Genomic DNA, 218,914 nt, shown 5'->3' with positions numbered 1-218,914 from the left:
TGCGCACCCGCATAGCGGGTGGTTTATCTGTTTCGCACCTTCGGAGCGAAACGGACTTAAAGTCACATAACAAAAAAGTCATCATATGATGACTTTTTCAGTGGCTCTAACAAAAGCCTGCGTTTATTTCAAGCAATGAATAGTAAACAGTATTTTTTAAACTAAGAACGTCTAAGAAGCTTTTTAAGTCCTTGAATAAGTTTGTATTTTAAAGGTTGTGGGTAATAGCGGAAGGTTCCCATCTTACGAACAATATAACCGTTAAAGTTTTGTTTAAATCGTAGAACTCCATCAGAGCCGTCAAACACACCTGTGATTCCAAGGAAATTATAACTCATAATATTTCTTCTTAAAGTGCAATTCATGGCATGATACTGAATTAAGAAAGCAGCAGAGAATTTTTGAAATTCTGTGTAGGAACCTCCAAAGAGATATGTGGCCTGATCTTTCGTATATAGTATTAAAGCACAGGCAAGAAGTATCTTCTCTGTATTAATTTGTTGTTTGAGCTCTGAAATGATCTGTTTTTGTTTATTCAATTTTTGAGCTTGTTGATCATACTGTTTGCTCTTAGGGTTCAGTGAGGTAAGTTTACTATTTATGTGATCTAAGCTTTTTTCAAAATCTAACTCTGCTACCAAGAAATCAGCGTTATCACCAAATGCATCATATAGTTCTGTATAATAATCTAAACTTTTATCTTCAAATCCTTGCCTTCTTCCGGTTTCTTCTATAATCTTTTTGAATTCTGGAATTTCTTCTTTATTTATTTTGCGAACAATAACATTATAGTCGAGAGCAGTTTTGATGTTTCTGACGCTATTTTTGTTAAATGATTTTAATAAAGATGTTTCATCAAAGCCCTCAAGATTTTTCAAATAATGCCAAGTTGGTTCTCCTTCAGGATAGCCTACCTGTAAACCATCAAATTTGTAGCCAAGATCTGTTAGTGTAGAAATTAATTCTGTTTTCTCAGGTTCAATAGGCTTTCCATCAATTTCAAATGTCTGATAAATGTCGTCTGGCTTTACAACCAATTCTAGAGCTCCCTGTTTCTTAGCAAAAAGTTGTAATTCATGATAAAAACTCTTTAAATCGGATTCATTTGTATACAATGGACCACTATTAATTTCTATTCTGACTCCTCCAGTCAAATGCTTCATGAAAGCAATAGCAGCAACAGTAGTTTCATTATTACTTTTCCAACCTAAAAATTTAGTCTCGAATCCTCTTTTTCTTAGGAGATTAGACATTGATACTGTTTGCATGAACGAATGTTCTTTACATTTTTCTATGAAAGATGTAAACTCATCCTCTTTCAAAATTGTAAGACTCATTTTATTTCCTTTCGATTACAAGTAAAATAGTTATATAAGTTATTATAACAAAAATAAATCCAGATGCTTCAAACTATCTATATTTCAAAGTGACTATAGTCAGAGAATGCTAAAGTCTAGTAATCTTACATTAATATAAAACTAGGTACAGTGAGGTTCTAGATTCTATCGTTGATAACGAAAGGAAGATAGCATCGGGTCATGTGTTTTGTATGATAGAAGAAGATTTAGGACAAAAGAAGTTGTTAAATTGGACGAGTTACCGTTTTGTACACGTCATTTTATGAAAAATACAAAGTCTCTATGAGGTGATATTATTATTCCTGGACTATGAAATAAAGGTTGGGTAAGTCGTTTAACATCTGATAATGTTAGTGTTTGTTTTATCCAAGGAGAGTAGCCACGTCGATGGTAATTATTGATAAAGTAAACATTTGATATGGAGAGATACTAATATTAAAAAGTGTCGGAGTAGTATTTTCTACTTTTGGAGTCAGTAGGACTTTCTAAAGAGAAAGTGGAGCAAAAACGCTCCCCTTCAGCTTTCTTTAAGGAACTCAAGTTATACTATAGTTATCCTAATAAGTATTACTGAACGTCGTTCGGTAGCGCTCACATGTTCTGGTTTTAAGTCAGACAGTGAAACTTTCTTTTTTTCATAAATCTCCCAAACAAGTCTAATCTCACAAGGTTAGGCTTGTTTTTATGAAATAAGCAGAAAGTTTTTCATTAAAAATAAACGCTTGTGTAAGTAAAATGAAAACGTTAGGCAAAGTCAGTGAAAACGTCTAAAAAACCGTCAATTCATTGACTTTCGTGGAAAATAGGACTAAAATAGCAGGGTAAAAATAATTAAAAAGGAGAATTCTACTATGAATCTAACTATCTTAGCCCTCGGTTTGGCCGTTATGGGTGTATCTCTTGGTGAGGGTATCCTCGTTGCCAATATCGCTAAAGCTGCAGCTCGCCAACCTGAGATGTTTAGCAAACTTCAAACATTGATGTTTACTGGTGTTGCCTTTATCGAAGGTACCTTCTTCGTATTGTTTGCCCTTAGCTACATTGTCTAATAGACAAATAAAAGATGAAGGAGGGATGAGCAGTGGAAACTACAAGTAATCCAACCGTCTCATTATTTGGGATTGATTTTGACTTGACTGTCCTTGCCATGTCTCTCTTGACAGTAATTATCGTTTTTGGAGTGGTTTTTTGGTCAAGTCGTAAGATGACCATTAAACCAAAGGGAAAACAAAATGTGCTTGAGTTCATCTATGAGTTTGTGAATAGTACCATTTCTCAAAGTCTTGGGAAATTCACGAAGAATTATAGTTTGCTCTTGTTTGTAATTTTCACCTTTGTTTTTACAGCAAACAACTTAGGTTTGCTTGTGTCTGTAAAAAGTGAGCATTACAATTTTTGGACTTCTCCAACATCGAACTTCGGTGTTACTATCACTCTTTCTTTGATTATTACCCTCATTAGTCATATTGAGGGGATCCGTAAAAAAGGGTTTAAAGGCTATCTAAAGGGCTACCTTTCACCATACCCAGCTATGCTCCCAATGAACATTTTGGAACAATTAACCAACCCTGCTTCATTGGCCTTGCGTTTGTTTGGTAACATTTATTCTGGTGAGGTACTTACTGGCTTGATTCTTCAATTGGTGACCTGGTCTGCTTTTGCAGTACCTGTATCCTTTGCTTTGAACCTTGTCTGGGTTGCCTTTTCAGCCTTTATCGGCTTTATCCAAGCCTATGTCTTTATTATCCTAAGTTCAAACTATATTGGTGATAAAGTCAACGAAGAATAATTAAGAAAGGGAGAAATGAAATGTCAATACTTATTAATAGTACGACACTTGGTAATATCATTATCACACTCGGCTCAGTTTTTCTCTTGTATTACCTCATCCGTAAATTCGCATGGGATCAAATTACAGGAATCTTTGCTGCTCGTGAAAAGAAAATTGCCACAGATATTGATAGTGCTGAAAATGCTCGTCAAGAAGCAGAAAGCTTGGCACAAAAACGTCAAGATGAGTTGGCAGGTGCTCGCACTGAGGCAGCTCAAATTATTGATGGGGCCAAGGAAACTGGTAAAACTCAAGAATCAAAAATCATTGCAGAAGCACATGATGAAGCTAAACGCTTGAAAGAAAAAGCAAATCAAGACATTGCCCAAAGCCGTGTGGAAGCACTTGCTGGCGTTAAAGGTGAAGTTGCAGACTTGACTGTCCTCTTGGCGGAAAAAGTTATGAAACAAAACCTTGATGCTAAAGCGCAATCTGACTTGATTGATAGCTATCTTGATCAATTAGGAGATGCTTAATGGATAAGAAAACACAAGCTCTTGTTGAGCAGTATGCCAGAAGCCTGGTAGAAGTCGCTTTTGAACAAGACGCCGTGTCAACAATCCAAGAAGAAGTAAGGCAAATCCTAACAGTTTTTGCTGAAACAAATCTAAAAACCTTCTTGTCGCAGGAAAATGTGACAAGTGAAGCTAAAAAAGAAAGTTTGAGCTTGTTTCAAGAGTCTTGTTCAGTGTATATGAACAATTTTCTTGAGGTAATCTTACTCAATGACCGTGCCAACATTCTCTATGATGTGTTGAAATTGGTCCTTGAGCTCTTTGACCAAGAAGACAATACTTACGATGTCACAGTGACATCAGCAAGTCCCTTGTCTGAGGAACAAAAAGCCCGACTTTTGGCGATTGTTTCACAAAAATTTGAGATTAAGACACGTCGTTTAGTAGAAAAAATTGATGAGGACCTCATCGGAGGATTCGTCATCAAAGCAAAAAATAAGGTTGTTGACACGTCAATTCGCAGTCAATTGCAAACCTTTAAAACGAATTTGAAATAGAAAGTGGTGTGACTTTTGGCAATTAACGCACAAGAAATTAGCGCTTTAATTAAAAAGCAAATTGAAAACTTCCAGCCAAACTTTGACGTCACTGAAACTGGTGTCGTTACCTATATCGGTGACGGTATCGCACGTGCTCGTGGTCTTGATAATGCCATGAGTGGTGAGTTGCTCGAATTTGAAAATGGTGCCTATGGTATGGCCCAAAACCTTGAATCTAATGATGTCGGTATCATTATCTTGGGGGATTTCGTAGCAATTCGTGAAGGCGATATTGTTAAACGTACTGGAAAAATCATGGAAGTTCCAGTTGGTGAAGCCCTTATTGGTCGTGTAGTAAACCCACTTGGGCAACCAGTTGATGGTCTTGGTGACATCGAAACAACAGGTTTCCGTCCAGTTGAAACACCTGCTCCAGGTGTTATGCAACGTAAATCAGTTTCTGAGCCATTGCAAACTGGTCTTAAGGCGATTGATGCCTTGGTTCCAATTGGACGTGGTCAACGTGAGTTGGTCATCGGAGACCGCCAAACTGGTAAAACTTCAGTAGCCATTGATGCGATCTTGAACCAAAAAGGTCAAGATATGATCTGTATCTATGTGGCTATTGGTCAAAAAGAATCAACAGTTCGTACACAAGTAGAAACTCTCCGTAAACATGGTGCTCTTGATTACACAATCGTTGTGACTGCCTCAGCATCACAACCATCACCATTGCTTTACATCGCGCCTTACGCTGGTGTTGCAATGGCTGAAGAGTTCATGTATAACGGAAAACACGTCTTGATTGTTTATGATGATTTGTCTAAACAAGCCGTGGCCTATCGTGAACTTTCATTGCTTCTCCGTCGTCCACCAGGTCGTGAAGCCTACCCAGGGGATGTCTTCTATCTCCACTCACGTCTTTTGGAACGTTCAGCTAAAGTTTCAGATGATCTTGGTGGTGGTTCAATTACTGCCTTGCCAATCATCCAAACGCAAGCCGGAGATATCTCAGCTTATATCGCAACAAACGTTATCTCAATCACAGATGGACAAATCTTCTTGCAAGAAAACTTGTTTAACTCAGGTATTCGTCCAGCCATTGATGCGGGTTCTTCCGTATCACGTGTAGGTGGATCAGCGCAAATTAAAGCGATGAAGAAGGTTGCTGGTACACTTCGTCTTGACTTGGCTTCATATCGTGAACTTGAAGCCTTTACGCAATTTGGTTCAGATTTGGATGCTGCGACTCAAGCGAAATTGAACCGTGGTCGTCGTACAATCGAAGTTTTGAAACAACCGCTTCATAAACCACTTCCAGTTGAGAAACAAGTTGTTATCCTTTACGCTTTGACACATGGTTTCTTGGATAGTGTTCCGGTTGATCAAATCTTGGATTTTGAAGAAGCACTCTATGACTACTTTGATAGTCACCATGAGGATATCTTTGAAACTATTCGTACAACTAAGGATATTCCTGAGGAATCTGTACTTAATGAAGCTATCCAAGCTTTCAAAGATCAGTCAGAATACAAATAGAAATAGGGAGGACAGCATATGGCAGGCTCTCTAAGAGAAATCCAAGCAAAGATTGCTTCAACTAAGAAAACGAGTCAAATCACAGGAGCCATGCAGATGGTTTCTGCCTCAAAATTGACACGTTCTGAGCAAGCTGCTAAAGATTTCCAAATCTATGCCTCAAAAATTAGACAGATCACAACAGATCTTCTACATTCAGAATTGATTAATGGTTCGTCAAATCCAATGTTGGATGCACGCCCAGTTCGTAAGACAGGTTACATTGTCATTACTTCAGATAAAGGACTTGTTGGAGGTTATAACTCAACAATTCTTAAAGCTGTGTTGGACATGATTAAACGTGACCATGATTCTGAAGATGAATATGCTATCATTTCTATTGGTGGAACAGGTTCAGATTTTTTCAAGGCTCGTAACATGAATGTTGCTTTTGAACTTCGTGGCCTTGAAGATCAACCTAGTTTTGATCAAGTCGGAAAAATCATTTCTAAAGCTGTAGGAATGTATCAAAATGAACTTTTTGATGAACTCTATGTGTGCTATAACCACCATGTTAACAGTTTGTCTAGCGAAGTTCGTGTGGAACAAATGCTTCCTATCGCTGATTTGGATCCCAATGAATCAGAAGGTCATGTGTTGACCAAGTTTGAATTGGAACCAGATCGTGACACTATTTTGGATCAACTCTTACCACAATATGCGGAGAGTCTTATCTACGGTGCTATCGTAGATGCCAAAACAGCTGAGCACGCAGCTGGTATGACTGCAATGCAGACAGCCACTGATAATGCTAAGAATGTGATTAACGATTTGACAATCCAATATAACCGTGCGCGTCAAGCTGCCATCACTCAGGAAATTACTGAAATTGTTGGTGGTGCAAGTGCACTTGAATAGCTAGAGATTTGTCTTAATTAGACACACATGAAAAAGGGATGATTGTCATCCAAAAAACTATCATAAGGAGAAAACAATGAGCTCAGGCAAAATTGCTCAGGTTGTTGGTCCTGTTGTAGACGTAGCGTTTGCAGCTGGTGATAAACTCCCTGAGATTAACAATGCATTGGTCGTTTATACTGACGAACAAAAGTCTAAACGTATCGTGCTCGAAGTAGCTCTTGAACTTGGAGAAGGTGTGGTTCGTACCATTGCCATGGAATCTACTGATGGATTGACTCGTGGACTAGAAGTTCTGGACACTGGTCGTCCAATCAGCGTTCCTGTTGGTAAAGATACCCTTGGACGTGTCTTTAACGTTCTTGGTGATACCATTGACTTGGAAGCACCTTTTGCAGAAGATGCAGAGCGTGAACCAATTCACAAAAAAGCACCAACTTTCGATGAATTGTCAACATCTACTGAAATCCTTGAAACAGGGATTAAAGTTATCGACTTGCTTGCCCCTTACCTTAAAGGTGGTAAAGTCGGACTCTTTGGTGGTGCCGGTGTTGGTAAAACCGTTCTTATTCAAGAGTTGATTCACAACATTGCCCAAGAGCACGGTGGTATTTCCGTGTTTACAGGTGTTGGTGAACGTACACGTGAAGGTAATGACCTTTACTGGGAAATGAAAGAATCTGGCGTTATTGAGAAAACAGCCATGGTCTTCGGTCAAATGAACGAACCACCTGGAGCACGTATGCGTGTTGCTCTTACTGGTTTGACAATTGCGGAATACTTCCGTGATGTCGAAGGTCAAGACGTGCTTCTCTTCATCGATAACATCTTCCGTTTCACTCAAGCGGGTTCTGAGGTTTCTGCCCTTCTTGGTCGTATGCCATCAGCCGTTGGTTACCAACCTACACTTGCTACTGAAATGGGTCAATTGCAAGAACGTATCACATCAACTAAAAAAGGTTCTGTTACATCAATCCAAGCCATCTACGTTCCAGCCGATGACTATACTGACCCAGCGCCAGCTACAGCATTTGCTCACTTGGATTCAACAACCAACCTTGAACGTAAGTTGACACAAATGGGTATTTACCCAGCCGTTGACCCATTGGCATCAAGCTCACGTGCCCTTTCACCTGAAATTGTTGGTGAAGAACACTATGCTGTTGCGACTGAAGTTCAACGTGTGCTTCAACGTTACCGTGAATTGCAAGATATTATTGCTATCCTTGGTATGGATGAATTGTCAGACGAAGAAAAAACATTGGTTGGACGTGCTCGTCGTATCCAATTCTTCTTGTCACAAAACTTTAACGTTGCTGAACAGTTTACAGGTCAACCAGGTTCTTATGTTCCAGTTGCTGAAACCGTTCGTAGCTTTAAAGAAATCCTTGAAGGTAAATATGACAATCTTCCAGAAGATGCCTTCCGTAGCGTAGGTCCAATTGAGGATGTAGTAGCTAAAGCTAAAGCTATGGGCTACTAATGAGGTGAAGATATGGCACAAATGACCGTACAAGTGGTAACTCCGGATGGTCTGAAATATGACCACCATGCCAGCTTTATCCACGCGGTTACTAAAGATGGTCAAATTGGTATCTTGCCAGGCCATATTAACTTGATTGCACCACTTGAAGTGGATGAACTCAAGGTTCGTCGTGTGGATGACGAGAGTCACGTCGATTGGATTGCCGTAAACGGTGGTATCATCGAAGTTAAAGATGATTTTATTACTATCGTTGCCGATTCAGCAGAACGTGAACGCGACATTGACGTTTCTCGTGCCGAACGTGCCAAGCAACGTGCCGAACGTGACTTGGAAGAAGCAACTAAATCTGACCGTATTGATGAAGTTCAACGTGCTCAGGTTGCTCTCCGTCGAGCACTTAATCGTATCAGTGTTGGTACAAAATAAGACAACAAAAAACGAGACTTTGGTCCCGTTTTTTATTTATCGTAAAAGAAAACATGAGAAGTAGCAAAGTTATCAAAGAAAGCTCATTGTAAAACCTATCTGAAGGTAAGATAAAAAATCAGATTTCCAGTCCTGAAAACGGTTAATTTAGCTTTTACTTTAGTTTAAGGTATCAAAGTGTTATAATATAAGCTGTTAGCTTTATATTTTAAGAGAAAATGTAGAGTAACGTAATAGAAAGTATGAGTTTTTTAAAGATATGAAAATTGAAAAGAAGCATCTTTTAGATTACACCATCTTGATACCTTATTTAATCTTATCCGTGGTTGGTTTAATAGTAGTGTATTCAACAACAAGTGCTCGTTTAGTGGCCTTGGGCGCCAATCCCTTTGCATCTGTTATAAACCAAGGAGCCTTTTGGTTGGTATCCTTGTTCTCTATTTTTTTCATCTACCGACTGAAGTTGAACTTTCTCAGGAAAGATAAGCTTTTGGGTGTTGTTATTGCCTTTGAGATTTTACTTTTGGTCATTGCCAAATTTTTCACTAGGGAAATTAATGGTGCCAATGGTTGGATTGTGCTTGGTCCCTTGTCTTTCCAACCAGCGGAGTACCTTAAGATTATTGTTGTCTGGTTTTTGGCACACACTTTTTCAAAAAAACAGTCTGCTATAGAACGTTATGACTATCAAGCCTTGACGAAGAATAGATGGATTCCTAGAAATGGTAAGGAACTTAATGACTGGCGTGTTTATTTGCTTGTAATGATTGGTTTGGTTGCTATCCAACCTGACTTGGGTAATGCGGCTATCATTGTATTGACTACGGTAGTTATGTTTTCAATTTCTGGTGTCGGCTACCGCTGGTTCACGGCTTTATTTGCCAGCATTGTTGGGATTTCATCAGCCTTCCTTGGTTTAATTGCCTTGGTTGGGGTTCAAACCATGGCTAAGGTACCTATCTTCGGTTATGTTGCCAAGCGTTTCGCAGCCTATTTTAATCCGTTCAAGGATTTGACAGGATCTGGTCTTCAGCTATCTCATTCATACTATGCTATGAGTAATGGGGGCTGGTTCGGTCTTGGACTTGGAAATTCGATTGAAAAAACTGGTTATCTCCCAGAAGCTACAACAGACTTTGTGTTTTCAATTGCAATTGAAGAGTTAGGTCTTATCGGAGCTGGCTTGATTCTGGCCCTCCTCTTTTTCCTCATTCTTCGTATTATGATTGTGGGAGTCAAGGCACGAAATCCTTTTAACTCTATGATGGCATTGGGTGTAGGTGCCTTAATGCTAATGCAGGTCTTCGTTAACATCGGAGGAATCTCAGGGCTAATTCCATCAACAGGGGTTACCTTCCCCTTCCTTTCGCAAGGAGGTAACTCTCTTTTAGTGACTTCAGTTGGGATAGCCTTTGTCTTGAACATCGCTGCTAACGAAAAGCGTGATAATATTGTTCAAGCGATTGAGGATGAGTTATCTCAGACTCAAGAATTGGAAAATCAAGATGAAAAAATCGTACCTTTAAGAAGAAGTCGTTAATACGGCTTCTTTTTTCGTTAGATGGTGTTAGGCGGTAGTATGAAGATAGTGAAAGCTAATAGGAGCAGTAGAAATAGAATTATTGAAAGGAATATTTGTAATTACTCTAAAGAAAAACTGAAAACTATATAAAATACTTGCAATTCTATGACATTTTGATAGAATAGTAGAGTAAAGTTAGACTGTATTGCCTACTGTCTATCTATAAAATATATTTTATTGGAGGCTTTTCCTAAATGGCAAAAGAAAAATACGATCGTAGTAAACCACACGTTAACATTGGTACAATCGGACACGTTGACCACGGTAAAACTACTTTGACAGCTGCAATCACAACTGTATTGGCTCGTCGTCTTCCTAGCGCAGTTAACACACCAAAAGACTACGCTTCAATCGACGCTGCTCCAGAAGAACGTGAACGCGGTATCACAATCAACACTGCACACGTTGAGTATGAAACTGAAAAACGTCACTACGCTCACATCGACGCGCCAGGACACGCGGACTACGTTAAAAACATGATCACTGGTGCCGCTCAAATGGACGGTGCTATCCTTGTAGTAGCATCTACTGACGGACCAATGCCACAAACTCGTGAGCACATCCTTCTTTCACGTCAGGTTGGTGTTAAACACCTTATCGTCTTCATGAACAAAGTTGACTTGGTTGACGATGAAGAATTGCTTGAATTGGTTGAAATGGAAATCCGTGACCTTCTTTCAGAATACGATTTCCCAGGTGATGACATTCCAGTTATCCAAGGTTCAGCTCTTAAAGCTCTTGAAGGTGATTCTAAATACGAAGACATCATCATGGACTTGATGAACACTGTTGACGAATACATTCCAGAACCAGAACGTGACACTGACAAACCATTGTTGCTTCCAGTCGAAGACGTATTCTCAATCACTGGTCGTGGTACTGTTGCTTCAGGACGTATCGACCGTGGTGTTGTTCGTGTCAATGACGAAGTTGAAATCGTTGGTCTTAAAGAAGAAATCCAAAAAGCAGTTGTTACTGGTGTTGAAATGTTCCGTAAACAACTTGACGAAGGTATTGCCGGAGATAACGTCGGTGTCCTTCTTCGTGGTATCCAACGTGATGAAATCGAACGTGGTCAAGTATTGGCTGCACCTGGTTCAATCAACCCACACACTAAATTCAAAGGTGAAGTTTACATCCTTTCTAAAGAAGAAGGTGGACGTCACACTCCATTCTTCAACAACTACCGTCCACAGTTCTACTTCCGTACAACTGACGTAACAGGTTCAATCGAACTTCCTGCAGGTACTGAAATGGTTATGCCTGGTGATAACGTGACTATCGACGTTGAGTTGATCCACCCAATCGCCGTTGAACAAGGTACAACATTCTCTATCCGTGAAGGTGGACGTACTGTTGGTTCAGGTATCGTATCTGAAATCGAAGCTTAATTAATATTAAGTTCCCAATACAATTATTCGTCAGACAATAATTGAGAGAGTCGAGTTTACTCGGCTCTTTTTGGTGTTTAAAAATACTTATGATTCTATACTTTTAAACTGTTTAAGGTGCTTAAGCTAAGTTTTGATAGTGATAAAAAGTCATAAAGGAAGTCGAGTTTTCGGAATTTTCCTAAAATCCTAGTAATAGTAAGGGATTTGTGATAAAATAAACGAGTAAATAAATAAAAGAAGAGGTATGTGAAATGTCACGTAAACCATTTATCGCTGGTAACTGGAAAATGAACAAAAATCCAGAAGAAGCAAAAGCATTCGTTGAAGCTGTAGCATCAAAACTTCCTTCATCAGATCTTGTTGAAGCTGGTATCGCAGCTCCTGCAGTTGACTTGACAGCTGTACTTGCCGCTGCTAAAGGTTCAAACCTTAAAGTTGCTGCACAAAACACTTACTTTGAAAATGCTGGTGCCTTCACTGGTGAAACTAGCCCACAAGTTTTGAAAGAAATCGGTACTGACTACGTTGTTATCGGTCACTCAGAACGTCGTGACTACTTCCACGAAACTGATGAAGACATCAATAAAAAAGCAAAAGCAATCTTTGCTAACGGTATGCTTCCAATCATCTGTTGTGGTGAATCACTTGAAACTTACGAAGCTGGTAAAGCAGCAGAATTCGTAGGAGCTCAAGTTTCAGCTGCTCTTGCTGGATTGACTGCAGAACAAGTAGCTTCAACAGTAATCGCATACGAACCAATCTGGGCTATCGGTACTGGTAAATCAGCTTCACAAGACGACGCACAAAAAATGTGTAAAGTTGTTCGTGACGTTGTAGCTGCTGACTTTGGTCAAGAAGTTGCTGACAAAGTACGTGTTCAATACGGTGGATCAGTTAAACCTGAAAACGTTGCTGAATACATGGCTTGTCCAGACGTTGACGGAGCTCTTGTAGGTGGTGCATCACTTGAAGCTGAAAGCTTCTTGGCATTGCTTGACTTCGTTAAATAATTTTACATAAAGTCGGGGTTTCCCTCGGCTTTTTTTGATGAATAGATTTAATAATTGCTTGGGATAAGACAAATGCTATTGGTTTGTAAAAACGAACGCTTTAGGTCCTGTATTTTATAGGTTTAGGATCTCACAAATAGAATTGGATTGCCCAAAGAGATAGATAATATGCTATAATTAAAATAGTATAACTAGAGCTCAGACGCTAATAGTCTGTATGCTCCGCATTTTTTTCCAAAAAAGGAGAGTTAGAATCATGACTTTTGATGCAATTGACCAAATGGCGGTCAGCACTATTCGTTCGCTTTCGATCGAGGCAATTCAAGCCGCGAATTCTGGGCACCCAGGTCTTCCTATGGGTGCAGCGCCAATGGCTTATGTGCTTTGGAACCATGTGATGAATGTTAATCCAAAGACTAGCCGTAACTGGACAAACCGTGACCGTTTTGTTCTTTCTGCTGGTCATGGTTCTGCCTTGCTTTATAGTCTATTGCACCTTTCTGGCTATGATGTGACAATGGAGGACTTGAAGAATTTCCGTCAATGGGGCTCTAAGACTCCAGGACACCCTGAAGTTAATCATACTGATGGTGTTGAAGCAACATCAGGTCCTCTTGGTCAAGGGATTGCTAATGCTGTTGGTATGGCCATGGCTGAAGCGCATTTGGCTGCTAAATTCAACAAACCTGGTTTTGATATTGTTGACCATTATACTTATGCCCTCCATGGCGATGGCTGTTTGATGGAAGGTGTTTCTCAAGAAGCTGCCAGTCTTGCTGGTCACCTTAAACTTGGTAAGTTGGTACTTCTTTACGATTCAAATGATATCTCACTTGATGGACCAACTTCAATGGCTTTCACAGAAGATGTTAAGGCTAAGTTTGAAGCTTATGGTTGGCAACACATTCTTGTCAAGGATGGGAATGATTTGGAAGCTATTGCTAAAGCCATCGAAGAAGCTAAGGCTGAGACAGATAAACCATCTATCATTGAAGTTAAGACAATCATTGGTTATGGAGCTGAAGGACAAGGAACATCAGCTGTCCACGGTGCTCCAATCGGTCAAGATGGCATTGATCACGCAAAAGGTGTGTACGGTTATGATGCACCGGCATTTACAGTTCCAGATGAAGTTGCTCGTCGTTTTGAAGCTGGTATTAAATTCCGTGGTGAAGCTGCTGAAAATGCTTGGCAAACTAAATTTGCAGAATATGAAAGTGCTTACCCAGAATTGGCTGCTGAATACAAGGCTGCCTTTGCAAATGAACCTGTACACGTTGACTTGAATGCTCATGAATTGGGTTCAGCAGTAGCTAGCCGTGTATCAAGCCAACAAGCTATCCAACAGATTTCTGAGCAAGTTCCTTCATTCTGGGGAGGTTCAGCAGACCTTTCAGCTTCTAACAATACTATGGTTAAGGCTGAGTCTGATTTCCAAGCAGACAACTATGCTGGACGTAATATTTGGTTTGGTGTGCGTGAATTTGCTATGGCTGCAGCGATGAATGGTATTGCTCTTCATGGTGGTACTCGTGTTTATGGTGGTACCTTCTTCGTCTTCTCAAACTACTTGCTTCCAGCAGTACGTATGGCAGCTCTTCAAAACCTGCCAGTAACTTATGTAATGACACACGACTCAGTAGCAGTTGGTGAAGATGGACCTACTCACGAACCAATCGAACAATTGGCAAGTGTGCGTTCAATGCCTAACCTTAACGTTATCCGTCCTGCAGATGGTAATGAAACTAATGCTGCATGGAAACGTGCCTTGGCTGAGACTGAACGTCCAACAATGCTAGTCTTGACACGTCAAAACTTGCCAGTCCTTGATGGTACTGCTGAAAATGCTGAAACTGGTGTCAATAAAGGAGCTTACATCATCTCAGAAGCAAACGGTGATCTTGATGGTATCATCATTGCAACTGGTTCTGAAGTGAAATTGGCTCTTGATACGCAGGCTGCTCTTGAAGCTGAAGGTGTGCATGTTCGTGTTGTTTCAATGCCATCACAAAACCTCTTTGATGAACAAGATGCTGCATATAAAGAAGAAGTCCTTCCAGCAGCTGTGACAAAACGTTTGGCTATCGAAGCTGGAACTAGCTTTGGTTGGGGCAAATACGTTGGTCTTGCAGGTAAAATACTTACTATTGATACTTGGGGTGCCTCAGCACCTGGTGACCGTATCTTTAAAGAATATGGTTTCACTGTTGAAAATGCAAGTCAACTTTACAAATCATTGTAAGAAAAGAAAGAGCTTGGTTCGTCCAAGTTCTTTTTTGTAAATTTCATACAGAACTTGACTTTTTAGGGTATAATGTTAGAATGACTGTGTCAGCCGATTTAGCTCAGTTGGTAGAGCAACGCACTCGTAACGCGTAGGTCACAGGTTCGAAACCTGCAATCGGCATGGTCAAAAGCATTAAGATAGTAAAAAGAGATTTTTAGGAATCTTTTTTCTTATCCTTTTAGATAACCTATATTTCAATTGAGATTGTGCTTTTAAGCTAAAATTTGATAAAATAGAAGGTAAAGAAATAAAAAAGGAAGTATCATGTCAAAAGGGTTATTAATCTCAATCGAAGGGCCGGACGGTGCTGGAAAGACTACAGTTTTGGAGGCACTTTTGCCACGTTTAAGAGAGGTTTATCCAGCTCAGGTTGTGACGACACGTGAACCAGGCGGAGTAGCTATTGCAGAGCAAATCCGAGAGGTTATTTTGGATGTGAATAATACGGCTATGGATGCTAAGACAGAGCTCTTGCTCTATATTGCGGCTCGTCGTCAACATCTGGTTGAGAAGGTTTTGCCAGAGCTTGAAAAAGGCAGTATGGTTATAATGGATCGTTTTATTGATTCATCAGTTGCCTATCAAGGTACTGGTCGTGGCTTGAATCAGGATGAGATTGCCTGGTTAAATGCCTATGCGACCGATGGTTATAAACCTGATGTGACCCTATTGTTTGATGTGGATTCTGAGACTGGTTTGGCCCGCATTGCAGCCAGCGGTGAACGTGAAGTCAATCGGTTGGATTTAGAGAAGCTTGACTTGCATCAGCGTGTACGTCAAGGTTATTTAGATTTAGCACAGGCTGAACCAGAACGTATCAAGCTAATCGATGCCTCACAGGCTTTTGAAGATGTTGTAGAGGACGCTTGGAAAGTAATTAAAGGCTATTTATAAGGAGCAAGATGAAGTTAGCTGAAAGTCAAAGCAAACTATTTGAAGAGTTTTCACAAATTATCAGGGAAAATCGTTTGAGTCATGCTTATTTGTTTTCGGGTGATTTTGGAAGTCTCGACATGGCTATTTGGCTAGCACAGAGTCGATTTTGTGTGACTCCTGAGAATAGTCTACCTTGTGGTCATTGTCGTCCCTGTCGCTTGATTGCACAGGGGGACTTTTCTGATGTTAAATTAGTAGAGCCACAAGGACAGATTATTAAGACGGACACGATTCGTCAGTTGACCAGAGAGTTTAGTCAATCGAGTTTTGAGGGGCAGGCTCAGGTGTTTATCATTCGTGATGCAGATAAGATGCATGTCAATGCTGCCAATAGTCTATTAAAGTTTATTGAAGAACCTCAAAGTCAGATTTATATTTTTCTTTTGACAGCTGATGATAGTCGTATGTTACCGACGATTAAAAGTCGATCTCAACTCTTTTATTTTCCTAAGAATCGGGCTTATCTAGAAGAATTGCTGCAGAAGGAAGGCTTGTTGCTGACACAAGCCAAAGTGTTGGCGGATTTTGCCAAAGATGATGTTCAGGCTTTAGACTTAGCTAAGGATAATAGGATTCTTGATCTGATTAATACAGTAGAGCGTTTCACACAGTCCCTGCTATCTAATCAGGACCTGCTTTATTTGGATGTTGCAAAACTGGCTGTCCAGTGTAGTGAAAAGTCGGAACAAGAGATGGTCTGGGCTTTTTTAACTTATCAATTGGGGAAGGATATACAAAATCCACAAGCAAGACGATGGCTAGACTTGGTTTATGAGGCACGAAAAATGTGGCTAGCTAATGTCAGCTTTCAAAATGCGATGGAGTATATGGTATTATCATGACAGAAGTCATTGGAATAAAATTTGAGGAAACTGGAGCAGTAGAATATGTTGTTCCTGATAAAAATTACGCCAAAGATGACTTTGTAGTCGTTTTGGAGAAAAAAGATAAACGCCTAGCCCAGGTTGTCATGGAAAACACTGATTTTCCTGAGGTTAGTTTGCCTGCGGATTTGAATCGGGTTGAAGGATTGGCAGGAGAGAAAGATTTCGCTAGATATGATGAAAATCTTTTGAAGGCTGAAAAGAGTATGGGAGTAGTAGCTGATTTAATTGCTCAAAATCAGCTAGAAATGAAGGTCGTTGACATTGTCTTTCCGCTAAATTGCTCTTATGTGCTAATCAGTTTTGTTGCTGAAAAACGGGTAGATTTTCGTCAATTGCTCAAAGATCTGGCTTCTTACTTTAAGACACGTATTGAGTTGCGCCAAATTTCGAGTCGTGAGGAATCAAAGATTTATGGTGGCTTAGGACCTTGTGGGCGGGCACTTTGTTGTTCTAGTTTTTTGGGTGAATTCCCACCAGTATCAATTAAGATGGCCAAAAACCAAAGTTTATCTTTGAATTCTGGTAAGATGAATGGGGTCTGTGGTCGACTTATGTGTTGTCTCAGTTATGAAGATGACTTTTACCGAGATAGCAAGGCTAGTTATCCTGACTTGGGTGATGACATTGAAACCAAGGATGGCACAGGTCAGGTCGTTGCCATTGATGTAATTGCAGGGACCATTAAGGTTGTATTTGAAAAAGGGCGTGCGCCCCTAACTTATGGAGTGGAGGAAGTTCAGCTAAATGGAAAAGCGTGAATTGTATGATAAATTCGAGGAATTATCACAAAATTTGATGTCGATGTTGGCAGAAGTGGAAGCGATTAAGGCGAACTTCTCAGGGATTCTTGATGAAAATACGGCCCTCAAGTTGGAAAACGACAAGTTGCGTGAGCACTTGAGTCAAGTGGTTCAAGAGGAGACAGGAACTAAAATGTCTCATGGTAAGGTGAACCTCGAGGCTATTTACGATGATGGATTCCATATTTGTCCAGATTTTTATGGCCAACGTCGTGATAATAATGAAGCTTGTGGCTTCTGTGCAGAATTGTTGTACGGAGACTAAACATGCAGGTTCAAAAGAGTTTTAAGGGGCAATCTAGCTACGGTACCCTCTATCTGGTTCCCACACCTATTGGGAATTTGCAGGATATGACTTTTCGTAGTGTGCAAATCCTGAAAGAGGTGGATCTTATTTGTGCGGAGGACACGCGCAATACGGGTCTCTTGCTCAAGCATTTTGAGATTGAAACGAAGCAGTATTCTTTTCATGAGCACAATGCTTATGAGAAAATTCCAGATTTACTGGAGCGCTTGAAGTCAGGTCTTTCTTTGGCTCAGGTTTCTGATGCGGGGATGCCTTCTATTTCGGATCCTGGGCATGATTTGGTCAAGGCTGCCATTGCTGAGGATATTCCAGTGGTGGCCTTACCGGGAGCATCGGCTGGTATTACAGCCTTGATTGCCAGTGGTTTAGCACCCCAACCTCATATTTTTTATGGCTTCCTACCCCGTAAAAAAGGACAGCAGATTGATTTCTTCAAGGAAAAACTGTCTTATCCTGAGACACAGATTTTTTACGAGTCACCTTACCGTGTGGCGGATACTCTCGAAAATATGCATGAGGTCTATGGCAATCGTCAAGTAACTTTAGTTCGAGAATTGACCAAGCTTTATGAAGAGTACCAACGAGGATCTATTTCAGAAGTTTTAGATTATATTGCTAGTAATCCTCTCAAGGGTGAATGTTTACTGATTGTGGCCGGAGCTTCTGAAAATGATAAGGAAGAAAATCTAACATCAAATGTTACCCCGGTAGAGGCTGTAGAAGCTTTAATTGCCTCTGGAATGAAACCTAATCAGGCTATAAAAACCGTTGCTAAAGAGCGAAAAATGAATAGACAAGAGCTTTATAACCTTTTTCATGGGGTTTAAGAGGCTCTTTTTTTGTGGCAACACAAGATGTTAGAAAAGAAAGAATTATCAAAAAATTCCGTAAATACACTTGTTTGTCTCATGATTTTGTGTTATATTATCTGACATAAAATATTTTGCACATATGGTTTGGTTGGTTTGGCTTTTATGCAGGATCAGCCTTGGCTGCTAATGGTTGGCAGTTCACACGCTAGTAACCGCTCATGTGTCAGCTGCTGCAGCCATGTTTTCATGGTTGGCAATTGAAAAACATGTCACAGGACATCCATCCTTGGTTGGTGGTTCAACCGGTTTAGTAGCAGGTCTAGTTGCAATCACACCTGGAGCAGGTTTTGTTTCAATTTGGAGTGTTATCCGTATTCGTACTGGTGAACGCGGTGGAGACGCCATATAATATAATGGAGGCTTAAACCGGTTAGTTTGGGTCTTTTTTAGTGAATTTTGATATACTTAGAGAAGTTAGTATGATTGAGGGGGTGACCAATTGGCAAAAGGAAAAAAGAAAAGCAAGTCGAAAGCTAGACCTAAGAAAACTAAAAAGAAAAAGAAGTCTTTCTTGCTCTTTCCTAAATTTTTCCAGAAGTGGAGTCTGATTTTTATTGGGCTATTTGCCTTATTGGGACTCCTTGCTAGTTTGAATTTTCCAAGGTTGACCATGGAAAAGAACATGACATCTACGGATGAGACGACGGTTGCTTTTATTGCCGAGATTGGCGAGACGTCCCGCTATTTGGCGGCTAGAAACGATCTTTATGCATCTGTCATGATTGCTCAGGCCATCTTGGAATCTGACTCTGGACAATCTACTTTGAGTCAGAAGCCGTCCTATAACTTCTTTGGAATTAAGGGGGACTACAATGGTCAAAGTGTGACCCTACCAACCTGGGAGGATGATGGTAAGGGCAATCCTTACTACATTGATGCAGCTTTTCGTTCTTATGGCTCTGTGGAAAATTCTTTACAGGACTACGTAGACTTCCTTGAGGGCAGCTACTATGTAGGGGTACACCGTTCCAAGACTAAGAATTATAAGGATGCCACAGCTGCCCTAACAGGGGTCTACGCTACGGATACAACCTATGGAGAAAAATTAAACAGCATCATTGAACAATACCAGTTAACCATTTATGACACTTATTAGGAAGGTGAGAGCGACAATGAGTGATTTAGATAAAACAGTTGATTTTATTAAAGAAATAGAGAAATTGAAGTCCGTAACAAGATTTAATAGAACCCTTGATGGAAGATTTGAAAATAGCGCTGAGCATTCCTGGCAGGGTGCGATAGCTGCGATGGTTTTTCAAGATTATTATCCTGAAAAATTGAATATGGAAAAGGTCATTTCTATGTTACTGATTCATGATCTAGGTGAGATTTATGCTGGAGATACTTGGGTTTTTGACGATAAAAAAAAGGTTCACTCTCATGATAGAGAGCTAGAATCTATTAAAAAAACAATGAGCATCCTTCCAGAAGAAAAATATTTGAATATGAAAAAATCTTGGCTAGAATTTGAAAAAGGGCAGAGTGTTGAGGCAAGATATGCAAGAGTCATTGACGCATTGGTACCATTAATAAATCACTTGGAAGTGTCAGAATGTAATTATAATCCAGATAATATTAGTTCAGACATGGTATTAGAAAAGAAAAAATTTATAAAAGGTGAATCTAAAGAGTTATGGAAACTGACTGAAGAGTTGGTTCAGGAAAGTGTAGAAAAGGGCTTATATTTATAATATCAATTGGCCCCCTACGGAATGGTTTATAGACAACATGATGTGTCGATTCGGCACGTCTTTTTTGATTTTTATGTGTTATAATGGAGGTAGTTACATTAGGAATTGAGATGCACACCTCGATGGATTTTTGCACTCCCTTGAAAGAGAGAAGGTTAGATAGTATGATTAAATTGATTGCAATAGATATGGACGGGACGCTCTTAAATAGCCAAAAAGAGATTCCTGAAGAGAATATTAAGGCTATTCAAGAAGCAGCTGCGGCAGGCATTAAAATCGTACTTTGTACAGGACGCCCACGTTCAGGCATTCTTCCACATTTTGAGAAATTAGGATTGAGTGAAGAAGAGTATATTATCATGAACAATGGTTGTTCAACTTATGAGACAAAAAATTGGACCTTGCTACAATATGAAAGTTTATCTCGCACTGAGATGGAAGAACTCTTGCAGGCTTGCGAAGACTTTCCAGAGGTGGCTCTAACCTTGACTGGAGAAAAGACTTACTATGTTGTGGGCGATGAGGTGCCTGAGTTAGTAGCTTATGATGCTGGCACTGTCTTCACAGAAGCGAAAGCTAGGAGTTTGGAAGAAATCTTTGCGGAAGGGCAAGTGATTTTCCAAGCCATGTATATGGCAGATTCTGAACCTTTGGACGCCTTCCAAAACGTCGTGCAAGATGGACTTAGTCAGAGCTATAGCACAGTTCGTAGTCAAGACTATATCTTTGAAATCATGCCACAGGGGGCAACTAAGGCCAGTGGACTTAAGCATTTAGCGGAAAAACTTGGAATTGCTCCAGATCAAATCATGGCTCTGGGTGATGCTGCTAATGACCTTGAAATGCTTCAATTCGTCGGTCAAAGTGTTGCCATGGGAAATGCTAGTGACGACATTAAAGATTTGTGTAAGTATGTTACCTTGACTAATGACGAGGCAGGTGTGGCGCACGCCATTCGTACCTGGGCTCTATAAGAAAAAGACCTTTAGCTTTATTATTTGCTAAAGGTTTTTCGATTTTTAATAATGGCAACAAGAGTAGTCAGTGTGATGGTGACATCAGTGACGGCAGCTGGGTAGGCCTTAATGGTCAAATCGTAAATCAGCCAAAGTAACATATTTTCAATAATGACCCAGCGAAGCCACTGAAGGTTTCGTGTGATGGCAATGGCTAAACTATAAGAGACTGAAGAGATGATTGGCAGATAGCCAATAAGTCCAAGTTGATTGAGATAGGTTCCTACAATGATTTGAATAACGATGAGGATGGTCAAGATAGTCTTGGTCATCTTCTTTTTGACCATCAAGCTATTACGTATGATGGAAATACTAATGGTTAAAGCACCGGTATAGCCACCCAATAAGAGGTTGGCAATAGCAGTAAAAATGTAGTCGGTAATTTGCCAGACGAGCATTTTATGTTTTGATTTTGCAAAAGAGGAAATAGCGACACAGAGAGCTCCGATGGCTGAGAATATTTGTGCTAGAAGATAGATTGTCATGATATAACTTTCAATTTTTGTCTCCATTATATCACAAGGATTCAAGAGATTTTCATCTCTTTTTTAGAATTTACAATCCTAATATATTAGCGTTTACATTAGAAAATGATATAATAAAAGTGTAGAAATGATTGTTCCTTTAAAAGTAGAGAGAACCCGATGTTGCCTTGTGACATAGGTCCTATCTTTACTTTTTACGATAGACTAGAAATGAGGAAATAATTATGAAAAACAAATTTTCTCAAGCAATCGTGCTTTCCATGGTTACCCTTTACTCAATGGCTTTGCTGACGGCCTGTTCCAGCCATAAGGAATCGAGTTCAGCAGATAAGACGCCTAAGAGCAGCCAGGTGACCTCATCAAGTAAGGCTAAAACATCCAGTAAAGATAGCGGTAAGACTAGCAAGTCTAGCGCTAAGGTCAAGGAATCTTCGGGTGCAAAGACGGAGTCTTCAAGCACGCAAAGTAGTCAAAAGGCTTCTGCCCCAAGTTCGAGTAGTAGTCAGGCTCAGTCATCATCTTCAAAGAGTTCATCAGTTCCCTCAAGCAGCCAGTCCCAAGCACCTAAATCATCAAACGAGAGTCAATCTTCAGCCAGTCAATCCCAATCGCCAAAGAGCTCAAGTGATAGTCAAGCTTCAAGTAGTCAATCTAGCAGTCAAGCTCAAGCTAAAACGGATACGCAAGTAACCACCGTGGATATGGATGTGAGTGCGGTAGCGCGTGGTCAGTTTGATAGTATTGCTGGAACTTGGAAGTCCAGTGATGGCAGTCGTCTGGTCTTTAATAACACCAGCCTAGTAGGAGATATCACTGCCCAAGGCCAAGCGACAGTTCACAATTATGTGCATCCGAAAGATAATTATCAAGAGGGTTCAGGTAAGTATGATGCTACCCTTTCAAGAGATAGGGGTGACACCTCTGGTATTGTTGGAGATATTAGCTTTGTCTCTAAAAAGGTAGCTGTTTCTGGTCCAAGCTACGAACAAGATACCATTCAAGTAACCAGTACTGGTGGAACAAAAGTCTACCTTAAAGAATCAGATAATGTGACGCTACCTAAAGACGTGACAGTTACTGACAATCAACTTCCAATTGATGGTGGTATAGCAGAATCGGGTAGCTACACGCTTACCAAACGTACAGCTGTCAAAAATACTCCTAGTGATACAGCTCCAGTTGAATTTTACTTAGAAGCAGGCGATAAGATTAACTTTGATATGAAGGTTACTCAAGACGGTCATAGTTGGATTTCTTACATCAGCTATAGTGGTGTTCGCCGTTATGTTCAAGTGGATTAAATGAGACATCTAGAAAGGTCAGATTTTCTTCTGATCTTTCTATTATTTTGTGGAAAAAGTCTTGTCTATTCCTTAATAAATAGATACAATAGAAAGGTCGGTTTTACCGAAAATTTTTAAATAATGAGGACAAAAATGTGTCAGTAAATTGGCAAGATATTGCGTTTTCTTTCCTCGGTGGTTTGGGGCTTTTCCTCTTTAGTATCAAGTATATGGGAGATGGTCTTCAACAAGCAGCCGGAGATAAGTTGCGCTTTTACATCGATAAGTATACCAGCAATCCGTTTTTAGGGGTTTTGATTGGTATTGTCATGACGGCTTTGATTCAGTCGAGTTCAGGGGTTACCGTTATTGTCGTTGGTCTGGTTTCGGCAGGGCTCTTGAGTCTTCGTCAGGCTATTGGGATTGTCATGGGGGCAAACATCGGGACAACCGTAACTTCCTTCATGATTGGTTTCAAGCTAGGTGATTATGCCCTTCCAGTGATTTTCCTGGGGGCTGCGCTTCTCTTCTTTACAAGCAATAAGAAGCTTAATAACCTAGGTCGTATCTTGTTTGGTGTGGGGGGGATTTTCTTTGCCCTTAACCTTATGGGAGATGCGGTAGAACCTTTGAAGTCAGTTACAGCCTTTAAGGACTACTTGGCAACCTTGGGTGATCGCCCAGTCATGGGGGTTATCATCGGTGCTGGCTTGACCATGTTGATTCAATCGTCAGCAGCGACCATCGGTATTCTTCAGAGTCTCTATTCAGGTGGTTTGCTTGACCTGCAAGGTGCCCTTCCAATCCTCTTTGGGGATAATATCGGAACAACTATTACAGCGGTTCTAGCTGCTCTTGGTTCGAACATTGCAGCTAAACGTGTGGCAGGGGCTCACGTACTGTTCAACGTCATTGGGACGGTCTTGTGTTTGATTCTCTTGGTACCATTCACAGCCTTGATTCAATGGTTTAAGTCTGTGCTTGGTTTGACACCTGAGATGACTATCGCCTTTGCTCACGGTACTTTTAACATCGCAAATACTATTGTTCAATTCCCATTCATCGGACTCTTGGCTTACCTTGTGACTAAGATTATTCCTGGTGAAGATGAGGTTAACAAGTACGAAGCACTTTACTTGGACCGTTTGCTTATCACACAAGCACCAGCTATTGCCCTTGGTAATGCTAAGAAAGAATTGGTGCACTTGGCATCGTACGCCATCCAGTCTTTGGAAGCTTCCTATGCTTTCTTTGCTAAGGGAGATGAAAAATACTTCGATAAGGTTGAGAAGTATGAAACAGCAGTTAATAGTATTGACGAAGAGTTGACAACTTATTTGATTGACATCTCTAACGAATCTCTAAGCGTTTCTGAAAATGAAGTGTTGGCAAGTGTGCTTGACTCTGTTCGTGACTTGGAGCGTATTGGTGACCTTGCAGTTGCAAGTGCAAACCTTTCACAACACATTCATAATAAGGGAATTGAATTTTCTGATACTGCCAAGGCTGAGCTTGCGGATGTTTACAACCGTACTCACCGTATCGCCCTTGATAGTATTCGTGTTGTTGTAGATGACGATAAGGTACTTGCAGGTCAAGTCATCCTTCGCCATGAAGAGTTGGAAAAACTTGAAAAACAATTGCGTAAAATACATACCAAACGTCTTAACAATGGTGAGTGTACTGCGCAAGCAGGTATCAACTATGTTGATTACCTCTCACATTACACACGTATCGCAGACCATGCGATTAACCTTGTTGAAAAGGTTACAGAAGGTGTGATTTAATAGAGAAAGTCGAGAAAATTTCTCGGCTTTTTTGTTATAATGAAAGCGTATTAAAAACATAGAAAAATGATGAGAGGTGGTCCTATGACCTATTATATTTCAGCCAAACGTTTTTACTTTGAACATAAAATCAAGGAAGGTGGCTACCTAGCGGTTGAGGATAGTTGTTTTGGTGACTGGACGGAAAATGTACCAGAAGGTGCAGAGGTGCTAGATTACAGTGATTATCAGATTTCTCCGGGTCTTGTAGATACTCACATTCATGGATTTGCGGGTTATGATGTCATGGATAATTCTGAGGAAAGTCTTCTAGGCATGAGTCAAGCCTTGCTTTCAGCAGGTGTGACCTCCTTCTTACCGACAGCTTTAACAGCGCCATTTGAAGAGTTGAAGGATATTTGCCAAACAACAGCTAATACGGTTGGTAAGGAGACTGGTGCAAAAATTCAAGGGCTCTTCTTTGAAGGACCTTATTTCACTGAAACCTACAAGGGAGCTCAAAATCCTAAGTATATGGGCAATCCAAGTGTGGAACAATTGAAGGAATGGCAGGAGGCGGCTCAAGGAAAACTGATTAAATTGGCTCTTGCTCCTGAACGTGAGGGAGTAGCTGAATTTATCCAAGAAGCAACCAAGCAAGGTGTGACAATCGCTCTAGGTCATTCCAATGCCACATATGAAGAAGCCGTGGCAGCAGTGGAAGCCGGGGCGTCCGTTTGGGTTCACGTCTACAACGGGATGCGTGGCTTTACCCACCGTGAGCCAGGTATGGTTGGTGCAGCCTTCGATAGTCCAGAAACTATTGGTGAGCTGATTGCAGATGGTCATCACGTGGTCCCTGCAGCTTGTAGGGTTCTTATCAAGCAAAAGACACCTCAAGGAGTTGCCCTAATTACAGACTGTATGTCAGCGGGAGGCTGTCCGGACGGCGACTATATGTTAGGCGAACTTCCTGTTATTGTTGAAAATGGTACCGCCCGCCTCAAAGAAGGTGGTAATCTAGCTGGATCTATCTTACAACTTAAAGACGGTGTCAAACATGTGGTTGATTGGGGACTTGTGACAGTTGCTCAAGCCTTACAAATGGCCACTAGTGTTCCAGCCAAATCGGTTGGGCTTGAAAATACTTGCGGAAGCCTAAAAGCAGGTTTACCAGCTGATTTTATTGTATTAGATGACTCCTTGGAATTACAAGCAACCTTTGTTGATGGACGAAAAGGTTGGGAAAAATAAGAGTATGAGTAGCACTTTCTTATGAAGGTGCTGTTTTTTATTGATTTTTACAAAGGTGTCAGAGTAGTGTAAAATAGAAATACTTTGTATTTTACAGGAGGTAATATGTCAAAACGTATTTGGAGCATTGCCCTGGCCTATGTCGGTGTAATGATTGGTGCGGGGGTATCTTCAGGACAGGACCTCTTACAGTATTTTGTTAGTTTTGGAGCTTGGGGACTGATAGGTGTCATAGTTCTAGGAATCTTGCATGTTGGCTTTGGGCGACTCATGATTGCTCTGGGAAGTTATTACCGCTCAGATGATCATTCGGTAGTCCTGGCAGAAATCAGTCATCCTGTGATTTACCGTATTTTGGATATTGCTTTGATTATCACTTGTTTCCTGTTTGGTTTTGTGATGACGGCAGGTGCAGGGGCTAACCTAAATCAACAGTTCGGCTTTCCGATTTGGGTAGGTGCTTTCCTGTGTACAGCTCTGACTATCTTTGTGAGTTTCCTAGATTTCAAAAAAATCATCGGTGTTATTGGAGTTTTCACCCCTATGATTTTGGTTATGATTGCCATGATATTCGTGACCAATGTTTTAGGTCGTCATTGGGATTTTGCTGAGATGGATAAGGTGTCGCAAACCATTCAATCTCCTTTTCCGAGTATTTGGCTATCTGTGGTTAACTATTTTGCCGTTTGTGTCATGTCAGCCATAGCCATGGCCTTTGTCATGGGTGGCTCTATTCTCAAAATCAATGAAGCTGAAAAGAGTGGAGCCTGGGGAGGATTTATGGTTGGTGTGATTTTCTTCGTCACGACCTTGATTCTCTTTGCTAATAGTGATAAAATTGCTAGCTCAGATGTTCCAATATTGGCTATTGCTAAGGAAGTGAACCCTATCTTTGCAACACTTTACGCCTTGGTGATCTTTGGATTGATTTTTAATACTGTCTTTAGTCTCTACTATGCCCTTGGGAAACGCTTCTCAGCAGGTAGTGAGAAGCGCTTCAAGTTCTTTGTGGCTGCATTTGCCCTTGCCGGTTTTGCTATTTCCTTCATGGGCTTCCGTCAACTGGTAGCGGTTATGTATCCTATTATTGGTTATCTGGGAATGCTGATGTTGGTCGTGCTAGTTGTGGCTAGCTACCGCGAAAAAGCCAAAATTCGTAAGGAAAAGGAAATTCGAAATCATCTCTTGTCTATCGTTGAGAAGTCTTATGATTCCAACCAAGACTTGACCCATCAAGACAAGAAAAAGGCCGAAGAACTTCGAGAAGCCTCAATTATTGATAATGACATTCTCCATAAAGATTCCCATGCACATGTTCGTCAGGAAATGGGAATCAGTAAGAAGGATTAGAATTTTATTTTACAAGTTTCCCTATTTCTGCTATAATACTGACAAGAAAGAAGGGCTTATGGCGTTTTTCTAGCGAGCTTGGGATAGTGAGAGCCAGGTAGAGCAAAGTAAGTAAGTGGCGCTTTCTCTCAGCAAAGAGCTGAGTACAACAGATAAAATGAAGTAATAAATTAGGGTGGAACCGCGTTTCTGACGCCCCTAGGTCAAACGACTTAGGAGCAGAGACACGGTTCTTTTTGTATTCTAAGTCACGGATTTAATATTAAATTAAGGAGTATCAATGCCTAAGAAATTAACCTTTCACTGCGTCAGTGGCAGATACCTCCTTATAGTCGGACTGCCCCACGCTCAGCACTAGGATGCCTGAGCTAGACGCAGTACTAACTCGTCTTGCCTCGTATAATCGACGGGGCAGACTCGTGTCGCAAGAAATCATTTAAATCAAGGAGTATTTAATGTCTAAGAAATTAACATTTCAAGAAATCATTTTGACTTTGCAACAATACTGGAATGACCAGGGTTGTATGCTCATGCAGGCTTATGATAATGAAAAAGGTGCGGGAACAATGAGTCCATACACTTTCCTTCGTGCCATTGGTCCTGAACCATGGAATGCGGCTTATGTAGAGCCATCACGTCGTCCAGCAGATGGACGTTACGGGGAAAACCCAAACCGCCTTTACCAGCACCACCAATTCCAAGTGGTGATGAAACCATCACCATCAAACATCCAAGAACTCTACCTTGAGTCATTGGAAAAATTGGGTATCAATCCTTTGGAACACGATATTCGTTTCGTGGAAGATAACTGGGAAAACCCATCAACTGGTTCAGCTGGTCTTGGTTGGGAAGTTTGGTTGGACGGTATGGAAATCACTCAGTTCACCTACTTCCAACAAGTTGGTGGTTTGGCAACTGGTCCGGTAACTTCTGAGGTCACTTACGGTTTGGAACGTTTGGCTTCTTACATCCAAGAAGTAGATTCTGTTTACGATATTGAGTGGGCTCCAGGCGTTAAATACGGGGAAATCTTCCTTCAACCAGAATACGAACACTCAAAATACAGCTTTGAAGTTTCTGACCAAGACATGCTTCTTGAAAACTTCGAAAAATTTGAAAAAGAAGCAGGACGTGCCTTGGAATTGGGTCTTGTTCACCCTGCCTATGACTACGTTTTGAAATGTTCACATACTTTTAACTTGCTAGATGCTCGTGGCGCTGTTTCTGTTACAGAACGTGCCGGTTACATTGCCCGCATCCGTAACTTGGCCCGTGTTGTGGCCAAAACCTTCGTCGCAGAACGTAAGAAACTTGGTTACCCACTTCTTGACGAAGCCACACGCGCAAAACTCCTAGCAGAAGAGGAAGAATAATAAGCGTTACAAGAATGGAAAATGGGCAAACAAAGTGAGCCCACATGGCTACCCAGAGGCAAGTTGAAGACTTGCTAAAGGGATAGGCACTGCCGTAATGGTATATGGGGATTTTTGAAACGTTAGGTTCAAAAATCAGTTAGCTAAATCCACTTTGATGAGACTGTTGGAAATCGCTGTCAAGGAGACACCAGATTTCCATACAGCCTCACAAAGTTAGTTAGCAACGTCCCCAGTACCTAAGGCGCCTATCAAAAAAAGAATTTTGTAAAGGAAGAAACATGACAAAAAACTTATTAGTAGAACTTGGACTTGAAGAGTTGCCAGCCTACGTTGTCACACCAAGTGAAAAACAACTCGGGGAGAAAATGGCAGCCTTCTTGGATGACAACCGTCTCTCATACGAAAGCATTCAAACCTTCTCAACACCACGCCGTTTGGCAGTCCGTGTGATTGGTTTGGCTGATCAACAATCCGATTTGACCGAAGATTTTAAAGGCCCTTCTAAGAAAATCGCTTTGGATGCAGAAGGTAACTTCTCAAAAGCGGCGCAAGGATTTGTCCGTGGGAAAGGCTTGACTGTTGACGATATCGAATTCCGTGAAGTCAAAGGTGAAGAGTACGTTTATGTTACTAAACACGAAGCTGGAAAACCTGCTAAAGAAGTTTTGGTTGGCGTTCCAGAAGTGCTTGCTTCAATGACCTTCCCTGTTAGCATGCACTGGGCTAACAACACCTTTGAATACATTCGCCCAGTTCACACCTTGATTGTTCTTTTGGGTGATGAAGCGCTTGACCTTGATTTCTTGGATATCCAGTCAGGTCGTGTGAGTCGTGGACACCGTTTCCTTGGACATGAAGTGGAAATTACCAATGCGGATTCTTATGAAGAAGACCTTCGTACCGTTTACGTGATTGCGGATAGCAAAGAACGTGAAAACATGATTCGTGAGCAAATCAAAGCTATCGAGGCAGAACAAGGTGTTCAAGTCCAAATCGAAGAAGGACTTTTGAATGAAGTCTTGAACTTGGTCGAATATCCAACTGCATTTATGGGAAGTTTCGATACTAAGTATTTGGACGTTCCAGAAGAAGTCTTGGTGACATCAATGGAAACGCACCAACGTTACTTTGTTGTACGTGACCTTGACGGTAAGCTTAAACCAAACTTCATCTCAGTCCGTAATGGTAACGCTGAGCACTTGGAAAATGTTATTCGAGGAAATGAAAAAGTATTGGTGGCCCGTCTTGAAGATGGTGAATTCTTCTGGCGTGAAGACCAAAAACTTAAGATTGAAGACCTCGTTGCTAAATTGGCTAACGTGACTTTCCATGAAAAAATCGGTTCTCTCTCAGAACACATGGCCCGTGCTGGTGTCATTGCCGCGTCATTGGCTGAGCAAGCTGGTTTGACTGCCGAAGAAACGGCAGCCGTAGCGCGTGCAGCTGAAATCTATAAATTTGACCTCTTGACTGGTATGGTCGGAGAGTTCGATGAATTGCAAGGAATCATGGGTGAAAAATACGCCCTCCTTGCTGATGAGGATGCTGCGGTTGCGACAGCTATCCGTGAGCACTACCTTCCTGATTCAGCAGACGGAGCTCTTCCAGAGACTAAGGTTGGTGCTATCCTTGCGCTTGCAGATAAATTGGATACTCTCCTTTCCTTCTTCTCAGTTGGCTTGATTCCATCAGGTTCTAATGACCCTTATGCGCTTCGTCGTGCAACGCAAGGGATTGTTCGTATCTTGGATGCTTTTGGTTGGCACATCCCTATGGATGAGTTGATCGACAGCCTTTACGCCCTTTCATTTGATAGTCTTTCTTATGACAATCAAGCAGAAGTAATCAACTTCATCAAAGCGCGTGTGGACAAGATGATGGGACGCACATCAAAAGATATCAAAGAAGCCGTTCTTGCTGGTTCAAACTTCGTGGTTGCGGATATGCTTGAAGCAGCTGACGCCCTCTCAGAAGCTGCTAAGGCTGATGGTTACAAGGCAGCTGTTGAATCACTCTCACGTGCCTTCAACTTGGCAGAAAAAGCAGATGCTTCAGTAGCAGTCGATGCCAGTCTCTTTGAAAATGACCAAGAAAAAGCCCTTTCTAAAGCGATTGAAGAGCTTGAATTGACTGGTTCAGCTAGTGACAAATTGGCTAAGCTCTTTGCTCTTAGCCCAGTCATCGATGCCTTTTTTGACAACACTATGGTCATGGCAGAAGATGAAGCGGTTAAAAACAACCGTTTGGCCCTTCTTGCAGGTCTTGTAGCCAAAGCCAAAGCTGTTGCAGCTTTCAACCAATTGAACACAAAATAATGATCTGGTAACAGGTAGGAAGTAGGTTTTATTATGACACCTGAAAAAATCGCTCGTATCAATGAGCTTGCTAAAAAGAAAAAAACCGAAGGTTTGACTCCAGAAGAAGAAGTGGAGCAAGCAAAACTTCGTGAAGAATACATTGAAGGTTACCGTCGCTCAGTTCGTCACCATATCGAAGGAATTAAAGTGGTTGACGAAGAAGGTAACGATGTGACACCTGAAAAACTACGTCAAGTACAACGTGAAAAAGGTTTGCATGGCCGTAGCCTCGATGATCCTGAATCATAATAACGATGTACAAGGGTTTGGAATTTTTCCAAGCCCTTGTTTTGAAGTATAAAATTCTGAATATTCTGTATAAAATTGACCAATTATTTCAAAAATGGTAAAATATAAGTTATGTTAAAAAATGGCATGATTCAATGAGTCGTGCTCAATAGAATTGGAGTGAAAAAAATGTCGCAAAAGCAACATCATAAAGACGACGACAACCAGACTGAGAATGGGATGGTGCGTGGTCTTCAAAACCGTCACGTCCAGCTGATTGCCATCGCTGGTACAATCGGTACAGGTCTCTTCCTCGGGGCAGGGCGTTCTCTCTCCCTAACAGGACCTTCAATCATCTTAGTATATATACTAACTGGTATCTTCATGTATCTTATGATGCGAGCGATCGGTGAGATGCTCTATATGGATCCTGACCAGCACACCTTTATCAACTTTATTACCAAATACCTTGGTAAGGGCTGGGGATTCTTCTCGGGTTGGTCTTACTGGGTATCACTGATATTCCTCGGGATGGCAGAAATTACGGCAGTATCAACCTATGTGCAATATTGGTTCCCAAGTTGGCCTGCCTGGCAGATTCAGATTGTCTTCTTGATTATCCTAAGTTCGGTTAACTTGATTGCGGTTAAGATCTTCGGGGAAGTTGAGTTTTGGTTTGGGATGATCAAGATTGTCACCATTCTTGCCTTGATAGCTACAGGGATATTTATGGTGGCAACTAACTTTGAAACGCCAGCTGGACATGCTAGTCTTAACAATATCACACAAGGTTTCCAGATGTTCCCTAAAGGTTGGGTGAGCTTTGTCATGACCTTCCAAATGGTCTTCTTTGCCTACCAAGCCATCGAATTTGTAGGGATTACAACATCTGAGACAGCAAATCCACGTAAGGTTTTACCAAAGGCAATTAAGGAAATTCCGATTCGTATTGTCATTTTCTATGTGGGTGCCCTCATTGCCATCATGGCTATCTTCCCATGGCAAAAACTTCCAGTTAATGAATCACCCTTCGTAACGGTCTTCCAAATGGCTGGTATCAAGTGGGCAGCGGCTTTCATTAACTTTGTTGTTTTGACAGCAGCGGCTTCATCATTGAACTCAACGCTTTATTCTACAGGTCGTCACCTTTTCCAAATTGCTAGGGAAACACCAAACAGTAAGGTTATGAAAGCTTTGAAACTTGATACCTTGGCCCGCAATGGTATTCCTTCACGTGCTATCATTGTTTCAGCCATTGTAGTATGTGTTTCAGCCTTCATCAACGTCTTACCCGGTGTATCTGACGCCTTCGCTTTGATTACCGCATCTTCATCAGGTGTCTACATTGCCATCTATATTTTGACCATGCTTGCTCATCTCAAGTACCGTAAGTCTCAAGAGTTTATGGCAGATGGCTTCCTTATGCCAGCCTATAAGATTCTTAATCCATTGACTATCCTTTTCTTCATCTTCGTCTTTGTTTGTCTCTTCTTGCAAAAGTCAACAGTTGTCGGAGCTATTGGGGCAGCCATCTGGATTGTCGTATTTAGTATCTATAGTAACTGGAAACACAGTAAATAAATCAATTTAGCTCACCTTTATGGTGAGTTTTTTGTTGTCAAAAAAAGGATACAAGGTGTCCCAATTATTATCTATGCAATACTTTCTTGGCTTCCATGGTGAAAGAAACCACTTAAGAGGCCCTTACTACGATGGAAAATAGCAGGCTTGTGATCGTTGTGCGAACGACCATTAACATCAAGTTTAGCCCATTCAAGAGCCTGGTGGGCATTTCGGTCTGAGACTGTAGATGTCCCAATATAGCTATAGATGCCTGCTTGAGCGAGAATAAAACCTTGCAGTTGGCGAATATGTTCATCATTGAGTGTTTCGGAAAAATGAATCTTAACTGTCTTATAAGTTAAAGCTTGGACAGACTCAACGATAGGTGACTCTGCTAAGAGATGCAAAAGTTCTTGATGCTTAGTAAAGGACTTATCATAGTCCATTGGAAGAATTATAGTATGGGCAATCCAATCTTCCAAGTTGGCTTTAGCCTTTTTACTAAGACCTCTTGCTGTGATACTGAGGTTATCTATATTGAAAGGAAGTTGGTCGATGTGAGCAGTATTTGAACCATATACCTTTCTGAAAAGCGGTGTACTTGATAGAATATGTCCAGTAGGAGAAATAATAGCTAAGGCAGTTTCCTTGGTTTGGTAACCAAGCTCGTGGCATTCCATGCTAGCGTATGTATCTTTAAATTCAATAATTGCACTTGTTTTCATCGTGTAACTCTCTTTCTGTTAGTTTATAAACTAACAATAGTTTATCATGACTTATTATCTTGGTCAAGATTTTACCTCAAAAAACAAAAAATATTTTTGTAAGGGTTTGCAAAAATATTTGAACTCTGATATTATATAACCATAGCAAAAGGATTGTTACTGGTCAGCAGGCAAAACCTAGATAAATACGAAAAACTAATGGGAGTAGTGTATACTCATCCTAATTGGTTCTTGGTATTTATTTAGGTTTTTTTCGTTGAAAAAGCCTCGAAAGAACTAAAATCCTAGAAAAGAAAGGAGCCCTTATGGCTAAATATACTGAATTAGCTGAAGACATTCTCAAACACGTTGGTGGTAAGCAAAATGTCAATAGCTTAAAACATTGTGTGACACGTTTGCGCTTTGATTTGAAAGATGAGTCTAAAGCAGATGATGACTACCTTAAGAACCGTGACGGTGTTGTTACTGTTGTTAAGGCAGGTGGTCAATATCAGGTGGTTATCGGTAACCATGTCCCTGATGTTTATGCGGAGGTTCTCCAAGTTGGCGGTCTTCCAGCAGGTGGTAGTCTTGATATTGATGAAGGTGATGCGCCTAAAGGGAATCTCTTTGACCGCTTTGTATCTTTGGTTTCAAGTATTTTCCAACCTTTCCTTGGACCTTTAGCTGCAGCGGGGATTATCAAAGGGATAGTTGCTATCATGGCAGCTTGTGGCTTGTCAGCTGCAACGAGTCCTATGTATGTCATCTTTAATGCAGCAGGAGATGGTTTCTTCCAGTTCTTGCCAATCTTAATTGCTTTGACATCTGCTCGTCGTTTCAAGGTTAATGAGTTTACAGCTATTGCGATTGCAGCGGCACTTGTTTATCCTGATATTGCTACGCTGGTGACTGCTCTTCAGAAAGCTGGTCAAGGTCATGTTCTAGGAGTTATTCCATTTGCGCTTCCTGCAGGTGGCTATCTCTCAACTGTAATGCCTTCTATCTTGGCCGTTTGGGTGGCTTCATACATTCAAAAATTCTTTACCAAGATTACTCCAGATGTCATTAAAGTCTTCGTAGTGCCTTTCTTTACATTACTCATTACTGTCCCATTAACATTCTTGGTGGTAGGACCAGTTGCCAATACTTTCTCTGATGGATTGACAAGCCTTTTCCAAGCAATCATGAATTTTAGTCCGATTGTCTTTGGTCTTATACTTGGTATTTTGTGGCAAGTCTTGGTTATGTTCGGAATGCACTGGGCGCTTGTTCCTCTTGCTATCTTAGATGTGGCAACAAACGGAAGTTCTACTATTCTTTCAGCGGCTATCCTTCCATGTTTCACGCAAACAGGTGTGTTGGGAGCTATCATGCTTAAAACGAGAGAAGAAAAAGTCCGTACCATCTCTATGCCAGCCTTCATTTCATCTATTTTTGGGGTTACAGAACCTGCTATCTATGGGGTAACCCTTCCAATGAAAACGCCATTCTACATTTCATGTGGTGTTTCAGGACTTATGGGGGCTGCCATGATGGCCCTAGATATTAAGACGTATTCAATAGGTGGTCTGGGTGTCTTTGTCTTCCCAAGCCTTATTGGACCTGACGGTAATCTTTCTAAAGTTATCATTGCCATTATCATTGCCATTGTGGGTGGTGTTCTTGCCTTTCTTATCCAACTCTTTGTACGAGTACCAAATCTATACGGTGGTGGAGCAGCTAAGGTTGAAGAAAAAGCTGAGGAAGCTGCACCTGCTCCTAAAGAAATGCAACAAAAAATTATTGCAAGCCCACTCATCGGGAATGTCGTACCACTTGACCAAGTGCCTGACCAAGTCTTTGCTTCAGGAGCTATGGGTAAAGGTATCGCTATTGATCCTACTGATGGGGTAGTGGTCGCACCAACTAAGGCAACGGTGAATTTAGTCTTTCCTACTGGTCATGCGATTGGTTTGACAACTGAAAATGGTGCAGAACTTCTCATCCATATTGGTATGGATACTGTTTCTCTTGCTGGAAAAGGGTTCAAGACCTATGTAGAAGCAGGGGATGTCGTAGAAGCGGGTCAAAAACTTATAGAATTTGACCTAGCAACTATCCGAGACGCTAAATTACCAGTTATCACACCAGTCATTGTAACCAATACAGCTGACTTTGATGATGTCTTAACAACTAAAGAAGCTCGTGTTAACACTGGTGATTATCTCCTCACCGCTGTTAAATAAAAAAGAAATCCGAGAATCAGCTTCTCGGATTTTTGTTTATTTGAATTTGTAGTCTTTAACGACTTCAACGGAATTGACCGTTACATTTTCTTTTGGTTTGCTATTGTCATCAACTTCAAGGTTAGCAATAGTATCAACGACATCCATGCCTTTGATGACTTGACCAAAGACGGTATATTTGGTATCACCAGCTGGGTAACCACCTTTTTTGTAGGCGTCAATGATAGGTTTTGGATAGCCAGCATTTCCTAGCTGTTTGCTTTGATCATCCTTGTTTTGAACAATGTAGAATTGGCTGCCGTTTGACTCTTTAGCACCGGTATTAGCCATAGCAAGTGCGCCACGGATGTTGTATAGGAATGGTGTAGGCTCAACAGCGAAACCTTTCTTCCAGATAGATTCTCCACCAGTACCGTCACCCTTAGGGTCACCACTTTGAATCATGAAGTCCTTGATGACACGGTGGAAGGTAAGACCATCGTAGTATTTGTCCTTGGCATGTTTCAAGAAGTTTTCAGAAGCCTTTGGAGCAAGTGTAGGGAAGAGTTTGACTGTGATATCACCCTTTGAAGTATGGAGAATAACTTCAGCTTCGTCCTTACCGACCTTGTCAGACAACTGTGGAAAGGCATCTTTTCCAGATTTTTGGGCTTTTTCTAATTGTTTAGTGAATATCTTATTATCAACATAAGCATCTCCACGAACGGCGCGTGCGATGTTCTCACGAAAGGCAAAACCTAGGCCTGCGATAACAAGTACAATAATTAATGGAATGTACTTTTTAATGTTTTTCATATATAACTCCTTTGGTGCATTATACCTACTATTGTAGCAGAAAAAAACCTTTTGGGAAACGGTTAACAGAGGTCTTTAAATATGGTAGAATGGGATTATCAACAAGAAGATGAACAATGGGACTAGATATAGGAAAAAGGTTGCCTCAGGCTAAAAGGTGAGGGCTGACTTTTGGAAGGACGCATGCTACTTGCTCTTATCAGAGATAGGTGTCTAAATCCTAACTATAGAAAACTTTGCTAAGCTGAAGGGACCTCTTGTTTGGATTTCTTGAAAAAAGGAGATTTTTATGTCAACTAAAGCAGAATGGGCTGAACTCTTTGAGTCGGTACATGGGCGTAAGCCTAGCCCCCAAGAATTTTTGGATGCTAAAGCAGCTGACTTTGATACTAGCGCTTTGACTGCTCAAACAGCATCTGTAGAAGCACCAGCTAATGAACCTGTCGCTACTGAAAAAGTCACAGAACAAGATGACATCGCAGATGTGGCTGAAACAGCTGAAGATGCTGTCGCAGAACAAGCAAGCAGTGAATCACCAGTTGGTGCAGAAGCTTTCTCAGAAGTACCTGTGCAACAGCCAACCCCACAGTTTGATTCAAGCATGTTTGAAAAGGCACCTATCTCTTCAGCTCAAGGATTTGGAACAGTTCCTAATCCAGCAGCAGCTGGCTCAGCAGATAAACCTCTCTTCAATCTTATCTTGCCAATCGTTGCGATTGCACTTTCAGTAATCTTTGCAATCTTGGCATGGTTCGTAAGTCCTGCTTGGTTCTTTATCATCTTGACAGTTCTCGCAGTTGCAGTGGCAGTTGTTTCACTTGTCTTTAGCCTTAAATCAAGCAAGAAATTGCTTTCAATCATCGCAACAGGTGTTGCTGGTCTCATGCTCTTTGTTTCTATTGGTGGTTTGATTTTCCAAATCTCTCAAAACGCTAGTGACAACACAAGCTCAAGCAAGACATCAAAAGTTGCTGATAAAGATGATGATGACAAAAAAGATGATGACAGCGATTCAAAATCAGATTCAAAATCAGATTCTAAATCTGATTCAAAAGGTGACAGTACTGATGTCAACGACTACATTGACAAAAATGCTAAATTTGATTGGAATGAATCTAAGTTCAAGAAGTTGAAAGCAGGTAAGGATACCGTTAAGTCTATCATCAAGACTTATGGTAAGGCTTCTGATGCACAAATCTCTGGCGATGAGATGAAGTTGAATTACTCTGGTAAAGACTATGGTGAAAGTGTTTACCTAAACTTTAAGAAACAATATGACGGTACATTTATCTTGTCATATGCTTCAGGTAGATTCCCTCAAGATAAGGTAGAAGTTGATCGCTCTTACAAAGCTGATTGGACAAAAGAACAGTTTGATGCTCTCACTAAGGGTGATTACACTGATCCATCAAACGGTACGAAACTTGAAGATATCGTTAAGGATCACCCTAAAGCTTCAAGTGCAGAATACACAATCTCAACATCTCGTCAAGGTGAATTCAAAAAAGAAATGAGCATTTCTTATAGTGACTATGAGGCTGGAGATGGTAAACTCAAGAGTGTTTACTTGTCATTTGATACCAAAGAAGATGACGATACGTTCTACCTTACTTATAAATCAGGTCCAGATGGCGAGGATTAATTAAGGAACAGGAGGGGAAACCTTCCTGTTTTTTCTTGATAAAAGGAGAAAACTATTGAGATTTTTAAATTATACATTCGAGCAAAGTCAGTCTCTTGTCACTAAGGAGACCGTAGAAAAGCTCAATCAAAAAGGAAGCTGGAAACGATTTATTGGCTTGTTTATCACTTCAATTGTTATTTATTTCTTCTCTATTATCACACCCATGTTTATAAAAGGATTGACGCTTGATCAAAATCCAACATTTTCTTGGATTCAGTGGCCAATCATTCTTTTCTATGTAGTCATGTATTTGGTCTATCTTTTCTTTTCAATTAAGAACAGAAGAAGCCCGATGAAACTAAAATTTTGCACCTACTTTTACATGGTAGTCTTACTCGCTATCTTTACAGTATGTGCCGGAATAATGATGATGACACGACGAAATATTGTCAGTATACTATCGGGAGCTATGTTTCTTCTTTCCATTTATTACTTGATTCGAACGGTTCCCCGTAAACTGAAAGAAGCTGTTCAAAATCAGACAGAGTTTAGCCCCATGGTAGCACTTGTGACTGAAAAGATTTCGGATGGTTTAGTCTTTTTAGGTGGAACCGGGATTACAGGTGCCCTTGTGCTCTTTGACCGCTCCACTGGAAGTGATACTAGAGGGAGCATTGATGCGGTGTTGATGCCTATTATACCTGCCATATTTGTCTTTGCGACTTATGTCTTTTCCATTGATTTGCTACGAGGTTATTACCTCTTCAAATACTCTGAGCAATATAGAGAGCAGTTTGGCTACTCAGCTAAGGATTGGTATGGAGAGAAGTCGAAGGAGTATAGGAGGATACAGGGCTAAGTTGTGGTTAAAGTAATGTATGAAATTGCTGGCAAAATGCTTGAAGTTAAAACAATTTTAAACCGTATTGGAGGATAAAATGGAAAAACAAATTAATGAAAAAATTCGTGAGATTGCTCAGAGTGTTAATGAAGAGGGGAAAAATGAGTATATCTACAATCTCTATATTCCAAAGCAATATAATTTTCCTAATAATACTGAAATTATAGATATTGAAAAAATAATTGAACAAATTAAAGGGAATCTTCCAAATCAAGGGGTAATCTTAAATGACTAACATAACATTTTCACAAGTTCAAAAGAGTTTTCACAAGAAGTTGGTGTTAGACATTCCTGATTTTCAAGCAGATTCAGGTGAAATCTTCTCCATCGTTGGTGGCAATGGTGCCGGTAAGTCGACTTTTATCAAGCTCTTGGCAGGGATTTTTTTGCAGGATAAGGGCGAGGTTCGTGTCTATGACGTTTCTAATCGCTCCAAGAAAATCCACTCGCTGGTCAAGTTTGTCTTGGAGAGCGGGCAGGGGTTGTACAGTTATTTGACAGCTATGGAGAATCTCCAATATTTTCTAAGCTTGAATGGGATTGCCTTGTCTCATATCAAGGCAGAGGTGGATGTCTTGTGTGACCAGCTGGCTTTTACCCCTTATAAGGACACGCTGGTTTCAGAACTGTCCCAGGGCAACCGTCAAAAATTGACCTTAATCTTAGCCTTGGTGCAAAAACCGAAAGTACTCTGTTTGGATGAGCCGACCAATGGGCTAGATTTGCTAGCAAAAAAACAGCTGATGACTCTTTTGCAGGATTATGCTCGTCACCATCAAGCCAGTATTTTTATCACCAGTCATGATGCTAGTTTTATCGAGAAGGTCAGCACTCGGGTGGTGGTAATTCAGGAGGGGCGGCTTTATCGTGAAGGAACCTTTGAAGAGATTTTTGGCAATGTCCACCAGCATGAAGTCTATCACTTGCTGTTAGATAAGAGTGCAGAAAGTGTACTGAAACAAAGATTCCCTGAGCTGGACTACAAGGTGCTTGACGGTGGGATTTCGGTAGAGACCAGAAATCCAGACCTTTATCGGCTATTGCTGGAAGAAACAGAAGTCTTGCAGTTCACCCGAGAACCTGCCTCTTTGGAAGATTTGCTTTATGAGGTGCTCAAATGATGCTAGCAGCTATTGGGCGAGAGTTTAGTCGCCAACTCAGTGAATACAAACAGTTCAAAGTCAATCTTCTCTTTGCCAATCTGGGAATTTTCTTTCTAATTACGGGTTTTCTGACCTATTTTGACAGCCAGCAAGATACTTTTGAGCTGTTTATCTTGCTTTTTACTTGGTATTTTTCTAGCCACAGTATCACCCATCCAACCTATTTTATCGAGGATGAGATTGCAGACCGCACCGTTATCAACGTGATTCAGAGTCGGCGGAGCATATTTGGCATGCTTTTTATCAAAATTATCGTACAGATTTTGTTGGACTTGGTCAAGGCCATTCCTTTGTTTTGCTTGGTTGCCTTGGTTCAGCAGATTGCCTTTCCTACTGACTGGGTCGATACATTTGTTACCTTTCTTCTGTCCTTTGTGGTTATTGCGTCCCTTTATGGTCTAGGCTTTCTCTTTGCCAGTTTTTCCTTTGTCTTTACAAAAATTTCCAGTATTACTAGCCTCCTTGCTTACGGGATTCTCTTTTTGGTTGGTTTTCAGGAACAATCGAGTCATTTGATTGCTACTTTAACTCGTTTCTTGCCTTTCCATCTCTTGGTGAGTTTTATCCGCCAGCCAAGTTGGTTCGTTCTTTTATTATTACTGGGATACGGTTTGATTTACTGGCTCTTGGGTTACTTGTGCTTTCAAACTTGTTTGACCTATGCCAAAAAGAAGGGAAGTTTGTTCCATGTATAATGAAGTGAAGCGATTTTATCTCTTTCGCAGGAGACGCTGGGCGGATACCCTGTTTGACACCCTCTACCACGTCATTTTCATTCTTGGTTTTTATAGCCTTTTGAGGGGAAATTCTGACTTTCAGTTGTCCTATTTCTATTATTATTTCATCTTGACCCATGTGGTCTCCTTGGGTAATGAAGAGTTGGAGTACGAGATTCGGTCTGGGCAATCTTTTGGCACCCAGTATGCTTTGCAATCAGTGTATAGAATTTACCTGCAACGAGCAGTGATTTACTTTGTTTGGTTGTCTTTGATCTTCTGGATTGCTCTGCTTTTGATTCATCAGGGTTTACCAACTCGCTTTTCTTTGAAGGTCATCAGTTTCCAAGGACTGTTCGTGGTACTGATTGGTTTCCTGATTTTCCTCGGCTATTATCTTGTCATGATTCGACTGACTATCCGCTTCCAACGAATTTCAGTCTTGGTAGATTTTCTAAACACCGTGCTCTTATTCTACTCAGGACTCGTCTTTCCAGTGGTGAGTTTTGGGAATTTGAAGAAATTATTTGATGGGATTATAAGAAATTAAGGATTCTTTTTCAATGCAGAGTCCTTTTTCTATTGAAATCTTCTTTTAATTCCTATCCTCTGAGACGGTGAAGGTGATATACTCCCACTTACAGTGGACAGTGAAAATACTATAATTCACTAGAAGTGAACTGCCCCAAAAAGTGTGACAGAGAAAATCAAACTTTAGGATGCAGTTTTTTTTCGACTTTCATCCATTTTCTATGAGATAGCTTGTCACTTAAGCACCTAAGGCAGTCTAAAAAAATTATCTCTTATATCCGACCTTATTTTCATAAGACCAGATTAAAGTATGATAAAATAAAGAAAAAGAGATAAAGGAGTCAGCTATGGCAACTAGAGAAGAATGGGTGCGTCACTTTGAGGACGTCAATGGTCGTAAACCAAGTCCTGAGGAGTTTATGGAAGCTAAGAAAGAGGGCTTTGTCATCGCTTCGGAGGAATCAACTGTCCAAGTGTCTGAGCAGGTTGAGGCTCAGCAGGTGGATAGCTCTGAAGCTACTGAAGAGGTGTCTGCTGACTCAGTAGCAGATACGCAACTAGACGAAGCTCAGGTGGCATTAGAGGAGGAAGCTCCTAAGCCAATGCCTGAGTTGAATATGGAGAAAGAGCAAGAAAAAGAAACCCCAAAGACAAGTCAGATACCTTTGGAAAACCCTTATTACAAGCCAAAAGTAACCAAGAACAATGCTTTTGTTAATATTGCTTTGCCAATCATTATTCTAGTTTTGGGGATTCTATTTGTCATTTTGTCTTGGACACTTCCTATCGGTTTTGTCTTTACCTTCCTTGCTTTCTTCCTTATCATTTTGGCTATTGTGACTTTGGTTTTGAGTCTGAAATCGACACGCAAGGCACTATCTATTATTGCCCTAGTCATGTCAATCATCTTCTTTATGACTTCGCTTGCTGGAGCAGGTTATCAAGCGGTGAAATATGTCATGAACCATGCTGAACAGTTCCAAAGTGACGGTCGCAACAGAGCTTATCAGTACATTGATGAGAATTATAAGTTTGACTGGACTGAGGATCAGTTTAAGGAGTTGAAGGTTGGTACTTTGACATTGGACGAGGTCTTGGATGCTCACGGTAAGGCGACTGATGCCGAGTATAGTGATGCTTACGAGGAAGATAAACCAGATTTACTAGATCTTACCTATAGAAAAGAAAATACAGATGGAAACAACTATGTTCGTTTGACTTTTGAGATAAAAGACGGTGTCTATGTTTTGAAATCTGCCTCAGCAACCTTCGACTATGATAAGGTCAAAGAAGTCGATGACTATCATAGCAACTGGACAAAAGATGACTATGAAAAGTTGGCTGTAGGTACACAAGCTGATTTGCTTAAGGGGACACGACTTTCTGAAGTGGTTGAAAAACACCCAGAGGCTAGCTTCACTTATCATGAAATGACACAAACTGAACAGGGCGATCTCACTCAGTCAGTGAGTCTTAGCTACCGTGATTATAATCCAGAAAATGGTAAGGTAGATACTGTTCGTTTGACCTTCGACTATGACAAACGTGAAAACGAGTACTTCTTGACAGATAAATCAGACGAATAGGACTACTTTGTTAGTCATTCAAGCTCAGGGTTGCCTGGGCTTTTTAGTATCAACAAAAGAGGATAAAATCTGGTATAATAAAATTGATTGATTTTTCAAGAAAGAAGTGTCACAGATGAACATACAACAACTACGTTATGTCGTAGCCATTGCCAACAGCGGAACCTTCCGTGAGGCAGCCAGCAAGCTCTTTGTGAGCCAGCCTAGCCTATCAGTGGCTATCAAGGATTTGGAGCAGGAGCTGAATTTTCAAATTTTCACCCGTACAACGACGGGGGCTGTCTTGACCAGTCAGGGTATGACCTTTTATGAGCGTGCGCTTGAGGTGGTACGCAGTTTTGATAGTTTTGAAAATCGCTATCTCAATGCTTCTGAAAAGGGTAACCAGTATTCGATTGCCAGCCAGCACTATGACTTTTTGCCACCTTTGATTACGACTTTTTCAGAGCGTTACCCTGATTACAAGGATTTCCGTATCTTTGAGTCTACGACCATTCAGATTTTGGATGAGGTAGCCAAGGGACACAGTGAGATTGGGATTATCTATTTGAATCGTCAAAATAGCAAGGGAATCCAGCAAAATATGGACAAGCTTGGGCTTGAGGCTATTGATTTGATTCCGTTTAAGACGCACATTTATCTCCGTAAGGGGCATCCTCTGGCTAAAAAAGAAAGTCTGGTCATGGAGGACTTGGCGGCCTTGCCTACGGTGCGTTTCACTCAGGAGAAGGACGAGTACCTTTACTATTCTGAGAACTTTGTGGATACGTCAGATTCGTCTCTTATGTTTAACGTGACAGACCGTGCGACTTTGAACGGTATCTTGGAACGTACGGATGCTTATGCGACGGGGTCTGGCTTCTTGGATGCACAAAGTGTGAATGGGATTACGGTGATTCCGCTTGAGGATAATTTGGATAACAAGATGGTTTATGTCCGTCGTAAGGGGATTAACTTGTCGTCTTGTGCTCTCAAGTTTGTCAATGTTATGTTTGACTACTTTGATACATACAAACCATAGGAGGATTTATGCGTAAGGTTGCGATTCCTTTGGCTATTCTAGCTCTGATTGGTTTGGATCAGTGGGTCAAGCATTGGGTTGTGGCAAATATTGCCCTTAACCAAGTTATCAAGGCTATTCCTGGATTTTTCAGCTTGACCTATCTACAGAACCGTGGTGCTGCCTTTTCGATTTTACAGGATCAGAAATATTTCTTTGTGATTTTGACGGTTCTAGTGATTGGTGCGGCTCTGGTTTATCTGGTTAAGAATTATCAGAAGAGTCTTTGGCTGGTGCTATCTTTGGTGTTGATTATCTCAGGTGGTATTGGTAACTTTATTGACCGTCTGCACTTGGGTTACGTGGTTGATATGGTTCAGCTTGATTTTATTGATTTTGCGATATTTAACGTGGCAGACTCCTATCTAACGGTGGGCGTGCTGCTCTTGATTTTAATCTTATGGAAAGAGGAAAATGAAAGTCATCATTAAAGAGGCGGGAAACCGTCTGGACAAGGCTTTGGCAGATTTGACAGAATTGTCACGTAGTCAGGCCAATGAAGCAATCAAGGCTGGGACAGTCTTGGTTAATGGTAAGTCGGCAAAGGCCAAGTATGCGGTTAAAGAGGGTGATGTCATTACCTATGAATTGCCAGAAGAAGAGGTCTTGGAGTACAAGGCTGAGGATATTCCTTTGGATATTATCTACGAAGATGCGGATGTGGCAGTGGTCAACAAACCTCAAGGTATGGTGGTCCATCCCTCAGCTGGTCACACGTCTGGTACCTTGGTCAATGCCCTGATGTATCATGTCAAGGACCTCTCTTCTATCAATGGTGTGGTTCGTCCAGGAATTGTCCACCGTATCGATAAGGACACGTCAGGTCTCCTTATGATCGCTAAGAATGATAAGGCCCACAATGCTTTGGCGGCGGAGCTTAAGGATAAGAAGTCCCTTCGTAAGTATGTGGCTATCGTGCATGGCAATCTGCCTAACGATCGAGGCGTGATTGAGGCTCCGATTGGGCGCTCAGACAAGGACCGCAAGAAGCAGGCGGTTACAGCTAAAGGAAAACCTGCAGTTACACGATTTACCGTTCTTGAACGTTTTGGCAACTATACCTTGGTAGAGTTGCAACTGGAAACAGGTCGCACGCACCAGATTCGTGTGCACATGGCTTATATCGGTCACCCAGTGGCGGGAGATCCTCTTTATGGGCCACGCAAGACCCTCAAGGGCCATGGCCAATTTCTACATGCCAAGACCCTTGGTTTCACGCATCCTACGACTGGAGAATTGGTCGAATTTACAGCGGAAGAACCTGCTATTTTCAAGGAAACCTTGGAGAAGCTGAGAGAAGCTTAACAGTTATTAAACGGATAGTCTTTCTTGGGAGAGGCGTCCGTTTTTTTCTTGTAAAAGAGTCTGAAATTTGCTATAATTTACCTAATTAAATAAGTCCTTTAATCACTGTCCAGAGAGGCAGGCAAGGAGCCATGAGAAGTGTACGGGTGAACTGTACTCATATTTTTGTGTATCTCCTTGTTTTCGAGGGGATTTTTTTGTATTTAGAAAGGTTCTTTTTATGAAGAAAAAAGAGATCGTCGATGACGTAACCATGAAACGTGCCATTACACGTATCACTTATGAGATTATTGAGCGTAACAAAAATCTCGACAAGATTGTCTTGGCTGGTATTAAGACACGTGGTGTTTATATTGCTCAGCGTATCCAAGAGCGCTTGAAACAGTTGGAAAACCTTGATGTGCCATTGATTGAGCTTGATACTAAGGCTTTCCGTGATGATGTTAAGGCTGAACAAGACACATCTGTTTTCCCTATTGAAATTGATGGAACAGATGTTATCCTTGTGGACGATGTGCTTTACACAGGTCGTACTATCCGTGCAGCTATTGACAATATCGTTAGCCATGGACGTCCGGCGCGTGTTGGTTTGGCTGTTTTGGTTGACCGTGGTCACCGTGAATTGCCAATCCGTGCGGACTATGTTGGTAAAAATATCCCAACTAGTGAGTCAGAAGAAATCGAAGTTTTGGTCGCAGAAGTTGATGGTAAAGATAGTGTCAACATTATCGATCCAAGCTAAGTTGGCTGACAGATAGTATGAAACGCCCTTCGTATCTTGTTAATTGAACGCGCCCTAAGCCTTGTGCAAAAAAGATAAATATTCTTAGGAGCTGGCGCTCCGTCATTATATTTCCTATTTTTGCTTTAGGCTTTATACGGGCTTTGTATCTTGTTAATTGAACACGGGACTCATTTCTTAGGAAAAAAGATAAGTCTCCTAGCACTCTTTGGAGTGCCTTGTCGACTTCCTATTTTTCTACAGAAATGTTTAGCTACGCTAAAACGTCCCTTTGTATCTTAATTTAAGGAGTCCTTTGATATCGTGAATAACGTAAAATATGATGTGAATGATATGCCAAAACCTGGTTTATTGGTTGGTTTGTCATTCCAGCACTTGTTTGCCATGTTTGGTGCGACGGTGCTTGTGCCGATTTTGGTTGGGATTGATCCCGCTATTGCTCTTTTCTCATCTGGTTTGGGAACTTTGGCTCACTTGACGGTGACCAAGTACAAAATTCCAGCTTACATGGGGTCTAGCTTTGCCTATATTGCGGCTATGCAGACACTTATGAAGACGGATGGAATTGCAGCGGTGGCTCAAGGTGCCATGGCAGGTGGTTTGGTTTACTTGCTTGTGGCTCTGATTGTTAAGTATGCGGGTAAAGACTGGATTGATAAGGTCCTTCCACCAATCGTGGTTGGTCCCATTATCGTGGTGATTGGTTTGAACCTTGCAGCCAATGCAGTCAATGATGCGACAACTTTAAATAAAAGCTATAGTATCTATGCTCTATTGATTTCGATGGTCACCCTCTTTGCGGTTATCCTCTTTAACATGTATGGCAAGAAGATTGTCGGTGTTATCCCAATTTTGCTTGGTTTAGTTGTGGGCTATATTTTCTCAGCGGTTCTTGGTTTGCTGACAGGACATAGTTTTATCAATTTCTCAGAGGTAGCTGCGGCACATTGGATTCAAGTTCCAAACTTTGACATTCCATTTGTGGATTATAGCTTTAAGCTCTACCCAAGTGCGATTTTGACCATGGCTCCGATTGCCTTTGTGACGATGACTGAACACTTTGGTCACGTCATGGTTCTAAACAGTTTGACTGAGCGTGATTACTTCAAAGATCCAGGACTTGACCACACCCTTACTGGTGATGGTTTGGCACAGATTATCGCTGGTTTCTTTGGAGCTCCTCCGGTAACTTCTTATGGTGAAAATATTGGGGTTATGGCCCTCAGTAAGGTCTACTCAGTTTACGTTATTGCGGGCGCAGCAGTGATTGCGGTCTTGATGAGCTTTATTGGTAAGCTATCAGCACTCTTGCATTCTATTCCAACTCCTGTATTGGGCGGATTATCTATTGCCCTCTTTGGAGTTATCGCTGCTAGCGGTTTGAAAATTTTAGTTGAACATAAGATTGATTTTGATAATAAAAAGAATCTCTTGATTGCTAGTGTTATCTTGGTATCTGGTATCGGTGGTTTGATGATTGACCTTGGTGGTCTTCAAATCACGGGTGTGGCAAGTTCAACCATTCTTGGTATCTTGCTCTATCAAATCTTGCCAGATCCTAAAAAAGGTAGCAAAGATTAGTCAATCAATTTAAAAGGAAAAACTATGGCGATTGCAGATGGAAAAGTGTCACTGAAACATTTGGTGACAATGGAAACCCTCACGAATGAAGAGGTCTTAGGCCTGATTCGTCGAGGTGGAGATTTTAAAAATGGCAGAGCTGATTTCCAGCTGGATCGACAGTATTTCACTGCCAATCTCTTTTTTGAAAATTCAACACGAACGCACAAGTCCTTCGAAGTGGCTGAGAAAAAACTAGGCTTGGATGTGATTGAGTTCGATGCTGGAACTAGCTCGGTGAACAAGGGTGAGACCCTCTATGATACGATCTTAACCATGTCTGCTTTGGGCGTTGACATCTGTGTGGTCCGCCACTCGGAAGTCGATTATTACAAGCAGTTGATTGATAGTAGAACTATTCAGACCTCTATTGTCAATGGTGGTGATGGTTCAGGGCAACACCCAAGTCAGTGTTTGCTTGACTTGATGACCATTTACGAAGAGTTCGGAACCTTTGAAAATCTTAAGATTTGTATTGCAGGTGACATTACGCATTCGCGTGTCGCTAAGTCAAATATGCAGATTCTCAAGCGTTTGGGAGCTCAGCTTTATTTTGCTGGTCCGGCAGAGTGGTACTCGAATGAGTTTGATGTTTATGGTCAGCATGTGGCCATTGACGACGTCATTGAGGACTTGGATGTTCTCATGTTGCTTCGTGTTCAGCACGAGCGTCATGGGGATGACAAAGGATTTTCAAAAGAAGACTACCATGCTCTCTATGGTTTGACTGAAGAACGTTATGCCAAGTTAGCTGATCAGGCGATTATCATGCACCCTGCTCCGGTTAATCGTGATGTGGAGATTGCTGATAGTCTGGTTGAGGCGCCTAAGGCTCGTATCGTTGCTCAGATGCAAAACGGGGTCTTTGTCCGTATGGCAATTATTGAAGCTATTTTAAATGGCAAAGCGTAAACAACGTTAACCGATTCCTGAGAGAATCAGACGAAAAAGAACATGGGCTAAATCTTTGAAAAGAGACATATCTTCCTAGAGGCTAGAGCCTCTCTGTCAGATTTGATTTTCATTCAGATTTTAACGCCCTTGTATCTTAGTGAAAGGAACAATTTACTATAATGGCAAAACGTTTACTTATTTTGGAAGACGGCACTATTTTTGAAGGTCAGGCCTTCGGTGCTGATGTGGATGTGACGGGTGAAATCGTCTTTAATACTGGTATGACAGGTTATCAAGAATCTATCACAGACCAGTCTTACAATGGTCAAATTTTGACTTTTACTTATCCACTTGTTGGTAACTATGGTGTTAACCGTGACGACTATGAGTCAATTAAGCCAACGACTAAGGGTGTCGTTGTGTCAGAGGCTAGCCGTCGTGCCAGCAACTGGCGTAACCAAATGACCTTGGATGAGTTTTTGAAAGCGAAAAACATCCCTGGTATCTCTGGTATTGATACACGTGCCTTGACTAAGATTATCCGTCAACACGGTACCATGAAAGCCACTTTGGCCAACCCTGGTGACAGTATCGAGCACTTGCAAGACCAATTGCGTGCGACTGTTTTGCCAACCAACAATATTGAGCAGGTATCAACTAAGACAGCCTACCCAGCACCAGGTGTTGGTAAAAATATCGTTTTGGTTGACTTTGGTCTCAAGCACTCTATCTTGCGTGAGTTTTCAAAACGTGATTGTAACGTGACTGTTGTGCCACATGATATCACTGCTGAAGAAATTCTCCACCTTAATCCAGATGGTGTGATGTTGTCAAATGGTCCAGGTAACCCTGAAGATGTACCGTATGCACTTGATATGATTCGTGGCATCCAAGGTAAAATTCCAATTTTTGGTATTTGTATGGGTCACCAATTGTTTAGTTTGGCGAATGGTGCCAAGGCCTACAAGATGAAGTTTGGTCACCGTGGATTTAACCATGCGGTTCGTGAAATTGCGACTGGTCGTGTTGATTTCACCAGCCAAAACCATGGTTATGCCATTGACCGTGAGTCACTTCCAGATTGCCTCATGGTAACACACGAAGAAATTAACGATAAGTCAGTTGAAGGTGTTCGTCACCGTGACTTCCCTGCATTCTCAGTGCAATTCCACCCAGATGCAGCACCTGGTCCACACGATGCTAGCTATCTCTTTGATGAGTTCTTGGAATTGATTGATGCTTTCCAAGCTGAAAAAGCACGTCGTTAATTGCAACTGTCTAGTGACTATAGTGGGGTGTGACTCTTGTTCTCCCCAGTCTACTACCTTATTTAATGACAACCAGAGAGTTGTCAAATAGAAAGGAGAAGATACAGGTTCACGGAAGTGAACACGCCCTAAGGACTGTGTGAAAAAGATAAACGGTGACTAGACGCTTGGGCGTCGTCGTCACGTTTCCTATTTTCACTGGGTCCTTAACGGGCTTTGTATCATAAATTATGCCTAAACGTTCTGATATTAAAAAAATTATGGTTATCGGGTCTGGTCCTATCATCATTGGTCAGGCTGCTGAGTTCGACTACGCTGGTACGCAAGCCTGCTTGGCCTTGAAAGAAGAAGGTTACAGTGTTGTCCTTGTCAACTCTAACCCTGCGACAATCATGACTGATAAAGAAATCGCAGATAAGGTTTACATTGAACCAATTACGCTTGAATTTGTTACACGTATTCTTCGTAAAGAGCGTCCTGATGCTCTCTTGCCAACACTTGGGGGACAAACTGGTTTGAACATGGCAATGGAATTGTCAAAAGCTGGTATTCTTGAAGAGCTTGGAGTAGAGCTTTTGGGAACAAAATTGTCTGCCATTGACCAAGCCGAAGACCGTGACCTCTTCAAACAATTGATGGAAGATTTGGAACAACCTATTCCAGAATCTGAAATCGTCAATACGGTTGAAGAAGCAGTTGCCTTTGCGACAGAAATTGGTTACCCAGTTATCGTGCGTCCTGCCTTTACCCTTGGTGGTACTGGTGGTGGTATGTGTGCCAACGAAGAGGAACTTCGTGAAATCGCTGAAAATGGCTTGAAATTGTCACCAGTAACACAATGTTTGATTGAACGTTCTATCGCTGGTTTCAAGGAAATAGAATATGAAGTTATGCGTGATGCCGCAGACAATGCTCTTGTGGTATGTAACATGGAAAACTTTGACCCAGTTGGTATCCACACAGGGGACTCAATCGTATTTGCCCCAACGCAAACCTTGTCAGATATTGAAAACCAAATGCTTCGTGATGCTAGCTTGAAGATTATCCGTGCTCTTAAAATTGAGGGTGGCTGTAACGTACAGTTGGCTCTTGACCCACATAGCTTCAAGTACTATGTTATCGAAGTAAACCCACGTGTATCACGTTCATCAGCCCTTGCCTCAAAAGCAACTGGTTACCCAATCGCCAAATTGGCAGCCAAGATCGCTGTTGGTTTGACACTTGATGAAATGATTAACCCAGTCACTGGTACAACTTATGCCATGTTTGAACCAGCTCTTGACTATGTGGTTGCTAAGATTCCACGTTTCCCATTTGATAAATTTGAACACGGTGAACGTCGTCTTGGTACTCAAATGAAAGCAACAGGTGAAGTTATGGCTATCGGTCGTAACATCGAAGAGTCACTTCTTAAAGCCTGCCGTTCACTTGAAATCGGTGTTTACCACAATGAAATGCCTGAACTTGCGGACGTCACAGACGACGCCTTGGTTGAAAAGATTGTCAAAGCTCAAGACGACCGTCTCTTCTACCTTTCTGAAGCCATCCGTCGTGGTTATACTATTGAAGAATTGTCAGAGTTGACTAAGATTGATATCTTCTTCCTCGACAAATTGCTCCATATCTTCGAATTGGAACAAGAATTGGCTACTCACGTAGGCGATGTTGATGTTTTGAAAGAAGCTAAACGTAACGGTTTCTCTGATCGTAAGATTGCTGATCTTTGGAATCAAACAGCTGACCAAGTTCGTGCGACACGTTTGGAAAATAACATTGTTCCTGTTTACAAGATGGTTGATACCTGTGCGGCTGAGTTCGAGTCATCAACACCATATTTCTACTCAACTTACGAGTGGGAAAATGAATCAATCAAATCTGATAAAGAATCTGTCATCGTTCTTGGTTCAGGACCTATCCGTATCGGACAAGGGGTTGAGTTCGACTATGCGACAGTTCACTCTGTGAAAGCTATCCAGGCTGCAGGTTACGAAGCCATCATCATGAACTCTAACCCTGAGACGGTTTCAACAGACTTCTCAGTTTCAGATAAACTTTACTTCGAACCATTGACCTTCGAAGACGTGATGAACGTTATCGAATTGGAACAACCTAAAGGTGTCGTGGTTCAGTTTGGTGGTCAAACAGCCATTAACTTGGCAGAGCCATTGTCTAAAGCTGGTGTGAAAATCTTGGGTACACAGGTTGCTGACCTTGACCGTGCCGAAGACCGTGACCTTTTTGAACAAGCCCTTAAAGACCTCGATATCCCACAACCACCAGGACAAACAGCGACAAATGAAGAAGAAGCGGTTGAAGCAGCTCGTAAGATTGGCTTCCCAGTTCTTGTTCGTCCATCATACGTTTTGGGTGGACGTGCCATGGAAATCGTTGAAAATGAAGATGACCTTCGTTCTTACATGCGTACAGCCGTTAAGGCAAGTCCGGACCATCCAGTCCTTGTTGATAGCTATATCATTGGACGTGAGTGTGAAGTGGATGCCATCTCTGATGGTAAGGATGTCTTGATTCCAGGTATTATGGAACACATCGAACGTGCAGGGGTTCACTCAGGGGACTCAATGGCAGTTTACCCTCCACAAACTCTCTCTAAGAAAATCCAAGAGACTATCGCTGATTACACTAAACGCTTGGCTATCGGTCTTAACTGTATTGGTATGATGAACATTCAGTTCGTTATTAAGGACGAAACTGTCTATGTTATCGAGGTTAACCCACGTGCCAGCCGTACGGTACCATTCTTGTCTAAAGTGACTGATATCCCAATGGCACAAGTTGCTACAAACTTGATTCTTGGTAAATCATTGGCTGAACAAGGTTACAAAGATGGTCTTTACCCAGAAAGCAAGCATGTCCATGTTAAAGCACCAGTCTTCTCATTCACAAAATTGGCTAAGGTAGATAGTCTCCTTGGACCTGAAATGAAATCAACTGGTGAAGTTATGGGTACAGATGCGACTCTTGAAAAAGCCCTCTATAAAGCCTTTGAAGCTTCTTACCTCCACTTGCCAACCTTTGGTAATGTCATCTTTACTATTCATGATGATACGAAAGAAGAAGCCCTTGATTTGGCTCGTCGTTTCGATGCTATCGGTTACGGTATCTACGCCACTGAAGGAACAGCTAAGTTCTTGAATGAACATGGAGTTCACGCAACGCTTGTTAACAAATTAGGTGAAAATGACGACAACGACATTCCAGCCCTTGTTCGTACAGGTAAAGCGCAAGCTATTATCAATACGGTTGGTAACAAACGTACTTATGACGAAGATGGAGCAGCAATCCGTAGCTCAGCTATTGAAGCAGGAATCCCACTCTTCACAGCGCTTGATACAGCAGATGCCATGGTGCGTGTGCTTGAAAGCCGTAGCTTTACCACAGAAGCTATCTAATTTTAAAACAGAGTCTCAGCATTGCTGGGGCTTTTTTATTGAAGGCACAGTTTTCTTTTGAGACTTTTCTTGGGTGATGGCGGACGTCAGCGATCTTCTTCGAAGTTCCATGACTAAGTTTTGAGACGTTCGGCTCAAAACTTCCGAACGCCTGAGACTAATTGCTTCAGGCGTTTTCATCACTGCCAAAAGTCTCGGTCTAAGCTGACTAGGTCCGCAAAATCTATTTCATATTTAAAAATAGTTTAATTATGTTCTGAATCTCAGCCTTGCTGAGGAGTTTTCTTACACAAATGTAAGCTAGAAAGTTAAAAATGAAAGCTAAGACCATGGTTTAGACTACTTAAATTCTGCTATACTAGAAACATGATTATTACGACATCTTTACGGGAAAACGAGTCCTTGATTGCGCGTGCCCAAGAACTAGCCCACGAGCTCGGAGCTGACTATCATCCTCGGCGCAAGTTGTCCTTGGCCAAATGTTTAGAGCGCTTTGGACCTTTCTATCTCCTATATAAAGACAGACTGTCTTTTATCAATTCGGATGCTAGTGAGTTGACCTTCCATCCAGATACGGCTGCTCTCAGGATTAAGGCCCCCCATGACGCTTTAGTCAGTCTTTTAGGTAAGTCTCCCAAGACTATTCTTGACACGACTATGGGTCTGGCTTCTGATAGCCTAGTGCTGGTAGCAGCGGGAAATCAGGTGACTGCCCTTGAGAGTCAAGATGTGATTTTTCAGGTGGTTTCTCGTGGTCTTGCCTCTTATCAGACAGATGATAAGCAGCTTGAAAAGGCCATGCGTTCTATTAAAGCTATTAAGAGCGATAGCTTGTCTTTTTTGAAGGCTCAAGCTGACAATTCCTTTGATATCATCTATGCCGATCCAATGTTTTCAGAGATCATCAAGGAATCGGAAAATCTAGAGGCTATCAAGCCTCTGGCCAATGGCAGCCGTCTGACAGAAGAATGGTTAAATGAGGCTAAGCGTGTCGCACGAGAAAAAATTATCATCAAGGCGCATTTTCGAGATACCGTTTTTGAGGAACTTGGGTTTGAACGTCAGATTCGCCCCAATCAAAAGCTGCACTATGGTGTCATGGATTTAAGCGAAGGCCATTGACACAGAAAGTTAAAAGTATTACAATTGTTTTATTTATACGATACAAAAGAAAAGAGAGACTTATGCGAAAGAAAATCAGTCCAAAGTTATTTAAAAATAAAAAAAGAGTTTGGATCATTGGAGGAATTGGCTTCCTTGTCCTTTTGGTCCTAGGATTTAACCTTTTTGCAGGTGGTGGCAAAGATGATAAGGCTTCCGAGTCCCCTACAGCAAGTAAGGTAACCAAGGGGCAGTTGGCCTCGTCCACCCTTCTGACTGGCATGGTGAAGGCTCAGTCGGAACAGTACGTTTATTTTGACAATACCATTGGACGCAATGCCACTGTGACAGTCTCTGTTGGTGAGGAAGTTAGCGTTGGTCAGCAACTGGTCCAATACGACAGTACCTCTGCCCAAGCAGCTTATGATACGGCTAGTCGTGCCTATAATAAGGCAGTTCGTGACCGTAATTATTTCCAACAGTATGGGACAGCTCCTGCGGCTTCGGCACAAACAAGTAGTGATTCGGATGAGGATGATTCGACGACTACCGTTAGCCCTCAACAGCGTCAGCAAACCGAGGCAAGTAATTACCAAACCTTGCAAGATTATAATGATGCTGTTGCTAACGCAGCATCAGAGCTAGAAAAGGCACAAGATGTCCTCAACCAAACGGTCATTGTTTCAGATGCTAATGGGACAGTTGTAGAAGTTGCGGACTCTGTGGATCCTGCTTCAAAAGAGAGCCAGACTCTAGTTCATGTGACCAGTGAAGGCCAATTTGAGATTCAAGGAACCTTAACAGAATATGACATTCCAAATATTTCAGTGGGTCAGAAGGTCAAGATTACTTCCAAAGTATACCCAGATCAAACTTGGACGGGGAAAGTCAGCTACGTTTCCAATTATCCTAAGCAAAATGCCAGTCAGTCAGCAGGTACATCTAGCAATTCAGGACAGACAGGCTCCCAGTATGAATACAAGGTTCAACTGACCAGTCCAATCGGCAAGCTCAAACAAGGTTTCAATGTCTCTCTTGAAGTGACCAAAGATGATGATTCCCTGTTAGTTCCAGTAACTGCTGTGACCAAGAAAGGCTCTGACAACTACGTCTGGGTTTACGATGACGAGAGTCAAAAAATCAAGCAAGTCAAGGTCAAACTTGGTAATGCAGATGCTAAGCAGCAAGAAATTGCATCAGGGCTTAAAGAAGGTCAAAAGGTTATTACTAAGGCTGAAAAATCCTTCAAGGATGGTGAGACACTAAAGGATGTGACGGATGCCGATAGCAAAAAATCAAAAGAGACTAGTGGAGAAGAGGTGAAGTCTAGTGACTAAGCCAGCTCTTATGGTCTTAAAAGGCATCACCAAGTCTTTCAAAAATGGTCAGGAGTCCTTGCAGGTCCTTAAGGGAATTGACTTATCAGTTGAAGAAGGTGACTTCGTGGCAATCATGGGTCCTTCTGGTTCAGGGAAATCAACCCTCATGAATATTATTGGACTTCTTGATCAACCGACTACAGGTTCCTATCAACTCGAGGGCGAGGATGTGGCTAATCTCTCTGAAAACCGCCTGGCCAAGGTAAGAAATGACCAGATTGGCTTTATCTTTCAGCAGTTTTTTCTCTTGCCAAAGTTAAGTGCCCAAAAGAACGTAGAGCTTCCCTTGATTTATGCGGGGAAATCTCCACGTGAACGTAAGCAAAGGGCACAACAATTCTTGGAAAAAGTTGGCTTGTCAGACCGTAGCCATCATTTGCCATCAGAGCTATCTGGTGGTCAGAAGCAGAGGGTGGCTATTGCGCGTGCACTGTCTAACGATCCGGCAATCATTTTGGCGGATGAACCTACGGGTGCGCTTGATACCAAGACAGGAACCCAGATTATGGATCTCTTAACCCAGCTAAACCGAGAAGGGAAGACCATTGTCATGGTTACCCATGAACCTGAGATTGCGGATTATGCCCGACGTAAGATTGTTATCCGTGATGGGGAAATCACCCAAGACACAACGGACAGCGTTCGGATTGACTAGGAGGTAAGAATGGAAAATTGGAAATTTGCTCTTAGTTCTATTCGTTCACACAAGATGCGGTCCTTCCTGACCATGTTGGGGATTATCATTGGTGTTGCTGCGGTAGTACTTATCATGGGTCTAGGAAATGGGATGCGTCAGAGTGTTACCGATAGTGTGACCGGTGATAAGGATACCGTTCAAGTCTACTATGAAGCCAAGGGTGAGGAGCTAGATCCAGCCTATGCGGACCTGTCACATCCGACCAAACCGGTTAAAGAAGTTTGGTTGGAGCAAGTGGCTAGGCAGACGCCTGGTATCGATAGTTATTTTGTGACCAACAGCCTAACTTCCTCTATCTCCCTCCAGAAAAAGACTGTGAAGAATGTTAATATCACAGGTGCCAGCCAGGGCTACTTTAAAGCTAAAAAGTTAGAGATGTTGACAGGACGTTCCTTGCAAGACAATGATTATAAAAACTTTTCACGAGTCATTGTCATTGATCAGATGGTGGCTAAAAAACTCTTTGAGTCGAATGAGGATGCCCTTAACCAAGTGGTTACTATTGGGAACAATGATTATCGTGTGATTGGTGTTTATAAGAATAAAGACACAGCAATCGGTGCCTATGGTGAAATTGGAACAGCTCTTGTGGCCAATACCCAGTTAGCAGCTGAAAATAACACCGATGCTATTGGTCAGATTTTTTTCCATGTGACCGATGTGAAAAATAGTAGTAGCGTTGCTAAGGATGCTGCCAAACGCTTGACCCAGTTGGCCCAAGATGACAATGGAGAATATAAGGCAGCAGATATGAGTTCGGCCCTAGAACAGGTGAATACGATTTTTGGAACCATTACCACCGTTGTCGGAGCTATTGCTGGCATTTCACTCTTAGTTGGCGGAATCGGTGTTATGAACATCATGTTGGTTTCGGTAACTGAGCGGACACGAGAGATTGGTCTTCGTAAGGCTTTAGGTGCCACACGTCGTAAAATCTTGACTCAGTTTCTGATTGAGTCCATGGTTTTGACCATCCTGGGAGGTTTGATCGGGCTAGGCTTTGCGGCCCTAGTCGTTGGACCAATTGGGAATGCCATGGAGCTTAAAGCGACAGTCTCTCTTGGCGTAGCCATGGGAAGCATCGCTTTCTCAGCAGCTGTGGGAATTATCTTTGGTCTCCTACCAGCTAATAAAGCTTCGAAACTCGATCCTATCGAAGCTCTTAGATATGATTAGACATCACCTCTTGAAATCTTTGGATTTTGAGAGGTTTTATGCTTTTAAAAAAAGATAGAGAAAAAAATAAAAAAATTTGCATTTTTTTCTTGACGTCTGATTTAGGTCATGATATTATAAATGAGGTTTGAAAAAACTGACCTAAGACAGTTGGGGAGTTAAACTCATAAACATCCAACCGAGGCACAAAACGTAACTATTTTTTTGTAACGTATTGTACTTTCGTGTCTAGGTTTAGGTACGATTTTTTTGTGCCTAGCCCAAAAATAAAAACGGAGGTAAAACTACTAATGAGTGAAGCTATTATTGCTAAGAAAGCTGAACAGGTTGCGATTGTCGCTGAGAAAATGAAAGCTGCAGCATCTATCGTTGTTGTTGACTCTCGTGGACTTACAGTTGACCAAGATACAGTTCTTCGTCGTAATCTTCGTGAATCAGGCGTTGAATTTAAAGTTATCAAAAACTCAATCTTGACTCGTGCAGCTGAAGAAGCAGGTCTTGAAGACCTTAAAGGACTCTTCGTTGGTCCATCTGCAGTAGCATTCTCAAACGAAGATGTTATCGCACCAGCGAAAGTTATTAGCGAATTTGCTAAAGACGCAGAAGCTCTTGAAATCAAAGGTGGTGTTGTTGACGGCGCGTTCACTTCAGTCGAAGAAATCAACGCTCTTGCATCACTTCCAAACAAAGAAGGTATGCTTTCTATGCTCCTTTCTGTACTTCAAGCGCCAGTGCGCAACGTTGCATACGCTGTCAAAGCGGTTGCAGAAAGCAAAGAAGACGGTGCTGCGTAAGCCCATCTTCACAACTCGTAGCCTAAGCTACGTTTAAAAAATTATATTAAAAAACACATTTGGAGGAAATCACAATGGCATTGAACATTGAAAACATTATTGCTGAAATTAAAGAAGCTTCAATCCTTGAATTGAACGACCTTGTAAAAGCTATCGAAGAAGAGTTTGGCGTAACTGCTGCTGCTCCTGTAGCTGCTGCTGCAGCTGGTGCTGCTGACGCTGGTGCTGCTAAAGATTCATTCGACGTTGAATTGACATCTGCAGGCGACAAAAAAGTTGGCGTTATCAAAGTTGTACGTGAAATCACAGGCGAAGGTCTTAAAGAAGCTAAAGCTATCGTTGACGGTGCACCATCAGTTCTTAAAGAAGGTGTTGCTGCAGCTGAAGCTGAAGAAATCAAAGCTAAACTTGAAGAAGCTGGAGCTTCAGTTACTCTTAAATAATAAGGTAACGACTCAAGTCGCTTAATAAAGAAAACCAGGGCAAAAGCTCTGGTTTTTTATTGCAATAAACGATTATGAGAAACTGTTTGAATTAATAGGTTCCCTACCAAAAAACTGCCAAATTTATTTTTGGCAGTTTTTTTGTTTTTCTATTTTAAACTGGTTTTGTTCATTTTCAATATGTGCTGTAATTATCACATATTGGTTTTTACTAATATAAAATATTTTTGGATCATATCTAAATGTTAAGTAAGTATGTCTTAGTCCAGCGCCATTTCGAATAAATAATTTTAGGTAAGAGTAATCCTCATTATGTTCTATATTTATGATTTTTCCTCTTGCAATAACTGTATTCCTTCTTCTATTTTTTATCTGGGAATTGACATGATTCATCATTTATTATCTCCTTATTTTCAATAGTCAATTCTTCACAATGAAAATCTGATTCATTATCTGTTTTAGCATCATACCCAAATAGCAGAGTAGGGGGTGAATCACGTCTTCCGCCCTCTAAGTAATCTCGTTCGTGTTGTGTAAGTTTTTCATTTAATTCTGTATCATGACGAATAATATTATCAAGACCATCATTTTAAATAGACGCTAAAAATAGAAGATGTTGTCCTTTTATGACGAAAAAACTACAGTTTATGACTTCAATGAAACTTTAGTTGTCTTTATATTATACTAATCTTGTAAATCATAAGAAAAGGAACGTCAATCATGAAAACAACAACTAAACTCATTGGTATCCTATCAACTCTTATTGTAGTTATCCTCGCTATCTTCTTAGTGACTAAGTTTAATAGTCATGAGTCAGCACGTGTTAGCACAAGTAGTAGCCCAGTCAAGACGGTCAAGAAATCATCTTCAAGCTCAAGTAAAGCTGTTAAGAAGGATAAGAAAGCAGCTCAATCATCATCTTCAGCAGTTTCAAATGAAGAAAATAACAATCAGGCTTCAGCAGTAGCACCTAAATCTTCTTCTCAAGAACAAGCTCAAGCAGGCACTACAGATGCTGGGCAAGTGGCTGAAGCAACAACACCAGCTTCTCAAGTTGGAGGAGTTGAAGGTGGTCGAGGTGCTTGGACAGCAACTTCTGGAACATTGACACTTGATGAGGAAACACCTGTATATACTGCGCCAGATAAAGATAGCGGAGCAGTTTCTACACTTCCTGCAGGTGATGTTGATTGGGATAAATATGAAATTTTACCCGATGGAAACTGGTATAGTTTTGTTAAAGATGGGCAACGTTATTATATTTCATATTCAGATGTAGGGCATTGATAAAGTATTAAGAAGTCTTTATAAACCACTTTTCAAGTCTATCAAGGCTTTAAGATAAACATGAAATAAAAAAGACAGTAACTATTCTGAAGTTACTGTCTTTTTGGGTCCTACGAAAACTACTAGCACAGCTAGTGGTCCCAAAAATTATTAAGCTATGTAGCAAAAAATACTAGAAACAGACTATTCAAATGCAAAACCGAAGTCGATTAAAGAGGTTAAAGTTTAAAGTCGACACTTATTTACAAAATCTGATAGTTTGAGAAAAGAGATGATTTGCACTACGAGTGGTAATTGTAGATTTAGGGTATTTTTCTAATATGCTATTTACATTATGTAACCCAAGACCTCTTCCTTCCCCTTTACTAGAGTACCCCCTAGCAAAAATACGACTAACATCCACTTTTTCTGTTTTTATACTATTTTCGACGATAAGTACCAACGAATCATCATTATTCATGAAAGCAACAGTCATTCTTGGATTTATAGCTTCAATCGTAGCTTCGATAGCATTATCACAAAGGACAGAAAGAACAGTTATGAAATCTAGTAATTCTATCCTAAAATTACTAACAGGTTCTTCAATCTCAACAGAAATTGAAATACCTCTATTTTGTGCCTCAAGTAATTTAGCGGAAAGAATACTTTTGATAGCATCATTCTTAATATTACTAAGTTTAGCAATATCAAACTTACTATCATAGAATTGGTTTGCACTATCTCTAAGTACGCCATTGTAAACAGTTTTAATAGCTTCAATATCTTGATTATCAATTCCTAATTTTAGACTGGTCAAAATATTAATGTAGTCATGACGGAAACTCCTAATTTCCTCATAAAGTGATTCAACATGATGGCTATAGATAGATAGTTCATTTAGTTGAGTATCTTTTTGATCAATAATTTCCTTCTCTAGTTTTTCTTTTGAAATTGCATTGAGATAGAGTAGCATTACAAAAAACAGAACAATATAAAAGTTATTAATATGTCCTCTCCAGTTATCTGCATCAGCTAATTTGTCTCTATAAATAACAAGTATAGAAACTAAGAGCATATATACAAACATAGAGATGTTGATCAGTAATAATAAATACTTGAAATAGTAACGCTTGAAACCTTCTTTTATTTCGTCAAAATCTAACCTAAGAGATTTTACTATGAGTAAATGAAGAGGGAAAACCAGTAATTCAATTAAGATATCATACCAACTTAGTTTGACTTCATTGAAGACAGAGACTCCTAGTAGAGGGAAAACGTAGAATGCTAACATTCTACCTAGCAAGCTTTGAACGATAATGGGGTACAAGCCATAAAAAATATCAAGTGTTTTACTACCATACTTATTTTGATATATGTTATAAGCAATAAAGATAAAAAAGAAAGCAAAGTACCCAACAGGAGGACATATGATGAGGAGTAGGACATACAAAAATGGACCAATAATATTCCACAAAGGTTTGATTGGTTGGTTACTCACCTGTTGAAACATTAACAATACTACTAATGTCTTAGAATAGAACAGCAATAAATTTATAACTATATCCATAGAAACACCTTAGATTTTCAAAGATTTAACTTTTTCTAGGAGACCCTTATATTTCGTACGGGAAATGGGACATTCATTATTATTTTCAAACATTACCATTTTCTCTTCTTTATTGATCTTAACGATATTTTCAGGATTAACGATAAATGAACGATGGCATCGATATAGGCGGTCGTCAGCTCGTTCAACTTCTGAAATACTGGCGTAGAACTCCATTCGTTCTTCTTTAGTATGCAAAATAACTTTATGTATTGTTGGAGACGTTTCAAAAAATAAGATATTGTTAAAAGGCACTTGAACATGGGCCGTAGCTGTTTCAAAAGTAAAAGAATCTTGGGCAATAGTGGCACCCATTTTATCCATGGTATATTCAATTGCTAAATGAACACGTTCATAAAAATCTTCATCATCTAAAGCTTTATCAATAAAATCTAGTGCAGCAACTCTATATTTAAAAGTGACTGGCATAAATTCTGAATGTGTTGTTACAAAAACAATTGTTGCATTAGGATCTTTTTTTCGAATTTCTTTCGCAATGTCTAGCCCCTTTTTTTCTTCTCCTTTAATTTCAATATCTAAAAAGAAAAGTTGGTGAGAACCTCTTTCCGTAATTGCGTCAAGTAACTGGCTAGGTTTTCCAAAAATCTCAGGTCCTTTACATTTTAGAGATTTTTTTGCAATAACATTTTTTATAACATTCTCTATTCGTGATTGTTGTAAAAATTCGTCTTCTAAAATAAAAATATTTAACAATTAGTGTACTCTCCATTCGATAAAATATTTAGTACTGCAGTAAAAGACATTGAAGTCTTTTTCCAGTATGAAAATATATTTGTTTTGTTTTTTTAGGACGTCTAAATAAAAATCCATGTTTCTTTGCAAATACAGATAATTTTCCCTAACATGCAGTACACATATAAGTATGGAAACTTTTAAGTAATGATAGTAGTCATAAAACCGGTATATCGTAACAGTTCTAGAAACTATTATATCGGTATACTTTTACTGTAAATGACAAAAAATGAACCGTTTATGATATATGACAAATTAAATGGTATAACCAAGCTATAATAAAAATAGGAATTGGAGGTGAAGTATGTTCAATATTGTGAGGCACTTTTGGTTGTTGATAACTGTTAAAAAGTATATTAAAAAATATAAGTTAAAAGTTAAAGTTAACAATCATTTTAATTCTATAAGGATTACTACAGCAACTAACACTCTTTATTTTATCACATTTACAAAGAATTGTAATTATGGAAAAAAGTTAAAAAAATTAGGAGGAGTAACGTTTATGCACAAATTATTTTATTGACAGCGAATATTGATTATAACAAAATATTTAATGAACATCTCGAACTATTAGGTGTCATTGATATCAAAAAGTCATTAGCGAATACCTCTAATGAAATTTGTGATTATCTAGATTATTTTTTTAATATCGAAAAGGTGCACTAACCTCCATGTACATGTAAACTGTACTTGAGGTTATTTTTTTATCATCAGATTAAATAGTTTTTCGATGTTTTATTGTAATAAACGTTTTGTTTAGGTATTGCAACTCTACTGTAACGAATTTATTCCTTTTTGTGTTTACACAACTTATATTCTACTACCATCAGGAATTGTTTATAAATTTATTTTTTCTGAAAAAAATCTGAATAATCTTTGTTACTATTTTAATAGTCAAGCAGTCTGGACTATTAAATATTGACTTAGAAAGGAAAGTATATGAGTTATACGAAGCCAGTTATAGAAAAAATTTCTACTTTTAAAAGTGGTACTGCAGGATTAGTCGCAGGTAGCTTCAGAGATATATTTGGTGGCAGGGCTTTATTTTTAATTAGAATATAATCCATTACCCGAATATATTCATTAAGTTAATATAGTAATTATTATGGAAAACAAGTAATCCACATAGTGGAGGTGAAAAAAATCTGAAATTTGTTCAATCTTAATCTATTTTCTGATATTTTTCCGAAATTCATATTATAGAATTTAAAAGAACAATTTTTAGCATAGGAGTATCGTATTATGACAAATAAGATTGAAATAAGAGATGTTACAAAAACTCTTAAAGAAGGAGATATATTAAAGAACGTATCCTTTACAGCTGAGGAGGGGGAAGTCACTGCCTTTTTGGGACCGAATGGTGCCGGAAAAAGTTCGACACTACGAATACTTTTGGGTCTGGATAGGGCATCTTCAGGAACTGCTTTAATAGGAGGTAAGAAATATTGTGATATTGAACGTCCTCTTTTAACTGTAGGAGCTTCTTTTGATGGTGTGGGGGCTCCTAGTGATCGAACAGTTTTTCAACATTTGAAAATTGCTGCCGCTAGTAATGGAATAGATTATTCCAGAATATCAGAGGTGTTATCCATTACTGATATTGAACATAAAAGAAATTCAAAAATAGGCAACCTTTCCTTGGGAGAGGGTCAGAGATTAGGTATTGCAACAGCGCTGTTGGGAAACCCCCAGTACCTGATTTTAGATGAACCTACAAATGGTCTAGATCCTAGTGGAATTAGATGGTTTAGAAATTTTATTAGGGAACAAGCAAACACTGGTAAGACAGTATTGTTATCTTCACATATACTTTCAGAAGTAGAAGCGGTAACTGATAGGGTTGTTTTTATTGACAAAGGAAGTATCATAGCTTCGGGTACACTTCGTAATATATTGAACGGATTTGATAATCTAGAAGATGTTTTCTTTCATTTAACAGGAGGTGGCTATGATGAGTAGTATAAAAATCAATAATACTTTATCAGAGCTATATAAAATTTTTTATAGTAGATCAACCCGAATAGTTTTACCAATTGTTTTTATTTTTCAGCCGTTATTGTCTTATATCAGTTCTAAACAAATTTTAGCAGTTGGATTGAATGCAACCCCTGAAACAAATAGCAGCTTAGTAGAACCAATACCTCCAATTGAGTATATTGGTTTTGAAGCTATACTATTGGGCTTGTTTGCTATGATTATTTTAGGAGCAATTCTTGGAAGTATGGAATATAAAAATAGTTCTTTACGTACCAGCTTGTTATTATGTTCAAATAAGGCAGTATTCTTTGTAATAAAATTTTTTGTTACAAGTGTATTTATTTTTGTTGTGTCATTTGTTTCAATCTATTTATCTATTGCAAGTGCACAGTTTGGTTTAGAAAGAGAAGGATTGAGCCCTCTGATACTGAGTAATAATGTTTGGTACTTTATATTGTTAGGATCATTGTCGTGGTCGCTACTAGCGGTGTTATCCTATTCAATTGCTTTTTATTTTAAATCTTCACTTGGATCATTATTATTCTTATTACCACAAGTCTATAATTTAGGTAGTTTTCTTGCTGACAGAATTCAGCTTGCTAAGTATTTACCAGTATCTTTAGGGCAAGATTTAATTGCAACATCTCCTTTAAAAATCACAACACCAGGACGCAGTGTTTTATTTTTGAGTACTTGGGTGCTAGTAATTAGTAGCTTTGCATATTACAAATTTTTGAAAGAAGATGTAGGTAATGTTAGATGAATTCTTTTAGAAGTGAGTATTTAAAGTTTATTTATAATAAATGGTTATTATTGACTGTCCTAGCAACTATAATTTTAGTACCTTTATTTGTTATTTTTTTACATGAAACTCCAAGTTATATAACCGAGGATTATGTTTTAACGCAAATCTTAGAAAGCTTCTATCTCGGACAAGCTGGGATTATTATTATTACAATACTATTTATAGGTCAAGAATTTAACGGTTCAACTTTAAGAAGCAGTTTATTAGCTAACCCAACACGGTGGAAATTCTTTTTTATAAAATTAATAGTAATATTATCAATATCTATATTAGTTTGGAGTCTGGTTGCTTTCTGTACTATTTGCGTAGTATATACTTTTTATGGTCTATTAATTCCCTTACATATTTATACCTTAGCATTAAGAATAATATTGGTATCAATTGGTTTAATATTAATATGTTTTAGTTTAGTTCTTATAACAAGGAGTATAGTTGTTCCAATGGGAATGTCCTTGTCTTTCTTGTTGGGGTTAGGTCAAATGCTTCTGCAATTCAGCGATGCTTTTCTCTACTTCCCGATTATCTCCACTATGAATTCATTTTTTATGATTGAGAATCAATCTTATATACCTTATACAATAGGTATTGCAATTCAATTTTTATGGGGGATTTTGCTGTTATCTTTCTCTATTTTGCTGTTTAGGAAGAGGAGTGTACGATAAAAATTTTGTATTTTGTGATAATATTTAGTTATGAAAGAAAAAAAGTATATCGAATATTAGCAATTGATGATGATGAAAGCATTCTTCGTTTGATAAAGAATTCTTTAGAACGCTCAGAGTTTGAAGTTACGACGAGGAGAGAAGTAGGTAACATAGATATTTGTTCATTTATTGGCTTTGATTTAATTTTATTAGATATCATGATGCCGATTGATGGTTTAGAAATTTGTAAATCCATTCGAGAACAAATCGATGTACCGATAATTTTTGTAACAGCCAAGCAATTGGATAGTGATTTGGCTAGCGGGGTAAAGGCTGGTGCGGATGATTATATAAAAAAACCATTTAGTATTACAGAATTAGTTGCTCGTGTTAGGATGCATATCCAAAGGGAGGAAAGAACTCGTAAAAATAATAAAGAAATATGTACAAAGAATTTGATAATTAATGTCAGCAATCAAGAAATCTTAATTGAAGAAGAGACTATATCATTGACAAAGCGAGAATTTACAATTTTATATACTTTAGCAAGCAACCCGAAGAGAGTATATTCCGTTGAGGAGCTCTATGAGAGAATATATCCGTCGGAATCAGATGCACAATTTCGTTCTATTGCTGAGTATATTTATCAAATTCGTTCAAAATTAAAACCCTTTTCAATTAATCCGATCAAGACACAGTGGGGAGGCGGATATAGTTGGAACGAAAATTAGATTTTAAGGCTTTAGTAAAAAAGACGCAGTGGACAATTGTTAAACAATTTTGTTTGAATGTAATTGTAGCCTATATTTTTCCTATATCAACTATTTCTATCAATATCCATTCAGAAAATCAGTCAATCGCTAGTGGCTTGTTAGGGCTATTATTTAATGTTTTTTCATGGGTTTATATTTGTATATCTTTGATTATTATAGTTTCTATTAATATTAAAGCTTTGTTAACAAGAGTAAAGCAAGAAATGGAGATTGTTTATCATGGTAGCATGTGGCTAACATCTGTAAACAATTCATCGAATTTAACAATTCTTGAATTCATAGAAACAAATAAACACATTGAATTAATGCAACAAAGAATTAAAAATATGATTCAGGTAGAGAAAGACCAAAAGGAGGATATTCTCTTTAAAGTTTCAGCGATGGCGCATGACTTGAAGACACCTTTGACTGTAATTAAAGGAAACTCGGAATTGTTGCAATTGGCACCTTTATCAGGTGTTGATGTTCAATGTCTTAAAGACATTGAAAGAGCAAGCAACCAATTAGATAGCTATTTTAATCAGTTAATCAACTACTCTAAAACTTTTTACTCTTATCAGATTTCTTTCCATCAGTATCGTATTAGTAATTTATCCAAAATACTGGAACAAGAGTGTGAATACCTTATTGGAGATAACATTGACTACAAGTATAATTCGAAGATAGACCGAGACTGTAATATTGAATTGGATTTAGATTTAATAATCCGTTCGGTGGCAAATATTGTTAATAATGCAATGGCTTATGCAGACGATTCTAAAAAGAGAATCAGAGTTATCTTTGAGTTAGAAGATGGTAGTATTGCCTTAAGTATTTGGAATAATGGTTCTAAATTTTCTGAAGATGTTTTAAAAAATTTTGGAAAATTATTTTATCGAGAAGACACTAGTAGAAATTCACAGTTTGAACATTTTGGAATAGGTTTGGCATTTGTAAAACAAGTAATGAGCATTCATTCTGGTGATATACAACTGCAAAATAAGGAAAAAGGGGCTATGGTTAAATTAATTATTCCTATAAAAAATAGTGATAACACCTAGGCTTGAATATCGTAATCTTGAATTCTATGAAGTTCATAAAGTAAGCATATTGATAATAATTATTTCAAAATCTTTGCAATTAGCACTCATAACTGATTTATTCGGTTCTTTTCCACCATTTGTCAAGTCTATCATGGCTTTAAGTAAAGATAAATAATAAGGTAACGACTCAAGTCGCTTAATAAAGAAAACCAGAGCATTAGCTCTGGTTTTTTCTATTGCTTTTAATATTTTCATTTGTTAGAATGTAGGTAATGTGCGTGCTTGTCACGCCCTTTTTCTGTGCCTTTTTCGGCTTTAGTGGTTGTCAATAACTATAAAAATCCTAAAGGCATGGTAAATGCAAAAAAGAAAAGGAGAAATTTATGGCTTATATTTGGTCTTATCTCAGGCGTTATCCTAAGTGGCTAGCAATGAATTTTACGGCGGCTATTTTATTTGTTATTGCTAACTTAGGTCTGCCGACGGTTCTTGCCAGAATGATTGATGAGGGGATTAACCGTGGAGATGCTGACAAGCTTTATACCTATGCTTGGGTCATGTTCGGTGTGGTCTTGACTGGGATTGTTGGTCGTGTGCTCTTGTCCTATGCGGTTAGTAAGTTGACGACCACAATGGTGCAGGTCATGCGTAATGACATTTACGCTAAGCTTCAGGAGTATTCCCACCATGAGTACGAGCAGATTGGGGTATCCTCTTTGGTAACTCGTATTACATCTGATGCTTTTGTTCTCATGCAGTTTGCAGAACAGATTCTAAAGATGGGTGTCATTACTCCTCTGATGATGGTTTCCAGTGTCTTCTTAATTTTGACGACAAGTCCATCTTTGGCTTGGATTGTGGCAATTTCCTTGCCTTTCCTAGCCGTAGTAGTCTGGTATGTGGCGGTAAAAACGCGTCCGCTTTCTGAGAAACAACAGGCAACTCTCGACAAGATTAACCAGTACGCTCGTGAGAATCTGACTGGACTTCGTGTCATCCGAGCTTTCGCTAGAGAAGATTTTCAAGAGAAGAAGTTTGCTTCTGAAAATGCTGTCTATGCGGATAATTCAAACAAGCTCTTTAAATTGACTGGTTTGACCGAGCCACTTTTTGTGCAAATCATCATCGCTATGATTGTGGCCATTGTTTGGTTTGCTCTTGAGCCATTAGGCTCTGGAAGTTTGGCTATCGGTGACTTGGTTGCCTTTATTGAGTACAGCTTCCATGCACTATTGTCTTTCCTTTTCCTAGCCAATCTCTTTACCATGTATCCTCGTACGGCGGTGTCTAGTGAACGTCTGCAGGAAATTATGGACATGCCGATTTCTATCAATCCAAATGAAGATGGCGTGACAGAAACCGAGACTAAGGGATATTTGGAGTTTGACAATGTGACCTTTGCCTATCCTGGTGAAACTGAAAGTCCTGTCCTACACAACATTTCTTTCAAGGCAAAACCTGGTGAAACTATTGCCTTTATCGGATCAACGGGTTCAGGGAAATCCTCCCTTGTGCAGTTGATTCCACGCTTTTATGATGTAACACTTGGACGCATTCTTGTTGATGGTGTGGATGTTCGTGACTATAATCTTAAGGCTCTTCGTCGTAAGATTGGCTTTATTCCACAAAAAGCCCTGCTCTTTACAGGAACCATCGGTGAAAATATCCGTTATGGTAAGGAAAATGCCAGTCATGAAGAATTGAATCAAGCTACGGATGTCGCTCAAGCTAAGGAATTCATTGACAGTAAGGAAGAACGCTACGATTCTCACTTGGCTGAGGGTGGTAGCAACCTTTCTGGGGGACAGAAGCAGCGTTTGTCGATTGCACGTGCGGTGGTTAAACGTCCTGATCTTTATATCTTTGATGATTCCTTCTCTGCCTTGGACTACAAGACTGATGCGACCTTGCGCCGTCGTCTAAAAGAAGTGACTCAAGATGCAACAGTCCTGATTGTAGCCCAGCGTGTGGGAACTATCATGGATGCAGACCAGATTATCGTTCTGGATAAGGGTGAAATCGTTGGTCGTGGCCGTCATGAAGAGCTTATGGAAAGCAATGACATTTACCGTGAAATCGCTAATTCACAATTGAATCAAAAGAGTCTTACGGAAGACTAGAAGGAGGTCAAAATGAAGAATAATAAAAAGAAAACAAATCATTCCTCAAGTTTTGGCCGTCTTTGGTCATACTTGCAGGCTTATCGTTTCCCACTTTACCTAGCCATTTTCTTGAAAATTGTTAGTGTTATCATGAGTGTCCTTGAACCCGTAGTCATTGGTTTAGCTATTACCGAGTTGACTAAAAATACGCTGGCCATCATCAAAGGTGTGGAAGGCGCTCATATCAACGTCTCCTATGTTGGTTTGGTTTTGGTTGTTTATCTCTTGCGTGGTCTTATTTATGAGTTGGCTGCTTATTATTCCAACTATTTTATGACCAATGCTGTGCAAGCAACGGTTCAAGATATGCGAAATGAGATGACCGAGAAAATCAATCGTACCTCAGTGTCATACTTCGATAAGCACCAGTTTGGGGACCTCTTGGGACGCTTTACCAGTGACGTCGAGACAGTATCTAATGCCTTGCAGCAGTCATTTTTGCAGGTTGTTAATGCCGTCTTTACTCTAGCCTTGGTTATTGGAACAGTGCTTTACCTTAATCTTCAATTGGGAGCTATAGTTGTCATCACTATTCCGATTACATTCTTTGGTGCCCGCTTTATCATGAGTAAGTCTCAGCCCTACTTTAAACAACAGGCTGATGCTCTAGGTACTCTTAATGGTTTTGTTCAAGAAAATCTGACCGGTTTCAATGTGCTTAAGCTATTTGGCCGTGAGGATAGATCCTTGGATGATTTTAAAGAAATCACGGAAGACCTTCAGAAGGTAGGTTTTAAGGCTAATTTCATTTCAGGACTCATGATGCCTGTTCTTAACGGTTTATCTGACTTGACCTATCTAATTGTCGCTGTTCTAGGTGGTTTGCAAGTCTTGGCTGGTCGCTTGACGATTGGTAATATGCAGGCCTTTGTTCAGTATGTTTGGCAGATTAACCAACCTATTCAGAACTTGACTCAGTTGGCTGGACAATTGCAAAGTGCTAAATCTTCCTTGGACCGTATTTTCCAACTGATGGATGAACCAGACGAGGCTAATGATGCTACTGAAGTGCTAGAGGGAGATTTGACTGGCCAAGTTAGCTTTAAGCATGTGGACTTCCAGTATGTGGCTGATAAACCTTTGATTCGTGACTTTAATCTTGAGGTTAATCCTGGCGAAATGGTAGCCATTGTCGGTCCTACCGGTGCTGGAAAATCAACCATTATCAACCTCCTCATGCGTTTCTATGATGTGACTGCTGGTTCTATTTCAGTTGATGGTCACGATATCCGTAACCTGTCTCGTCAGGATTATCGTAAACAGTTTGGTATGGTGCTTCAGGATGCTTGGCTCTTTGAAGGAACTATCAAGGAAAATCTTCGCTTTGGTAATCTTGAGGCAACTGATGAAGAAATTGTTGAAGCCGCTAAGGCTGCCAATGTGGACCACTTTATCCGTACGCTACCTGGCGGTTACAACATGGAAATGAACCAGGAATCAAGTAACATTTCACTGGGACAAAAGCAACTTTTGACCATTGCGCGTGCGCTTTTGGCTGATCCTAAAATCTTGATTTTGGACGAGGCAACCTCATCAGTTGATACCCGTTTGGAACTCTTGATTCAAAAGGCTATGAAGACTCTCATGCAGGGTCGAACAAGCTTTGTCATTGCTCACCGTCTGTCAACTATCCAAGAGGCAGACAAGATTTTGGTCCTTAAAGATGGTCAAATCATCGAACAAGGGAACCATGAATCCCTTCTTGCAGATAAAGGCTTCTATTACGATTTGTATAATAGTCAGTTTGCAGAGAAATAAACAAAATAATCCATCAGTTCATAACTGGTGGATTTTTGCTGATTTTAACGAGCAATAAAAGAGACTTCCCCAGTGAGAGAAGTCTCAAAATTAATATTTATTTCTCAGCAGGTCGTGTGACGAACATGGCATCTCCGAAACTGAAGAAGCGGTAGCGTTCTTGGACGGCGTGTTTATAGGCATCAAGGACGAATTCACGACCAGCAAAGGCTGAAACCAACATCACCAAGGTTGATTTTGGAAGGTGGAAGTTGGTTGAGAAGGCGTCTACGACTGTGAATTGGTAGCCTGGTTTGATAAAGATATTGGTCCAGCCTGAGTCGGCTTGGAGTTGACCATCGTATTTATTGCCGATTGTCTCAAGTGTTCGTATTGAAGTGGTTCCTACTGCAATGATGCGGCCTCCAGCGGCTTTGACGCTATTAAGGGTATCGGCAGCGTCTTGGCTGAGGGTGTAAAATTCTGAGTGCATCTCATGTTCGTCGACATTATCGACAGAAACAGGTCGGAAGGTTCCCAGTCCAACGTGAAGGGTGAGGTAGACCAATTTTACACCTTTAGCTTCAATCTTTTGAAGTAATTCAGGAGTGAAATGGAGGCCAGCTGTAGGAGCAGCGGCAGAGCCATTTTCCTTGGCATAGACCGTTTGGTAACGGTCGCGGTCTTCCAATTTTTCATGGATATAAGGTGGCAATGGCATCTCACCCAAGCTTTCCAAAACCTCAAGGAAGATACCGTCGTAGCTAAATTCTACGATACGGCCACCGTGATCCAGTTCCTCAGTAACAGTGGCGGTCAAGCGTCCATCACCAAAACTAACTTTAGCACCTACTTTAAGGCGTTTGGCTGGTTTGGCTAAAACTTCCCATTGATCGCCTTGGGTATTTTTCAAAAGGAGAAATTCCACATGGCCGTGGGTATCAGGCTTTTCACCGTAGAGGCGGGCAGGAAGCACGCGCGTATTGTTCATGACCAAGGCATCGCTAGGGTTAAGCTGATCGATGATGTGGTCGAAGTGGGTGTCAGTCATTTCCTTAGTTACAGGATCAATGACCAAGAGTTTAGAGGCGTCACGTTGCTCCAATGGGGTTTGAGCAATCAGTTCCTCTGGCAATTCAAAATCAAAATCGTTTGTATTCATTTCTTTCCTCGTTTAAAAATTTTCAGCCTTTTTATTATAGCACGATATAGGGCGACCGTCATTAAAGGAGTTGAGTGAAAGCGCTTGACAAAAAAGATAAAAAAGGAGATAATAAAGAAAATGGTATATACCAATATTGAGGTGAATAGAATGAAAAAGATTTTAGTTAAGAATCAAGTTGAGGGAGGCAAAGTTGCCCTTGATCTTCTTAAAGAGAGCCTTGCAGCAGGTGCTCAAACCTTGGGATTGGCTACAGGTAGTTCCCCTATCGCCCTTTACCAAGAGATGGTTGAGAGTGACGTGGATTTTTCAGAACTTTACAGCGTCAATTTGGATGAATACGTCGGACTAGCACCAGACCATGAGCAGAGCTACCATGCCTTTATGAAGGCTCAACTCTTTGATGCCAAGCCATTTAAGGAGAGCTTCTTGCCTGACGGCATGGCTGAGGACTTGGAGCAGGCGGCTAAGGATTACGATGACGTTTTGGCACAACATGCTATTGATTTGCAAATCCTAGGAATCGGAAGTAATGGGCATATTGGTTTTAATGAGCCAGGTACGCCTTTTGATAGTCAAACTCATGTGGTCGACTTGACTGACAGCACCATTGAAGCCAATAGCCGTTTCTTTGCTAGTCGTGATCAGGTTCCTACTAAGGCTATTTCGATGGGAATTGCTTCTATTATGGCTGCTAAGAAGATTATCTTGTTTGCCTATGGCGACAAGAAGGCAGATGCCATTTTCAAGATGGTCAAGGGTCCGGTGACAGAGGAAGTGCCAGCTAGTGTCTTGCAACATCATCCAGACGTGACTCTTATCTTGGATGAGGCTGCTGCTGCGAAATTGTAGGAGAAAACATGAGTCATAAAATTTACAATATGAGCTTTTCAAAGGTCTATCCTATGCTAGTGGCCAAGGCAGAGCGGAAAGACAGGAGTCGAGCAGAGGTGAATCAAGTAACTACGTGGTTGACCGGCTATTCGTCAACGGCTATTGAGGAGGCTCTATCATCTGAAGTTAGTTACGGAGATTTCTTTCGTCAAGCGCCTGCCCTCAATCCTAAGCGTCATCTGATTACGGGATCCATCTGTGGGGTTAAGTTGACCGAAATTAAAGAACCTCTTATGCAAGATATTCGCTATCTGGATAAGCTAGTAGATGAGCTGGCTAAGGGGAGACCTCTGGAAAAGGTAATAAGAAGTTAAGTTATGTTAACTCAGGTTGAGGCATCTGGTACTCAGCCTTTTTCTTTTGTGACAATTCTCCTCCAAACAAATCAATTGCCTAGTCCTCTTTGATAGCGCTATAATAGTTAAGTTGACTTTGACTATCAAACAACAGATATAGATATTTCATAAAGAAAGAGGACATACAATGGCAAAACCTATTCGAGTATTGCTTTATTATAAATACCTTCCCATCGAAAACGCTGAGCAATTTGCGGCTGACCACTTGGCTTTCTGTAAGTCAATCGGCCTCAAAGGACGTATCTTGGTCGCTGACGAGGGAATCAATGGAACAGTTTCTGGTGACTATGAAACCACTCAAAAATACATAGACTACGTTCACAGCCTTCCAGGGATGGAGGACCTCTGGTTCAAGATTGATGAGGAAGAAGAGCAAGCCTTCAAGAAGATGTTTGTTCGTTACAAGAAGGAAATCGTCCACCTTGGTTTAGAGGATGATAACTTTGACAGCGACATCAATCCACTTGAAACTACAGGTGCTTACTTGTCACCAAAAGAGTTTAAAGATGCTCTTTTAGATGAGGACACTGTTGTCCTCGATACACGTAACGACTATGAGTATGACCTTGGTCACTTCCGTGGAGCCATTCGTCCAGACATTCGCAACTTCCGTGAATTGCCACAATGGGTTCGCGACCATAAGGAAGAGTTCATGGACAAGCGCGTGGTTGTTTACTGTACTGGTGGTGTCCGCTGTGAGAAATTCTCAGGTTGGATGGTCCGTGAAGGCTACAAAGATGTTGGCCAATTGCACGGTGGTATCGCAACTTACGGAAAAGATCCAGAGGTTCAAGGGGAGCTTTGGGATGGTAAGATGTATGTCTTTGACGAGCGTATTGCTGTTGATATCAACCATGTAGACCCTATCGTTGTCGGTAAGGACTGGTTCGATGGCACGCCTTGCGAACGCTATGTCAACTGTGGTAACCCATTCTGTAACCGTCGTATCCTTGCTTCAGAGGAAAATGAAGACAAATACCTCCGTGGCTGCTCACACGAATGTCGTGTTCACCCACGAAACCGTTATGTCTCTGAAAATGGTTTGAGCAAAGAAGAAGTTGTCGAACGCCTTGCGGCTATTGGTGAGAGTTTGGATGTAACACCAGCCTAAGTTTAAATAGAGAAGAAGCTGAGAGAAATCTTGGCTTTTTATTTTGCAATTTATTTCTAAAATAATGACATATATATATTGCAATTAGAAATATATAGTGTATAATTAAGATGAAAATAGCTGGTGAACCTAATCAATTTCGACGATAATATCAGATATGATGTAAAGGAGGGGGCATGTGGCAAAGAATTTACGTTTAAAAGCAGCTCGAGCAGAGCATGATATGACCCAGGGTGACTTGGCAGAAGCTGTAGGTGCAACAAGACAGACCATAGGTTTGATTGAAGCTGGAAAGTACAATCCCAGCCTAGCCTTATGCATTGCCATTTGCAAGACACTGGACAGGACCTTGGATCAACTGTTTTGGGAGAATTAGGAAGGAAGTAAAGATGATGAAATTCAAACTGGTTAATAATAAGGTTACAGATGAACGCGAGAAAGCTCTAAATAATAAGGTTGCTGCTGAATGTTTTTACATAATGATTGCAGGGACGCTTGTATGCTTGGTCTATAGCTCCTTCTTTAATAGGGGTGCCATCACCTCTAATTACTTGGCCTTTCCAATGTTGATAGCATGGATTTGGTCTATTTATAGATCTGAACGACTTAGTGTTAACACTTTTGGGGGTTCTGGTATGACAGTCCTAGGTTGTTTACTAGTGACTGGGCTTATCACCCTTATGATAATGTCAGCTAACTATCGGTACAACCATGATGTCTATCATAATAATCCCTTGGATCCTAGATATCTCATGGTTTGGCCAATTACTTATATCATATATGCTCCCGTTGTTTTCTTTATGAATTGGTCTATCGTTGCATTGGGAAGATATGAGAGAAGACGTCTCGAAAAACAGCTGGACGATTTGGAGAATGAAGAATAAATAGTGATAGAATCAGACTGTTCTGTTTGGTCTGATTTTTTTATGTTATAATGGGTCCTAAAATTAAGGAGGTCACGTATGCTACTAACTGAATTTGATGCGAATAGACAAGCGATTATCAATCCCGAGGACTTGAATGAGCCTCTTGAGGGGTTTCCTAAAATAGCTGTGTCCTGTTTTTCTCGTTCGACCTTTCAACGAATGCTTGAGATGTTTCCCCATGAACTTATCTATGAGACGTCCATGGCGAATGTGGCTATTCCGATTTATAAGCTTGTTATTGCTGAGCAGGAGTTGGCTCTTTTTAATGCACCTGTAGGCGCCTCTGCCTGTGTGGCTATTTTAGAGGATATTTTTGCCTTAGGAGCTGATAAACTTGTACTCTTTGGGACTTGTGGTGTTCTTGATGAAGATATTAAAGAGACTTCTATTATTATTCCTAGTCATGCCCTTAGAGATGAAGGGACGAGTTTTCACTATGTGGAAGCCAGCGATGAGATTGCGGTAAATGTGGGTGTTTTAGACCGTTTTCGTTCCTATCTCAATGAACGTCAGATTTCTCATAAGGAAGGCAAAGTTTGGACAACTGATGGCATTTACCGTGAGACGAATGGTAAACTCAAAGCTCGAAAGGCAGCAGGAGCCATTTGTGTGGATATGGAGTGTTCTGCAGTTGCAGCTTTAGCAAAGTTTAGAGGTGTTGAAATCTGTCATTTCTTCTATGCTGCAGACCACCTTTCTGAAGGTAATTGGGATGCCCGTAACTTGATGAATCATGCAGATTTGGATGAAAAGGACAAGGTAGCTTTATTAGCTTTGGAGTTTGCGTGTGACTGGAGTAAACCTTAAAAAATCCTACTTTTCAACCTTCTTATTTGTAATTATTCTAAATAACTGCTATAATATTTTTTAGAATGATTCTAAATAAGGAGTGAATAAATTGGAAGATAAGAATTTTGCAGAGCGTTTAAATATTTTGAGAGCTGGTGTTTTAGGTGCCAATGATGGAATCATTTCCATTGCGGGAGTGGTTATCGGTGTGGCTAGTGCGACATCAAACATTTGGTTCATCTTGATTTCTGCCTTGTCAGCGATTTTTGCCGGTGCCTTTTCGATGGCCGGTGGCGAATATGTCAGTGTCTCAACGCAAAAAGATACCGAAGAAGCTGCCATCGCTAAGGAACAAGCTCTTCTGGATCGCTCACCTGAAGCAGCTAGAGAGAGTTTGTACCAAACCTTCCTCAGTCAGGGGGATTGCGAAACAGCAGCCGAAGTCAAGGTCAATCAAGCCTTCAGTAAAAATCCTATCAAGGTCTTAGTTGAGGAAAAATATGGAGTGGACTTGGATGAAATTACCAATCCATGGCATGCTGCCGTATCTAGTTTCTTTGCTTTTTCAGTGGGTTCTTTGCCACCAGCACTAGCTATCATGCTTTTCCCAGAGCCTTACCGTATTCCTGTAACAGTGGTCGTGGTTGCACTGACTTTGCTCTTGACTGGCTATATTAGTGCCAAGCTCGGAAAAGCACCTATTAAACAAGCGATGTTGCGTAATTTGACAGTAGGACTCTTGACCATGCTTGTAACCTTCTTGGTCGGGCATATCTTCCACGTGAATGTGTAAGTGTTAATAATAGATAAGTCTACCATGTTAGGTAGGCTTTTTTAGTCTGCTAGACCAAGCTTATCCGTGGTACAATAGGGTTATGCGTTTAGATAAATTATTAGGGCAGGCGGGTTATGGTTCTCGCAATCAGGTCAAGAGGCTCATTCGTAGTCGGCAGGTATATGTGGATGGTGTCTTGGCTGAACAAGATAATCTTAATGTGGATGCTAGTCTTCAAACCATCACGGTTTCTGGTAAGGAACTGGAGCATACGCCAGAAGTTTACTATCTCATGAATAAACCAGCAGGAGTAGTGTCAGCTCGAAAGGACAAGGAACACCAGACAGTCATTGATTTGATAAAGCCTGAAGATAAGAGAGACGGTCTTTATCCTGTGGGCCGATTGGATAGAGATACGGAAGGCTTGGTGCTGATTACTAACAATGGTCCCTTGGGATTTGCCATGCTTCACCCACGTTATCATGTGGCTAAGACTTATTATGTTGAGGTCAATGATGTTCTTGGGCCTGATGCACCTGCATTTTTTGAATCCGGTGTTGTCTTTGAGGATGGTACTGTTTGTCAATCAGCTCAGCTGGAAGTTTTAAGTTCTGCGAGTGACAAGAGCTGTGCTAGAATTACGATTTCGGAAGGCAAGTTTCATCAAGTGAAAAAGATGTTTTTGGCTTATGGCGTCAAGGTAACCTATCTTAAGCGTATTTCTTTTGGAGAGTTTAAGCTTAATGAAGGGATGGTAGTAGGTTCCTACCGGGCGTTAACGGAAGCGGAAAAAGCAATCTTACGTACTTATCTTGGCTAGTAGCCCTATGTGGTTTAAAGTGCGATAGGAACTTTCAATCTCATGATAGGTTCCCTCTATCATGACCCTTAATACTGTAAGGCCCATAACGACGGTCTTTTCTAGGGGTATAAGTGAAACTTATGGCATTCCATAAGTTTTTTTAATTTCTCAAGCCTTGTTTCTGGTGGTATGATGGTATCAATTCGATTGAGAACTGAAGTAAGTCAGGAGCAATGACCAAGTCTAATCAGAGAGGGAGGTTCATTATGACAGAAGCATTTTATAATCATTTAGCAAAGACACGTCATCAGATTCACCAACATCCAGAGGTTTCTGAGGAGGAGCACGAGACGACAGTCTTTTTGAAAGGTTATTTGAAAAATCTAGGTATTGAGCCTTTAAATTATCCCTTGAAGACGGGACTCGTCGCTGAGATTGGGTCAGGTCATCCGATTATTGCTTTGCGTGCTGATATTGATGCCCTACCAATTAAGGAAAAGACAGGACTTCCTTATGCCAGCAACAATGGGGCCATGCATGCCTGTGGTCATGACTTTCACCAGACCTCTCTACTTGGAGCTGCTCAGCTTTTAAAAGAGAGAGAAGCAGAGCTTAAGGGGACTGTTCGCTTGATTTTTCAACCAGCCGAGGAAAATTTCCAAGGGGCCTATCAGGTCATTGAAGCGGGTGGTCTTGACGGTGTGTCAGCTATCATCGGTTATCACAATAATCCTCACTTGAAACCTGGTCAGATTGGTCTTCGTTCGGGAGCTATCATGGCAGGTGTGGAGCAGTTTAGGGTTGATGTTAAAGGTGTTTCGTCCCATGCTGCCCGTCCTGATTTGGGTGTGGATACGGTCTTGGTCACTACGACCATCATCAACAATTTACAACAGATTGTTGCTCGTACGGTATCGCCCTTTGAATCGGCTGTATTGTCAGTCACTCATATCGAAGTTGGAAATACCTGGAATGTCCTTCCGGCATCGGGATTTTTCGAAGGAACGATTCGTACCTTTGAGCCTAAGGTTCGTGAAGATGTCATTGCTCGCTTTGAAAAAGTTGTTCAGGCGACAGCTGACCAGTTTGGTGCTCAAGTTGACATTACTTGGGGTAATTCACCTTACGTGACCTACAATGACCAGACACTCACACCACTCATCTTTGAAAATTCTAAGGCCTTTGCAGAAGTGATTGAAACTTTGCCATCAACAGGGGGCGAAGACTTTGCGGCCTATCAAAAGGAAATACCAGGAGTCTTTGCCTTTATCGGCTCTAATGGTGAAGAAAATGCACCAGACTGGCATCATGATGATTTCCTTGTGAAAGATGAGGCCTTGCCAGTAGCTGTTAATTACTATGTGGAAAACGCCCTTTTCCTACTTGACTATTTTAAGGAGAAAGGCAAATGACCATTCCCTTAATCGGTATTACCAGTAATGAAAAACTTGTTAGGGAGTTGAGAGCTTCACTGACGCCCCATTTATAGGTGTTCAGTGGCATGCTGAGTTTCTCTTGGGACATAAGTTCTTAAAAGACCAAGGACTCTTTGATTATTTTGTTAAGAGTTTTAAATAAAGCTTAAGGACTTTAAATTGGTACTACTTTTGATATTGAAAAGGAGGACGTGCCTAAGGAAAAATATTCTTTTGATCATTTAGTTTACACTTAAGAACCCAGCCGATTGGTTGGGTTCTTTTGTCGTATTTTAGAAGCAAGATTTCAGGACTTAGAAAGGGAGGGAAGATTTTTCACTTGCTATTTTTGAGTTTTTTAGATAAAATGAAAGCGTTATCATTTCAAAAATAGATAGGAAGTGGTCAAGTCATCTTTTTGATGGTTGACCTTATAACTTCCGAATAAGGAGAAACGTATGTTAATTGGTATTCCAAAAGAAATCAAAAATAACGAGAACCGTGTGGCTCTAACGCCTGCTGGTGTGCAAAGTCTTGTAGCTAAGGGACATGTCGTGTTAATCGAAACAAATGCAGGCCTTGGCTCTGGTTTTGCGGATGCAGATTATGCCAATCAAGGTGCTAAAATCGTTGCAACTGCTGCAGAAGCATGGGCAGCAGAACTTGTTGTTAAAGTTAAGGAGCCACTTGCTGAAGAATATGGCTTCCTTCGTGAGGACCTTTTACTTTTTACTTACTTGCACATGGCAGCAGCGCCAGAATTGGCAGATGCTATGGTCAATGCTAAGACAACAGGTGTGGCCTATGAAACAGTACGTAGCCAAGAAGGTCACCTACCACTTTTGGTTCCAATGAGTGAAGTAGCAGGACGTATGGCCGTTCAAATCGGTGCACATTTCTTGACCAAACAAGAAGGTGGCTCTGGTGTTCTCCTAGGTGGTGTGCCTGGAGTTCCTAAAGGTAAAGTAACTATTATCGGGGGTGGTGTCGTAGGGACACATGCAGCCCGCATTGCCCTTGGACTTGGGGCTCAAGTGACTATCCTTGATATCAGTGCCAAACGTTTGTCTGTCCTTGAAGAGGTCTTTGGTAGCCAAATTCAAACACTTATGTCAAATCCACTCAATATTGAAGCGAGTGTCCGAGATGCTGACGTGGTTATCGGTGCAGTTCTTATCCCAGGGGCAAAAGCGCCGAAACTCGTTACAGACGATATGGTTAAACAAATGCGTCCAGGTTCTGTTATTGTTGACGTTGCCGTTGACCAAGGTGGGGTTGTTGAAACTGCGGATCGTGTGACTACTCACGATGAGCCTGTTTATGAAACACATGGTGTCCTTCACTATGCTGTTGCCAATATCCCAGGAGCTGTGGCACGTACATCAACCATTGCCCTTACTAATGTCACTTTGCCTTATATCGAAGCCCTTGCAGGAAAAGGATTCAGAAAGGCAATTAACGACGACGAAGGTCTTCGTCAAGGGGTTACAACCTACCAAGGTCATATCACTAGCAAACCAGTTGCAAAGGGGCTAGACAGAGAATATACATCAATTGACGAATTGGCTTAAACAGAGTAACTTATCAAACACAAAAAGGAGTCGCACCATGATAGAGGGTGACTCCTTTTTTGAGGTCTGAGCAAGAAGTGAACCATTTTTTGCGAGTTGATAGGTGACTGCTCGCAAAGCCTGAAACTGTTGGATTTTTCTAATTTCGGTCTTATTTTATGATATAATGAGTAGACATATTAAGGGTAGTAATGAGCACCTATAATGCTTTTTATTCATGCTTATCTTTAGGAGGTTTTATCGTGGCCAACCATATTCGTGTAATTACAGCAATTGTTTTTTCTCAGCTTGTCGTTCTTTATTTTGGTTTTCGTATGGATGTCTCTTTGACCGGACTGCTAACTACAGTAGCTGTGGCATCCCTGGTTGAGATTATTTATCATGTGAAGCTTGTTCGTAAGATAGGAGCCAATATTTCTTTTGAGACTTTTTGGAAAAACTGTGACCAACTTTTTAGAAAAAATGCTGTGCTGCTGGCTATTTTACTTTGTGACCTGCTTATTTTTAAAGGTGGGGATTTCATGGCCTTCATTCTTTGGCAAGTTACCTTTGTTGTCTTGGTAAGTATCATCATCATGGCATCAAATAATGCACCGGACGCATGATAATACTTAAATCTTGCAATGAAAGAGTTTAGATAATGTTTAGCATTCACAGAAATCATTTGTCAGACCAGGGCGTTGACTATGTCACATTTGGTCAAGGAGATAAGGTTCTCGTTATCATTACGGGATTAAGTTTGCAAGGCTTAAGTGATATATCTGACCTTGCCATTTACTCGCTATTTTATCGATTTGCTAAGGAGTATAAGGTCTATATTTTTGATAGAAAGGACCATATCGAAGAAGGTATTTCAATTGAGAATATGGCTGATGACCTCTACCATTCTTTACAAGAATTACATATTGCTAAGGCCTCTATCATAGGCATGTCACAAGGTGGTATGATTGCCCAGCTGTTTGCTATCAAGTATCCTCAAAAGGTGACTAGTCTGGTGTTAGCTCTGACATTCTCTCGAAATAATGATATCAGTAGAGACACCATCGAAGGTTGGATTGAGATGGCTAAAAATGGTGAGGTGGCTAAGCTCAATAAGGATTCAATGTGTAAAACATTTTCGTCTCCTATGTTAAAGAAATTATATGTGATTAATAAACTATTCATGAGGACTGTAAGTGTTGAAAAACAAGAACGATTTATCCGATTAGCTAAGTCTATTCTTGAGTTTGATTGCCATAAGTCCCTTGATAAAATCACTTGTCCGACCCTTGTTCTGGGAGCCAAAAACGATTTGGTTCTGGGAGTGGATGGTGCAAGGGAACTTGCAAATAGCATTCCAAATGCTTCCTATCACGAATTTGACAAACTAGGACACGCGACCTTTATTGAAAGTAAGCAATTTAATAAAATGATATTAGAATTTCTGCGAGAAAACACTTAGGTAGTGGACTTATGAAAATCTATTAAAATAGAATGAGAAAGGGGTTACAGTGGAGCTTGTAGCCTCTTTTTATTTTCAGTTCAGATATGTGCAGTCTGAAAAATTAAATGATAGAATGGCAATAGATAGGAGGACACAGAAATGTTAAACTATGATTTGATTGTTATCGGTTTCGGTAAAGCCGGTAAAACTCTGGCTGCTAAGATGAATGCGGCTGGTAAGAAAGTTGCTGTCATCGAGCGCAGTAAAGCCATGTATGGTGGTACTTGCATTAATATTGCGTGTATCCCAACCAAGACTATGATTGTTGCGGCTGAGAAGGGCTGGTCATTTGACGACACCATGAAGGAACGTGGTGCAGTGACTGGTCGTCTTAATGCTAAGAATTATAAAATGTTGGCAGACAATGGCGTTGATGTCATTGATGCAGAGGCACATTTTGTGTCAAATAAGGTTATTGAAGTAGTGGCTGGTGATGACCGCCAAGAGCTTACAGCTGAGACTATTGTTATCAATACTGGTGCTGTATCTAATGTCTTGCCTATTCCTGGCTTGACAACAACTGAGCATGTCTACGATTCAACTGGTATTCAAACCCTTGAAGCCTTGCCAAAACGTCTGGGTGTCCTAGGTGGTGGTAATATCGGTCTAGAATTTGCTGGCCTTTATAACCGTTTGGGAAGTCAAGTGACTGTCTTGGATGCAGCGACTAGCTTCTTGCCACGTGTGGAGCCATCTATTGCTAAGTTGGCCAAGGAATACATGGAAGAGGACGGCATTGTCTTTGAGCAAGGTGTTAAAACTTCCGAAGTGAAAAATGACGGTGATGAAGTTGTCGTTGTTACTGACAAAGGTGAGTTTCGTTTTGATGCGCTTCTCTATGCGACAGGACGCAAGCCTAATATCGAACCCCTTCACTTGGAAAATACAGATATTGCCTTGACTGAACGTGGCGGTATTCAAGTTAATAAGCATTTGGAAACAAGCGTTCCTGGTGTCTTTGCGGTGGGGGATGTTAATGGTGGTCTCCAATTCACTTACATTTCACTAGATGATTTCCGTATTGTCTTTAATTACTTGACAGGGGATGGTAGCTATAACCTTGAAACACGTGGAGCAGTTCCAACCGCTATGTTTCTCAACCCACCTTTGGCACAGGTTGGCCTTACTGAAGACCAAGCTAGAGCTGCAGGTGGACCGGTTGCTGTCAAGGAACTTCCAGTTGCTGGCATGCCGCGTGGTCATGTTAACGGTGATTTGCGTGGTGCCTTCAAAGCTGTGGTAAATCCTGAAACTAAGGAAATCTTGGGAGTGACCCTCTTTGGTCAAGAATCTCATGAAATTATCAATCTAATTACCCTAGCTATGAATCATCACATTCCATACACAGATTTAGCTAAACAAATTTTCACTCACCCAACTATGGCTGAGAACCTAAACGATTTGTTTGCGATTTAAAATGAAAAGAGCCGAGAGGCTCTTTTTTTATGTAGAAGAAAAATTTTTCTAAGACTTTCCTTAGGTGAGTACGGTCGTCAGCGACCTTCTTCGAAGTTCCATGACTAATTTTTGAGCCTAAGGTCTCAAAAATTCCGAGTTCCTGAAACTTAATAGTTCCAGGAACTTTTCTCACAGCGGAAAGTCTTGAAGAAAGTAGATCTCAAATAATAGTTTAATCTATTTGATAAATTCTATAGAAATGTTGGGCCATATTGTATTCCAATTTTTCTTCTTTACTCTCTCGTTATAGACCGTTTGTCGTTCTTTATCTGAAAAGTAATGCGGTGTGGGTGATACTCTGAAGTTAATCAAATCGTCTGTTCCAAAAGGAATAAATACCTCTAGTTCCTGATTGTCATTTAGTCTAGCAGCTATAGCAGTACATTTTTCGGGAAATTTTGAAACAGCATCTGTAGAGCTGATATACTTTTCAGTATTAGGACTATGTATATTCATATAATACTGATTTTTTATTTCCCAATTGTATTCAGGATGTCTTCTCTTTATCTGATTCTCTATTTCAACAGTTCGTTCATATGATATATTTTTATCAAAGAAAATGACATCGATATCAGATAAATTGATATTTGAAGATGTATTTCCGGTACTTAAGTAGTCCCAAATATAATTGCGTATAGTTCCAGCACAAAGCCAACAGTCATTTAGTTGGAAAGAGTGGATAATCTTTAATAGTGCCATTAGTTCGGAGTTCTGTTTAATTAGTTTTTCGACATCAATCATTTTAAAACCTCATTGGTATTGTACTAGTTTAAGATAGAAATATCAAAATAAGATCATATCTCTAATGCAAAGCGACACTCTAGGTTAGATGTCGCTTTTTTTGCGCTTTGATGATAAGATAGAAGTGACATAGGAAAATTCCTTAGATTGGTACTCTTAATCCACTTAGGGAGGTTGATAGACCTTGAGTCACCACTAGAAACTGTATGAAAAACTTAGAAAGATACTCGTATGCCAACTGGTCTGTGAGTGTGTATAGCTTATGACTAAGAAAGTAGGAGTGGGCAAGGCCCACAGTAAGATTATTTTGATGGGGGAGCACTCGGTCGTTTATGGTCATCCTGCCCTTGCCCTCCCTCTTAAGGATATTGAGGTTGTCTGTCAGATTCAGGCGGCTGAGACTCCTTTGACGCTCAAGGCTCAAGATCCCTTGACGACAGCGATTTTTTCAGCGCTTAATTATCTGGAAATCAAGAATCAGCCTATCAGCTATGCTATTAAGTCTAGTGTTCCTGAAAAGCGTGGCATGGGGTCGTCTGCGGCTGTAGCCATTGCGGCTATTCGTGCGGTCTTTGATTATTTTGATCAGGAGCTTAGCCAGGAGACCTTGGAAATGCTAGTTCATCAGGCGGAGACCATTGCCCATAGTAAACCTAGTGGTTTAGATGCAAAGACCTGCTTGAGTGACAAAGCCATTAGCTTTACGCGTAATATCGGTTTCAAGGAAATCGAGGTCAATTTAGGTGCCTATCTGGTCATTGCTGATACGGGCATCCATGGAAATACCCGTGAGGCTGTGGAAAAGGTTGAGGCAATTGGTTTAGATGCCTTGTCAGATCTCAACCAACTGGGCGAATTAAGTCAGAAGGCAGAACGTGCCCTCAAAGCCAAGGATCAAAAGCTTCTTGGTCAGCTCATGTCTCAAGCCCATAATCACCTTAAATCTTTAGGGGTGTCTTGTGATTTGTCGGATCTTCTAGTAGCAACTGCTCTGGAGCAAGGTGCACTGGGAGCCAAGATGTCAGGTGGAGGATTGGGTGGTTGCATTATTGCCCTATCAAGTACTAAAGACCAAGCCCGAACGATTGCTAAAAAACTTCAAGAAAAAGGAGCCGTAAACACGTGGATAGAAAGCCTGTAAGCGTCAAATCGTACGCAAATATTGCTATTGTCAAATACTGGGGTAAGGCGGATGCGGAGCGTATGATTCCTTCAACCAGTAGTATCTCACTGACTTTGGAAAATATGTATACGGAAACCAAGTTATCTTTTCTGCCTGAGGATGCGACTGGTGATGTCATGTATATCGATGATGAGCTCCAAGGGGAAAAAGAAACAATCAAGGCCAGCAAGGTTTTAGACCTCTTCCGTACTAATCCAAACCAACATGTCAAGATTGAAACATGGAACAACATGCCAACAGCTGCAGGTCTATCATCAAGTTCTTCAGGACTTTCAGCCCTAGTTAAGGCAGCTAACGAGCTCTTCCAAGTAGGAAAAACGCAGTCTGAATTAGCTCAAATTGCCAAGTTTGCTTCAGGTTCGTCATCACGGTCCTTCTTTGGACCATTGGCAGCTTGGGACAAGGATAGTGGTGAGGTTTACCCGGTTGAAACAGACCTTAAATTGGCCATGATTATGCTGATTTTGACAGATCAAAAGAAACCCGTATCAAGCCGGGACGGTATGAAATTGTGCACCGAAACATCGACCTCTTTCCCAGAGTGGATTAAACAGTCTGAGCAGGATTACAAGGATATGTTAGACTACCTCAAGGCTAATGATTTCCAAGCAGTCGGTGAGCTCACTGAAGCTAATGCTCTTCGTATGCACCAAACAACAAGTACGGCTAACCCACCATTTTCATATCTAACGGAAGCCTCTTATCAGGCTATGGACAAGGTTAAGGCCCTCCGTGCTTCTGGTGAGCAGTGTTACTTTACTATGGATGCAGGACCAAATGTTAAGGTGCTCTGCCTGGAAGAAGACCTAGACCGCCTAGCAGACCACTTCCGTAAGGACTATCAGGTCATTGTTTCACGCACCAAGGAGTTGCCAGATGCCTAAGCAGTCGGTCAATCAGGTCACAGTAAAAACAGGTGGGAAACTCTACATTGCTGGAGAATATTCAGTTCTAACACCTGGTCAGACAGCCCTAATCCGGTTTATCCCTATCTTTATGTCAGCAGAGGTCAAGGAAGCACCAAGCACACAGCTATTTTCTGATATGTTTGACTATAGTGTTAGCCGTGAGCCAGACGCAAATTATGCCCTCATTCAAGAGGCCTTGAATACTTTTGAAGCCTATTGTGGTGAGAACTTGCCCGCTCTGGACCTTTCAATTACTGGAAAGTTGGAGCGAGATGGGGTTAAATTTGGTATTGGCTCATCTGGTTCAGTTGTGGTATTGACCCTCAAGGCCTTGGCAGCGGCTCTGCAGAAAGACTTATCCGAAGACATTCTCTTTAAATTAGCTAGTTACACCCTCCTCAAACAAGGAGACAACGGTTCTATGGGGGACCTAGCTTGTATCGTATACGAGGATCTGGTTTCCTATCGCTCTTTTGACCGTGCAAAAATAACAGAGCTTATAGACCAAATGACTCTATCAGAGCTTTTGGAGAAAGACTGGGGATATTGTATCAGACCTGTAGTGCCAGCTCTCAAAGCTCATTTTTTAGTGGGGTGGACCAAGCAAGCTGCTATCTCAAAAGACATGGTTAAGATGGCTAAATCTCGTATATCAAGCAAGTATCTAAGTGAAACTGAAGTAGCTGTTCAAGCTGCCATCAAGGCTCTGGAAACAGGAGATAAGACCTTGCTTAAGAGCAGCCTTCAAACTGTCAGTGACCGGTTGGAATCACTGAGTCCAGATATTTATGTGGACAAGCTGAAAAAACTCAAAGAAGCAGAGCAAGGACTCGATGCCATTGCTAAGTCCTCTGGAGCTGGAGGTGGCGACTGTGGTATCGCCTTTGCCTTTGACCAATCAAGCCGAGATGCTCTAGTTGAGCGTTGGCAAGAGGCAGGGATAGAGCTCTTGTATGAGGTATAGGAATCAGCTTAGTAGATAATAATCACGCAAGAAAGTAAAGAAATAACCTATGACAAATCGTAAAGACGATCACATCCGTTATGCCCTTAAGTACCAGTCGCCCTACAATAGTTTTGACGATATGGAACTTATCCACAAGTCTCTACCAACTTATGATTTAGATCAGATTGACTTGTCCACACATTTTGCAGGACGAGATTGGAACTTTCCCTTTTATATCAATGCCATGACAGGTGGTTCTGCCAAAGGTGGTGCAGTTAATCGAAAATTGGCTGAGGTGGCCAGTCGAACAGGTATTCTCATGGTGACGGGTTCCTACAGTGCTGCTCTAAAAGGAGAAGCACCAGAGTCCTTTGACTTTCGTCAAGAGTTTCCAGACTTAGATCTAGCGACTAATATCGGTGTGGATAAGTCTGTAGACCTGGGGATTAAGACGGTGGAAGCCATGAATCCAGTCTTTTTACAGCTCCATGTTAACCTTATGCAGGAGCTTCTCATGCCTGAGGGAGAGCGTATTTTCCACACTTGGAAGGAAAATGTGGCGGCTTATGCACAGAACATAGAGATTCCTCTTGTGCTTAAGGAGGTCGGCTTTGGTATGGATGTGGAAACCATTCGTTATGCCATGTCTCAAGGCGTCAAGACTGTGGATATCTCAGGTCGTGGTGGGACTAGCTTCTCCTATATTGAAAATAGTCGAGGCGGCAACCGTGATTACCTCAATGACTGGGGACAAAGCACCGTTCAGACCCTCTTGCAAGCCCAAGACCTTCGTGAGGATGTGGAAATCCTAGCCTCTGGTGGCGTGCGAAACCCACTCGATATGGTCAAATGTCTGGTCCTAGGAGCAAAAGGCGTTGGCCTCTCACGAACTGTCCTTGAATTGGTGGAACGTTACCCTGTGGATAAGGTTGTAGCTATCGTTAATGGCTGGAAGGACGACCTTCGTCTCATCATGTGTGCCCTTGATTGTCGGACTATTGATGAGCTCAAATCTGTTGATTATATTCTACATGGTAAGCTGCAAGGGACTTATATCAAGCAAGGAAAGTAGGAAAGAGCTAAGTGCTCTTTTTTTCTTGTCTTACGAAAACCACTAGCTGTGCTAGTGGTTCCGAAAAGCTTTTAGCGATGTATCAAAAAAGTCCCCCTAAAGTGTTATATTAGATAAGGTTTCCCGACCACTAACTAATATACAAAAGGAGGACCCCTGATGAGACAGTATAATAATAGTTTAGCACATACTACATGGAATTGTAAGTATCATATTGTTTTCGCTCCAAAATATAGACGTCAGATAATCTATGGGAAATACAAAGCAAGTATTGGTCAAATCTTACGGTTATTATGTGAAAGAAAAGGCGTTGAAATTCATGAAGCAGAAGCTTGCCCAGATCATATTCACATGTTAGTGAGTATACCACCGAAACTAAGTATTTCTTCATTTATGGGATATTTAAAAGGTAAAAGTAGCTTAATGATCTTCGACCGACACGCAAATTTAAAGTATAAATATGGGAATCGCAAATTTTGGTGTCGAGGCTTTTATGTTGATACGGTTGGGCGAAATCAGAAGCGAATTGAAGAATATATTCGTAATCAATTACAAGAAGACGTGATAGCAGATCAGCTCAGTCTTTTTGAGGAGTATGATCCGTTTACAGGTGAGAAGAATAAAAGAAAGTAATCTTAAAGAGACCCGCTAGACGGGTCAGCTAGCAAAGGTGGTGCTGAAGGGAAACCATTCGGTAGGCCTTTAGGCCTCGGCCGGAAGCAGAGGCTTTCAGCCGAAGAGCAAGCCACCCGTTCTCACGGGTGGTTTTGACTTTTCTTATTATGTTAAAATATTGTAATGTAAAACATTGTGTTTTTCAGTCAACACATGCCTGTTTTCAGAAAAATGCATGGAATGATAGGTGTTGGGTTAAAGAAATATTAAAGGAGTAACTATGTCTCAGCAGGTTATTAAAGCGGACAATTTAGGCAAAAGCTTTGGGTCTTTTAAGGCCATAAGTTCCCTCACTTTCGAGGTCAACAAGGGAGAAATTTTAGGTTTTCTTGGACCGTCTGGATCTGGTAAAACGACCACAATCAATATTCTCACAGGTCAATTGACACCAGACCAAGGGCAATCATCAATTCTAGGTAAGTCCTCTACCAATTTGAACGAGAAAGACCTTGCTAATATTGGTCTAATTACGGAAAATAGTGGCTATTATGAAAAGTTGAGCCTTTATGACAATCTCCTCTTTTTCGCAAAACTCTATGATGTTCCACAAGGGGACCTTGATGATTTGATGAAGCGTGTAGGTCTCTATGACAGACGTAAGACTCTGGCTGAAAAGTTATCAACAGGGATGAAGCAACGTATGTTACTCGTCCGTGCCATTATTAATAAGCCTCAAGTTCTCTTTTTGGATGAACCGACTTCAGGCTTGGATCCGTCAACTTCCAAGTCTATTCATGAACTTATTAAGGAGTTGCAAGCAGAAGGGACGACCATTTTTCTAACGACCCATGACATGCACGAGGCGACTATCCTCTGTGACAAGATTGTCCTTCTTAATAAGGGACAAATTGTGGAAGCGGGGACTCCAAGTGATCTGATTCAAAAGTACAATACAGCTAAACGTGTCAAAATTACCTATCAATCTGGTGAGGAGAACTACCTATCGTTTTCAGAGTTGGGACAGGTCGGCCAGACTGATGATATTCTAACCATCCATTCTTGTGAACCAACCTTGGAAGATGTCTTTATCCAACTAACAGGAGGTAAGCTCAATGCGTAAGCAGTTAAAATCACTCATGTGGCTCAGACGCCGAATTATCTTATCTAACAAAAGTCTTTTGCTTCAAGTCATGCTACCATTTGGCTTTCCCTATCTATACAAAAAGCTCTATGAGGTTCAAGGAACATTAAATGAGGAGACAAAGTTCAATCTTCTAGCGAGTTGTTTGTCTATGGCTCTTTCCCTTGGTGTAGGAAATATAATTAGTACCATTGTGTCTGAGGAAAAGGAGAAAAAGACTCTCCGAACTCTCCTTCTGAGTGGTGTTAAGACGAAAAATTACATAATCTCTACCCTTGTTTTCCCATTCGCCATTAGTCTTGCTTCAGCTCTTTTCATTCCTAAAATTCTAGAGATTGATTTGGGTAAACAGTCAGATACTTATTACCTTATTGTTTTATTAACTGCGGTAGCTGTCATGCTTATTTATCTATTTATTGGTATGGTGTGTAAGACTCAAGTTTCTTCACAAATTGTTAGCCTACCAGTAACGATGATTAGCCTTTTCATTCCAACATTTTCAGGCATGAGTGATACTTTTGATACCGTTATAAAATATAGTCATATGGGACTTTTCACAAATGGACTCAGTGATTTGGACCACTTTAAGTGGCAGGACCAAAAAGCTAGTTTAATAGCTCTAATCATCTGGATCCTTGTCTTTGCATTGCTTGACTTCGTACAGGCTAAGAGAATACGAAAGATTTCTTAATTCGTCTATTGATAAGATAAGTTCCTATTTTGACTACGACGTCCGCCCTCACTTAAGGAAAGTCTCAAAAAATCTATTTTTCAAAAGAATATCTTACAAATAAGAGCGGAAGCTCTTTTTTATTATCCAATCAAGCAAAAAGTCAACTTTCCCCTTGACAAGTCACTGCCTTAGGAGTAATATTTTCAGTGACATACGGTAGGTGAGGCTACCACAAGGATACGGATGACTACCGCAAAGCAGTGGAGACACTACTCGTTGGTCAACAGTCCTGATCGCCAAGGTCAAGACTAAGCTCATTTCATTGCCTTGCGGAGCTAAAGCTTGAACGGTCCATTTTTTGACAGAATCTATTAAAAAATCCACCTCGAGTTTATAGAGTCTTACCTGTATATGGGTAGGACTCTTTTCTTTTGTCCGAGGTCCGCCCACCATTAATAAATTGAAAGGAGAAACCTATGAGACTAATCGACGATCACCCCGAACCGCACCTAACCAGTCAATCGCTGATTAGTGTCTTAGGGACTCCGTAAGTGATTGGCTCCTGATTAAATAAGGAGATTCCAATGTCAACAAATAAAGAAAGACTTATTGCTGCTCTTCAAGAGCCACTTGAAACAACGCTTACTCGCTACAAGACTCATTTGGATGGCTTGAAGGAAGACCAAGTAGAAGAAAACCGTGACCTTTATGGGGAAAATATCATTACCAAAGGACAAGAGGATTCTATCATCAAAAAGATTTATGAATCTATCATCAATCCCTTTACTGTTATTCTCCTAGTCATTGCTCTGGTTTCCTTTATCACCAATGTCTGGCTTGCTAAACCAGGTGAAGAAGACCCAACGACTTCTATCATCATTGTCACTCTAGTTTTGATATCTGGCGGTATCCGTTTCATTCAAGAACTTCGTAGTGACAAGGCTGCTAGCAATTTGTCTCGCATGATTGTCAATACAGCAACAGTACTTCGAGATGGCAGTGAGCAAGAAATCCCAATCGATGAAATTGTGGTTGGAGATGTGGTCAAACTGAGTGCGGGAGATATGATTCCTGCGGATGTGGTCTTGTTAGACTCTCGTGATTTCTTTGTTCAACAGTCTGGCTTGACAGGTGAAAGCGATGCTGTGGAAAAGGCTTGTCTGTCTAAGGCGGATGGTCAAAATCTAGAGAGTTTGCTTGAAAGCGAGAGCCTTGCTTTCATGGGAACTAATGTTATCTCTGGCCGTGCAACAGCCTTGGTTTTAGTTGTTGGTGATGACACCATGATGGGAGCTATCGAGCAGACCATCAATACTTATGACGAACCAACTTCATTTGAACGTGAGATGAATTCCATTTCTTGGCTCTTGATTCGACTTATGTTGGTCATGGTTCCTGTTGTTTTTGTGATTAACGGTTTAACAGATGGGGACTGGCTTGAAGCCGGCGTCTTTGCCCTTAGTGTGGGAGTCGGTTTGACCCCAGAAATGTTGCCGATGATTATCACAGCCAGTCTTGCCAAGGGTTCTATCATTATGGCCAAGGAAAAGGTGGTCATCAAAAAACTTAATGCTATTCAAGATCTAGGGGCGATCGACATCCTTTGTACGGATAAGACAGGAACCCTGACTCAGGATGAAATCGTTCTTGAGTACCCTCTTGATATCCATGGTGACCTTGACCTTTCAGTGCTTCGGAGAGCCTATCTTAACTCTTATTTCCAAACTGGCTTGAAAAATCTTATGGACCGTGCCATTATTAGTCGAACTGAGAGAGAAGCTAAGAAACACGAGATCGTTCGTGACCTTGACCAAACCTTCCACAAGATTGATGAGCTCCCTTTTGATTTTGAACGCCGTCGCATGAGTGTCATTGTTCAAGACACTGATGGATTTGTTAGCATGGTGACAAAAGGTGCCCTTGAAGAAATGCTCTCTGTTTCTAACTATGTGGAATACAAGGGAGACATTATCCCATTGACTGACGATGTTCGTGAGGAAGTCCTTGTGGAAGTTGCACAGTTGAATGAACAAGGTTTGCGTGTTCTCGGTGTTAGCTACAAATCACAACTTAATGAAAATGACGTCTTTAGTGTTGAAGATGAAAGTGATATGATTTTGACGGGATATCTTGCCTTTCTTGACCCACCAAAACCATCAGCAGCACCTGCTATCAAGGCTTTGGCGGAATATGGTGTGACCACAAAAATTTTGACTGGAGACAATGATAAGGTGACACAGGCTGTCTGTGAAAAAGTTGGTCTAGATGTGACGCACATTCTACTTGGAAGTGATCTTGATACCATGTCAAATCAAGATTTGGCTAAGGCTGTGGAAACGACAACAGTCTTTGCTAAGTTATCCCCAGACCAAAAGGCACGAATTATCCTAAGCCTTAAGGAAAATGGGCATAAGGTAGGCTATATGGGTGATGGTATCAACGATGCCCCATCCATGAAGGTGTCAGATGTGGGGATTTCTGTGGATACAGCTGTTGATATCGCCAAAGAAACTGCAGATGTTATCTTGCTTGATAAGGATTTAATGGTCTTGGAAAAAGGTTTGGTTGAAGGACGGAAGGTCTATGCTAATATGACCAAATATATCAAGATGACCGTTTCTTCAAATTTCGGGAATATCTTTTCTCTCCTCTTTGCCAGCATTTTCTTACCATTCCTACCAATGGCACCTGTGCATTTGATTGTCCTTAATCTTGTCTATGATATTTCTTGTATCGCTCTTCCATTTGACAATGTGGACAAGGAATTTCTTAAAGAGCCACATATCTGGGAAGCCAAGTCAATCATGCGTTTCATGGCTTGGTTTGGACCTATTTCGTCTGTATTTGATATTTTGACTTACATCTTGCTCTATTTCATCATTGTGCCAATGATTTTGGGGCATGGCTATGTTCATGGTTCACCAGAAGCAGCAGCCTTTATCATCATTTTCCAAACAGGTTGGTTTATCGAATCTATGTGGTCTCAAACCATGGTTATCCACATGTTACGTTCACCAAAACTACCATTTATTCAAAGTCACCCAGCACTATCTGTTGTTGTGACAACCCTATTTGCTGCTGTCTTTGTAACCTCTCTTCCATACAGTCCATTGGCTAGTCTCTTAAAACTCAGCCATCTAAATGGTCTCTATTTCATTCTCTTGTTTATTATTATCGTTTTGTATATGCTTAGTGTTACCTTTGTGAAGCATATCTATATTAAGAAATATAAAGAATGGTTGTAGAATAACTATCCTTAGAAAAAAGAGCGTTAGCTCTTTTTTCATTACCTTTCATTCTGCCAAAACCTTTTCATTTATGGTATAATAGGGCGATTATAGATAATCAGAGGCCCTAAAAAACGTCAGTTGTGAGGACATGTTTTCTAAGAAATGAGAGACAATGTTTTCAAGGCCCCTTTCTTTCGTAGGCTATCCCAGTGGGAGGTGGAGGCCCTGAGATTTGGGGCTCAAGGCTAAGACCGCCACGAAGGAAACCATCAAAAAAATCTTAAGAAGGAAAAAGAAAATGAGTAATTACGCAATTATCCTTGCTGCGGGTAAAGGAACTCGCATGAAATCAGATCTTCCAAAAGTATTGCACAAGGTTTCAGGCATCACTATGCTTGAGCATGTCTTCCGTGCAGTTTCAGCCATTGATCCAGCTAAGAACGTTACTGTTATTGGTCACAAGGCTGAACTTGTTCGTGAGGTTTTGGATGGTCAATCTGCCTTCACTTTGCAAACTGAGCAGTTGGGGACTGGTCACGCAGTAATGATGGCTGAAGATGAGTTGGCTGGACTTGAAGGTCAAACGCTTGTTATTGCTGGTGACACGCCTTTGATTACTGGTGAAAGCCTTAAAAACCTTATTGATTTCCACGTTAATCACAAAAATGTTGCCACTATCTTGACTGCAACTGCGGACAATCCATTTGGTTATGGTCGTATCATCCGTAACGAAAATGGCGAAGTGACTAAGATTGTTGAGCAAAAAGATGCCAACGAATTCGAACAACAAGTCAAAGAAATCAATACAGGGACTTACGTTTTTGACAATAAACGTCTCTTCGAAGCACTTAAAAACATCAATACTAACAACGCTCAAGGGGAATACTATTTGACTGATGTTATTTCTATTTTCCGTGAGAATGGTGAAAAAGTAGGTGCCTTCACCCTTCGTGACTTCGAAGAAAGTCTTGGGGTTAATGACCGTGTTGCCCTAGCTACAGCAGAAGATGTTATGCGTCGTCGTATCAACAAAGCTCACATGGTCAACGGTGTTACTTTCCAAAATCCAAACGCTACTTATATCGACGTGGATGTGGAAATTGAGCCAGATGTTGTCATTGAAGCTAATGTGACACTTAAAGGACAAACGAAGATTGGTGCAGAGTCAGTGCTTACTAATGGTACTTATATTGTTGACTCAACTATCGGTGCTAAAACGGTTATTACTAACTCTATGATTGAGCACTCAGTGGTTGAAGAAGGTGTTACCGTTGGTCCATTTGCCCATGTTCGTCCAGATTCAACCCTCAAAAAAGATGTTCATATCGGTAACTTTGTTGAGGTTAAGGGTTCTACTATCGGTGAAAATACCAAGGCTGGTCACTTGACCTACATTGGTAATGCGGAAGTTGGTTCTGACGTTAACTTTGGTGCTGGAACCATTACCGTTAACTATGATGGTCAACACAAGTTCAAGACACAAATTGCTAACAACGTCTTTATCGGAAGCAATTCAACCTTGATTGCACCGCTTGAAATTGGGGCTAACGCCCTCACAGCGGCTGGTTCAACCATCACAGATGATGTGCCAGCTGACAGCGTAGCCATTGGACGTGGCCGTCAGGTCAATAAAGAAGGCTATGCCATTAAGAAACCTCACCACCCAAGCCAACAAAAGTAGGCTTAAGGCTATCTGAGCTAGATTCTCTTGTAGAGTAGATGTAGCTTAGAATGAGGTCAGAAGTAAAAGGAGTCAATTCATGGATTTTGAAGAAAAAACACTCAAACGTGAGTCAAAATTTAAGGGACATATTTTTGAAGTTGCAGTAGACGAGGTCCTCTTGCCAGACGGTAAGACAGCTGGTCGTGAACTCATCTTCCACAAGGGAGCAGTAGCTGTTTTAGCGGTTACCCCAGAAGGAAAAATCATTATCGTCAAACAATACCGCAAGGCTATTGAGGCGGTTTCTTACGAGATTCCTGCGGGTAAGCTGGAAGTCGGTGAAGCTGGCGATGAGATGGCTGCAGCGGCGCGTGAACTTGAAGAGGAGACTCAATACAAGGGTGATCTGGAATTGATTTATGAATTTTACACAGCCATTGGCTTTTGTAATGAGAGAATCAAGCTCTATGTAGCGACTAACCTTAAACCTGTGGAAAATCCACGTCCACTTGATGATGATGAGTTCCTTGAACTCTATGAATTGACCTATGAAGAGTGTATGGAACTTGTAGCGTCAGGGGCTATCCAGGATGCCAAAACTATCATCGCCCTCCAATACTATGCCCTTCATTTCGGAGGAAAATAAGCTATGGGAAAACCACTTTTGACCGACGATATCATTGAGCAGGCCAAGCGTGGGGAAATCGATTTAGAGGAATATCCTTATTATGAGGACTATGAACAAGAGTTCTACGATGAGGATTATGAGGCTGATTACCAGCCTTCTGCCTACAAGAGCCGTCGAATTGAGAATGCCAAACGCAATCAATTTCAACACAAGCTTAATCGCATCCTCTTTTGGGTTGTGGTCCTCTTGATTATTCTCTTCATTGCTGTCTTTTATTTCTAAGAACTCTATGAGTCAGATAGCCCTAGCTACTGATTCAGGAAAGATTACAAGCTGAAAAGGAACTATATGAAAATCGGAATTATCGCTGCCATGGAGCAGGAGTTAGTGCTTCTAGTGGAGCAATTGGAAAATAAGGTTGAAGAAACTGTTCTTGGCAATACCTACTACACAGGACGCTTAGGAAAACATGATGTTGTTTTGGTGCAATCAGGTGTTGGTAAGGTTATGTCAACCATGTCTGTGGCTGTCTTGGCAGACCATTTTGGCGTTGATGCCCTCATTAACACTGGTTCTGCTGGAGCGGTAGCACCTGGACTTAAAATTGGAGATGTGGTTGTGGCGTCAAAATTAGCCTATCACGATGTTGATTTGACAGCCTTTGGCTATGATTATGGGCAAATGTCTATGCAGCCACTTTACTTTGAAAGTGACTCTACCTTCGTAGAGACTTTCGAAAAGGTCTTGGCTCAGGCTTCCATTGATTCTAAGATTGGGCTTATCGCTACGGGTGATAGCTTCATTGCGGGTCAAGACAAGATTGATGCTATTAAGGGGCATTTTCCAGAAGTCTTGGCTGTAGAGATGGAGGGAGCAGCTATTGCTCAAGCCGCACACAGTGTCAAAAAGCCTTTCATCGTTGTACGTGCCATGAGTGATACAGCTGCTCATGATGCTAACATTACCTTTGATGAATTCATTATTCAGGCGGGAAAACAATCAGCTGCTATCTTGGTTGAGTTTCTCAAAGAACTTGCCTAAAATACATTAAATGAGTGCTTATGCTCATTTTCTTAATTAATTTAAAGACGACTGCTATTCATTTAAGAATGGCAGTTTTTTTCTGCTTTTAGATAAGAAAAGCTTCTCATTTTTTAAAGAAAAAATCTGAATTTTAGCATTTTTCAGACGGAAATTTAATTAAAATTATGTCAATAAAATGAGAAAGAAAAACAATATTAAAAGAGAGACTCCGATAGAAAGCTTATAATATAAGGGTTTGAAAATTTCACTATCTATTGATATCTTAGAAAGCTTTACAAAACCTCCAAAGGGGTAAATAATTATCTTGCAAAGTTCTGAAAATAGTGTATAATTCAGAATGAAAAGGGTTACAAAAATGTTAAGATTTGTAAAAATGGGAGGATAGAATCATGAATAACCGATTCGGTGATTCGAGGCAGCGTTTCTCCATCCGTAAGTTTACGGTGGGCGTTGCTTCGGTCTTACTTTCGTCTGCAGTTTTTGGTGTAAGTACCGCCAAAGCAGATCAAGCTGAAGAGCCTAAAGGCCAACCAGCGACGAGTGTGCTTGAGGAAGCCAGTGAGTCTGATGGTGGGGGCCAAAGGACAAGCACTAGTGCCTCAAGTCAAGAAGTGACAGCTGAACCTACCGTTCAAGCAGAAAGTACCAGTGCTATCTCAGTGACTGCTGTTTCTAGTGAAGTTGCGCTTCAAGAGCAAACGGTTGCAAGCTCTGAACAAAAGAGTACATCACAAGATAAGACTAGTGAGGGGCTCAGTGAGAAGCCAGTTACAGTCAATGAAACACGAGAAGCTAGCGCTAGCGAACTCGCTGCAGCAAACAATACGAGTTCCGCTTCGTCAGATAATTTCGGACTTAAGGTTACCAACCTAAGTCGCCCGATTCCAGCGGATGTCAAGGTGACAAAGACAGGAACTGAAATCACTGTTCAAAATCCTGATGTGGAAATGGAATTTCCGAACGGAAATAGTAAGTACGCTACTAGCAAGGTTGTCTACCACAATATTCCTTTCCCTGATGATATGACCATCAATGAAGGGGATCAGGTCATTTTTAATTTGCCTGAGCAGTTGCGATTCCGTACTAGCTACGATATCAATGTCTATAATCCAGACAATCAAATTGTAGGTCTGGCTCAAATTGATCCTGAGAAGAATCGTGTCACTACGACCTTTAATAACTATTTCCAAACACATCCTAACAATAAGCTCATGAGTTTGGAGTTGGATACCCTTTATTCTGAAGAAGTAGATGAAGGGGAACATCTTACTCTTGATTTTGAGGGACGTATCATTCATGTTTCAGTGGGTAAAGTGCAGTCACCTCCTCCAGGTCAAGAGGTTATTTCTAAGTGGGGTAGTCAAGACAAGCATGATCCAACTATCCTAAATTGGCAGATGCGTCTTAATTACTCACGACGTCTCCTTAACAACTTGAAACTGGTTGATACTTGGTCTGACAATCAAAGATTTGTGGACGGTTCTTTGCAACTTCGCTACATTGATTCGGCAGATCCTTGGATTGACAAGGGTTCAGCTATGGATTTGATTAAGAGTTTCTCTTATGATGATAGCCATTTTGAGCTTAAACTCAATCAGTTGGACCGCATGGTTTATGTTTGGTATCAAACCCGTTTGACACAACCTGTTGAAGAATCCACTAACCCTGTCAACCGTATTAAACTTCATGCTGATGTTGTTTCCGATTCTTACAAGTCAACCATTCGCTTGGTAGGTGGCCGAGGAGATGCCATCGGAGATAACCTCGCTCATTTCAATCTTGAGCTTGAGAAGGACTTGACGGGTAGAGACCTTAAGGATAAAGAATTTACATTTAAATTAGTTGATGTGACTGATAGTGCCAATCCTGTTGACTTAGGGGAAACCACTAATGATGGCAAGGGTAAAATCGTCTTTTCAGATCTCTCACTCAGTAAGCCAGGTATCTATCATTATCGTGTGACAGAGGTTCCAGGTAATGACGAAGATGTGGTCTATGACAAACTAGAGGCCAATATCACCATTCAGGTTGTTCGTGAAACTGTGGACAATCAAGTCAAATTAGTTGCCAAGGTTGCCTATCCAGAAGACATTATCTTTAACAATAAATTGGTAACACCAGCCAAGGCCAAAATTGCATTTGGTAAGGAATTGACCAAGGCAGGCGTTAAACAAGATCTAAAAGCAGATCAATTCCAATTTGTTCTCAAAGACCGTTTTGGAAAAGTCCTTGAAACTGTTGGCAATACAGCTGATGGTCAGGTTGCCTTTAGTGAGTTAACCTTTAACAAGGTAGGTACTTACAACTACACTGTTGAAGAGCTTACAGGTAAGGATGATTCAATTGTTTATGACAGCATGAAAGCTGCTGTTTCTATCACGGTAACACGTGATGGCGACGCCCTTGTTTCAACCGTGGTTAATCCTAAAGACACTATCTTTAACAATAAGTTTGTGACTCCAGCTAAAGCCGCTATTCAGTTCAGTAAGGAATTGACTAAGGCAGGTGTCAACCAAACTTTGACTGCTAATGAGTTCCAATTTGTTCTCAAAGATAGTGCCGGTCATATTGTCGAAACAGTTGGTAATACAGCTGATGGTCGTGTTGCCTTTAGTGAACTTCACTTTGATAAGGCAGGAACTTACACTTATACTGTTGAAGAAGTTAAGGGAACTAACGAAGATATCATCTATGATGGTATGAAAGCGACTGTCTGGATTACAGTGACACGAGATGGTGATGCTTTGGTATCAACAGTCGCTAATCCAAAAGATACTGTTTTCAATAACTATGTGAAAGACGTGCAACCAGCTAAGGCCAAATTCGAATTGACCAAGGTTCTTACAGGTCGCAACCTCAAAGATGGTGAGTTCAGTTTCGTCCTCAAGGACGACAAGGGTAATGTTATCCAAACAGTGACCAATAATGCACAAGGAAACATTAGTTTTGAAAATATTGTCTACGACAAACCAGGTGTTTACTACTACACTGTTGAAGAAGTCAAGGGCAATGAAGCTGACGTGGTTTATGATAACATGGTGGCTAAGTTCCAGGTGACCGTTACTAAGACTGTAGGTGAAAAGGAAAATCTGCTCGTAGCAGCCGTTCTCCTTCCTTTGGATACAGAATTTAACAATAGTTACATTCCTCCAACACCTCCTACACCGCCAACACCACCAACACCACCAACTCCGCCTACTCCACCGGTGACTCCAAAACCAGCTAAGCCAGTTCAATCCTCTGAGAAATCAGGACCTCAACTTCCAGAGACTGGTCAAGCTAACGATACTGCTTTGCTTGCCCTTGGGGCGGTAGCAGAAGTGGCAGCAGTCATGGGTGTAGCATATAGCCATCGTCGCCGTAAAGACGTTTAAGATGATGACCTAAAAGATCGAGTATTCTCGATCTTTTTTAGTGTTGGAATGCCTATCTCATTAAATGAGAAATCAAGATAAAGCCAACTGCAAGATGAAATTTCTACTAAATTAAGCTATAATGAAGAGTATGAAAGTTCTACTTTATCTTGAAGGAAAATCGGTTCTTGAAAAATCAGGAATCGGACGGGCTCTCCACCATCAGATGCATGCCTTGGACTTGGCGGGGATTCCCTATACAACGGACATCTTGGGTGATTACGATGTCGTTCATATTAATACTTATGGGCCACGCAGCTTGATGTTGTTGCATGCTGCAAAACGCCGTGGCAAGAAGGTCATCATGCATGGTCATTCGACACGTGAGGACTTTGAGAATTCATTCATCGGTTCTAACCTTTTGGCCCCACTTTTTGGAAAATATTTGGCCCACATGTACCAAAAGGCTGATTACGTGATTACGCCATCTGAGTATTCCAAAAAATTGATTCAGTCTTACGGAGTTACGACACCAATCATTGCTGTTTCAAATGGGATTGATTTGAAAAAATACGGTAAGGATCCACGTAAGGAAGAAGTTTTCCGAGACTACTTTGGTATTGAGGAAGGACAGCCAGTGGTTATTTGTGCGGGTCTTTATTTCCAACGCAAGGGAATTGAAGATTTCGTCAAGGTTGCCGAAAAGATGCCTCATGTTCGTTTTATTTGGTTAGGTAGTATCAGCAAATGGTTGATTCCTAAGAAGATTCGAGACATTGTCAATGGTAAGCATCCTGATAATGTCAGCTTCCCAGGTTATTTCAAGGGAGCCGTCTTCCAGGGAGCCATGAGTGGTGCTAATGCTTTCTTTTTCCCATCTTACGAGGAAACTGAAGGGATTGTGGTGCTAGAAGCCTTTGCCAGTCACCAGCATGTAGTTTTGCGTGATATTCCTGTTTATGAAGGCTGGGTTGATGACAAATCGGCCTCATTTGGGCACAACGTGGACGAATTTGTAGTAGCCTTGCAAGATATTATCGATGGTAAAGTGGACAAACGTGAAGAAGGCTATAAGGTTGCAGAAAGTCGCTCGATTGATGATGTCGCCCAAAAGCTTGTTGAAGCCTACAAAGAAGTATTGGAGATTTAAATGCGTATCGGATTGTTTACAGATACCTATTTTCCACAGGTATCAGGTGTTGCGACTAGTATTCGCACGCTGAAGACGCAGTTGGAAAAAATGGGACATACAGTCTTTATCTTTACCACGACTGATAGAGATGTTGGCCGCTATGAAGACTGGCAGATTGTCCGTATTCCGAGTGTGCCTTTCTTTGCTTTTAAGGATCGCCGTGTAGCTTATCGTGGCTTTTCCAAGGCACTAGAGATTGCTAAACAATATAAGCTTGATATTATTCATACGCAGACAGAGTTTTCATTAGGTCTGCTAGGGATTGCCATTGCACGCGAACTTAGGATTCCTGTTGTGCATACCTACCATACTCAGTATGAAGACTATGTCCGCTATATTGCCAAAGGTATGGTTATCCGTCCAAGTATGGTTAAGTACATTGTTCGTGGCTTTATGAGCGATTTGGATGGAGTCATCTGTCCGAGTGAGATTGTTTATGACCTTTTGCTCAAGTACAAGGTTGCAGCTGAAAAACGTGTCATTCCAACTGGAATTGAACTTGAAAAATTCCAACGTCCAGAGATTACTGAAGATGATGTGGCAGACTTGAGATCCAAGCTTGGTATCGCCTCTGATGAGACCATGTTGTTGAGCCTCTCTCGTGTGTCCTATGAGAAAAACATCCAGGCTGTGCTGGCTGCTCTCCCTTCTGTTTTGGAGGAAGACGACAAGGTGCGTTTGGTTGTGGCTGGTGACGGTCCTTACCTACCAGATCTTAAGTCTCAAGCCAAAAAACTAGGTATTCAGGACAAGGTGGTTTTCACTGGTATGATTGCGCCTAGTGAGACAGCTCTTTATTATAAGTCTGCTGATTTCTTCATTTCGGCTTCAACCAGTGAGACTCAAGGCTTGACCTATCTGGAAGCCTTGGCTAGTGGTACCCCAATCATTGCTCACGGAAATCCTTATTTGGATAATGTGATTACAGACCAGATGTTTGGAACGCTTTATTATCATGATAATGATTTAGCTGGGGCCATTTTGGAAGCAGCCATTGCAACACCAGAAAAAGACGAAACTAAGTGGGCTGACAAGCTTTATGAAATTTCTGCGGAAAACTTTGGAAAACGTGTCTATGAGTATTACTTGGACCTTACGATTTCTAAGGATTTCCACAATGATTTGAATGGTGAAGATAGTACCATGAAACGCTTGACGCGTATGGTAACTTATTTGCCGACTAAGGCTATTACCTTGCCTGTTAATGGCTCTGTTCGTATCCTTAAAGGATCAGCCAAACAGGTCAAGAAAATCAGAAATATCACGAAACTTTTGGATTAGGAAAGCTACCAGGTTTTCCTAGTCAGATAAAATCTTAGAATTGATTAATAAAAGAGATAATTAGCTTGAAAAATTACAGTTTCATGCTATAATAACGCATAGAGACATATCAGTCATGGGAAATCTTTCAGAGAGCGTGTGGTGCTGGAAATCACGCAGAGGACATGATTGGGACTACTCGATTAACTTTTTATGCAAACATAAAACGGTGGCCACGTTAGAGCCAATCAGAGGTGTAGGACAGACTCGTTTTTTGTCGTACATGAACTAAGGTGGAACCACGTTGCGACGTCCTTTTTAGGATGTCGCTTTTTATATTGTTTGGTATGCTTTACAATTTTTAGAATGTCTAGTTTAGATAGAAAAGCTTTACTTTGTGACTATATATTTTCTCTTTGATTACTAAAAGGATTGTTTAGAACGAGGTGACACTATCTTTTTAGGTGAGGGAGAATTTTATGGGGTTCAAATATGAAGCTATCAAGGCCTACTTGATTGACCACGGTGTAGATGCTAGTCTTGCTGAGACTATGCATGCTATCTATGCTACCCAAAGACTTGGTGGAACAGCCAATGCTTATTTTCTTATTGTTTTTACAGAAAAAGAGGTTTTCATTATCTCGATTACTCCTTTAGGAAAATTAGGAAAGATTATCGCTACACTTCCTGAAGAGATGATTAGGTCCTATCAGTTTAAGAAACGTTTGTTCATTGGTTACAAACTTCGTTTCGTTCTAACTGATGATAGGGAGCTAGACTTTAATATCAACAAGATGATGATTGGTGCAGGTTGGCATAAGACAGAATTGCAAAGCATCCTAGAAACAAATTATTACAACAAAAATAATTAATATAGAAAGGACGAAAGGGCTCGACCTTTAGAGCTCTACATCTTAATTATGATTAACATTACTTTCCCAGATGGCGCTGTTCGTGAATTCGAATCTGGCGTTACAACTTTTGACATTGCACAATCTATCAGCAATTCTTTGGCTAAAAAAGCTCTTGCTGGTAAATTCAACGGTAAATTGATTGACACTACACGTGCCATCACTGAAGACGGGAGCATCGAAATCGTGACACCTGATCATGAAGATGCTCTTCCAATCTTGCGTCACTCAGCGGCTCACTTGTTTGCCCAAGCTGCTCGTCGTCTCTTCCCTGATATCCACTTGGGTGTCGGTCCAGCGATTGAAGATGGTTTCTACTACGACACTGATAATGAAGCTGGTCAAATTTCTAACGAAGACCTTCCTCGTATCGAAGAAGAAATGAAGAAAATCGTTAAAGAAAACTTCCCATCAATCCGTGAAGAAGTGACTAAAGACGAAGCGCGTGAAATCTTCAAAAACGATCCATATAAATTGGAATTGATTGAAGAACATTCAGAAGATGAAGGTGGTTTGACTATCTACCGTCAAGGTGAATACGTTGACCTTTGCCGTGGTCCACACGTGCCATCAACTGGTCGTATCCAAGTTTTCCACCTTTTGAATGTTGCAGGTGCTTACTGGCGTGGAAATAGCGATAATGCTATGATGCAACGTATCTACGGTACAGCTTGGTTCGATAAAAAAGATCTCAAGGCTTATCTTAAACGTCTTGAAGAAGCTAAAGAACGTGACCACCGTAAACTTGGTAAAGAACTTGATTTGTTCATGATTTCTCAAGAGGTTGGTCAAGGTCTTCCATTCTGGTTGCCAAACGGTGCGACAATCCGTCGTGTCTTGGAACGCTACATCGTGGACAAGGAAGTAGCAGCAGGCTACCAACATGTTTACACTCCACCAATTGCTTCTGTAGAACTTTATAAAACTTCAGGTCACTGGGATCACTACCGTGAAGATATGTTCCCAACAATGGATATGGGAGATGGTGAAGCCTTTGTTCTTCGTCCAATGAACTGTCCTCACCACATCGAAGTTTACAAACACCATGTGCACTCTTATCGTGAATTGCCAATCCGTATCGCTGAAATTGGTATGATGCACCGTTATGAAAAATCTGGTGCCCTTACAGGACTTCAACGTGTACGTGAAATGTCACTTAATGATGGTCATACTTTTGTAACACCTGAACAAATCAAAGATGAGTTCCAACGTACGCTTCAATTGATTATCGACGTTTACGAAGATTTCAACTTGACTGACTATCGTTTCCGTTTGTCATACCGTGACCCTAAAGATACTCACAAATATTTTGACAATGATGAAATGTGGGAAAATGCTCAAAGCATGTTGAAATCAGCCATGGATGACATGGGACTTGACTACTTCGAGGCAGAAGGTGAAGCTGCCTTCTACGGTCCAAAACTTGATATCCAAGTGAAGACTGCTCTTGGTAATGAAGAAACACTTTCAACTATCCAATTGGACTTCTTGCTTCCAGAACGTTTTGACCTTAAATATATCGGAGCCGATGGAGAAGAACACCGTCCAGTTATGATTCACCGTGGGGTTATTTCAACAATGGAACGCTTTACAGCTATCCTTATTGAAAACTATAAAGGAGCCTTCCCAACTTGGTTGGCACCTCAACAAGTGACTGTTATCCCAGTTTCAAATGAAGCCCACACAGATTACGCTTGGGAAGTTGCTAAACAACTTCGTGACCGTGGTATCCGTGTTGAAGTGGATGAACGTAACGAGAAAATGCAATACAAGATTCGTGCGTCTCAAACACAAAAAATCCCTTACCAATTGATTGTTGGTGACAAGGAAATGGAAGACGGAACTGTTAACGTTCGTCGCTATGGACAAAAACAAACACACACTGAAACTGTATCAGAATTTGTAGAAAATATCCTTGCTGATATCGCCCGCAAATCACGCCCAGATGCCGAATAAATCAGAAAGTCGGTTAGCTAAGCTAGCTGACTTTTTAGTAGGATAAACCATGCACGTTTTTATGAAAAGACTCATATTCCTGGTGGGAGCAGTTCTGGTCTTGTTACTGGCGAGTTTTACTTATCATAGATTGGCCTTGCAAAGGGAAAAGGCTTCGCTTAAACCTATGGGACAAATGGTGTCTGTTAATGGCCATGACATGAGCGTCTTTGTGAAGGGAGATGGTCCCCAAACTCTAGTTTTTCTATCTGGTGCTGGAACAGCCTCTCCCATTCTAGATTTTAAAGACTTGTATGATGGGCTTTCGAAGCAGTATAAGATAGTCGTTGTAGAGAGGGCTGGTTATGGTTACAGTGAGGACACTTCAGAGTCCAGAGATGTTTCTGAGGTTCTGTCAGAAACACGACAAGCCCTAGCCAAGGCTCATTTATCTGGTCCTTATATTATCCTCTCTCATTCCATGGCCTCTTTAGAGACACTCCTGTGGCAGGAAAAATACCCAAGTGAAGTGAAAGCTATCATTGGCTTAGATTGGGCCCTACCAGAAAGTTACTCTCATTTAACAATGCATCCCCAGCTTTTACGTTTGGCTCGTTGGGGGAGCCAATTAGGCCTTTTAAGATATCTTCCAAAGAGTCTCTATGTGCCAAATGACAATCTAAGTAGTAGTGATCGCAGACTCTATCAACGGATAGCCTATCGTCAAATTTTGTCGAAGGCTATGTTAAATGAAAGCCTATCTGTTAAGAAAAATGCTAAAAAGGTTGCTTCTAGCATTGATTCGCAAATCCCAACCTTATTGATGGTCTCGAATGGTGAAGGGACAAGTTTTAGTCAGGAGGAGTGGCGTCAATATGCGACGAGTTTTTCAAAGGACCAGAAAAATATTGAAGTGACTTTTTATGATGCTCCACATTATCTTTATCATTATCGTACCAAAGAGGTGACTGAGAAGATAGAGGAGTTCATCAAAAAGACGACTGAATGAATTTACATATATTATCGAGGAGAGATGTGATGCTCATTGGTTCAAAAGCCTTTCGACACTTATGGGAGGACTGGCGAAGGGACTACCAACCATTGCAGGTGTTGAGCTTATTGTTAGATTATATCCAAATGCCTGAGGATTTATCGGGGGAGCTTGAAGAAACCCAACACCTTTTATCTTATTTTGACCCTGATTTGGCGCCACATGATTCCTTCTGGAAGGATGTCGTCAAATTGGTAAATCTGGCCTTCCCTGATGACAGTTTATCTAAGGATGTTTCTATTGAACGACAAATCCATCAATTACGTTATCTGATTTCGAGTCAACAGGCCCAGTATGTGCGGACGCATTATAAAAAGCCAGGGATGACAGATAAAGAAGCTTTGGCCGTCTATCTGAGATGGAAACCTTTCACCATGTTTGATCAGGGACGTTTGCACCAAAAGATTTCTATCTGTGATGGCAAGGCGGTTTATCCTGATGGGATTCCAAGTGTTAATCTAAAAATTCTTCTCTATAATCGGATTGAGTTTATTCTGGATAGTCAGGGAAATTTTCTCAATGAGGTCGATGGTGAGAAGGTTACTGAGAGCGGTGTGGTTAATGGTGCCAGTTTCAACTATGGCAATTTCAAGCGCCACTGGCAACTGGACGTGGAGCCAGTCCAACCACATGATCCTGACTTTCGTAATCGGATGACCAAGGGCTTTCGCTCGCCCAATAAGTTGAAGAAGCGCTGGGGACAGGAAGCGCCTGAAAACTTTGACAAGTCTTTTTACAATCCAAAAGGCATTTATGCCCAGTCACATAGGTCTTTGGCAAATGATGTCAAACGCCAAGCCAGACTTTTTCTCGCTCTGGTTTATGGCTTTAAACCAGTTCAGATAAAGCAATCAAAGGAGGTTCATATGTCTAAACAACCACAAAACAATAAAGGAACAGCGGTTCTAGGGTCACTAGTCTTCATGGCCTTATACGCCCTAGGTATTTGGCATAATGCTGTTCGAGGAAATATTCCCTTCCTTATTCTTTGGAGTGTTTTACTCCTTGTTAATGTCAGCTATTTGATTTTCCGCTTGAGAAAATAAAAAAAGAAAGTGATATAGACCTAAATGGTAAGAAATTTAGGTCTGTATCACTTTTTTGTATATTCAATGATAACTTACCACTTGCTTTCTTCTGGGATAATAATCCAGCAAATGATGTAGAAAAGAAAGCCTGTTCCGAATAAGAAGACCGCTGCAGCCCAAATGAGGCGAATAATGACAGGGTCGATATCAAGATATTTAGCGATACCGGAACAAACACCGGCAATGATTTTGTTGTTTGGATCTCGTCTGAGTTCTTTTTTCATATGATTTTCCTCCGTATTGCCTTATTATACCATATCTAGTTAAAGTATAGCATTAGTTTAAGGAAGCATGAAATAGACGATACCCATATATTGAAGAGCTGAAGCCAACATGATGAAGAGGTGCCAAATCATATGGAAGTACGGTTTTTTCTTAGCGTAGAAAGCTGCACCAATCGTGTAAGACAATCCTCCAGCAAGCATGAGACCCCAAAAGGCTGGTCCAGTCTTAGTGACGATAGCTGGGATAATGAAGATAACCAACCATCCCATCATCAGATAGAGGAAGAGGGAGAACTTTTCATTGATTTTTTTAGCAAAAATTTTGTAGAGAATTCCAAAAATTGTTGTTCCCCATTGGAGGATGATGATGCTATAGCCTAGCCAACCGCCAACCAGTGAGAGGGCAACAGGGGTGTAGCTTCCAGCAATGGCGATATAAATCATGCTATGGTCGATAATTCTCAAAACCATCTTGTGGGGTGAGTTGTAATCCATGGCGTGATAGATGGCAGAACTCAAAAACATGAGGAATAGGCTGATAACGAAAACAGACATCCCAACAGCAGCAGTCATACCATAGCCGTTGTTGGCATGAACAGCAGTAATTGGCAGTAAGACTAGCATGGCCACAGCGCCGACGGCATGTGTTACGCTGTTGGCCACTTCCTCACCAAAGCTAAGTTTTTTACTGAGTTTGAGGTTGGGGGAAGCATTAAAAGTAGCGGTATTAGACATTATTTCCTCCTTCAAGGTCGTTCAAAAGTTGATGGGTAGCTCGGTAACATTGAAGCGTCTGACAGGCTGAGAGTATGACTTGCGGAGCTTCTTGGGGAAACTGACCATTCATACAGGCTACAAAGTCATTGTAGTAGGTCTTTTGACTTTCAGCATCTGTTCGTAGGATTTCCAAGGTTTTAGCAATCTCAGAAATCTCAAAAACGGTCTTTAGACTAGTGATGACAATAAGTCTAGCTACCTGAGCAGCATTATATTTTTTTTTGATGGGTTTTGCGACATGGCCATGTTTGACATAATTATTGACCATAGAGGCAGTTAGCCCCTTGTCGTTTGGTCCCAAAGTACTTTGGGTGACCTGATTGACATAGAGCAAAACCTGATCCAAATAGAGTTCAATCTCTGGTAATTCTTCCCAGAGTGGGTATTGTTGTGTTGTCAAGTTATAAAAACCTCTTTATCTAGTTTTCATAACTAGATTATAACATTATAGAAATTCAAGTCAAGTCAGAACTTGTGAGATATGAAAAAGATGTTGGGATAACATTTCCAACATCTTTGTTTCTTATGTGATATGGCAGAGTTATTTTTTAAAACTGCTTCAGTATCTCTTTTTATGGGGTTCTAAGTTTCTCCAAAATTGCTTGTGCAGTTTCTTGGTTCATATGTTTGGCCTTGAGAAGTTCAGCCAAAACGTGAGGCATCTCTTCAGGACTAGCACCGGCTAGTAGGGCTAGAGATTTGGCCTGAAGTTTCATATGTCCTGCTTGTATACCTGTTGAAGTCAGAGCTTTGAGAGCAGCCAGATTTTGTGCCAAACCAAGAGAAACGATGATACTAGCTAGGATTTTGGCATCTGGATGGTTAAGTAAGTCATGGGCGATAGAAACACTAGGGTTAAGTCCTATTGAACCGCCACGGGTTGCAATTGGCATGGGGAGGGTTAATTCTCCCACCAATTCTTTAGCCTCCTGGTCATAAGTCCATGTGGACAGGCCACGGTAGCTACCATCCTTGCTAGCATAGGCATGGCTACCAGCCTCAACTGCTCGCCAATCATTGCCAGTCGCAATAACTAGGGCATCGATACCATTGAAAATTCCCTTGTTATGGGTAGCTGCTCGGTAAGGGTCCACCTGGGCCAACTGGCTAGCCATCTCCATTTTCTTAGCAAAATCATGAGCGTCTTCCTTGTTACGACTGAGGAAGCGTGTGCTAAGACGACAAGTTGCTGTCACTAGACTCTCGGTGGCAAGATTTGAGAGAATGGCCATGAGACTTTGACCTTCTGAGAGATTTTCCAGTTTTGGCACCAGTGCTTCCATCATGGTGTTGACCATATTGGCTCCCATGGCTTCTTGGGTATCAACGGCTAGATAGACAATGAGGAAGTCTCCCTTAGCCTCAGTCCAGAGCCTGCGAGGGCCACCTCCACGCTTAACAATAGAAGGATGAGCCTCTTTGGCAATTTCTATGAGGTCCTGATTGGCTGCTTGAATTTTACTTGAAGCAACGGCTTTATCAGGAACGTCAAAAAGGGCAACTTGGCCAATCATTTGACGATTATGAATCGTAGTCGTGAAACCGCCAGAGCGTTTAATGAGCTTGCTAGCATAGGAAGCAGCGGCGACAACAGAAGGTTCCTCAGTAACCATAGGAACCTGGTAGGTTACACCGTCTACCAATACATCTGGGCAAACGGCAAAGGGAAGTGTAAATCGACCAATAACATTTTCAGCCATTTGGTTGGCTGTTTCAAGGGTGAGTTGTTGGTCCTTATCCAGAAGATCTTGATTTTCCTGAGACAAAAGAGCATTCTTTTTCAAATGCTCTTTACGTTCTTGCGGTGTCTTCTTGGAAAAACCAGTCCAAGAGAGTTTAGTCATATTAATTTCCTTTATAGATACGTTGGTGTTCAGAGATTTCAGTTAAACGGAAAGCTCCGGTTTGGTAATCAGCGAATTGAGTAGAGCCAGTGTCGTCCAACTGCGCCTCTTCATAGAAAAGTTTTTCATAATCAGCAACGCTCAAGGGGTGACGTTTGGCAAAGGTATCTAGACGGTCTGAACGAAGCAGGTCTTTGTAGCCCTCAACCAGACGTCCTGAGAAAATTTCAGAGACAGCTCCAGAACCATAAGAGAAGAAGCCAATCTTGTCTCCTGCTTTAAGGTCTTGCGACTGTTCAAGCAAAGAAAGGAGCCCAAGGTAGAGTGACCCTGTATAGATATTTCCAATTTGGCGACTATAGGTAATTGAAGCATCAAAGTTGTTTATTAAACGCTCTTTATTCTCGGGATTCAAATCTTTTGGAATGATTTTATTAAGTCCCTTAAGAGCTAACTTAGGATAAGGAAGGTGGAGACAAAAAGCTGCAAAATCAGCAAAGTCAGCCTGATGACGCTCTTGGTAAGCTGCCCAGGTTGTCTTCAAGCTGTCAAGGTACTGCTTGGTTGAATAGATGCCTTGAACATAAGGCGTTGAACTGTAGTTTGGGCGCCAGAAGTCCATGACATCACGAGTTTGTGCTACATTGTCATCAGTAAGCTCTAAAATACGTGGATTCTGACTGACTAGCATAGCTACAGCACCAGCTCCCTGAGTAGATTCACCTGAAGATCCGACACCATAGCGAGCGATGTCACTAGCGATAACTAGAACTTTGCTCTCTGGGTGGGCTGCCACGTGCAATTTAGCATAGTTAAGTCCAGCAGTTGCAGCATAACAAGCTTCCTTCATTTCAAAAGAACGGGCAAAAGGTTGAATCCCCAAAAGACTGTGAACATAGACAGCAGCAGCCTTTGACTGGTCAATGGAAGACTCAGTAGCCACGATGACCATATCGATAGCTTTTTTGTCATCGTCATTTAAAATATCAGCCGCCGCATCAGAGGCAAGCGTCACAATATCTTCTGTAATCGGCGTAATACTGGTTGCATCAAGCATCAGCCCCTTGCTGAATTTTTCAGGCTCTGCCCCACGGGCAAGAGCGAGATCAGCCATGTTTAGAACATATTGACTGGTCGCAAAACCAATCTTATCAATTCCAATAGACATATGATGTTTCCTTTTTTTCTTCATTGTAGAGTATCCAGAAGATACTAATCTATAGTGATTTTACCATAAAAGAGCGCTTTCGCCTTGAAAAAACTTTGATAGTTAGTTATATCTCATTTTTTGATAGGAACTAGGGGATTTTAAACGACTTACTTTGGGTATTGCCATAGCTTATATTTCTCATTTGCACTAGAATAAGGTAAAATTGAAGTGGCACTCTACTAGTTTTTTAGCTATGTTAGAAAAGTAAAATTGTTGTTATATATTGAAATCATTGCGAGCGTTAAGTGAGACTTTCCGCTGTGAGATAAGTGTCTGTAAATAAAGTGTTTTGTTTACAGACACTCGGAATTTTTGAGACCATAGGCTCAAAAATTAGTCTTGGAAGTTCGCAGACGTCCGTAATCACTTAAGGAAAGTCTCAAAAAATACTTTGTTTTCAATTGAATAAAGAGGAAAATTATGACAAAAGCAGACACTATATTTAAAGAAAATATCACTAAAATCATGGAAGAGGGTGTTTGGTCGGAGCAAGCACGTCCTAAATACAAGGATGGCACAACAGCCAATTCCAAATACATCACAGGGTCTTTTGCAGAATATGATTTGAGCAAGGGAGAGTTTCCTATTACCACTCTTCGTCCTATTGCTATCAAATCTGCTATCAAAGAAGTGCTTTGGATTTACCAAGACCAGTCAAATAGCCTAGATGTCCTTGAAGACAAGTATAATGTGCATTATTGGAATGACTGGGAAGTTGAAGGCGTACCTGCCAATAATGGGGACAAGCGTTCGATCGGTCAGCGTTATGGGGCGGTCGTTAAGAAGCACGATATCATTAACCGTTTGTTGGCTCAGTTGGAGGCTAATCCGTGGAATCGCCGTAATGTCATCTCCCTTTGGGATTACGAGGCCTTCGAGGAGACAGCAGGACTTCAGCCTTGTGCCTTCCAAACTATGTTTGACGTTCGCCGTGTGGGCGAGGACATTTATTTGGACGCCACTTTGACGCAACGTTCTAACGATATGTTGGTGGCTCATCATATTAATGCCATGCAGTATGTGGCTCTTCAGATGATGATTGCCAAGCACTTTGGTTGGAAAGTTGGTAAATTCTTTTATTTCATCAACAACCTCCATATCTATGACAATCAATTTGAGCAAGCCGAGGAACTTCTCAAACGTCAGCCATCAGATTGCCAACCACGTTTGGTCCTCAATGTGCCTGATGGGACTAATTTCTTCGATATCAAACCAGAAGATTTCGAATTGGTTGACTATGATCCTGTTAAACCTCAACTCAAATTTGACTTAGCAATTTAATAAATGCTTATGAATTAAGCCCATAAAGAGCTGGCAAAGTTTTTCCAAGCTCTTTTTCTCTTTTTTTGTTAGAATGGATTGTAAACTTAAAAAGAAAAGGAAATACTGTGTCTAAACAACTCATTGCTATTTGGGCGGAAGCTCATAACCATGTTATTGGGAAGAATCACACCATGCCTTGGCATTTGCCTGCTGAACTGGCACATTTCAAGAAAACGACCATGGGTTCAGCAATTCTCATGGGGCGCGTGACCTTTGATGGCATGAATCGTCGTTGCCTACCAGGACGTGAAACCTTGATTTTGACACGTGATAAGGACTTCGACTGTGAGGGTGTAACGACTGTTACGAGTGTTGAGGAAGCTCTAGCTTGGTTTGAACAGCAAGACAAGGACCTCTATATTGCTGGTGGTGCTGGTGTCTACAAGGCTTTTGATGGACATTATGATGCACTCATCAAGACAACTATTGAGGCCGATTTAGAGGGAGACACGTATTTTCCACAACTAGATATGAGGGCATTTAAAGAGGTATCACGTGACCGTGTGCCCAAGGATGATAAAAATGCCTACGACTTTAGCATAAGTCGCTATGAAAAAGAAGGAGACTAGGTTCATGCAACGTAGTGTTTTTGGGTTATTTACTGCATTATTGGGAGTACTTTGTGTGCTCTCTGCCATTCCTGCCTTTCGCAAGAAACGTTATGGGTTAGCAGTTTTTCTCTTTTTAAATGCTTTTACTAACCTTGTCAATACTATTCACGCCTTCTATGGCACCCTATTTTAGAAAAGAGTGAGGAATAAATGGCTGGAAATCGTAATGAAGAAATGGTTTATTGTTCATTTTGTGGCAAAAACCAAGAAGAAGTAAAGAAAATTATCGCTGGTAACGGTGTCTTTATCTGTAACGAATGTGTGGCCTTATCACAAGAAATCATTCGTGAGGAAATGGCAGAAGAAGTTTTGGCTGACTTGGCCGAAACACCAAAGCCAAAAGAACTTTTGGATATTTTGAACAACTATGTCGTGGGGCAAGACCGTGCTAAACGTGCCTTGGCAGTAGCTGTTTACAACCACTATAAACGTATCAACTTCACAGAAAGTCGTGAAGACAATGATGTGGATTTGCAGAAATCAAACATTCTCATGATTGGACCAACAGGTTCAGGGAAGACTTTCTTGGCTCAGACCTTGGCTCGAAGCTTGAATGTTCCTTTCGCGATTGCGGATGCGACATCATTGACAGAAGCTGGTTATGTGGGTGAGGACGTGGAAAATATCCTCCTCAAATTGATCCAAGCGGCAGACTTCAATATTGAACGTGCGGAACGTGGAATCATCTATGTCGACGAGATTGATAAGATTGCTAAAAAAGGTGAGAATGTTTCAATCACTCGTGACGTTTCAGGTGAAGGGGTTCAACAAGCTCTCTTGAAGATTATTGAAGGAACAGTAGCTAGTGTTCCCCCTCAAGGTGGCCGTAAGCACCCTAACCAAGAGATGATTCAAATTGATACAAAGAATATTCTCTTTATCGTTGGTGGTGCCTTTGATGGAATCGAAGATATCGTTAAGCAACGTCTTGGTGAGAAAATCATTGGTTTTGGTCAAAATAATAAGGCTATTGATGATGACTCATCATACATGCAGGAAATTGTGGCTGAAGATATCCAAAAATTTGGTCTGATCCCTGAGTTTATCGGACGTTTGCCAGTCCTTGCGGCCCTTGAACAGTTAACGGTTGACGACTTGGTTCGTATCTTGACAGAGCCTAGAAATGCCTTGGTTAAACAGTATCAAACCCTCTTGTCTTATGATGGGGTTGAACTTGAGTTTGACCAAGATGCTCTTGAAGCTATTGCAAGTAAGGCGATTGAACGTAAGACTGGTGCGCGTGGGCTTCGCTCTATCATTGAAGAAGTCATGATGGATGTCATGTTTGAAATTCCTAGCCAGGAAGATGTGACTAAGGTTCGTATTACCAAAGAAGCCGTTGACGGTACAGCTGCTCCAGTTTTGGAAACAGCGTAAGGAGGACCTATGGCTGAAGAACAAGTCCTAAATACGCACAACGCTGAAATTTTACTCAGTGCGGCAAATAAGAGTCACTACCCCCAAGATGACCTCCCTGAAGTTGCCCTAGCAGGACGCTCGAATGTTGGTAAATCAAGCTTTATCAATACACTTCTTGGTCGTAAAAACCTCGCACGTACTTCTGGGAAACCAGGAAAAACCCAGTTGCTCAATTTCTACAATATTGATGACAAGCTACGCTTTGTGGATGTGCCAGGTTACGGTTATGCCCGTGTATCCAAAAAAGAACGTGCCAAATGGGGTAAAATGATTGAGGAATACCTCGTGACTCGAGACAATCTTCGTGTGGTTGTTAGCTTGGTTGACCTCCGACATGAACCAACCCAAGACGATATCCAAATGTATGAATTTCTTAAGTATTATGAAATTCCAGTTATCGTTGTAGCAACTAAGGCTGACAAGATTCCTCGCGGAAAATGGAACAAGCACGAATCTATCATTAAGAAAAAACTAAATTTTGATAAAAATGACCATTTCATCATCTTTTCATCTGTCACACGTGACGGTTATGATGAAGCATGGGATACTATTTTGGCAGAATTGTAAGAAAAGCTCGGAGAAATCCGAGTTTTTTTCTTGTGATAGTCTCTAACTATCTCTTTGATAGTTTCCACTTATTATCCAAGGGGATAATATTGTGTTAAGCTTGTTTTATCACATATATTGGAGGAAACTATGGAAAACCATAATTATGAAAATGAGGGTCAGTTCCAACGGAAGATGACTTCTCGCCACCTCTTTATGCTCTCGTTGGGTGGTGTCATTGGTACTGGTCTCTTCTTGAGTTCAGGCTATACAATTGCACAAGCAGGCCCTCTTGGTGCGATACTATCTTATCTTGTGGGGGGCTATCGTTGTTTACTTGGTCATGCTTTCATTGGGTGAGTTAGCAGTTGCCATGCCAGTAACGGGGTCCTTTCACACCTATGCTACTAAATTTATCAGTCCGGGAACCGGCTTTACGGTAGCTTGGCTTTATTGGATTTGTTGGACGGTTGCCTTGGGAACAGAATTTCTGGGGGCAGCCATGCTGATGCAACGTTGGTTTCCATCGGTACCAGCCTGGATGTTCGCAGCCTTCTTTGCACTGGTGATTTTTGGGATTAATGCTCTAAGTGTGAGGTCATTTGCGGAAGCAGAATCTTTCTTCTCGTCAATAAAAGTCATTGCTATCCTGGTCTTTATCATCCTGGGTCTGGGGGCTATGTTTGGTTTGGTCAGTTTTGATGGTCACCGTGAGGCTATTATGTTCAAGCACTTGACGGCCAACGGTCTCTTTCCAAATGGTGGACTTGCCATTGTGTCAGTCATGTTGGCGGTTAACTACGCCTTTTCGGGAACAGAGTTAATCGGTATTGCAGCTGGTGAGACAGACAATCCTAAAGAGGCTGTTCCACGAGCTATTAAAACAACGATTGGACGCTTGGTTATCTTCTTTGTCTTGACCATTGTGGTCTTGGCCTCGCTTCTTCCCATGAAAGAAGCAGGGGTATCTTCAGCACCTTTCGTTGATGTCTTTGATAAGATGGGAATTCCATTTGCAGCGGACATCATGAACTTTGTCATCCTGACAGCTATCCTTTCTGCTGGGAATTCTGGACTCTACGCGTCAAGCCGTATGCTTTGGTCTTTGGCCAATGAGGGGATGCTCAATAAAAAGCTAGTGAAAATCAATAAACATGGTGTTCCAATGACAGCACTTTTGATCTCCATGGCAGGAGCAGTTTTATCGCTCTTTTCAAGTATCTATGCAGCAGATACGGTTTACCTAGCTTTGGTATCAATCGCTGGTTTTGCAGTTGTTGTTGTCTGGCTCTCTATTCCTATGGCACAAATCAACTTCCGTAAACGGTGGAATTTAGAGCATTCTGATGATGAGTTGGATTACAAGACACCGTTTAACCCAATCCTACCTTATATCACAATTATTCTCTTGGCCGTTTCTGTGCTTGGGATTGCTTGGGATAGTTCACAACGTGCGGGACTTTACTTCGGTATTCCTTTCATGATTTTCTGCTACCTCTATCACTACCTTCGCTTTAAAAAATGGTAAGGAGGCCTTGTATGGCAACATTTAAAGATTATTTGGAAAATAAATCTCCCCTCATTCTTCATGGAGCTCTAGGAACAGAGATGGAAGCCCTGGGGTATGATATTTCAGGTAAGCTCTGGTCAGCCAAGTACCTTATTGAAAAGTCAGAAGTTATTCAAGAAATTCACGAAACCTATGTAGCCGCTGGGGCTGACTTGATTACCACATCGTCTTATCAGGCGACCTTGCCAGGCTTGATGGAGGCAGGACTTACTGAGAAAGAAGCGGAGCAGATTATTGTCTTGACAGTTCAGTTGGCAAAGGCTGCACGTGATAAGGTCTGGACAGCATTAGATGAGACTGAGAAGGCAAAGCGTCCTTATCCTTTGATTTCTGGAGATGTCGGTCCTTACGCAGCTTATTTGGCTAATGGTTCTGAGTATAGTGGTGATTATGGTCAAATTACTATCGAGGAGCTTAAGGAGTTTCATCGGCCTAGGATTCAAATTCTCCTAGATCAAGGTGTGGATTTGTTAGCTTTGGAAACTATTCCAAATCGTTTAGAAGCACAAGCCTTGATTGAACTCCTGGCTGAAGAATTTCCAGAATCAGAAGCTTATCTCAGTTTTACAGTCCAAGAATCAGGCACTATCAGTGATGGGACTTCTTTAGATGAGATTGCCAAGCTTGTTTCCCAGTCAGATCAAATCTTGGCTTTAGGAATCAACTGTAGTTCGCCTCTTCTTTATGATCAGGCTCTTGCTATTCTTAAAAATGCTGGAAAAGCCCTCATTACTTACCCTAACTCAGGTGAGATTTATGATGGCAGTACGCAGACTTGGAAACCTAAGGATAAGGATGCTCTAACCTTAGTTGAACATAGTAAAGATTGGCATGCTCAGTTTGGAGTTAAGATTTTAGGTGGCTGCTGCCGCACACGTCCAAATGACATTAAAGCCTTATATAAAGAGTTTAGAACCTAGTCAAATTTCTAATTATTTGTTATAATAGAAGACTGTAAGGCTATGAGCTCTACACATTATTAGTAGAAAATGAAGCCAGCGTTAAGCTGGTTTTTAAAATGAAGAGGAAAATATGACCTACGAACAAGAATTTCTAAAAGACTTCGAAGCCTGGGTTGTTACCCAAGTTAAAGTAAACGAAACGGCCTTGGCCGCTAGCAAGAAAATCTGGGAAGAAGACGGCGATGAACGTGCACGTGATGCAAGTTACCGCTATGAAGCTAAATTGGATGCTTACAATTTCCTAATTGGTAAGTTTGCCAACTATCGTGCTGGCAAAGGTTTCCATGATATGCCAGATGGCTTGTTCGGGGAACGTCACTATTAATAAAGGATGAAAAAGAAAATGGCGATACTACTTTATAGAAAGGTATCGTCTATCAAAATAGGAGAAAACTAAACATGGCTAAAGTAAAAAATAAAAAGAAAGCTTTTAAACACCGTTTGAAAAAACAAGGACTTTTCAATAATGTTAAAGCCCCTGTTCCACCCGTTGCGCCTGTTCCACCAGTGCCACCAGTAGCACCAGTAGCACCACAACCTGTTGCTGAAACTAAGACAGTTGCTAAGGAAGAAGCAGCAGCCAAAGACCTTAGTCTTGAAGCTTTCGCAGAACTTTCAGAGGTTGAAGGCCTTCGTTCAAACCTTGTAGAAACTCTTTATAATGAAGGTTTGACTTCAGTAGAGGCTTTTGCTACTGTGACTGAAGAAGAAGTTCTTGCCCTCAAGGGTGTTGGACCTGCGACAGTTAAAAAATTGAAAGAAAATGGTGTTAGCTTCAAAGCTTAAGCCTAAAAAAGATCCGAGGTGTAGCCTTCGGATTTTTTATTGTTTTAGAAAGCATTGCTTGATTAGAAAAACAAGAAAACCACTAGTAAATCTAGTGGTTAGTAGGTCTGGATTGTTTATTTCTTTGGATTTTGTTTGGTTAAATTAAGTCCAAAAGGTACCAAGTTTTCTTGATGCTTGCGGATGCGCCCCATATTTTCAGTGTGGCGGAAGATGATAAGCAAAGCCATGATGGTAAGAACCCCAGTGAAAATAAGGTCATAGCCATCTAGTAAGAAATGGATGGCTGGAAACACAGCTAAGGTAATAAGTCCAACAATTGCTGCAGTGACACTTGAAAATGAAATCATGCTGGTTAGATAGAGTGTTAGGGCAAAGACCAAAAGTAGGAATACACAGTAGAGTGGAGCAAAGCCAAGAAGCACCCCTGCACTTGTCGCAACGGCCTTCCCACCTTTAAATCCAGCAAAGATTGGAAAAACATGTCCGATAATGGCAAAGAAACCAATGATTAGAGGTGAAACCTCTGTAACACCAAGCCAGATAGGTAGCAGAACAGCCAAGGTCCCCTTGAACATATCAACCAAGAAGGTGATGGTACCAGCAGTCTTACCTAGAACACGAAAGGTATTGGTTGTTCCAGTATTTCCAGAGCCATGCTCACGAAGATTGGTATGGAAGAATAGTTTCCCAATCCAGAGGCCGGTCTGAATGGAACCTAACAAGTAGGCGATTAGGATTAACAATAAGATTTTCATGAGATAATTATAGCATACAGCCTAGTAATTGACAAAGTCAGTCAGCCTTAAGATATCTTTTGGACTTTCTTGATTTCTTTTGCAAATTCTTCTGAAAACTTATAAAATAATAAGGATGAAAATTTTGGAGGTCACTCTTGGCTAAAAAAGAAATAAATGTAAATAATTATAATGATGATGCTATTCAGGTACTAGAAGGGTTGGATGCGGTTCGCAAGCGCCCAGGAATGTACATTGGCTCAACGGATGGAACAGGACTTCACCACCTCGTTTGGGAGATTGTCGACAATGCGGTCGATGAAGCTCTTTCTGGTTTTGGTGATGTCATCGCTGTCACTCTAAATAAGGATGGTTCCGTTTCTGTTTCTGACTCTGGACGTGGGATGCCGACAGGTATGCATGCCATGGGTAAACCAACAGTTGAAGTTATTTTCACTGTTCTCCACGCGGGTGGTAAATTTGGACAGGGTGGTTATAAGACTTCTGGTGGTCTTCACGGTGTGGGGTCTTCAGTTGTTAATGCGCTATCTAGCTGGCTTGAGGTAGAAATTACCCGTGACGGTAGTGTTTATCGTCAGCGTTTTGAAAATGGGGGTCACCCTGTAACAGGACTTGAAAAAATCGGCAAGGCACCTAAATCTAAGACAGGTACAAAAGTTACCTTTATGCCTGATGCGAGCATCTTTTCAACGACTGACTTCAAATTTAACACCATCTCAGAGCGTCTTAAAGAATCAGCCTTTCTTCTTAAGAATGTCACTATGACATTGACAGACTTGCGTGGTGAAGAAGAAGTTCGGGAAGAATTCCACTATGAAAATGGGGTCCAAGACTTTGTTTCATATTTGAATGAGGACAAGGAAACGCTGACACCAGTTATTTATATTGATGGAGATCAGCAGGATTTCCACTTGGAATTAGCCCTTCAGTATAATGACGGTTATTCTGATAATATCCTTTCCTTTGTCAATAATGTCCGTACTAAGGACGGAGGTACCCACGAAACAGGCTTTAAGTCTGCCATTACCAAGGCTCTTAACGATTATGCACGTAAAACAGGTCTTCTCAAAGAGAAGGATAAGAACCTTGAGGGGTCAGATTATCGAGAAGGCTTATCAGCAGTTATCTCGCTCTTAGTTCCTGAGGAACACCTTCAGTTTGAGGGTCAAACCAAGGACAAACTTGGATCTCCTTTAGCACGTCCTATTGTGGATAGCATCGTTTCAGAGCACTTGACTTATTTCCTTATGGAAAATGGAGATCTGGCTTCTAACTTGGTGCGTAAGGCTATCAAGGCCCGTGATGCCCGTGAAGCTGCTAGAAAAGCACGTGATGCCAGCCGAAATGGCAAGAAAAATAAAAAAGACAAGGGACTCTTATCAGGGAAACTGACACCAGCCCAGTCTAAAAATGCAAAGAAAAATGAGCTTTATCTGGTCGAAGGGGATTCTGCCGGTGGATCAGCTAAACAAGGTCGTGATCGTAAATTCCAGGCCATTCTTCCCCTTCGAGGTAAGGTGCTCAACACTGAGAAAGCCAAAATGGCAGACATTCTCAAAAACGAAGAAATCAATACCATGATTTACACCATTGGTGCAGGTGTTGGAGCTGATTTTAACCTTGACGATATCAACTATGACAAGGTTATCATCATGACCGATGCCGATACCGATGGAGCTCACATCCAGACCTTGTTGCTCACTTTCTTCTATCGTTATATGCGTCCACTGGTTGAAGCAGGACATGTTTATATCGCTCTGCCTCCTCTTTACAAGATGTCCAAAGGGAAAGGTAAGAAGGAAGTTGTCGAATATGCATGGACGGATGGGGAACTTGAAGAACTTCGTCAAAAATTTGGTCGTGGCGCTCTTCTTCAACGTTACAAAGGGCTTGGTGAGATGAATGCTGACCAGCTTTGGGAAACAACTATGGATCCAGAGACCAGAACCCTTATCCGAGTGACTATTGACGACCTAGCGCGTGCCGAACGTCGTGTCTCAGTTCTTATGGGAGATAAGGCGGCACCACGCCGTCAATGGATTGAAGATAACGTTAAATTTACCTTGGAAGAAAGTGGCGCATTTTAAGTTGCAGGCCAGAAGGGAATGTAATAAGATAGAGTTAGGGAGAGCGTTTACAATCAATAGATGCTTGGGATTATAAAGAAACAAGTTGATTATTTTCTACATTGTTTATTAACGATTTGCTGTGTCATTGACTAGAAATCAATAGGAGGTAGAAAAATGGATTTTAATGTTATCGATTATCTAGCTTACCATGCAGATGTAGCTGTTCCGGCTATTATTCTTATGGTTATTGTTTCTGCTATATACTTAATTTTTTATGGCATACGTCCTATAAAAACACGCTTTTTGATCCTTTTTCTCCTATCTATAGTTTCCCTCATAATCTTCGTGGTGGATAATCCTCTCTATTCTTATTTTGGTAGTCCATACTCAGGTTTATTATTTGTTTTTTACTATATGTTGGTCTTTTCAGTGTTTTATGTACCATTCTCGCTAATAGCTTTTATAAAAAGTCTTCTACATTTAATACGCTTTCAAACCAAATATTCAATTTTACTAGTTATTAATAGTTTCTTTGCCACATTACTGGCTTTCCTCAACCTGCTCTTTTTACAAGGGTCTTTGGGATTTCTCCCTGCTTCATCTATGTACCTTATTTTTCTTCTCCTAGCGATAATTGGTATTGTTCAAACTATAATAGGAGGAAAGGAAAATGAAAAAAATAAAGACTATATTGCTAAGTCAGGAAAAGACAGTATGAGGTAAACCTATGTTATCTAAGATATTAAGTTTTTTACTTTACTATCCTCAAGTAGTCCTTCCTGTTTGTGGGGGAGCAATAGCTTATTTAAGCGTTTATAAAAAGAGGCCACTAAAAACACGCTTTTTGATCTTGCCTATACTAGTAGTGATAACCTTCCTTCTATCTTTGATAGATAATCCCTTCTCACAGAGGACCTACACGGGGTTGTTATTGGCTTTCTACTATGTCTATGTTTTTTCTCCCCTAAGTGTTGTTTGTAGTATCACATCTCTTTTAAAAAGTATCTATCATTATAAGCTATTCCGTATGCCATTAGCTCTAGTTCTCGTGATCAATGGCTCCATAATGACCGGTCTAACAATTTTAAACCTTATTTTATTCTTTGGGGAACTTTCTACTTCATTGACACTATCTTGTGTATCTTTCATTTTAATTGCGATAAGCACAGTGGTTCAATTTGTGGTTGGAGAAATAGAAACTAGGAAGGTGAGAACCATTCTTTTACAGTTGCAAAGTCAAGGAAAGACGTTGTGAGGCGTGACAGTGAGGTAGGAAAGTTACTATTTGTCTTTTATATTATTTCAAATCATTACTTAAACTAAAAAATAAAGAGAAATCTTATGTCTAATATTCAAAACATGTCCCTTGAGGACATCATGGGGGAGCGTTTTGGACGCTACTCCAAATACATTATTCAGGAGCGTGCGCTTCCTGATATTCGTGACGGTCTGAAACCCGTTCAACGTCGTATTCTTTATTCTATGAATAAGGATGGCAATACCCATGATAAGGGCTATCGTAAATCTGCCAAGTCGGTGGGTAACATTATGGGTAATTTTCACCCACATGGCGATAGTTCCATTTATGACGCCATGGTCCGTATGTCCCAGGACTGGAAGAATCGTGAAATCTTAGTTGAGATGCACGGTAACAACGGTTCTATGGATGGTGATCCGCCAGCGGCTATGCGTTATACAGAGGCACGCTTGTCAGAGATTGCTGGCTACCTTCTTCAAGATATTGATAAAAACACCGTTCCTTGGGCTTGGAACTTTGATGATACAGAGAAGGAACCTACAGTTTTACCTGCAGCCTTTCCAAACCTCTTGGTTAATGGTGCTACAGGGATTTCTGCTGGTTATGCCACAGATATTCCACCGCATAATCTGTCAGAGGTCATCGATGCCGTTGTCTACATGATTGACCACCCATCTGCTAAACTGGATAAATTGATGGAATTCTTGCCTGGTCCAGATTTCCCAACAGGGGCTATCATTCAGGGTAAAGATGAGATTCGCAAGGCTTACGAAACTGGTAAGGGCCGCGTCGTTGTGCGTTCACGTACTGAAATTGAACAACTCAAAGGTGGTAAGGAACAAATCATCGTTACTGAGATTCCTTACGATGTTAATAAGGCAGTTCTTGTTAAAAAAATCGATGATGTTCGTGTCAATAACAAGGTTCCTGGCATTGCAGAAGTTCGTGACGAGTCTGACCGTACAGGGTTGCGTATTGCTATCGAACTTAAGAAGGATGCTGACAGCCAAACCATTCTTAACTATCTTTTGAAATATACGGATCTTCAAGTCAATTACAATTTCAACATGGTAGCTATCGACAATTTCACTCCACGTCAAGTGGGCTTGCAAAAGATTTTGTCTAGCTACATTGCCCACCGTCGCGATATTATCGTTGCCCGTTCAAAATTTGATAAGGAAAAAGCTGAAAAACGTCTTCATATTGTTGAAGGGTTGATCCGTGTCATCTCTATTTTAGATGAGGTTATTGCCCTTATCCGAGCTTCTGAGAATAAGGCAGATGCCAAGGAAAATCTTAAAGTCAGCTATGATTTTTCAGAAGAACAGGCCGAAGCTATCGTGACCTTGCAACTTTATCGTTTGACCAATACGGATATCGTTACTCTCCAAAATGAGGAAGCCGATTTACGTGAGCAGATTGCGACCTTGGCTGCCATCATTGGAGACGAGCGTACCATGTTTAATGTCATGAAACGTGAACTCCGTGACATTAAGAAGAAATTTGGTAATGACCGTCGTTCAGAGCTACAAGCGGAAACCAAGACCATTGAAATTGATACCGCAAGTTTGATTGTTGAGGAAGAAACCTATGTCAGCATCACTCGTGGTGGCTATGTCAAACGTACTAGCCCACGTTCTTTCAATGCTTCAACGATTGATGAAGTCGGAAAACGTGATGATGATGATTTGATTCTGGTTCAGCAGGCTAAGACGACACAGCATCTCTTGATTTTTACCAATCAGGCCAATGTGATTTATCGTCCAATCCATGAGTTGCCAGATATTCGTTGGAAGGATTTGGGAGAGCATTTATCACAAACCATCACTAATTTATCTAAGGATGAAGAAGTGCTTTACGCCGAAATTCTGGATGATTTTGAAGCTGGTACTTACCTAGCAGCTACCAAGCTGGGTCAGATTAAACGTTTCGAACGCAAGGAATTTACGCCATGGCGTACCTACAAGTCTAAGTCGGTTAAATACGCTAAACTCAAGGATGATAGTGATTTTATTGTCACGGTTACGCCAATTCAATTGGATGATATCATGATTATCACTCAAAGAGGTTATGCCCTTCGCTTTAACGCGGACGAAGTGCCAGTAGTTGGGGCCAAGGCAGCAGGTGTTAAGGCAATAAATCTTAAGGATGATGATAGCGTTCAGGTTGTTTTTGTGGCAAATACTCAAAGTTTCTACCTTCTAACACAAAGAGCCAGTCTCAAACGTGTGGCTACAGCTGACATCCCACAGGCTAAGCGAGCTGGTCGAGGTCTCCAAGTTCTTCGTGAGCTTAAGACGAAACCACATCGCGTCTTTACGGCTGGTCCAGTCTTTACAGAAAATTCTGGTGGTGAGATAGATCTTCTAGCAACACCAGTAGAGGAGGCTCCTCAGACCTTGCTTGTGACAGCCACGACAGGTGAAACTGCAGAGGTTGATTTGTCCCTTCTAAATCTTTCAGATCGTACTAGCAATGGAAGTTTTATTGAAGGGTTGGCAGACAAAGAAGTCTTTTCTGCTAAAATTATTGAAAAATAATGATAAGAAAGCTTTGTTCTCTTACTAGAGAGCAGAGTTTTTTTCTTTAAGAGACTAAAGAACTGTTTTAAAAAGAATTGTCAGAATTTTGCAACACAACCTTGAAATTTTCAATGAAAAGGACTATACTAGAAAGCACATAGTAACAGAAAAGAGGACATACACATGACAGTTGATTTAGACTGGGAAAATCTAGGATTTAATTACCGTAAACTTCCATTCCGTTATATCTCATATTTCAAAGACGGCAAATGGGACGAGGGGCAATTGACTGAGGATGCAACTTTGCATATTTCAGAAGCATCTCCAGCCCTTCACTATGGTCAAGAAGCTTTTGAAGGACTCAAGGCTTACCGTGCTAAAGATGGCTCTATTCAATTGTTCCGTCCAGATGAAAATGCCAAACGTTTGCAACGTACTGCTGATCGTCTTTTGATGCCACAAGTTTCTGTTGACAAATTTGTAGATGCATGTAAACAAGTTGTGCGTGCCAATGAAGAATACGTTCCACCATATGGTACAGGTGCTACACTTTATCTCCGTCCACTTTTGATTGGGGTTGGTGATATTATTGGTGTGCATCCAGCAGATGAGTATATCTTTACTATTTTTGCAATGCCAGTAGGTAACTACTTCAAGGGTGGTTTGGCTCCAACAAACTTCCTTATTCAAGATGATTATGACCGTGCTGCGCCACATGGTACAGGTGCTGCTAAGGTTGGTGGTAACTACGCAGCAAGTATGTTGCCAGGTAAGATTGCACATGACCGTAACTTCTCTGATGTTATCTACCTTGATCCAGCAACTCACACTAAGATTGAAGAAGTTGGTTCTGCAAACTTCTTTGGTATCACAGCTGATAACGAATTTATTACACCACTCAGCCCATCTATCTTGCCATCTATCACCAAGTTCTCATTGCTTCACTTGGCTGAAAATCGCTTCGGTATGAAAGCTATCCAAGGTGATGTTAAGATTTCTGAATTGGATAAATTTGTTGAAGCAGGTGCCTGCGGTACAGCTGCCGTTATCTCACCAATTGGTGGGGTACAACATGGTGATGACTTCCATGTCTTTTACTCAGAAACAGAAGTAGGTCCTGTAACACGTAAACTTTATGATGAGTTGACAGGTATCCAATTTGGTGATGTTGAAGCACCAGAAGGATGGATTGTCAAAGTTGACTAATTCTTAATAGATAAATGATTATTTTAAGGCTTGCTCTTGCAAGCTTTTTTCTTTTTCGGTAGAATTAAGAAGATACATTAAGAAAGGATGGCTCGAGCCAAGTATCGGGTATAAATCTATGAGTAAAAAAGATAAAAAAATTGAAATCCAAATTAATGATGCTAAAGTAGTCGTCAACAAGGCAACCATCGAAGGTTTTGAACTTCTTGTTGGCAAGAAAGTGATTGGACAAATTGTGGAAATTGATGGTAAGTTTGCCGTTGTTGACAAGGAAAATGTTGCAGGTTTCCACAAAAAAATGGATGATGCAGTAGCTGCCATTATTGAATCGTACAATCTTAATCATTAAAATCCAAAGTAAAGGCTTGCTTTGGTCAAGAAACTGTGATATACTATTTCTTGTTCTTAAGGAGAGATAGCGAAGAGGCTAAACGCGGCGGACTGTAAATCCGCTCCTTCGGGTTCGGGGGTTCGAATCCCTCTCTCTCCATGTCTAAGAAACTGAATCGGGATAGTCGATATCAAGTACTTAGATGTTTTTTTATAGCATTTTGCTATTGGGGTATAGCCAAGCGGTAAGGCAAGGGACTTTGACTCCCTCATGCGTTGGTTCGAATCCAGCTACCCCAGTAAAAGGTATCGGGTGCATTGGCACCGTCTATGTTAACCATTGTCTTTGCGGGTACCTTTAAAAATATATTGTTATCAAGGGTCAGAATTGGCTGGCTCTTGTTGGAGGATCTTTTTAGAATGAACGAATTTGAAGAATTGCTAAACAGTGTTAGCGAAGTTAACACAGGTGACGTTGTAACAGCTGAAGTTATCTCAGTAGATAATGATCAAGCAAATGTTGTTATCGAAGGAACTGGTATCGAAGGTGTTTTGACACGTCGTGAATTGACAAACGACCGTGACGCAAACGTTGCAGACCTTGTTAAAGTTGGTGAAACACTTGAAGTGCTTGTTCTTCGTCAAGTTGTTGGTAAAGATACTGATACTGTAACTTACCTTGTATCTAAAAAACGCTTGGAAGCTCGCAAAGCTTGGGATAAACTTGTTGGTCGTGAAGAAGAAGTTGTTACTGTTAAAGGAACACGCGCTGTTAAAGGTGGACTTTCAGTTGAATTTGAAGGTCTTCGTGGATTTATTCCAGCTTCAATGATCGATACTCGTTTTGTTCGTAACACTGAACAATTTGTAGGTCAAGAATTTGACGCTAAAATTAAAGAAGTTGATCCAGCTGAAAACCGTTTCATCCTTTCACGTCGTGAAGTTGTTGAAGCTGAAGCTGCAGAAGCTCGTAAAGAAGTCTTCTCTAAACTTGAAGTTGGTTCAATCGTAACTGGCAAAGTTGCTCGTTTGACAAGCTTCGGTGCTTTCATCGACCTTGGTGGTGTTGACGGACTTGTTCACGTGACTGAATTGTCTCACGAACGTAACGTTTCACCTAAATCAGTTGTATCTGTAGGTGATGAAGTTGAAGTTAAAGTTCTTGCTATTGACGAAGAAGCAGGACGTGTATCACTTTCACTTAAAGCAACAACACCTGGACCATGGGATGGCGTTGAACAAAAACTTGCTGCTGGTGATGTTATCGAAGGTAAAGTTAAACGCTTGACTGACTTCGGTGCTTTCGTTGAAGTATTGCCAGGTATCGATGGACTTGTTCACATCTCTCAAATTTCACACAAACGTGTTGAAAATCCAAAAGATGTTCTTTCAGTAGGTCAAGACGTTACTGTTAAAGTTCTTGAAGTAAACGCTGATGCAGAACGTGTATCACTTTCTATCAAAGCTCTTGAAGAACGTCCAGCTAACGCTGAAGGCGAAAACAACGAAAAACGTCAATCACGTCCACGTCGTCCAAAACGTCAAGAAAAACGTGACTACGAACTTCCAGAAACTCAATCTGGATTCTCAATGGCGGATCTTTTCGGAGATATCGAATTGTAAGATAAAAAAGAGGCATGGAAACATGTCTTTTTTTCTATTTTAGAGTATGCTATAATAGTATACTGTTAGCACCCTTAGTGTAATGGATATCACGTAAGATTCCGGTTCTTGAGATAGGGGTTCGATTCCCTTAGGGTGCAAAAAGAAAAACGTTGAAAGACTTGTTCGCTCAACGTTTTTTTAGTTGCTAAGTTTTAGTGAAATTATTATGTAAAATCTTTTAGTGTTGAAAGGAAAAAGGCAAACATACAGATGAATGGCTACTAGCTTATCCTAAGATCAAAGTTGACTACTGTATTAGCGTCTCTATAGTGGATTTATTGGGGGAGACAGTTTGGCTAATCTTTTGCAATTTATTAAAGAATTTGATATAATACTCAGTATCTCATATTGGGGTCGTTACGGATTCGACAGGCATTATGAGGCATATTCTGCGACTCGTGTGGCGACGTAAACGCTCAGTTAAATATAACTGCAAAAAATACTAATTCTTACGCTGTAGCAGCCTAAACACCTGCTCGCGTGACTTCTAGCAGATTGCTTATGTTTGTTTAGAGGTTTTATTGATTTATAAGCTACGTTTGACCATTGCCTAGCTGGTTGAAAAGAGATTTATAGGCTCGCAGATAGAAGGCTTGAGTTATGTGTCGTCTATCTGTTAAATGAAAGACATAACCTATGGTTGTAGACGAATATGTTGGCAGGTGTTTGGACGTGGGTTCGACTCCCACCGGCTCCATAAATACTTGAGGCGTCAGCCTTTTATTTGTGTATATAGGAATTTATTATGAAAAAACTTTTGTCTTTGACCGTTTTAGGTCTCTCACTTTTTACTCTAGCTGCTTGTGGAAAATCTTCGTCTAAAACTGAGTCGAAGGGATCTCTGGATAATGAGGCTTCAAAGATTTTAACTGTTAAGCATGGGAATGTTCGCCAGAACTTTGATAAAATCACCATGGCAAATGCTTCTCAAGAATTCTCAGGAGGCTCAAATCTTGATAGCTTGAAGGGCTGGTTTGGTGAACCCTCATCAACTGGTCAAGAGCAAGCAGGAGATGCTAAGCTTGATGTTTATAATTGGCAGTTTGACAATGTTGTGGTTACAGCGAAACTCTTTAACAATAGTACTGTCGTTAAGTCAATTTCAAACTTTTCTTACGTCCGTGATCCCAAAATCACACTGAAGATGTATGAAAACCTCAAAAATGGAACTAGCTATGATGATGCTGTCAAAACGCTTGGCACACCGGATGTTTATTCAATCGCTGTCTCTTCAGATGCAACAATGACACAGGCTCTTTGGTCATCAAACCTTGTCGCTAAGAAGGGTGAAACAGGTAGCCTTACCCTTAACTTTAAAAATGGTGCCTTGGAAAACAAGTCACAAGCAAATTTGATTAACAAGTAATCACAGTAAAAAATGCCTTTCTAAATCAATGAAGGCATTTTTTTGTTATAATAAAGGGAGTGATTAAAATTGTGGAGATGTAATGACCAAAAAAAGACTATTTTTTATAGGGATAGCAGGTTTAATACAGGTGTTCTTATGGCCTCTTTTAAATAACTTCATCCCCTTAATCAAGGAATGGATCAACGCTAAGCATGATCAAGCCTTTTTAAGAGAAGTTTTTAAGCAGGCTAATTTCCAAAATGCACTTATCCTTATTAGTCTTATGATTCTGTCATCAGCTATTCCTGGAGTTTCAAGTTCTATTTTTTGCATCTTTGTTGGGCTACTCTATGGCCCTTTGCTTGCGATTCCGATGAATATTATTGGTAATACTTTTGGGAATTTGACTAGTTTTGAAATTCTGAGAAGACTTGAAAAGCCAGAGAAGTCCAAACGTATGGAGAAACTCCTAAACTATATTGAAAACTTTAAGCATCGTTTTATTGGGATTTCTTTAGCCTTCTCTATTCCTTTTGTACCATCGGCTCTGGTCAATTATGCTTGTGTGCAGATGAATTTATCCACAAGGACGAGGATTTTGGCAACCCTTATTGGAGTGACGCCAGTCTCGATTGTTTATGCAGTTAGTGGAGATTTGTTGCTTAATATCCGTCCGATTCGAATACCATTAGTGGCAGTACTTGCCATCTTGCTCTTTATCTCACTCGTCATTTACTTTGTCCATTTTAGGAAGGAAAAAAATGAGCTTCATTCAAGTAACTAAAGAAGAATTTAACACACATGCGTTTGTCCATAGTCTTGGTTCATTGTAAAGAGAGATTAGAAATTAAGGAGGTGAGTTAATGAAACTTGCACTATTAGGGACAGGAATGATTGTGACAGAGGTCCTTCCTGTGTTAACGACTATTGAGGGAGTTGAGCTGGAGGCTATAATGTCGACACCACGATCGCTCGATAAGGCAGAAGCCCTAGCTAAACAATATGGCTTATCTCAGGCGACTAGTGATTATGAGTTAATTTTGTCTAATCCAGAAGTTGATACGATTTATGTCGGAACGCCCAATCATACCCACTATGACTATGCTAAGAAAGCACTTTTGGCCGGAAAGCATGTTATCTGTGAGAAACCCTTCACCCTTCATTTAGAAGAGTTTGAAGAGCTAGCTAAGCTTGCTCAAGAAAAAAAGCTTCTCTTGATGGAGGCTATTACCAATCAATATCTGGCTAATTTTACAGCGATTAAGGAAGCCTTGTCTGATATTGGGGATATTAAGATTGTGAATATCAATTATTCCCAATATTCATCACGTTACGATGCCTTCAAACATGGGGAAATTGCTCCTGTCTTCAACTCTGAAATGGGTGGGGGAGCACTTAGAGATCTTAATATCTATAATATTCACCTTTTTGTTGGCCTTTTTGGTAAGCCTAATCGTGTGGAATATCTACCTAATGTGGAGCGAGGAGTGGATACGTCAGGAATTCTAGTTTTGGACTATGGTAACTTTAAGGCTGTTGCCATTGGAGCTAAAGACTGTAGTGCGGAGATTCGTTCAACTATTCAAGGGGATAAGGGAGCTATTACTATTTTTGGTGCAACCAACACTCTTCCTGAAATTGGAGTCACTCTCAATGGTCAGAAAGAGAGAGTCGCCAATCTCAATAGTCCTCAACATCGTATGCATGATGAATTTGTGGCTTTTGAAAAGATGGTGGCTACCAAGGATTTTGACAGTGTTGCCAAGCAGTTGGAACATAGTCGTCAGGTTATGGAAGTTCTGGATCAAGCTTCGAAAGCTTTGTAACATACTAAAAAACAAGCAGTGGTGTTAGCCATTGCTTGTTCTGTCTTATACAGTTGTTGGGAATGAAATCTCAATCAATTTGTCAGTGTGTACTGTTCTAAGTTTGTCCATCAAAACGATATCTTTGTCGATTTTTCGTTTGAGGAAGAATTCACGGATAACTTCTAATTCGTTGTCTTTAACAGCACGATGTTTATTTGAAATCAAGAGTTCATAATGCTTAGGTGCTTGTGTAAAGACAACATCAGTATTCCCAGCAGAGTAGGTCTCTACGAGAAAGGCATCCGTGTTGTCTAGTTGGTTTTGAACGAGTTCTTGGTGTGTACGGGTCGTATTAATGAGTTTCATAGTTTCCTCCTAAGATTTGCCAGTTGTTATGTTGTTTGCTTTCCATTGTTCGATTCCCCATTTATGGCTGCCACGTTTAAGTTTAGCAATGGCTTCATCAATTGGAAACCAGGCCAGGTTATTGAAATCTTCGAGAGGTTTGCCAATTTTTGAAAAATCTACAACTTCATAAATATAGGCTGGATTGTAATAGTAAGTGTCACGGTGGCTTGAATAGAAGTATTCATCAGCTTGGCCATAGTATTGTCCTAAAGTGGCTGTAAACCCAAGTTCTTCAATTAACTCGCGTTCTAATGCGCTATAGTGATCCTCGCCTGCTTCGATTTCTCCACCTGGGAGAAACCAAGCTCCGTTAGGAGCCTGGACTAAAATAATCTTTGTCTTTTCTTGGTTAGGAATCACAGCATAAACACCGTAACGTGTTTGATAATGAGCTCCCTCAACCTTGTCACCAAATGTTGGATTCATGAGTTGCTCCTTACGTTTATTTGCCTATATTATACTAAAATTTTGCTCATTTTCCTATTGATTTAGGCAGAATTAGGGATAAATTTGAAAATAGGAAATGAAAAGATAAATAAACCAAGTCATTACGACTTGGTTTATTTGTTTAATCAGATTCTTTTGCTGCCTCAGCTTTTTGAGTAGCTTTATCGGCTTTTTTAGCAGACTTAATGGTAATGTGGCCTTTTGAAGTCATGACTGCCTTGAGATCTTTTTCGTTTGGATTTTCAAGGTAGAAGTCGGTAATAGCATCTTCAATGTGATCTTGGATGGTACGACGTAGTGGTCGAGCACCCATCTTAGGATCGTAACCAAGGTCAACCAATTTTTCCTTAACTTTCTCAGTTACACTGAGGTGGATACCGTTGTTAGCCAAGCGTTGGTTGACATTATCAAGCATGAGGTCCACGATAGTAAGGAGATTTTCTTTGCTGAGGGCAGAGAATTCGATAATACCGTCAAAGCGGTTCATGAATTCAGGACTGAAGAAATCTCCAAGTTGGTTAAGAACAGAATTGGTACGATTTTCACGAGTAGCTCCAAAGCCAACGCTAGCTTCAACTTTACCAGTACCAGCATTTGATGTCATGATGATGATGGTATCCTTGAAGCTTACAGTGCGCCCTTGACCATCAGTCAAACGACCGTCGTCAAGTACTTGGAGGAACATGTGAAGAACGTCTGGGTGAGCTTTTTCGACCTCATCTAAAAGAATAAGTGAATAAGGATTACGGCGGACTTTTTCAGTTAACTGACCAGCTTCGTCGTAACCAACATATCCTGGAGGGGCACCAACCAATTTAGCGACAGCGTGTTTTTCCATGTATTCTGACATATCGAAACGAATCATACTGTCAGCTGAACCAAAGAGTTCAATGGCTAATTGTTTAGAGAGCTCAGTTTTACCGACTCCTGTAGGACCTACGAAGAGGAAGCTACCAATTGGGCGGTTTGGAGCACCTAATCCAACACGATTACGGCGGATAGCTTTGGCAATCTTATCAACTGCAGCATCTTGTCCGATAACATGTGATTTAAGATCATCGGCAAGACTAAGAAGTTGTGATTGTTCTTTTTCTTTCAAATCACCGACAGGAATATTGGTCTTTTGTTCCACAATAGCTTCGATATGTTTTTCGGTGATGACAGGCATATCCTGGTCTTTGATGGTTTGCTTTTGCATTTCCTTGTATTTGGCAATTTGGTCACGGAAATAGGCAGCCTTTTCAAAGTCCTCGTCACGAGTAGCTTGAGCCTTGAGGTTTTCAGCCTCAATCAAACGTTTGTCGATATCTTTAGGATCAACAAAGTTGAGGGTCAAGTTCATCTTTGAACCAGCTTCATCAAGAAGGTCGATGGCCTTGTCTGGTAAGAAACGGTCTTGAATGTAGCGGTTGGACAATTCTGCAGCTGCAGTAATCGCTTCGTCCGTATATTTGACGTGGTGGTAGTCTTGATATTTAGGCTGAATCCCACGTAAAATAGTGATGGTTTCCTCAACAGTTGGTTCGTCAACCTTAACTGGTTGCATACGACGCTCTAGGGCGGCATCTTTTTCGATGATGCGGTATTCGTTGAGTGTTGTTGCTCCGACCAGTTGAAGTTCTCCACGAGCAAGAGCAGGTTTTAGGATGTTTCCAGCATCCATATTGCCATCACCAGCATTACCAGCTCCTACGATTTCATGGATTTCATCAATAAATAGGATAACATCCTGACGTTGACGAATTTCTTCCATGAGTTTTTGCATGCGTTCTTCAAATTGGCCACGAATACCAGTCCCTTGAACCAGGCTGACCACATCAAGACGGATGACTTGTTTGCCTTGGAGTTTTTGTGGCACGCTACCGTCAACGATTTTTTGAGCTAGGCCTTCAACAACAGCAGTCTTACCGACACCGGGTTCACCGATGAGGACGGGGTTGTTCTTGGTACGGCGGTTAAGAATTTCGATGACACGAATGATTTCCTCGTCACGACCAATAACAGGATCAATGTCTCCACGACGAGCGATGTCAGTGATGTTAATGCCGAACTCTTCAAGAAGACCTTGTGGCTGTTGAGGAGCTTGTTGGCGTGGTCCTCCTGGACGGCCTGGCCCTTGTGTATTGCCACCGTTTCCTCGGTTACCACCTTCTTGTGTTGGAGGTGTATTGGGAAGATCGCCGTTAGAAGAACGGAAGTTATTTAGGTCGCTGAAGAAATCATCGAAGAAGTTTGAACCTCCTGTTTGATTGAATTGATTGAGGGGGTTCTCTGGGTCAGATTTCATGATTTTATAACAATTTTGACAGAGGTCAACTTGTTGCTGATTACCATTTACATTGGTATACAAATGAATACTAGCTTCATTAAGGTTACAGTTTTGACAGAGCATATCAGTACCTCTTTTCTATCTGAATTGGGAAAGACCTTTTTTGAAAATATTCTTGGTCAAAAAAGGTCAAATCTATGACTCCATTATAGCATGCGGGAGATAGATTGCAAGTAAAAAGCATCTAGAATTGGCACTCTCTTGGCAGGAGTGCTAATGTTGAATTTTAATTCAAAATCACTTGTTTATAATGTATAAATATTATATAATGTTTTTATATTATTCAGAACGAAAGAGAGATACCTATGACACAAGCTAAATCCTTTTTGAAAGAAATCGACTTTACCAAGCAAGAACTCGAGGAGTTAATTGATTTATCTATAAAATTTAAACAGTTAAAAAAGGAAAAAATTCCGCATAAATATTTAGATGGTTTAAATATTGCCTTGATTTTTGAAAAAACATCTACCAGAACTCGCTCAGCTTTTACAGTGGCCGGTCAGGACCTAGGTATGAATGTGACCTACCTTGGTGCTGGAGACATTCAGTTAGGTAAGAAGGAATCTGTAGTTGATACAGCCAAGGTTCTGGGATCTATGTTTGATGGAATCGAGTACCGTGGTTTTAAACAAGAAGATGTTGAAGATTTGGCCAAGTACTCAGGAGTTCCGGTCTGGAATGGTTTGACGGATACCTGGCATCCAACTCAAATGATTGCGGATTTCATGACTTTGAAGGAACACTTCGGTAGTTTGGAAGACTTGACCATCGCCTATATTGGAGATGGTAGAAATAATATGGCCAACTCACTTTTGGTCACTTCGGCTATTTTAGGCGTTAATGTCAAGATTATTGCCCCAGAGGTGCTGCAACCCGAAGATGAGATTGTAGCCTTAGCTCAGAAACATAATAATGGTGCCGACTTAACCATTACAGATGATATTTCAGAGGTCGAGGGAGTGGATATGCTTTATACGGATGTCTGGGTATCTATGGGTGAAGAGGTAGATTTTAAATCTCGTATTGATTTACTCTTGCCTTATCAAATTAATGCAGACCTACTAGCCAAGACAGAAAATCCAGATGTTATCGTTATGCATTGTCTCCCAGCCTTTCATGATCTCGATACCCAAATTGGGAAAGAAATCTATGACAAATATGGTTTGGCAGAGTTAGAAATCACAGATCAAGTCTTCCAAAAATACAGTGATATCATCTTCCAAGAAGCTGAGAATCGTATGCATTCTATCAAGGCCATTATGTACAATTCCTTGAAAAATATTTAAAATTCCCCCATTTTTCCCATAAGTGTGATAAAATAAGTAAGAAATACACAATTAATAGGAGAAATAACATGGAATCACATTTGGTGAGAATCATTAACCGTCTTGAAATGATGGCGGCTGATGGTGGTAATTTGAAACGTAATTTTGAACGTGAAGGAGTGGTTGTTGCCGAAGTATCATTTAGCAACGATCCTGAAAATGGTCCAGTTTTCACATTGCGTGACGTTGAAGCACGTGAATCTTATTCATTTGATAGCATCGACTTGATTGCAATGGAAATCTACGATTTGCTTTACTAATAAATCATTTGGGGACTTTACAAGGTTCCAAAAATTCAAAATGCCTGAAACTCGATAGTTTCAGGCATTTTTATCAGGATGAAAGCATCGGGTAATGCTTGTATGGGTTACCAAAATAGGCAGTATTTGAAATCATTGACAAACCTTTTGGGAAGATGTCATCTTAGGAGGACTTGAGGTGTCTTGCTTGAGAGATTTGATAGCGATGTCTATAACTTAGTTTTTATACTGAAATATCGCATTTATAAGAAAATACTTTATTTTTATACAGTCTTCTGATATAATATTGAAGAATATTAGTAAGGAGTATCTAGATGAATTTTTCATTTCTACCGCAGTTTTGGTCTTACTTTAACTATGGTGTCTTAGTAACAATTATGATTTCGGTCTGCGTGGTCTTCTTCGGAACCATCCTCGGGGTTTTGGTATCCTTGGCCAAGCGTTCTGGAATCAAACCTTTGGAATGGCTAGTAAGCCTTTATGTTTGGGTTTTCCGTGGGACTCCTATGGTTGTGCAGATTATGATTGCTTTTAACCTCATCCACATGAACCTTCCAACTGTGCAGTTTGGGATTTTAAACCTTGATTTGTCACGTATCGTTCCGGGTATTATCGTCCTTTCTTTGAACAGTGGTGCTTATATTTCTGAGAGCGTACGTGCAGGTATCGAGTCTATTCCTAAAGGTCAGATTGAAGCAGCCTACTCACTTGGTATCCGTCCATGGAATACCATGCGTTATGTGGTCTTGCCTCAAGCTATTAAAAATATCTTGCCTGCCTTAGGTAACGAGTTTGTCACTATTATCAAGGATAGTTCGCTCTTACAAACTATCGGGGTTATGGAATTGTGGAATGGTGCACAAACTGTTGCAACAACGACCTACTTGACTTTGACGCCGCTCTTGTTCGCAGCCTTCTATTATTTGATTGTAACAACAGCTATGACGGCACTCTTGAAACAAATGGAACAACGACTTGGGGAGGGACGTAAATAATGGCAGAAACAATTATTGAGATTAAAAATCTTCACAAGTATTTTGGTAAGAATGAAGTTCTCAAAGGGATTGATCTAGATATTAAAAAGGGTGAAGTAGTGGTTATCATTGGTCCTTCAGGATCAGGAAAATCAACCTTCCTACGCTCAATGAACTTGCTTGAGAAACCTACAAAAGGCGTTATTTCTTTTGAAGGTGTGGATATTACAGATAAGAATAACGATATTTTCAAAATGCGTGAAAAAATGGGAATGGTTTTCCAACAGTTTAACCTCTTCCCTAACATGACAGTTAAGGAAAATATCACCTTGTCACCGATTAAAACCAAGGGTGTTTCAAAAGCTGATGCAGACGCGAAAGCTATGGAACTTTTAGAAAAGGTTGGCTTGAAAGATAAGGCAGATGCCTACCCAACAAGTCTATCTGGTGGTCAGCAACAACGTATTGCAATCGCACGTGGTTTGGCTATGGATCCAGACGTTCTCTTGTTTGACGAACCAACATCAGCCCTTGATCCAGAAATGGTTGGTGAAGTTCTTGCAGTTATGCAGGACCTTGCTAAATCAGGGATGACAATGGCAATTGTTACCCACGAAATGGGCTTTGCTTATGAGGTGGCTGATCGTGTTATCTTTATGGATGGCGGTGTTATTGTCGAAGAAGGTACACCACAAGAGATTTTCGACAATACTAAGGAAGATCGTACTAAGGATTTCTTGAGTAAGGTTTTGTAAGATATTCATTAAGTATGTATACATTGTTTGTGAAGGCTGGAACTTTTCTGGCCTTTTCTTTTTGTGTTCTGCTTTTCTAGAATCATTCTTGTTTAGGATAATATTGCGGAAAAAATGGATAAATATGCTATAATGATGCCATATCAAAAATAATAAAGTAGGTCAAGAAATATGCTCATATATGATGCGGCCTTAAAAACGCCTTACCGGATTCTTGGCATTAACCTCCCTAAGGATAGTCTTTTGCACTTATCTAACCTAGGGCTGGCTGCCGGTGAAATGATTGAGGTGGTAACTAAGACCAAGAACAGTGCTATTATTATCGTAAAGGGGAGTCGCTTAGCCTTTGATGCTTCGATTCTAGATAAGATTGATTTGGCACCTGCGGAGGAAGATCAGGAAAAGATACCTCTTTCTGAATTACCAGTTGGACGTTCGGCTATCGTTACTGATATTTTTTCAGCAAATGAGACCAAACGGCGTCTTATGGATATGGGAATTACAAAGCGTACTCGGGTCTTATTGCGTAAGGTAGCTCCTTTGGGAGATCCTCTAGAAATTAGCTTGAGAGGGTATGAATTAACCCTACGCAAGTCGGAAGCGCAAATGATTAGTGTGGTCATGCTGGACGAGGGAGAGGAAAAATGACAGAAATTGCATTAATAGGTAATCCTAATAGTGGTAAAACCAGTTTATTCAACCTGATAACAGGGACCAATCAGCGTGTTGGTAACTGGCCGGGTGTTACTGTAGAACGAAAAAGTGGTCTGGTCAAAAAGAATAAGGATTTAGAAATCCAGGATTTACCAGGGATTTACTCAATGTCACCCTATAGCCCTGAAGAAAAGGTAGCTCGTGACTATTTGTTGAGCCAAAGGGCCGAAAGTATTCTAAATGTGGTTGATGCGACTAATTTGGAGCGTAACCTTTATCTGACAACGCAGTTGATTGAGACAGGTATTCCAGTCACTTTAGCACTTAACATGAGTGATGTTTTGGAGGCTCAGGGAAAACAGATAAATATTGATAAATTATCTTATCATCTAGGCGTCCCAGTAGTAGCTACTAGTGCTCTCAAACAAACTGGTGTCGATCAGGCAGTGAAGAAGGCAGCTCATACGACGACTTCTACAGTCGGTGACATTGCCTTTCCAATTTATGACGATAAGTTAGAAGCTGCCATCTCACAAATTTTGGAAGTCTTGGGAAATTCGGTGCCACAAAGGTCTGCGCGTTTTTATGCCATTAAACTCTTTGAACATGATGCTTTAGTTGAGGCTGAGCTAGACTTGTCCCCATTCCAACGAAAAGAAATCAAAGATATCATTCGTATCACTGAGGAAATTTTCACAGAAGATGCGGAGTCAATTGTCATTAATGAGCGTTATGCCTTTATTGAACGTGTTTGTCAGATGGCTCAAAGTCATACGGAAGATTTTGCCCTGACCTTGTCAGATAAGATTGATAGGATTGTTACCAACCGTATTTTGGCTTTACCAATTTTCGCAGCAGTTATGTATTTGGTTTATTTCTTATCTATCCAAACTGTTGGAACCATGTGGACAGACTGGGCTAACGATGTGCTTTTTGGTAAGTATGTTCCAGATTTGGTAACTTCTGGTCTTGACTTTCTTCAAGTTCAGGACTGGCTTAAGTCTTTGATTATTGATGGTATCGTCGCTGGGATTGGGACAGTACTAGGATTCCTTCCTCAAATTTTTGTGCTCTTTATCTGTTTGGGTGTGCTTGAGGACATTGGATATATGAGTCGTATTGCCTTTGTTATGGACCGTATTTTCCGACGTTTTGGGCTTTCTGGAAAATCCTTTATTCCCATGCTGATTTCGACAGGTTGCGGGGTTCCAGCGGTTATGTCTAGTCGAACTATTGAAAATGAAAGGGACCGTCGCATTACCATTATGACGGCAACCTTCATGCCTTGTTCGGCCAAGTTGGAAATAATTGCCTTGATTGCTGGAGCTTTCTTCCCTAGTAACTCATTAGTAGCACCAAGTACTTATTTTATTGGGATGGCTACCATTATCTTATCAGGTATTGCCCTCAAAAAGACGAGTTTTTTGGGTGGCCTAACCAGTCCGTTTATAATGGAATTGCCTGCTTACCATTGGCCTAAAGCCATGTCAGTTTTGCGCTATGCCTTTGGTAAGGCTATGAGTTTTGTCAAACGTGCGGGAACCATCATTTTCAGTTTAACGGTTCTTATCTGGTTTATGTCTAACTACAACTTTACGCTACATACGGTAGATACGGAAGCCAGCATTTTGGCGACTCTCGGTAGGAGTTTGTCTTGGATTTTTGATCCGCTTGGATTTGGAAATTGGAAGGCAACAGTTGCGGCTCTTACAGGCTTAGCTGCCAAGGAGACTGTTGTTGCCACCTTTGGTATTCTCTATCATAATAGCAGTGAAGCTGGTTTAGCTGAGGCTTTACGAGGAGATTATTCTTCCCTAGCAGCTTATTCCTTCTTAGTCTTTAATTTACTTTGTGCCCCATGTTTTGCAGCTATTGGAGCTATTAAGCGTGAAATGGCCAATCTTAAATGGACGGTTGGTGCTATCGGTTTTCAAACAGGCCTAGCTTATTGTGTGAGTTTAATTCTTTATCAGTTTGGCCAAGTTATCCTATACGGCAAGTCAATGACAATTTGGACTTTTGTTGCTTTCTTGCTGTTAGTGACCATGATTTATTTTGTGGTTCGTAAACCACGTCAGATTAAGGATCAAATCATTAGTTTGGATAATCTTCAAGAAGCCCATATTTAGGTTTAGGAGGAATTGTTATGTCAACGTTTATCATTGCCTTCATTATTTTTGCTTTGGCTGGCCTTGGCATCCGTCACTATATCAAAGGAAAAGGTTCTTGTGGCGATTGTGAGTGTTCTTGTCCGGTTAAGGAAGAAATGTATAAGGCTAATCGCTAATAATATATAGAAAAATGGTCTCTTAAATGAATAAGAGACCATTTTCTTACGATTGTAAGAAATGTATAAAGGTATGTAGGTTGGAAGTATGATACTATAAGATAGATAAATAATCTAAATTTTTAACAAAAAAGGGAGATGTATAAGGAATGGTTTTGAACAGAGAGATTGTCCTAATTCATGGGACCTGGTGTGATGGCAATGTTTGGGGAGAATTTGCGACAGGTCTACGTCAAATGGGATACAAGGTGCATACACCTAGCTTTCGTTACCATGACCTACCTTATCAAGAGTGCCTAGCTAAAGTTGGGACTGTTACCTTGCAGGACTATCGAGATGATTTAGTGGCTTTGATTGAAAGTCTAGACCAACCACCACTCATTTTGGGGCACTCTTTAGGCTGTCTGGTGGCTCAAATGGTTGCTGAAAAGACAGAAGTTGCTGGTATGATTCTCATGGGACCTGCTCCGACAGCAGATATTTATGCCTTTTATCCAACCATGTTAGCTTGTTTTGGCAAACACTTTTTACGCTGGGGTTTTTGGAAAAAAGCCATGCCCCCTTATAAAAAGGAGTTTTTCAAGTATTGCATGAATGAACAAGAGGAAGCTTTGAAAGAGGAAGTTTTTGCTAATCTGGTTCCTGAATCAGGAAAAGTTTATACTCAGATGGCTCTTCATTGCTTTGATAAGACAAAGGCAGCTTATGTGGACTTTAGTAACATTTTATGTCCTGTTCTCGTCATTTCAGGAACCAAGGATAAGATGACTCATCCTAATATTGCTAGAAGAACAGCTAAGAACTACCGTGATTCTGTTCTCGTTTCCTTAACAGGTGCAGATCACATGTATGAAAGTGGCAAATACCAGCAGAAGACCTTGAAGGTTATTAAGGGTTGGAGTCAGCAAAATGGTTTTGTGGATTAGTCACGAAAGATAATCAGAAGAAGTTGGAAGGCAATTCCAGCTTTTTTAGCTTTCATTTGAAACGTCTTTTTGAAAATTTAGAAAATTTAGTCACAAAGAGTCCTCACTATGGTATAATTGAAAAAAAGTATGTATTGGAGAACACCCATGGCGATAATAATGGATGGTAAGGCCCTAGCTGTTAAAATGCAGGATCAATTGCAAGAAAAGGTAGCACGTCTAAAAGAAAAGGAATGGATTGTGCCAGGACTAGTGGTAATTATGGTTGGAGACAACCCAGCTAGTCAAGTTTATGTGCGTAATAAGGAACGTGCTGCTAAAAAGGCTGGCTTCCATAGTCAGACGGTCAATCTTTCTGAGAGTATTAGTGAGGAAGAGTTGATTGAAGTTATTGAGCGCTATAATCAGGATCCGCTTTTCCATGGTATCTTGGTTCAGTTGCCACTGCCGAATCATATTAATGAAATGCGTATTCTTTTGGCTATTGATCCTAAAAAAGATGTCGATGGTTTCCATCCTATGAATACTGGTAATCTTTGGAATGGTCGCCGTCAAATGGTTCCTTGTACACCGGCTGGGATTATGGAAATCCTTCGTGAGTACAATGTTGAATTGGAAGGTAAGACAGCAGTTATTATCGGACGTAGTAATATTGTTGGTAAACCTATGGCTCAGCTTCTTCTAGAAAAGAATGCAACAGTTACCTTGACCCACTCACGAACACCGAATTTGGCTAAGGTTTGTAGCAAGGCAGATGTCTTGATTGTAGCTATTGGACGTGCAAAATTTGTAACAGAAGACTATGTCAAAGAAGGTGCTGTTGTCATTGATGTGGGAATCAACCGTGATGAAGAAGGCAAACTTTGTGGTGACGTTGATTTTGATCAAGTGAAAGATAAGGTTGGCATGATCACGCCTGTTCCAGGTGGTGTAGGCCCTATGACTATTACTATGCTGATGGAACAGACCTATCAAGCTGCTCTTCGTAGTGCGAAAGGATAGTTTATGAAAGTTGATGACGATTTAGCTAGGCAAGTGATAACACCTCGCTTGAGAGAGTCTCACAAGGGTTCTTACGGTCGAGTGCTTTTAGTTGGTGGGCTTTATCCTTATGGTGGTGCCATCATTATGGCTGCCATAGTTTGTGTCAATAGTGGGGCAGGCTTGGTCACAGTGGCTACGGATCGTGAAAATATCACAGCCCTCCATGCTCATCTCCCTGAAGCCATGGCTTTTGACCTTAGAGAGACTGAAAGATTTCTTGAGAATCTTAGGGCAGCTGATGTGGTATTAATCGGTTCTGGCCTAGGTGAAGATGGTGTAGCTAGTCAGGCTATGGACTTGGTGCTGGCAAATATTAGGGCAGATCAAAATTTGGTTGTTGATGGTTCAGCTCTCAATCTTTTGGCTAAGAAGAATAAGAAGAGCTTACCAGATTGTCACCTTACTCTCACCCCACATCAAAAAGAATGGGAACGCTTGTCTGGTTTAAGGATTCCAGAGCAGACCGTTTCCAACACTCAAAAAGCCTTGGGAGAGTTCCGAGCTGGGACAATCCTGGTTGCCAAGAGTCATAAGACGGCTGTCTATCAGGGTGAAAAAGTAGCTTATTTAGAAGTTGGTGGGCCTTATCAAGCCACAGGAGGAATGGGAGATACCTTGGCTGGTATGATTACTGGTTTTCTGGCCCAGTTTTCTTCAATTGATCGCTATAAGGCTGTCACAGTAGCTACCTGGCTTCACTCAGCTATCGCTGATGATCTGGCTAAAAATGCCTATGTGGTTTTGCCGACACATATCAGTAAAGCCATTCCTAGCTGGATGAAAAAGTTGTCAATATAATCTAAAAAACGTGTCTTATATTGAGGCGAGTTTTTTTAGATTTCGACATTTTTTTAAGATTGCTGAAGCTTATTTGTGATAAAATAAAAGAGAATTTTTATGAGAACATAGAGGAAAAAAAGTGACATCATTTTCGAAAAAACTCAGTCAAAAATGGGAAAAACGGCGCCAAAAACAAAAAGAAAAACGAGCGAACAAACCTAGAAAGCCAGTAAACATTTCACGTCGTGTTTACTTGCTTTTTGGTGTAGTCTTTGTCCTTTTTTTGTTACTTTTTGCACGTTTGACCTATATGCAGGTTTATAACAAATCGTTTTATACTAAGAAATTAGAGGATAATTCTAAGTATACGGTTAGGATTGCAAGTGAACGTGGGCAAATCTTTGATGCTAAGGGGGTCGCTCTTACGACCAACCAGAGTAAGGACGTTATCACCTTTACACGTAGCAATTTGGTGTCATCAGATACTATGAAGAAGGTCGCTGAAAAGTTAGCGACCATGGTAACACTAACGGAGACGAAGGTAACAGCACGCCAGAAACGCGATTTCTATCTAGCGGATTCTGCCACCTACAAACGTGTGGTTAATGATCTTCCAAAGGACAAGAAAACAGATAAGTTTGGTAATAAATTAGCTGAAGCTACTATTTACAACAATGCTGTTGATGCCGTTCCTGATGAAGCAGTGGATTACACTGAGGATGAGCTTAAGATTGTCTACATTTACTCACAGATGAATGCTGTTTCTAATTTCTCAACAGTCACATTGAAAACAGGAGACTTGACGCCTGAACAAATTGCGATTGTAGCAGCTAAACAGAAGGAACTTAATGGTATTACGGTTGCTAAGGATTGGGAGCGTCATACGGTTGATTCAGCCTTGTCTCCTCTCATCGGGAAAGTCTCAAGTTCAGAAGCAGGTTTGCCACAAGAAGATGCTAAGGAATACCTCAAAAAAGGTTATGCCCTTAATGACCGTGTAGGAACTTCTTATCTAGAAAAAGAATATGAGGAGAAGCTACAAGGGAAACATACTGTTCGTGAGATTACAGTAGACAAGGAAGGCGAAGTTGCTAGTGATAAAATCACTCAAAAGGGAAGTAAGGGTAACAATCTGCAGTTGACCATCGACCTTGATTTCCAAAAGGGAGTTGAAGATATCCTAGGTCAACAGCTTTCTTCAGAGATTTCAGAGAACAAAGCTACCTATTCTGAAGGAATGTATGCCGTTGTTATGAATGCTGAAACTGGTGCTGTACTTGCCATGGCGGGGCAAAAACATGAACAAGGAGCACAAGATTTTAAAGCAAATGCCTTAGGAACAATCACTGATGTCTTTATTCCAGGATCTGTTGTTAAGGGAGCAACCCTAACTGCTGGTTGGCGTTCAGGTGCCATCTATGGGAATCAGGTCTTGACTGACCAACCAATCAACATTGCTGGTTCAGCCTCGATTACGTCTTGGTTTACAGATCAAGGTAGCCGTCCTATTACCGCGACACAGGCTCTAGAATATTCATCAAATACCTATATGGTGCAGATTGCAATCAAACTACTTGGCCAACAGTATGTTCCAGGCATGGCCTTGTCGACTGACAATATGGATAAGGCCATGACGACACTTCGTGATACCTACGCTGATTTTGGTATGGGGGTATCTACAGGACTTGATTTGCCTGGAGAATCAGAAGGGTACATTTCTAAGAATTACAATGTAGCCAACGTTTTGACAGAGGCCTTTGGTCAGTACGATTCTTATACAACCATTCAGCTGGCTCAGTATGTTGCTTCAATTGCAAATGGTGGTAAACGTGTAGCACCTCATATTGTGGGAGGTATTTATGATGCTGGTACTAATGGTAGCTTAGGAGCTCTAGCTTCAACGGTAGATACACGTGTATTAAATACCTTACCTCTTGATTCTGAGCAGATGGGGATTATCCAACAAGGCTTTAATGATGTCGTTAATTCTGGTTCTAGCCTTGCGACTGGTAAAGCTATGGCAAGTTCTATCATTCCAATTAGTGGTAAAACAGGGACAGCCGAAACCTATACGACAGACAGCTCAGGTAACACAGTAAAAACATATAATCTTAATGCCGTAGCCTATGCGACCGCCAAAGATGGTACGAAGTTGGCTGTTGGAATCATGTACCCACATGTTCTTGATTGGAAGAGTAAAAGCCCCCAAGTTGCAGTCAAAGCTATCATGGAACTTTATCAAAATACTCACTAAATATGAAAATCTCTCGTGCCTTGCACGAGGGATTTTTCTGTGATATAGTGTTTGAGTATTTGTTCTTGGGTAAAGACATATCCATGACAGTGACAAAAGATAAGTGATGGATAAAAAAATATAAAGAACAGGAGGCCTTCATGCTTTATCCTACTCCAATTGCGAAGCTGATTGATAGTTTTTCAAAACTCCCTGGAATTGGGGCTAAAACAGCGACACGCCTAGCTTTTTATACCATTAGTATGTCTGATGAAGATGTCAACGATTTCGCAAAAAACCTCTTGGCAGCAAAACGTGAATTGACTTATTGTTCGGTCTGTGGTCGTTTGACAGATGATGATCCATGTAACATTTGTACCGATGAAACTAGAGACCGTACTAAGATTTTGGTTGTTGAAGACTCCAAAGATGTTTCAGCTATGGAAAAGATTCAGGAATACCGTGGTCTCTACCATGTGCTTCAAGGGCTTATTTCCCCTATGAATGGTGTTGGGCCAGACGATATTAACCTGAAAAGTTTGATTACCCGTCTTATGGATAGCGAGGTTGACGAGGTTATCATTGCTACTAATGCAACAGCAGATGGTGAGGCAACATCTATGTATATTTCACGTGTCCTTAAACCTGCAGGAATCAAGGTGACTCGTTTAGCGCGTGGTTTGGCAGTCGGTTCTGACATTGAGTATGCTGATGAAGTGACCTTGCTAAGAGCTATCGAAAATCGAACAGAACTATAAGTAAGAAGTGTTGGTCAGGCCAGCACTTTTAGTTTGTAGTAAGTAGGTTTCTCATTAAAAATTTGGTAAAACAAAGTAAGCGCTTTTATAACGAGGAATCATGATGAAGATTGAAAAGGTTTTAAACAACAATGTTATCCAAGCTTTGGATAATAATGTGGAATACATTGTCATGGGTAAGGGACTAGGTTTTCAAAAGAAGGTCGGAGACCTTGTTGATAAGGAAAAGATTGAAAAGACTTTTGTTTTGGAAAATACAGAGGTAGTAGAGGAATGGTCTCGTGTTTATGTCAATTTACCTGATGGTGAAATGCAGGTCTTTTTGAATATCCTTACTTTTGCTGAGGCTGTCTTGCAAACCAAGTTTAATCCCTCTTTTTTCATCGCCCTTGCCGATCACCTACATTATGCTATTGAAAGAAGTAGAGAGGGTGTTTCTTTGCAGAATCCTTTGGCTTGGGAGGTTCGAAAATTTTATCCTCGGGAGTATGAAATTGGGAAACAAGCCCTTCGTTTGATTGCCAAGGATTTAGAAGTTCAGTTAGAAGATGATGAGGCTGCCTCTGTCGCCTTACATTTTGTTAATGCACAAAAAGATGCGGGTCTCCATGAAAAAGACCGACAGATGACTCAAATTGTGGTTGGGGTTAGTGACATTGTCCGTCTTCATTTTGGTTATGATTTGGATGAGGATAGTTTCTCGTATAACCGTTTTATGACACATCTCCAATACCTAGCACAACGTATTGTGAGCGGAGTTAGTGGTGGCAAGAATGATGCTTTCCTTTACGAACAAGTTAAGATAAATTATCCGGAGTCCTTTATCTGTACCCAAAAGATTGCTACCTATATCAAGACAAGTTATGCCTTTGATCTAAGTTTAGACGAACAAGTCTTTTTAACCATTCACATTCAACGTCTTAAGGATAATTTAGATAAGTAAGCGATTCCCAGAGAGGTCCTACAAAAAGCAGACAATTAGCCTTAAGTCTGCTTTTTCTGTGTCCTTATGGTATAATGAAGTGATTAATATTAGACCAAAAATACTCTGGGCTAGTATTCTAGGTATTTGAGTATTTGTATAAAAAAGCTAATGAGTTAGTGAAAGGAAGCGAGCGGTTCTATGCTTGAAGTGAGCATAGCCGTTCCTAAAGTATCTTATGTATATTGAAATGATTGATGAGACTGGACAAGTCTCTGAGAAATTAAAAGAACAAACCTTGGAGTTGCTAGATTTTGCAGCACAAAGACTTGGCAAGGAAGACAAGGAAATGGCGGTCACATTTGTAACCAACGAACGTAGCCACGAGCTAAACCTGGAATATCGTGATACGGACCGTCCAACGGATGTTATTAGTTTGGAGTATAAGCCTGAATTAGACATTAGCTTTGATGAGGAAGAGTTGGCTGAAAATCCTGAATTAGCTGAAATGATGGGAGAGTTTGATAGTTATATCGGTGAACTCTTTATTTCTGTTGATAAGGCTCATGAGCAAGCTGAGGATTATGGTCATAGTTTCGAGCGTGAGATGGGCTTCTTGGCTGTTCACGGTTTTCTTCACATCAATGGCTACGACCATTACACCCCAGAAGAAGAAGCGGAAATGTTTGGATTACAGGAAGAAATTTTGACTGCTTATGGACTTACGCGACAATAACCCACAAAAAAAGTGGAAAAATAGAGAATTTACAGCTAGTTTTGAGTTTGCTCTGACAGGAATAATAACGGCTTTTAAAGAAGAACGCAATATGCGTAAGCACTTGGTTTCAGCTATCTTGGTGGTATTGGCTGGCTTGATTTTCCGTGTGTCTGCGACAGAATGGCTCTTTCTTTTGATGGCAGTTTTTCTCGTAATTGCCCTAGAGATTGTTAATTCTGCCATTGAAAATGTTGTCGATTTAGCTAGTAATTATCACTTTTCGATGCTAGCCAAAAATGCCAAGGATATGGCCGCTGGAGCTGTTTTAGTGGTTTCTTGTTATGCAGTCATTACGGGGATGATTGTTTTCATACCTAAAATTTGGCACTTAATTTTCAATTAAAACGAAGTAGGAAAGAAGTTATATGACATTTAAATCAGGATTTGTGGCTATTCTCGGCCGTCCTAATGTAGGAAAATCAACGTTTTTGAACCATGTTATGGGGCAAAAGATTGCTATCATGAGTGATAAGGCTCAAACAACCCGCAATAAAATTATGGGCATTTACACAACCGATAAGGAACAGATTGTCTTTATCGATACCCCAGGGATTCACAAGCCTAAGACGGCTCTTGGGGATTTTATGGTGGAATCTGCTTATTCAACCCTTCGTGAGGTTGATACAGTCCTCTTTATGGTACCAGCGGATGAGCCTCGTGGTAAGGGTGATAATATGATTATCGAACGCCTCAAACAAGCTAAAGTTCCAGTTATCTTGGTAATCAATAAGATTGACAAGGTCCATCCAGATCAGCTCCTAGAGCAGATTGAGGATTTCCGTACACAAATGGATTTCAAGGAGATTATTCCGATATCTGCCCTCCAAGGAAACAACGTTTCTCATCTTGTGGATGTCTTGAGTGATAACCTTGAGGAAGGGTTCCAATATTTCCCAGCGGACCAAATCACCGACCACCCAGAGCGTTTCTTGGTATCGGAGATGATTCGTGAAAAAGTCCTTCAGTTGACACGTGAAGAAATTCCACACTCTGTTGCGGTTGTCATTGATGAGATGAAGCGTGATGAAGAGACGGATAAGATTCACATTCGTGCGACAATCATGGTTGAGCGTGACAGCCAAAAAGGCATTGTCATTGGTAAACAAGGTTCCATGCTCAAGAAGATTGGTACCCTTGCCCGTAAAGATATTGAAGTCATGCTTGGGGACAAGGTCTTCCTTGAAACCTGGGTTAAGGTTAAGAAAAATTGGCGTGATAAAAAACTTGATTTGGCCGATTTTGGTTACAATGAAAAAGAATATTAAAAAGCTGGGCACTTGCTCGGCTTTCTTGCTAGAAGGAGGAGCAGATGCCTGAGTTACCTGAGGTAGAAACTGTTAGACGAGGGTTAGAAAGATTGGTAGTAGGTCGGACTATTTTGTCGCTTGAGGTTAAGGTCCCGAAAATGATAAAGACCTCCTACGATAGTTTTCTGAATGACTTACCTGGTCAAACTATTCAAGCCATGCGACGTAGAGGCAAGTACTTGATTTTTGACCTTGGACAATTGATTCTGATTTCCCACTTGCGCATGGAAGGAAAATACCTCTTGTTTACAGATCAGGTTCCTGTTAATAAGCATTTCCATCTTTTCTTTACCTTAAATGATGGCTCGACTCTTGTTTATCAGGATGTCCGCAAGTTTGGGACCTTTGATTTATTGGCTAAAAATCAAGAGGACGCTTATTTTACAAAGAAAAAGCTTGGTCCTGAGCCTACTAAGAAGGCTTTTAAATATGCTCCGTTTGAGAGAGCCTTGATGACCTCTGCCAAGCCTATTAAAAGTCTCCTTTTGGAGCAGAAATTAGTGGCTGGTCTAGGCAACATCTATGTTGATGAGGTGCTTTGGGCAGCCAAGGTTCATCCTGAGACGCCAGCAAAGAAACTCAGCAAGGCAGCCATGAAACGGGTCCATGATCAAACGATTGCTATTTTACAGCTAGGAATTGAAAAAGGTGGCTCAACTATAAGGACTTATCGTAATGCCCTTGGTGAAGATGGGACCATGCAGAACTATTTACAGGTTTACGGAAAGACGGGACAGCCTTGTCCACGCTGCGCAAGCACAATTGAGAAAATCAAGTTAGGAGGGAGAGGAACACATTTGTGTCCTCATTGTCAGAAACAATGATTATTGGGTTAACAGGTGGTATTGCTTCAGGAAAATCTACTGTTGTTGAAATGATTAAAGAGGCAGGTTACAAGGTCATTGACGCTGATCAGCTTGTACACGACATGCAGGCCCAAGGGGGCCGTTTGTACCGTGCCTTACTTGATTGGTTGGGAGAGGGGATTCTCCTTTCTAATGGAGAATTGAATCGTCCTAAACTAGGGCAACTGATTTTTTCCAATGAGGAGATGAGACAGCGGTCTGCTGATATTCAAGGGACAATTATTCGAGAGGAACTAGCAGCTCAGAGGGATCGTTTGGCCAAGGAAGAAGATGTTTTTTTCATGGATATTCCCTTGCTTATTGAGAATGGGTATCAGGACTGGTTTGATCAGATTTGGTTGGTGGCAGTGTCACCGGAGATCCAGTGCCAACGCTTGATGAAACGTAATCACTTAAGTGTTGAGGAAGCTAAGCTGCGTATTGATAGCCAGATGTCTTTAGCTGAGAAAATGCCCTATGCCAGCTTGGTTCTTGATAATAACGGTAGTCTCGATGATTTGAAGAAAAAGGTTAAGAGTGCAATAAATGATTTAACGAGCTCCTCATAGCTAGCCATTGTGATATAATGGATAGTGAATTTTAGAAAGAAGATGATTATTTGCGCCAAAAAGAGCTTAAAAGTACTGATTGGCAACGTAACCTTAAAATTGCATGGATAGGAACCTTTTTTACTGGAGCTAGTTTCTCCATTGTTATGCCTTTCATGGCCCTCTACATTGAGGAACTTGGTGTTAAAGGAGATATGGTCGAATGGTATGCTGGCTTGTCTGTTGCCATCTCTGCCTTAGCCTCTGCCTTGGTTTCTCCTGTTTGGGGACGCCTGGCTGACCGTTATGGTCGAAAGCCCATGATGATCAGGGCAAGTATGGTGATGACTTTTACAATGGGAGGTCTTGCCTTAGTCCCAAATGTTTTCTGGCTACTTTTCTTGAGAACGCTGAATGGTTTGTTTGCGGGCTATGTCCCAAATGCCACAGCATTAATTGCTAGTCAGGTTCCTCAGAACCGTTCTGGCTATGCCTTGGGGACCTTGTCTACGGGTCTAACGGCAGGTGTTCTGATTGGCCCTTTGTTAGGTGGTACCTTGTCTGAGGCGTTTGGTATGAGAGGGACCTTTTTATTGGTGGGCCTTATTCTATTTATCTGCTGCCTCTTAACTATTTTTGGCTTGCGAGAGGATTTCCAGCCTGTCGAAAAGGGAGAGATGATGACCCTTTCTCAGGTTTTTGCAAGAATTCCCAGCAAATCTATGTTGATTGGCCTTTTTGTGACCAGTATGATTATTCAGATTTCTGCCCAATCGATTGCACCTATGTTGGCCCTTTACATTCGTTATTTAGGTCAGAGGGAAAATATCCTTTTTTACTCAGGGTTAATTGTTTCTGCTATGGGCTTTTCTAGTCTCTTAAGTACCCCTTATCTGGGAAAATTGGGAGACCGTATTGGGAATCATCGCTTGCTTTTAATGGGGCTATTTTATAGCTTTCTCTTGTATTTCCTCTGTGGTTTTGCCGGTTCAGCCTTGCAACTGGGTATCTTACGCTTTGCCTATGGCTTCGGTGTAGGTGCTCTTATGCCTAGTGTCAATTCTTTATTGACCAAGATGACACCCAAGGAAGGAATCTCAAGAATATTTAGCTTTAATCAAAGCTTTTCATATATTGGACAGGTTTTAGGTCCCTTTGTTGGGTCAGCAGTTGCGACAGGTCTAGGTTATCGCTGGGTCTTCTTTGTGACTGCAATGATTGTCTTTGGAAATTTTGTCTGGTCCTTAATCATCTTTAGAAAATTGCTAGGAGTCAAGAATATAGGTGAGAGTTAAAATCAATTTAAAGTGTAGTGAATGTGGGAGCATCAACTATCTCACAAGTAAAAATAAACAGAATCATCCTGAGAAAATTCAGGTACCCAAATTCTGCCCTAAGGATAGAAAAGTAACCTTACATGTTGAATCTTAAAGGGTTCTATGGTAGAATAAAAAGGACTTTTTCGGAGGAATAACTATGTACGACTTATTATTAACGCTGCTCTTGGTGATGTCAGCTATTATTGTGATTGCGGTATTTATGCAGCCACAAAAAAATCCAAGTAGCAATGTCTTTGATGGTGGTGGGTCAGAAGCACTATTTGAACGTAGTAAACCACGTGGTTTTGAAGCCTTTATGCAACGCTTTACAGGAATCATGGTTTTTCTATGGATTGTAGATGCAATCGTCCTTTCCATTCTCTCAAGTAAGTAATGAGCTGACTGAGGTTGGCTCATTTTTTGCGTTATAGTCAATAAATAAAAGAAAAGGAAATCATGAAAGAATCTATTATAAATTATTTGAAGGAGCATGGGAAATCCAGTGTAAACGACATTGCCCAGGCTCTTAATCATGCTGGGGGAGAAAAGTTTCCTCAGCTCATCAAGGCCATATCAGCCATGGAAAGTAAGGGGCAGTTGCGTTTTAATCGAGATGGCTCTGTTTCCTTGCGTCCTAAGAAAGAAAATCCAAATCAGGTGACTGTTGAAGGTGTTTTCCGTGCCAATAAGAACGGTTTTGGTTTCTTGCATGTCGATGACAGTGAAGATGATATGTTCATTGGTCGTAATGATGTTGGCCATGCTATTGACGGTGATACTGTTGCTGTTGTTATCAAGAAGCCAGCGGATCGTTTGCGTGGGACGGCAGCAGAAGCACGGGTTGTTGAAATTGTAGAACGTTCGCTTAAGACTGTTGTAGGGAAATTTATCCTTAGCGACGAGAAAGAACCTTATGCTGGTTACATTAAGTCTAAAAATCAAAAAATTCAGCAGCCAATTTATATTAAGAAAGAACCAGTTGCCCTAGACGGTACTGAAATTATCAAGGTTGATATTGAAAAATACCCTAACCGTCACTATGATTATTTCGTAGGAAGTGTTCGTGACATTATTGGTCATCAAGGGGATGCTGGTATTGATGTCTTGGAAGTCTTAGAATCAATGGATATTGTTTCAGAGTTCCCAGAGGATGTCATGGCGGAAGCAGAAGCTGTACCAGATGCACCTAGTCAGGAAGACCTCCTTGGTCGTGTTGACCTTCGTCAAGAGGTAACCTTTACTATTGATGGAGCTGATGCGAAGGACTTGGATGATGCGGTCCATATTAAACGTTTGCCAAATGGTAATTTTGAGCTTGGTGTTCATATTGCCGATGTGTCCTACTATGTCACTGAAGGTTCAGCTCTTAACCGTGAGGCCGTAGCACGTGGGACTTCGGTTTATGTGACAGACCGTGTGGTGCCAATGTTGCCTGAGCGTCTTTCAAATGGTATTTGTTCACTAAATCCCAATGTTGATCGCTTGACTCAGTCAGCCATTATGGAGATTACTCCAAAAGGTAAGGTGGTTAATCATAAGATTTGCCAATCTGTGATTAATACAACCTTCCGTATGACCTACAGTGATGTCAATGAGATGTTGGCTGGAAATCCAGAAAAGATTGAGCAGTTTAAGCCAATCATGGAGTCTGTATCAGCCATGGCAGAACTGCATAAGATTTTAGAAGACATGCGTGAGCGTCGTGGTGCCCTTAACTTTGATACATCTGAAGCTCGTATCTTGGTAAATGAGAAGGGGATGCCAGTGGATATCGTGGTGCGTGAACGTGGAACAGCCGAGCGAATGATTGAATCCTTCATGTTGGCTGCCAATGAATGTGTGGCAGAGCACTTTGCTAAGGCTAAGTTGCCATTTATTTACCGTATCCACGAAGAGCCGAAGGCTGAGAAATTGCAACGCTTCATGGATTATGCCTCTATCTTTGGTGTTCAAATCAAAGGAACTGCCAATAAGATGGATCAGCTAGACTTGCAAGAGTTTATGGCCAAAGTTCAGGGAAAACCTGGAGCAGAGGTCATGAACATGATGCTGCTTCGTTCAATGCAACAAGCCCGCTATTCAGAACACAACCACGGACACTATGGACTTGCGGCTCAGTATTATACCCACTTTACTAGTCCAATCCGTCGTTACCCAGACCTCTTGGTTCACCGAATGATTCGTGAGTACACTAACAATATGTCTCAAGAAACACGTGAACATTTTGAAGAGGTTATTCCTGAGTTAGCGACATCATCTTCAACTCTTGAACGTCGTGCCATTGATGCCGAACGTGTCGTTGAAGCTATGAAAAAAGCGGAATACATGGAAGAGTTTGTTGGCCAAGAATTCGATGGTATTGTCGGAAGTGTGGTTAAATTTGGTATGTTTGTGGAATTGCCAAACACTATCGAAGGTTTGGTTCACATCACGACCCTTCCAGAATTTTACAATTACAATGAACGTACCATGACACTTCAGGGTGAGAAAACTGGTAAGACTTTCCGAGTTGGTCAGCCTATCCGTGTCAAATTAACACGTGCGGATAAGGAAACAGGAGACATTGACTTCCAATACCTTCCAAGCGAGTATGATGTTACTGAGAAAGTAGACCACAAGGCTCGTCAGGAACGTGAAGAGAAGGCGAAAGCCTTCCGAAATAGAGGTCCACGTCGTGACCGTCAAAATGGAGACTTCGAACGTCGTGGTAAACGTGGGGATAACCGTAACCATCAAGATGCTAATGGTCGTAAAGGCTCTTATGACGAAAAACGTAAGTCATCTAAGAAACCCGACAAGCGTAAGAATCAAAACCGTCCTCATAATGATAACAAGGGACGTGAGAGTGGCCGTCGTAAGAAGAAAGGGAACAAACCTTTCTACAAGGACGTTGCTAAAAAACGAAAATAGGATGAGAATGGAGGGACTGCTATGCCAAAGGGTGAAGGCAATGTTGTTGCTCAGAATAAAAAGGCTAGACATGACTATAGTATCGTTGATACTATTGAAGCAGGTATCGTGCTAACAGGGACGGAGATTAAATCCGTTCGTGCGGCACGCATCCAACTAAAAGATGGCTATGCCCAAATCAAGAACGGTGAGGCTTGGTTAATCAATGTTCATATTGCTCCTTTTGAGCAAGGTAATATTTGGAATCAAGATCCAGACCGTACGAGAAAATTATTGCTTAAGAAGAAGCAAATCACCAAACTTCAAAATGACCTTAAGGGAACAGGAATGACCTTGGTTCCTCTTAAGGTGTACCTAAAAAACGGTTTTGCCAAGGTATTGCTTGGTATTGCCAAAGGGAAACACGATTACGATAAACGTGAGTCTATCAAACGTCGTGAACAAGAACGTGATATTAAACGTATTATCAAGAGTGTTAACCGTTAAAACGCCTATCATCTAAGACTGCTATAGTCCTAGATGATTTTTTGTTTTTGGCTTTAAGACATGATATAATGGGAGTACCATACGGTCTTTAGTTAGGATAGCAGATATACCTAACTCTGGACGTGATACTGTAAAGGAGATTAGCGATGCCAGTAGATGCTAAAACAAAATACAAGGCCAAGAAGACAAAGATTGTTTTCTTCGACATTGACGACACCCTTCGTGTCAAAAAGACAGGCTACATTCCTGAGTCTATTAAGGCTGTTTTCAAAGGGCTTAAAGAAAAAGGAATTTTGACGGGGATTGCCACAGGACGTGGCTACTATGGTGTCGTTGAGGACATTCGAGACTTAGAGCCCGATTATTTTGTAACCATCAATGGAACTTATGTGATTAATCGAAAAGGCGAAGAAATTTATAACCAGCCCCTAGCTCGTGAGGTTACAGAAGCCTTTGTTGCTTGGTGCAAGGAGATTGGGATTGCTTGGGGCTTTGCTGGTAAGGATAAGCCAGTTGTTTCTGAGCGTTCAGATTTGATTGATGATGCTATGAAACCAGTCTATGGTCTTTGTGATGTGGAGCCAGACTTCCACTTGTCGAACGATGTTTACCATATGTGGACTTTTGCGGAAAATGATGGTGAGCTTGAGTTACCAGAAGAACTTGCGACACATGTCCGCTTGGTGCCTTGGCACGAACACTCCTCTGACGTCGTAGCAAATGGTATCTCAAAAGCATCTGGTGTCGAGCATGTCTTGGAGCACGAAAACCTTAAACCGGTCAATGCTATGATGTTTGGTGATGGTCCAAACGATATGGAAATCTTTGACTATGTTGGACTTAAGATTGCCATGGGTAACGCTACACCAGAATTGAAAGAAAAAGCAGATTACGTTACAGGAACAGTAGAAGAAGATGGCATTTTCAATGCCTTGGAGGAACTCGGATTGGTAGAAAAAGAACTTCATTTCCCACAACTTGACTTGGATGCAGTAGAAGGTCCAGTCGTAACAATTAAAACAAACCATGGTGATTTGGTCATCAAACTTTTCCCTGATCATGCACCATTAACAGTTACTAACTTTGTCAATTTGGCCAAGAGTGGCTACTATGACGGTGTGATTTTCCACCGTATTATCAAGGACTTTATGATTCAAGGTGGTGACCCAACTGGTACTGGTATGGGTGGTGAGTCAAGTTTCGGTGGTAGCTTCCAGGATGAATTTTCTGAAGAACTCTATAACCTCCGTGGTGCGCTTTCTATGGCCAATGCTGGACCAGATACTAATGGTAGCCAGTTCTTCATCGTTCAAACGCCTGAAATTCCTTATGCTAAAAAGGAACTCGAACGTGGTGGTTGGCCAGCACCAATCGCGGAAGCTTATGCTGAAAATGGTGGAACACCTCACCTAGACCGTCGTCACACAGTCTTTGGTCAATTGGTGGATGAAGACTCTTACAAGGTGCTTGATGAGATTGCCAATGTTGAGGTTGGAGCTCAAGATAAGCCACTTGAGGATGTTGTGATTGAAACAGTTGAGGTAGCAGACTAAGATGAAAATTGGAGACAAGCTTAGGGGTGTTATCACAGGCATCAAGCCTTACGGTGCCTTTGTTTCATTGGAAAATGGTACCACAGGCTTGATTCACATCTCGGAGATTAAGACAGGTTATATCGACAACATCTACAATACCCTCAAGGTAGACCAGGAGGTCTTGGTTCAAGTTGTTGATTTTGATGAATTTACACAAAAGGCCAGTCTTTCTTTGAGAACCCTTGAGGAAGAAAAAAATAAAATCCCTCATCGTCATCGTTTCTCAGATAGTCGTTTGAACTATGGCTTTAAACCTTTGGCAGAAGCAATGCCAGGATGGATTGAAGAAGGACTTGACTATCTTAGACAAGAGCATGAGGAAAAATAGCAAAAAAAGCTGACTCTCAATGAGTCGGCTTTTTTGGTGTTTTCGATTTGGCTACAAACAAAAAGATCTTCAATTTAATTGAAGACCCATGTTTATTAATTAGACATCAAAATAGATCAATTCTTTTGGTGTGTGTGTGAAGACTTCAAAGCCATCTTTTGTCACATAACCACAGTCCTCGATACGAACACCAACTTTTTCAGGAATGTAAATACCTGGTTCAACAGAGAAGCACATTCCTTCTTCGATTACCAAGTCATTTCCTTCCATGATAGAAGGGAATTCATGCACATCCATTCCGATACCGTGTCCGAGGCGGTGGTTGAAGTATTCGCCGTAACCAGCTTTTTCAATAACATTACGTGCTGCAGCATCGACTTCGCTGGCAGTTACACCTGGTTTAATCATATCTAGGGCAGCCTGTTGAGCTTCTAAAGTCAAGTGGTAGATTTCTTTTTTGAAATCATCGGGTTTTCCAACAGCGACTGTTCGCGTCATATCTGAAGCATAGCCATTTACCATACAGCCCAAGTCGAAGAGAAGAAGAGCATCTTTTTCAATTTTGTTGCTTCCAGGAATGCCGTGTGGGTTGGCTGCATTGTTACCAGTCAAGACCATAGTTTCAAAGCTCATTTCATAGCCCAAGCGTTTGATGCCAAATTCGATTTGAGCAATGATGTCTGTTTCAGTAACGTCGAGAGAGATATTGTCGAAACCGATATTAACAGCTTTATCAGCATAATCACCGGCAACCAACATTTTTTGAATTTCATCAGCTGACTTGATAACGCGCATTTTTTGAATGAATGGTGTCAAGTTTTCAAAGCGACCATCAAAGACCGTTTGCAATCCTTGGAACTTAGTCACATTGAGATTGTCAAACTCTGCATAAATAATAGGGCTGTCTGTACTTGCTAGGCCAGCTTTGATTTTTTGCCATGGATTTTCAGAATCCACATATCCAAAGACTGGGAAGTCGAGTACAGCAGAGGCACGTGCAACCTCAAGAGCAGGAACAAAGAGGGCAGGTTCACGATTTTCGTAGACGAAGAGGAACATTTGGCGTTCATGTGGGTCACAATCAAAACCAGTAAGATAATTGACAGTTACAGGATCTGAAACAATAGCTAGCCCTGCTTTATTTTCATTCAAAAAATGACGAATGCGATCAAGTTTAGACATAGAAAAAACTCCTTTGTATTTCTTACACTCATTCTGTCACTTTTATAGGGAAAATGCAAGTTGTTTTTTGGCTTTTCATTAAATCATTTACTTTCATTGAGACTTTTTTAGGCTAGTTTTGTAAGCGATGGATAGTCTTGGAAACACGAAATGAGAGGCCTTTTTCTGAAATGGCTTTCTTCCTCGTAACCATAAAGAAGGAATCCCTTTCATTTTTTTGTAAAAAATCAGTCAAAATAATTGAAAGTGTTTTCAGAATCTGATACAATTAGAATGAATAAGTGAGCGTAAAATGAGAAAGGAAGTGTTTTTATGAATACTGATGAAACAATTACTATATACGACGTTGCGCGTGAAGCAGGTGTTTCGATGGCGACTGTGTCTCGTGTGGTAAATGGAAATAAAAATGTAAAAGAAAACACCCGAAAAAAAGTGCTTGAGGTCATTGATCGTTTGGATTACCGTCCAAATGCGGTTGCGCGTGGCTTGGCGAGTAAGAAAACCACTACTGTAGGAGTTGTCATCCCAAATATTGCTAATAGTTATTTTGCTACTTTAGCAAGGGGGATTGATGATATTGCAACCATGTACAAGTATAATATTGTTCTTGCATCTAGTGATGAAAATGACGATCACGAAGTTACCGTGATTAACTCTCTATTTGCCAAACAAGTAGACGGTATCATCTTCATGGGTTACCACTTGACGGAAAAAATTCGTGCAGAATTTTCCCGTACTCGTACGCCGATTGTCCTAGCAGGAACAGTGGACCTCGAACACCAATTACCGAGTGTTAACATCGACTATAAAGCTGCCGTTGAGGATTCTATAACACAGCTTGCCAAGAATAATGAAAAGGTTGCCTTTGTATCAGGGCCACTAATTGATGATATTAATGGCAAGCTCCGTCTAGCTGGTTATAAGGCTGGACTTGAAAAGAATAATTTGCGCTACAATGAAGGACTAGTCTTTGAAGCTAAATATAGCTATAAAGATGGCTTTGATCTAGCACAACGTGTCTTGAACTCTGGTGCCACTGCTGCCTATGTTGGAGAAGATGAATTGGCTGCAGGTCTCTTGAATGGCCTCTTTGCTGCAGGTAAATCAGTTCCAGAAGACTTCGAAATCATCACAAGCAATGACTCACCAATTACAAGCTATACACGTCCAAACCTTTCTAGTATTAATCATCCTCTCTATGATTTAGGGGCAGTTAGCATGCGTATGTTGACTAAAATCATGAATAAGGAAGAACTTGAAGAAAAAGATGTTATTCTTAATCACGGTATTACCTTACGTCAGTCAACAAAATAAAAAAGGAGTTGGGACATAAGTTTGTCTCAACTTCTCTTTTTTAGAAAAAGGGAGAACCAATGACTTTTGAGGATGCTTATTTTAAACAGAAGATCCTAAAACAGGATAGCCTAGAGCCTTTTGGTTTTACTACTACTGAGCAAGGTTACGAGTTCAGAAAAAAACTGATAGCTGATGAACTTGAAGCTCGATTGCTTATTGATTTAGAAGGTAAGTTGACGGGACAGGTTGTTGATATCGATCTTGATGAGCCTTATGATATCTTCAGGAGTCCTCAGGCCACTGGAACTTACGTTGGTCAAGTCAGAGAAGCTTATGGAGAACTTCTCTCACAGCTAGCTGATTCTTGTTATGAAAATCAATTGTTCTCATCTCCACAAGCTAATCGCCTAGCTCAGTTTTTAGTTCAAGAATTTTCAGACCAAGCAGACCATCCTTTCGAAAAGGAACCAAGCTATTTGTCCTTTAGGTTTGATGGTAAATGGTATGCCTTGTTTTTTCCTCTTAAGGGAGAAAAACTAGGGCTTGATGGAGAAAAGGCGGATTTAATTTATGATGTGGTTAACCTGAAGGTTAATCCAAAGCAAATGGATACGCTCTTGGAAATGGATGGGGTTTTTCCTAGCTACCATATGTCCAAGAAGACCTGGATTAGTCTTGTTTTAGACGAGACATTGTCGGACCAAACCATTATTGAACTTCTTAGTGACAGTCGCTCCCTAGTGGCCCCAAAACATCTTAGAAAGGATTTTGAGCCTCATTATTGGATTATCCCGGTAAATTTGAAATACTACGATATTGGAGAGGAGTTCTCCGCAAATGAGGAGATTCTTTGGACACAGAAAGCTAGTATGCAAAAGGGAGATTTGGTGGCTATCTATATTACGGCACCTACCAAGGCCATCCGTTACCTCTGTCAGGTTTTAGAAGCGAATATCCCTAATCAAGGTTATCGTGAAGAGGCGAGTATTAAGGAGTTGATGCGGATTAAACCCTTATACACCTTTAATGACACCGAATTTGACAGTGATAGACTAAAGAGTTTAGGTATCAAAACGGTTCGAGGTCCAAGACATATGACAGATGAGTTAGTTCAGTCCTTATCCCCTTACCTAAAAGAAAAATAGAAGGAGGACATCATGCGAATTTTGATTGCACCTGATTCCTTTAAGGAAAGTTTGTCTGCAAAAGAGGTCGCCTTAGCTCTTAAATTGGGCTTTGAAAAGGCCTTACCCGACACTGAGTTTGACCTCATGCCAATAGGTGATGGTGGCGAGGGCACCTTAGATGCTCTTGCTGAAAATCTAAATCTTGAGAAGAAAAGTATCGAGATTCCTCATGCCTATACAAGTGATGGAAGTGTTTCTTTTGCCAGCAATGGCCAGACTGCCGTTTTTGAAATGGCTGCGATTTGTGGTTTGGAACAGATTCCTAAGGATAAACGAAATCCTCTAGCTCTAACGACACAAGGCGTGGGTGAACTAATTGTTCATTTGGTTCAATCTGGCATCCGAGATTTTATCATAGGCGTAGGTGGGTCTGCTACCAATGATGGTGGTATTGGTATGGCATATGGATTGGGTTATCGTTTTTATGACTCTCAGGGACAGGAGCTTGAGCCAATAGGTGCTAATCTTGGTCTTATTAAAAAGGTATCCTCTGAAAATAAGATTGATTTGTCTGGTGTTACTATTCATCTGATTACTGACGTAGATAATCCCTTGTGTGGTCAAGATGGAGCGACCTATATTTTTGGTGGACAAAAAGGCCTAGCTCCTTCACAATTTAAAAAGGTTGACCAAGACATGACACAATTCTACGAAAACTTTGCTCCTGAGGTTTTAAAACTGGCTGGTTCAGGAGCCGGAGGAGGCATGGCAGCGGGTTTAGTAGGCTTTGCAGGCGCAGAAATTAAATCAGGGATTGACTTTGTACTTGATTGCGTTGATTTTGATCAACGTGCGAAGGGAGTTGATTTGGTCATAGTTGGTGAAGGACGTATGGATAGCCAGTCCTTGTCTGGTAAAGCACCAGTCGGGGTGGCTAGGCGGACACCATCAGCTATTCCCGTCATTGCTATCTGTGGTAGTTTGAAGGATGACTTGCCTGATTTTCCAGTAGCAGGTATCTCAGCTGCTTTCCCTATTATTGGACAAGTATTAGAGTTAGACCAAGTTTTAGCTACCGCTAAGGAGAATCTCTATCGCACAGGACTCAATATTGGGAATCTCATCAAGCTCAGTAAAACATTGTGATATAAGAAAAAGCTGACTCTGCGTCAGCTTTTATTTTCCAAATAGTTTAGCAAAAAATCCCTTTTTTTCAGTGACAGGTTCAGTTTCTTTAGGAGCAAGGATATCAGGATAGAGCTCTGAAAATAACACTTTATCAAGGTTCTCTGCTTGATTACTATGTACAATAAGACCGTATGGTGAATGGGCCTTGGCCTCGTCCACGATAGTAGCTGAAATGTTGAGTGCTTGAGCAGTTTTGATATAGGTAAATTGTATCTGGTCAGCTAATTTTGGCGATAGCTTGAGACTAAGATTTGGGTAAACGGCTTGCAAGTCTTTTAAAATCTGCGGAAAATGGTCAATTACAGTTTTCTTTTCAGCATTTTCCAATAGAACAGCTAGGACTACACGTTCCGCATAGGTTCCAAAATACTGACGAAGTTCATCGGGATTAAGGCGTTTTTCGCCATTAGCGCATTGGAGCACTTTGTTTTCAAGTGAAGTCATAGGAATCTCCTGTTAGTTTTCTACTTGTATTATACAATATTTTGAATTCCTTTTCATTTGAGTCGTTTTCTGAGATTTTCAAAAATAATTGAAAATATTAAAAAATAGAAAATCGCTAGAAAATTCTGGTTTTAATTTGCTTAAGCCTTGATATTATGGTAATATATAGGTGTAAAAAATTTTAACTCATAAGGAGAGTATTGTAATGTCAATTATTACTGATGTTTACGCACGCGAAGTCCTTGACTCACGCGGTAACCCAACACTTGAAGTAGAAGTTTACACTGAATCTGGTGCATTCGGTCGCGGTATGGTTCCTTCAGGAGCTTCAACTGGTGAACACGAAGCAGTAGAACTTCGTGATGGTGACAAAGCTCGTTACGGTGGTCTTGGTACTCAAAAAGCAGTTGATAACGTAAACAACGTTATTGCTGAACACATCATCGGATTCGACGTACGTGATCAACAAGGTATTGACCGCGCAATGATCGCTCTTGACGGTACTCCAAACAAAGGTAAACTTGGTGCCAACGCTATTCTTGGTGTGTCTATCGCTGTAGCACGCGCAGCTGCTGACTACCTTGAAGTTCCACTTTACAGCTACCTTGGCGGATTCAACACTAAAGTTCTTCCAACTCCAATGATGAACATCATCAACGGTGGTTCTCACTCAGACGCTCCAATCGCTTTCCAAGAATTCATGATTGTACCTGCTGGTGCACCAACATTCAAAGAAGCTCTTCGTTGGGGTGCTGAAATCTTCCACGCACTTAAGAAAATCCTTAAAGAACGTGGACTTGAAACAGCCGTAGGTGACGAAGGTGGTTTTGCACCTCGTTTCGACGGAACTGAAGATGGTGTTGAAACTATCATCAAAGCTATCGAAGCTGCTGGATATGTACCAGGTAAAGATGTATTTATCGGATTTGACTGTGCATCATCTGAATTCTACGATGCAGAACGTAAAGTTTACGACTACACTAAATTTGAAGGTGAAGGCGCTGCTGTTCGTACTGCTGCAGAACAAATCGACTACCTTGAAGAATTGGTTAACAAATACCCAATCATCACTATCGAAGATGGTATGGACGAAAACGACTGGGACGGTTGGAAAGCTCTTACTGAACGTCTTGGTGGTAAAGTTCAATTGGTTGGTGACGACTTCTTCGTAACTAACACAGCTTACCTTGAAAAAGGTATTGCAGAACACGCTGCTAACTCAATCCTTATCAAAGTTAACCAAATCGGTACTTTGACTGAAACTTTCGACGCTATCGAAATGGCGAAAGAAGCTGGATACACAGCAGTAGTATCACACCGTTCAGGTGAAACTGAAGATTCAACAATCGCTGATATCGCAGTTGCAACTAACGCTGGTCAAATCAAGACAGGTTCATTGTCACGTACTGACCGTATCGCTAAATACAACCAATTGCTTCGTATCGAAGACCAACTTGGTGAAGTTGCAGAATACCGTGGTTTGAAATCATTCTACAACTTGAAAAAATAATTCTATAGTCATATAGAATAAAAAGAGGTTCCTTAGGAATCTCTTTTTTGTGTTCTAAAGAATCTTAGATTGTGTTATGCATTGTCTCTAAATAGAAACTCTAAACATAAAAAGTCCCCTCAATCAATAGGATTGAGGGGACTTCGTCTTAGAATAGACCTTTAATCTTGTCTAAAGCTCCACTAACCATTTCGTTGCCTGAAACAAGAGATTTGGCTTGGTCGAAGTACTCGCCCAAATCATCTTTATTTTCATCGACAAACTTTTTAGCAGCTTCGAAATCTTTCTTTTCGATCATTTCTTTTACTTGGTTAAATAATTCCATTGGATTCATATCGGTTCTCCTTTATAAGTTTTCTTACAAATCCTATTTAATCACGCTTATAGCAAACTAGCAAGAAATATGTTTGAGGCGATTGCTATGAGGATTATGATTTTCCAGTTAAGTAGGATTGATAATTGTTTAATCTTAAAAGGCAGTCCTAACAGGACTGCCTTTTAAGGCTTATTGTTGTTCCGTTGAAGAGCTACTTGGCTCTGATTCACTTGAACTTGAGTTCGATTCAGATTCTGTAGGATGTAGTTCCTTGTAAGATGGGGTCTTGAATAGATCAGCTGTTGATTTATTGCCTTTTTGTTTGTAGAGGCTGGTTGATTTATCTTTCAGCTTTTTATTGATTTCTTTTAGTTGATCCATCTGTTTAGTGTAGGATATCTTGCTAGAATCAACAGGCTTCAAACCGTTTGGCGTATAGAAACGAAGAAGGTCACCTGTTTGAACAGCGTCACTCATCGAAAGCTGAGTTGCTACTGCCTTACGAATGGCTTCGTTATCCTTTTTAGTTGTCTCGTCAGGGTTGGTAATTTCTTCCCCTGTTTGAGTGTTATAAAGTCGACCAGAGTAGCTGGAGTATTGAGGAGTAACATATTGACCTGAGGTTCTAAATGCGACGGTTTGCTTATTATCAGGAGATAGGAGGTCTTGTCCCATCTGGATATAAGAGCTAGTGTCAACGCCAAGAACGTGAAGGAGAGTTGGAAGGGCATCAACCTCACCACCAAAGGTATTAGAGATACCGCCACCAGTATATCCTGGAATATGAATCATGTAAGGAACACGTTGAAGCATGGCTTTATCATAGTTTGACCAAGTTTCAGGGTTCTTACCGAGAAGTTCAGCAAGATTGCTGCTTCGTGTATCAGAGATACCATAGTGGTCACCGTACATGACAATAATAGAGTTGTCGTAAAGACCGGTTTCCTTAAGGTAATCAAAGAAGTCTTTGATTGCTGAGTCAAGATAGTTAGCTGTTGCAAAATATCCGTTGACTGTTTCGTCTTTTGTTTCGGCAAGTGGGAAACCTTGTTCCTTTTCATCGCCTGAGAGAGAAGTATATGGGTAGTGGTTAGATACTGTAAGGTATTTAACGTAGAAAGGTTGTTGCATTTGTTCCAGATACTTGATGGAATCTGGGAACATGTACTTGTCATTTAGACCATACTGGAAGGAGTTTTCATCAGTTTTTTCAGTGAAGGCTGATGAGTCAAAGAAGTAGTTATAACCCCATTGTTTATAGGTATTATTACGATTCCAGAAGGATCCAGTGTTTCCATGGAAAACAGCTGACGTATAGTCACCTGTTTGAGCTAGGATAGATGGTGCAGCATAGGCTGTATTGGTACCCCCATAGTTTACCATGTATGACCCTGTACTTAGTCCAAAGAGAGATGTTTCCATCAAGGTTTCAGCATCAGAAGTTTTCCCTGATTTAACTTGGTGGAAGAAGTTTGAAAAGGCTAGAGTTTCATTTGAGTGATAAATGGAATTGATGAATGGTGTAACCTCATAGTCTTGACCGTCTACTTTGAGCTTGTAATCAATGAGGAACTGTTGGAAGCTTTCCAAGTGAATAACGATGACGTTTCTTCCTTTAGCAATTCCGTAATACTTAGGATCAGGTGCTGCGTAATGCTCTTTAACGTAAGCTTCAACCTTTTTCATATCCTCAGCTGTTGCAGATGAACGAGCCTGTGAGGCCTGATAAGTTAAGTTACCAGAATAGGCTGTGAAGAAGGGAAGCCCCATAGCACGAACAATATAGTTATTTGAGAAACCACGCGTCAACAACTCGCCACGGTTAACTTCCGCTAAGAAGAGGTTAACTGAGAGTAGGAGTGTTGATAGTGCAGTAACTGCGAAACTAGCTCGTTTATTAAATGGCTTGCTGTCCAATTTAAGCTTTTTCCTGAAACCAGCATAGATGAAGAAAGGAACATCAATCAGGTAGAAAAGATAGCTTGGCTCAAGAAGGTTCTTGGCTGAGTCTCCTAGTCCTGCTGCCGAACTAGAACTTGCTAGGATGGTATTTACAGTGATGAAGTCTGTAAACTCTCCAAAGTAAATCACATTAGCAATAAGTAAGAGGTTAAGGATGACATAGATAGCAATGGTAATGCTATAAAAGAAACGTCGTTTCTTGAAGTATAGTCCTAAACCCAGAAGCATTAATCCTAGTGGAATAGGGTTAATCAGCGAAAGCATAACCTGATATCTGCTTTCCAACTCAAGATTAATGTTGACGTAATAAGCGAATATGGTTTTTAGCCAGTAAAAGAAGAGTAACAAGAGGATAAATCCAAGTCTTGATGAAACTCCTTTCCAAAAGGCTTCAGTAATTTTTTTCAAAGTAATACTTCCTTTGATTCTATATTATCTTAATCATTATACCAAATAAGATAATGACTCTCAAAAATTTACTGCCATTGAGTGTGATATTCCTTGACATATAATTGATAAAATCTAGTCACGAAACAGAAATAATAGCATTTTTTTGGTATAATAGTAACATGAGTATATTGACGGTAAGTCCCTTTGCGGAGAAAAAAATCAAACAAGGAAAACAGCTTCTTTTAGCCGAAGATTTTCCAAATATAACTGAAAATAATCAGTTGGTTTATCTATATAGCCAATCCAAAGATTTTTTAGGAACGGGCTATTTGTCAAGTCAAAATAAGGGGATAGGATGGTTTCTGTCCCCTAAAAAACAACAATTGACAGTGACTTATTTTCAAGGACTTTTTGAAAGGGCTAAGGCCAAACGTCAATCCTATTATGATAATGAGTTGACGACAGCTTTTCGTCTTTTCAACCAAGATGGTGACGATTTTGGTGGTCTCACAATTGATTTATATGGGGATTATGCCCTCTTTTCATGGTACAATGCCTTTGTTTATTCCTTGAAGGATGTTATTGTAGAGGCTTTCCAAGCGGTCTTTCCTGAGGTTTTGGGAGGCTATGAGAAAATCCGTTTCAAGGGTCTTGATTTCGAATCAGACCATCTTTTTGGGCAAAAGGCGCCTGATACCTTCACCATTTTAGAAAATGGGGTAACATATGAAGTTTTCCTCAATGATGGGCTAATGACGGGGATTTTCCTTGATCAGCATGAAGTGCGTGATGGTCTAGTTAATGGCCTAGCTTTGGGTAAATCAGTTCTGAATATGTTCTCCTATACGGCAGCTTTTTCAGTTGCTGCGGCTATGGGGGGAGCGGTTGAAACGACATCAGTTGATTTGGCTAAGCGTTCACGTGAATTATCGACGGCTCATTTTGAAGCTAATGGTTTCAGTATGGAAAATCATCGCTTGGTCGTGATGGATGTCTTCGATTATTTCAAATATGCAAAGAAAAAAGGCTTATCTTATGACCTTATCGTCATTGATCCGCCAAGCTTTGCTCGAAATAAGAAACGCACTTTCTCAGCAAATAAGGATTACCACAAGTTAATTGCACAAAGTCTTGATATTTTATCAGAGCATGGGACAATCATCGCAAGTACCAATGCTGCTAATATGACAGTGCAACAGTTTAAGAAACAACTACGTAAGGGCTTGGGAGATGTTTCAGCGGACTTCGTTAACTTGCAACAATTACCAGCGGATTTTACCGTCAATCCTAATGATCCAACATCAAATTATTTGAAAGTATACACAATAAAGGTAAATAAATGAAAATTGTAGTTCCGATTATGCCAACTAGTTTAGAGGAGGCACAAGCGCTTGAACTGTCTCGTTTTGAGGGGGCAGACATTATTGAATGGCGTGCAGATTTTTTAGATAAGGATAGTATCTTAACGGTTGCTCCGGCTATTTTCGAGAAATTCGCAGGCTTTGAGATTATCTTTACCATCCGTACAATGCGTGAGGGTGGTAGGCTTGAGTTAACGGATGCGGAATATGTCGCACTGATTAAGGATGTAGCTGCGATTTATTCGCCAGATTATATTGATTTTGAGTATTTCACACGTAAGGCTGTCTTTGATCAAATGCTCGAATTTTCAAACTTGGTTTTGTCTTATCATAACTTTGAGGAGACACCTGAAAACCTCATGGAACTTTTGTCTGAGATGGCAAACTTGACACCACGAGTGGTTAAGGTGGCAGTTATGCCTAAGAATGAGCAGGACGTTCTCGACCTTATGAACTTTACACGTGGCTTTAAGGCCTTTAATCCTGAGCAGGAGTTTGTGACCATGTCAATGGGTAAACTAGGTCGTTTGTCACGTTTTGCGGGCGACTTGATAGGGTCATCATGGACCTTTGCCAGTCTTGATAATGCCAGTGCTCCAGGACAATTTAGTTTAGCAGACATGCGCAGAATCAGGGAGGTTTTGGATGCAGATTGATGGACACACACGCCTAGCAGCTGTTGTCGCCAATCCAATCAAGCATTCGATTTCGCCATTCATTCATAATTCGGCCTTTGAGAAGACACAAGTTAATGGTGTTTATGTGGCCTGGGAGATTCTGGAATCAGACCTAGCCGAGACAGTTGAAAATATTAGACGTTACGACATGTTCGGTATCAATTTGTCCATGCCATATAAGGAAGCAGTCATTCCTTTTTTGGATGAGATTAGTCCTGCAGCTCAACTGATTGGTGCTGTCAATACAGTTGTTAATCGTGATGGGCGTTTGATTGGTCATAATACGGACGGTTTTGGCTTTTTTGCTAGTCTAAAGAACTTTAGCCCTAAAGATGCCCATCTGATGATTTTGGGTGCTGGTGGTGCGGCTAAAGCTATTGTGACGCAGGCAGTTCTTGATGGTGCCAAAAAAGTAAGTGTCTATGTTCGCCCTCAGTCATTGGATAAGGCAAAAGAGAGCTTTAAGTCCTTACTTGAACAGACAACTTGTCACTTGGAGTTTCATGCTTTAAATGATCTTGAGTATTTTCAAGAGGAACTAGGTCAGGCTCATTTATTGGTGAATGCGACGAGTGTAGGTATGGATGGCGCATCCTTGCCTATTCCTACAGATACAAAATTTCCTAAGGGACTCTTGGTTGCTGATATCATTTATCAACCTTTTGAAACACCTTTCTTGGCCTTGGCCAGGAAACAGGGAATCGAGGCTGTGAACGGCCTTGGTATGTTGCTTCATCAAGCAGCAGGTGCCTTTAAATTGTGGACAGGCAAGGACATGCCAACAGACGCCATTTGGCAGGAATTAGAAAATATTTACAATAGCTAGGAGGGGACGACGATGAAACTAGAGGTAAATTTAACACATAACCCTTATGACATTATTATTGAAAAAGGAGCTCTTAAGACTGTCGGTCAATGGGTGAAGTCACTTTGGGAACCACAAAAGATTGCCCTTATTACGGACAATCATGTGGGAGCTCTATATGCAGAAAAAGTTAAGCTTAGCCTAGAGCACGAAGGTTTTGAGGTTGTCGTTTTTGATTTTCTAGAAGGTGAAGCGAGTAAAAATCTTAAGACTGTTAACAAGGCTTATGAGTTTTTGATTAAGAATGGCATGACTCGTAGTGATGGTATTGTTGCTCTTGGTGGCGGTGTTGTTGGTGACTTGGCAGGCTTTGTCGCTTCAACTTATATGCGTGGCATTCACTTCGTTCAGGTTCCAACTAGTCTCACTGCCCAAGTGGATTCGTCTATTGGTGGTAAGACCGGTGTGAACACACCATTTGCTAAAAATATCGTGGGAACTTTCGCTCAGCCTGATGGGGTTTTGATTGACCCTAATGTCCTTGAGACACTTGGTAAACGTGAATTAATCGAAGGTATGGGTGAGGTTGTCAAATACGGATTGATTGACGATCCTGAACTTTGGCACCTCCTTGAAAGCATCGATGGTTCGGTTCACAGTATCCTAGAAAACTCAGAAACCATTATTTACCGTTCATGTAACGTTAAGCGTAAAATTGTGGTTGAAGATGAGTTTGAAGGTGGTGTCCGTATGTACCTAAACTTTGGTCATACGATTGGGCATGCCGTTGAACAAACAGCTGGTTACGGTAAAGTCATGCACGGTGAAGCGGTAGCTATCGGAATGGTTCAGATTTCACGAGTTGCTGAGGAAAAAGGTCTAATGCCTCAAGGAATCACACGTCAAATTGCTGAGATGTGTGTTAAATTTGGTTTGCCAGTGGACTATGAGCCATGGCGTGTTGAAGAGCTCTATACAGCCCTAACACATGACAAGAAAGCTCGTGGTAATAGCATTAAGACAGTTATCGTTCCAGAGATTGGTAAGGCAGCTATCAATCAGATTCCTTTAGTCGAAATGAAAGAGTACTTGGAGAAATAAATGAGATATTTAACAGCAGGTGAGTCTCACGGCCCACGTTTAACAGCGATTATCGAAGGTGTTCCAGCTGGTCTTCCCTTGACGGCTGAAGATATCAATGCTGATTTGAAACGCCGCCAAGGTGGTTATGGTCGTGGTGGCCGTATGAAAATTGAGTCTGATAAGGTTGAAATCACTTCTGGTGTTCGTCATGGGAAAACAACAGGGGCTCCAATCACCCTTCATGTTATCAATAAGGACCATCAAAAATGGTTGGACATCATGGCTGTGGAAGACATTGAAGACCGTTTGAAAACCAAACGTAAAATCACTCACCCACGTCCAGGACATGCTGACTTGGTTGGTGGAATGAAATACCGTTTCGATGATTTGCGTAATTCCTTGGAGCGTTCTAGTGCACGTGAAACAACTATGCGTGTGGCAGTAGGTGCTGTCGCTAAACGTATCTTGGCTGAGCTCGATATTGAAATTGCTAACCATGTTGTTGTCTTTGGTGGTAAGGAAATTGATGTGCCTGAGAATTTGACGGTGGCTCAAATCAAGGAATTGGCTCAACAATCAGAAATTTCAGTCGTTAACCAAGAACGTGAACAAGAAATTAAAGATTACATTGACCAAATCAAAAAAGAAGGGGACACAATCGGTGGTGTCGTTGAAACTGTCGTTGGTGGTGTTCCTGTTGGTCTTGGTTCTTATGTGCAATGGGATACAAAACTTGATGCTAAGATTGCTCAAGCAGTTGTATCCATCAATGCCTTCAAGGGTGTGGAATTTGGTCTTGGTTTCAAAGATGGCTACCTCAAGGGCTCCCAAGTGATGGACGAGATTCTCTGGAATGAAGAGGATGGTTATACACGTCGCACTAACAATCTTGGTGGTTTCGAAGGTGGTATGACCAATGGACAACCGATTGTGGTGCGTGGGGTTATGAAACCCATACCAACCCTTTACAAGCCTTTGATGTCAGTAGATATCGAAACACACGAACCTTACAAGGCAACAGTTGAGCGTTCAGATCCAACGGCCTTGCCGGCAGCAGGTGTTGTTATGGAATCCGTAGTTGCTACAGTCGTAGCTAATGAAATCTTGGACAAATTCTCTTCCGATAACATGGAAGAATTGAAAGAAGCGGTAGCACGTCATCGTGACTATGTGAAAAACTTTTAAGCAGCATCAGACAATAGATGGGAGTAGTAATGAGTAAGAAAACAATTTATATCGCAGGATTGGGCTTAATTGGTGGTTCCTTGGCTTTAGGGATTAAAAGAGACCACCCTGATTATGAGATTCTTGGATATAATCGCTCTGACTATTCTCGAAATATTGCGCTTGAGCGTGGTATCGTTGACCGTGCAACCAGTGATTTCAAAGAGTTTGCCCCACTTGCTGATGTGATTATCCTTGCAGTGCCAATTAAGCAAACTGTGGCCTACTTGCACGAATTGGCTGACTTGGATCTCAAAGATAATGTCATCATCACAGATGCAGGGTCTACTAAGTTGGATATCGTTGAGGCAGCTGAACGTTACCTAACAGGTAAAAATGTTCAGTTTGTAGGTTCCCACCCTATGGCTGGTTCCCATAAATCAGGGGCTATTGCAGCCGACGTGACGCTTTTTGAAAATGCCTATTATATTTTCACACCGACAAGTCTGACAAGAGAGACAACTATCCCAGAGCTTAAGGACATCTTGTCTGGGCTTAAGTCACGTTTTGTGGAGATTGATGCGGCTGAACACGACCGTGTAACCAGTCAAATCAGTCATTTTCCACACCTGTTGGCATCAGGTCTGATGGAGCAGGCGGCTGATTATGCTCAGGCTCACGAGATGACTAATCACTTTGCGGCTGGGGGATTCCGAGATATGACCCGTATTGCTGAGAGTGAACCGGGTATGTGGGCTTCCATTCTCATGACTAATGGGCCTGCTGTTTTGGATCGTATTGAAGATTTCAAAAAACGTTTGGACCATGTGGCTGACTTGATTAAGGCTGAGGATGAGAATGCCATTTGGGAGTTCTTTGATAACGGTCGTAAGAAGCGTAAAGAGATGGAAATTCACAAAAAGGGTGGCGTGGAAAGTGCCTTCGATATTTTCGTGGATGTGCCTGACCGTGAGGACGTTATCCTTAGCATTATGGAATTGTTACGAGGAACGTCTTTGGTTAATCTTCGTATTAATGAAGAAAATCGTGAGGATATCCATGGTATCCTTCAAATTACTTTTAAAAATGAAAAAGATCGTACACATGCTAAGACTGTTATTGAAGCCAATACAGACTATCATGTGGTGATCGCCTAGGAGAATAAAATGACAAATATTTATGATTTAGCAAATGAGTTGGAACGTGGTATTCGTGCCCTTCCTGAGTACAAAACTTTGGTAGAGAAAAAAGAAGCTATTGCAGCTGATGCTGAGGCTAGTGCTCTTTTCAAAGAGTTCACTGATTTCCAAGAGGATTTCTATGCTAAAATGCAAGCTGGTACAATGCCAACAGCAGAAGAACAAGCAGCTGTTCAAGAATTGGGGCAAAAAGTGGAAGCTAATGCCCTTTTGAAAGAATACTTGGCTGCACAACAAGGCTTGTCTGTTTATTTGAATGATATTGAACGTATCATCTTCAAACCTTTGCAAGAATTGAATAGCTAATCAGAGAGGGTGTGTCAGTTGACAGGCCTTTTTCTGCATTCAAAAGAGATTGTCTAAGAATGAAGATCAAATATTAAGGAGGAAAATGATGGCTCGTAAAATTGGAATTATTGGTATGGGAAATGTTGGAGCTGCGGTAGCTCATGGAGCTATTGCTCAAGGTTTGGCTGATAGTTATGTCTTTATAGATATCAATGAGAAAAAGGCTGAGGCGGATGCCCAGGATTTTAAAGATGCTATGGCTAATCTGCCTAGCTATGCCAACATCGTGGTTAATGATTATGCAGCACTTGAAGATGCTGATGTGATTATTTCATCCCTTGGAAATATTCAGTTACAGCATAATGCCGGTGAGGACCGTTTTGCTGAATTTCCATTTACCCGAGAAGCTGTTTATCAGGTTGCTCAGGAACTCAAAAAATTGGATTTTAAAGGCATACTCTTGGTTATCTCAAACCCTGTAGATGCCGTATCAGCCCTCTATCAAGAGTTCACAGGTTGGCCAAGAGAACGTGTGATTGGGACAGGGACTCTACTCGATACAGCTAGAATGAAGGCAGCGGTAGGAGATGATTTATCAGTCAATCCAAAATCAGTATCCGGCTACAATCTTGGCGAACATGGGAATTCCCAATTTACAGCCTGGAGTCAAGTCAAGGTCAAAGGTCAAGATATTACAGCATTGACCAGTGAAGAAGAGCGTCAAAATCTTTTTATGGCTTCTATGAAGGGTGGCCACAAGGTCTTTTATGGTAAAGGCTATACTTCATACGGCATTGCCAGTTCTGCTCTTCGTTTGGTAGCCATTATCCTTTCAGATGCTCAAGAAGAAGTGGCGGTATCTAGCTATCAAGCAGCCTATCAGACCTACCTTGGCTATCCAGTCATCCTAGGGCGTCATGGGGTGGCTGCTCCAGTTCGCTTGTCTTTGTCGGCTGAGGAAAATCGTCTTTTGGAGGAGTCTGCTAACTTGATTCGGAACCGTGTTCAAGAAGCAGTTGCCTTTCTGAAAGAAAAGTATGGCAATACTAGAGAGTGAATATTTTGACAATTCAGTCTATGGTTGGGCTTTCGATTATGGTATAATGAGAGTAACTATAAAATTTTCAGGAGTAACCTATGAAACTAGAAACCAAGGCCCAAGGTCTTCATGGCAGCTTGCGTATCCCTGGTGACAAGTCAATCAGTCACCGTTCGATTATGTTCGGAAGTCTTGCCAAAGGTGTGACAACTGTTCGTGATATTTTACGAGGTGAGGATGTCCTCTCAACTATGCAGGTCTTCCGTGATTTGGGTGTGACTATCGAGGATGATGGTGATGTGGTTCGCATTCACGGTGTTGGTTTTGATGGTCTCAAGGCTCCTCAAAACAAATTGGATATGGGTAACTCTGGGACATCTATTCGCTTGATTTCAGGTGTGCTTGCAGGTCAGGATTTTTATGTGGAAATGTTTGGAGATGATTCCCTTTCAAAACGTCCGATGGACCGTGTGACCATTCCATTGCGTCAGATGGGTGTAGAGGTTTCAGGTCAAACAGACCGTGATTTGCCACCATTGAAAATGCACGGTAGCAAGTCCCTTAAGCCTATTCATTACCAATTGCCAGTTGCCTCTGCTCAGGTAAAATCTGCCCTTATTTTTGCAGCGCTTCAAGCTGATGGTGAATCTGTCATCATTGAAAAGGAAAAAACACGTAATCATACAGAGGATATGATTCAGCAGTTTGGTGGTCAGCTTCAAGTAGATGGCAAGGAAATTCGTATTTCTGGTGGCCAAAGCTTTACTGCTCAAGAAGTCGTGGTTCCAGGTGACATTTCTTCAGCGGCCTTTTGGTTGGTAGCGGGACTCGTGGTGCCTAACTCTAAGATTGTCTTGGAAAATGTCGGCATCAATGAGACGCGTACGGGTATCATTGATGTGATCAAAGATATGGGTGGTAAAATTACCCTTTCAGATATTGACCAAGTTGCCAAATCTGCGACCATTACGGTTGAAACTTCAGAACTTAAAGGAACTGAAATTGGTGGCGATATCATTCCACGTTTGATTGATGAACTTCCGATTATCACACTCTTGGCGACACAAGCCCAAGGTAAGACAGTGATTCGTGATGCTGAAGAACTCAAGGTCAAAGAAACCGACCGTATTCAGGTGGTGGCAGATGCCTTGAATGCTATGGGTGCTGATATTGTACCAACTGAGGATGGTATGATTATCACTGGTAAGACCGCTCTTCATGGAGCAGAGGTCAATACCTTTGGTGACCACCGTATTGGTATGATGACAGCTATTGCTGCTCTCTTGGTTCAAGATGGTGAGGTTGACTTGCAACGTGCAGAAGCTATCAATACAAGTTACCCAAGCTTCTTTAGTGACTTGGAAGGATTGCTCAATGGCTAAGGTTTTATTGGGCTTTATGGGAGTTGGTAAGAGTTCCGTCGCCCCATACCTGGATGGTCGTTTCGTGGATATGGATCAGGTCATCGAGGAGAAAATCGGCATGTCCATTGCTGATTTTTTTGCAAAAGAAGGTGAAGCAGCCTTTCGTCAGATTGAGTCTGAGACTTTGGAGGAACTCCTTCAAGAGGGAGATGACGTCATCATCTCTACTGGAGGTGGTGTCGTTGTGACGGAGCGCAATCGTCAGCTCTTGGCGAAAAATCGTAAGCATAACGTTTGGCTCCATGCTTCTTTCGATGTGGTCTATGATCGCATTAAGAAGGATACCAAGAATCAGCGCCCACTCTTTCTCAATCATTCCAAAGAGGATTTTAAGGCTATTTATGACGGTCGAATGGCACTCTATCAAGATTTAGCAGATTTGGTTGTCTCAGTTGATAACCGAACGCCAGAAGAAGTAGCAAGGTTTATCAAATGTATGTAGGTTATTTGGGCCCTAGTGGGTCGTTTACGCATAATGCAGCCTTAAAGGCTTTTCCTAAGGCAGAATTGGTTTCTCTAGGTACCATTACCGAGGTTATCAAGTCTTATGAAGAGGGACGTGTGGATTATGCGGTCATTCCGGTGGAAAATTCCATTGAGGGCTCTGTTCATGAGAGTTTAGACTATCTCTTCCATCAGGCCGATATTCGTGCTGTGGCAGAGATTGTTCAGCCCATCAAGCAGCAGTTGATGGCGACGAAACATCATGAGAAAATTGAGAAAATCTTCTCACACCCACAGGCTATTGCCCAAGGGAAAAAGTATATTAAACAGCATTTTCCACATGCCAAGATTGAGACAACAGCAAGTACAGCCTTTGCGGCGCGTTTTGTCGCTGATAATCCAGATCAGCCATATGCGGCTATCGCTCCGCATGCAGCTGCTAAGGAATACGGTCTTCAAATCTTGGCTAAGGATATTCAGGAGATTGAAAAAAATTATACCCGCTTTTGGGTGTTGGGGAACACCGTTCCTGAGATTCCGCTCAATCAGATTGATTGCAAATTAACGCTGGCCTTGACCCTGCCTGACAATATGCCAGGGGCACTTTACAAGGCCTTATCAACCTTTGCCTGGCGAGGCATTGACTTGACCAAGATAGAAAGTCGTCCTTTGAAGACGGTACTTGGCGAGTATTTCTTTATTATTGATTGTGATTATACAAAGGAAAAGTTGGCTCAGTTCGCTCTTGAAGAGCTGACTGCAGTTGGAATTGGATATAAAATCTTGGGTGCTTACCAAGTCTATGAAATTTAAAGGGAAATCTTATGACCAAATCTAACAATGGACCGTTTACGCATCATGAACGGTTACGTTACAGCTATCTTTTAAAAAATCTTGCTCACCTGAATGGACAGCAGGCCTCAGAATTCAATTATCTTCAAGGAAAGTTGGATGCCTATGAAGCTGAGCGACGGTATCAAGCGCAAATAGAGGACTATCAAGCAGCATGGCGCCAGCCTTATGACAATCGTTCTGACTACTATCAAGAACGTGATTATGAGTCTGTCAATCAGCTAACTGAGGAAGGTTTGCCCGTCTATCGGGAGGAAGTCGCTCAAAGTAAACCTAAACCTAAACGTAAAAAGGTTCGAAGGCAAGCAACTCCTTCAGCAACGTCGGCTCCAAGGTCCAAGTCGCAAGTAGCCAAGAAGAAGCGACCAAAGAAAAAGAGAAGGCTCAAGAAAGTTGTCAAGCTAGTACTTAGTTGCTTAAGCCTTGGAGTTGTGTTCCTAGTGATAGCCATGGCCTATCAATTTTACAAGGGAACAGATCTTTCTGCTGCGGGTAATAATGGTAAATCCTACCAGCCTGCCATAGTTGAGACTTTTAATGGCAAGGATACCAAGGATGGGGTCAATATCCTTATTCTTGGTTCTGACCAACGCGTTAGCCAAGAATCTACCGATGCCAGAACAGACTCTATTATGGTGGTCAATGTGGGCAATAAAGAAGGTAAGGTTAAGATGGTTAGCTTTATGCGAGACACCTTGGTCAATATCAAGGGGGCTTCAGAAACCGACTATTCTCAGGACTTGAAACTCAATACGGCCTTCAATATTGGTGAGCAAAATAATCATCAAGGGGCAGAGCTCATGCGTGAGACGCTCAAACGCAACTTTGATATTGATATCAAGTACTATGCCATGGTTGACTTTGAAACCTTTGCGACAGGGGTTGATACCCTCTTCCCAAATGGTGTAGAAATCAATGCCAAGTTTGCGACCATCGATGGTAAAAAAGTATCTTCGGTTCAAGTTCCAGATGATTTGAAGATGGACAAGAACGGTCACGTGCCAAATCAAACCATAAAAGTTGGTAAGCAAGATATGGATGGCCGCACCCTTCTGAATTATGCCCGTTTCCGTAAGGATGACGAGGGAGATTATGGCCGTACCAAGCGCCAGCAACAAGTGATGCAGGCTGTCATGAAGCAGCTTAAGAATCCACTTAGCCTCTTCAAAGGGCCTGAGGCTTTGGGGAAGGTTTACTCTCTAACCTCAACCAATATGAGCATGACGGACATGTTGGATTTGGGACTTTCAAATGCTGGTAGTTTCAAAAAAGGGATTAATTCGCAAACCATTCCTTCGGATGGTGATTGGATTGATAGCTATGATTTGTATGGCGGTCAAGGGATTGAAATTGATTTTGACACTTATCAGGCAAAATTAAAAGAACTAGGATTTAGATAAGAAAAGAAGCAGGTTCACACTGAACCTGCTTCTTTTTTGGTGTTAAGAGTTTGTATAAGCGCCATGTATAAGAAGTTTTAGAAAATGATAGAGCAAATAGGTCATGATAACAAGAATAATGACGAACTCTACCTTATAAATCAATTGGGTAGCTGGATTGACTAAACCCAGACTGGTGGTAGCTGCTTTAAAAGCATTGGTACTATTGACTAATGGGAAACTAAAGGCAGCAAAAAGTGGTATAAAGCCTTTTCTAACCAGTTTTACAAAGAGATTAAGAGCATAGAAAAAGAATGCTTGTGAGAATAAAAGTAGGGCAAGTAAAATGATAGTTGCAGGTCTTTGATTACTCTTGATTGAGCTGGTAATGAGAAGGGCCAGAGGTGCTGCTAAAATGGCAAGTATAGGCCGATATAGGTGAGGTATGGCTATCTGTCTCATTCTCCATAAAACAAGCGGAAAGAGGGCTAGAGTCGCAAATCCCGTTACTCCCAGAATAAGTCCCTTGATGCTAGTTGGAACACTAGCCGGTACTGTCACAAGACTGATAGCAGGGCCAACATAGACCACGAACCAGCTTGGATAGACTTGATTCAAAGAAAATGGGCGTAAAAAACGCAGACTGAAAAAAATAATATAGGCAATATAAAGTCCAAGGAGTCCAAGCCAAGTCACACTCAATCCTGTTTGAGCTAGTGGGAGGCGGCTGACAAATAGAAAGGCAGCCATAAAGAAACTAGCAAAGGCCGAAGCAACGACTGGGTTTCGCAAATCTTCTCTTATTTGTTCAAATCCAAGAATCAAGCGTCCCAGTATAAGTATAAAACCTATACTGGCTAAACACCAAATACCCTGAGCAATCAGGGTATAGTGGCTTATTTGATTGGATAAACTAAAGAGGGCAAGAACTAGACTAGATAGGGCCAAGGGAATTTTCTTAAAAAATACCATCATTGGTCCACCGGCCTTTCTAGCTAGCTGCAAGAATGTGACGAAGCTGCACCGCACTCGGAGATACAATTGGAAGGAAGACGCCTTCATTCCAACGACGGATAAAGCTTGACTCTGATTCTTTCAAATAGCCACGACCACCACTAGCCTGAAGTTCGAGGAGTAGGCTGTTGGCTACGACATCGACAATATCGATACGCAATTGGAAAAGTTCACGTGGTTTGTCAATGAAATAATCGGCATCATTAAGACCGGCAAAGAGTTGGTCTTGGATAGCAAGAAGATTTCCACGTGTAGCTTCAAATTCTTCACGAAGAACGCTACGGTTACTGTTTAGACTAGCTTCAACCTCATCAAGAGAACGTTTGGCCAAACCAAAGGCGAGACCAAATTGGAAACCAAGGAAGTTCGGACGTGTTTTGGCAATATAGTCCGTACCTTCTTTTGAAAGGATCCAATTAGGATCTAACTTAACGTGATCGAAAGTAAGAGAGGCAGTGTTAGCACCTTGAAGGGAAACGAATTCCAAATCTTCAGAACGGCTGAGTCCCTCAGCTTCAGATGGAATAGTGATAATCCAAGGTTGGCTACCGTCTTTAAAGTCAGCAGCAAAGAGAGCAGCGAATTTATCAGAACGTAGGTTAGTCACCCAAGGCAAACGACCATCAAGATAGTAGTCATCACCTTCTTGACTGATGGTAACATTCAATTCTTCAATATCTGACAAGAATTTGACCGCATTTGACAAGCCAGTTCCACCAGCACGCTCACCGGTATACAATTCTTTCAACCATGTTTCACGAGGATAAGCATTGTCGCTAGCTAGGATATACTCGATGAAAGTACGGTGTCCCCAAGAAATAAAGGAAGCTGTCAAAGAGTGTTGTGCCAATTCATCAAGCACATCAACAACTTGAGTAGGACCACCACCTAGGCCATCAAACTCAGCAGGTACGCCGATTTTAAAGACGTCGTTTTCAGCAATTTTTTCAAGAAGTTGGTCCGCAATGGGTCCAGACTCTTGGTCAATATGGTCAGCGTTGGTGTCCAACCAAGTAAGGAATTCTTTTGAAAAATGTGACATAGGCTTAGGTCCTCCTCTAGTTTATCCTTTGGTTTTGAATTAAGCGAATTCTTGAAGTTCAGGGTTAATCGGTGTTTGTGCGAGATTGTTAGCGTAGTTACACAAGCTAGCAAGGCTGACACCCAAGATAACGTCAAGGGCATTTTGAGCAGTGTAACCAGCTTCCAAGAAGTCATTGTAGGCTTCATCACCAACAGCACCTTTGGTATTGATCACGGCAATAGTGAATTTAGCAAGGGTATCAAGTTTTGGATCGTCTTCGATTGGTGTACGGTTACGAAGGGCTTCCAAGAGTTGTGGTGTCATTTGGATTTGCTTGATTGAAAAAGCTGTGTGACCTGCCACACAGAAAGCACATCCGTTAGTAACAGCAGCTGTAATTTGAACAACCTCACGTTCAGTTGGTGTCAATGAATTGCGACGGTTGATTTCACCGACAGTACGGTAAGTTTCAAGCGCAGTTGGCGCATTAGCAAGGAGACCAATCAAATTTGGAATGAATCCCCCATTGGCATCTTTGACTGTTTGAAGGACGTCTTTGACTTCTTCTGGTGCAGTTTCGATTGTATGAATGGTAATATCTGGCATGATTATTCTCCTTTAGATAGAAACGACATCTAGCCAAGTTGCTGAGTCGTTTAATTTTTTGTCATGGACCTATGATAGCACTGTATGACTTTTCTGAAAAATCTATATTATTTATGGCCAGCCATAAATTTAATTTATATGTGCTATAATGGAGGGTAGTAAAAGGCTTTAGAAGATATGTTTAAGCCCTATAAAGAGTAAAGAAAGTTGAATTATGTTAAATAAAAACGATATTGTAGAAGTTGAAATTGTCGATTTGACACATGAAGGAGCAGGCGTTGCCAAGGTGGATGGCTTTGTCTTTTTCGTGGATAATGCCCTCCCAGGTGAAGTCATCAAGATGCGCGTGCTTAAGCTCAAGAAAAATATCGGCTTTGGAAAGGTTGAGGAGTATGTGACCCTTTCACCAAACCGCAATCAGGACATTGATGCAACCTATCTCCGTTCAGGGATTGCTGATTTTGGACATATGACCTACGAGGAGCAGCTCAAGTTCAAGCGTAAACAAGTTGTGGACAACCTCTATAAGACAGCAGGCATCTCAGACGTAGAGGTCACTGAAACATTGGGGATGGAGACGCCTTACGCCTACCGTAACAAGGCTCAGGTACCTGTTCGCCGTGTTAAAGGTCAGCTTGAAACAGGTTTCTACCGCAAGAATTCGCACGACTTGATTCCAATTGAAGATTTCCTTATCCAAGACAAGGAAATTGATAAACTCATTGTCTTTGTCCGTGACCTTCTCCGTCGCTATGACCTCAAACCATACGACGAGAAGGAGCAGACAGGTTTGATTCGTCACTTGGTGGTTCGTCGTGGCCATTATTCAGGTCAGATGATGTTGGTCTTTGTAACGACCAGACCAAAAGTCTTCCGTATTGACCAAGTCATTGCTAAAATTACAGAAGCTTTCCCAAGTGTCGTTTCTATCATCCAAAACATCAACGATAAGAACACTAACGCCATCTTTGGTAAGGAGTTCCGAACTCTTTATGGTCAAGACACCATCACAGACAGTATGTTGGGTAATGACTATGAGATTTCTGCCCAGTCTTTCTATCAGGTTAACACCGAGATGGCTGAAAAACTCTACCAAACAGCCATTGACTTCTCAGACCTAAACAGCGATAGCATTGTTATTGATGCCTACTCAGGAATCGGGACAATCGGTTTGTCATTTGCAAAACAGGTCAAGGAAGTCTACGGCGTTGAAGTCATCGAAACAGCCGTCGAAGATGCCAAGAAAAATGCAGAACGCAACGGCATTACTAACGCCCACTATGTGGCTGACTCAGCTGAAAATGCCATGGCCAAGTGGAGTAAGAATGGCATCAAACCAGACGTCATCATTGTGGATCCACCACGTAAGGGCTTGACTGAAAGCTTCATCAAAGCCAGCGTCGCCATGCAACCTGAGAAGATTACTTATGTCTCATGTAACCCAGCAACCATGGCGCGTGATATCAAACTCTACCAAGAATTGGGATATGAATTGAAGAAAGTACAACCGGTTGATTTATTTCCGCAAACGCACCACGTGGAGTGTGTAGCTTTGCTCGTAAAAGCCTAGAACCTTTGAACGAAAGGGATAATGAAAAGCCTTGATTGCAAGGCTTTTTGCTTTATGGTGGGGAAGTATTAGAGTAAGTAATTTTTGGAGTGAGTGGAAGTGATAGTTAGGAATTCTCAAATTCTATTTCCATTTACACTGTGGGTACGTTTTTATTTCCATTGACAAGGAGTTTGAGGGAATAGAAACGTACCCACCTATATGAAAAAATCACGAAAGGTTTGATCTATGGAAATCAGTAGAAATTAGGTGATACAATAACACGTTATAAAAACCTTGAAATCAGTATGTTTCAAGGTTTTAAGTACTCTTACGGATAGCATTGGGAACATCTAACTTTCTTGAGGAGTAAAGTTTGTTTCTCAATATAGTAATCGTTAAATTGTGTCGAAGCGTTATATGATATGATAATTCCAAATAGTCCTTTGGGCTTTTTATGGCATTGTGATATTCTCTAAGAACACGAGATTGCTTCAATAATTTACAAAGTTATGGGGATTTCTCATAGCTTTTTTACTTTCTTCCTTGACAATTGAGCGAGTGTTCAACTATAATGATAATAGTTGAGTGGTTGTTCAACTGAATCATCGATTATTGAGGTATGAGATGTAATTTTTCTTCTCTATCACCAGTAATGCAAGCTTTATTAGCTGGCTTATTCAACTGGTTTTGTACCCTTATCGGTGCTAGTTTGGTCTTTTTTGTCAAAACCATTCATCAAAAATTCATGGATATGATGATGGGCTTGGCAGCGGGCATTATGACGGCAGTGGCAGTCTGGCCTTTGCTTGTCCCTTCTTTGGACTATAGCCAGTCAATAGCTACGAACAGATTTTACTGGTTGACGACGGCTGTTGGTTCTATTGTCGGGGGCTTATTTATCCGCTTTATTAATTATTTGGTTCCCGACCTACATTTGAATCATCAGATGAGTGATAAGGAAGGGATTTTGAATCCCAAAAGACCCTTATCAAAGACCATGCTGCTTTATCTGGCGGTAGTGTTTCATAATATACCAGAGGGCTTAGCAGTTGGTGTGGCATTTGCTAGTGTGGCAAATCTCGCAACTAGACTTTCCTTTACGTGAATGAGTGCCCTTGGATTGGCCTTGGGAATTGGCATCCAAAATATTCGAGAAGGCTCTGCCTTGTCCTTGCCACTACGGGTAGAAGGGCGAAGTAGGAAATCAGCTTTCTACTATGGCGCCATGTCAGCGATTGTTGAGTCGATTGCAGCTGTTTTAGGGGCCTATGCTGTTATGTCTATGACCCAGCTACTACCTTATGCTCTCTTATTTGCGGCGGGAGCCATGATTTATGTTGCAGTGGAAGAACTTGTGCCAGGTGCTCAAGAGCACAAGAATACCGATATTGCGACAGGTGGGGTTATGGCCGGATTTCTAATCATGATGTTACTTGATACAACTTTAGTATAGGAGGAATAGAAAATATGTCACAGTGTTTAACAGCTTGTAATCCAGATTTAATTCAAGGGGTCCATGAGACGGAGTTTGATACCGTTACATTGCTAAATATGTCCAATTTTTTTAAGGCGATTTCTGACCCAACTCGTTTGCGGATTTTACAAGCAGTACGGCAAAATCCAATTTGTGTCGGAGACTTAGCGATTGCGTTACAGATGACCAAGTCTGCTATTTCTCACCAACTACGCTATCTGCGGGACTGCCAATTGGTCAAGGGGGAGAAAAAAGGAAGGATGACCTATTATGAACTTGCGGACGATCATGTCGCAGCAGTCTTGTCTTTGACACTGAAACATTTGAAAGAGGAAAAACATGAAGAAAGAGTATGAACTTCGAGGAATTGACTGTGGCAATTGTGCTGCTAAGATTGAACGTGCTGTCAATCAATTGGAGCAGGTAGAATCTGCCACTGTCAATCTGATAGCTCAAAAGCTGATTTTGGAAACAAAAAGCGAAGATGGGATAGATAAGGAAATTATTGACTTGGTGGATGCTATTGAACCTGGAATCGAAGTTATCAGTGAGAAAAAGGAAGAGGCACTTCCAGAAAAACGAGATTGGGCGAAAGAGCTGCTACTTGCTGTTATGATTCTATTTGCCTTCGGCTTTTTCCTGCCAGAGGAGTATTTCTGGATTCGTCTGGTCTATTATCTGACCCTATATATCATTATCGGCCATAAGGTTCTTATCAAGATGGTTCAAAATATTCAACGTGGTAATCTTTTTGATGAAAACTTTTTGATGAGTATCGCGACCTTAGGAGCCTTTCTCTTGGGAGAATTTCCAGAGGCAGTAGCCGTCATGCTTTTTTATCAGATTGGGGAGTATTTCCAAGATAAGGCCACCTCTCAATCTCGTCAGTCCATTGCACGATTGATGGATATTCGGTCGGATAAGGCTTGGAGACTAGAGGGGGGAGAAACCGTTCAAGTAGACCCTGAAACAGTAAGGGTTGCGGACCATATTTTAGTTAAGCCTGGGGAGAAGGTGCCCCTAGATGGTCTGGTCAGAGAAGGTCGTTCTATTCTGGATACGTCAGCCTTGACAGGAGAATCACTGCCTAGGGAAATTGGCGTTGGTGAGGACATTACAAGTGGTGTGATCAATTTGACTAGTCCACTGGTAATTGAAGTGAGTAAGACTTTTTCGCAATCAACGGTCAACAAAATTTTGGAATTAGTTGAAAATGCAAGCAATAAAAAAGCGGAGACGGAACGGATGATCACACGTTTTTCGCGTGTGTATACACCAGTGGTTGTCGGAATCGCTTTTCTGCTTGCAAGCCTGCCTCCCTTGCTTGGTTTAGGGGAGTGGTCGACTTGGCTTTATCGGGCACTTACCTTTTTAGTCATTTCTTGCCCTTGTGCTCTTGCGGTTTCGGTACCAATGAGTTTCTTTGGCGGGCTAGGGGGAGCATCTAAATTAGGTGTCTTAGTGAAAGGTGGGAATTATTTAGAGGCTCTTGCCAAGTTGGATACGGTCGTATTTGATAAGACGGGGACAATTACAAAAGGTATCTTTGCGGTAGATACCGTTGTCAACGCAGAAGGTATCGAGGATAATATTCTGTACCTCGCTGCCCATTTGGAAAGCTATTCCAATCATCCAATCGCAAACTCGATTCGAACAGCCTATGGACAGGAAGTGGACGAGAATAGGGTGAGTCAGATTACCGAGCTACCAGGGCAGGGCATGTCCGGTAGGATAGATGGCAGACAGCTCTATCTTGGGAATGCTAGATTAATGGAAGTTCAAGGGATTGCTTATCCAGCTATTGACAGCACAGGAACAGTTCTCTATTTGGCAGAGGACAGTCACTTTTTAGGCTATTTCCTTATCACAGACCAAGTGAAGGAGACGAGCATCGAGGCCTTGAAGGATTTACAGGCGGTCGGAATTAAAAAAACGGTTCTCCTTTCAGGTGATCGTCAGGCAGTGGTTGATGAATTTGCACAGCAATTTGCCTTCAATGATGCATTTGGAGATTGCTTGCCTCAGGATAAGGTGAGTACATTTGAGGAAATTCTGACTCAGTCTCAGCAGGCTGTTGCCTTTGTTGGAGATGGAGTGAATGATGCACCGGTTCTTGCTAGGGCAGATGTTGGTATTGCTATGGGAGGGCTAGGTTCGGACGCAGCCATTGAATCAGCAGATGTTGTACTGATGGATGATGACCTTGGAAAACTTCCTCAAGTCATTCGACTGGCTAAAAAGACAGTCAGAATAGCTCGGCAAAACATGACCTTGGCTATTGTAGTTAAACTAATTTTCTTGGTTCTAAGTGGATTGGGAATTTCTAATATGTGGGAGGCAATCTTTGCAGATGTTGGTGTAACGCTACTGGCAGTATGGAATGCATTGAGGACCTTGAGGATAGATACCTCCACTTTGTCAAAGTAAGTGAACAAACAGAGCGATATACAAGTTTTTGTATAATCGCTTTTTTAAACTATGATATGGGCTTTAACGATTTTAACCTAAATCTAGTAACCGTTGAACGTGCATCAATAGAACACACTATGACCATCAACAAGAACTACGTTACTTTCATTAAGGGTATTTTCTGGTAAATTTCAAAAATAAAACCTTGATTTTGCGCCATTTCTTTTTTTCCTTCCCGAAGGCGCGGGAGTACACCCCTTTTGTTAAGGATTTATCCCTTTTTAAATAAAAATAATACAAGTAGGACACTTCTAAAAGTGATCTACTTTTTTTAAATATTTTCATTCTAAAGTTTAATTTTAAACAACAACTCTATCACTTTCGTTATATAATATAGATGTTGACTAACTCCACACATTGAGTGTGTGAGTTTGTTAGTGAAACGCAGTTAAACCTCAAAAGGTTCCCTGAACCTTTTGAGTTCCACAGACGCACCATGTTGAGGCGGTAAGTTTGCTAGTCAAGGAGTAAAACGACGAAGATTAGCATTTACTTCCGCCCATGCGATAGCTGTCCGTGATTGACAAGTGCTAGCACGCAGACAGAACGGAGATAGCGAACCGCTGAGTGTGTCGCTCTGCTCGTAAAAGCTTAGAAACCTTTGAACGAAAGGGATAATGAAAGCCTTGATTGCAAGGCTTTTTGCTTTATGGTGGGTAAGTATCAGAGTGAGAAAATTTTTGGAATGAGTAGAAGTGATAGCTAGAAATTATCAGTTTCTATTTCCATTTACCCTGTGGGTACGTGTTTGTTTCCATTGACAAGGAGTTTGTGGGAATAGAAATGTACCCACCTTGTTTGAATCAAGTGAAGTGTAGTTGAAGGAAATCTGTTGAAAGCAATACTTCATTTTACCGAATAAGTAATAATTTAGGCAACTTCAAATCGATTAAAAAAAACTATTTTAAAGGTTAAGAGTAGACAAAAATTGTCCACTCTTTTTTGCAAACTCAATTTATCAATAAATGAAATGAGGGAATGTAAAATGAAATATTTTGAGGTTGAGTTAGAAAATCCTGATGAATTTTTAAAACTACAAACAGAAGATTTTGTGAAAGCTAATCGCTTGCTACTAAGGAAGATAATCCAGAGCGTTACAGTCTATGAAGAAAACTTCGTCATATCCTTTAAATCTGGCATCGAATTGGAAGTATGAGTCTCATTCCATAACTTTTATATTGAACATATCATCTTGTTGTGTTATACTATAAATTGATATAAACAAAGATGTAGGAGGAACCGAAACTATGACAGCCTCAATGCGTTTAAGATAAGCTGGCAATAAAAAAAGCAGAATCTATACCCGATGATAGGCTTTTTTGTTGTGCTTATTTATACGATATTGAGCATTCATTAGTTACGGTGAGGATATTGGTTATTTAACTATACCTTTATTTAACTATGTCTTTAATATGAATGTTTCCAAATTGTATGTATGCAGACCAAAAGCCACATTGTGGGGTTTGGCCTGCATTTTTTATTGCCTAGAATGCTATTCAAAATAGAAATTCAAGCAAAATAATATGCAGGAGATAATATAAATGGAAAAATACAACAATTGGAAACGAAAATTTTATGCAATATGGGCAGGGCAAGCAGTATCATTAATCACTAGTGCCATCCTGCAAATGGCGATTATTTTTTACCTTACAGAAAAAACAGGATCTGCGATGGTCTTGTCTATGGCTTCATTAGTAGGTTTTTTACCCTATGCGATTTTGGGACCTGCCATTGGTGTGCTAGTGGATCGTCATGATAGGAAGAAGATAATGATTGGTGCCGATTTAATTATCGCAGCAGCTGGTGCAGTGCTTGCTATTGTTGCATTCTGTATGGAGCTACCTGTCTGGATGATTATGATAGTATTGTTTATCCGTAGCATTGGAACAGCTTTTCATACCCCAGCACTCAATGCGGTTACACCACTTTTAGTACCAGAAGAACAGCTAACGAAATGCGCAGGCTATAGTCAGTCTTTGCAGTCTATAAGCTATATTGTTAGTCCGGCAGTTGCAGCACTCTTATACTCCGTTTGGGATTTAAATGCTATTATTGCCATCGACGTATTGGGTGCTGTGATTGCATCTATTACGGTAGCAATTGTACGTATACCTAAGCTGGGTAATCAAGTGCAAAGTTTAGAACCAAATTTCATAAGGGAGATGAAAGAAGGAGTTGTGGTTCTGAGACAAAACAAAGGATTGTTTGCCTTATTACTCTTAGGAACACTATATACTTTTGTTTATATGCCAATCAATGCACTATTTCCTTTAATAAGCATGGAACACTTTAATGGAACGCCTGTGCATATTTCTATTACGGAAATTTCCTTTGCATTTGGGATGCTAGCAGGAGGCTTATTATTAGGAAGATTAGGGGGCTTCGAAAAGCATGTATTACTAATAACAAGTTCATTTTTTATAATGGGGACCAGTTTAGCCGTTTCGGGAATACTTCCTCCAAATGGATTTGTAATATTCGTAGTTTGCTGTGCAATAATGGGGCTTTCGGTGCCATTTTATAGCGGTGTGCAAACAGCTCTTTTTCAGGAGAAAATTAAGCCTGAATATTTAGGACGTGTATTTTCTTTGATCGGAAGTATCATGTCACTTGCTATGCCAATTGGGTTAATTCTTTCTGGATTCTTTGCTGATAAAATCGGTGTAAATCATTGGTTTTTACTATCAGGTATTTTAATTATTGGCATTGCTATAGTTTGCCAAATGATAACTGAGGTTAGAAAATTAGATTTAAAATAAACAATATTGGAGGAATATTTATGTATCTTATTTTCATGTAACTCTTCCTGCTAAAATCGCAGGGTTTTCCCTGCATACAAGCAAATGAAAGCATGCGATTATAGACAGGAGGAAATGTTATGGAATTAATATTAAAAGCAAAAGACATTCGTGTGGAATTCAAAGGACGCGATGTTTTAGATATAAATGAATTAGAAGTATATGATTATGACCGTATTGGTTTAGTAGGAGCAAATGGTGCTGGAAAAAGCACTTTACTCAGGGTACTTTTAGGAGAATTAACTCCCCCAGGATGTAAAATGAATCGTCTGGGTGAACTTGCCTATATTCCCCAGTTGGACGAAGTAACTCTGCAGGAGGAAAAAGATTTTGCACTTGTAGGCAAGCTAGGTGTTGAGCAATTAAATATACAGACTATGAGCGGTGGTGAAGAAACAAGGCTTAAAATAGCACAGGCCTTATCGGCACAGGTTCATGGTATTTTAGCGGATGAACCTACGAGCCATTTAGACCGTGAAGGAATTGATTTTCTAATAGGACAGCTAAAATATTTTACAGGTGCACTGTTAGTTATTAGCCATGACCGCTATTTTCTTGATGAAATAGTAGATAAAATATGGGAACTGAAAGATGGCAAAATCACTGAGTATTGGGGAAACTATTCTGATTATCTTCGTCAGAAAGAGGAAGAACGTAAGAGCCAAGCTGCAGAATACGAACAATTTATTGCGGAACGTGCCCGATTGGAAAGGGCTGCGGAGGAAAAGCGAAAACAGGCTCGTAAAATAGAACAGAAGGCAAAAGGTTCTTCAAAGAAAAAAAGTACTGAAGACGGAGGGCGTTTAGCTCATCAAAAATCAATAGGAAGTAAGGAAAAAAAGATGTATAATGCTGCTAAAACCCTAGAGCACAGGATTGCGGCCTTAGGAAAAGTAGAAGCTCCGGAAGGCATTCGCAGAATTCGTTTCAGGCAAAGTAAAGCATTGGAGCTCCATAATCCATACCCTATAGTCGGTGCAGAAATTAATAAAGTATTTGGGGATAAGGCTCTGTTTGAAAATGCATCTTTTCAAATTCCGTTAGGAGCAAAAGTGGCGTTAACTGGTGGTAATGGAATCGGAAAAACAACTTTAATCCAAATGATCTTAAACCATGAAGAAGGAATTTCTATTTCGCCTAAGGCAAAAATAGGTTACTTTGCACAGAATGGTTACAAGTACAACAGTAATCAGAATGTTATGGAGTTTATGCAGAAGGATTGTGACTACAATATATCAGAAATTCGTTCAGTGCTAGCATCTATGGGGTTCAAACAGAACGATATTGGAAAAAGTTTATCTGTTTTAAGCGGTGGAGAAATTATAAAATTGTTGCTTGCTAAAATGCTCATGGGTAGATATAACATTCTAATAATGGATGAACCCAGTAACTTCCTTGACATACCAAGTTTAGAGGCTTTGGAAATACTAATGAAGGAGTACACCGGAACTATCGTGTTTATCACCCACGATAAACGATTACTCGAAAATGTAGCAGATGTAGTTTATGAAATTAGAGATAAGAAAATAAATCTGAAACATTAAATTTAAGGTAGTCGCTGGTCAGTATAGTCTGTTCTGGTTGGCGACTCCATTGTTAAAGAGTATAAAGACTTTAGATTTTATGAATATTAAAAATAGGAACAGTCAATTGAACTGCTCCTATTTTTCTGCTAAATATATTGTAGTTTTCTTATATGTATAATGATAGATTAGCGGATTCTCATCTACGGTACTTACTTCAAATATGAAGAAGTGATCGCGGTTATATCTGGACTTTTCCTTATTGAGGACAAAGTAATTCTTACGTGAAGTCGCCATTGTTTTTAGGATATCATCAGTTAGGAAGGTCAATGGAATATTCATGTTAGAGTAGCGGTAGAAGTCACGTTCAAAATCTTGGTAGCTCTCGCTATAATAGTCCATTTGTAGGTGATTACGCTGAAACTCAAGCTGATTCATAGAGCACCTCCTCGACAAGTTCAATACTAATAATGTCTTTTAATTTCAAATTGATGTGACCTGTTGTAGTTTTTATCAAAATGAAATCTTTGGTCAGACTTGGTATTGTTCCAGTGTAGGAAACACGCTTGTTTTTTTCAATCACTTGAATGCGTGTGCGTAGCTGCCCGGCGTATACTTGACTGAGGAGTAATAATTTCTTCTCTAGTGATAAGTCAGACATGTACGTTACTTTGTTTGTATCATCAGAGAGTGCTGATGCATGTTCAGATAGGAAAAAGCCCATCCATTTTTGCATCTTTGTATCCTGGTACTCTCTTGCTGATTGAAATGGTAAATATGAACGGTCAATCATATCAAATCCTTTCTATGCAGAGGCAAGGGTATTTTTATCAAATTGAATCGTAAAACCTTGAATTCCCCCACCTGTGTAACATTCTTTAAAGCGATTGATTACCTCAGTATAGATTATCACAGATGAGCTTGTTGGCTTAATGCTAAATGTAAATTCCAATGGTAATCGGTTTTCAGATTTAGCATGTACTAGTCGTATCGATATTTCAGTTGTTTTGAGTTTTCTCTGACGAAGTTTTGAAGTTGCTGTTTCAACGATTCCATGTAAAAATCTTTCAAGCATTTCAATATCATTACATCCTTTGCTACGGATTTCTGAAAATTGTACTGTATTTTTTTCTTGTTTCATTTTAATCCCTCCAATCCACCCGCGGAATGACCACCGATAAGTTTACTGCGTTCAATATTTCTGGAACCTTCAGTTAGGACGGTTCCTTTTTGTATGGCTAAAAAACCAAACTGTTCTCTGACAACATCAATAGCTGTCTGAAGTCTATTATCTTTTTCAATTTGTTCTACATCATCAAAGAGTGATAGTAGAGTATAGCTTTCATCTACGAAGCCACTATAAGATACACCAATTTGTCTCACTGCACCAGAGGTGTATTTTTTCGGAATAATACAAGTACATGACTCACCATTGTTTTGGGGAGATTTGCGGGTTCAATTTTATTCTGAGCATTTATAGATTTTTTCATCTCAGTCCTAGAATAGCCAATATGAATAGAAACGACAGTAGTCAATACTAGGGCTACTGTTCCGTTCCACAGTATCATTTAAAAATCATTTTCACACCCTTTCGTCTATTAGTATAGAAGAAAGCTCTCAGCACATGTTGAGGCGGTATCACTGCTTGTACGAGCTGATTAAACATGGGTGTAGCTAGTGAAAGTTCTACAGTAAGGAGTTTAAACATGAAATTCCATGAATTTGGTGATAAGAATTTGCCTCCTATTTTACTGATACATGGTGGTGGAAGTTCTTGGTGGAATTATCTTCGTCAAGCACGAATCTTGTCAGAAGAATATCGTATTATTCTACCCACTTTGAATGGCCACGGCGAGGAATATCAACTTGATTATGTTTCTACTGAAGATTCTGCTTTGGAGATTCTAGACTATATCAAAGCAAACTGTGGTGGGAAATTGTTAGCAATCGGTGGTGTTTCACTTGGTGGTCAAATTGCCATGGAGCTTTTGTCTTTAGACAGTGAAATTGCTGAGAAGGCCATCATAGACGGAAGCCTCTGTATTCCTCAACCAAGGTTAGCTAAAATCAGCATCTTTCTAGTGTCTCTATTTGGTAAATTGATGTTCAATAAATTCTCTTGTAAACTTCAGTTAAGCATGATGAACAAACTCTATCCTAAACTGGCTTATCCAGAGGAAATAAAAGCTTATTATTTGGAGGATCTGCCAAGGACGCCTGTCAAAACAATGGTGACCATTTACAAAGACTATATGGGGCGTTACAAACTGAAAGATAGGATTTCTGCTAGCAAAGCTCAGGTTTTGTATATCTATGGTGAAAAAGAATTAAACTGTGTGAAAGCATCGGCGAAATTATTTCAGCAGCTACATCCAAATACGATTTTGTATGAAGCAAAGGGCTATCATCATGGCTATTTATCAGCTTATCTGCCTCAAGATTGGGTTGATTTGGTTGAGCCTTTTTTAAAGAAGAAATAAGGAAAAATAAAGATGAATAGAATAGTAGACGATCAGATAACGCTTATTCCTTATTATAGAAATGATGACATCTCCCTTCTTTGGTATCAAGATAGTGAGGTTTGCAAACAAGTAGATAATACTGATCAGATTTACAATCTAACAAAACTTCATAAAATGTATGATTACCTAACTTCACATGGTTCTTGCTATTATATCCAATATGAAGGAGTGTTAGTTGGAGATGTGACACTCCTATATAACTCGGAACTTTCTATAGTTATCAGCAAAGAGTATCAGAATTTACAGATCGGAAGACGATGTGTTTCTGAAATGATACATCTGGCGAAAGAACAAAAAATGGTAAAGGTCTCTGCACAAATATATCCTTTTAATACTCAAAGTCAAAGAATGTTTTTGGCTTTGGGATTTCAGAAAGTAGATGAAGAGTGGTATGAATATAAGTTGATATAGAACAGTTGTATATTTCCATATATATTGGCTCTTTGTCAACTGTAGTGGGTTGAATAAAAGCTAACACCTGGAGAGGGCTATCGTTGTCCTCTCCATTTTTATATTCAGAGCGATAAAAATTCGTTTTTTAAAGTTGTCAAAGTTCCGAAAACCAAAGGCATTATGCTTGATAAGTTTAATGAGATTATTCGTTGTTTCCAATTTGGCGTTGGAATAGTGTAACTGAAGGGCGCTAGCCTTCAAATTTTCCTCCCAAAATGTGTCCAAAATATTGACAGAATTCCACTATCACTAAACGTTGAGGCAGTAAGTTTATTAGAAAAGTGTAACTAATCCTCAAAAGGTTCACTGAACCTTTTGAGTCCGCTCATGCGACAAGGTGAGGCCTAAGGTCGAGAAGGTGCCCTGGGGTATAGGAGTCGTAGAGTAAGGAGTTTATAACGAAACGATACGGTAACAGCGAACCGACGAGTGTGTAGGATTGCTTATAAAAGAGTAAAAACCTTGTAACGAAGCAATAATGAAAAGCCTTGATTGCGAGGCTTTTTTTGCGTTTTTGTGATAGAATATGCCTAGTTATAAATCGAGAGCAATTAGAAGCAGTAAAATATTTTATACATAAAATAATCAAGATAAGGAAGATAAATGACAGAAATTGAAAAAAAGAATTTAAAAAATTATCTTTATTTTACATTTGGAATTACTTATATAGCTTGGGGGCTTCTTGCCATATTTACACAATCTTATATTTTGGGATTAGAAACGTTTATAGGGAGAATCTTACATATAGTTGGTGCACTCGGACCAGCTATTGCAAATGGGTTTTATTTGAAAAGTAACAATATAAAATTTAAACATTTTGTATTCAATAAGAGAGAAAATAGTAGTAGTTATTTCATTATTCATATGATAGCAATTTTGATACTATTTTCTGTATCTTCTCGAGAATTAAATGGAGTATCAATTTATCTAATGCCACTATTCTTTATTCAATTAATTTTTTTTGGTGGTGGACATGAAGAATTAGGATGGAGAGGTATATTACAACCGTTACTTGATAAAAAATATACTTATTGGCAATCTAATTTGATTGTAGGATCAATTTGGGGAATTTGGCATCTGCCTTTATGGTTTATAGTTGGAGAAAGTCATCAAGGATTTCCTTTTATTTTATTTTTTATATATACATTATTTTTAAGTTTTGTTTTAGGGCTTCTTTATCGTCAAACGAAATCTGTGGGGTACTGTATATTATTTCATGCGTTCGCAAATTTGTTAAATCTCTATTTTGTGTTAAAAATAAATGTTATTTTTATTATCATTTTTATTGGTTATTTAATTTATACTATATTGGCGAGTAATAGAATTAGTAAGGAAAAGCAGGTAGAAACATTGTAAAAGACCCACAGGAAGTTTTCTGGGATGGATATCATTCGTATCTTTCGGATTCCGAGTTGAGTTATCCCTATGAAGGTTCAAAGACATTAATGCATGTATTCGACAGATTTGGGGATTCGGATTTAATTACGGAACTACTGGATGGTATGTATGAGGAACTGCCAACATCTAAACCTAGAATAAAATAATTAAATTGGAATTTAAGGAGAACAAAATGATTTTAGAAACGGAAAGATTGATTCTTCGCCCATGGGAGGAAAGAGACGCCCATGATTTATTTCAATATGCCAGTAATCCAGAAGTTGGTCCGATTGCAGGTTGGCCAGTACATACCAGTGTTGAAAACAGTAGGGAGATTATAAAAAATTATTTTTCAGCACCTGAGATATATGCCATTGTTTTAAAAGAAACGATGCAGCCAGTGGGTAGCATAGGATTGATGATTGGCTCTGCAAGTGATAAAGGGATTCCGGATACTGAGGCGGAGATTGGCTACTGGATTGGAGTTCCCTATTGGGGTCAGGGGCTTATACCAGAAGCAGTTCGTGAGATAATGAGACATGGATTTGATGACTTGAGTCTGGAGAAATTGTGGTGCGGTTATTTTGACGGCAATACAAAGTCACGGAGGGTTCAGGAAAAATGTGGGTTCCGTTATCATCATACAAAAGAGAACGTTCCGTGTGCATTGGAAGGTGTTCTTCGTACAGAACATATAACCTGTCTCTCAAAGGAAGAGTGGATTTCGTTTAAGTAAATCACTGTTTGTGCGAGGTAATACCTTTTAACGATTACCTTATGATATTGTTAAAAGCTTTATAGACATGTTTCCACATACAGACAGCTTCACTTGATAGACTCAGCGATCAGTCGTTTCATGTCGAGGCAGTATCACTGCTTGTAAGATCTGAAAAATAAATTTGCGTAGCGTTGCAAAGTTAAAATGGAGGGTTATCGATGGTTATCTTGGAATTGTATCAAGGTGATTATCAAAAGGATTTAGTCACGTTTGACTCTTTAGAAGAGGGAAGAGTCTTTGTAGCTCAACTCCCTGGGTATACTTTAGAAACAGAAGATGGGTTTGAAGTGGAGTATGTGAACCCAAAATACTTGCCGGATTATATGGAAATTGTTTTCAATGGAAATATTGTCCCTTTATCTAGATTTTCGTTTAATTATGAAGAAAATGTGGACATTATTTGGAAAGAAATTTCGAATCTATCCGTTAAAAACGATAAAGTAATCGAAGGATATTCAAAAATCGACGCATATGTCGTTAACAACGATGAAGTGAAAGCCTATGTCGAAGCAAGAGAAGCGAACTATCGCAAGGCAAAAGACTTCTTAGAACGCTGTGGATATGAAACCGACAGAAGCTTTTTCGGAAGCGAAGACGGCGAAGCGATTCTCTACAGAAAACGTGGCGCTGAAGATTGGCACTTCTTGTGTCACTTAGACCCGCTGTTTGTAGAGATTGAAGATGTAGAAGGATATGTCAAAGAAGAGATTCAATCGTTAAACTAAAGAACGTTGCGAAGGCGTGACGTGAGTTATATTTAAAAAGACTTCTATTTTGCTAGATGGTGGAATTAAGGAGAAATTTTTGACCTTAAAACAAATTAAATTTAATCCTTTTAAACACTGGGGAATCATCAGCGACTTGTATAAGCAGTCCTTCCCAAAGGAGGAGCGAATTCCCTTCTTTGGACTTGGCTCTTATCATTGAGAAAAATGGATTTACACTGTGTCCCTATCTCATTCGTGAATTAGGCGTTGACTTTGCTCTTATGAGCCAGACAGGGCAACTAATTCCATTCGACTATCAGGATATCTTTGACAATTTCTCTTTTGGACTTGGAGATGTATCGATTCGTCCGATAAATTAATAAAACGTACCTTACCAAAATTGTACTGAACTAAAAATATTATCTAATTGAGAAAAGAACAAAAGTTTTGGTCTATAATATAGATATTTTCTAGTATCGCATGTGGAGGCAGTCTCACTGCTTGTACGAGCCTAGAAAATATGTAGAAGGAAAAGCCTTGGTGACAGGGCTTTTTGTCATATAGTGGGGAAGTATCATAGTGTGAACTAGTCTTTAGTAGCTGAATTTTCAGTTTAGGTAAAATAGAACTTATTGAAATAGTTATGTGGATTATTTCATTACTTCTTTAATCATTTTAAAATCTTTAAATTAAGATTTGGAGAATTTAAATAATATTTGCATTTGAAAATGAAATGATTAATAAAACAGCTTCCGATAAGATATTTGACATTATTAGTTTCGTGCACTACAATAGAAGTTACATACCGATGGTATGATAGAAAGGGACTATAATGGCAAGGAATAGAAACTCACATGAAACTAGAAAAAAAATACTAGAGGTCTCTAAAAATCTATTTTTAGAAAAAGGATTTGATAATACTTCAATACAAGATATCATAGATGGCTTAGGTGGATTAACAAAAGGTGTTATCTATCATCATTTTGAGTCCAAATATGATATACTGCAAACGATCATTAGCGAAAATAATCAAGAAATTTTAAATTATAATTGGAGAGGAAATACTGGATTAGAAAAGATACAAAATTCTTTGATGGACTCTTTCTCTAATTTTGAACACCAAAGGCTCGTTTACTCTGCCTCAATCATGCTAAGAAGTCCACGTTTGTTAGGAGAGCAGTATCTAGGTCTATTTTCTGATTTTTTACCCGAAATTAGAGAAAAAGTTTACGAAGGAGTTGAAGATGGGTCTATTAAAACAGAATATCCAGAAGAGCTAGCAGATTTAATTGTTTTAACACTAAATATTTGGATTGGTTTTCAAATTTCCGTTTTTTCATTAGTAGAATTAAAGCGCAAAATGAATTTCATTAAACTTACTTTTGAAGGTCTAGGGGTACAGTTAATTTCTGATGAAATGATGGAGGTGATTTTCAACTTATTCGATCACTTAAAAAAATAGTAAATAAGTCGTCGCATGACATTCTTGTTAATACTCATTTCTATTTATGTATTATCAATTGAATAAATTATCTTACATAATTTATAATTAAAAAATAACATACTTTAAGTGTGTTATTAAAAATCTATTATACATACCGTAGGTATGTTTGTTTTTAGTATAGACATACCGATAGTATGTATAGTGACATTTTCTGAAGAATAAACTTATTTTTAAATATTTGTCGAGATTAGTCTGAATAGTTTATTCTTTATTTACGCTTTGGAGGAAATAATCTATGTTGTCGCTTATTAAAATTGAATTAAATAAAGTTTCTAAATCTAAATTATTTTTAGCTTGGTTGTGTACTATATTTATAGTGTTAGGTATTACAGCAATCATTATTATGGGTTTAGGTACTGACAATAAACTAGGAGAATTCACTGGACAGGATTCTAATGTTATTAGAGTTACTGGTAAATGGGAAGGTTGGGCAATTGTAGCTTCATTATTTTCATCTTTATTTACAAAAGCAGCATTTTTGATTTTCGAATCTTATTTATTATCTACGATTATTATTGATGAATTTAAACGAAGAACAATTTTTCAGTTGTTTTCTTACCCTATTTCTAAAATAAAGTTACTTTGGGGAAAAATTCTTTCAGTCATTCTAATAGCATTTATTGCCCATTTTTCTGCACATTTAGTGATTCAATTATTCATTAGATTCCTGGCTGTTGTAACTGAATCTAGTTATATCCCTCTAGCTAGTCAATTAATTAACTTAGCTGGAATAACGTTTGGAACAGTACTAATAGGCTTACTACCATTTGTTTTAGGTATGATTAAGCATTCGACAGCTATAACAATGCTTACTGGACTTGGTTTAGCAGCATTACTTTCGAATGCCAGTCCAGGAAGTTTATCTAATAATATTGCTGATAACCTATTCTTTTTGATATTTGCATGTTTCATAAGTTTAATGATTACTTCTTTTTCAATCTCTAGTATTTCAAGACAAGATATTAGTATCAAGTAGCATACCTGAGTTTAATTGAAGGAAAGTGATAATTCCTTGATGATTTCTATAAAAAAGAGACTGTATAAGTTGGTAGTTATGCACCGGAAGAAAAATTCTAGCATTTAAAGCTAGATATAGAAAGAGAGATAGAAATGAGAAATATCGTTGAAATAAAAGAAGTTTTTAAAACAATTGATAAAGAAGAAATTTTAAGTGGTATCAACCTTCAAATTGCTGAAGGAGAAATCTATGGTTTTTTAGGACCGAATGGTGCTGGAAAAACAACGTTAATGAAATGTATGTTATCCCTATCAACAATTACATCAGGTAGTATTGAAATTTTTGGGAAAAATCTACAAGAACACAGAGAAGAAATCCTAAGTCAGATTGGAAGTATTATTGAATCACCAATTTTTTATGATAATTGCACTGCAAAAGAAATCTTGGAAATTCACGCTCAGTATATGGGAAAAAATATTATTGAATCAGATATAATAAGAGCCTTAAGTATGGTCGGATTAAAAAATACGACTAAAAAAGTAAAAGAGTTTTCGTTAGGAATGAGGCAAAGGCTTGGTTTAGCTCGTGCCTTTCTAACAAAACCTAAATTGTTAATTTTAGATGAGCCAATCAATGGTTTAGATCCAATAGGGATTCAAGAAATTCGAAATCTTTTGTTGTCGCTTTCTAAGGAGCATGGAATTACTATTCTAATATCGAGTCATATATTATCGGAAATTTCACAGATAGCAGATAAAATTGGCTTTATCAAAAATGGAGAAATTGTAGAACAGGTTTCTATGAAAGAGATTAGGAGAGAGAATATTGACTTAGAAGAATATTTTATGTCACATTTTCTAAATGAAATTAAGAATTATGAGGTAGATTAAGGATGAAACAATTGATAAAGAACCATCAGAAGGCTTTTTATGCTTTCATGATATTTAATATACTGGTCCCTTTAACTAACGTTGCTTTTGCTTATTCTATTAAAGGTATTATTGATAGTGGCATGTCCCAAAATAAAGAAGCCTTAACTCAAGCGGTACTAGTAGGAGCTACTGTTATTTTCATCTATGCAGCACTCAACTTTATATCTCTTCGATTGAGAAATAAACTTGTTAGGCAAATCATGTCAAGATACAAAAACAAGGTGTTCCAATCTATTTTAGATAGGGATTATAGAGACTTTTCTAAAGAAAAATCAGGGAAATTTATTTCCGTATTAACCGAAAATATGAAGAAAATTGAGCAAGATTATCTATACCAGTATTTTAATATTTCAAAAAACCTTTCCTTAATGATTTTTTCACTTCTAGCTATGTTTATAGGTAATTGGTTTTTGACCTTATTAGTTATCATTGCTAGCATTATTCCAATGATGATTTCAGGATTTATTGGACAAAAATCAGCCTCTTTACAAAATAGAGCTATGGTTGCCGATCAGAAGTATTTAGCTAAGGTTAAAGATATTTTAGCAGGATTTCTTGTTATTAAAAGTTTTAATGTGAAAGATGCTATCTGTGAGGATTATAGTCATGAAAGTGAAAAATTTGATGAAATAAATTTTATAAAAGGGAAATTTGACGTTTTAGCTAATGTTATTTCACAGCTTTCAGGGATGATTGTTTTTTTGGTAGCCTTTGGTGGAGGGATGTATCTCGTATTTAATAGCTCTACCACAATTGGGAGTGTAACAGCTATTGTTCAACTGGTCAATTTTGTAGTAATGCCACTGAATGAAGTTGGAATGGGAATAAGTAAATTTCGTGAAGGTCAGGCAACACTAGATGCATTTGAGGTAAAAGATGTAACTGAGCTTCAGACTGGTGAAACAAAAGAATATTTCGATGATGTTATTTCTTTTTCAAATATAGACTTTTCTTACCCTAATACTGAAGAAAAAATTTTTAATCATTTATCTTTGAAGATTCAAAAAGGGGAAAAAATTGCAATTGTAGGAATGTCAGGGAGTGGAAAATCAACTTTGCTCAATCTATTACTGCGTTTTTACGATGTAACAAGTGGGCACATCTCCATTGATAATATAGATTTGCAAGCTATTTCAGCAGGGAGCCTTTATAACTTAATGACTATTGTTCAACAAGACATTTATATCTTTGATGATACTTTAAGATCAAATATTACTCTTAATCAATTCTTCACTGATGAGGAAATAAAGCAAGCGGTACAGCAGTCAGGTTTAGAAAGTTATGTTTTAGAAAATGAATCTGGTCTACAAGCTTTATGTGGAGAGAATGGCTCAAATCTATCTGGCGGACAAAAACAAAGACTTAGTATTGCGCGTGCCTTAATTCGAAAAACACCAATCTTATTATTGGATGAGGCTACCTCATCTTTGGATAATCAAGTAACTACTGAAATTGAAAATTCAATCCTGGATATTCAAGATTTGACTGCACTTGTAGTAACCCACAAGTTGAATGAGAACATTTTGAAAAAATACGATAGAATTCTCTTTATGAAAGGTGGCGTCATTGTTGAAGATGGTTCTTTTGGTGACTTGATGGATAGGAGAGGTGAGTTTTATAAGTTGTTTGAGTTGAGTGTGTAATTCTCTTTCGTTCTATAATATAGGAGTATACTAGCACGACATGTTGAAGCGGTATCACTGCTTGTGAGGCCTAGAAAATGTGTAGAATGAAAAGCCTTGGTGACAGGGCTTTTTATGGTAAGTCATTTGATATTTTTATCTGAATCATATTTCTTCTTCATGTTACAATAAATATATACAAAATAGAACGCTTAGAAAAATGGAAAATATAATGGTTAACCAAAGCAAATATGTGTCTAGTGATTTTCCAGAGGCAACGTATCAAGTGGCTTTTGAGGATTTGAAAAAGAAAATTTTAGTCGGGCATCAGGAAATTATTCAAGGTAAAGTCTCTTCTCTAGCTGATGCGAGAAAGGAATTTGGCCTTGACTAGGTAGGTTGCGATATTGTCTCTCTTACTTGTAACAGAGCTAAGCAGAGTAAATAGTAGAATAATAAAGGTGAACATAGACTTTCAAGTAAATATAGTACTGTCTATATGAGACATTTTGGAGGGTATCAAATATGAAATTTCATGAGTTTGGTGATAAAAATTTGCCTCCCATTTTATTGATACATGGTGGGGGTAGCTCTTGGTGGAATTATCTTAGACAAGCTCGTCTCCTGTCTCATAATTACCATGTCATTTTACCTACACTTAATGGTCACGGTGAAGAATATCAACTTGATTATGTTTCTACTGAAGATTCTGCCTTAGAAATCCTAGACTATATCAAAGAGAATTGTGATGGAAAACTGTTTGCTTTAGGTGGAGTTTCACTTGGAGGTCAAATTGCTATGGAACTTTTGTCCTTAGACAGCGATATAGCTGAGAAAGCTATCATAGACGGAAGTATCTGTATTCCTCAGCCAAGGTTGGCGAGATTTAGCATCTTTTTGGTATCTTTATTTGGTAAACTGATGTTTAGTAAATCCTCTTGTAAACTTCAGTTAAGCTTAATGAATAAATTCTATCCCCAATTAGCTTACCCAGACGAGATAAAAAATTTTTATATGGAGGATATGCCAAGGACGCCTATCAAAACATTAGTGACCATCTCTTCAACTTATATGGGGCATTATAAGTTGAAGAGTAGGATTTCTAAAAGTAAGGCGCAGGTTCTCTATATTTATGGTGAAAAAGAATTGAAATGTGTTAAGGAGTCAGCTAGGTTATTTGAGCAGCTGCATCCCAACACTATCTTGTTTGAGGCAAAAGGATATAATCACGGCTATTTATCAGCCTACCTACCTCAAGAGTGGATTGACTTGGTTGTTCCATTTTTGAAGAATAATAATTGATTAAACTTTATTAATTTAGAAAGCAGAGTCTCATGGAAGTCAAAAAATATAGTCCGCTTAATTCCTTAAAAAAGATAGCAGATAACCTATGGATTGTAGATGGGGAAGAAGTACTGATGAATTTCAAACTCTTCAAAGTGCCTTTTTCAACTAGAATGACAGTTATCCGTCTGCAGAATGGTGGTCTTTGGGTGCATTCACCGATTAAGCCTAGTGATAATTTACTTTTTGAAATCAAGCAATTAGGTGAGGTAAAACACCTTATCGCACCCAATGTCTTACATTATAGTTATATAAATGAGTGGCATGAACTATTTCCGGAAGCAGAAGTATGGCTAGCTCGTGGTGTTCAAAAGCGTGCCAGAAAATCGGGAATGAATTTAGATTATGGTCATGAACTAGAGAAAGCCAATTGGAACGAAGAAATTCTTTTTATGACATTTGAGGGAAGTTTTTATGTGAAAGAGGTTGTTTTTTTCCATACTGAAAGTTCAACTTTGATTTTAACGGATCTTATTGAAAATATAGAAGCTGAGAATTTATCGCTTTTTGAAAAGCTACTTTTTAAAATAGGTGATAATCACTATCCAAATGGTAAAACACCAAGAGATTTAAGACTAAGTTTCTTATTTGGTAAAAAACAAGCTTTGAGGAGCTATCACAAAATAAAGAAATGGGAACCTAAGAATATTATTATTTCTCATGGACCGTGTATCATTGGACAAGCAAAAGAGATGTTAAAGCAATCGTTCTTCTGGCTAGAAAAATAGGGTTATGTGGTTAAGGGAACTTGTCGAAAGACAAATACGAATACTTCGACCTCTGTATTTAAAAGTTTCATTCATTCGCCGCACGCAAAATAACACCCCACAAGCTACAACTTGTGGGGCATTTTCTTTTATTGGTTCTTCACCTACAAAATAACATCTGTTTTTTCAACTTTGTAGAGGGCTATTCCCATGATTAGGGTCAAGACAAGAAGAATTAAAATAGCAGGGGTCCAAGAGTTAAAGAGTTGTTTGCTTGAACCAAACAAAACTGGTCCAAGGGCCGCAAAGATATAGCCTCCGGTTTGGGCTAAACCTGATAGTTGGGCTGTTTTTTCATGGGTGCTAGCCTTCATTGAAAAGGCAACCATCATGTAAGGGAATAGGACACTAGCAGAACTTCCGATTAAGAGGTTAAGGACCAACCAATACACAAAGCTGTCTGTATTGACTAGGAGCATGGCAACTCCGACGAATCCTGCTAGGACGGTAATCACTAGCATCAAATGGCGGTTACGATCAGCAAGTTTAGTGATTAGGCTAGGAACGATCATAGAGAATGGAATACTTGTCAGTGTGAAAACGGAAGCTAGAATTCCGGCATTGGCTTCGCCGGCACCAGCTTGAGTGGCCATGGTTGGAAGCCAAGTGATAGTGGTATAGAAGAAGAGTGACTGTAATCCACCGAAAATCATGATGGCCCAGACTTTGCCACTCTTATACCAACTGCCTGAATTTTCGTTAGTAGAAGTATCTTGTTCTAAATAATGATTGTGACGGACATTAGGAAGCCAAACCACAAGAGCCAAGGCACAGACTGCTGTCAATACCCAGACCAAGCCTTGCCATGAGGTTGCTTTAGTGATTGGAACGGCTACCGATGAAGCCACGGCTGTGGACAAGCCCATGGCTGTAATATAGAGTGTAGTTAAGAATCCTAACTGATTTGGTTCATTAGCCTGAATTAGGCTTGGGAGAAGGACGTTGATAAAGGCAATCCCAGCTCCGACTAAAAGCGTTCCCACATAAAGAAGAGGGAGATTGACGGTACGCAGAGCCGAACCAATAGTCATCACAATTAAAACACCGAGGAAGAGTCTTTCGATACCAAAGCGTTTGGCCCAGCTGGCCGCAAAAGGCGAGAATATTGCAAAGGTCAAGAGAGGCAGACTTGTCAAGAGACCGAGGGAACTGACCTCAATACCTAGACCAGAAGCAATGTCTGATAAGACAGTGGATAAGGTTGTGAACGGAGCCCGCAAAACGATTCCTAGAAGAAGGATTCCAGGGATTAGAAAATGTGAATGTTTCTGTTTCATAAAGCATCTCCATGTTTAATAAGGGTATTTAAATTGATAAGAATATGACACTAATGCGTCACTTTCATCTTACCATAAATGATGGGGGTAATGAAAGCGATTACACTACATTGTCGCAAAGAAAAAGAGAGAATCTTTAGTTATAAAATTTTATTCTACTGATTATCTAATAACATCATTTTATTTTAAAAAGGCTGAACATCTAGTCCAACCTCTTTTCGATATTTTTTTAAATTTCATACCCCATGAGGAGTCCACCTTCTTCGGCATAAAAACTACAAAGTCCAGAAGTAGGAAGGACTTCGATGCTTGCTTGGGCAAATTTTTCACGAACCAATGCAGAGAATTGCTCGATAAATTTGTCATTGTTGCGGTGGGCAATCGTAATATGTCCACCTGTATAACCAGCCTTGATCAGTTCATCAAAGGCAGCTTTGATAGCTTTCTTTTGGCCACGAGCTTTTTGAAGCAACTCTAGGGTACCAGTCTTACTAGCTTCACCGACCATACGGATATTGAGGAGTCCAACAACGGTGCCAACCAGTTTACTTAGACGACCATTCTTCACCAAATTATCAACTTTGGCTAAAACAAAGAGCAACTTAGTTTTGGCTTGGTAAGCTGTGATGGCATCAAGGACTTGGTCGAACTCAAGGCCTTCAGCAACTAAGTGATTGAGTTTACGAACGAGAAGGTCGACCTCGCCACCAGCTGATAGACTATCAATCACGTGAATCTTGGTATCAGGATGCTCTTCCAGATAAATTTTCTTAGCAATTTCAGCACTATTGTAGCTACCAGAAAGGGTTCCAGTGATTGTCACGACAACTATATTGTCCGCTCCTTCAAAGGACTTCATATAGTCATCAGGACTTGGACAAGCAGATTTGGAAGCAGTTGTAGTCGCATACATCTCCTCCATCATTTGATCAATATTGAGTTGGGCATCATCCCTGTAAATGGTTTCGCCCACTTGGATAGTCAAAGGAACACTGACAAACTCCGTATCTGGTGCCAGATTGTCTAAAGAACGGTAGTCACAGCCTGAATCCGCAATAATTTTCCATTTCATAGGTTTATACCTCATATCTGCATAATGTACATTGACAAGTGTTTTGTCTTCTTTTACAATTTTATCATGAAGTGCATTGCTATCATAGTAGATCTCATCAGGTGTGACAGATAGAAAGTGAATGTTATGGCAGAAAGAAAAATCTCAGAGAAATCCTTGGAAAATCTCAAACGATTTAACCAAGAAAATAAAGCAATTACACGAGAATCCATCGAAATTTCTCTCCTGCAATTGTTGGAGAAAAAAGACTTTAAAAAGATTACCATATCGGAACTGGTTGAGCGTGCGGGTGTATCTCGTGCTGCCTTTTATCGCAATTATGGTTCTAAGGAAGAGATTTTAAAATCTATTTTTGAGTCTTGCATTACAAAGATTACTAAGTCCTTGGACAGCTATAATCTCAAGACGGATCTTTACCAAGTCTGGGTTTATCTCCTTAAGGAAGTCAAAGAAGAAGCCAAAATCATCAGTCTTGCCATTGATTATAATTTTGAGCAGGTATTGACCAAGGCAGTTTATGATTTTTTGGAAAAACGAAATGGTAGCTCATCAAATGGTGCCGGTAGCTACCTCAATTCCTTTTGGAGCTCAGCTATTGTCTCAGTGATTTCCAAATGGGTCAAGGATGGCATGAAGACCCCAGCTGAAAAGATTGCCAAACTTGGTCTCCCGCTTTTTCCACAAAAGAAGAAATAATCCCCTTGCTACTACAACTAATTGGAGGTTCAGTATGCCAATATATGAATTTTGTGCAGAGAATGTGACTTACTTAGAAAAAGCTTTTCAAGCCGGTGCTCAACGCGTGGAGTTGTGTGATAATCTGGCTGTTGGAGGCACGACACCTTCTTATGGTGTCATAAAGGCGGCTGTTGGGTTGGCCAAGGATTATCAGGCTAAGGTGATTGTGATGATTCGTCCACGAGGGGGCGACTTTGTCTATAGCCAGCAGGAATTAGCTATCATGCTAGAAGATATCAAGTGTGCGCGTGAATTGGGTGTTGACGGCTTTGCACTAGGTGCTTTGACTTCAGAAAACCAACTCGATACAGAAGCTCTAAAGACCTTGTTAGATGCTAGTCGAGACCTAGAGGTCACCATGCATATGGCCTTTGACCAAATCCCTAAAGCAGCTCAGTCTAGTGCTATTCAGTGGCTTAAGGACCACGGTGTGACGCGTCTTCTCACCCGTGCTGGAACTCCTGAGACTGCTCTAGACTTACGCTTGAAACGTTATGCAGAATTGGTTCAGCTAGCAGACGGTCAGTTGGATATTTTAGCAGGAGGTGGTATCTCCGTGGCTAATCGTGACCAATTTCTTGCCATACTTGGTCTTGAGCAAGTTCATGGAACACGTGTCGTCTTTTAGATTTACAATGGAACCAGCTTCTTGGCCCGGTTCCTTTTGATTTTTGTGCAATGGGAGGCACTTTGCTTTTCTAGTCATTCTTTGATAAGCTATTACTATAGCATTAAAAAAATTGGGGGATGTATGTTAGATAATTTGTTAAAAAAGAACCCTGTCTTGGGTGTCATTCTTTATCCGTTATTAGGGTTAGGAGCTATTTGGCTTGGTCACTATTACTCACAGAGCCTTTCGCTATTGGAAAAAACGGGTGGTCAGATCAAGGTTAATACTTTTGTTTACATTGCCTATCAATTAGGTGGGACCAAACTCGTCATGGGGTTCTTTATTCTTTTAGCGCTTTTCTTTTTCTATCTGGGCTATACTTATCTTAAAAAACTTGGCAATACTCAGAAATAAGAACCAAGTTTATACACAAACTGCGGCTACTTGCTTGCAGTTTTTTTCGTTCCTAACGGCTACCCTGAGGCACTCATTGAGTTTCAATGACATTTTTACACTGCAAAAAGTATTCTGAGAATAAGTAGATGTCAAAATCTGGTATAATGAAGCCAAGGAGGCGCCTATGAAACATCTAAAAAAACAGACGCTAATTCTTTTATCTATCTCTAGCTTGCTACTTATCGGTTTAGCAGTTTTTGCACATCTCCACAAAAAAGAGGAGCAAGCAAATTACTCCAATCTTAATAGTAAGGCTAGTATTAGTGAGGTGCGAGCCATACTCTCAAAACATTTGAACGAGGAGAGTGTGGATAACTTTATCAATCTCGTCACGGATTACAATGACACCGTGGGTTCTGTAGGTCTTTCTGGGAGTTTTGCGCCATTTACCAAAACAGACTATGATGTGGAAAAAATCAGTAGCCTGTGGACAGCCAAGCATGGTGACTTTATCGGTACCAACTGCCGTATCAACACCTACACGCTACTGAAAGGCAAAATCAAGATTCCAAAAGTCAAAAGTGATAGTGAGCTCCTTTTCCAAGATAAGGATGCGATTGACAAGGGCAAGCTCTTTGATGCCAAGGATCAGGAAAATTTTGAGATTCTTTTTTCAAGGGTCAAGACTGAAGCCACCCAAGATGTCAAGATTCATGCCAAGCATATGGAGGATTACTACAAGCAGTTTACCTTTGATGACAAGGCACGCATGCTGTCGGTTGTTGTTCACGATAATCTGGATGGAGATTCCCTTTTTGTCGGTCACGTCGGAGTCTTGGTACCTACGACAGATGGTTACTTATTTGTTGAAAAATTGACCTTCGAAGAGCCCTACCAAGCTATAAAATTTGCTAGTAAGAAAGATTGCTACAAGTATCTCACAACCAAGTACAAGGACTATACTGGACCAGGTCTAGCCAAACCCTTTATCATGGACAATGACAAATGGGTGGATATGGACTAGCTTAACGTGAGAAGAAGGTTTTTTATAGGCAAGAAAAGGAAGCAAGATATGAAAAGAAAACGAGCCTTGTTGCTTTATCTGGCGGGGACCCTTGGACAGATCTTACTGGTCAGTCTCCTAGTTTGGCTGCTAAGAGCAGGAGGAGTTAGGGTTGATTATGGAACTCCAATTGGCCTTTTTACCCTTATCTTAGGTGGATTGTCATCAGCTATTTGGGGAGGCTATGTTAGCATCCGCTATCATCACTCCAGTTTTAAACAACTTGTCAGAGATTTTTTCCAAGTCAAACAGCCTCTTAGTAACTATTTCTTAGTCCTCATTTTTCTAGGTTTGGATTTTTTACCATTAGTCTTGAGTGGAGGGATGATTTTCCAAGTTTGGTATCTCCCCATTATGTTATTTTGTAAAGCCCTTGTCTTTGGTGGTATCGAAGAAATCGGTTGGCGCTATTTTTTCCAGTCTGCCTTACAAGAAAAGTTGACCTATCTAGTGTCCACACTTTGTACCTTTGTAGCCTGGTCACTATGGCATTTGCTCTATTTTTACATTGATGGGTCTATGTCCACGATTCATTTATTGCCATTTTTGCTAGGTTTATTAAGCAACTGTTTTATCTTATCCGCCATTTATACAAACACCAGAAGCCTTTGGCTTTGTGTGATGACACATGCGCTTATCAATGCTTTATCGCAACTGTCATCAGCGGAGAGCCTTTGGTTGTCCCTTGTGATTAAGGTGTTGATAATTCTTCTTGCCATGAAAATTGCTAGTAGCAGTATGGAGAAGGTTAAATCCTAAGAGCAGTTATGTGACTGCTCTTGTTTTCCACTCAAATGACCTTGCCCATCTTTTTGAGGCATGTTATACTAGAAGAGTATTGTCAAAATTTTCTGACATTACAGGTGGAAAGGAGGTGCTAATGCCTTTTAAAAAAACAAAACACCTTGTTTTTTCCCGCTACCTAAGCCTGCTCTGTTTGCTTCTACTTTTACTAGTAGCGTCAGTTTTTGTAGCAGTGTCTTTAGGGGCGGTCACTATAGATATAGGTGATACCTATGGTGTCATCTTCAGTAAATTGGGGCTTCCGATGGCCAGTCATAGCATAGCCAAGCCACTTGAAGCTATTATCTGGAATATGCGAGTTCCTAGGGTTCTCCTAGGGTTAATAGTTGGTGCAGGCCTTTCCATGTCTGGTAGTGTCATGCAGTCAACCGTTAATAATCCGATTGCCGAACCCTATATCCTGGGAATCTCGGCAGGGGCAACTTTTGGAGCAACCTTGGCCATCATTTTAGGCCTTAAGGCTGTGGTAGGCTTGGGTGCCTTTGTGGGGGCTATCCTAGCGACGGTTCTTGTCTTAATCATTGCCTCTATGCAGGGGAGAGTGACCACATCTGGCCTGATTTTATCTGGAACAGTTGTTAATGCCCTCTTTATTGCCTTTGCCAATTTTATAATCTCTATTGGAGCGACAGCAGACAGTGTCATGACCATTAAGTTTTGGACCATGGGTTCATTGACAGGAACATCTTGGTCAGATTTGACGCTTCCAGCAGTAGTGGTTGGTTTGGCCTTTCTCTTTTTCTCAACTCAGTATCGTGTCTTCAATGCCATGATGATGGGAGATGAGGCAGCTTTGACTTTAGGGATTCCACTTAAACTCTACTGGTATCTTTACATTGCCATTGTTGCGGTCATAACGGCTGTCTTGGTTGCTAGCTGTGGGATTATCGGCTTTGTCGGCTTGATTACCCCTCATATTGCTAGAAGTTTAGTCGGGACTAACTATCGTAAGCTTTTTCCAGTGGCGACGCTCTTAGGCTCCTTGTTTGTGGTTTGGGCAGATGTCTTGGCTAGAATCCTCGTCAAAAATGCAGAGCTACCTATCGGTATCTTTACAGCCTTAGTTGGCGCACCTTTCTTTGTTTATATTGTGACTAGAAATCGTAGGAAGGTGGTTTAGTCTTATGGATGTAAAGTGTAAGGATATTCATTATTCGATTGGAGAGAAAAAAATCCTAAACGGTGTCTCTCTAGAGGTTAAAGGTGGGCAATTCCAGACTATACTGGGACCAAATGGGAGTGGGAAATCAACCTTGCTTAAAACCATTTACCGCCAGTTGAAACCAGATAGCGGTCAGATTTTTCTTGATGGAAAATCCCTAGATCTGGTAAGCCTCAAGGAAACAGCAAAAGAAATGGCCGTTGTGACACAGTTTAACACCCTTCAGTTTGATTGTACGGTGGAAGAAATTGTCATGCTTGGCCGAACGCCTCATCTTTCCTTTCTGCAAAAAGAATCGGAGCGAGATTACGTCCTCGTTCAGGATGCCCTAGACAAGGTTGGCATGTCTGAAAAGAAGGCCCGCTATTATTCGTCCTTATCAGGTGGCGAAAAACAAAGAGTCATCCTGGCGCGTGCCTTGGCTCAGGAACCTAAACTCCTTTTATTGGATGAGCCTACTAATCATTTGGACATTAAGTATCAGTTGGAGATGTTGGCCCTGGTCAAGGAACTCGGCATTAATGTTCTGGCAGTTCTCCACGATATTCAATTGGCCTGTCGTTTTTCAGATTATATCTACTTAATGAAAGGGGGTGAGATTGTTGCCCAAGGTGTCCCAAGGGATGCCGTAACCCCACAATCCTTGCAGGCGGTTTATGATGTTCAGAGTCGTATTACTTGGACAGATGACCAGCAGGCAATGATTCAGTATTTATAAGCCTAGGAAAGGAAGGCCTTATGAACAAGAAAACATTTCGTATCGCATTAATCGCTGCAGCAGTCCTCACATTGACAGCATGCAGTTCTACATATAAAAACAGCACATCATCGTCATCAGCAGCAAAAGAAACGGTGAAAAAGACTAACTCAGAAACCCAGTATCCTTTGACTGTCAAAACTTATGACGATAAAGGAACTGAGCTAGATCAAGTCTTCAAAAAGGCACCAGAAAAGGTTATCACCAATAACCTTTCATCAACTGAAATCTTGATTGAGCTTGGTTTGAAAGACAAAATTGTCGGTATGCTTAACCCCGACAATGAAGTAACCGATAAATATAAGGATGACATTGCTTCAATCCCACATATCGGTGATAAGAAAACAATTTCTCAAGAAGCCATCTTGGCTTACGGACCAGATGCTCTTATTGGTCGTAATATGATGTTCTCAGACAAGTCAATGGGAACCATCAGCACATGGAACAGCAACGACATTCCTGTTTATACCCAAAAAGCTTCTGTCTCAACAACCAAACAAGATTTGAATAATATCATCGAAGATGTTAAAAATATTGGTGACATTTTCAACGTCCAAGACAAGGCAGACAAGTATGCGGGACAACTTCAAAAGCGTATCGACGCTGTTAAAAAGAAAAACAAGTCTTCTGACAAAGACTTGAAGAAGGCTCTTATCATGTGTGCCTACAACGATGAGACCTTTGGAACTTACAAATCTGCCCTTCAAGAAAGCATGCTCAATCAGCTTGGTTATACCAATGTTGCGACAGGAACATCAGATTTGACTCTGGAAAATCTCGTGTCAATGGAACCAGAATTGATTATCTATGTAACCAGTGACCGTAATAAGGCCATGGACAAGGAAGCAACAGACAAGATGGAAAAGAACGCTGTTCTTGAAAATGTTCCAGCCGTTAAAAACAAGAAAATCATGACTATTTCTTATGATGAGCTTATGGATTACGGTCCATCTGTGATTGATTCTCTTGAAAAGGTTAATGACTTTGTTAATAAATAAAGACTTTGTCTGCCATGACATTCAGGTTACGGTTGCCCTTCCTGAGTCTTATGATTTCAAGAAGGCTTATCCAGTTGTTTTTTTGAACGATGGGCAGCTTGAGTATCTGGGAAAAATCGCAGATTCTGTTATCCTGGTTGGGCTTGAACCTCAGAATCGCTTGGATGATTTTACGCCTTGGCAGGCTCAGGCTCTGAGACCTGGAAGCCCTGATTTTGGCGGTAAGCTAGCCAGCTATCATGACCATCTATTTGGCCATATTTTCAAAAGCATCGCACAAGAGTTTCGACTGGATGAAAGTCGCATGGCTTACGGAGGCTATTCGCTGGGTGGTTTGGCTGCTATTTCCAGTCTTTATAGCAGTGATAAGATGCCTTTGATCTTCTCCATTTGTGGATCCTTCTGGTATCCAAATTTTGTAGCTTACTGCAAAGCCCACCAGCCCATCAATAAGTCTTGCTCGGTCTATTTACGTAACGGTTTGACCGAGGGGGCTAATCATAAGAATAGATTGGCCAAAGCTCCTAGTTATGCCAAAGAAGTGCATGAACTTATCAAAAAACAGAGCGTGTCTACTTATTCAGCATTTGACCCCTACGGACATCATGACCATCTCCAAAAAAGATATGACGCTTTTTCGGATTGGTTGATTGAGCAGTGGAAGCTTTAGTTTTAACATGGTGTAAGAAAGAGCACTAGACAGACTAAAAAAGTAGTGAAGAAAATTCCGACGATGGAATCTCTTCACTACTTTTTGTTATGCTCGAAAACTACCATCACAGTTGATGCTTCCGAAAAGTTTTTAGACATGAATCAAAAGACGCCTTAACTCTGTATATTAAAGGTAATTTATTTACCTTTGACTTATATCCTAACTTCAAAAAGGACAGGACTATTATTGTTGCTGATGCAGTAACTTATATAATTTAAAACTTTTTTGTTGGAGAAGTAGAAGGGAAAAAACTATACTTTGGTGCCTGAGAATACTTCGATATGGTTCCCTAGTATTTTTATATCTACTGGAAGATTATCCGATTTGTCTCCATCAACATCTGACTCTAACTCAACCTCTGAAGAAATCCTAATATTACGCGCTTTGATATATTCGATATTATCGTTACCTACTAGATCCCCTTTTAACAAATCTGGGATAGTCGATAATTTAGAAATGATGGATGCATCTTTTAAAATCAAGATATTTCCATATCCATCTGTATTTTCATCAAATAGTTTTTTGTCTGCATAGTAATTAGATAGAAGAACTAAGACCTGACTAGCTTCACCTTCATAATTGCCATTTTCGCTTTCAATACGAACATTAAATACATCGTCTTCTACAACGGACTTCATCGTATTGATTGCATATGCAAAGATACCGTACTTTGTTTTATCTTCAATATCAACGTTATGAATAGCTTCTGGTAAAGATCCAACACTAAAAATATAGCCAAAATAATTTTGATTAGCTTTTCCAACATCAATGGTTTTAGTAAAATTGAAGTCAAGTTCTTCAATCGCTTGATCAATACTTTGGTTGATTTCTAATAGCTTAGTGATTAAATTACCAGTTCCACCAGGAATAATCCCAAGTTTTGGGATGTGATTTTTTTCAGCAATCCCTGAAATAACCTCATTTACAGTACCGTCTCCACCAAAAACAATTACTGCATCATATTTTTCTTTAGAGGCTTTTTCAGCAAATTGAGTTGCATCTTTGGCTTTTTGCGTAATCTTAGTTTCAACATAATCAAAATACTCTTTAGCCTTATTCTCCAAGATCTCTTTATAATCTAATGCTGTTTCTCCTCCAGAAGTTGGATTAATAATTATCATTACTTTTTTCATTGCTATTTTCTCCTATGGACTACTAGTGACAATACTTTTCAACGGTTTCTTATGCTTATCAAATTAATATCTCACATTACTTGTTGTTATTTGGGGATTCTTTTTACTTATCCTTTTCTATTTGTTGAAGATCATCATCGTTTTTATATTGAATGATGTAGTCGACTAATTCTTTTTCAGTTAATCTATCATTTGTTAATTGTGAAACCTGAATCGAGATATTTTTCAAACCATATTCATTTTGTTTGTTAATGATACCTTGTAACTCAGCTTCTGAAAGATATTTACCTGAAATGGTTAGCTTTAGTGTATTATTTTCTTTACTATATTTCTTTTTCAAAATAGTATGGTTTTCAAATTGATCAGATAGATAATTATTGATAGACTCATTGATTAGCGTATCTCTAACTAAGGTAGTTGCAGAAGCTAAACTTGGAATAATAAGAACAAGCGAGACTAGAATTAATATTTTTCGCATTTTAGAGGCTTCACGATTATGTTTAACATAAGGATTATTAACCATCATCACATTAGTGCCAATATATGTAGCAATCATAATAAAACTGCAGTTAATGGAGAACAAATATGACGCCCCTATCATATACTCAAGATTTCCTGTGGCAATAGAATACCCCACGGTACAAACGGGTGGCATAAGAGCAGTTGCAATGGCGACACCAGGAACAATGTTATTAGCTTCTTTCTTTCGTGCTCCAATAATGCCGGCTAATCCACCGACGAATGCTATTACAACGTCCCAAATTGTGGGCGAAGTTCTAGCAATAATTTCCGTACTTGCGTAAGAAATGGGCGAAAGTAAAAAATAAAGTGTAGAGGCTAAAAGGCTTACTGCAACTTGAATAAAAAGAACTTTAAACGATTTTTTGAGAAGTTTTGTATCTAATATTGCTAACGCAAAACCTACTCCAAGGATAGGTGTCATCAATGGAGAAATCAACATTGCCCCTATGATTGTTGGAATAGAATTCATATTCAAACCAATAGATGCAATCAATATCGCACACAATAAAGTGGTTAAGTCACTTTTTGATAAATCTAAATCCTCATAGATTTTGTCCCTAAATTCTATTAGAGAATAAAGTTTACCATCCTTCAAAACTTTTTCCATAACAGTACTCCCTCTTTGTTACTATAGTCAACTTTTGAAGAAGTTAATCGGTATCGTTTGATCTCTTTTGTAAGGAAAGGATTTCCTGAAGAAATAACTTTTTAGCTTCGTCCTCTGATGATGTTTCTAAATCGTCAATCATTATTTTTGCAACTTCTTTACGAGAGCTTGTTCCATATTCTTCTTTCAATTCATAATCAATTCTCTCCTCAAAATTGGTATAAGGATATTGACCAAGTAGTACATTTATACGTTGATCAAATTCATAATCAATCCACCACTTCTCAAACAATTCTTTGAAAGCTTGCAAATCTATTTCAGAATCCAATAGGGTTAATGCATCCATAAAACCTGTTTTATATCCATTAATTTCTGAGCATAAACCAACGACCTCATCCTTATTAATTTTGGCCAATTCCTGACGCATTTCAAGCAAATCCTTGTCTGCAAAGAGTCCTTCAAAGCCCTCAAGTTGTTTACTAAATTCGTCTAATTTAGTGTAATCCTGACGATTCAATGTTTCTCTAATATCCATAATTATCTCCTTTTTGAATTTTAAACTCCTACTGAAAATAACACAGTATCCTGTGTATGATTTAGGTTTTTTATTGGATGATACTTCATAAAGAAAAAGTGTGTAAGGGTTTACATATTTCAATTATACATTTTATTTCCACTTTCGTCACTCTCACTTCTTAGGGAGTTTTTTTAACGTTTTAATTGGCTAAAAATCTTATGGTCATACCAACATAATCAAATGTTTTATTGATGAATCATTCAATTATCAGAATGGTCTGATAATAATAACTATAAATGTAGAGT

The 218,914-nt window shown here is 40.4% G+C and carries 210 protein-coding genes, 4 tRNA genes, 1 other RNA gene, 7 pseudogenes, 1 riboswitch and 1 other annotated feature; of the genes and pseudogenes, 186 read left to right on the top strand and 36 right to left on the bottom strand.

Going from position 1 to position 218,914, the window contains the following annotated elements:
• Positions 1-161: 161 nt before the first annotated feature.
• A complete protein-coding gene (locus H7T98_RS02395) occupies positions 162-1,337 on the bottom strand; it encodes a peptidoglycan bridge formation glycyltransferase FemA/FemB family protein (protein WP_037601949.1) in 1,176 nt (391 codons plus the stop codon).
• An 872-nt stretch (positions 1,338-2,209) separates the two neighbouring features.
• Between H7T98_RS02395 and H7T98_RS02390 the strand changes: the two genes are divergently transcribed.
• The 22 genes and pseudogenes from H7T98_RS02390 to H7T98_RS02285 all read left to right on the top strand — a co-directional run bounded on the left by H7T98_RS02390 (position 2,210) and on the right by H7T98_RS02285 (position 21,271).
• Positions 2,210-2,407, top strand: a complete 198-nt coding sequence (locus tag H7T98_RS02390) for a F0F1 ATP synthase subunit C (protein ID WP_002886037.1) — start codon at positions 2,210-2,212, stop codon at positions 2,405-2,407.
• Between the two features lie 32 nt (positions 2,408-2,439).
• Positions 2,440-3,147, top strand: coding sequence for a F0F1 ATP synthase subunit A (gene atpB / locus H7T98_RS02385; RefSeq protein WP_201061185.1), 708 nt, complete (start codon positions 2,440-2,442; stop codon positions 3,145-3,147).
• Positions 3,148-3,167: 20 nt separating this feature from the next.
• Positions 3,168-3,665: a F0F1 ATP synthase subunit B gene (gene atpF / locus H7T98_RS02380; protein WP_014634008.1), complete on the top strand. Its 498-nt coding sequence runs from the start codon at positions 3,168-3,170 to the stop codon at positions 3,663-3,665.
• Complete coding sequence (locus H7T98_RS02375; RefSeq protein WP_002885901.1) at positions 3,665-4,201, top strand: F0F1 ATP synthase subunit delta; 537 nt, start codon at positions 3,665-3,667, stop codon at positions 4,199-4,201. The genes atpF and H7T98_RS02375 overlap by 1 nt, the downstream gene beginning before the upstream one ends.
• A gap of 15 nt (positions 4,202-4,216) precedes the next feature.
• Complete coding sequence (gene atpA, locus H7T98_RS02370) at positions 4,217-5,722, top strand: F0F1 ATP synthase subunit alpha (protein WP_037601955.1); 1,506 nt, start codon at positions 4,217-4,219, stop codon at positions 5,720-5,722.
• Between the two features lie 18 nt (positions 5,723-5,740).
• On the top strand, positions 5,741-6,619 hold the full coding sequence (locus H7T98_RS02365; protein ID WP_002890208.1) for a F0F1 ATP synthase subunit gamma: 879 nt from the start codon (positions 5,741-5,743) through the stop codon (positions 6,617-6,619).
• 76 nt (positions 6,620-6,695) lie between these two features.
• Complete coding sequence (gene atpD / locus H7T98_RS02360; protein ID WP_002890209.1) at positions 6,696-8,102, top strand: F0F1 ATP synthase subunit beta; 1,407 nt, start codon at positions 6,696-6,698, stop codon at positions 8,100-8,102.
• Between the two features lie 12 nt (positions 8,103-8,114).
• Entirely contained in the window at positions 8,115-8,531 is a 417-nt protein-coding gene (locus H7T98_RS02355) for a F0F1 ATP synthase subunit epsilon (protein WP_002890211.1), read from the top strand.
• Between the two features lie 259 nt (positions 8,532-8,790).
• Entirely contained in the window at positions 8,791-10,071 is a 1,281-nt protein-coding gene (gene ftsW, locus H7T98_RS02350) for a cell division peptidoglycan polymerase FtsW (RefSeq protein ID WP_201061183.1), read from the top strand.
• 236 nt (positions 10,072-10,307) lie between these two features.
• On the top strand, positions 10,308-11,504 hold the full coding sequence (tuf, locus tag H7T98_RS02345; protein ID WP_002890213.1) for an elongation factor Tu: 1,197 nt from the start codon (positions 10,308-10,310) through the stop codon (positions 11,502-11,504).
• 254 nt (positions 11,505-11,758) lie between these two features.
• On the top strand, positions 11,759-12,517 hold the full coding sequence (gene tpiA, locus H7T98_RS02340; RefSeq protein ID WP_002890214.1) for a triose-phosphate isomerase: 759 nt from the start codon (positions 11,759-11,761) through the stop codon (positions 12,515-12,517).
• A 256-nt stretch (positions 12,518-12,773) separates the two neighbouring features.
• On the top strand, positions 12,774-14,759 hold the full coding sequence (tkt, locus tag H7T98_RS02335; protein WP_201061182.1) for a transketolase: 1,986 nt from the start codon (positions 12,774-12,776) through the stop codon (positions 14,757-14,759).
• A gap of 92 nt (positions 14,760-14,851) precedes the next feature.
• Positions 14,852-14,924: transfer RNA gene (locus tag H7T98_RS02330), tRNA-Thr, on the top strand.
• A gap of 144 nt (positions 14,925-15,068) precedes the next feature.
• A complete protein-coding gene (gene tmk, locus H7T98_RS02325) occupies positions 15,069-15,698 on the top strand; it encodes a dTMP kinase (protein WP_201061181.1) in 630 nt (209 codons plus the stop codon).
• An 8-nt stretch (positions 15,699-15,706) separates the two neighbouring features.
• Complete coding sequence (locus H7T98_RS02320; RefSeq protein ID WP_201061180.1) at positions 15,707-16,582, top strand: DNA polymerase III subunit delta'; 876 nt, start codon at positions 15,707-15,709, stop codon at positions 16,580-16,582.
• The gene (gene ricT / locus H7T98_RS02315) at positions 16,579-17,385 is read left to right on the top strand and encodes a regulatory iron-sulfur-containing complex subunit RicT (RefSeq protein WP_037599638.1); all 807 of its coding nucleotides are present in this window, start codon (positions 16,579-16,581) and stop codon (positions 17,383-17,385) included. Before H7T98_RS02320 ends, ricT begins: the two co-directional genes overlap by 4 nt.
• Complete coding sequence (gene yabA, locus H7T98_RS02310) at positions 17,372-17,692, top strand: DNA replication initiation control protein YabA (RefSeq protein WP_002887582.1); 321 nt, start codon at positions 17,372-17,374, stop codon at positions 17,690-17,692. Before ricT ends, yabA begins: the two co-directional genes overlap by 14 nt.
• A gap of 2 nt (positions 17,693-17,694) precedes the next feature.
• Positions 17,695-18,561, top strand: a complete 867-nt coding sequence (rsmI, locus tag H7T98_RS02305) for a 16S rRNA (cytidine(1402)-2'-O)-methyltransferase (RefSeq protein WP_002890224.1) — start codon at positions 17,695-17,697, stop codon at positions 18,559-18,561.
• 122 nt (positions 18,562-18,683) lie between these two features.
• Positions 18,684-18,922: pseudogene (locus H7T98_RS02300) on the top strand (ammonia permease); the annotation flags it as partial.
• A 123-nt stretch (positions 18,923-19,045) separates the two neighbouring features.
• A complete protein-coding gene (locus tag H7T98_RS02295; protein ID WP_070475625.1) occupies positions 19,046-19,702 on the top strand; it encodes a glucosaminidase domain-containing protein in 657 nt (218 codons plus the stop codon).
• Positions 19,703-19,718: 16 nt separating this feature from the next.
• Positions 19,719-20,297 carry an HD domain-containing protein gene (locus H7T98_RS02290; RefSeq protein ID WP_201061179.1) on the top strand — a complete coding sequence of 193 codons (579 nt, stop codon included), beginning with the start codon at positions 19,719-19,721 and terminating at the stop codon, positions 20,295-20,297.
• 164 nt (positions 20,298-20,461) lie between these two features.
• Entirely contained in the window at positions 20,462-21,271 is an 810-nt protein-coding gene (locus tag H7T98_RS02285) for a Cof-type HAD-IIB family hydrolase (RefSeq protein WP_201061178.1), read from the top strand.
• Between the two features lie 20 nt (positions 21,272-21,291).
• Here H7T98_RS02285 and H7T98_RS02280 read toward each other — a convergent pair whose 3' ends face one another.
• Positions 21,292-21,798: a YgjV family protein gene (locus H7T98_RS02280; RefSeq protein WP_073689636.1), complete on the bottom strand. Its 507-nt coding sequence runs from the start codon at positions 21,796-21,798 to the stop codon at positions 21,292-21,294.
• Between the two features lie 224 nt (positions 21,799-22,022).
• Between H7T98_RS02280 and H7T98_RS02275 the strand changes: the two genes are divergently transcribed.
• The 8 genes from H7T98_RS02275 to H7T98_RS02240 all read left to right on the top strand — a co-directional run bounded on the left by H7T98_RS02275 (position 22,023) and on the right by H7T98_RS02240 (position 32,993).
• Complete coding sequence (locus H7T98_RS02275) at positions 22,023-23,099, top strand: SH3 domain-containing protein (RefSeq protein WP_201061177.1); 1,077 nt, start codon at positions 22,023-22,025, stop codon at positions 23,097-23,099.
• A 137-nt stretch (positions 23,100-23,236) separates the two neighbouring features.
• Complete coding sequence (locus H7T98_RS02270) at positions 23,237-24,868, top strand: Na/Pi cotransporter family protein (RefSeq protein ID WP_201061175.1); 1,632 nt, start codon at positions 23,237-23,239, stop codon at positions 24,866-24,868.
• Positions 24,869-24,952: 84 nt separating this feature from the next.
• Positions 24,953-26,101, top strand: a complete 1,149-nt coding sequence (nagA, locus tag H7T98_RS02265; protein ID WP_201061173.1) for an N-acetylglucosamine-6-phosphate deacetylase — start codon at positions 24,953-24,955, stop codon at positions 26,099-26,101.
• Between the two features lie 105 nt (positions 26,102-26,206).
• Positions 26,207-27,451, top strand: coding sequence for a hypothetical protein (locus tag H7T98_RS02260; RefSeq protein WP_201061171.1), 1,245 nt, complete (start codon positions 26,207-26,209; stop codon positions 27,449-27,451).
• 455 nt (positions 27,452-27,906) lie between these two features.
• A complete protein-coding gene (gene glyQ / locus H7T98_RS02255; protein WP_002886077.1) occupies positions 27,907-28,824 on the top strand; it encodes a glycine--tRNA ligase subunit alpha in 918 nt (305 codons plus the stop codon).
• A gap of 281 nt (positions 28,825-29,105) precedes the next feature.
• A complete protein-coding gene (gene glyS, locus H7T98_RS02250; protein ID WP_049545791.1) occupies positions 29,106-31,142 on the top strand; it encodes a glycine--tRNA ligase subunit beta in 2,037 nt (678 codons plus the stop codon).
• Positions 31,143-31,175: 33 nt separating this feature from the next.
• Positions 31,176-31,433 carry a DUF896 family protein gene (locus tag H7T98_RS02245; protein ID WP_002886085.1) on the top strand — a complete coding sequence of 86 codons (258 nt, stop codon included), beginning with the start codon at positions 31,176-31,178 and terminating at the stop codon, positions 31,431-31,433.
• A gap of 168 nt (positions 31,434-31,601) precedes the next feature.
• On the top strand, positions 31,602-32,993 hold the full coding sequence (locus H7T98_RS02240) for an amino acid permease (protein WP_201061169.1): 1,392 nt from the start codon (positions 31,602-31,604) through the stop codon (positions 32,991-32,993).
• Between the two features lie 71 nt (positions 32,994-33,064).
• Here H7T98_RS02240 and H7T98_RS02235 read toward each other — a convergent pair whose 3' ends face one another.
• Positions 33,065-33,700 carry a nucleotidyltransferase gene (locus tag H7T98_RS02235; RefSeq protein WP_201061167.1) on the bottom strand — a complete coding sequence of 212 codons (636 nt, stop codon included), beginning with the start codon at positions 33,698-33,700 and terminating at the stop codon, positions 33,065-33,067.
• Positions 33,701-34,005: 305 nt separating this feature from the next.
• On the opposite strand from H7T98_RS02235, the gene H7T98_RS02230 reads away from it, so the two are divergent.
• The gene (locus tag H7T98_RS02230; RefSeq protein ID WP_175061670.1) at positions 34,006-35,907 is read left to right on the top strand and encodes a beta-glucoside-specific PTS transporter subunit IIABC; all 1,902 of its coding nucleotides are present in this window, start codon (positions 34,006-34,008) and stop codon (positions 35,905-35,907) included.
• A gap of 36 nt (positions 35,908-35,943) precedes the next feature.
• Here the strand turns inward: H7T98_RS02230 and H7T98_RS02225 are convergent, their stop codons facing one another.
• Entirely contained in the window at positions 35,944-36,702 is a 759-nt protein-coding gene (locus H7T98_RS02225; RefSeq protein WP_175061671.1) for a peptidylprolyl isomerase, read from the bottom strand.
• A gap of 289 nt (positions 36,703-36,991) precedes the next feature.
• On the opposite strand from H7T98_RS02225, the gene H7T98_RS02220 reads away from it, so the two are divergent.
• From H7T98_RS02220 to rplL, 21 genes and pseudogenes are all read left to right on the top strand, one after another.
• On the top strand, positions 36,992-38,344 hold the full coding sequence (locus H7T98_RS02220) for a hypothetical protein (RefSeq protein WP_201042670.1): 1,353 nt from the start codon (positions 36,992-36,994) through the stop codon (positions 38,342-38,344).
• Positions 38,345-38,678: 334 nt separating this feature from the next.
• Positions 38,679-39,185: a hypothetical protein gene (locus H7T98_RS10165; protein WP_260319148.1), complete on the top strand. Its 507-nt coding sequence runs from the start codon at positions 38,679-38,681 to the stop codon at positions 39,183-39,185.
• A 79-nt stretch (positions 39,186-39,264) separates the two neighbouring features.
• Positions 39,265-39,378 (top strand): annotated as a pseudogene (locus H7T98_RS10255) (TIGR01741 family protein); the annotation flags it as partial.
• A gap of 76 nt (positions 39,379-39,454) precedes the next feature.
• Complete coding sequence (locus H7T98_RS02205) at positions 39,455-40,348, top strand: ABC transporter ATP-binding protein (protein ID WP_038675501.1); 894 nt, start codon at positions 39,455-39,457, stop codon at positions 40,346-40,348.
• The gene (locus H7T98_RS02200; RefSeq protein ID WP_201061163.1) at positions 40,345-41,085 is read left to right on the top strand and encodes an ABC transporter; all 741 of its coding nucleotides are present in this window, start codon (positions 40,345-40,347) and stop codon (positions 41,083-41,085) included. Before H7T98_RS02205 ends, H7T98_RS02200 begins: the two co-directional genes overlap by 4 nt.
• Positions 41,078-41,656, top strand: a complete 579-nt coding sequence (locus tag H7T98_RS02195; RefSeq protein ID WP_201061161.1) for a hypothetical protein — start codon at positions 41,078-41,080, stop codon at positions 41,654-41,656. Before H7T98_RS02200 ends, H7T98_RS02195 begins: the two co-directional genes overlap by 8 nt.
• A gap of 328 nt (positions 41,657-41,984) precedes the next feature.
• Positions 41,985-43,223, top strand: coding sequence for a CD20-like domain-containing protein (locus tag H7T98_RS02190; protein ID WP_201061159.1), 1,239 nt, complete (start codon positions 41,985-41,987; stop codon positions 43,221-43,223).
• Between the two features lie 115 nt (positions 43,224-43,338).
• On the top strand, positions 43,339-44,244 hold the full coding sequence (locus H7T98_RS02185; protein ID WP_004183016.1) for a LysR family transcriptional regulator: 906 nt from the start codon (positions 43,339-43,341) through the stop codon (positions 44,242-44,244).
• Positions 44,245-44,252: 8 nt separating this feature from the next.
• Positions 44,253-44,714 (top strand): signal peptidase II, encoded by a 462-nt coding sequence (gene lspA, locus H7T98_RS02180; protein ID WP_201061157.1) that lies wholly within the window; start codon positions 44,253-44,255, stop codon positions 44,712-44,714.
• Entirely contained in the window at positions 44,698-45,588 is an 891-nt protein-coding gene (locus H7T98_RS02175; RefSeq protein WP_201061155.1) for an RluA family pseudouridine synthase, read from the top strand. Before lspA ends, H7T98_RS02175 begins: the two co-directional genes overlap by 17 nt.
• A gap of 220 nt (positions 45,589-45,808) precedes the next feature.
• Positions 45,809-46,330 carry a bifunctional pyr operon transcriptional regulator/uracil phosphoribosyltransferase PyrR gene (pyrR, locus tag H7T98_RS02170; RefSeq protein WP_002886175.1) on the top strand — a complete coding sequence of 174 codons (522 nt, stop codon included), beginning with the start codon at positions 45,809-45,811 and terminating at the stop codon, positions 46,328-46,330.
• A 303-nt stretch (positions 46,331-46,633) separates the two neighbouring features.
• Positions 46,634-47,911 (top strand): uracil-xanthine permease family protein, encoded by a 1,278-nt coding sequence (locus tag H7T98_RS02165; protein WP_201061153.1) that lies wholly within the window; start codon positions 46,634-46,636, stop codon positions 47,909-47,911.
• Between the two features lie 24 nt (positions 47,912-47,935).
• A complete protein-coding gene (locus H7T98_RS02160; RefSeq protein ID WP_183136244.1) occupies positions 47,936-48,862 on the top strand; it encodes an aspartate carbamoyltransferase catalytic subunit in 927 nt (308 codons plus the stop codon).
• Between the two features lie 161 nt (positions 48,863-49,023).
• Positions 49,024-50,112, top strand: a complete 1,089-nt coding sequence (locus H7T98_RS02155; RefSeq protein WP_014634037.1) for a carbamoyl phosphate synthase small subunit — start codon at positions 49,024-49,026, stop codon at positions 50,110-50,112.
• Between the two features lie 230 nt (positions 50,113-50,342).
• Positions 50,343-53,522 carry a carbamoyl-phosphate synthase large subunit gene (gene carB / locus H7T98_RS02150; protein ID WP_201061151.1) on the top strand — a complete coding sequence of 1,060 codons (3,180 nt, stop codon included), beginning with the start codon at positions 50,343-50,345 and terminating at the stop codon, positions 53,520-53,522.
• Positions 53,523-53,888: 366 nt separating this feature from the next.
• Positions 53,889-54,644 (top strand): class I SAM-dependent methyltransferase, encoded by a 756-nt coding sequence (locus tag H7T98_RS02145; RefSeq protein ID WP_201061142.1) that lies wholly within the window; start codon positions 53,889-53,891, stop codon positions 54,642-54,644.
• Positions 54,645-54,706: 62 nt separating this feature from the next.
• Positions 54,707-55,960, top strand: a complete 1,254-nt coding sequence (locus H7T98_RS02140; RefSeq protein WP_201061139.1) for an efflux RND transporter periplasmic adaptor subunit — start codon at positions 54,707-54,709, stop codon at positions 55,958-55,960.
• Between the two features lie 10 nt (positions 55,961-55,970).
• A complete protein-coding gene (locus tag H7T98_RS02135; protein ID WP_207185601.1) occupies positions 55,971-56,657 on the top strand; it encodes an ABC transporter ATP-binding protein in 687 nt (228 codons plus the stop codon).
• A gap of 9 nt (positions 56,658-56,666) precedes the next feature.
• Entirely contained in the window at positions 56,667-57,875 is a 1,209-nt protein-coding gene (locus tag H7T98_RS02130; RefSeq protein WP_201041609.1) for an ABC transporter permease, read from the top strand.
• Positions 57,876-57,997: 122 nt separating this feature from the next.
• Positions 57,998-58,134 (top strand) — a sequence feature (ribosomal protein L10 leader region).
• A 31-nt stretch (positions 58,135-58,165) separates the two neighbouring features.
• The gene (gene rplJ / locus H7T98_RS02125) at positions 58,166-58,669 is read left to right on the top strand and encodes a 50S ribosomal protein L10 (protein WP_004183007.1); all 504 of its coding nucleotides are present in this window, start codon (positions 58,166-58,168) and stop codon (positions 58,667-58,669) included.
• A 74-nt stretch (positions 58,670-58,743) separates the two neighbouring features.
• Positions 58,744-59,112: a 50S ribosomal protein L7/L12 gene (rplL, locus tag H7T98_RS02120; protein ID WP_002886110.1), complete on the top strand. Its 369-nt coding sequence runs from the start codon at positions 58,744-58,746 to the stop codon at positions 59,110-59,112.
• 123 nt (positions 59,113-59,235) lie between these two features.
• On the opposite strand, the gene H7T98_RS02115 is transcribed toward rplL, so the two are convergent.
• Complete coding sequence (locus H7T98_RS02115) at positions 59,236-59,508, bottom strand: hypothetical protein (protein ID WP_201041608.1); 273 nt, start codon at positions 59,506-59,508, stop codon at positions 59,236-59,238.
• 324 nt (positions 59,509-59,832) lie between these two features.
• Here H7T98_RS02115 and H7T98_RS02110 point away from each other — a divergent pair, with 324 nt between their 5' ends.
• On the top strand, positions 59,833-60,399 hold the full coding sequence (locus H7T98_RS02110; protein ID WP_201041607.1) for a transcriptional regulator: 567 nt from the start codon (positions 59,833-59,835) through the stop codon (positions 60,397-60,399).
• A gap of 238 nt (positions 60,400-60,637) precedes the next feature.
• On the opposite strand, the gene H7T98_RS02105 is transcribed toward H7T98_RS02110, so the two are convergent.
• Positions 60,638-61,945 carry a sensor histidine kinase gene (locus tag H7T98_RS02105; protein WP_201041606.1) on the bottom strand — a complete coding sequence of 436 codons (1,308 nt, stop codon included), beginning with the start codon at positions 61,943-61,945 and terminating at the stop codon, positions 60,638-60,640.
• Between the two features lie 9 nt (positions 61,946-61,954).
• Positions 61,955-62,698, bottom strand: coding sequence for a response regulator transcription factor (locus tag H7T98_RS02100; RefSeq protein WP_060972017.1), 744 nt, complete (start codon positions 62,696-62,698; stop codon positions 61,955-61,957).
• A gap of 978 nt (positions 62,699-63,676) precedes the next feature.
• Between H7T98_RS02100 and H7T98_RS02095 the strand changes: the two genes are divergently transcribed.
• From H7T98_RS02095 to H7T98_RS02070, 6 genes are all read left to right on the top strand, one after another.
• The gene (locus H7T98_RS02095) at positions 63,677-63,799 is read left to right on the top strand and encodes a putative RiPP precursor (protein WP_151404978.1); all 123 of its coding nucleotides are present in this window, start codon (positions 63,677-63,679) and stop codon (positions 63,797-63,799) included.
• A gap of 180 nt (positions 63,800-63,979) precedes the next feature.
• The gene (locus H7T98_RS02090) at positions 63,980-64,696 is read left to right on the top strand and encodes an ABC transporter ATP-binding protein (RefSeq protein ID WP_037601752.1); all 717 of its coding nucleotides are present in this window, start codon (positions 63,980-63,982) and stop codon (positions 64,694-64,696) included.
• Positions 64,686-65,477: a membrane protein gene (locus H7T98_RS02085; RefSeq protein ID WP_037601755.1), complete on the top strand. Its 792-nt coding sequence runs from the start codon at positions 64,686-64,688 to the stop codon at positions 65,475-65,477. Before H7T98_RS02090 ends, H7T98_RS02085 begins: the two co-directional genes overlap by 11 nt.
• Complete coding sequence (locus tag H7T98_RS02080; protein WP_070654837.1) at positions 65,474-66,181, top strand: hypothetical protein; 708 nt, start codon at positions 65,474-65,476, stop codon at positions 66,179-66,181. The genes H7T98_RS02085 and H7T98_RS02080 overlap by 4 nt, the downstream gene beginning before the upstream one ends.
• A 5-nt stretch (positions 66,182-66,186) precedes the next feature.
• Positions 66,187-66,894 (top strand): response regulator transcription factor, encoded by a 708-nt coding sequence (locus tag H7T98_RS02075; protein ID WP_201041605.1) that lies wholly within the window; start codon positions 66,187-66,189, stop codon positions 66,892-66,894.
• On the top strand, positions 66,879-67,976 hold the full coding sequence (locus tag H7T98_RS02070) for a sensor histidine kinase (protein WP_201041604.1): 1,098 nt from the start codon (positions 66,879-66,881) through the stop codon (positions 67,974-67,976). The genes H7T98_RS02075 and H7T98_RS02070 overlap by 16 nt, the downstream gene beginning before the upstream one ends.
• Positions 67,977-68,009: 33 nt before the next feature.
• Here the strand turns inward: H7T98_RS02070 and H7T98_RS10135 are convergent, their stop codons facing one another.
• Entirely contained in the window at positions 68,010-68,213 is a 204-nt protein-coding gene (locus tag H7T98_RS10135) for a hypothetical protein (RefSeq protein ID WP_201041603.1), read from the bottom strand.
• A 128-nt stretch (positions 68,214-68,341) separates the two neighbouring features.
• Between H7T98_RS10135 and H7T98_RS02065 the strand changes: the two genes are divergently transcribed.
• Together H7T98_RS02065 and H7T98_RS02060 are read left to right on the top strand one after the other, a co-directional pair.
• On the top strand, positions 68,342-70,078 hold the full coding sequence (locus H7T98_RS02065) for an ABC transporter ATP-binding protein (protein ID WP_201061137.1): 1,737 nt from the start codon (positions 68,342-68,344) through the stop codon (positions 70,076-70,078).
• Positions 70,079-70,090: 12 nt separating this feature from the next.
• Positions 70,091-71,878 carry an ABC transporter ATP-binding protein gene (locus H7T98_RS02060; protein WP_201061135.1) on the top strand — a complete coding sequence of 596 codons (1,788 nt, stop codon included), beginning with the start codon at positions 70,091-70,093 and terminating at the stop codon, positions 71,876-71,878.
• Positions 71,879-71,975: 97 nt separating this feature from the next.
• Here the strand turns inward: H7T98_RS02060 and queA are convergent, their stop codons facing one another.
• A complete protein-coding gene (queA, locus tag H7T98_RS02055) occupies positions 71,976-73,019 on the bottom strand; it encodes a tRNA preQ1(34) S-adenosylmethionine ribosyltransferase-isomerase QueA (protein WP_201061133.1) in 1,044 nt (347 codons plus the stop codon).
• Positions 73,020-73,169: 150 nt separating this feature from the next.
• On the opposite strand from queA, the gene H7T98_RS02050 reads away from it, so the two are divergent.
• From H7T98_RS02050 to H7T98_RS01990, 13 genes are all read left to right on the top strand, one after another.
• Complete coding sequence (locus H7T98_RS02050) at positions 73,170-73,871, top strand: glucosamine-6-phosphate deaminase (protein WP_201061130.1); 702 nt, start codon at positions 73,170-73,172, stop codon at positions 73,869-73,871.
• 8 nt (positions 73,872-73,879) lie between these two features.
• Entirely contained in the window at positions 73,880-74,227 is a 348-nt protein-coding gene (locus H7T98_RS02045; protein WP_021144538.1) for a DUF2200 domain-containing protein, read from the top strand.
• 169 nt (positions 74,228-74,396) lie between these two features.
• A complete protein-coding gene (locus H7T98_RS02040) occupies positions 74,397-75,380 on the top strand; it encodes a rhodanese-related sulfurtransferase (RefSeq protein WP_175057454.1) in 984 nt (327 codons plus the stop codon).
• A gap of 178 nt (positions 75,381-75,558) precedes the next feature.
• Positions 75,559-75,756: a helix-turn-helix transcriptional regulator gene (locus tag H7T98_RS02035; RefSeq protein ID WP_004182985.1), complete on the top strand. Its 198-nt coding sequence runs from the start codon at positions 75,559-75,561 to the stop codon at positions 75,754-75,756.
• Positions 75,757-75,769: 13 nt separating this feature from the next.
• Positions 75,770-76,264 (top strand): DUF6773 family protein, encoded by a 495-nt coding sequence (locus H7T98_RS02030; protein ID WP_004182984.1) that lies wholly within the window; start codon positions 75,770-75,772, stop codon positions 76,262-76,264.
• A gap of 78 nt (positions 76,265-76,342) precedes the next feature.
• Positions 76,343-77,113, top strand: coding sequence for a nucleoside phosphorylase (locus tag H7T98_RS02025; RefSeq protein ID WP_107372710.1), 771 nt, complete (start codon positions 76,343-76,345; stop codon positions 77,111-77,113).
• A 91-nt stretch (positions 77,114-77,204) separates the two neighbouring features.
• Positions 77,205-77,888 carry a VIT family protein gene (locus H7T98_RS02020; protein WP_070439145.1) on the top strand — a complete coding sequence of 228 codons (684 nt, stop codon included), beginning with the start codon at positions 77,205-77,207 and terminating at the stop codon, positions 77,886-77,888.
• A gap of 82 nt (positions 77,889-77,970) precedes the next feature.
• Complete coding sequence (locus H7T98_RS02015; protein ID WP_201061129.1) at positions 77,971-78,690, top strand: 16S rRNA pseudouridine(516) synthase; 720 nt, start codon at positions 77,971-77,973, stop codon at positions 78,688-78,690.
• Between the two features lie 248 nt (positions 78,691-78,938).
• Positions 78,939-80,084, top strand: coding sequence for an amidohydrolase (locus tag H7T98_RS02010; protein WP_201061127.1), 1,146 nt, complete (start codon positions 78,939-78,941; stop codon positions 80,082-80,084).
• Between the two features lie 461 nt (positions 80,085-80,545).
• A complete protein-coding gene (gene ald / locus H7T98_RS02005; RefSeq protein WP_155123833.1) occupies positions 80,546-81,658 on the top strand; it encodes an alanine dehydrogenase in 1,113 nt (370 codons plus the stop codon).
• A gap of 242 nt (positions 81,659-81,900) precedes the next feature.
• On the top strand, positions 81,901-82,263 hold the full coding sequence (locus tag H7T98_RS02000; protein WP_014633448.1) for a hypothetical protein: 363 nt from the start codon (positions 81,901-81,903) through the stop codon (positions 82,261-82,263).
• A 35-nt stretch (positions 82,264-82,298) separates the two neighbouring features.
• The gene (locus H7T98_RS01995; RefSeq protein WP_201061125.1) at positions 82,299-83,099 is read left to right on the top strand and encodes an alpha/beta fold hydrolase; all 801 of its coding nucleotides are present in this window, start codon (positions 82,299-82,301) and stop codon (positions 83,097-83,099) included.
• A gap of 141 nt (positions 83,100-83,240) precedes the next feature.
• The gene (locus H7T98_RS01990) at positions 83,241-84,557 is read left to right on the top strand and encodes an FAD-containing oxidoreductase (RefSeq protein ID WP_070849601.1); all 1,317 of its coding nucleotides are present in this window, start codon (positions 83,241-83,243) and stop codon (positions 84,555-84,557) included.
• Positions 84,558-84,776: 219 nt separating this feature from the next.
• Here the strand turns inward: H7T98_RS01990 and H7T98_RS01985 are convergent, their stop codons facing one another.
• Positions 84,777-85,340, bottom strand: coding sequence for a nucleotidyltransferase family protein (locus H7T98_RS01985; protein WP_013990966.1), 564 nt, complete (start codon positions 85,338-85,340; stop codon positions 84,777-84,779).
• 262 nt (positions 85,341-85,602) lie between these two features.
• On the opposite strand from H7T98_RS01985, the gene mvk reads away from it, so the two are divergent.
• The 19 genes from mvk to H7T98_RS01890 all read left to right on the top strand — a co-directional run bounded on the left by mvk (position 85,603) and on the right by H7T98_RS01890 (position 109,191).
• Entirely contained in the window at positions 85,603-86,481 is an 879-nt protein-coding gene (gene mvk, locus H7T98_RS01980) for a mevalonate kinase (RefSeq protein ID WP_201061123.1), read from the top strand.
• Positions 86,463-87,407 (top strand): diphosphomevalonate decarboxylase, encoded by a 945-nt coding sequence (gene mvaD / locus H7T98_RS01975; protein WP_201061121.1) that lies wholly within the window; start codon positions 86,463-86,465, stop codon positions 87,405-87,407. The genes mvk and mvaD overlap by 19 nt, the downstream gene beginning before the upstream one ends.
• Complete coding sequence (locus H7T98_RS01970) at positions 87,400-88,395, top strand: phosphomevalonate kinase (RefSeq protein ID WP_201061119.1); 996 nt, start codon at positions 87,400-87,402, stop codon at positions 88,393-88,395. The genes mvaD and H7T98_RS01970 overlap by 8 nt, the downstream gene beginning before the upstream one ends.
• A gap of 49 nt (positions 88,396-88,444) precedes the next feature.
• On the top strand, positions 88,445-89,449 hold the full coding sequence (gene fni / locus H7T98_RS01965) for a type 2 isopentenyl-diphosphate Delta-isomerase (protein ID WP_201061117.1): 1,005 nt from the start codon (positions 88,445-88,447) through the stop codon (positions 89,447-89,449).
• A gap of 159 nt (positions 89,450-89,608) precedes the next feature.
• A complete protein-coding gene (tnpA, locus tag H7T98_RS01960) occupies positions 89,609-90,082 on the top strand; it encodes an IS200/IS605 family transposase (protein ID WP_048790626.1) in 474 nt (157 codons plus the stop codon).
• Positions 90,083-90,344: 262 nt separating this feature from the next.
• Positions 90,345-91,184, top strand: coding sequence for an ABC transporter ATP-binding protein (locus H7T98_RS01955; RefSeq protein ID WP_048790627.1), 840 nt, complete (start codon positions 90,345-90,347; stop codon positions 91,182-91,184).
• A complete protein-coding gene (locus tag H7T98_RS01950) occupies positions 91,177-91,896 on the top strand; it encodes an ABC transporter permease (RefSeq protein ID WP_201061115.1) in 720 nt (239 codons plus the stop codon). The genes H7T98_RS01955 and H7T98_RS01950 overlap by 8 nt, the downstream gene beginning before the upstream one ends.
• 187 nt (positions 91,897-92,083) lie before the next feature.
• Positions 92,084-92,237, top strand: a riboswitch (M-box (ykoK) riboswitch).
• Positions 92,238-92,462: 225 nt separating this feature from the next.
• The gene (mgtA, locus tag H7T98_RS01945; RefSeq protein ID WP_201061114.1) at positions 92,463-95,123 is read left to right on the top strand and encodes a magnesium-translocating P-type ATPase; all 2,661 of its coding nucleotides are present in this window, start codon (positions 92,463-92,465) and stop codon (positions 95,121-95,123) included.
• Between the two features lie 283 nt (positions 95,124-95,406).
• Positions 95,407-96,789: a bifunctional UDP-N-acetylglucosamine diphosphorylase/glucosamine-1-phosphate N-acetyltransferase GlmU gene (gene glmU, locus H7T98_RS01940; RefSeq protein ID WP_014633437.1), complete on the top strand. Its 1,383-nt coding sequence runs from the start codon at positions 95,407-95,409 to the stop codon at positions 96,787-96,789.
• A gap of 79 nt (positions 96,790-96,868) precedes the next feature.
• Positions 96,869-97,417, top strand: a complete 549-nt coding sequence (locus H7T98_RS01935; RefSeq protein ID WP_002886219.1) for an NUDIX domain-containing protein — start codon at positions 96,869-96,871, stop codon at positions 97,415-97,417.
• A 3-nt stretch (positions 97,418-97,420) separates the two neighbouring features.
• A complete protein-coding gene (macP, locus tag H7T98_RS01930) occupies positions 97,421-97,681 on the top strand; it encodes a cell wall synthase accessory phosphoprotein MacP (protein ID WP_002886128.1) in 261 nt (86 codons plus the stop codon).
• A 66-nt stretch (positions 97,682-97,747) separates the two neighbouring features.
• Positions 97,748-98,440, top strand: coding sequence for a 5'-methylthioadenosine/adenosylhomocysteine nucleosidase (locus H7T98_RS01925; RefSeq protein WP_201061112.1), 693 nt, complete (start codon positions 97,748-97,750; stop codon positions 98,438-98,440).
• Between the two features lie 392 nt (positions 98,441-98,832).
• The gene (locus H7T98_RS01920; protein ID WP_201061110.1) at positions 98,833-101,817 is read left to right on the top strand and encodes a Spy0128 family protein; all 2,985 of its coding nucleotides are present in this window, start codon (positions 98,833-98,835) and stop codon (positions 101,815-101,817) included.
• A gap of 130 nt (positions 101,818-101,947) precedes the next feature.
• Positions 101,948-102,946: a glycosyltransferase family 4 protein gene (locus H7T98_RS01915; RefSeq protein WP_004182965.1), complete on the top strand. Its 999-nt coding sequence runs from the start codon at positions 101,948-101,950 to the stop codon at positions 102,944-102,946.
• Complete coding sequence (locus H7T98_RS01910; RefSeq protein ID WP_021144520.1) at positions 102,947-104,269, top strand: glycosyltransferase family 4 protein; 1,323 nt, start codon at positions 102,947-102,949, stop codon at positions 104,267-104,269.
• 458 nt (positions 104,270-104,727) lie between these two features.
• Positions 104,728-105,120, top strand: a complete 393-nt coding sequence (locus H7T98_RS01905) for a hypothetical protein (protein ID WP_021144519.1) — start codon at positions 104,728-104,730, stop codon at positions 105,118-105,120.
• Positions 105,121-105,168: 48 nt separating this feature from the next.
• Entirely contained in the window at positions 105,169-107,115 is a 1,947-nt protein-coding gene (gene thrS / locus H7T98_RS01900) for a threonine--tRNA ligase (protein ID WP_021144518.1), read from the top strand.
• A 49-nt stretch (positions 107,116-107,164) separates the two neighbouring features.
• Positions 107,165-108,103 (top strand): alpha/beta fold hydrolase, encoded by a 939-nt coding sequence (locus H7T98_RS01895; protein ID WP_048790630.1) that lies wholly within the window; start codon positions 107,165-107,167, stop codon positions 108,101-108,103.
• 29 nt (positions 108,104-108,132) lie between these two features.
• Positions 108,133-109,191, top strand: coding sequence for a DUF3114 domain-containing protein (locus H7T98_RS01890; RefSeq protein WP_048790631.1), 1,059 nt, complete (start codon positions 108,133-108,135; stop codon positions 109,189-109,191).
• Positions 109,192-109,265: 74 nt separating this feature from the next.
• On the opposite strand, the gene H7T98_RS01885 is transcribed toward H7T98_RS01890, so the two are convergent.
• The 5 genes from H7T98_RS01885 to H7T98_RS01865 all read right to left on the bottom strand — a co-directional run bounded on the left by H7T98_RS01885 (position 109,266) and on the right by H7T98_RS01865 (position 113,246).
• A complete protein-coding gene (locus tag H7T98_RS01885; RefSeq protein ID WP_175061125.1) occupies positions 109,266-109,457 on the bottom strand; it encodes a PspC domain-containing protein in 192 nt (63 codons plus the stop codon).
• Between the two features lie 57 nt (positions 109,458-109,514).
• A complete protein-coding gene (trhA, locus tag H7T98_RS01880; RefSeq protein ID WP_201061101.1) occupies positions 109,515-110,192 on the bottom strand; it encodes a PAQR family membrane homeostasis protein TrhA in 678 nt (225 codons plus the stop codon).
• A complete protein-coding gene (locus H7T98_RS01875; protein WP_201061099.1) occupies positions 110,185-110,634 on the bottom strand; it encodes a DUF1836 domain-containing protein in 450 nt (149 codons plus the stop codon). Before H7T98_RS01875 ends, trhA begins: the two co-directional genes overlap by 8 nt.
• 172 nt (positions 110,635-110,806) lie before the next feature.
• Positions 110,807-112,078, bottom strand: a complete 1,272-nt coding sequence (locus H7T98_RS01870; protein WP_201061097.1) for a hydroxymethylglutaryl-CoA reductase, degradative — start codon at positions 112,076-112,078, stop codon at positions 110,807-110,809.
• 1 nt (position 112,079) lies between these two features.
• Positions 112,080-113,246: a hydroxymethylglutaryl-CoA synthase gene (locus tag H7T98_RS01865; protein WP_201061095.1), complete on the bottom strand. Its 1,167-nt coding sequence runs from the start codon at positions 113,244-113,246 to the stop codon at positions 112,080-112,082.
• Between the two features lie 462 nt (positions 113,247-113,708).
• Here H7T98_RS01865 and H7T98_RS01860 point away from each other — a divergent pair, with 462 nt between their 5' ends.
• The 9 genes and pseudogenes from H7T98_RS01860 to H7T98_RS01820 all read left to right on the top strand — a co-directional run bounded on the left by H7T98_RS01860 (position 113,709) and on the right by H7T98_RS01820 (position 120,505).
• Complete coding sequence (locus H7T98_RS01860) at positions 113,709-114,569, top strand: thymidylate synthase (RefSeq protein WP_049546158.1); 861 nt, start codon at positions 113,709-113,711, stop codon at positions 114,567-114,569.
• 107 nt (positions 114,570-114,676) lie between these two features.
• Positions 114,677-115,180 carry a dihydrofolate reductase gene (locus H7T98_RS01855; protein WP_021144510.1) on the top strand — a complete coding sequence of 168 codons (504 nt, stop codon included), beginning with the start codon at positions 114,677-114,679 and terminating at the stop codon, positions 115,178-115,180.
• A 4-nt stretch (positions 115,181-115,184) separates the two neighbouring features.
• A complete protein-coding gene (locus H7T98_RS01850) occupies positions 115,185-115,355 on the top strand; it encodes a hypothetical protein (protein WP_002886174.1) in 171 nt (56 codons plus the stop codon).
• A gap of 17 nt (positions 115,356-115,372) precedes the next feature.
• A complete protein-coding gene (gene clpX, locus H7T98_RS01845; protein WP_002890340.1) occupies positions 115,373-116,599 on the top strand; it encodes an ATP-dependent Clp protease ATP-binding subunit ClpX in 1,227 nt (408 codons plus the stop codon).
• Positions 116,600-116,608: 9 nt separating this feature from the next.
• Positions 116,609-117,208, top strand: coding sequence for a ribosome biogenesis GTP-binding protein YihA/YsxC (gene yihA / locus H7T98_RS01840; RefSeq protein ID WP_021144508.1), 600 nt, complete (start codon positions 116,609-116,611; stop codon positions 117,206-117,208).
• 129 nt (positions 117,209-117,337) lie between these two features.
• Positions 117,338-118,715, top strand: a pseudogene (locus H7T98_RS01835) (amino acid permease).
• A gap of 11 nt (positions 118,716-118,726) precedes the next feature.
• On the top strand, positions 118,727-119,677 hold the full coding sequence (mmuM, locus tag H7T98_RS01830) for a homocysteine S-methyltransferase (RefSeq protein WP_179968694.1): 951 nt from the start codon (positions 118,727-118,729) through the stop codon (positions 119,675-119,677).
• 112 nt (positions 119,678-119,789) lie between these two features.
• Positions 119,790-120,044, top strand: coding sequence for a DUF1912 family protein (locus H7T98_RS01825; RefSeq protein WP_002886199.1), 255 nt, complete (start codon positions 119,790-119,792; stop codon positions 120,042-120,044).
• Between the two features lie 74 nt (positions 120,045-120,118).
• On the top strand, positions 120,119-120,505 hold the full coding sequence (locus H7T98_RS01820; RefSeq protein WP_179968695.1) for a helix-hairpin-helix domain-containing protein: 387 nt from the start codon (positions 120,119-120,121) through the stop codon (positions 120,503-120,505).
• Between the two features lie 116 nt (positions 120,506-120,621).
• On the opposite strand, the gene plsY is transcribed toward H7T98_RS01820, so the two are convergent.
• On the bottom strand, positions 120,622-121,263 hold the full coding sequence (gene plsY, locus H7T98_RS01815; RefSeq protein WP_201061086.1) for a glycerol-3-phosphate 1-O-acyltransferase PlsY: 642 nt from the start codon (positions 121,261-121,263) through the stop codon (positions 120,622-120,624).
• Between the two features lie 137 nt (positions 121,264-121,400).
• Here plsY and parE point away from each other — a divergent pair, with 137 nt between their 5' ends.
• The 13 genes and pseudogenes from parE to H7T98_RS01750 all read left to right on the top strand — a co-directional run bounded on the left by parE (position 121,401) and on the right by H7T98_RS01750 (position 133,487).
• On the top strand, positions 121,401-123,350 hold the full coding sequence (gene parE, locus H7T98_RS01810; RefSeq protein WP_201061084.1) for a DNA topoisomerase IV subunit B: 1,950 nt from the start codon (positions 121,401-121,403) through the stop codon (positions 123,348-123,350).
• 156 nt (positions 123,351-123,506) lie between these two features.
• On the top strand, positions 123,507-124,055 hold the full coding sequence (locus H7T98_RS01805) for a hypothetical protein (protein ID WP_064521284.1): 549 nt from the start codon (positions 123,507-123,509) through the stop codon (positions 124,053-124,055).
• A 618-nt stretch (positions 124,056-124,673) separates the two neighbouring features.
• Positions 124,674-127,130 (top strand): DNA topoisomerase IV subunit A, encoded by a 2,457-nt coding sequence (gene parC / locus H7T98_RS01800; RefSeq protein ID WP_201061083.1) that lies wholly within the window; start codon positions 124,674-124,676, stop codon positions 127,128-127,130.
• 156 nt (positions 127,131-127,286) lie between these two features.
• Positions 127,287-128,318 (top strand): annotated as a pseudogene (locus H7T98_RS01795) (branched-chain amino acid aminotransferase); the annotation flags it as partial.
• A gap of 118 nt (positions 128,319-128,436) precedes the next feature.
• Positions 128,437-128,667: a DUF2969 domain-containing protein gene (locus H7T98_RS01790; RefSeq protein WP_002890369.1), complete on the top strand. Its 231-nt coding sequence runs from the start codon at positions 128,437-128,439 to the stop codon at positions 128,665-128,667.
• Positions 128,668-128,727: 60 nt separating this feature from the next.
• A tRNA-Tyr gene (locus H7T98_RS01785) sits at positions 128,728-128,808 on the top strand.
• 68 nt (positions 128,809-128,876) lie between these two features.
• Positions 128,877-128,948 (top strand) — tRNA-Gln (locus H7T98_RS01780).
• A gap of 120 nt (positions 128,949-129,068) precedes the next feature.
• Positions 129,069-130,271 carry a 30S ribosomal protein S1 gene (gene rpsA, locus H7T98_RS01775; RefSeq protein WP_003094841.1) on the top strand — a complete coding sequence of 401 codons (1,203 nt, stop codon included), beginning with the start codon at positions 129,069-129,071 and terminating at the stop codon, positions 130,269-130,271.
• A 68-nt stretch (positions 130,272-130,339) separates the two neighbouring features.
• Positions 130,340-130,411: transfer RNA gene (locus H7T98_RS01770), tRNA-Arg, on the top strand.
• A 252-nt stretch (positions 130,412-130,663) separates the two neighbouring features.
• Positions 130,664-131,013: a transfer-messenger RNA gene (ssrA, locus tag H7T98_RS01765) on the top strand.
• 45 nt (positions 131,014-131,058) lie between these two features.
• Positions 131,059-131,679, top strand: a complete 621-nt coding sequence (locus tag H7T98_RS01760; protein ID WP_049546167.1) for a DUF3862 domain-containing protein — start codon at positions 131,059-131,061, stop codon at positions 131,677-131,679.
• Between the two features lie 82 nt (positions 131,680-131,761).
• On the top strand, positions 131,762-132,445 hold the full coding sequence (locus H7T98_RS01755) for a TVP38/TMEM64 family protein (RefSeq protein ID WP_049546168.1): 684 nt from the start codon (positions 131,762-131,764) through the stop codon (positions 132,443-132,445).
• 79 nt (positions 132,446-132,524) lie between these two features.
• Positions 132,525-133,487 carry a Gfo/Idh/MocA family protein gene (locus tag H7T98_RS01750; RefSeq protein WP_073686443.1) on the top strand — a complete coding sequence of 321 codons (963 nt, stop codon included), beginning with the start codon at positions 132,525-132,527 and terminating at the stop codon, positions 133,485-133,487.
• Between the two features lie 45 nt (positions 133,488-133,532).
• On the opposite strand, the gene H7T98_RS01745 is transcribed toward H7T98_RS01750, so the two are convergent.
• The 3 genes from H7T98_RS01745 to H7T98_RS01735 all read right to left on the bottom strand — a co-directional run bounded on the left by H7T98_RS01745 (position 133,533) and on the right by H7T98_RS01735 (position 136,716).
• On the bottom strand, positions 133,533-133,835 hold the full coding sequence (locus H7T98_RS01745) for a DUF1827 family protein (protein WP_002885967.1): 303 nt from the start codon (positions 133,833-133,835) through the stop codon (positions 133,533-133,535).
• Between the two features lie 9 nt (positions 133,836-133,844).
• The gene (locus H7T98_RS01740; protein WP_002890379.1) at positions 133,845-134,303 is read right to left on the bottom strand and encodes an NUDIX hydrolase; all 459 of its coding nucleotides are present in this window, start codon (positions 134,301-134,303) and stop codon (positions 133,845-133,847) included.
• Positions 134,304-134,445: 142 nt separating this feature from the next.
• Complete coding sequence (locus tag H7T98_RS01735; protein ID WP_049546170.1) at positions 134,446-136,716, bottom strand: ATP-dependent Clp protease ATP-binding subunit; 2,271 nt, start codon at positions 136,714-136,716, stop codon at positions 134,446-134,448.
• A gap of 242 nt (positions 136,717-136,958) precedes the next feature.
• Here H7T98_RS01735 and argF point away from each other — a divergent pair, with 242 nt between their 5' ends.
• The 25 genes from argF to H7T98_RS01610 all read left to right on the top strand — a co-directional run bounded on the left by argF (position 136,959) and on the right by H7T98_RS01610 (position 159,687).
• Complete coding sequence (gene argF / locus H7T98_RS01730) at positions 136,959-137,939, top strand: ornithine carbamoyltransferase (protein ID WP_175057470.1); 981 nt, start codon at positions 136,959-136,961, stop codon at positions 137,937-137,939.
• Positions 137,940-138,007: 68 nt separating this feature from the next.
• A complete protein-coding gene (locus H7T98_RS01725; protein WP_002885970.1) occupies positions 138,008-138,238 on the top strand; it encodes a DUF1797 family protein in 231 nt (76 codons plus the stop codon).
• A gap of 314 nt (positions 138,239-138,552) precedes the next feature.
• Positions 138,553-139,233 (top strand): amino acid ABC transporter permease, encoded by a 681-nt coding sequence (locus tag H7T98_RS01720; protein ID WP_002890385.1) that lies wholly within the window; start codon positions 138,553-138,555, stop codon positions 139,231-139,233.
• Positions 139,233-139,967: an amino acid ABC transporter ATP-binding protein gene (locus tag H7T98_RS01715; RefSeq protein WP_037602114.1), complete on the top strand. Its 735-nt coding sequence runs from the start codon at positions 139,233-139,235 to the stop codon at positions 139,965-139,967. Before H7T98_RS01720 ends, H7T98_RS01715 begins: the two co-directional genes overlap by 1 nt.
• A 171-nt stretch (positions 139,968-140,138) precedes the next feature.
• Positions 140,139-140,615, top strand: a complete 477-nt coding sequence (locus tag H7T98_RS01710; RefSeq protein ID WP_064523218.1) for a ferrous iron transport protein A — start codon at positions 140,139-140,141, stop codon at positions 140,613-140,615.
• Positions 140,612-142,750 carry a ferrous iron transport protein B gene (gene feoB, locus H7T98_RS01705; protein WP_201061081.1) on the top strand — a complete coding sequence of 713 codons (2,139 nt, stop codon included), beginning with the start codon at positions 140,612-140,614 and terminating at the stop codon, positions 142,748-142,750. The genes H7T98_RS01710 and feoB overlap by 4 nt, the downstream gene beginning before the upstream one ends.
• Positions 142,751-142,767: 17 nt before the next feature.
• Positions 142,768-142,908, top strand: coding sequence for a FeoB-associated Cys-rich membrane protein (locus H7T98_RS01700; protein ID WP_175057472.1), 141 nt, complete (start codon positions 142,768-142,770; stop codon positions 142,906-142,908).
• A 149-nt stretch (positions 142,909-143,057) separates the two neighbouring features.
• A complete protein-coding gene (locus H7T98_RS01695) occupies positions 143,058-143,834 on the top strand; it encodes an alpha/beta fold hydrolase (protein WP_175057473.1) in 777 nt (258 codons plus the stop codon).
• Between the two features lie 147 nt (positions 143,835-143,981).
• Positions 143,982-144,836 (top strand): bifunctional methylenetetrahydrofolate dehydrogenase/methenyltetrahydrofolate cyclohydrolase, encoded by an 855-nt coding sequence (locus H7T98_RS01690; protein ID WP_175057474.1) that lies wholly within the window; start codon positions 143,982-143,984, stop codon positions 144,834-144,836.
• Between the two features lie 3 nt (positions 144,837-144,839).
• Positions 144,840-145,676, top strand: coding sequence for an NAD(P)H-hydrate dehydratase (locus tag H7T98_RS01685; RefSeq protein ID WP_175057475.1), 837 nt, complete (start codon positions 144,840-144,842; stop codon positions 145,674-145,676).
• Between the two features lie 121 nt (positions 145,677-145,797).
• The gene (gene pbp2b / locus H7T98_RS01680; protein ID WP_037604008.1) at positions 145,798-147,912 is read left to right on the top strand and encodes a penicillin-binding protein PBP2B; all 2,115 of its coding nucleotides are present in this window, start codon (positions 145,798-145,800) and stop codon (positions 147,910-147,912) included.
• A gap of 140 nt (positions 147,913-148,052) precedes the next feature.
• Entirely contained in the window at positions 148,053-148,649 is a 597-nt protein-coding gene (gene recR, locus H7T98_RS01675) for a recombination mediator RecR (protein ID WP_002889030.1), read from the top strand.
• A 103-nt stretch (positions 148,650-148,752) separates the two neighbouring features.
• The gene (gene licT / locus H7T98_RS01670; protein WP_175057884.1) at positions 148,753-149,592 is read left to right on the top strand and encodes a BglG family transcription antiterminator LicT; all 840 of its coding nucleotides are present in this window, start codon (positions 148,753-148,755) and stop codon (positions 149,590-149,592) included.
• A gap of 217 nt (positions 149,593-149,809) precedes the next feature.
• Positions 149,810-150,307, top strand: a complete 498-nt coding sequence (ybeY, locus tag H7T98_RS01665) for an rRNA maturation RNase YbeY (protein ID WP_002886021.1) — start codon at positions 149,810-149,812, stop codon at positions 150,305-150,307.
• Entirely contained in the window at positions 150,288-150,692 is a 405-nt protein-coding gene (locus H7T98_RS01660) for a diacylglycerol kinase family protein (RefSeq protein WP_002890438.1), read from the top strand. The genes ybeY and H7T98_RS01660 overlap by 20 nt, the downstream gene beginning before the upstream one ends.
• Before the next feature lie 22 nt (positions 150,693-150,714).
• Positions 150,715-151,614 carry a GTPase Era gene (gene era / locus H7T98_RS01655; RefSeq protein WP_175057476.1) on the top strand — a complete coding sequence of 300 codons (900 nt, stop codon included), beginning with the start codon at positions 150,715-150,717 and terminating at the stop codon, positions 151,612-151,614.
• Positions 151,615-151,658: 44 nt separating this feature from the next.
• Positions 151,659-152,480, top strand: a complete 822-nt coding sequence (gene mutM, locus H7T98_RS01650) for a DNA-formamidopyrimidine glycosylase (RefSeq protein WP_175057477.1) — start codon at positions 151,659-151,661, stop codon at positions 152,478-152,480.
• Entirely contained in the window at positions 152,477-153,070 is a 594-nt protein-coding gene (gene coaE, locus H7T98_RS01645; protein ID WP_175057478.1) for a dephospho-CoA kinase, read from the top strand. The genes mutM and coaE overlap by 4 nt, the downstream gene beginning before the upstream one ends.
• Before the next feature lie 50 nt (positions 153,071-153,120).
• Positions 153,121-154,344, top strand: coding sequence for a multidrug efflux MFS transporter (locus H7T98_RS01640; RefSeq protein WP_175057479.1), 1,224 nt, complete (start codon positions 153,121-153,123; stop codon positions 154,342-154,344).
• Positions 154,334-154,480, top strand: coding sequence for a 50S ribosomal protein L33 (rpmG, locus tag H7T98_RS01635; protein ID WP_002890443.1), 147 nt, complete (start codon positions 154,334-154,336; stop codon positions 154,478-154,480). The genes H7T98_RS01640 and rpmG overlap by 11 nt, the downstream gene beginning before the upstream one ends.
• 45 nt (positions 154,481-154,525) lie before the next feature.
• Positions 154,526-154,762 carry a preprotein translocase subunit SecG gene (gene secG, locus H7T98_RS01630; protein ID WP_002886135.1) on the top strand — a complete coding sequence of 79 codons (237 nt, stop codon included), beginning with the start codon at positions 154,526-154,528 and terminating at the stop codon, positions 154,760-154,762.
• Between the two features lie 62 nt (positions 154,763-154,824).
• Positions 154,825-157,278: a ribonuclease R gene (gene rnr, locus H7T98_RS01625; RefSeq protein ID WP_004182929.1), complete on the top strand. Its 2,454-nt coding sequence runs from the start codon at positions 154,825-154,827 to the stop codon at positions 157,276-157,278.
• Between the two features lie 21 nt (positions 157,279-157,299).
• Positions 157,300-157,764 (top strand): SsrA-binding protein SmpB, encoded by a 465-nt coding sequence (smpB, locus tag H7T98_RS01620; protein WP_002885905.1) that lies wholly within the window; start codon positions 157,300-157,302, stop codon positions 157,762-157,764.
• Between the two features lie 146 nt (positions 157,765-157,910).
• The gene (locus H7T98_RS01615) at positions 157,911-159,317 is read left to right on the top strand and encodes a Cof-type HAD-IIB family hydrolase (protein ID WP_004182928.1); all 1,407 of its coding nucleotides are present in this window, start codon (positions 157,911-157,913) and stop codon (positions 159,315-159,317) included.
• 1 nt (position 159,318) lies between these two features.
• Complete coding sequence (locus H7T98_RS01610) at positions 159,319-159,687, top strand: S1 RNA-binding domain-containing protein (RefSeq protein WP_002886108.1); 369 nt, start codon at positions 159,319-159,321, stop codon at positions 159,685-159,687.
• A gap of 99 nt (positions 159,688-159,786) precedes the next feature.
• On the opposite strand, the gene H7T98_RS01605 is transcribed toward H7T98_RS01610, so the two are convergent.
• The gene (locus tag H7T98_RS01605) at positions 159,787-160,869 is read right to left on the bottom strand and encodes a M24 family metallopeptidase (RefSeq protein ID WP_002886210.1); all 1,083 of its coding nucleotides are present in this window, start codon (positions 160,867-160,869) and stop codon (positions 159,787-159,789) included.
• 312 nt (positions 160,870-161,181) lie between these two features.
• Here H7T98_RS01605 and ccpA point away from each other — a divergent pair, with 312 nt between their 5' ends.
• From ccpA to H7T98_RS01590, 3 genes are read left to right on the top strand one after another with little or no spacing between them, the layout of a single operon-like run.
• Positions 161,182-162,183 carry a catabolite control protein A gene (ccpA, locus tag H7T98_RS01600; protein ID WP_002886078.1) on the top strand — a complete coding sequence of 334 codons (1,002 nt, stop codon included), beginning with the start codon at positions 161,182-161,184 and terminating at the stop codon, positions 162,181-162,183.
• 59 nt (positions 162,184-162,242) lie between these two features.
• Positions 162,243-163,310 (top strand): MmcQ/YjbR family DNA-binding protein, encoded by a 1,068-nt coding sequence (locus tag H7T98_RS01595; protein ID WP_049546185.1) that lies wholly within the window; start codon positions 162,243-162,245, stop codon positions 163,308-163,310.
• 12 nt (positions 163,311-163,322) lie between these two features.
• The gene (locus H7T98_RS01590) at positions 163,323-164,438 is read left to right on the top strand and encodes a glycerate kinase (protein ID WP_049546186.1); all 1,116 of its coding nucleotides are present in this window, start codon (positions 163,323-163,325) and stop codon (positions 164,436-164,438) included.
• A 30-nt stretch (positions 164,439-164,468) separates the two neighbouring features.
• Here the strand turns inward: H7T98_RS01590 and H7T98_RS01585 are convergent, their stop codons facing one another.
• The gene (locus H7T98_RS01585; protein WP_201061078.1) at positions 164,469-164,924 is read right to left on the bottom strand and encodes a YueI family protein; all 456 of its coding nucleotides are present in this window, start codon (positions 164,922-164,924) and stop codon (positions 164,469-164,471) included.
• 205 nt (positions 164,925-165,129) lie between these two features.
• On the opposite strand from H7T98_RS01585, the gene eno reads away from it, so the two are divergent.
• Positions 165,130-166,434, top strand: a complete 1,305-nt coding sequence (gene eno / locus H7T98_RS01580) for a surface-displayed alpha-enolase (protein ID WP_002886048.1) — start codon at positions 165,130-165,132, stop codon at positions 166,432-166,434.
• 148 nt (positions 166,435-166,582) lie between these two features.
• Here the strand turns inward: eno and H7T98_RS01575 are convergent, their stop codons facing one another.
• Positions 166,583-166,768 carry a hypothetical protein gene (locus H7T98_RS01575; protein ID WP_002886071.1) on the bottom strand — a complete coding sequence of 62 codons (186 nt, stop codon included), beginning with the start codon at positions 166,766-166,768 and terminating at the stop codon, positions 166,583-166,585.
• Positions 166,769-166,939: 171 nt separating this feature from the next.
• Positions 166,940-169,120, bottom strand: a complete 2,181-nt coding sequence (locus H7T98_RS01570) for an LTA synthase family protein (RefSeq protein ID WP_201061076.1) — start codon at positions 169,118-169,120, stop codon at positions 166,940-166,942.
• A 161-nt stretch (positions 169,121-169,281) separates the two neighbouring features.
• On the opposite strand from H7T98_RS01570, the gene H7T98_RS01565 reads away from it, so the two are divergent.
• From H7T98_RS01565 to H7T98_RS01510, 12 genes are all read left to right on the top strand, one after another.
• Complete coding sequence (locus H7T98_RS01565; protein ID WP_201061075.1) at positions 169,282-170,445, top strand: class I SAM-dependent rRNA methyltransferase; 1,164 nt, start codon at positions 169,282-169,284, stop codon at positions 170,443-170,445.
• Positions 170,442-171,119 carry a type I 3-dehydroquinate dehydratase gene (aroD, locus tag H7T98_RS01560; protein ID WP_201061073.1) on the top strand — a complete coding sequence of 226 codons (678 nt, stop codon included), beginning with the start codon at positions 170,442-170,444 and terminating at the stop codon, positions 171,117-171,119. Before H7T98_RS01565 ends, aroD begins: the two co-directional genes overlap by 4 nt.
• Complete coding sequence (locus tag H7T98_RS01555) at positions 171,109-171,966, top strand: shikimate dehydrogenase (RefSeq protein ID WP_201061070.1); 858 nt, start codon at positions 171,109-171,111, stop codon at positions 171,964-171,966. Before aroD ends, H7T98_RS01555 begins: the two co-directional genes overlap by 11 nt.
• A 12-nt stretch (positions 171,967-171,978) precedes the next feature.
• Positions 171,979-173,046, top strand: coding sequence for a 3-dehydroquinate synthase (aroB, locus tag H7T98_RS01550; RefSeq protein WP_201061068.1), 1,068 nt, complete (start codon positions 171,979-171,981; stop codon positions 173,044-173,046).
• Entirely contained in the window at positions 173,047-174,213 is a 1,167-nt protein-coding gene (aroC, locus tag H7T98_RS01545; RefSeq protein ID WP_070439237.1) for a chorismate synthase, read from the top strand. It begins immediately after the preceding gene.
• Between the two features lie 29 nt (positions 174,214-174,242).
• Complete coding sequence (locus H7T98_RS01540; RefSeq protein WP_003094644.1) at positions 174,243-175,349, top strand: prephenate dehydrogenase; 1,107 nt, start codon at positions 174,243-174,245, stop codon at positions 175,347-175,349.
• Between the two features lie 9 nt (positions 175,350-175,358).
• Complete coding sequence (locus H7T98_RS01535; RefSeq protein WP_002890462.1) at positions 175,359-175,697, top strand: YlbF/YmcA family competence regulator; 339 nt, start codon at positions 175,359-175,361, stop codon at positions 175,695-175,697.
• Positions 175,698-175,785: 88 nt separating this feature from the next.
• Complete coding sequence (locus tag H7T98_RS01530; RefSeq protein ID WP_201061066.1) at positions 175,786-176,736, top strand: L-lactate dehydrogenase; 951 nt, start codon at positions 175,786-175,788, stop codon at positions 176,734-176,736.
• A gap of 80 nt (positions 176,737-176,816) precedes the next feature.
• Positions 176,817-178,100: a 3-phosphoshikimate 1-carboxyvinyltransferase gene (aroA, locus tag H7T98_RS01525; RefSeq protein WP_201061064.1), complete on the top strand. Its 1,284-nt coding sequence runs from the start codon at positions 176,817-176,819 to the stop codon at positions 178,098-178,100.
• Entirely contained in the window at positions 178,093-178,584 is a 492-nt protein-coding gene (locus H7T98_RS01520; RefSeq protein WP_201061062.1) for a shikimate kinase, read from the top strand. Before aroA ends, H7T98_RS01520 begins: the two co-directional genes overlap by 8 nt.
• Positions 178,575-179,399: a prephenate dehydratase gene (pheA, locus tag H7T98_RS01515; protein WP_037603971.1), complete on the top strand. Its 825-nt coding sequence runs from the start codon at positions 178,575-178,577 to the stop codon at positions 179,397-179,399. Before H7T98_RS01520 ends, pheA begins: the two co-directional genes overlap by 10 nt.
• Positions 179,400-179,410: 11 nt before the next feature.
• A complete protein-coding gene (locus H7T98_RS01510; RefSeq protein WP_195187358.1) occupies positions 179,411-180,838 on the top strand; it encodes an LCP family protein in 1,428 nt (475 codons plus the stop codon).
• Between the two features lie 42 nt (positions 180,839-180,880).
• On the opposite strand, the gene H7T98_RS01505 is transcribed toward H7T98_RS01510, so the two are convergent.
• The 3 genes from H7T98_RS01505 to H7T98_RS01495 are packed head-to-tail and all read right to left on the bottom strand — an operon-like array spanning position 180,881 to position 183,461.
• Positions 180,881-181,792: an ethanolamine utilization protein EutJ gene (locus H7T98_RS01505; protein WP_229036624.1), complete on the bottom strand. Its 912-nt coding sequence runs from the start codon at positions 181,790-181,792 to the stop codon at positions 180,881-180,883.
• Positions 181,793-181,808: 16 nt separating this feature from the next.
• The gene (locus H7T98_RS01500; protein WP_049553546.1) at positions 181,809-182,873 is read right to left on the bottom strand and encodes an acyl-CoA dehydrogenase family protein; all 1,065 of its coding nucleotides are present in this window, start codon (positions 182,871-182,873) and stop codon (positions 181,809-181,811) included.
• Positions 182,874-182,912: 39 nt separating this feature from the next.
• A complete protein-coding gene (locus H7T98_RS01495; protein WP_002888987.1) occupies positions 182,913-183,461 on the bottom strand; it encodes a carboxymuconolactone decarboxylase family protein in 549 nt (182 codons plus the stop codon).
• 214 nt (positions 183,462-183,675) lie between these two features.
• Here H7T98_RS01495 and rlmD point away from each other — a divergent pair, with 214 nt between their 5' ends.
• From rlmD to msr(D), 7 genes and pseudogenes are all read left to right on the top strand, one after another.
• On the top strand, positions 183,676-185,031 hold the full coding sequence (gene rlmD, locus H7T98_RS01490) for a 23S rRNA (uracil(1939)-C(5))-methyltransferase RlmD (protein ID WP_155198120.1): 1,356 nt from the start codon (positions 183,676-183,678) through the stop codon (positions 185,029-185,031).
• 601 nt (positions 185,032-185,632) lie between these two features.
• Positions 185,633-186,466, top strand: a pseudogene (locus H7T98_RS10160) (ZIP family metal transporter).
• 14 nt (positions 186,467-186,480) lie between these two features.
• Positions 186,481-186,843, top strand: a complete 363-nt coding sequence (locus tag H7T98_RS01475; RefSeq protein WP_002890511.1) for an ArsR/SmtB family transcription factor — start codon at positions 186,481-186,483, stop codon at positions 186,841-186,843.
• A complete protein-coding gene (locus H7T98_RS01470) occupies positions 186,827-188,914 on the top strand; it encodes a heavy metal translocating P-type ATPase (RefSeq protein WP_060973386.1) in 2,088 nt (695 codons plus the stop codon). Before H7T98_RS01475 ends, H7T98_RS01470 begins: the two co-directional genes overlap by 17 nt.
• A gap of 1,027 nt (positions 188,915-189,941) precedes the next feature.
• Positions 189,942-190,112 carry a hypothetical protein gene (locus tag H7T98_RS01465; RefSeq protein WP_000873143.1) on the top strand — a complete coding sequence of 57 codons (171 nt, stop codon included), beginning with the start codon at positions 189,942-189,944 and terminating at the stop codon, positions 190,110-190,112.
• Between the two features lie 385 nt (positions 190,113-190,497).
• Entirely contained in the window at positions 190,498-191,715 is a 1,218-nt protein-coding gene (gene mef(A) / locus H7T98_RS01460; protein ID WP_000417519.1) for a macrolide efflux MFS transporter Mef(A), read from the top strand.
• A 119-nt stretch (positions 191,716-191,834) separates the two neighbouring features.
• Positions 191,835-193,298 (top strand): ABC-F type ribosomal protection protein Msr(D), encoded by a 1,464-nt coding sequence (msr(D), locus tag H7T98_RS01455; RefSeq protein WP_000420313.1) that lies wholly within the window; start codon positions 191,835-191,837, stop codon positions 193,296-193,298.
• A gap of 117 nt (positions 193,299-193,415) precedes the next feature.
• Here msr(D) and H7T98_RS01450 read toward each other — a convergent pair whose 3' ends face one another.
• The 4 genes from H7T98_RS01450 to H7T98_RS01435 are packed head-to-tail and all read right to left on the bottom strand — an operon-like array spanning position 193,416 to position 194,660.
• Complete coding sequence (locus H7T98_RS01450) at positions 193,416-193,715, bottom strand: DUF5960 family protein (protein ID WP_201061060.1); 300 nt, start codon at positions 193,713-193,715, stop codon at positions 193,416-193,418.
• On the bottom strand, positions 193,702-194,070 hold the full coding sequence (locus tag H7T98_RS01445) for a hypothetical protein (RefSeq protein ID WP_000567222.1): 369 nt from the start codon (positions 194,068-194,070) through the stop codon (positions 193,702-193,704). Before H7T98_RS01445 ends, H7T98_RS01450 begins: the two co-directional genes overlap by 14 nt.
• Before the next feature lie 12 nt (positions 194,071-194,082).
• Entirely contained in the window at positions 194,083-194,418 is a 336-nt protein-coding gene (locus H7T98_RS01440; protein WP_000806926.1) for a hypothetical protein, read from the bottom strand.
• On the bottom strand, positions 194,415-194,660 hold the full coding sequence (locus H7T98_RS01435) for a hypothetical protein (protein ID WP_001813542.1): 246 nt from the start codon (positions 194,658-194,660) through the stop codon (positions 194,415-194,417). The genes H7T98_RS01440 and H7T98_RS01435 overlap by 4 nt, the downstream gene beginning before the upstream one ends.
• Before the next feature lie 323 nt (positions 194,661-194,983).
• Here H7T98_RS01435 and H7T98_RS01430 point away from each other — a divergent pair, with 323 nt between their 5' ends.
• Positions 194,984-195,757 carry an alpha/beta fold hydrolase gene (locus H7T98_RS01430; protein ID WP_201043323.1) on the top strand — a complete coding sequence of 258 codons (774 nt, stop codon included), beginning with the start codon at positions 194,984-194,986 and terminating at the stop codon, positions 195,755-195,757.
• A 12-nt stretch (positions 195,758-195,769) separates the two neighbouring features.
• Positions 195,770-196,210, top strand: a complete 441-nt coding sequence (locus H7T98_RS01425; RefSeq protein ID WP_148512761.1) for a GNAT family N-acetyltransferase — start codon at positions 195,770-195,772, stop codon at positions 196,208-196,210.
• A 60-nt stretch (positions 196,211-196,270) separates the two neighbouring features.
• Here the strand turns inward: H7T98_RS01425 and H7T98_RS01420 are convergent.
• Positions 196,271-196,447: pseudogene (locus H7T98_RS01420) on the bottom strand (transposase); the annotation flags it as partial.
• A gap of 408 nt (positions 196,448-196,855) precedes the next feature.
• Between H7T98_RS01420 and H7T98_RS01415 the strand changes: the two are divergent.
• From H7T98_RS01415 to H7T98_RS01365, 12 genes and pseudogenes are all read left to right on the top strand, one after another.
• Positions 196,856-197,608 (top strand): CPBP family intramembrane glutamic endopeptidase, encoded by a 753-nt coding sequence (locus tag H7T98_RS01415; RefSeq protein WP_148512762.1) that lies wholly within the window; start codon positions 196,856-196,858, stop codon positions 197,606-197,608.
• Between the two features lie 41 nt (positions 197,609-197,649).
• Positions 197,650-197,796: pseudogene (locus H7T98_RS10250) on the top strand (competence protein TfoX); the annotation flags it as partial.
• 26 nt (positions 197,797-197,822) lie between these two features.
• The gene (locus H7T98_RS01410) at positions 197,823-198,365 is read left to right on the top strand and encodes a GNAT family N-acetyltransferase (protein ID WP_004182884.1); all 543 of its coding nucleotides are present in this window, start codon (positions 197,823-197,825) and stop codon (positions 198,363-198,365) included.
• Positions 198,366-198,565: 200 nt separating this feature from the next.
• Positions 198,566-199,132, top strand: coding sequence for a hypothetical protein (locus H7T98_RS01405; protein WP_002890492.1), 567 nt, complete (start codon positions 198,566-198,568; stop codon positions 199,130-199,132).
• A gap of 179 nt (positions 199,133-199,311) precedes the next feature.
• Entirely contained in the window at positions 199,312-199,494 is a 183-nt protein-coding gene (locus H7T98_RS01400) for a hypothetical protein (RefSeq protein ID WP_002890497.1), read from the top strand.
• Positions 199,495-199,946: 452 nt separating this feature from the next.
• Positions 199,947-200,576, top strand: a complete 630-nt coding sequence (locus tag H7T98_RS01395) for a TetR/AcrR family transcriptional regulator (protein WP_002890498.1) — start codon at positions 199,947-199,949, stop codon at positions 200,574-200,576.
• Between the two features lie 277 nt (positions 200,577-200,853).
• Entirely contained in the window at positions 200,854-201,594 is a 741-nt protein-coding gene (locus tag H7T98_RS01390) for an ABC transporter permease (protein ID WP_002890499.1), read from the top strand.
• A gap of 134 nt (positions 201,595-201,728) precedes the next feature.
• Positions 201,729-202,466, top strand: coding sequence for an ABC transporter ATP-binding protein (locus H7T98_RS01385; RefSeq protein WP_002890501.1), 738 nt, complete (start codon positions 201,729-201,731; stop codon positions 202,464-202,466).
• A 2-nt stretch (positions 202,467-202,468) separates the two neighbouring features.
• Positions 202,469-204,151 carry an ABC transporter ATP-binding protein gene (locus H7T98_RS01380; RefSeq protein WP_002890503.1) on the top strand — a complete coding sequence of 561 codons (1,683 nt, stop codon included), beginning with the start codon at positions 202,469-202,471 and terminating at the stop codon, positions 204,149-204,151.
• A 199-nt stretch (positions 204,152-204,350) separates the two neighbouring features.
• The gene (locus H7T98_RS10245; protein ID WP_002890505.1) at positions 204,351-204,524 is read left to right on the top strand and encodes a hypothetical protein; all 174 of its coding nucleotides are present in this window, start codon (positions 204,351-204,353) and stop codon (positions 204,522-204,524) included.
• A 131-nt stretch (positions 204,525-204,655) separates the two neighbouring features.
• Positions 204,656-205,432 carry an alpha/beta fold hydrolase gene (locus H7T98_RS01370; RefSeq protein WP_201043325.1) on the top strand — a complete coding sequence of 259 codons (777 nt, stop codon included), beginning with the start codon at positions 204,656-204,658 and terminating at the stop codon, positions 205,430-205,432.
• Positions 205,433-205,464: 32 nt separating this feature from the next.
• Positions 205,465-206,202 carry a DUF4336 domain-containing protein gene (locus tag H7T98_RS01365; RefSeq protein ID WP_175057486.1) on the top strand — a complete coding sequence of 246 codons (738 nt, stop codon included), beginning with the start codon at positions 205,465-205,467 and terminating at the stop codon, positions 206,200-206,202.
• Between the two features lie 143 nt (positions 206,203-206,345).
• On the opposite strand, the gene H7T98_RS01360 is transcribed toward H7T98_RS01365, so the two are convergent.
• The gene (locus H7T98_RS01360; protein ID WP_175057487.1) at positions 206,346-207,518 is read right to left on the bottom strand and encodes an MFS transporter; all 1,173 of its coding nucleotides are present in this window, start codon (positions 207,516-207,518) and stop codon (positions 206,346-206,348) included.
• 229 nt (positions 207,519-207,747) lie between these two features.
• Positions 207,748-208,590 (bottom strand): DegV family protein, encoded by an 843-nt coding sequence (locus H7T98_RS01355; RefSeq protein ID WP_003093981.1) that lies wholly within the window; start codon positions 208,588-208,590, stop codon positions 207,748-207,750.
• Between the two features lie 126 nt (positions 208,591-208,716).
• On the opposite strand from H7T98_RS01355, the gene H7T98_RS01350 reads away from it, so the two are divergent.
• The 9 genes from H7T98_RS01350 (at position 208,717) to H7T98_RS01310 (ending at position 215,788) form a co-directional block, all read left to right on the top strand.
• The gene (locus tag H7T98_RS01350; RefSeq protein WP_195917833.1) at positions 208,717-209,286 is read left to right on the top strand and encodes a TetR/AcrR family transcriptional regulator; all 570 of its coding nucleotides are present in this window, start codon (positions 208,717-208,719) and stop codon (positions 209,284-209,286) included.
• A 34-nt stretch (positions 209,287-209,320) separates the two neighbouring features.
• On the top strand, positions 209,321-209,956 hold the full coding sequence (locus H7T98_RS01345) for a copper homeostasis protein CutC (protein ID WP_003094690.1): 636 nt from the start codon (positions 209,321-209,323) through the stop codon (positions 209,954-209,956).
• A gap of 123 nt (positions 209,957-210,079) precedes the next feature.
• On the top strand, positions 210,080-210,352 hold the full coding sequence (locus H7T98_RS01340) for a hypothetical protein (protein WP_195917831.1): 273 nt from the start codon (positions 210,080-210,082) through the stop codon (positions 210,350-210,352).
• A 166-nt stretch (positions 210,353-210,518) separates the two neighbouring features.
• Positions 210,519-211,358 carry a DUF4300 family protein gene (locus tag H7T98_RS01335; protein WP_201043327.1) on the top strand — a complete coding sequence of 280 codons (840 nt, stop codon included), beginning with the start codon at positions 210,519-210,521 and terminating at the stop codon, positions 211,356-211,358.
• A gap of 48 nt (positions 211,359-211,406) precedes the next feature.
• Positions 211,407-212,156, top strand: a complete 750-nt coding sequence (locus H7T98_RS01330) for a CPBP family intramembrane glutamic endopeptidase (RefSeq protein WP_201043329.1) — start codon at positions 211,407-211,409, stop codon at positions 212,154-212,156.
• Positions 212,157-212,277: 121 nt separating this feature from the next.
• Entirely contained in the window at positions 212,278-213,321 is a 1,044-nt protein-coding gene (locus tag H7T98_RS01325; RefSeq protein WP_201043331.1) for a FecCD family ABC transporter permease, read from the top strand.
• Between the two features lie 4 nt (positions 213,322-213,325).
• A complete protein-coding gene (locus H7T98_RS01320; protein WP_201043333.1) occupies positions 213,326-214,081 on the top strand; it encodes an ABC transporter ATP-binding protein in 756 nt (251 codons plus the stop codon).
• Between the two features lie 20 nt (positions 214,082-214,101).
• A complete protein-coding gene (locus H7T98_RS01315; RefSeq protein ID WP_175057490.1) occupies positions 214,102-215,118 on the top strand; it encodes an ABC transporter substrate-binding protein in 1,017 nt (338 codons plus the stop codon).
• On the top strand, positions 215,099-215,788 hold the full coding sequence (locus tag H7T98_RS01310; RefSeq protein ID WP_037611460.1) for an alpha/beta hydrolase-fold protein: 690 nt from the start codon (positions 215,099-215,101) through the stop codon (positions 215,786-215,788). The genes H7T98_RS01315 and H7T98_RS01310 overlap by 20 nt, the downstream gene beginning before the upstream one ends.
• A gap of 293 nt (positions 215,789-216,081) precedes the next feature.
• Here H7T98_RS01310 and H7T98_RS01305 read toward each other — a convergent pair whose 3' ends face one another.
• The 3 genes from H7T98_RS01305 to H7T98_RS01295 form a co-directional block, all read right to left on the bottom strand.
• Positions 216,082-216,963: a diacylglycerol/lipid kinase family protein gene (locus H7T98_RS01305; RefSeq protein ID WP_002886150.1), complete on the bottom strand. Its 882-nt coding sequence runs from the start codon at positions 216,961-216,963 to the stop codon at positions 216,082-216,084.
• Between the two features lie 103 nt (positions 216,964-217,066).
• A complete protein-coding gene (locus H7T98_RS01300) occupies positions 217,067-218,092 on the bottom strand; it encodes a DUF389 domain-containing protein (protein WP_073686253.1) in 1,026 nt (341 codons plus the stop codon).
• Between the two features lie 43 nt (positions 218,093-218,135).
• A complete protein-coding gene (locus H7T98_RS01295; protein ID WP_037604021.1) occupies positions 218,136-218,507 on the bottom strand; it encodes a hypothetical protein in 372 nt (123 codons plus the stop codon).
• Positions 218,508-218,914 lie beyond the last annotated feature (407 nt).

The sequence above is a fragment of the Streptococcus sp. 23.2 genome, assembly GCF_016648665.1.
GTDB classification, from domain to species: Bacteria; Bacillota; Bacilli; order Lactobacillales; family Streptococcaceae; genus Streptococcus; species Streptococcus salivarius_E.
Note: the sequence above shows the minus strand (reverse complement) of the source record. Positions and strands in the feature narration are given on the sequence as shown.

Excerpts from the sequence above, each read along its gene's own strand:
- mvk (WP_201061123.1), top strand. The coding sequence starts at position 85,603 with ATGACTAAGAAAGTAGGAGTGGGCAAGGCCCACAGTAAGATTATTTTG.
- H7T98_RS02045 (WP_021144538.1), top strand. The coding sequence starts at position 73,880 with ATGAGTCATAAAATTTACAATATGAGCTTTTCAAAGGTCTATCCTATG.
- H7T98_RS01590 (WP_049546186.1), top strand. The coding sequence starts at position 163,323 with ATGCGAATTTTGATTGCACCTGATTCCTTTAAGGAAAGTTTGTCTGCA.
- rnr (WP_004182929.1), top strand. The coding sequence starts at position 154,825 with ATGAAAGAATCTATTATAAATTATTTGAAGGAGCATGGGAAATCCAGT.
- H7T98_RS02110 (WP_201041607.1), top strand. The coding sequence starts at position 59,833 with ATGAAAACAACAACTAAACTCATTGGTATCCTATCAACTCTTATTGTA.
- H7T98_RS01990 (WP_070849601.1), top strand. The coding sequence starts at position 83,241 with ATGTTAAACTATGATTTGATTGTTATCGGTTTCGGTAAAGCCGGTAAA.
- H7T98_RS01380 (WP_002890503.1), top strand. The coding sequence starts at position 202,469 with ATGAAACAATTGATAAAGAACCATCAGAAGGCTTTTTATGCTTTCATG.
- H7T98_RS01450 (WP_201061060.1), bottom strand. The coding sequence starts at position 193,715 with ATGAATCAGCTTGAGTTTCAGCGTAATCACCTACAAATGGACTATTAT.
- H7T98_RS02185 (WP_004183016.1), top strand. The coding sequence starts at position 43,339 with ATGAACATACAACAACTACGTTATGTCGTAGCCATTGCCAACAGCGGA.
- pyrR (WP_002886175.1), top strand. The coding sequence starts at position 45,809 with ATGAAGAAAAAAGAGATCGTCGATGACGTAACCATGAAACGTGCCATT.
- coaE (WP_175057478.1), top strand. The coding sequence starts at position 152,477 with ATGATTATTGGGTTAACAGGTGGTATTGCTTCAGGAAAATCTACTGTT.
- H7T98_RS01465 (WP_000873143.1), top strand. The coding sequence starts at position 189,942 with ATGAAATATTTTGAGGTTGAGTTAGAAAATCCTGATGAATTTTTAAAA.
- H7T98_RS02140 (WP_201061139.1), top strand. The coding sequence starts at position 54,707 with ATGCGAAAGAAAATCAGTCCAAAGTTATTTAAAAATAAAAAAAGAGTT.
- rlmD (WP_155198120.1), top strand. The coding sequence starts at position 183,676 with ATGTTAAATAAAAACGATATTGTAGAAGTTGAAATTGTCGATTTGACA.
- H7T98_RS01745 (WP_002885967.1), bottom strand. The coding sequence starts at position 133,835 with ATGAAACTCATTAATACGACCCGTACACACCAAGAACTCGTTCAAAAC.
- H7T98_RS01360 (WP_175057487.1), bottom strand. The coding sequence starts at position 207,518 with ATGAAACAGAAACATTCACATTTTCTAATCCCTGGAATCCTTCTTCTA.
- H7T98_RS02200 (WP_201061163.1), top strand. The coding sequence starts at position 40,345 with ATGATGCTAGCAGCTATTGGGCGAGAGTTTAGTCGCCAACTCAGTGAA.
- H7T98_RS01535 (WP_002890462.1), top strand. The coding sequence starts at position 175,359 with ATGACAAATATTTATGATTTAGCAAATGAGTTGGAACGTGGTATTCGT.
- H7T98_RS02320 (WP_201061180.1), top strand. The coding sequence starts at position 15,707 with ATGAAGTTAGCTGAAAGTCAAAGCAAACTATTTGAAGAGTTTTCACAA.
- tpiA (WP_002890214.1), top strand. The coding sequence starts at position 11,759 with ATGTCACGTAAACCATTTATCGCTGGTAACTGGAAAATGAACAAAAAT.
- H7T98_RS01720 (WP_002890385.1), top strand. The coding sequence starts at position 138,553 with ATGAATTTTTCATTTCTACCGCAGTTTTGGTCTTACTTTAACTATGGT.
- tuf (WP_002890213.1), top strand. The coding sequence starts at position 10,308 with ATGGCAAAAGAAAAATACGATCGTAGTAAACCACACGTTAACATTGGT.
- yihA (WP_021144508.1), top strand. The coding sequence starts at position 116,609 with ATGGCTGAAGAACAAGTCCTAAATACGCACAACGCTGAAATTTTACTC.
- H7T98_RS01605 (WP_002886210.1), bottom strand. The coding sequence starts at position 160,869 with ATGTCTAAACTTGATCGCATTCGTCATTTTTTGAATGAAAATAAAGCA.
- H7T98_RS01685 (WP_175057475.1), top strand. The coding sequence starts at position 144,840 with ATGAAAGTTGATGACGATTTAGCTAGGCAAGTGATAACACCTCGCTTG.
- H7T98_RS01700 (WP_175057472.1), top strand. The coding sequence starts at position 142,768 with ATGTCAACGTTTATCATTGCCTTCATTATTTTTGCTTTGGCTGGCCTT.
- H7T98_RS02220 (WP_201042670.1), top strand. The coding sequence starts at position 36,992 with ATGTCAACTAAAGCAGAATGGGCTGAACTCTTTGAGTCGGTACATGGG.
- aroD (WP_201061073.1), top strand. The coding sequence starts at position 170,442 with ATGAAAATTGTAGTTCCGATTATGCCAACTAGTTTAGAGGAGGCACAA.
- H7T98_RS02205 (WP_038675501.1), top strand. The coding sequence starts at position 39,455 with ATGACTAACATAACATTTTCACAAGTTCAAAAGAGTTTTCACAAGAAG.
- H7T98_RS01865 (WP_201061095.1), bottom strand. The coding sequence starts at position 113,246 with ATGTCTATTGGAATTGATAAGATTGGTTTTGCGACCAGTCAATATGTT.
- yabA (WP_002887582.1), top strand. The coding sequence starts at position 17,372 with ATGGAAAAGCGTGAATTGTATGATAAATTCGAGGAATTATCACAAAAT.
- H7T98_RS02240 (WP_201061169.1), top strand. The coding sequence starts at position 31,602 with ATGTCGCAAAAGCAACATCATAAAGACGACGACAACCAGACTGAGAAT.
- H7T98_RS01540 (WP_003094644.1), top strand. The coding sequence starts at position 174,243 with ATGAGTAAGAAAACAATTTATATCGCAGGATTGGGCTTAATTGGTGGT.
- H7T98_RS02275 (WP_201061177.1), top strand. The coding sequence starts at position 22,023 with ATGAAAAACAAATTTTCTCAAGCAATCGTGCTTTCCATGGTTACCCTT.
- H7T98_RS02155 (WP_014634037.1), top strand. The coding sequence starts at position 49,024 with ATGGCAAAACGTTTACTTATTTTGGAAGACGGCACTATTTTTGAAGGT.
- H7T98_RS02040 (WP_175057454.1), top strand. The coding sequence starts at position 74,397 with ATGGCAAAACCTATTCGAGTATTGCTTTATTATAAATACCTTCCCATC.
- H7T98_RS01915 (WP_004182965.1), top strand. The coding sequence starts at position 101,948 with ATGAAAGTTCTACTTTATCTTGAAGGAAAATCGGTTCTTGAAAAATCA.
- H7T98_RS01325 (WP_201043331.1), top strand. The coding sequence starts at position 212,278 with ATGCCTTTTAAAAAAACAAAACACCTTGTTTTTTCCCGCTACCTAAGC.
- ftsW (WP_201061183.1), top strand. The coding sequence starts at position 8,791 with ATGAAAATTGAAAAGAAGCATCTTTTAGATTACACCATCTTGATACCT.
- tmk (WP_201061181.1), top strand. The coding sequence starts at position 15,069 with ATGTCAAAAGGGTTATTAATCTCAATCGAAGGGCCGGACGGTGCTGGA.
- H7T98_RS01755 (WP_049546168.1), top strand. The coding sequence starts at position 131,762 with ATGACCAAAAAAAGACTATTTTTTATAGGGATAGCAGGTTTAATACAG.
- H7T98_RS02105 (WP_201041606.1), bottom strand. The coding sequence starts at position 61,945 with ATGGATATAGTTATAAATTTATTGCTGTTCTATTCTAAGACATTAGTA.
- glyS (WP_049545791.1), top strand. The coding sequence starts at position 29,106 with ATGACAAAAAACTTATTAGTAGAACTTGGACTTGAAGAGTTGCCAGCC.
- H7T98_RS02280 (WP_073689636.1), bottom strand. The coding sequence starts at position 21,798 with ATGACAATCTATCTTCTAGCACAAATATTCTCAGCCATCGGAGCTCTC.
- H7T98_RS01905 (WP_021144519.1), top strand. The coding sequence starts at position 104,728 with ATGGGGTTCAAATATGAAGCTATCAAGGCCTACTTGATTGACCACGGT.
- carB (WP_201061151.1), top strand. The coding sequence starts at position 50,343 with ATGCCTAAACGTTCTGATATTAAAAAAATTATGGTTATCGGGTCTGGT.
- H7T98_RS01735 (WP_049546170.1), bottom strand. The coding sequence starts at position 136,716 with ATGCTCTGTCAAAACTGTAACCTTAATGAAGCTAGTATTCATTTGTAT.
- mmuM (WP_179968694.1), top strand. The coding sequence starts at position 118,727 with ATGGCAACATTTAAAGATTATTTGGAAAATAAATCTCCCCTCATTCTT.
- H7T98_RS02010 (WP_201061127.1), top strand. The coding sequence starts at position 78,939 with ATGACAGAAGCATTTTATAATCATTTAGCAAAGACACGTCATCAGATT.
- H7T98_RS01610 (WP_002886108.1), top strand. The coding sequence starts at position 159,319 with ATGAAAATTGGAGACAAGCTTAGGGGTGTTATCACAGGCATCAAGCCT.
- H7T98_RS02375 (WP_002885901.1), top strand. The coding sequence starts at position 3,665 with ATGGATAAGAAAACACAAGCTCTTGTTGAGCAGTATGCCAGAAGCCTG.
- H7T98_RS02195 (WP_201061161.1), top strand. The coding sequence starts at position 41,078 with ATGTATAATGAAGTGAAGCGATTTTATCTCTTTCGCAGGAGACGCTGG.
- H7T98_RS02145 (WP_201061142.1), top strand. The coding sequence starts at position 53,889 with ATGATTATTACGACATCTTTACGGGAAAACGAGTCCTTGATTGCGCGT.
- H7T98_RS02085 (WP_037601755.1), top strand. The coding sequence starts at position 64,686 with ATGATGAGTAGTATAAAAATCAATAATACTTTATCAGAGCTATATAAA.
- H7T98_RS01925 (WP_201061112.1), top strand. The coding sequence starts at position 97,748 with ATGAAAATCGGAATTATCGCTGCCATGGAGCAGGAGTTAGTGCTTCTA.
- H7T98_RS02355 (WP_002890211.1), top strand. The coding sequence starts at position 8,115 with ATGGCACAAATGACCGTACAAGTGGTAACTCCGGATGGTCTGAAATAT.
- H7T98_RS01805 (WP_064521284.1), top strand. The coding sequence starts at position 123,507 with ATGGATTTTAATGTTATCGATTATCTAGCTTACCATGCAGATGTAGCT.
- H7T98_RS01390 (WP_002890499.1), top strand. The coding sequence starts at position 200,854 with ATGTTGTCGCTTATTAAAATTGAATTAAATAAAGTTTCTAAATCTAAA.
- smpB (WP_002885905.1), top strand. The coding sequence starts at position 157,300 with ATGCCAAAGGGTGAAGGCAATGTTGTTGCTCAGAATAAAAAGGCTAGA.
- H7T98_RS01690 (WP_175057474.1), top strand. The coding sequence starts at position 143,982 with ATGGCGATAATAATGGATGGTAAGGCCCTAGCTGTTAAAATGCAGGAT.
- H7T98_RS01520 (WP_201061062.1), top strand. The coding sequence starts at position 178,093 with ATGGCTAAGGTTTTATTGGGCTTTATGGGAGTTGGTAAGAGTTCCGTC.
- H7T98_RS02160 (WP_183136244.1), top strand. The coding sequence starts at position 47,936 with ATGGCGATTGCAGATGGAAAAGTGTCACTGAAACATTTGGTGACAATG.
- H7T98_RS02080 (WP_070654837.1), top strand. The coding sequence starts at position 65,474 with ATGAATTCTTTTAGAAGTGAGTATTTAAAGTTTATTTATAATAAATGG.
- H7T98_RS01910 (WP_021144520.1), top strand. The coding sequence starts at position 102,947 with ATGCGTATCGGATTGTTTACAGATACCTATTTTCCACAGGTATCAGGT.
- H7T98_RS01575 (WP_002886071.1), bottom strand. The coding sequence starts at position 166,768 with ATGAATCCAATGGAATTATTTAACCAAGTAAAAGAAATGATCGAAAAG.
- nagA (WP_201061173.1), top strand. The coding sequence starts at position 24,953 with ATGACCTATTATATTTCAGCCAAACGTTTTTACTTTGAACATAAAATC.
- fni (WP_201061117.1), top strand. The coding sequence starts at position 88,445 with ATGACAAATCGTAAAGACGATCACATCCGTTATGCCCTTAAGTACCAG.
- H7T98_RS02290 (WP_201061179.1), top strand. The coding sequence starts at position 19,719 with ATGAGTGATTTAGATAAAACAGTTGATTTTATTAAAGAAATAGAGAAA.
- H7T98_RS02245 (WP_002886085.1), top strand. The coding sequence starts at position 31,176 with ATGACACCTGAAAAAATCGCTCGTATCAATGAGCTTGCTAAAAAGAAA.
- aroA (WP_201061064.1), top strand. The coding sequence starts at position 176,817 with ATGAAACTAGAAACCAAGGCCCAAGGTCTTCATGGCAGCTTGCGTATC.
- H7T98_RS01370 (WP_201043325.1), top strand. The coding sequence starts at position 204,656 with ATGAAATTTCATGAGTTTGGTGATAAAAATTTGCCTCCCATTTTATTG.
- H7T98_RS01695 (WP_175057473.1), top strand. The coding sequence starts at position 143,058 with ATGGTTTTGAACAGAGAGATTGTCCTAATTCATGGGACCTGGTGTGAT.
- H7T98_RS02115 (WP_201041608.1), bottom strand. The coding sequence starts at position 59,508 with ATGATGAATCATGTCAATTCCCAGATAAAAAATAGAAGAAGGAATACA.
- H7T98_RS01345 (WP_003094690.1), top strand. The coding sequence starts at position 209,321 with ATGCCAATATATGAATTTTGTGCAGAGAATGTGACTTACTTAGAAAAA.
- atpF (WP_014634008.1), top strand. The coding sequence starts at position 3,168 with ATGTCAATACTTATTAATAGTACGACACTTGGTAATATCATTATCACA.
- glmU (WP_014633437.1), top strand. The coding sequence starts at position 95,407 with ATGAGTAATTACGCAATTATCCTTGCTGCGGGTAAAGGAACTCGCATG.
- H7T98_RS02365 (WP_002890208.1), top strand. The coding sequence starts at position 5,741 with ATGGCAGGCTCTCTAAGAGAAATCCAAGCAAAGATTGCTTCAACTAAG.
- queA (WP_201061133.1), bottom strand. The coding sequence starts at position 73,019 with ATGAATACAAACGATTTTGATTTTGAATTGCCAGAGGAACTGATTGCT.
- mutM (WP_175057477.1), top strand. The coding sequence starts at position 151,659 with ATGCCTGAGTTACCTGAGGTAGAAACTGTTAGACGAGGGTTAGAAAGA.
- H7T98_RS01410 (WP_004182884.1), top strand. The coding sequence starts at position 197,823 with ATGATTTTAGAAACGGAAAGATTGATTCTTCGCCCATGGGAGGAAAGA.
- H7T98_RS02235 (WP_201061167.1), bottom strand. The coding sequence starts at position 33,700 with ATGAAAACAAGTGCAATTATTGAATTTAAAGATACATACGCTAGCATG.
- H7T98_RS02175 (WP_201061155.1), top strand. The coding sequence starts at position 44,698 with ATGAAAGTCATCATTAAAGAGGCGGGAAACCGTCTGGACAAGGCTTTG.
- H7T98_RS01920 (WP_201061110.1), top strand. The coding sequence starts at position 98,833 with ATGAATAACCGATTCGGTGATTCGAGGCAGCGTTTCTCCATCCGTAAG.
- H7T98_RS01440 (WP_000806926.1), bottom strand. The coding sequence starts at position 194,418 with ATGAAACAAGAAAAAAATACAGTACAATTTTCAGAAATCCGTAGCAAA.
- H7T98_RS01425 (WP_148512761.1), top strand. The coding sequence starts at position 195,770 with ATGAATAGAATAGTAGACGATCAGATAACGCTTATTCCTTATTATAGA.
- clpX (WP_002890340.1), top strand. The coding sequence starts at position 115,373 with ATGGCTGGAAATCGTAATGAAGAAATGGTTTATTGTTCATTTTGTGGC.
- H7T98_RS10135 (WP_201041603.1), bottom strand. The coding sequence starts at position 68,213 with ATGAAAATATTAAAAGCAATAGAAAAAACCAGAGCTAATGCTCTGGTT.
- feoB (WP_201061081.1), top strand. The coding sequence starts at position 140,612 with ATGACAGAAATTGCATTAATAGGTAATCCTAATAGTGGTAAAACCAGT.
- ybeY (WP_002886021.1), top strand. The coding sequence starts at position 149,810 with ATGTATATTGAAATGATTGATGAGACTGGACAAGTCTCTGAGAAATTA.
- H7T98_RS02230 (WP_175061670.1), top strand. The coding sequence starts at position 34,006 with ATGGCTAAATATACTGAATTAGCTGAAGACATTCTCAAACACGTTGGT.
- H7T98_RS02095 (WP_151404978.1), top strand. The coding sequence starts at position 63,677 with ATGAGTTATACGAAGCCAGTTATAGAAAAAATTTCTACTTTTAAAAGT.
- mgtA (WP_201061114.1), top strand. The coding sequence starts at position 92,463 with ATGTCAACAAATAAAGAAAGACTTATTGCTGCTCTTCAAGAGCCACTT.
- H7T98_RS01340 (WP_195917831.1), top strand. The coding sequence starts at position 210,080 with ATGTTAGATAATTTGTTAAAAAAGAACCCTGTCTTGGGTGTCATTCTT.
- H7T98_RS02225 (WP_175061671.1), bottom strand. The coding sequence starts at position 36,702 with ATGAAAAACATTAAAAAGTACATTCCATTAATTATTGTACTTGTTATC.
- H7T98_RS01385 (WP_002890501.1), top strand. The coding sequence starts at position 201,729 with ATGAGAAATATCGTTGAAATAAAAGAAGTTTTTAAAACAATTGATAAA.
- rsmI (WP_002890224.1), top strand. The coding sequence starts at position 17,695 with ATGCAGGTTCAAAAGAGTTTTAAGGGGCAATCTAGCTACGGTACCCTC.
- argF (WP_175057470.1), top strand. The coding sequence starts at position 136,959 with ATGACACAAGCTAAATCCTTTTTGAAAGAAATCGACTTTACCAAGCAA.
- H7T98_RS02395 (WP_037601949.1), bottom strand. The coding sequence starts at position 1,337 with ATGAGTCTTACAATTTTGAAAGAGGATGAGTTTACATCTTTCATAGAA.
- H7T98_RS01595 (WP_049546185.1), top strand. The coding sequence starts at position 162,243 with ATGACTTTTGAGGATGCTTATTTTAAACAGAAGATCCTAAAACAGGAT.
- ccpA (WP_002886078.1), top strand. The coding sequence starts at position 161,182 with ATGAATACTGATGAAACAATTACTATATACGACGTTGCGCGTGAAGCA.
- macP (WP_002886128.1), top strand. The coding sequence starts at position 97,421 with ATGGGAAAACCACTTTTGACCGACGATATCATTGAGCAGGCCAAGCGT.
- era (WP_175057476.1), top strand. The coding sequence starts at position 150,715 with ATGACATTTAAATCAGGATTTGTGGCTATTCTCGGCCGTCCTAATGTA.
- H7T98_RS01715 (WP_037602114.1), top strand. The coding sequence starts at position 139,233 with ATGGCAGAAACAATTATTGAGATTAAAAATCTTCACAAGTATTTTGGT.
- H7T98_RS01950 (WP_201061115.1), top strand. The coding sequence starts at position 91,177 with ATGCGTAAGCAGTTAAAATCACTCATGTGGCTCAGACGCCGAATTATC.
- H7T98_RS01820 (WP_179968695.1), top strand. The coding sequence starts at position 120,119 with ATGGCTAAAGTAAAAAATAAAAAGAAAGCTTTTAAACACCGTTTGAAA.
- H7T98_RS01330 (WP_201043329.1), top strand. The coding sequence starts at position 211,407 with ATGAAAAGAAAACGAGCCTTGTTGCTTTATCTGGCGGGGACCCTTGGA.
- rplL (WP_002886110.1), top strand. The coding sequence starts at position 58,744 with ATGGCATTGAACATTGAAAACATTATTGCTGAAATTAAAGAAGCTTCA.
- secG (WP_002886135.1), top strand. The coding sequence starts at position 154,526 with ATGTACGACTTATTATTAACGCTGCTCTTGGTGATGTCAGCTATTATT.
- H7T98_RS01335 (WP_201043327.1), top strand. The coding sequence starts at position 210,519 with ATGAAACATCTAAAAAAACAGACGCTAATTCTTTTATCTATCTCTAGC.
- H7T98_RS01790 (WP_002890369.1), top strand. The coding sequence starts at position 128,437 with ATGAGTAAAAAAGATAAAAAAATTGAAATCCAAATTAATGATGCTAAA.
- H7T98_RS01710 (WP_064523218.1), top strand. The coding sequence starts at position 140,139 with ATGCTCATATATGATGCGGCCTTAAAAACGCCTTACCGGATTCTTGGC.
- H7T98_RS02030 (WP_004182984.1), top strand. The coding sequence starts at position 75,770 with ATGATGAAATTCAAACTGGTTAATAATAAGGTTACAGATGAACGCGAG.
- H7T98_RS01300 (WP_073686253.1), bottom strand. The coding sequence starts at position 218,092 with ATGGAAAAAGTTTTGAAGGATGGTAAACTTTATTCTCTAATAGAATTT.
- H7T98_RS02065 (WP_201061137.1), top strand. The coding sequence starts at position 68,342 with ATGGCTTATATTTGGTCTTATCTCAGGCGTTATCCTAAGTGGCTAGCA.
- H7T98_RS01565 (WP_201061075.1), top strand. The coding sequence starts at position 169,282 with ATGAGTATATTGACGGTAAGTCCCTTTGCGGAGAAAAAAATCAAACAA.
- H7T98_RS01750 (WP_073686443.1), top strand. The coding sequence starts at position 132,525 with ATGAAACTTGCACTATTAGGGACAGGAATGATTGTGACAGAGGTCCTT.
- tnpA (WP_048790626.1), top strand. The coding sequence starts at position 89,609 with ATGAGACAGTATAATAATAGTTTAGCACATACTACATGGAATTGTAAG.
- H7T98_RS10245 (WP_002890505.1), top strand. The coding sequence starts at position 204,351 with ATGGAAAATATAATGGTTAACCAAAGCAAATATGTGTCTAGTGATTTT.
- H7T98_RS01760 (WP_049546167.1), top strand. The coding sequence starts at position 131,059 with ATGAAAAAACTTTTGTCTTTGACCGTTTTAGGTCTCTCACTTTTTACT.
- H7T98_RS02260 (WP_201061171.1), top strand. The coding sequence starts at position 26,207 with ATGTCAAAACGTATTTGGAGCATTGCCCTGGCCTATGTCGGTGTAATG.
- eno (WP_002886048.1), top strand. The coding sequence starts at position 165,130 with ATGTCAATTATTACTGATGTTTACGCACGCGAAGTCCTTGACTCACGC.
- thrS (WP_021144518.1), top strand. The coding sequence starts at position 105,169 with ATGATTAACATTACTTTCCCAGATGGCGCTGTTCGTGAATTCGAATCT.
- H7T98_RS02015 (WP_201061129.1), top strand. The coding sequence starts at position 77,971 with ATGCGTTTAGATAAATTATTAGGGCAGGCGGGTTATGGTTCTCGCAAT.
- H7T98_RS01310 (WP_037611460.1), top strand. The coding sequence starts at position 215,099 with ATGACTTTGTTAATAAATAAAGACTTTGTCTGCCATGACATTCAGGTT.
- H7T98_RS01430 (WP_201043323.1), top strand. The coding sequence starts at position 194,984 with ATGAAATTCCATGAATTTGGTGATAAGAATTTGCCTCCTATTTTACTG.
- H7T98_RS01405 (WP_002890492.1), top strand. The coding sequence starts at position 198,566 with ATGGTTATCTTGGAATTGTATCAAGGTGATTATCAAAAGGATTTAGTC.
- H7T98_RS02090 (WP_037601752.1), top strand. The coding sequence starts at position 63,980 with ATGACAAATAAGATTGAAATAAGAGATGTTACAAAAACTCTTAAAGAA.
- H7T98_RS10165 (WP_260319148.1), top strand. The coding sequence starts at position 38,679 with ATGAAACTAAAATTTTGCACCTACTTTTACATGGTAGTCTTACTCGCT.
- H7T98_RS01505 (WP_229036624.1), bottom strand. The coding sequence starts at position 181,792 with ATGATGGTATTTTTTAAGAAAATTCCCTTGGCCCTATCTAGTCTAGTT.
- recR (WP_002889030.1), top strand. The coding sequence starts at position 148,053 with ATGCTTTATCCTACTCCAATTGCGAAGCTGATTGATAGTTTTTCAAAA.
- H7T98_RS01955 (WP_048790627.1), top strand. The coding sequence starts at position 90,345 with ATGTCTCAGCAGGTTATTAAAGCGGACAATTTAGGCAAAAGCTTTGGG.
- H7T98_RS02130 (WP_201041609.1), top strand. The coding sequence starts at position 56,667 with ATGGAAAATTGGAAATTTGCTCTTAGTTCTATTCGTTCACACAAGATG.
- H7T98_RS01500 (WP_049553546.1), bottom strand. The coding sequence starts at position 182,873 with ATGTCACATTTTTCAAAAGAATTCCTTACTTGGTTGGACACCAACGCT.
- ald (WP_155123833.1), top strand. The coding sequence starts at position 80,546 with ATGTTAATTGGTATTCCAAAAGAAATCAAAAATAACGAGAACCGTGTG.
- H7T98_RS01305 (WP_002886150.1), bottom strand. The coding sequence starts at position 216,963 with ATGAAAAAAGTAATGATAATTATTAATCCAACTTCTGGAGGAGAAACA.
- rpsA (WP_003094841.1), top strand. The coding sequence starts at position 129,069 with ATGAACGAATTTGAAGAATTGCTAAACAGTGTTAGCGAAGTTAACACA.
- H7T98_RS02190 (WP_201061159.1), top strand. The coding sequence starts at position 41,985 with ATGGCAACTAGAGAAGAATGGGTGCGTCACTTTGAGGACGTCAATGGT.
- H7T98_RS01860 (WP_049546158.1), top strand. The coding sequence starts at position 113,709 with ATGACAAAAGCAGACACTATATTTAAAGAAAATATCACTAAAATCATG.
- licT (WP_175057884.1), top strand. The coding sequence starts at position 148,753 with ATGAAGATTGAAAAGGTTTTAAACAACAATGTTATCCAAGCTTTGGAT.
- H7T98_RS01475 (WP_002890511.1), top strand. The coding sequence starts at position 186,481 with ATGTCACAGTGTTTAACAGCTTGTAATCCAGATTTAATTCAAGGGGTC.
- H7T98_RS01615 (WP_004182928.1), top strand. The coding sequence starts at position 157,911 with ATGCCAGTAGATGCTAAAACAAAATACAAGGCCAAGAAGACAAAGATT.
- H7T98_RS01355 (WP_003093981.1), bottom strand. The coding sequence starts at position 208,590 with ATGAAATGGAAAATTATTGCGGATTCAGGCTGTGACTACCGTTCTTTA.
- H7T98_RS01320 (WP_201043333.1), top strand. The coding sequence starts at position 213,326 with ATGGATGTAAAGTGTAAGGATATTCATTATTCGATTGGAGAGAAAAAA.
- H7T98_RS01740 (WP_002890379.1), bottom strand. The coding sequence starts at position 134,303 with ATGAATCCAACATTTGGTGACAAGGTTGAGGGAGCTCATTATCAAACA.
- trhA (WP_201061101.1), bottom strand. The coding sequence starts at position 110,192 with ATGTCTAATACCGCTACTTTTAATGCTTCCCCCAACCTCAAACTCAGT.
- glyQ (WP_002886077.1), top strand. The coding sequence starts at position 27,907 with ATGTCTAAGAAATTAACATTTCAAGAAATCATTTTGACTTTGCAACAA.
- H7T98_RS01315 (WP_175057490.1), top strand. The coding sequence starts at position 214,102 with ATGAACAAGAAAACATTTCGTATCGCATTAATCGCTGCAGCAGTCCTC.
- atpD (WP_002890209.1), top strand. The coding sequence starts at position 6,696 with ATGAGCTCAGGCAAAATTGCTCAGGTTGTTGGTCCTGTTGTAGACGTA.
- H7T98_RS01825 (WP_002886199.1), top strand. The coding sequence starts at position 119,790 with ATGACCTACGAACAAGAATTTCTAAAAGACTTCGAAGCCTGGGTTGTT.
- H7T98_RS01850 (WP_002886174.1), top strand. The coding sequence starts at position 115,185 with ATGCAACGTAGTGTTTTTGGGTTATTTACTGCATTATTGGGAGTACTT.
- H7T98_RS01725 (WP_002885970.1), top strand. The coding sequence starts at position 138,008 with ATGGAATCACATTTGGTGAGAATCATTAACCGTCTTGAAATGATGGCG.
- lspA (WP_201061157.1), top strand. The coding sequence starts at position 44,253 with ATGCGTAAGGTTGCGATTCCTTTGGCTATTCTAGCTCTGATTGGTTTG.
- pheA (WP_037603971.1), top strand. The coding sequence starts at position 178,575 with ATGTATGTAGGTTATTTGGGCCCTAGTGGGTCGTTTACGCATAATGCA.
- H7T98_RS01530 (WP_201061066.1), top strand. The coding sequence starts at position 175,786 with ATGGCTCGTAAAATTGGAATTATTGGTATGGGAAATGTTGGAGCTGCG.
- H7T98_RS02390 (WP_002886037.1), top strand. The coding sequence starts at position 2,210 with ATGAATCTAACTATCTTAGCCCTCGGTTTGGCCGTTATGGGTGTATCT.
- ricT (WP_037599638.1), top strand. The coding sequence starts at position 16,579 with ATGACAGAAGTCATTGGAATAAAATTTGAGGAAACTGGAGCAGTAGAA.
- H7T98_RS01895 (WP_048790630.1), top strand. The coding sequence starts at position 107,165 with ATGCACGTTTTTATGAAAAGACTCATATTCCTGGTGGGAGCAGTTCTG.
- H7T98_RS01350 (WP_195917833.1), top strand. The coding sequence starts at position 208,717 with ATGGCAGAAAGAAAAATCTCAGAGAAATCCTTGGAAAATCTCAAACGA.
- H7T98_RS01445 (WP_000567222.1), bottom strand. The coding sequence starts at position 194,070 with ATGATTGACCGTTCATATTTACCATTTCAATCAGCAAGAGAGTACCAG.
- H7T98_RS01470 (WP_060973386.1), top strand. The coding sequence starts at position 186,827 with ATGAAGAAAGAGTATGAACTTCGAGGAATTGACTGTGGCAATTGTGCT.
- H7T98_RS01985 (WP_013990966.1), bottom strand. The coding sequence starts at position 85,340 with ATGATTGATGTCGAAAAACTAATTAAACAGAACTCCGAACTAATGGCA.
- H7T98_RS01415 (WP_148512762.1), top strand. The coding sequence starts at position 196,856 with ATGACAGAAATTGAAAAAAAGAATTTAAAAAATTATCTTTATTTTACA.
- aroB (WP_201061068.1), top strand. The coding sequence starts at position 171,979 with ATGAAACTAGAGGTAAATTTAACACATAACCCTTATGACATTATTATT.
- H7T98_RS01510 (WP_195187358.1), top strand. The coding sequence starts at position 179,411 with ATGACCAAATCTAACAATGGACCGTTTACGCATCATGAACGGTTACGT.
- H7T98_RS01970 (WP_201061119.1), top strand. The coding sequence starts at position 87,400 with ATGCCTAAGCAGTCGGTCAATCAGGTCACAGTAAAAACAGGTGGGAAA.
- H7T98_RS01555 (WP_201061070.1), top strand. The coding sequence starts at position 171,109 with ATGCAGATTGATGGACACACACGCCTAGCAGCTGTTGTCGCCAATCCA.
- H7T98_RS01870 (WP_201061097.1), bottom strand. The coding sequence starts at position 112,078 with ATGACTAAACTCTCTTGGACTGGTTTTTCCAAGAAGACACCGCAAGAA.
- rplJ (WP_004183007.1), top strand. The coding sequence starts at position 58,166 with ATGAGTGAAGCTATTATTGCTAAGAAAGCTGAACAGGTTGCGATTGTC.
- H7T98_RS01495 (WP_002888987.1), bottom strand. The coding sequence starts at position 183,461 with ATGCCAGATATTACCATTCATACAATCGAAACTGCACCAGAAGAAGTC.
- H7T98_RS01660 (WP_002890438.1), top strand. The coding sequence starts at position 150,288 with ATGGACTTACGCGACAATAACCCACAAAAAAAGTGGAAAAATAGAGAA.
- H7T98_RS01365 (WP_175057486.1), top strand. The coding sequence starts at position 205,465 with ATGGAAGTCAAAAAATATAGTCCGCTTAATTCCTTAAAAAAGATAGCA.
- parC (WP_201061083.1), top strand. The coding sequence starts at position 124,674 with ATGTCTAATATTCAAAACATGTCCCTTGAGGACATCATGGGGGAGCGT.
- H7T98_RS02135 (WP_207185601.1), top strand. The coding sequence starts at position 55,971 with ATGGTCTTAAAAGGCATCACCAAGTCTTTCAAAAATGGTCAGGAGTCC.
- H7T98_RS01935 (WP_002886219.1), top strand. The coding sequence starts at position 96,869 with ATGGATTTTGAAGAAAAAACACTCAAACGTGAGTCAAAATTTAAGGGA.
- H7T98_RS02025 (WP_107372710.1), top strand. The coding sequence starts at position 76,343 with ATGCTACTAACTGAATTTGATGCGAATAGACAAGCGATTATCAATCCC.
- H7T98_RS01585 (WP_201061078.1), bottom strand. The coding sequence starts at position 164,924 with ATGACTTCACTTGAAAACAAAGTGCTCCAATGCGCTAATGGCGAAAAA.
- tkt (WP_201061182.1), top strand. The coding sequence starts at position 12,774 with ATGACTTTTGATGCAATTGACCAAATGGCGGTCAGCACTATTCGTTCG.
- H7T98_RS02285 (WP_201061178.1), top strand. The coding sequence starts at position 20,462 with ATGATTAAATTGATTGCAATAGATATGGACGGGACGCTCTTAAATAGC.
- H7T98_RS02060 (WP_201061135.1), top strand. The coding sequence starts at position 70,091 with ATGAAGAATAATAAAAAGAAAACAAATCATTCCTCAAGTTTTGGCCGT.
- H7T98_RS01890 (WP_048790631.1), top strand. The coding sequence starts at position 108,133 with ATGCTCATTGGTTCAAAAGCCTTTCGACACTTATGGGAGGACTGGCGA.
- H7T98_RS02050 (WP_201061130.1), top strand. The coding sequence starts at position 73,170 with ATGAAAAAGATTTTAGTTAAGAATCAAGTTGAGGGAGGCAAAGTTGCC.
- H7T98_RS01395 (WP_002890498.1), top strand. The coding sequence starts at position 199,947 with ATGGCAAGGAATAGAAACTCACATGAAACTAGAAAAAAAATACTAGAG.
- aroC (WP_070439237.1), top strand. The coding sequence starts at position 173,047 with ATGAGATATTTAACAGCAGGTGAGTCTCACGGCCCACGTTTAACAGCG.
- plsY (WP_201061086.1), bottom strand. The coding sequence starts at position 121,263 with ATGAAAATCTTATTGTTAATCCTAATCGCCTACTTGTTAGGTTCCATT.
- H7T98_RS01885 (WP_175061125.1), bottom strand. The coding sequence starts at position 109,457 with ATGAAAAAAGAACTCAGACGAGATCCAAACAACAAAATCATTGCCGGT.
- H7T98_RS01995 (WP_201061125.1), top strand. The coding sequence starts at position 82,299 with ATGTTTAGCATTCACAGAAATCATTTGTCAGACCAGGGCGTTGACTAT.